The sequence below is a fragment of the Thauera aromatica genome, assembly GCF_023093595.1.
GTDB classification, from domain to species: Bacteria; Pseudomonadota; Gammaproteobacteria; order Burkholderiales; family Rhodocyclaceae; genus Thauera; species Thauera aromatica_A.
The window spans coordinates 1-218,222 of record NZ_JALLIK010000109.1 but is presented as its reverse complement, the minus strand read 5'-3'; the positions used below and the strand labels follow the sequence as shown (position 1 = coordinate 218,222).

Sequence of the window (218,222 nt, the reverse complement as noted above, 5' to 3'; positions counted from 1 at the left end):
TTTATGGTCGGTGCCGCGCATCGGAACAATTGGAGTGGTAATGCAGATCGTATTATAACGTCCGGGAAAGCCTCGCCGTTGCTCGGATCTGGCTAAATCAACAGCCTGCTAGGCCAACCACCTTGCATTACGGCCCCGACAGCGTCGGCGGTGGCGGAAGCGCCGCTGGAGGCGGCAAGGGTTACCTGTACACACTTTCCATCGGCTGGGACATGGCTCGTTGCCGAGCAGCCTGCGTAGTTAATTGACATCGCGCTTCCTGCCGCGCCTGCTACCCCTTCGGCCGCTGCTTGCTCCGCCTCGGCGGACAAATCCACGAACTTCGGCACCGCTACCGCCGCGAGGATGCCGAGGATGACGATGACGATCACGAGTTCCACGAGGGTGAAGCCTTGCTGCTGTTTCATGCTGGAGTCTCCAGGTTTTGGTGAAATCGAATTGATTCTGGAATGGTCTTTGCGCGGATGCGTTCGGAGTCCGCTGCTAGACGGTCACGGCGCTTCGCCCGAAGCCGCATTGGGAATTGCAGCGCAGGCAGATGCTCCGGGCGATGAGGTCCAGAGCGGGCAGCAGCTTGTGGCTGCAGCCGTGCAGGCGGGCGCCGCGGTTGTGCAGCAGTTTCATGCTCGCGGCCGCCTGGGTCGGGTCGCCGCGGGCGCGTGACAGGTCGATCACGGTGCCGCCCCGCACGCATTTGAGCAGGTGCAGGATGGCGGGCAGGTTGCCGATGTCACCGGCGAAGTGCACCCTTCCGTCGCGGTACTGGATCGAGTAGGCCTCGCACAGGGTGACGATGTGGGCGAGCAGGGCGTCGCCCAGTTCGCGGGTGAAGCGCAGGCCCAGGGTGTCCTTGCCGTGGCGCACGAGCAGGGCTTCGCGGGCGGTGGTCTCGCTGCCCAACTCGAAGGTGACGATGCCGGCTCTGCCCGGTTTGTCGAGGGGCGCAGCGCTCGCGGACGCAAAGGCACCGGCGGCGGATTTCACCAGGCAGCCCGTCACCGAGATGTCGCTCAGCAGGCCCTGGTGGTGTGCGTCGCCGATGCGAAAACCCACCGCCAAGGGTTGCGTCGGATGCCAGCGTGCGAAGTGGCGACGGTCGCTGCCGCGCCGGTCGGGGGTATCGCGGCCGTGGGACCTGCGCTCGGCGAAACGTCGTTCAGCGGTCATGGCATGGGCACTCGGGTGGATTCATCGAAAGCGTGGCTTCGTGCAGGGTTTGCGCGCGGGCAGGGGGCTCAGCAGCCGGTGATGTCCTTATCGATGCTTGGGCGGCCGCCGGCGGCCGTGGGGGCGGTGTAGGTCACGGCGCAGGCCGCGATGCCGTCGAACACGGCGCCGGTCGCGGTGAACGTCCAGCGGCTTGAAAGGTCGTCGAACAGGGGCTTCAGGTTTGCGCCTGCCGCAGTAGTGTTCTGCGGGTAGCCGTAAATCGTATCGACGGCTACGGTAGTCGTCAAGCCGCAGGAGTTGTCGGCTGCGGTGGCCCCGGTTTCGAGGTTGACGCATGCATCGTCGTCGCCCTGCAGGCCGGCGGCCGAAATCTTCGCGAAGACGATGTTTGCACCGGATTTCAGCGAGCTGTAGAAGGCGTCCACATTGGCAATGCGCGCCTCGCGCTGCAGCGAAATGAATTGCGGGATGGCGACCGCAGCGAGAATGCCGAGGATGACGAGGACGATGACGAGCTCGATCAGGGTGAAGCCGCGGGAATCGTGCTCATATGACATGAATGACATGATGGCTGCTGCATTCAATTGCGTCTAAAAGTCCCTGAGTATATCTCGGCTGTTTGTCGGACGCGGTCGTCACGCTGCCTATTTCGTGATGTTCTTCACGTGCTTAGCGCCGTCCGGCGAGCTGGGTGAGGTCCCACATCGGCAGGAAGACGCCGAGCGCGAGCACCAGCACCATGACGCCCACGACCACGGTGAGGACCGGCTCGATGATCGCGCTGAGGTTGGCGACGTCATATTCCACCTCGCGGTCGTAGAAGTCGGCCACTTCCAGCATCATGGCATCGAGCTGGCCGGTTTCCTCGCCGACGGCGATCATCTGCAGCACCACCGGGGTGAACACGCCGGCCTGGCCGGCGGTGCGCAGCAGCGAGTCGCCGCGCTCGACGCCGGTGCGCATGGCGACGATCTTCGCTGCGATGTGGGCGTTGCCGCTGGCGCGGGCGACACTCACGAGGGCGTGGGTGATCGGCACCCCGGCGGCGAGCGCGATGCCGAGCGCGCGGGTGAAGCGGGCGAGCGTGGCGCGCAGCAGCACGCTGCCCACCTTGGGGATCTTCAGCCGCGCCCGGTCCCACGCCAGGCGGCCGGCCTCGGTCGCCGTCCACCGGCGGAAGGCGAACACGCCGGCGCCGATGGCGGCGAGGATCGCCGGCCAGTTGCGGTTGGCGAAATCCGAGATGCCGAGGATGATGCGGGTCGGCAGCGGCAGCGCCAGGTTGGTGCTGGCGAAGACCTTGGCGAAGGCGGGAATCACCAGCACCGTGAGCACGCCGATGGCGATGCCGATGGCGACGATGACGAAGATCGGGTAGCGCATCGCCGTCTTGATCCGGTTGGCGACCACCTTGTCGTTGGCGAGGTACTGGTACAGGCTCTGGAACGCGCGTTCGATCTCGCCCGTCATCTCGCCGACGCGCAGCATGCTGACGTAGAGGGTGTCGAAGACCTCGGGATGGCGGGCGAAGGCGGCGGAGATCTCGCGCCCGCCTTCGAGGTCGCGCGAAATTTCGTGCAGGATGGCGGCGAAGCGCGGGTTGGGGGTGGATTCGGCGAGGCGTGCGAGGCCCTGGATGATCGGCACTCCGGCCTTGGTGATGCTGTACATCTGGCGGCTGAAGAGGATCAGGTCGTCGGTTGTGATTTTGCGCTGGAACAACCCGGCGGGCAGCTTCAGCCCGCCGGCGCCGGCCGCGCGCTCTTCGACGATCTCGAGCGGGCTGGCGCCGCTGTCGATCAGCTGGGCGGCGGCGGCGGCTTCGGAGTCGGCCGCGAGCGTGCCGCTGCGCAGGGCGCCGGTGGCGTCGCGGGCGCGGTAGCGATAGGTGCTCATGGGCGTGTTCAGGCCTCGGCGGTGGCGATGTCGAGCGGCACGTAGTCGGTCGGGTCGCTCGCGTCAATCTCGCCGCCGATGCGCACCACTTCTTCGAGCGTGGTGAGCCCGCGCGCGGCCAGCTCCAGCGCATTCTGCGCCAGCGTGCGGTAGGCGGGGCGGCCGAGGGCGAGGCGGTGGAAGGCGGCGGTGTCGCTGCGGCGCAGGGCGTCGGCGAGCGCGTCGTCGATCTCGAGCAGTTCGAACACGCCCATGCGCCCCTTGTAGCCGCCGTTGTTGCACTGCATGCAGCCGGCGCCGCGGCGAAAACCGTCGGCGGGCAGCTCGAGCGCGGGCATCGTGCTGCGCAGCCACGCGAGCTCGTGGGCGTCGGGGCGGTGCGCCTCGGCGCAGTTCGGGCAGACGCGGCGCACCAAGCGTTGCGCCAGCACAGCGTCGAGCGAGGTCGCCACCAGGTAGCCCGGCGCGCCCATGTCGATCAGGCGGTTGGCGGTGCTCACCGCGTCGTTGGTGTGCAGGGTCGACAGCACCAGGTGGCCGGTCATCGCCGCGCGCAGGCCGATCTCGGCGGTCTCACGGTCGCGCATCTCACCCACCAGGATGATGTCCGGGTCCTGGCGCAGCGCGGTGCGGAGCACGCCGGCGAAGTCGAGGTTGATCTTGAAGTTGACCTGCACCTGGTTGATGCGCGGCAGGCGGTATTCGACCGGGTCTTCGATGGTGATGATCTTCTTGCCCGCCTCGTTGAGCTCGCTGAGCGCGGCGTACAGCGTCGAGGTCTTGCCGCTGCCGGTCGGGCCGGTTACCAGCACCATGCCGTGCGGCTTGCGCGTGGCGCGGCGGAAGCGCCGCAGCATGTCGGCGGGCATGCCGATGCGCTCGAGCCCGAGGATGCCCTGCGACTGGTCGAGCAGGCGCATCACCACCGATTCGCCGTGGATCGTTGGCATCGTCGACAGGCGCACGTCGATGCTGCGCTCGCGCACGCGGATGTTGAAGCGGCCGTCCTGCGGCAGGCGCTTTTCCGAGATGTTGAGCCCGCCCATCAATTTGAGGCGGGACACCAGCGCGGCTGCGATGCGCCGCTCCTTCATGACCTGTTCCTGGAGCACGCCGTCAATGCGCTGGCGGATGCGCAGCACGGCTTCGTCCGGCTCGATGTGGATGTCCGAGGCGCCGACCTGCACCGCATCCTCGAACAGGGTCTGCAGCAGGCGCACGACCGGGGCGTCGGCGACGTTGGCGCCCAGTGCCAGGCGGGCGAGGTCGATGTCGGTGTCGGCGAGTTCCTCGCCCAGTTCCTCGGCGATCGAGCTGATCTCGTCGGTGCGGCGGAAGACGGTGTCGAAGGTGGCGAGCAGGTCGGCCTCGCGCACTACGGCGACGCGGATCTCCTGCTGCAGCACGCGGGCAATCTCGTCCTGGGCAAAGAGGTCGGTCGGATCGGCCATGCCGACCAGGAAGCCGCCGCCCTTGTCGTCGAGGACGATGGCGCGAAAGCGCCGCGAGGCAGTCTCGGGCAGGCGACGCACCAGTTCCGGGCGGAACTGGTACTGGCGCAGATCGACGTAGGGCAGCTGCAGCTGGCGCGAGAGGAAGTCGAGCAGGGCCTGGTCGTCGATGTAGCCCAGGTCGACCAGGCTGCGGCCGAGGCGCTGGCCGGTTTTCTTTTGTTCGACCAGTGCGGTTTCCAGCTGCTGCTGGCTGATCATGTGATTGTCGACCAGCAGATCGCCCAGGCGGATGCGCTTGCGACCTGCGGCAGGTGCTTCGTTCATGTCAATCTCCGTTACTGCGTAGCGCGGCAAGGCGGTTGCGGGCGTGGCGCTCGAGCGCAGCGTCCAGCGGGCCGGCGGCCAATGCGGCTTCCCAGGCAGTGCGTGCATCCGCGGCATTGCCCAGGAAATCGAGCGAAACCGCCAGGCCGGCCCAGGTGGTGCCGTTGCGCGGCCCCACGGCGAGAGCGTGCCGATAGGTCTCGATCGCCTTGCTGTGCCGCCCCTTGCGTTGGCGCAGGGTAGCCAGTATCGCCAGTTGCTCGCCGTCGAGCGATTCTTCGGGCAGGCGCTCCAGCGTCTGCAGTGCGTCGTCGATGGCGCCGCGTTCGGCCTGGAGGCGCGCCAGCAGGGCCGCGGCCGTGGCCTCGGGCGGGGTGTGCCTGGCTAGATCGGCGAGCCGTGCTTCAAGTTCAGTCCGGCGCGCCTGTTGCAGCAGCAGTGCAGCCAGGGAGCTGATCGACGGGGCGTGACGCGGATCGAGTTGCAATGCCTTCAGCAGGGCGCGCTCGGCGGCGGCCGGATGCCCCCGGTCGAGTGCGCGCAGTGCCTCGATATGCAGCGTTGCGGCGCTCTCCACTGCTGTGTTGCGTGTTGCGGGAGAGGCTGCGCCTGGTCGCACCTCAACATGCTCCTGAAGCGCAGAGGGGGGCAGGGGCTCGACAGCCACAGCAGGCGACTCGGGCGCGGCGTCGCCCACCCGGGCGTACTTCGCACTGATCCAGCCGGTGGTGCCGTCCATTGTGCGCACCTGCAGGTAGCCCTGCGCCTGGCCGAGCAGGCTCAGCGGGCTGCGTGCGCTGAGGACGTGCAGCACTTCGCTGTCGAGCTGCGGTGCCGTGCGTAACTTCACCTGTTTACCCGGCTGGATGGCGACGGCGGTGGTGGGTACTGGAACAGCGTGCGTCGTAGCCGGGGGCGGAGGGCTTGCCGCCAGTCCCGCGCGGTGCGTGCGGTCCTGTTCGGGAGCGGCCGGAGTGCCACGCGGTTCGGCGGCTACCTGGTGCTCATCGGGGGCGTGGGACGGTGGTTCGGGCGGGGGGCTTGCGATTGCATCGATGTGAGCGCTTTGGATGACATCGTTCGCTGCGGGCGGTTCGGCGGCAGGGGGCGCCGGATCGACGACTGCCGAAGCGTGGGGGGGGGGCGGTGCGGTGGGTTCGGGCAGGGGCTGTGCGGCACCTCCTGGTTCGTAGGGTAGGTAGACGGCGAGCGCGCCGAGGACCGCTGCGGCAGTGACGATCATCAGCCAGCCTGGCAGTCGGCGCCGGGTGGGCACGAGCGGAACGGTGACCGTCTCGTTGAGGATGGGGGAAGCATGGCGACCGGACTGGGGGCTACGCCGGTCGATGTCGCGCAGGACATCGTTGATCAGGCTCATTTCAGCCTCGGTGCGGCAAGCAGGACCGCGCTGAAACCGGCCAGCGCAGCCGACAGGCGGCCCCGGCCAAAGCGTGCCAAGGGGGTGGCGTCCTCCGTGTCGGCCACTGCGCGCAGCAGGTGGCAGGTATCGACCTTATGTGCGCCTTCGCCGAAGGCGGCGAGCAGGGCCTTGTGTGCGAGGATGTTCACCAGGCGCGCGATGCCGCGGCTGGCGCGATGCAGGCAGCACAGCGCGCCCGGTCCGAACAAGGTTGCGGCGTGCGGACTGCCGGCAACGTGCAGGCGGTGCGCCACGTAGTTGCGCACTCCGTCCAGGTCGAGCGGTTGCAGACGGTAGGAAAAACCGATGCGGCTGCGCAACTGACGCAGTCCCTCGCTCGCCAGGCGCTGATCCAGCTCGGGTTGGCCGAACAGGATCACGGTCAGCAGCTTGCGCTTTTCGGTCTCGAGGTTGCTCAGCAGGCGCAGCGCCTCGAGCGTTTGGTCAGGCATCGCCTGGGCCTCGTCCAGGCAGACGACGACATGGCGGCCGGACTCGGCGAGCGCGACCAGGCGCTCGTAGATCAGCCGCAGCTGGCGGTGCTGGCCGAGTTCGCGTGGCGCCGCGAGGCCGAGCTCTTCGGCGAGCGCTTCGCGCAGTGCCTCGGGCTCGAGCAGCGAGTTCGGCAGCCAGGCGGTGACGACGTCCTCGCCTGCGCTGGCGAGCAGTTTGCGGCACAGCAGCGTCTTGCCGGTGCCCACTTCGCCGGTGATCTTGATGAAGCCTTCGCCCGCCGCCAGGGCGACGAGCAACACGTTGAGCGCCTCCTGGTGCGCGCGCCAGGCGTAGAAGTAGCCGGTGTCGGGCGTAAGTAGGAAGGGCGCCTCGCGCAGGCCGAAGTGCTGCTCGTACATCGTCGTCAGCGGCGTGCGGGGCGTGGAGCGAAGAAACCGTCGATGCGGTCGGTGGCGCCGCGCAGGTCGTCCTGCCAGGCGAGGCCGTTGTCGACGACGACGGGCTTGAGCAGGATCACCAGCTCGCTCTTGCGCCGGCTCTTCTGGGTGTGGCGGAACAGGTGGCCGATGCCGGGCAGGTCGCCAAGCACGGGCAGGCCGGCCTGGTTGTCGCGCTGCACGTCCTGCATCAGCCCGCCGATGACGATGATCTGGCCGTTCTTCGCGCGCACGATGCTGTCGGATTCGCGCATGCTGCTGAAGGCGAGCGGCAGGCGCTGCTCCTGGCCGAAGACGGTGAGGGTCTTGGTCTGGTCGACGACTTCGCTGACCGCCGGGCGAACGTGCAGGATGACTTCGCCGGCGGCGTCGATCTGCGGCGTGACGTCGAGTGCGATGCCGGAGAAGAAGGGGGTGAGCTCGATTTCGGGCGTGGTCGTCGTCGTCGTGCCGGTGGTGGTGTTGTTGCTCGAGACGCGGGTGACGAAGAACTCGTCTGAGCCGACCTTGATCACCGCCTTCTGGTTGTTCATCGTCGAGATGCGTGGGCTGGAGAGCACCTGCACGTCGCCCTGGGACTTCAGCAGTTCGATGAAGGCGGTGAAGTCGTTGAGGTTCAGCGCCACCGAGAACACGCCGCCGAAGGCCGAGGTCAGCGTGTTGTCGATCTGCTGCAGGGCGGCCGGGTTGAGGACGCCGGTCTGGCTGCGGATCTCGGAGCTGCCCTGGCTGAAGAACTGCCCGCCGCCGGTCATGCCGCCGACGATGCTCTTGCCGCTGCCCGGCTTGCCCAGCGCCGCCCAGTTGATCCCGGTCTGGAAGCCGTCGGAGAGCTCGACCTCGAGGATCTTTGCTTCGAGCAGCACTTGGCGGGTGACGCTGTCCTGCAGCGACTGGAGGAAGGATTCCACTTCGCGCAGCTCTGCCGGCATGCCGCGCACGAGGACGAGGCCGGTGTGCGGATTGACGACCACGGCGCGGCCGCCTCTGCCGTCGCCGGAGGCGGCCGCGCTGCCCGCGCTGGAGTTTGGCGCGGCCGGGCCACCGCTGCCGGCCGCAGTGGCGTTGCCGGCGATACTGGAGCTTTCCGTGCCGATGTCGGCGCCGACGCCCACGATGAGGCGCAGCGATTGTTCGAGCTCGCTCCAGAACTTGCTGCTGCTGGTGGTCTCGATCTGGCTGCTGGCGGGGTTGCCCGCGTCCCGGCCGCTGCTCGTGCTGCCGGTGCTGTCGCTGCTGCCGGCCGCGCCGTTGCCGCCCCGCAGCTGGCCGGAGCTGACGCGGGTCTCGGTGCGGCCGTCGCGGTTGAGGTTGATGTAGTTCACGTTGAACATGCGCGACTGCAGCGCCGCCGGAAACACCTGCCAGCCGGCTGCGCCGCGGCGCACGTCGTAGCCGTACACGTCGCTCACGCTGGCGAGGACGTCGGCGACCGTGACGTTGCGCAGGCTGAGCGTGAGCGTGCCGGCGACCGCAGGGTGGACGACGATGTTTTCGGCGCTGTCGTGCAGCAACGACATGAAGAAGGTGCGTGCGTCGACCTCGCGCACGTCGATGTCGAAGCGGCGTTCGGGCGCCTTCGGCAGTTCCAGCGCCAGCGGCGGCAGCAGCGAGGCCGCCGCTTCCGGCGGCAGCTCCGGCGGCAGTTTGACTATGGGGCCGGATTTTTCCGCTGCGCGGTGCGCGGCGAGCTCGGTGTGCAGGCCGGCGTAGGGCGAGTCGGTGCCGGGCGCGGGGCGCGGACCGGCGCAGGCGGCCAGCAGCAGCGCGAGCGCGGCGAGTGCGGGACGTGAGCACCAAGGCGTCATGGCTGCCCTCCGGTGCTGCCGGCGGGCCGCTTCGAGACCCCGGGGGCGTCGAAGCGCAGCACGCGTTCGGCCTGGTCGTCCTTCAGCGTCACTGCCGCCGCGTCGATACGGACGACGACCGCGTCGCCGACGCGTTCGCCGCGGCGCACGGTGTTGCCGTCGATGACCGCGTAGCGACCGTCGGCGCCGATACGCGTAGCCTGCAGCCGCTGCGGTGTGGGCGTCTCCTGCACGGCGATGGCGGCCGGGGCGGGTGGGCGCAGCGGGTCGGGGATGTCGGCGCTTGCCGCGGTCGGCAGGGCGGTGGCGGCCAGGCAGAGCAGCGCTGCGATCTGCGGGCGACGGTGTTGCACGGAGTGGTCAGACACCGATCCAGTCCTCCTCAAGGCTCAGGGTATGCAGGCGGAGGATGAATTCCGCCTCGAGGTGGCGCTCGCTGTGCACCGAGAGCAGGTCCCAGTTGAGCTGCCAGGGCAGTTGCTCCACCGCCCGCAGGTAGGCGAGCAGGGCGCCGTAGTCGCCGCGCAGCTGCAACTCCACGCCGCGCTTCCACACCTGGGTGCGGGCCTCGTTCGGCCGCGCCGCGTCGGTGCCGGCCTTGCCGGCCTCCCGGGTGGTGCCGCCGGGTGCGTCCTTCGCTGCAGCGACGGCGCCGGTATCGATGGGGGACGGCGGCAGGCTGCGCAGGCCTTCGAGGCGCAGGCCGCCGGTGCGGGTGACGAGGGCGCGCAGGACGCGGCTCATTTCGGTGGCGGAGATGAAGCGTGCGACCGCTGCGGCCAGGCGCGTGTCGGCCTGGCTGAGCTCGCGCCGCAGCGCGCCCAGGCGCGCCTTGACGCCGGCGTCCGGGTCCACCGCGAGGCGGGCCTGGAGTTCGGCTTCCTGCGCCTGGAGCGCGGTCAGGCGGGCGTGGGCGTCGGCCAGGCGGGCCTGGTCGGTGCCGTGGGCGCGGCGGGCAGCGTCGATGAACAAGGTGTCGGCGAGTGCGACCACGGCCGCGAGCGCGACCACGAGCAGCATCACGCGCTCGCGCAGGCTGCGGGCATCAATGCGCTGGAGGAGGCTGAGCCACAGCGCCTTCATGGGTACTCACCCTCGAGTCCGATGCAAGGCGGGGGGCTGGTGGCGGAGCCCGTCGAGGTGGTGGCCGCGGCTGCGGCCGTCCGCGCGCGTGCCGCACCGTCCGCTGCAGTGCTCGCCACGCCATGGGCGGCGCTGCTGGCGGTCGCGAGGCAGCCGGCGGCGATGCGGAAATCGAGCCGGCGCGGCGCGGCGGCGCTGCGCTCGATCACCAGGTCGCCGAAAGTGAGCCCGGCGAAAGCCTGCTCGGCGCCGAGCGATTCGAGGTAGACGGGCAACAGGCCGGGCTCGAGCGCGCTGCCGCCGAGGGCGATGTCGGTGCCGCCATTGGCAACGACGATGCGGGTAAGCCACAGGCCTTCCGGACGCTGGCGGCCGAGTCCTTCGAGGTAGGTCGAAAGGCGCTGGCCGGCGCCGGGGGCGATCGTGATCGCGGTGATGCGCCGCAGGTGGTCGAGACGCTCTTCCAGGCGGCGGGCCTCGAGGGCCAGTGCCGGGTCGGGCTTGTGCGCTTCGAGCCGGGCGGTGAGCTGGGCGATGGCGGTGCTGCGGGCCTGGATCTCGGCGTCGAGCCGCGCCAGTTCCGCGCGCGGTGCCTGGAGGCGGTGGTCCATCCAGATCGCCACCAGCGCCATGACGACGATCGCCGCCGCGCTCGCGAGCACGAGCTGGATCGCCGGCAGCACCGGCTTGCGCTCCCTGAGCTCGTCCTGCAGAAGGTTGATCTGCTGGCGCATCGTATGGTTCATGCGCTGCCCAGGGCACCGCCGAGGGCGAGCGGCATCAGTTCGTGCGTCGGCTCGGACGCATCCAGGCCGCGGACGAGTTCGGCCGGCGTGACAAGTTGCGCGGCGATGCCCAGCGCCGAGGCGATGTGCTCGGCCAGGCGCTGCAGCTCGATGCCGCGGCCGAGCACGAGCAGCTTCTTCACCGGACCCTGGCCGAAGTGGCTGTCGTAGTAGTCCATCGTGCGCTGGGCCTCGAGCGCGATGCGGTCCTCGAGGTCGGAGTGGCCGCTGAAAGCGCCGCCGCCCGAGGCGCGCACGAGTGCTTCGAGACCGTGCTCGAGCGTGCGGGCGAAGTAAAAAGTGTCGTCACGGCAGATCTGCAACACGCCGCGCTGGGGCAGGAGGTAGAGCAGCGCGGTAGTGTCGTGGCGGTCGAGCGCGCGGCTGAGCAGGTTGCGCAGCGCGAACTCGGGGATGTCGATGCGCTGCAGGTCGAGCCCGGTGGCCTGGAGTGCCGCCACCAGCGGCTTGAGCCGGCTGATGCGAGCGGCGACCACCTGCGCCGGCTCAATGCGCTTTTGCCGCGCGGGCGGCGCGTCGAAGCAGTCGATCACGGCGTCGGCGGGCGAATGGTCGAGCACGTCCTTCAAGCGCCAGCGCAGTGCGGCACGCAGTTCGTCCGCGGGGACATCGGGTTTGTCCACCTGATGGATCTGGTAGCTGCCGTAGTTGAGCGTGAGCGTGGCCGGCACTCCGTGCAACTGGTGCGCAGCAACCCATTCGGCGAGCGCCTGCAGATTACGTTGCGGCTCGGCGCTGACAGCGTCGAGGCGGGATAGCAGCCGGGGCGGCTGGCCTGCTTCGGGGTGGAGATGAACGGCCGTCACCGCGTCGTCCGAGATAACGATGCCGGCAAGGCCGGCGGCCGATGGTCGACCGCGTTTTCCGAACCCGAAACGCATGCCCAGCAAGACGACTGCTCCCCTTGGTTTCCTGATGCTGCCTGCGCAGCAGGTGGATCATGTCAGCATTACATTCTGTAGTGAATCCAATCGGAGGCGATCATACGCGAATCGTTCCGTTCCCGGTGAGGGAGAATGGCCGCGGCGAGGAGAAATGCGCCTGCGTTTGTCCCGCCACTGCCTGCCGTCGATCGGGCGGCGGCCGTGCCAAAGGTCGGCCGGCTGCGCTAAACTCGCCGAGTCCGATCGAGACCGTTCCGGCGCTACGACAGCCCTAAAAAAACAAGCTTCCCACCGGGAGTCACCCCAAACGATCCACCCCGCGCGCGGCTGTTCCACCCTGCGTGCTGCCGATGGGCAGGTGCCCGTCCTTCCTCATAAAACACACCTTATATTCCGAGAGAGAAAATACATGGACCAGGATTTCATCGCTGCGGCGCTGGATTACCATCGCGCGCCGACGCGCGGCAAGATTTCGGTCGTCCCGACCAAGAGCCTGATCAACCAGCGCGACCTCGCGCTCGCTTATTCGCCCGGTGTCGCCGCGGCCTGCGATGCGATCGTCGCCGATCCGGCCGAAGCCTTCGAACTCACCAGCCGCGGCAATCTCGTCGCCGTCGTCACCAACGGCACCGCGGTGCTCGGCCTGGGCAACATCGGCCCGCTCGCGGCCAAGCCGGTGATGGAAGGCAAGGGCTGCCTGTTCAAGAAGTTCGCCAACATCGACGTCTTCGACATCGAGCTGGCGGAGAACGACCCGGACAAGCTGATCGAGATCATCGCTTCGCTCGAGCCCACGCTGGGCGGCATCAACCTCGAGGACATCAAGGCGCCCGAGTGCTTCTACATCGAGAAGAAGCTGCGCGAGCGGATGAAGATTCCGGTCTTCCACGATGACCAGCACGGCACCGCGATCATTTCCGCCGCCGGCCTGATCAACGGCCTGAAGGTGGTCGGCAAGGACATCGGTCAGGTCAAGCTGGTGTGCTCGGGTGCCGGCGCGGCGGCGATCGCCTGCCTCGACCTGATGGTGAGCGTCGGTCTCAAGCGCGAGAACATCACCGTGTGCGATTCGAAGGGCGTGATCTATGAAGGCCGCGAGGCCAACATGGAGCCGACCAAGGCGCGCTACGCGCAGCGGACCGCGGCACGCACCCTGGGTGACGTCATCGAGGGCGCCGATGTCTTCCTCGGCCTGTCCACCGCCGGCGTGCTCAAGCCCGAGATGGTGGCGAAGATGGCCGAAAAGCCGCTGATTTTCGCCCTCGCCAACCCCAATCCGGAGATCCTGCCGGCCGATGCCAAGGCGGTGCGCTCCGACTGCATCGTCGCCACCGGGCGTTCGGACTTCCCGAACCAGGTCAACAACGTGCTGTGCTTTCCCTTCATCTTCCGCGGCGCGCTCGATGTCGGTGCGACCACGATCAACGAGGAGATGAAGCTCGCCTGCGTGAAGGCGATCGCCGAGCTCGCCGAAGCCGAAGCGAGCGACATCGTCGCCAGCGCCTACGGCGGCCAGGAGCTGGGCTTCGGTCCCGAGTACATCATTCCGAAGCCGTTCGACCCGCGCCTGATCGTCAAGATCGCGCCGGCGGTGGCGAAGGCGGCGATGGCGTCCGGCGTGGCGACCAAGCCGATCGAGGATTTCGATGCCTACGTCTCGAGCCTGAACGCTTTCGTGTACCAGTCGGGGATGCTGATGAAGCCGGTGTTCTCGGCGGCCAAGCGCGTTGCCGCCGAGCACAAGCGCGTGATCTACGCCGAAGGCGAGGACCCGCGCGTGCTCCACGCGGTGCGCGTGGTCCTCGACGAAGGCCTGGCCCGCCCGATCCTGATCGGGCGTCCGGACGTGATCGAGATGCGGATCAAGAAGATCGGCCTCAGCCTCGCCGCCGGGCGTGATTTCGAAGTCGTCAATCCCGAGTTTGACCCCCGCTACCGCGATCTGTGGAACGAGTACTACCGGCTGATGAGCCGCAACGGCGTCACGCCCGACATCGCCAAGGCCAAGATGCGCCGCGACACCACGCTGATCGGCGCGATGCTGCTGCGCAGCGGCGACGCCGATGCGCTGGTGTGCGGCACCTACGGCACTTACGACTACCACCTCAAGCAGGTCGAGGACGTCATCGGCCTGGCGCCGGGGGCGAAGCGGTTCGCGGCGATGAACCTGCTGCTGCTCACCAAGCGCATGCTGGCGGTCACCGACACCTACGTGAACGAGAACCCGAGCGCCGAAGAAGTCGCCGACATCGCCCGCATGGCGGCCGAAGAGCTGCGCCGCTTCGGCATCGAACCGAGCGTGGCCCTGCTGTCGCATTCCAACTTCGGCAGCTCCAATTCGGCCTCGGCGCGCAAGATGCGCGAAGCCTGCGCGATCCTGCGCGCGACCGCGCCCGAGCTGAACTGCGACGGCGAGATGCATGGCGACGCTGCGCTGTCGCAGGAAATCCGCGACCAGCTCCACCCGGACTCGACCCTCGTCGGCGAAGCCAACCTGCTGGTGATGCCCAACCTCGACGCGGCCAACATCTCCTTCAACCTGATGAAGATGGCCAACGGCGACGGCGTCACGGTCGGCCCGATCCTGCTCGGTGCCGCGCAGCCGGTGCATATCCTGACGCCGTCGGCGACCGTGCGCCGGTTGATCAACATCACCGCGCTGGCGGTGGTCGACGCCCACGCGTCGCGCGGCGCGAGCGCACGCTGAGACGTTGCCGGTGAGGCACTGCGGGCGGGGCGTCACGCTCCGCCCGGGATACGAATCCTCACCGTTCGCCGCCAGGGCAGCCGCTATCATGGCTGCCCTTTTTCCTGGGTGCAGTCCGGAAGGATCGCGATGCTACGCAGACTTCACGCCCGCGGCGCGCAGGCGCTGCTGCTCGCCGCCGCCCTGCAGGTCCTGCCGGTGCAGGCCTCCGACTGGCTGCTCGCGTCTACCGAACCGCGCGTGGTGCCGGGCGATCTGTTCCATGTCATCGTCGTCGGCCCCCCGGGCGCCGCCGGGTTGCCGGAAAGCCTGCCCGCCCTGGTCGAGCTGCCCGGGGGCGGTCCGCGCATCGCGCTCGAACTCGCCGCCACCGCGCCGGCCGATGCCCGCAGCCAGCAGCGCCGCTACACCGGGCGCTGGCCGGCGGAAGTGACCGGCTTTGCCACCTTGACCTTGCAGGGCATGGCGTCCGCCCGCCTGCTGCTCGATGCCGCCGCGGCCACGCGAACCGTAGTCGACACCGTGCATACGGGCACGGTTGCGCCGATGGCGCCGGTTGCGCGCGAGACCGGTGCGAGCGAGCCGGTGGCGCCTTCGGCGTTCGGCTTTCACGAGCCGATGTATTTCCTCGTCGGTGGTGAAGACCCGGCGTCGGCACGTTTTCAGTTCAGTTTCCGCTACCGCCTCACCGACGGCCACGGCGTCCTCGATCAGCGCTTCCCGGTGAAGACGGGGCTCTACTTCGGTTTCACCCAGACCTCGCTGTGGGACCTGGAGTCGGACTCCCGCCCTTTCCACGACACCAGCTTCCGCCCTTCGCTGTTCTATCGCTGGATGCTGAGCAACCCGGAGGACGGCGCTTCGGTGGCGCTGTCCGGCGGCTACGAGCATGAATCCAACGGCAAGGACGAGGCGTCCTCGCGCAGCATCGACACGTTGTTCCTGAAGGCAGAGGGGCGCTACTACCTCGCCGACGGTCGCCGCTACTTCGCGGTCGAGCCCAAGGTGTGGACCTATCTCGACCGCGACGACAATCCGGACATCGCCCGCTACCGTGGCTACGGCGAGCTCGGCCTGCGTTTCGGCCGCGACGACGGCCTGATGCTGGGCGCGATCCTGCGCCGCGGCACCGCGGGCTACATGCGCCGCCAGTTCGACCTGTCTTATCCGCTGCGGCGCAGCATCTTTTCCGGGGTCGGCGCTTTTGCCCACCTGCAGTATCTGAGCGGCTACGGCGAGACGCTGCTCGGCTACGATGAGCGCCGCGACCCGCAGCTCCGGGTCGGCGTCTCGCTCGTGCGCTGAGGCCGGAAGCCCGGCGCCGGCCATTTTTCCCGAAGGAGCCATCCATGAACCATGCAATCCGCTTTCATCGCACCGGCGGTCCCGAGGTCCTGCAATGGGAGGCGGTCGCACTGCCCGCGCCCGCCGCGGGCGAGGTCCGGGTACGCCACCACGCGGTGGGGCTGAACTACATCGACACCTATCACCGCAGCGGGCTCTATCCGCTGGCGCTGCCGTCCGGGCTGGGCCTGGAGGCGGCCGGCGTGATCGAGGCGGTCGGCGAGGGGGTTGCTGAATTCGCCCCAGGGGACCGCGTCGCCTACACCAGCGGGCCGCTCGGTGCGTATGCCGAGGCGCGCAACATTGCCGCCGCGCAGCTGGTCCGCCTGCCTGGCGGAATTTCGTTCGAGCAGGGCGCGGCAATGATGCTGCAAGGGATCACCGCCCAATACCTGTTGCGCAGCACCTACCCGGTGCAGTCCGGTGACACCGTGCTGATCCACGCCGCCGCCGGCGGTGTCGGCTCGATCATGGTGCAGTGGGCGAAGCTGCTCGGCGCCACCGTGATCGGCACCGTGGGCAACGACGACAAGGCCGCGCAGGCGCGCGCGCTCGGCTGCGACCACGTCATCGTCTACACGCGCGAGCGCTTTCCCGCACGGGTGCGCGAAATCACCGGCGGGGAAGGGGTGGCGGTGGTGTACGACTCGGTGGGGCGGGATACTTTCATCGATTCGCTGTCCTGCCTGCGCCGCCGCGGCATGATGGTGAGCTTCGGCAACGCCACCGGTGCGGTCGCGCCCTTCGACTGCGCGCTGCTGGCGAAGGCGGGGTCGGTGTATGTGACCCGCCCGGGCCTGTTCGACTACATTGCCAGCCGTGCCGAACTGCTCATGAGGGCCGGCGAGCTGTTCGAGGTGGTGGAGTCGGGCAAGGTGAAGATCGCGATCAACCAGCGCTATGCGCTGAAGGACGCGGCGCAGGCCCATCGCGACCTCGAAGCACGCCGCACCACCGGCTCGACTGTGCTGCTGCCCTGAGCGGGGTACCGATCGGGCGCGGGAGGCGGCGCGAGCTCGGGTAAAATCCGGGCCATGAATTCTGCCACCGCCCCCGCCGCCCTCCAGACCGAGCCGAGCCTGGTGCCGAGCGCTCCGCGCTTCGTACACCTCCGCCTGCATTCCGAGTACTCGATCACCGACGGCATCGTCCAGCTCGATCCGGCCATCGCCAGCGCTGCCGCCGACGCCATGCCGGCGCTCGGGATCTCCGACCTCGCCAACCTGTTCGGCATGGTCAAGTTCTACAAGGGGGCGCGCGCGAAGGGGATCAAGCCGATCATCGGCGTCGACGCCTGGATCCAGAACGAGGCCGAGCGCGACAAGCCTTTTCGTGTACTGCTGATCTGCCGCGATCGGGCCGGTTACGGCCAGCTCTCCGCATTGCTGACGCGCGCCTATCTCGACAACAAGTACCGCGGCCGTGCCGAGATGCGCCGCGAATGGTTCGACGACGGCGCCGCGAGCGGGCTGCTGTGCCTGTCCGGTGCGCTGGAAGGCGATATCGGCGCGGCGCTGGCCGCCGGCAATGGCGAGCTCGCCGCCCAGCTCGCCGCCGATTGGGCGCGGCGCTTCCCGGACGCCTTCTACATCGAGATCCAGCGCGCCGGCCATCCCGGCACCGAGCCCTACATCCGCCACGCGGTGGACATCGCCGGCCGGCTCGGCCTGCCGGTGGTCGCGACCCACCCGGTGCAGTTCCTCAAGCGCGAGGACTTCAAGGCCCACGAAGCGCGCGTCTGCATCGCCCAGGGTTACGTGCTCGCGGACAAGCGCCGGCCGCGCGAGTTCACCGAGGAGCAGTACCTCAAGAGCCAGGCCGAGATGTGCGAACTCTTCGCCGACCTGCCCGAGGCGCTCGACAACGCGGTTGAGATCGCGCGCCGCTGCTCGCTGACGGTTCAACTGGGCAAGAACTTCCTGCCGCTGTTCCCGACTCCCGAAGGCATGACCCTGGACGACTTCCTGGTCGCGGAAGCCAAGGCCGGCCTCGAGCGGCGCCTCGCCCAGCTCTACCCGCACCCCGAAGAGCGCGAGAAGCAGCGTCCGCGCTATGAGCAGCGCTTGAAGTTCGAGACCGACACCATCATCCAGATGGGTTTCCCCGGCTATTTCCTGATCGTGGCCGACTTCATCCGCTGGGGCAAGAAGAACGGCGTGCCGGTGGGGCCGGGCCGCGGCTCGGGCGCGGGCTCGCTCGTCGCCTACTCGCTCGACATCACCGACCTCGACCCGCTCGAGTACGCCCTGCTGTTCGAGCGCTTCCTCAACCCGGAGCGGGTGTCGATGCCTGACTTCGACATCGACTTCTGCCAGGACAACCGCTACCGCGTCATCGAGTACGTGCGCGAGCGCTACGGCAAGGACGCGGTGAGCCAGATCGCCACTTTCGGCACCATGGCCTCGAAGGCGGTGGTGCGCGACGTCGGCCGCGTGCTCGACCTGCCCTACGGCCTGTGCGACCGCCTCTCGAAGCTGATTCCGATCGAGGGCGCCAAGCCCGTCTCGCTCGCCAAGGCCTACGAGCTGGAGCCGCAGATCGGGGACATGATGGCCGACGGCAACGACGGCGAATCGGTGCGCGACCTGTGGAGCCTCGCCCAGCCGCTCGAGGGCCTCTCGCGCAACGTCGGCATGCACGCCGGCGGCGTGCTGATCGCGCCCGGCAAGCTCACCGACTTCTGCCCGCTCTACATCGCCGACGGCGAGGACGCCACGCCGGTGTCGCAGTTCGACAAGGATGACGTCGAAGCCGTCGGCCTGGTGAAGTTCGACTTCCTCGGTCTGCGCAACCTCACCATCATCGAACTCGCGCTCGAGTACGTGGCCCGCCTGGAGGGCAGCCGGCCCGAGCTGATGAGCCTGGGCTTCGAGGACCCCGCCGCCTACCAGATCCTGAAGGACGCCAACACCACGGCGATCTTCCAGGTCGAATCGGACGGCATGAAGAAGCTGCTGAAAAAGCTTGCCCCCGACCGCTTCGAGGACATCATCGCGGTGCTCGCGCTCTACCGCCCGGGTCCGCTCGGCTCGGGCATGGTGGACGATTTCATCCTGCGCAAGAAGGGCCAGCAGGAGATCGACTACTTCCACCCCGACCTCAAGGCCTGCCTGGAGCCGACCTACGGCGTGATCGTGTACCAGGAACAGGTGATGCAGATCAGCCAGATCATCGGCGGCTATACCCTGGGCGGCGCCGACATGCTGCGCCGGGCGATGGGCAAGAAGAAGCCCGAGGAGATGGCCAAGCACCGCGCCACCATCGCCGAGGGGGCGAAGCAGAAGGGCTACGACCCGGCGCTCGCCGAACAGCTCTTCGACCTCATGACCAAGTTCGCGGAGTACGGCTTCAACAAGTCGCACACCGCGGCCTACGCGGTGGTCACCTACCACACCGCCTGGCTCAAGGCCCACCACTGCGCGGCCTTCATGGCGGCGACGATGTCGTCCGACCTGGACAACACCGACACGGTCAAGATCTTCTACGAGGACACCGTCGCCAACAAGATCGCGGTGCTGCCGCCGGACGTCAATGCATCCGACTACCGCTTCGTGCCGGTGGACCGCAAGACCATCCGCTACGGCCTGGGCGCGGTGAAGGGGGTGGGCGAGCCGGCGGTGCGGGCGATCCTCGCCGCACGGCAGAAAGGGGGCGAAAAGGGCGGCGAGTTCCGCGACCTGTTCGACTTCTGCGAGCGGACGGACCGGCGCCTGGTCAACCGCCGCGTGATCGAGGCGCTGATCCGCGCCGGGGCGATGGACACGCTCGCCGGCCACCAGGGGCTGGACCGTGCCCAGCTGATGGCGACCGTGGCGCTGGCGATGGAAGCGGCCGAGCAGGCCGCGGCCAACGCGCTGCAGGGCGGGCTGTTCGACATGATCCCGGAGGCTGCCGGTGCCGCGCCCGAGTTCGCGAGGGTCCGGCCGTGGACCGAGCGCGAGCGGCTGAAGGAAGAAAAGCTCGCGATCGGCTTCTTTCTCTCCGGCCACCCGTTCAACGCCTTCAAGACCGAGGTGCGCCGCTTCGTGCGCCGTACCCTGGCCCAGCTCGAGCCTTCGCGCGACCTCACGATGCTCGCCGGGGTGGTCATGGAGGTGCGCACCAAGATGGGCGCCCGCGGCAAGATGGCGTTCGTGCAGCTCGACGACGGCGGCGAGCCGCGCGAAGTCGCAGTGTATTCCGAAGTGCTCGATGCCAACCGCGGCAAGATCGTCACCGACGAAGTGCTGGTGGTCGAGGGCAAGGTCAGCAACGACGAGTTCTCCGGCGGGCTGCGCATCGTCGCCGAGCGCCTGCTGACCCTGGGCGAGGCACGCGGCCGCTTCGCCCGCGCGCTGCGCTTGTGCCTCGATGGCGGGGCCGGCAGTGCCGCCGCCGCAGTCGGCCGCCTGCAAGGCCTGCTCGAGCCGTTCCGCGCCGAGGGCTGCCCGGTCCGTCTCCGTTACCGCAATGCCGCCGCCGAAGCTGAGCTGCTGTTCGGTGAGCGCTGGCGGGTGCGGCTCGACGACGCGCTGCTCGATGCGCTGCGCGAAGGCCTTGCGCCGGAGGCGGTCGAAGTGATTTACGCGTAGCCGCCCGGGGGCGGACGGCTCCGGCTCAGCGCCGGGCGCTGCAGTGGTTGGCGATGGCGACGAACTGTGCCAGCGACAGCTTTTCGCCGCGCAGGCCGGAGTCGATGCCGAGGGCCTCGAAATCGGCTTCGGTGACGAATTCGCGCAGGGTGTTCTTCAGCGTCTTGCGGCGCTGGCCGAAGGCGGCGGTGACGATGCGCCCGAGCAGGACCTCGTCCTGTGCGCCGAGCTCTTCGGGCGGCAGCGGCGCCATGCGCACGATGCTCGACATCACTTTCGGTGCCGGGCGGAAGGCGCCGGGCGGCACATCGAACAGCCGCCCCATGCGAAAGCGGTACTGCAGCATCACCGACAGCCGCCCGTACTCCTCGGTGCCGGGCGCGGCCACCATGCGCATCACCACCTCCTTTTGCAGCATGAAGGTCATGTCCTTGACGCGCTCGGCGAACCCGGCGAGGTGGAACAGGATCGGGGTCGAGATGTTGTACGGCAGGTTGCCGACGATGCGCAGCGGTTTTTCCTCCTCGCCGCCCACGCTGGCGAAATCGAACTTCAGCGCATCGCCTTCGTGGATCGTGAGTTGCGCCGGAGAATAGCGCTCGCGCAGGCGCGCGATCAGGTCGCGGTCGATCTCGACCACGTGGAGGTGGCCGAGGCGCTCGATCAGCGGCGCCGTCATCGCCCCCAGGCCGGGACCGATCTCGACCATCGACTCACCTGCCTGCGGGCGGATGGCGTCGATGATGCGGCGGATGATGTTGGGGTCGGAGAGGAAGTTCTGGCCGAAGCGCTTGCGCGCGCGGTGGCCGTCGGTATCGAAATCGTGCATCGGTTTCCTTGTGCGGCGCTCAGGAGGCGCGTGCGGCGGCCATCGCGATCGCCAGGTCCACGGCGGCGAACAGGCTCCCGGGGTCGGCGCGGCCGCTGCCGGCCAAGTCGAGCGCGGTGCCGTGGTCGACCGAGGTGCGCACGATGGGCAGGCCGAGGGTGACGTTGACGCCGCCGCCGAAGCTGGCGTGCTTGAGCACCGGCAGGCCCTGGTCGTGGTACATCGCCAGCACCGCGTCGCCCCGCGCCAGGGTGTGCGGCACGAACAAGGTGTCGGCCGGCAGCGGGCCGACGAGCTCCATGCCCTCGGTGCGCAGCTTGTCCAGCACCGGGAGGATGACGTCGATTTCCTCGCGCCCCATGTGGCCGCCTTCGCCCGCATGCGGGTTGAGCCCGGCGACGAGGATGCGCGGTGCCGGCAGGCCGAAGTGGCGGACGAGGTCGGTGTGCAGGATGTGCAGCGTGTCCTCCACCGCCGCCGGGGTGATCGCCGCCGCCACCGCAGCGAGCGGCAGGTGGGTGGTGACCAGCGCCACGCGCAGCCCGCCGCCGACCAGCATCATCACGACGCGCGGCGTGCCGGTCTTGGCGGCGAGGTATTCGGTGTGGCCGGAAAAGGGCATCGCCGCGGCCGCCCCCAGCCCTTCGCAGATCACCCCTTTATGCACCGGCGCGGTGACCATCGCGGCGAATTCGCCGGCAAGGCAGCCGGCGATCGCGCGGTCGAGCAGGCCGAGCACGTAGGCGCCGTTGGCCGGCTCGAGGCGGCCGGGGCGGGAGGGTGCGGCCAGCGGCTGGTGCAGGACTTCGAGCGTGCCGGGTTCGGGCGTGGCATCCGCCCGCCACGGGCGGACGGGTGCCCGGCTGCCGATCGCCGCGGCGCGGTCGCGGATCAGGCCGAGGTCGCCGAGCACCACCACGCGCGCCGCCCAGCTCCGCTCGCCGAGGCGGACGCACAGCTCGGGGCCGATGCCGGCCGGCTCACCGCTGGTGACGGCGATCTGCGGCCGGGCGGCGGCGCGTGTGCTCATTCCTGCTCGAGACGGTAGTCGACGTAGGTGCTGTCGCGCAGCTGGCGCACCCAGTCCTCGTAGGCTTCGTCGGCCTTGCGCTCGCGCAGCGCCATCCGTGCGGCGTTGCGCTTGCGCTCGTCGGTGACGTCCTGCAGCCGCCGTTCCACGACCTGGATCAGGTGCCAGCCGAACGGCGACTTCACCGGCAGGCTGATCTCGCCCGGCTGCAGCGCGTTCATCGCGCGCTCGAATTCGGGGACGGTGTCGCCGGGATTGACCCAGCCCAGGTCGCCCCCCTTGGCCGCGGACAGATCCGCCGAATTCGCCTTCGCCAGCTCGCCGAAGTCGGTGCCGTTGAGCGCGCGTTCGCGCAGGCCGAGCAGGCGGGCTTCGGCGTCGCTGTCGGAGAGCACTTCGGAGCTGCGGATCAGGATGTGGCGGGCGCGGGTCTGTTCGAGCTGCTGCATCGTGTCCATGCCGCCGCCGCGGCGGTCGATCAGGCGCACGATGTGCAGCCCGGCAGCGCTGCGCAGGATCGGTGAGGTGCTGCCGGGCTGCATGCCGCGTACGGCCTCGGCGAACAGCCCGGGCAGGCGGTCGAGCCGACGCCAGCCGAGGGCGCCACCGGACAGGCCGTCCGGCGCATCGGAAACTTCGGCGGCGACGCGGGCGAAATCCTCGCCCGAGCGCAGCCGCGCCATGGTCTGCTCGGCACGCCGCCGCACCGCCCCGACCTGCTCCGGAGTGGCGCCTTCGGGCGTGCGCAGCAGAATGTGGGCGACGGCGAATTCCTCGCCGCTGAACGCGTCCGGGTTGGTGGCGATGAAGTTGTCGATCTCGGCGTCGGTGACCACGATGCGGCTGTCGACTTCGCGCTCGCGCAGGCGGGTGAGCAGGATCTCGGTGCGGATTTCTTCGCGGAAGCGGTCCCAGGCCACGCCGTCCTGCGCCAGGGTTGCGCGCAACTGGTCGAGGGAGAGCTTGTTGCTTGAGGCGATGCGTTCGATGGCGCGTTCGAGCGTGGCGTCATCGATCCGCAGGGCGCTTTCCCGGGCGCGCTGGATTTGGGCGCGCTCGACGATCAGGCGCTCGAGGAGCTGGCGTTCGAGCACTTCCATCGGCGGCAGCTCCACGCCCTGGCGGCGCAGCTGGCGTTCGGTCTGGGCGATACGGTCGCGCAGTTGCAAGGCGGTGATGACCTCGTTGTCGACCACCGCGACGATGCGGTCGACTTCCACCGCGCGCGGGGCGGCATGGACGGGCAGGCCGAGTGCCGCGGCGCTGAGGGCGATGGCGAAGGTGACGGCGAGAGGGGTGCGGGAGAAAGGACGTGTCATGTTCATTGGCTGTGGAGTCGCGTACCGGAGCTTATTCCGAGCCGAAGACGCGGTCGGACGAGGAGTCGTTGATCTTGCCATAGCCCGGCACGCTGCGCGTGATCAGGCCGACCGGGTTGGAGCCGATGCTGGCGAGGTCGTTGAGTTCGAGTTGGATGAAAACGGCTTTGGTGACGTCGTTCTCGTCGATCGCGAAGCGGTGGATCGCCACCCGGAACGCCCAGCAGCCGCCGTCGTATTCGAGCCCGCCGATGGCTTCGGTGAGGCGGCTTTCCTCGAGGGAATGGGTGAGGCGGCCGACACCGTACCAGCCGCGCCCGATCGGCCACTGTCCGGAGACATCGACATCCTCGAGGCCGACGATGTTTTCGGCAATGCGCAGGTTCGGTGCATAACGGTAGCTGAGGTTGAGCGCCTTGGCGAAGCCGGGCTGGTAGCGCAGGCTGGCGTTGAAGCGCTCGGTTTCGCGGGAGTCGGTGTTGTACTGGACGTAGGAGTCGAGCGACAGCGTCCTCGAGATCCGCCCGCCGAGCCCGCCGAGCAGTTCGGCGCCGTTGCCGGCCGGGCGCAGCTCGTCCCGGTCGAACAGGTAGACTTCCTGGTCCGAGAAGTAGTAGCGCTGGCCGATCAGCGCGCGCAGGCGCTCGATGCCGGTCCCGGCTTCGATGAAGCGGGTGGTCAGGGTGGCGGTCAGATCGTTGGCGTCGCCGATGCGGTCGCTGCCCGAGTAGCGGTTTTCGGCAAACAACTGGGTGAAGCCGACGTCCAGGCGGCTGGTGTCGAACAGCGGAATGTCGTCCTGTCGGCGCGAGGGAATGCGCAGGTAGTACAGCCGCGGCTCGAGCGTCTGCAGGTAGTCGCCGTCGAAGATGCGGGTTTCGCGCTCGAAGAACAGGCCGGAGTCGACCGAGAGGATCGGCACCGTACGCGAAATCGAGTCGCGTGCCGCGGCGTTGAGCGGCGAGCGCTCGACGTCGTAGCGGGTGTGGTGGACGCCGGCCTTGGGGGTGAGGAACCAGGCCGCGCCTTCGAGCGGCAGCGAGAGCTGGGGATAGGCGACGGCGCGGGCGGCTTCGTCCTTGTCCGTGTCCGCATCGGGGTGTTCGAAGCGGACGTACTCGGTCTTGAGCGCCGCCGCCAGCCCGCCCGGCAGGTCCGGCCGCAGCGCCGACAGCTGCAGCTGCGGCAGGCGGCGGTAGGGGGAGATGTTGCGCGTGTCGGGGTCGGGGTTGAGCGTCTGGTAGCTCTGCGCCAGCGCCGAGGCGTTCCACCAGCCGCCGGTGTAGAGCAGGCGCCCTTCGCGCAGCAGGTTGACGCGCGAGGCCACGCCGATGCGCGAGGACAGGTCCTCGAAGTAGCCGTCGTCGGAAACCGCGTTGAGGTCGAGCGAGCCGTAGAGGTTGGGGGCGATCCGGTGCTGGTGCTGGACCGAGCCCAGGCGGCGCTCCTCCCCGGTGGATTTGTCCTTCGCCATCCATTCGACGCGGCTGGTGCCGCGGTAGTCCTCGCCGAGGTAGCGGAATTCACCGCCCAGCTGCAGCCCGCGCCGGCTCATGAAACGCGGGGCGAGGGTGGCGTCGTAGTTGGGGGCGATGTTCCAGTAATAGGGCTGGGTGAAGTCGAGGCCGGTCTTGTTCGAAGTGCCGAAGGTCGGCGGCAGCAGGCCGGACTGGCGCTGGGCGGTGAGCGGGAACTCGGCCCACGGCATCCAGAAGATCGGCACGTCCTTGAACACGATCGAGCTGCCGCGGGCGGTGCCCACTTCGCGGTCGTAGTCGAGTTCGAGCTCGCGGGCCTTGATGTACCAGTCGGGGTCGGTGGCCTGGCAGGTCGTCCAGGTGGCGTTTTCGAGGCGGAACTGGTTCTCGCCTTCGAGCCTGAGCAGGTCGGCTTCGCCGCTGCCCGACACCGAACGCAGGGCGTCGCCCGCGACCCGCGGATCGCGTTCGCGCGACAAGGTGTAGCGCGGCGATTCGAACTGACCCGTGTGCGCGCCGACGACCAGGGTGGCGCGAGGGCCGGCGATCGTGTCCTCGCCCTGGCGGAGAAGGACATTGCCTTCGGCGATGGCCTCGTCGGTGGGCTCGCGGTAGGTCACCTTGTCGGCGGTCAGCACCAGGTCGTCGCGCTGCAGCTCGGCCTCCCCGTCGGCGACCAGCTCGATGCTGCGCGAACCGTGGATGCGCAGCGCGCTGACGGCGGTCGTGCCGGGGGGCAGGGGGGCGGGCGGTGCCTGGCGCTGCGGTGTGGCGGACGGCTGGCCGCCGTTGCCCGCGGCCTGCGGCGCGGGTGCAGGAGCCTGCGCAGGCGCAGGCTTCGTCTGCGGCGGGGTTTTCGTCCGTGGCTGGGCGGGCGCCGGCAGGCGGCCGCGCAGCAGCTCGGGCGACACTTCGAGCGGCGGCAGGCCGGTGGCGAAGCCGGTGCTGGAGATGCACAGCAGCAACAGTGGAATCAGACGTATGCGCGTATTCGGAGCCATCGAAGCCCAGACCTTTCCCGTCGTTCGCAATGTGCGGCTGCCCACCCGAACCACCGTGTTGATAAACTCGCGGATTGTACACGAACACCCGCGGAGAACCCGTTTGCACCGCCTCGAACAGCTCAAGTCCTGGCTCGCCGCCACCTTGCCCGGCCAGCCCTGCGAACTCGCTCCGGCCTCGGCCGACGCCAGCTTCCGCCGTTACTTCCGCGTCCGCTTCGCCGACGGCAGCCCTTCGCGCATCGTCATGGACGCCCCCCCGGACAGGGAGGATGTTCGCCCCTGGCTGCAGGTCGGCGAACTTTTCCGCGCCGCCGGCGCCCATGTCCCCGAAGTGCTGGCGCAGGATCCGGCGCAGGGTTTTCTGCTGCTGTCCGATCTCGGCTCGACCACCTACCTCGCTGCGCTGCAGGCGGAAGGGGCCGGGGCGCGCGGCCCGCAGCGCGCCGCCCACCTCTACGCCGATGCGCTCGGCGCGCTCGCCGCGATCCAGTGCGCCAGCCGTCCCGGCGTGCTGCCCGAATACGACCGCGGCCTGCTGCTGCGCGAAATGCAGCTGTTTCCCGAATGGTACGTCGCCCGCCACAAGGGCGTGGCGCTGACCGATGCCGAGGCGGCGATGCTCGATGCCGCCTTCGAGCGCATCCTCGCCGTCAACCTGGCCGAACCGCAGGTCTTCGTCCATCGCGACTTCCATTCGCGCAACCTGATGCTGCTCGAACCCGGCGACGACCGCGGGGCCAACCCGGGGGTCATCGACTTCCAGGATGCGGTGTACGGCCCGATCAGCTACGACCTGGTGTCGCTGTTCAAGGACGCCTACATCGGCTGGGACGAGGAGTTCGTCCTCGACCTGCTGATCCGCTACTGGGAGGCGGCGAAGAAGCTCGGCCTGCCGGTACGCGCCGAGTTCGCCGACTTCCACCGCGACTTCGAGTGGATGGGCGTGCAGCGCCACCTCAAGGTCCTCGGCATCTTCGCCCGCCTGTGCCACCGTGACGGCAAGGATGGCTACCTCGCCGACATGCCGCGGGTGATGGACTACCTGCGCCGCGCGTGCAAGCGCTGGCGCGACCTCGGCCCGCTGCTGAAGCTGCTCGACCGCCTCGAGCCCGAGGACGTGCAGGTCGGCTACACCTTCTGAACCGAGGTCGCCATGCCGGCCCCGCCGATTCCCCCGTCGCCTGCGCCCCGCCCCATGACCAAAGCCATGATCCTCGCCGCCGGTCGCGGCGAGCGGATGCGCCCGCTCACCGACCATACGCCCAAGCCGCTGCTCGAAGCCGGCGGCAAGCCGCTGATTGTTTGGCATATCGAGCGCCTCCGCGAAGCCGGCTTCACCGAGCTCGTGATCAACCACGCCCACCTCGGCCACCGCCTGGAAACGGTGCTCGGCGATGGCAGCGCCTTCGGCGTGCGTATCGCCTGGTCGCCCGAGCGCTCTGCGCTGGAAACCGCCGGTGGCATCCGCCACGCCCTGGCGCTGCTTGGCGATGCGCCTTTCGTGGTGGTCAACGGCGACGTCTTCTGTGACGCCGACTTCGCCGCGCTGCGTGCCGCCGCCGCAAGCCTGCACGCAAAGAGTCCGCTCGCCCACCTGCTGCTGGTCGACAATCCGGACCATCACCCGGGCGGCGACTTCCACCTCGATGGCGCAGGGCGCATCGATGCCGACGGAACTCCCCGCCTGACCTTTTCCGGCATCGGCGCCTACCACCCGGCGCTGTTCGCCGGACTGGCCGACGACACGCCGGCAAAACTCGCCCCCTTGCTGCGCGCGGCGATGGCCGCCGATCAGGTGCGCGGCGAGCATCACCGCGGGCGCTGGATCGATGTCGGCACGCCCGCACGCCTGGCCGGACTCGACCGCGAACTCGCCCGCCAGGACTGAACTCCGGATCGATGCCGTGCCGGGAAGCCGAAACGCTCCCGCCGCGCCGCCAGTGCCATAATTCCGCGCATGAACACACCGAACGCCACTTTCGATCCCGCCCCCTTCCGCGCCCGCCGCGCCCGTCTGTTCGAACGCATGCAGGCTGCCGGCGGCGGTGTCGCCATTCTCGCCACCGCGCCGGAGCGGGTGCGCAACCGCGACACCCACTATCCCTACCGCCACGACAGCTACTTCTACTACCTCACCGGCTTTCGCGAGCCCGAAGCCGTCGTCGTGCTGGTCGCGGGGGCGGCGCCGAAGCAGATCCTGTTCTGCCGCGAAAAGAACGAAGAGCGCGAGATCTGGGACGGCTACCGCCACGGCCCGGAAGCGGCGCGCGCGGCTTTCGGCTTCGACGAGGCGTGGACCATCGGCGATCTGGAAAAGCGCCTGCCCGACTACCTCGCCGACCAGCCCCTGCTGTGGACCGGCCTGGGCTACGACAACGACTGGGACGCGCGCGTGCTCGGCGCGCTCAACGCGGTGCGCGACAAGGCCCGCAGCGGGCTTACCCCGCCGCACTCGGTGCGCGACCTGCGCGCCGAGCTCGACGAGATGCGCCTCGTCAAGGACGCCAGCGAGCTGGCGACGATGCGCCGCGCCGCGCAGATTTCCGCCGCGGCCCATTGCCGGGCGATGCGCGCCACCGTTCCGGGGCGCTTCGAGTACGAGATCGAGGCCGAGCTGCTGCATGCCTTTCGCCAGGCCGGCAGCCCCTACCCGGCCTATCCGTCGATCGTCGCCAGCGGCGCCAATGCCTGCGTGCTGCACTACGTCGGCAACGAGAGCCGGATGGAAGACGGCGAGCTGCTGCTGATCGATGCCGGCTGCGAACTCGACGGCTACGCTTCGGACATCACCCGCACCTTCCCGGTCAGCGGCCGCTTCAGCGGGCCGCAGCGGGCCCTCTATGAACTGGTGCTCGCCGCCCAGGCCGCGGCGCAGGGCGCGACCCGCCCCGGCGCGCGCTGGAACGAGCCACACGACGCCGCGGTCGCCGTGCTCGCCCAGGGCCTGCTCGACCTCGGCCTGCTGCGGGGCAGCCTCGATGGCGTGCTCGAAAACGGCGACTACCGCCGTTTCTACATGCACCGCACCGGCCACTGGCTGGGCATGGACGTCCATGACGCCGGCGAATACAAGGTGGGGGGCGAGTGGCGCCCGCTCGCCGAAGGCATGGTGCTGACGATCGAGCCGGGCTGCTACGTCCGTCCCGCCGACGATGTCCCCGAGGCGTTCTGGAACATCGGCATCCGCATCGAGGACGACGCCGTGGTCACCGCCGGCGGTTGCGAGCTGATCACCGCCGACGCGCCCAAGACGGTGGCCGACATCGAGGCGCTGATGCGCGAGGCGCGCCATGGCTGAGGGTGCAGACGAGCGGATTCACGACCTCCTGATCGTCGGCGCCGGCCCGGTCGGCCTGGCGTTGGCGCTGGCGCTGAAGGACGCCGGCCTCGATGTCGTCCTCGTCGATGCGCGCGCGCGGGCGGCCGTCGCTGCGGACCCGCGCGATCTCGCCCTTGCCCACGGCAGCCGGCTGACGCTGGAGCGGCTGGGGGTGTGGGAGGCGATCCCGAAGACCGCGATCGAGCACATCCACATCTCGCAGCAGGGCGGACTCGGGCGAACCCTGATCGACGCCGAGGAGCACGGCCTGCCGGCGCTGGGCTATGTTGCCTCCGCAGGCGCGCTCGCCGCCGCGCTGCGCGCTGCGGTCGATGCTGGCGGCATTACGGTGATGGACGAAACCGAAGTCACCGGCCTCATCCCGGCGGCCGATGCGGTCACCGCCCGCCTCGGCGGCGCGGGGCGGCCGGCGGCCACGCTGCGCGCCCGGCTCGCCGCCTGCGCCGAAGGCGGGCTGGGCGCGGACGACCCGGAAGTGACCGAACTCGACTACCGCCAGGATGCGCTGATCGCCGCGCTCGAGGTGGCCGGCGGTCATCGCCATACCGCCTTCGAGCGCTTCACCGGCGAAGGCCCGCTCGCCCTGCTGCCGCGGGGCGAGGGCTATGCGCTGGTGCATGTGGTCCGCCGCGAGAGCGCCGATGCACTGCTTGGCCTCGATGACGTGGCCTACCTCGCCCGTCTGCAGGCCCACCTCGGTCACCGCGTTCGCCTCACCGGCGTCGGTCCGCACCGGCGCTACCCGCTGCAGCTGCGCTACCGGCGCGCGGTGACCGGGGTGCGCACGGTGTGGCTCGGCAATGCCGCCCAGACCCTGCATCCGGTCGCCGGGCAGGGCTTCAATCTGGCGTTGCGCGACGTGTGGACGCTGGCCGAACTGCTGCAGCGGCGCAAGGCGGAGGCGGCGGCGCGGGCGGTTGCGGGGACGAAAGAGGCCGGGGTGAAAGGGACTGGGTCGAAAGAGGCTGCGTTCGATCCCGGGTGCGCGGCGCTACTTGCGGCCTACGCGCGCGGGCGCGACCTCGACCGCTTCGGCACGATGCGCTTCACCGATACCCTGGCGCGCGTGTTCAGCAACGATTTCGCGCCCCTGCGCCATGCGCGCGGCGCGGCCTTGTTCGCCCTCGATCTGCTGTCGCCGCTGCGCGGCTTCGTCGCCCGGCGGATGATGTTCGGCGCCCGCGCCTGGCCCTGAGGCCGGGAGCGGGCGCCGAAGCGCGCAACGGGGACTGTGGGAGGGCGGCTACTTCTTCTGCAGCGGGCAGGTGCTCATCCCGAACAGGCCATACGCCGGGCACCAGCCCATCAGCCCGGTGGCGAGCGGAATCACGCCGATCCAGGCCCACACCGGGCCGCCGAACAGCGCCCAGGCGACGAGCGCGATGCCGATCACGATGCGAACGATCTTGTCGATGCCGCCGACGTTGGTTTTCATGTGCTTCTCCTGGGTAACGAGGTGGAAAACGGCTGGAACACGCTTCCATTGAAGCACGCGATCGCGCCCGGGTCTGTGACCAGAGTTACAGAGCCGGGCGCGCCGCCGGGACGCTCAGCCGGCGCTTCTGGCCGGCTCTCCGCTCGCCGTCCGGCGCAGTCCGGCGGGGTCGAGGATTTCCACCTGCTCGCGCCCGAGCCGCACCAGCCCCTGGTCGGCGAAGCCTTTCAGCAGCCGGCTGACGATCTCGCGCACGCTGCCGAGCTCGTCGGCGAGCTGCTGGTGGGTCAGGTGCAGGGTCCGCCCCTTGCCCAGCAGCTGTGCCGCCAGACGCTGGTCGAGGCGGCGGAAGGCGACTTCCTCGATCAGCTGCATCAGCCCGGCGATGCGCTCGGCGAAGAGGTGGAAGACGAATTCGCGGAACGGGCGTTCGTCGAGCAGCTCCTCGAACACCGCCTGCGGCAGCAGCATCAGCACGGTGTCACTCTCGGTGACGCCACGGGCCCGGTAGTCCTCGCGGCCGAGGAGGCAGGAGGTCGAGAGAATGCAGGTCTCGCCGCTGCCGACCCGGTACAGCGGCAGCTCGCGGCCGTTGGGAGCGGATTTGACGACGCGGATCGAGCCGTCGACGACGAACGGGAAACCTTCGCAGGCCTGGTGCTCGTCGAACAGGCAGGTGCCGCCGGGAACGCGCATCCAGCGCGCGGCTTCGAGCAGGCGCCGGCGCCCGGAGGGCGAGAGGGCGGCGAGCACCGGGTAGCCCTCGTCGAGCCGGGCGAGGGGCATGCCCGCTGGTGCGCTCGGGTGCGCGGCGCTCATCGCCGGTACGTTCCGGAGGGAAAAAAGCGTGTCATCGGGATGTCCTCAGGCCAGTTCCAGGACCACCGGCGCATGATCCGAAGGGCGCTCGAGCCGGCGCGGGGCTTTGTCCACGGTGCAGCTGCGGCAGGCCGGACGCAGCGCCGGCGACACCAGCAGGTGGTCGATGCGCAGGCCGAAGTTGCGGCGGAAAGCGAGCATCCGGTAGTCCCACCACGAGAAGCTGCGCTCGGGCTGTTCGAACAGGCGGAAGGCGTCGATCAGGCCGAGATCGAGCAGGGCGCGGAAGGCGGCGCGCTCGGGCGCGGAGACGTGGATCTCGTCCTTCCAGTCGGGATGGGCGTCGCGCTCCTCGGGGGCGATATTGAAGTCGCCGGCGAGCACCAGGCGCTCGTGCGTCTGCAACTCCCCGCGCAGCCAGACGGTCAGCGCGCCGAGCCAGCGCAGCTTGTAGTCGAACTTGTCCGAGCCGACCGCCTGGCCGTTGGGGAAGTAGCCGCACACGACCCGCACGCCGTCGATGGTGGCGGCGATCAGGCGCTTCTGCTCGTCCTCGAAGCCGGGAATGTTGCGCACCACGCTGGCCGCATCGATCGGCCGTGGACTGAGGATGGCGACGCCGTTGTAGGTCTTCTGGCCGACGAAGGCGGCGTGGTAGCCGACCGCCTCCAGTTCGGCGGCCGGAAACGCCTTGTCCTCGAGTTTCAGTTCCTGCAGGCACAGCGCATCGGGTTTGTGGGCGGCCAGCCAGTCGAGCACCTGGGGGAGGCGCACTTTCAGGGAGTTGATGTTCCAGGTGGCGATTTTCATGGATCGTCCGAATGTCCGATGGATTCGATGAGCCGGGCCGGCTCGCCGCCGGCCATTGTGCCATTGCGCTTTGCGGCGGGGTGGGCTGCGGGGAATGTGTTTGGTGCGGGGCGTTGTCGGGTAGTCCGAAGGGGGCCGCCGGAATTAAGCTATATCAAGCTGTGATCTTAATTCCCAAGTAAAATGCTCAACTAAATCGAAGGGCAAAACAATACCGATCACCGAGGAGGCGTTCCATGTTTTCTGCAAAGCTCACACAGTTTCTGTTTCGACCCGGGGCGGGTGCCCAGCGCGACCATGCCTGGCTGCAGTCGCGCGTGGCGCAACTCGAAGCCGAAGGCGCGGCGCTGCGCGATGAAGTTGCGGCGTTGCGCGAGGAGCGCGGCGCGCTGGGTGGGGTGTTTTCCAGCCTGTCCAGCTTCGGCGCTTCGCTGGGCGGGGTGCGCGAATCCTTTCTCGGCCTGGCGGTGACCCTCAACCAGGAAAAATCCTCGGCGCTGGAGGCCGCCGCCCAGTCGGAAAGCAGCCGTGTCGCCTTCGAGCAGATGGCGGGCAACCTGCGCAGCCTGTTCGACCGCATGAGCGAGGCTTCGCGCAACGTCGATGTGCTGATGCAGCGCACCGGCGAGATCGGCGGCATCGTGCGCCTGATCAAGGAGATCGCCGATCAGACCAACCTGCTCGCGATCAATGCCGCAGTCGAGGCCGCGCGGGCCGGCGAGGCCGGGCGGGGCTTCGCGGTGGTCGCCGACGAAGTGCGCAAGCTGGCCGAGCGTACGGCGAAGGCGACCACCGAGATTTCCGGCCTGGTCGGCAGCATCCAGGGAGAAACCCACAGCGCCAGGACGGTGATGGAAGCCGGGGCCGAGGATGCCAGCCGCTATTCGGCGGAGAGCGAGCTTGCCGTGGGCAGCATGTCGCGCCTGTTCGAGTTGTCGCAGCGCATGGAGCAGGCGGTGTCTTCGTCGGCGTTGCTGTCCAATGTCGAGCTGGCGAACATCGAGGAGTTGATCCTCAAGCTCGAAGTCTACAAAGTGTTCCTCGGAGTCTCGAACATCCGCCCGGATGATCTGCCCGACGAAAAGCACTGCCGCCTCGGGCAGTGGTATTACGACGGCGAGGGGCGGGAGCATTTTGCCGGGCTGCCCGGCTATGCCGCGCTGGAAAAACCGCATCGCGCCGTGCACACCCATGCCCGCCAGGCGGTGGCTTTCTACTATGAAGGCCGCCTCGACGCTGCGCTCGACCAACTGCAGGCGATGGAACGGGCCAATCTCGCGGTGATGGATGGCATGAGCCGGATCCTGGGCAAGGCAAACGGGCAATGAACGCCGCCAGCGGCAGCGCGATCGCCCGCGAGATGCGGGTCGACGCCGATGAAATCGCCGAGCGCAAGGCCTTCCTGCGCCTGGGCGAGGATGACGCCGCATCCTTGCGGGCGGTGCACGCGGCGATCGGAGCGCAGGGCCGCCATGGCTTTTCCGATGCGTTCTACGCTGCGCTGCGAAGCCGTCCGGCGCTGGCGGCACTGCTGCGCGACGATGCCACCGTGGCGCGGCTGAAGGCGGCGCACGAGCGCTATTTCCGCGAGCTGACCGCAGGCGAATATGGCACCGACTACGTCGCGCGCCGGCTCGAAGTGGGCGTCACCCATGCGCGCATCGGCCTCGAACCGAAGTGGTACGTGGGGGCCTTCCGCGAATACCTGTCGGGCATGATCGACACCTTGTGGACGCACAGCGATGGGCGCCGCGAACAGTTCGTTCCGGCCTTCGACGCCCTGCTCAAGGTCGCCCTGTTCGATCTCGGGCTGACCCTGGACACCTACATCCACGCCGACAAGCGGCGCATCGCGCTGCGCGACCGGGCGATCGAATCGAGCGTCAACGGCGTGTTCATCGCCGACGCCGGCCAGCCGTGCTATCCGCTGATCTACGTGAACCCGGCGTTCGAGCGGGTGCTCGGCAGCACGGCGGGCACGATCGTCGGCAAGCCCTGCATCTGCCGCGACGAAGTCGCCGACGGCTATGCCGAGATCCGCCGCGCGATCGCCCACGGCACCGAAGGCAACACCGTGCTCCGCCTGCGCCGCGCCGACGGCGAGCGGCGCTGGATCGAGCTCTTTCTGGCGCCGGTGCGCAGCGAGGCCGGTGCGGTCACCCACTTCGTCGGCGTGCTCAACGACGTCACCGACCGCAAGGACGCCGAGGCGCGGCTGAGCCACCTCGCCAACCACGACCCGCTCACCGGGCTGCCCAACCGCAATCTGCTCCACGACCGCCTTGCCCATGCGATCACGCGGCGCGGGGAAGGCTTGAGCGCGGTGCTGTTCCTCGACCTCGACCGGTTCAAACTGATCAACGACAGTTACGGCCACGATGTCGGCGACGAACTGCTGCGCGCGGTGGCTGCGCGGCTGCAGCACTGCCTGCGCGCCGAGGATACGGTGGCGCGGCTGGGCGGCGACGAGTTCGTGGTGCTGCTCGAGGATCTGCCGTCGGTCGACGCGGCCGCGGCGATCGCGGGCAAGATCGCCTCCCATCTGTCCGTGCCGGTGACCGTGGGCGAGCGCGAGCTGCCGCTCGCGGCCAGTGTGGGCATCGCCCTGCACCCGCGTGACGGATCGGACCCGCAGACCCTGCTGAAGCATGCCGATACCGCGATGTACCGTGCCAAGGAGGCGGGACGGGGTGGCTTCTGCTTTTTCGCTGCCGACATGAATGCTCAGGCGCTGCAGCGCCTGACGCTGGAAAACGACTTGCGCCGGGCGCTCGATAACGGCGAGCTCGAAGTCTTCTATCAGGCTCAGGTGGCGCTCGTTGACGGCCGCCTGACCGGGGCCGAGGCGCTGGTGCGCTGGCGCCACCCGGAGAAGGGGCTGGTGCCGCCGGCGGCCTTCATTCCGGTGGCGGAGGAAACCGGCCTCATCGTCAGCCTTGGCGAGCAGGTGCTGCGCGCCGCCTGCCATCAGCTCGCCACCTGGCAGCGCCAGGGCCTGCCACGCCTGACGGTGGCGGTGAATCTGTCACCGCGCCAGTTCCGCCAGCCCGATCTGGTGGACCGGGTTACCGCGATCCTCGCCGAAACCGGCGCCGATCCGGACTGGCTGGAGCTGGAGATCACCGAGAGCGCGGCAATGCAGCACGCCGAGGAAACCATCGGGGCGCTGCGCCGGCTGCGCGAGATGGGCGTCTCGCTGGCGATCGACGACTTCGGCACCGGCTATTCCTCGCTGTCCTACCTGAAGCGCTTCCCGATCGACAAGCTCAAGATCGACCGTTCCTTCGTCCAGGGCGTGCCCGGCAACGGCGACGACGCCGCGATCGTGCAGGCGATCATCGCGATGGCCCGCAGCCTCGGCCTGGCGCTGCTCGCCGAAGGGGTGGAAAGCGCGGCCCAGCGCGACTTCCTGCAGGCGCAAGGGTGTGCGGTCGCGCAGGGCTGGCTGTTCGGCCGGGCCGTGCCCGCGGCCGCCTTCGAGCGCGACCACCTGGCCGGGCACGGCGCCTGAACGCGCCCGCCGCGCCGCGGCTCAGGCCGGCGTCACCATGCCGTTGTGGCGCAGCAGGGCGTCGACGCGCGGTTCACGGCCGCGGAAGGCCTTGAACGACTCCAGCGCCGGGCGGCTGCCGCCCACCGCCAGGATCTCGCGCCAGAAGCGCGCGCCGGTCTCCGCGTCGAGCAGGCTGCCCTTGCCCGCGCCGGCTTCCTCGAACGCTTCGAAGGCGTCCGCCGACAACACTTCGGCCCACTTGTAGCTGTAGTAGCCCGCGGCGTAGCCGCCGGCGAAAATGTGCGAGAAGCTGTGCGGGAAGCGGTGCCAGGGCGGCGGAATCAGCACCGCCACTTCACCGCGCACCTCGTCGAGCAGGGCCATCACGCGCTCGATCGGCACCGGCCCCGAGCTTGCGTCCACCTCGGCGTGCAGGCGCAGGTCGAACAGCGAGAATTCGAGCTGGCGCACGGTCTGCATGCCGCTCTGGAAGTTCTTCGCCGCGATCATCTTGTCGTAGAGCGCGCGCGGCAGCGGTTCGCCGCTGTCGACGTGGGCGGTCATGCCCTGCAGCACGTCCCATTCCCAGCAGAAGTTCTCCATGAACTGGCTGGGCAGCTCGACCGCGTCCCACTCGACGCCGTGGATGCCGGACACCGCGAGCTCGTCCACCTGGGTGAGCAGGTGGTGCAGGCCGTGGCCGCACTCGTGGAACAGCGTCAGCACGTCGTCGTGGGTGAAGGTGGCGGGCCTGCCATTGACCGGACCGGGGAAGTTGCACACCAGGTAGGCGAGCGGCGTGTCGCTGCCCCAGACGTCGCGGTGGCGGCTGCGCGCCGAGTCCATCCAGGCGCCGCCGCGCTTGGTGCTGCGGGCGTGGAGGTCGAGATAGAAGTGCCCCACCAGCGCTGCGTCCTTCTCGATGCGGAAGAAGCGCACGTCCGGGTCCCACTTCGGCGCCTCGTCGGGGAGGATGTCGACGCGATACAGCGCGCGGATCACGCCGAACAGGCCGTCGAGCACCTTGGGCTCGGGGAAGTACTGCTTCACCTCCTGGTCGGAATAGGCGTAGCGCTTCTCCCGCAGTTTCTCGGAAGCGTAGGCAAGGTCCCAGGGTTCGAGGGTGTCGAGGCCCAGCTCGGCCCTGGCGAAGGCCTTTAATTCCTCCAGATCCTGCTCGGCGAACGGTTTGGCGCGGGCGGCGAGCTCGTGCAGGAAGGCGAGCACCTGCGCGGGGCTATCGGCCATCTTCGGCACCAGCGACACCTCGGCGAAGTTGCGGTAGCCGAGCATGTGCGCTTCCTCGTCGCGCAGGGCGAGGATGCGGCCGATCAGCGGGCCGTTGTCCAGTTCCGGCTTGCCGAGCTCGGAGGCGCGGGTGGCGTAGGCGCGGTACATGCGCGCGCGCAGGGCGCGGTCGTCGGCGTACTGCATCACCGGCAGGTAGGCGGGCATCTGCAGGGTGAACTTCCACCCCGGCCTGCCCTCGGCTTCGGCCGCGGCGCGGGCGGCTTCGCGCGCGTCCTCGGGGATGCCGGCAAGGCCGGTTTCGTCCTCGATCCACTCGGCGTGGGCGTTGGTGGCGTCGAGCAGGTTCTCGGAGAACTTGGCCGCCAGTTGCGACTGCTCTTCCTGGATCGCCTGGAAGCGCGGCTTCTGCGCATCGGGCAGTTCCGCGCCGGAGAGGCGGAAGTCGCGCAGGGCGTGCTCGAGGATGCGCTGGCGCACCGGCGACAGGGTGGCGAACGCGGGGCCGTCATGCAGCGCCTTGTACTTCCGGAACAGCGCCAGGTTCTGCCCGACCTCGGCGTAGAAGCGCGAGACCTCGGGCAGCATCGCGTTGTAGGCCTCGCGCCATTCGGGCACGTCGAGCACGCTGTGGAGGTGGCCGACCACGCCCCAGGCGCGCGACAGGCGCTCGCCGGCCTCGTCCATCGGGCCGACGAAACCGTCCCAGCTCGGCGGTGCCGGGTCGGCGGTGAGGCGCTCGATCAGCCTGCGGTTCTCGTCGATCAGGCTGCGGATCGCGGGCTCGACATGCATCGGGCGGATGTCGCCGAAGCGCGGCAGGCTGCTGAAGTCGAGCAGGGGGTTGGCGGAGGCAGGCGGGGGGGAGGAAGGCAGGTGGGGCGTGGCGCTGTCGTGCATCGATGAACCTTGGTGAGGATCCGTTCCGGGTCGTGGGGAGGGCATTGTGCCGCAAAAAAGCCGGCGGACGCCGTTCCTGGCGCCCGTCGGCCGCTCGCAAGGAGAGGGGCGGCTCGGGGCCGTGAGGCGCGCCCGCTGCGTTCAGCGCATCAGCTCGCGGTAGGCATGCCAGCTGGCGTGCCCGAGCAGCGGCAGCAGGATCACCATGCCGACCATCATGGTGGCGAAACCGACCGCGACCAGGCCGACGATGATCGCCGCCCACAGCGCCATCGCCGCCGGGTTGACCGCGACCGCGCGCAGGCTGGCCATCGCCGCGGTGACGATATCGACCTTGCGGTCGATCAGCATCGGCACCGCCGTCACCGACAGCGCGAACACCACCGTGGCGAGGATCGCGCCGACCACGAGGTAGGCGGCGACGAAGGGCAGGTGCTCGCCGGACAGGAACACGCTGCGGAAGAAGTTCGACAGGTCGGCGACGTTGCCGTCGTAGAACAGGGCGAACAGCACCGCCGAGATGCGCTCCCAGCCGATCAGCGCGATCGCGAGGAAGGCGCCGAAGTAGGCCAGGCCGTCGGCGTGGCCGCGCAGGCCGCGCAGCGAGCCGAGAAACGAGACCGGATGCCCCTGCTCGTGCTGGCGGGAAATCTCGTACAGCCCGGCGGCGGCGACCGGCCCGATCAGGAAGAAGCCCGAGATCGCCGCGGTGAACAGGTAAGGCAGTCCTGCCGCGTAGGACAGGAGCAGGTAGCCGAGCGCGGCCAGGATCACCCCGTAGGACAGGCTCGCGCCCAGGTTCTCGCGCATGTCTTCCCATCCCGCGCGAAGCCACAGCAGCGGCCGGTCGATGCCGACTTCGCGCACGTGGGGCAAGTGAAAGTGCTGTTCCAGGGTCTCAAAAGGCTTGTCCATGGCTCGCTCCGCTTGATCAGCATCGGTCGGGGGGGCGGCCCGGCTGCGGATTGGGAGGCAGCCGGGCCGATTCTTAGAGTAGACCGGCCGGGGCGAGTTCGCGAATGCGATTTGTTCCGTGTCCAAACCATGTACGGCGTACTGCACCGCGCGGGTGCCTTCGGCCTTGCGCTGGCGGCTCAGGCGCCTGGCTTCCAGATGTTGCGGCACCCCGTTTCGCGCAGGAACAAGCTGGCGACGGTGCCGAGCAGGGCGGCGGCGGCGAGCAGGCCGATACCGTGGCGGAAGGTGTCGACCGCATACACGCGAACGCCTTCCACCAGGGTGCCGTCCCAGCCCGCATCCATGACGGCGCCCACGGTGGGCTGGAGCAGCGCGCCGGCGAGAAAGCCGCCCATGTTGGTGACGCTGGTGCTCATCCCCGAGAGCTGGGGCGGGTTCACTTCCTTGGCGCAGGCCCAGGTCAGGGCGAAGCTGGCGGTGGCCACACCCATCACGGCGAACAGCGCGTAGGACAACGCGATCGGCATCGATACCGCGGACAGCCACACCAGCCACAGCAGGCTGTACAACACGGAGGAGGCGATCAGCACCGGCTTGCGCCGGCCGAGGCGGTCCGACAGGGTGCCGATCGCCAGGCAGCCGACGGCGAAACCGGCGAAATAGAGCGACACGTGGCTCGCCGCCTCGACCCGGGACAGGCCGTGCACTTGCACCAGATAAGGGGTGGCCCAGAGCCCGGCGAAGGCGAAGAAGCTGCCGGCGATGCCGAAGTTCACCCCCACCGCGGGCCAGGTGGCGCGGTTTCTCAGCACCCCCATCAGGCTGCCGAGTACGGCGGTGCGGTCGAAGCGGGGGGCGGGGGTGTCCGGCGCGCGCGCTTCGCGAACGAAGAACCAGCAGGCGATCCCCAGCAGCACCGACAGGACGGCGGCGCCGAAGAACACCCCGCGCCACGAGGCGACCTGTGCGATGGCGGCGAGCGGTGTGCCGGCGAGCACCGAGCCGAGGTTGCCGAGCAGCATCGACAGTCCGACCAGGGTGGCGAAGCGGCGCTCGTCGAACCACACCGCGATCAGCTTGAGCATCGCGATGAACACCACCGACACGCCGAGCCCGACCAGGGTGCGCCCGACCAGCGCGGTGTCCAGGTTCGGGGCGAAGCCGAACAGCGCGCTGCCGGCCCCGGCCACCAGCCCCCCCAGCAGCAGGATGCGGCGCGGCCCCAGGGTGTCGACGAGGATGCCGGTCGGCACCTGCATGATCGTATACACGTAGAAATAGGTCGCGGCGAGCACACCGAGCGACGCCGCGCTGGTGTGAAAGGCCGCGGCCAGGTCCTGGGCGATGCCGGCGGGGGCGAAGCGATGGAAGAAGGACAGCATGTAGGCGGCGATGACCACGGCCAACGCCAGGCTGCGGCTGGAAGCGGATGTCTGCATGGGGACTCCGGAGGAAAAAGGGCGCCTCGTGGGCGCCCCTTTGTCGTGATCGTAGCGGAAACGGCGGTGGATTCAGTCCAGCGTGCGCCCGGTCAGGCGCTCGTAGGCTTCGCGGTACTTGGCCGCGGTACGCTCGATGACCTCGGCAGGCAGGCGCGGCCCCGGCGCGGTCTTGTTCCAGTCCAGCGTTTCCAGGTAGTCGCGCACGAACTGCTTGTCGAAGGACGGCGGGCTGATCCCTTCGCGGTAGCTGTCGGCGGGCCAGAAGCGCGACGAGTCGGGCGTCAGCGCTTCGTCGATCAGGTGCAGCGTGCCGGCGGCGTCGATGCCGAACTCGAACTTGGTGTCGGCGATCAGGATGCCGCGCCCGACGGCGTAGTCGGCCGCTTCCGAATACAGCGCGATCGCGGCCGCACGCGCCTCGTCGGCGAGCCCGGCGCCGCTCTTGCCGGTGCCGGCGAGGGCGTCCGCGAGCAGCGCCTCGCAGCGTGCCTGGGCCTGGGCGAACGAGATGTTCTCGTCGTGCTCGCCGAAGTCGGCCTTCGACGAGGGGGTGAAGATCGGCGTCGGCAGCTTCGCCGCCTGGGCGAGGCCCGCGGGCAGGGCGATGCCGCAGATCGCCCCGGTGGCCTGGTAGTCCTTCCACCCCGAACCGATCACGTAGCCGCGCACCACCGCCTCGATCGGCAGCGGCTTCAGGCGCTTCACCACCAGCGCCCGGCCGCGCACCTGCTCGCGCTCGCCGGGCGCGACCACGGTTTCGGGGTCGATGCCGGTGAGCTGGTTGGGGAGGATGTGGCCGAGCTTGTCGAACCAGAAGTTCGCCAGCGCCACCAGCACCCGGCCCTTGTCGGGAATCGGGTCGGGCAGGATCACGTCGAACGCCGACAGGCGGTCGCTGGTCACGATCAGCAGCGTGTCGGCGTCGATCGCGTAGATGTCGCGCACCTTGCCGCGGCCGAGCAGCGGCAGGCTCTTGATGGAAGTTTCGAAAAGGGGCGTCGCCACGGTGGGGCCTCGGTTGCTGGCAAAAGCGGGATTATAGGGGAGTCCGGAATATTGACGAGTGTCAGGGAGAGCCCCCCGCAATCTCCGCACACTGCTGGTTCGGCGCGATGTTGACTGCGCATGGGATCGGGGCGGTACATCAGGATGAATCGACGATGAAGCTGATCAACACATTACAAGACGAACATGCGCTGATCGATCAGGTGCTGGGATCGCTTCGCATCTATGTCGAAGGACTGATCGACGGGACCGCGGACCCGGAGGACGGCAGACGGTTCACCGCGTTTTTCACTGAATTCGCCGGCCATTTCCATCACGATCGCGAGGAGCGCGTGTTCTTCGATGCGCTCGTCACGGAGGCGGAACTACCGGGCGACCGCGGACCCGTGTACGCGGTCGTGCGCGAGCACGCCGAGATGGCGGGGTGGCTGGGCGAGATGGTGCCGCTTCTCGAACAGGGGCCGCAGTGCGAGGACGATCGTGTCCGGCTGCGGGCGCTGGCAACCCGCTACTCGCACGCGCTCTGGCGCCATATCGACGCGGAGAATTCCGTCCTCTATCCGGAGGGGGTCGAGCGCCTTCTCCGCTGCGGCATTCGCGAGCTGCCGGATCGGCCGATGAGCGAGGCCGAGGCGGCCGCGCGTGAGGGCGCTGCGGCCCTGCTCGTCCGTTACCCGCCGCTCGAGGATGCCGCGCTCACGCGCGGTGAGGGGTGTTTCATGTGCCGGGCCTACGGCGAGACCTGCGAGGGACTGGAGGCCGAGTGGTGGACCGAGCTCGAGTGGGATGAGTTTTTCATCCGGTGAAGCAAGCGTGGGTCCTGCCCTCAGCGGTCGAGGACGGGCTCGATCTCGCACAGGCCCGAGCGCAGGGGCTGCGAGCCGCTGACCGGGTCGACGCGGCGGTCGGAGACGAGGCGGCTGTAGTTGGCGCCGTCTTCGGACAGCGCGTCGTAGCAGTCCGCCGTGCCCGGTCCGGCGGGCTGCCACCAGCCGTATTCGACCCATACCACGCGTGCATCGAGCGTATCGTCGAAGCGTGCGCGCAGGCGGATGCTGCCGTGGGCCGAGCGCAGCCGCACCGCATCGCCTTCGGCGATGCCGCGGGCGCGGGCCGCGTCCGGGTGCAGGTGCACCGCGGGTTCGGGCGTGTGCCGGCGCAGCGAAGGGGCCTGGCGGTCCTGGCCGTGGCGGAAGTGGCGCAGTTTGGCGGTGGTCATCACCAGCGGAAAGGCCATGTCCGTGGCAGTGAGCGGCGAATCCGCCGGTTCGACGAAGTCCGGCAGCGGCGCTGCGCCATGCGCGAGCAGCGTTTCGGCGTACAGCTCGATCCGGCCGGTGGGCGTGTCGAACCCTTCGTCCAGGTATTTGCGGTAGCGGGTGGCGGCCGGGTGGGCGAGGCCGCCGGGGTGGGCGCGCAGTTCGTCCAGGTTCAGCCCCAGCGGGGCGAGAATGTGGGCGAGCCCGGCTTCGAGATCGCCCTCCCAGAAGTGCTCGCCCAACCCCAGCCGCTGCGCCAGCTCGAACACCACCCAGGCATCGGGGCGGCTTTCGCCGAGCGGGGCGATCGCCGCCGGGCGCAGCTGAACCCACGATTCCGCGGCCTGGCTGCCTTCGAAGCCGACGCGCAGCGCCTCGCGCTCCCACGGCGTGCAGATCGGCAGCACGAGGTCGGCGAGCGCCGCGGTGGGCGTCAGCGTGAGGTCGGCATAGACGCAGAATTCGAGTGCGGCGAGCGCCTGTGCGGCGCGCTCGGCATCGGCGTGGTTGAGCAGGAAGTCGCGCCCGAAACCGACCAGCGCGCGGATCGGATACGGCTCGTGCTCGAGGATCGCATCCCACAGCGCATCCGAGCCGACCAGCCCCAGCCGTGCCGGGCCCAGGCGCGAGCGCGCAAGGCCGATGCAGCGCGCGCGCTGTGCAGCGGCAAGCAACGCCTTGCCGCTGGCATCGTTGGCGGGGAGCGGGGTGAAGGCGACGTTGCCGCCGGGGGCGTCGAAGCTGCCGGTCAAGGCCATCAGCGTGGCGATTGCGCGGTCAGTCTGGGTGGCGTTGGTGTGCTGGCACACCCCCGCCCAGCAGTAGTAGGACACCGCGGGCGAGGCCTCGTGCAGCAGGCGGGCGAACTGCTCGACCTGGTCGGCCTCGATCCAGCACAACTCGGCGACGCGCTCGGGCGTGTAGGGCGCGCAGGCCTGCTCGAAGAGCGCGTGTGCCGTGTCGCAGCGGACCCGGCCGCCATCGGCGAGGTCCAGTTCGATTCCTGCGGAGAGCAGCGGATCCGGCCCGGCGCCGCCCGCGGTGCGCGTCCCCCGGCGGCAGGCGATCGCCGTGCCGTTGGCCGACAGGGTGACGAAATCGTCCGCGCCCGCCCCTGCCGGCGGCAGGGCGAGCTCGCCCGCGCGCAGGAAGCGGCCGGTGTCGCTGCGCACCAGCAGCGGCCCGTTGCTGAAATCGCGCAGGAAGGCGGCGTCGAACCAGCCCCTGGCCAGCATCATGCGCGCCACCCCGAGCGCGAGCGCGCCGTCCGAGCCAGGGCGCACCCGCAGCCACAGGTCGGCATCGGCGGCGAAGCCGGCCTTGCGCGGGTCGATCACCACCACCCGCGCTCCGCGCTTGCGCGCCGCAGCGATCGACAGCGCGTTGTTGAGCCAGGTCGCGCGCGGGTTGTGCCCCCACAGCACGATGCAGCGGCTGTGGGCGAAATCGGGCGTGGCGATGCCGCGGCCGAAAGTGTGCTGGTGGGTGAAGTCCTTGTGCCAGTTGCAGATTTCGGTGCCGTTGGCGACGTTGGGGCTGCCGAAGGCGTTGGCCAGGCGCTCGATCCAGCGGATGTCGTCGGCGATCGGGGTGCCGCTCGGCGTGGCGATCGCGAACGCCACCGCCTCCGGCCCGGATTCGTCCCGGATGCGCCCGAGCGCCCGGGCGACGCGGTCGAGCGCCTCGTCCCAGGAAATCTCCCGCCAGCCGGGATCGGCGTCGCCCTTGGGCCGCGTGCGCAGCAGCGGGTGCAGCACGCGTTGCGGATCGTAGACCAGCTCCGGCGCCGCGCGCCCTTTCACGCACTGCGCCCGCCCGGTCGGGTGTGCCGGGTCCGGCAGCTGCGCCACCAGGCGCCCGCCCTCCACCACCATGCGCGAACCGCAGCGCGACTTGCACAGGCCGCAGAAGCCGGGGATGGCGCGGCGGGAGGCGGACGATTCCGTCGATGGATGATCGGGCGGGGTGGGGGGCATGATGGGCGGCCCGGAGCAGAGGGCGCCGGGCCGTTCGGGTTCAGCGCACGACCTGGCTCAGTTCGCCGGCCTTGTAGCGGGCGGCGACCTTGTCGAGCGCCACCGGCTTGATCTTCGAAGCCATGCCGGCGCAGCCGAAAGCCTCGAAGCGCGCCTTGCACACCTGCTTGGCGGCTTCGCGCGCGGGCTTGAGAAATTCGCGCGGGTCGAACTTGGATGGGTTCTCGACCAGGAACTTGCGCACCGCGCCGGTCATCGCGAGGCGGATGTCGGTGTCGATGTTGATCTTGCGCACGCCGTACTTGATGCCCTCGACGATCTCTTCGACCGGCACGCCGTAGGTTTCCTTCATGTCGCCGCCGTACTGGCGGATGATTTCGAGCAGTTCCTGCGGCACCGAGGAGGAGCCGTGCATCACCAGGTGGGTGTTGGGGATGCGGGTGTGGATGGCCTTGATGCGCTCGATGGCGAGGATGTCGCCGGTGGGCTTGCGGCTGAACTTGTAGGCGCCGTGGCTGGTGCCGATCGCGATCGCAAGGGCGTCGCAGTCGGTCTGCTTGACGAAATCGGCGGCCTGGTCGGGGTCGGTCAGCAGCTGCGAGTGGTCGAGCGTGCCTTCCGCGCCGACGCCGTCTTCCTCGCCCGCCTGGCCGGTCTCGAGCGAGCCCAGGCAGCCGAGTTCGGCTTCGACGGTGACGCCGATCGCATGGGAGAACTTCACCACTTCGCGGGTGACGGCGACGTTGTAGTCGTAGGAGGAGGGGGTCTTGCCGTCTTCGAGCAGGGAGCCGTCCATCATCACGCTGGAAAAGCCCGAGCGGATCGCCGCCATGCACACCGCGGGGCTCTGGCCGTGGTCCTGGTGCATGACCACCGGGATGTTCGGATAGGCTTCGACGGCGGCGTCGATGAGGTGGCGGAGGAAAGCTTCGCCGGCGTATTTGCGCGCCCCGGCCGAGGCCTGCATGATCACCGGGCTGTCGCATTCGGCCGCGGCTTCCATAATGGCCTGGACCTGCTCGAGGTTGTTCACGTTGAAGGCGGGCAGGCCGTAGCTGTGTTCGGCAGCGTGGTCGAGCAGCTGGCGCATGGAAACGAGGGGCATGGGATTTCTCCGGGCTGGGCGAGATGTGCGGGACGTTGCAGGGCCGCGATGTGTGGCCGATCAGCCCTACATTCTAATACGAGCTGTGTCGATGCGTTGTGCGCCGCAGAGGTCCGATGCAGGGGGGAGGCACACTCGGTCGGGCAAGGCGCTTCCGAAAACGAAAACGGCCCAGGAGAGTCTGGGCCATCTGGTGCAACTGGTGCGAACGTCGGTCAGCGTTGCAGTTCGGCCTGCGTGGCAGCGTCGAGCCGCCCGGTGACCGGAATGCCGCGATCGGCCTGGAAGTCGCGCAGGGCGGCTTGGGTTTTTGCACCCATCTTGCCGTCGGGGTGGCCGGTGTCGAAGCCGAACTCGGTCAGACGGGCCTGGGCATCGCGCAGGCTGATCTTGCCGCCACCGTAGCCGTCAGGCTGCGAGGCACCGTCGACGCCGAGGCGCCCACCCGTGCCGAGGCCGCGGTCACCCATGCCCTGGGCGGTGTAGTTGCGCAACGCGCGCACCAGCTGGTTGTACGAATCCATGAATGCGCCGGCGATGACTTTGCCCTGAGGGGTGTTGGTGTAGCCGCCCAGCCCGCCGACCGCGCTGCCGCCACCCAGCAGGCCGCCCAGACCAAAGTCGGTGTTCTTGGCGCTGCCTTCTGCAACGCCGACCTGCACGCCGGAGCGGTTGTCGACCAGCGTCAGCAGTGTGGCGGCCTCGTTGGTCTTGATGCTGCCGACGATGGCGCCGACCAGCCCGCCGCCGATGGCGCCAGCTGCAGCACCCAGGCCGCCCGTGCCACGTTCGCTGAACAGCACTTCTGGTGTCAGTGAGTAGTCCGCACTGACCATCTGGCCCTTGCCGAAGTTACTGCCGGCGCGCAGTTCTCCGCTCTGCTGCAGTGCACGCTCCTGCGCCATGTTGGCCATTGCACGACCGCGGTCGACGACGATGAAGCAGTTCGACTGCTGCATCAGCAGACGCAGCACGGGAATGGTGGAGGTTAGCCGATACTGGCCGGATAGGATGCGGTACCAATCGGCGTTCTGGTCTTCGACCACGGCGATGGAACCGAATGGGCGCTCGCAGCGCTCGAGTCCGGCGTTCGCGTTCTCGGAATTGGCGCCGCCGGCAGCACCGGTCGCGACGGTCTTGGCGTCGGCGTCGCCGCTGTGAACCGGCATGGAGCCGACGCAACCCGCGAGCGTGGCGGTGAGCGCCAGGGGCGCCAGGAATTTGAGCTTGTTGCTATTCATTTAAGAACCCCGTGCCGGTCTATCTGGAAAAGGAACGGGAATCTTAACAAAATGAAACTGTCTTATGCTACAAGGGTTCTAAAGGTCGGGTGTGTCAAGCGTGCCGGGGCGGTGATATTCGCCGACGCGCACGATCTTCAGGGTGTTGGTGCCGCCCGAGGCGCCGATCGGCTCGCCGATGGTGAGCACGATCAGGTCGCCGTAGTCGACCACGCCTTGGTCGAGCAACACCTGTTCGGCTTCCCACAGCAGCACGTCGCGGTCCTGGTGAGTCTGGCTCATCAGCAGCGGGTAGACTTCGCGGTAGAGCGTCATCTGGTTGCGGGCAGAGACTTCCGGGGTGAGCGCATAGATCGACACGCCGGCGATCAGGCGGCTCATCCACAGCGCGGTCGAGCCGGTCTGGGTGAGCGAGGCGATCGCCTTGACCTTGAGGTGGTAGGCGGTCCAGATCGCCGCCATCGCGATCGACTGGTCGATGCGGGTGAACACGCGGTCGAGCATCTCGCGGTCGAGCCCGGTGTCGTAGGACTTCTCCGCCTCCAGGCAGACCCGGCTCATCGCCTCGATGACTTCGACCGGGTAGTTTCCGGCGGCGGTCTCGGCCGACAGCATCACCGCGTCGGTGCCGTCGAGCACCGCGTTGGCGACGTCGGAGACTTCGGCGCGGGTCGGCACCGGGCTGGTGATCATCGACTCCATCATCTGCGTGGCGGTGATGGTGAGCTTGTTGCGGTCGCGCGCGGCGCGGATCATCTTCTTCTGCAGCGCCGGCACCGCGGCGTCGCCGACTTCGACCGCGAGGTCGCCGCGCGCCACCATGATGCCGTCGGAAGCGTCGAGGATCTCGTCGAGGTTGGCCACCGCTTCGGTGCGTTCGATCTTGGCGATCAGCAAGGATTCGCCGCCGGCGGCGCGGATCAGCTGGCGGGCCATGTACATGTCGGCCGCGCTCTTGGGGAAGGAGACGGCGACGAAGTCCACCCCGATCAGGGCCGCGGTGCGGATGTCGTCCATGTCCTTGGCGGTGAGCGCGGGCGCGGTGAGGCCGCCGCCCTGGCGGTTGATGCCCTTGTTGTTGGAGAGCTCACCGCCCACCTTCACGGTGGTGTGGATCTCGTGGCCGAGCACGCGGGTCACGCCGAGCTTGAGGCGGCCGTCGTCGAGCAGCAGCACGTCGCCCGCCTTGACGTCCTTGGGCAGGTCCTTGTAGTCGAGGCCGACGCGCTCGGTGCTGCCCAGCTCGCAGCGCGAATCGAGGATGAAGGGCATGTCGCGGGTCAGGGTGATGCGGCCGTCGGCGAACTTGCCGACGCGGATCTTCGGCCCTTGCAGGTCGGCGAGGATGCCGACCGGGCGGCCGGCCAGCGCCGAGGCCTCGCGGATCGCCGCGGCGCGGGCGATGTGGTCTTCGGCCTTGCCGTGGGAGAAGTTCATGCGCACCACGTCGACGCCGGCGTGGACCATGCGTTCGAGGACTCGAGGGTCGGAAGAGGCGGGGCCGAGGGTGGCGACGATCTTGGTATGGCGGGGCATGGAATCTCCGGAGGCGGCCTGGCGGATGGGTGCAGGGTGGACGATGGGCCGACATTCTAATCCGCAGCCGGCATGAAAATGGCCGCCGACGGCGGCCATCGGGGCGGAGCGTGGCGGAATCAGGCGGTGTAGCGTTGTTCGAGCGCAGCGATCGCGGGCAGGGTCTTGCCTTCGAGGAACTCGAGGAAGGCGCCGCCGCCGGTGGAGATGTAGCCGACGTCGCGGGCGATGTCGAACTTGGCGATCGCGGCCAGGGTGTCGCCGCCGCCGGCGATCGAGAACGCTTCGGAGTGGGCGATCGCCGAGGCCATCATCTTGGTGCCGCCGGCGAACTGGGCGTACTCGAAGACCCCCACGGGGCCGTTCCAGACCACGGTGCCGGCGTGGGCGATGATGTCGGCGAGGCGGGCCGAGCTCTTCGGGCCGAAGTCGAGGATGCGGTCGTGGGGGCCGACCTCGTCGACCGGAATGCGGTTGGCACGGGCGAGCGCCGAGACTTCGTCGGCGACCACCACATCCACCGGCAGCGGCACTTCGGCGCCGCGCGCTTTCATGAGGTCCATCACCTGCTGGGCTTCGCGCACCATCTCGGGCTCGGCGAGCGATTCGCCGATGCGCTTGCCGGCGGCGAGCAGGAAGGTGTTGGCGATGCCGCCGCCGACGATCAGCTGGTCGACCTTCTCGGCCAGGGTCTTGAGAATGGTGAGCTTGGTCGACACCTTGGCGCCGCCGACGATCGCCACCAGCGGGCGCGCGGGGCTGTGCAGCGCCTTGGAGAGGGCGTCGATCTCGGCCCCCATCAGGATGCCGGCGCAGGCCACCGGAGCGAAGCGGGCGATGCCGTGGGTGGTGGCTTCGGCGCGGTGGGCGGTGCCGAAGGCGTCATTGACGTAGATGTCGCAGAGCGCGGCCATCTTCTTCGCCAGTTCCTCGTTGTCCTTCTTCTCGCCCTTGTTGCAGCGGCAGTTCTCGAGCAGTACGACTTCGCCCGGCTTGACCTCGAAGCCGCCGTCGACCCAGTCCTGGATCAGGCGCACCGGCTTGTCGAGGAGCTGGCCGAGGCGCACCGCGACCGGCGCGAGGGTGTCGTCGGGGCCGACCGTGCCTTCGGTGGGACGGCCGAGGTGGGAGGTGAGCATCACCGCGGCGCCGTTGTCCAGGCAGTAGCGGATCGACGGGATGGAGGCGCGGATGCGGGTGTCTTCGGTGATGTTGCCGGCTTCGTCCTGCGGCACGTTGAGGTCGGCGCGGATGAACACCTTCTTGCCGCGCACGTCGAGGTCGGTGAGTTTCTTGACTTGCATGATTCGCTCGGTCTCGTGAAAACGCCCTGCGGGGCAGGGCGTCGATGGGTTGCAATCGCGTTTGCGGGGGGCGGCCGGTTTACTTGGCGTTAACGAAAGCGCGCGCAGCGTCGAGCATGCGGCAGGAATAGCCCCACTCGTTGTCGTACCAGGCCAGGACCTTGACCAGCACCGAGCCGTCCGCGCCCTGGATGACGCGGGTTTGGGTGGCGTCGAAGGTGGAGGACACGGTGGTGTGGTTGAAGTCGGAGGACACCAGCGGTTCGGTGTTGACCGCCAGAATGCCCTTCAGCGGGCCGTTGGCGGCGGCGGTCATCAGCGCGTTGATCTCTTCCTTGGTGGTGGCGCGCTCGGCGGTGAAAGTGAGGTCGACCAGCGAGACGTTGATCGTGGGCACGCGCAGGGCAAAACCGTCGACCTTGCCGGCGAGCTGCGGCAACACCAGGCCAACGGCCTTGGCGGCGCCGGTCTTGGTCGGGATGATGTTGGCGGCGGCGGCACGGGCGCGGCGCAGGTCTTTGTGGCGCACGTCCACGGTGACCTGATCGTTGGTGTAGGCGTGGATGGTGGTCATCAGGCCCTGCTTGATGCCGACACTGTCGGCCAGGATCTTGGCCACCGGAGCCAGGCAGTTGGTGGTGCACGAGGCGTTGGAGACGACGGTCATGCCGGCGCGCAGCACTTCTTCGTTCACCCCCATGACGATGGTGGTGTCCACGTCGTCGCCGCCCGGGGCCGAGATCAGCACGCGGCGGGCGCCCTGGTCGAGCAGGGCCTGGGCCTTGGCCTTGGTGGTGTAGGCGCCGGTGCATTCGAGCAGCACGTCGACGCCGTGGCGGCCCCAGTCGACGCCCTTCGGGTCCTTGGTCGAGTAGAACGGGATCTTCTTGCCGTCGATGATGATGGTGTTTTCGCCCTCGGTGTCGACCGGGGTCGCGAAGCGGCCGTGGGTGGTGTCGTACTTGAGCAGGTGGGCGTTGGTGGCCAGATCGCCGGAGGCGTTGATGGCGACCACTTCGAATTCGTTCTGCAAGCCCTGCTCGTAAATGGCGCGCAGCGTGCAGCGACCGATACGACCGAAACCGTTGATGGCGACCTTGATGCTCATCGATACTTCTCCGTGGAAAACGGTGGAAAACCAGGTGTTTATCGTTGCCGATGCCCCGCCGGCCGGTGCCGGACTACGCCCTGATGTGCAGCGGGAGCGTTCCGCTTGCGGAGCCGCTCCCGCGCCGGGCTGTCGTCAGAGCACCGACTTCACTGCCTGCACCACCGCCTCCGCAGTGATGCCGAAATACTTGAACAGCTCGCCCGCCGGTGCCGATTCGCCGAAGCGGTCGAGGCCGATGACGCGGCCTTCGAGGCCGACGTACTTGTACCAGCCGTCGGTGCTGCCGGCCTCGACCGCGACGCGCGGCAGGCCGGCGGGCAGCACGCTCGCCTTGTACGCGGTGTCCTGGCGGTCGAAGACGTTGGTCGAGGGCATCGACACCACGCGCACGGCGAGGCCTTGCTCGGCCAGCGTCTTCTGCGCCGCGACCGCGAGGGCGACTTCGGAGCCGGTGGCGAGGATCACCGCCTGCGGCTTGCCGCCATTGACGTTGGCCGGGGCCTCCGAGAGCACGTAGCCGCCCTTGCGGATCGCCGCGACCTGATCGGACGTGCGCGCCTGGAAGGGCAGGTTCTGGCGCGAGAAGCACATCGCGGTGGGGCCGTCGCGGCGCTCGATCGCGTTTGCCCAGGCCACCGCCGATTCGGTGGTGTCGCAGGGGCGCCACACGTCCATGTTGGGGATCAGGCGCAGGGTGGCGGTCTGCTCCACCGGCTGGTGGGTGGGGCCGTCCTCGCCGAGGCCGATCGAGTCGTGCGTGAACACGAACACCTGGCGCAGCTTCATCAGCGCGGCCATGCGCAGGGCGTTGCGCGCGTACTCGCTGAACATCAGGAAGGTGGCGGTGTAGGGGATCAGGCCGCCGTGCAGACTGATGCCGTTGGCGATCGCCGCCATGCCGAATTCGCGCACGCCGTAATAGACGTAATTGCCGCCGCTACGCTTGCTCACGCCCTTGGCGCCCGACCACAGGGTGAGGTTGGAGCCGGCGAGGTCGGCCGAGCCGCCGAGCAGCTCGGGCAGCTTCGGCGCGTAGGCTTCGATGCTGTTCTGGCTGGCCTTGCGGGTGGCGATGGTTTCGGCCTTGGCGACGACCTGGGCGAGCACCGCGGCGACGTGGGCGTCCCAGTCGGCGGGCAACTCGCCCGCCATGCGGCGCTCGAACTCGGCGGCGAGCTCGGGGTGGGCGGCACGGTAGGCGGCGAAGCCGGCATTCCACTGCGCTTCGAGCGCGGCACCCTTGGCGCGCGCGTCCCACGCCGCATAGACCTCGGCGGGAATCTCGAACGGCGGATGGTTCCAGCCGATGTGGGCGCGCGCGGCGGCGATTTCGGCGGCGCCGAGCGGGGCGCCGTGCACGTCGTGGCTGTCCTGCTTGTTGGGGGCGCCGGCGCCGATGATGGTCTTGCAGCAGATCAGCGTGGGGCGTTCGGTGTCGGCCCTGGCCTGCTCGATGGCGGCTTCGATCGCGGCCGGGTCGTGGCCCTGCACGTCGCGGATCACCTGCCAGCCATAGGCTTCGAAGCGCTTCGGGGTGTCGTCGGTGAACCAGCCGTCGACGTGGCCGTCGATCGAGATGTTGTTGTCGTCGTAGAAGGCGACGAGCTTGGAGAGGCCCCAGGTGCCGGCGAGCGAGCAGGCCTCGTGCGAGATGCCTTCCATCAGGCAGCCGTCGCCGAGGAAGACATAGGTGCGGTGGTCAACGATGTCGTGGCCGGGGCGGTTGAACTCGGCGGCGAGGATCTTTTCCGCCAGCGCCATGCCCACCGCGTTGGTGATGCCCTGGCCGAGGGGGCCGGTGGTGGTCTCGACGCCGGGGGCGTAGCCGTATTCGGGGTGGCCGGGAGTCTTGCTGTGGAGCTGGCGGAAACGCTTGAGCTCCTCGATCGGCAGGTCGTAGCCGGTGAGGTGCAGCAGCGCGTAGATCAGCATCGAACCGTGGCCGTTGGAGAGCACGAAGCGGTCGCGGTCGGCCCACTTGGGGTTGGCCGGATTGTGGCGCAGATGGCGCCGCCACAGCACTTCGGCGATCTCGGCCATGCCCATCGGGGCGCCGGGGTGGCCCGAATTGGCCTGCTGCACGGCGTCCATCGCCAGCGCGCGGACCGCGCCGGTGACGGGGTTGAAGACCGGAGGTTTGACGTTGCGGGTCGGCTGCATGCTGTTCTCGGGCCCGAGGCCACCATCGAAAAACCGGAATTATCCCCGAAAAGTCCGCCCGGTTGCTAGTGCTGCAGCGCAACATCAAGGTTTGAGCATTCGGTGATGGATCTCGATCGTCGAGTGGACGATCTCCTCGTGCACCGCCAGCCGCGCCCGCACCGCGTCGGGCGTGAGCGCGCGATCGTGCGTCACCACCGCGATCGCGCACGCGTAGGCCGTCTTGCCGACACGCCACACGTGCAGGTCGGCGATCCGCGTGCCGCCGTCTTCCGGGCCGGTTTCCACCGCTTCACGGATCTCGGCGACGACCGGATCATCCATCTCGCGATCGAGCAGCACTTTCCCGGTTTCGGCGAGCAGGCCCTTCGCCCAGATCGCGACCAGCACCGCGCCGGCGATCCCCATCACCGGATCCAGCCAGGACCAGCCGTAGATCCAGCCGCCGAAGAGGGCGACGATGGCGAGCACCGAAGTCGCCGCATCGGCGATGACGTGAAGATAGGCCGACTTGAGGTTGAGATCGTGATGGTGGTGATCGTGGTCATGAGCGGAATGCGCATGACTGTGGTCGTGGCCATGGTCGTGGCCGTGATGGTGCGCTCTGCCCAGGATCCACGCGCACACGACGTTGACGGCCAGGCCGAGGAGGGCGACCGCGATCGCTTCCTTGTACTGGATCGGCTGCGGCGAGACGAGGCGCTCGACCGAACCGAGCACCATCATCGCCGCCACCCCGAGCAGGAAGATGGCACTGGCGAAGCCGCCCAGGATCTCGATCTTCCAGGTGCCGAAGGCGAAGCGCCGATCTTTCGCATAGCGCCGCGCAGCGGCGTAGGCCAGCGCGGATACGCCGATAGCGAAGGCGTGCGAGCTCATGTGCCAGCCATCGGCGAGCAGCGCCATCGAGTTGAACCACCAGCCTGCGGCGATCTCGACCACCATGGTCGCTGCGGTAATCCACATCACCGCCCAGGTGCTGCGCTCGGCGAGCGCATTGCCGCGGTCGAAGACGTGGTCGTGAATCCAGTCGGACAGGCTCTCGGGATGCATGGCGACGCTCACTTAAGGTAGGTGCGCAGGACGCCGATCAACTCGTCGGCGCCTTTCATGCGCTCGGCGCCATCGAGGATTGCCGGGTCGGCGATGTGGGTGCGGACGTGCTCCTCGAGCACTTCGGCCATCAGCCCGTTGGTGGCGCCGCGCACCGCTGCGATCTGGTGCAGGATCTCGGCGCATTCCTTTTCGGCGGCGAGCGCGCGCTCCAGCGCCTCGACCTGGCCGCGAATGCGGCGCACGCGGGCCAGCAGCCTGGCCTGGTCACGGATGGTGTGGCTCATCGAATACCTCTGAATACCATGGGGGGCTATGGTATCAGCGATGCGGTTCGCCCGACACATCCTTTCGCCTTCATGACTTATATGTAATTACGAGGTCATCGCCCTGTCAGTGGCCGGCTCCTATGATCGAGTCCATGGTTACTCGAGAAAGAGCAGCCAATCCGGACAACTGAATAAGGAGCTCATCATGAAAAAATCGGTCATCGCCGTTGTCGTCGTATCGGCGATCAGCACTCTCGGGTCTTCGGCCGCGTTCGCTCAGGGCGCATCGAACCCGACCGAGCGTGAATTGGCCGCATACGGCTATGCCAGCAACGCCAGCCCTGCACGCACCGTTACCGTTGATGCGGATACTCGCCACATCAACGTCACCCGCCTGGAGACCGTTTTGCTGAAAGTCGGCGGCAAGACGGTCAACTGGACGTTCGACACCTTCGGCACGAATAGCTTCCCGCTTTCGAAAGCCGTTCCGGGGGCCGGCAACGTCACGGTCTATCTCGAAGAAAGCCCTCTGTACCGCGGTGGATCCTGACGACACCGACGTTCGATGGGAAGCGGGGCCGGCAAGGCATTGGGCAATTTTCAAACGTACGTGCCCGATGTGATTTTCAGTAGATTTCACAGCCGTTCATTCAAGGAGAGCAGCATGTTGAAGAAAACGTTGATGATCGCGGCGCTCGGTGTGGCTACCACATCGGCCTTCGCTGTCGATGTCGAGCAGATTGAGAAGTCCATCCCTTTGAAAGATGGCTCGACCGTCTACATCTTCAAGGATGGGAAAATGGGCATGGAGGACAAGATGGGTCGTGCGGTGAGGATGAAACAAGGCGAAGTGATGGAGACCAAGGACGGGCAGAAAATCATGATGCACGGCGACGAGGTCATGCGTCTCGACAGCATCCTCCGCCACGACTCCCGTAGCTGATTCGCACGTTTCAAGGTGATCCTGCCCCCGGCGGCGATTCCGGGGGCTTTTTCTGTCGGCTCGTCGAACTACCGCAGGCGAGGAATGAACGCCGGCGTGCGCTGGCGGTATGAGCGATAGGCGTCCCCGAACGCCTCGATCGCGTCGAGCTCTTCCCGGCGGGCGAGCCTGGCGTACACGATCAACAGAACAGGGAACATGACCAGGGTGATCAAGGTCGGCCATTGCAGCAAAAAGCCGAACATGACCAGAATGAAGGCGACGTATTGCGGGTGCCGAATGCGTGCGTAGGGGCCGCTGTCGGCGACACGGCGGGTGCGCTGAGCCTCGAGGAGCACAGGCCATGCCTTCGCCAGGAGCCAGAAGCCGCCGACGATGAACACCGTGCTCAAGAGGTGAAACGGGCCGAAGTGCGGGTTACTGCTCCATCCGAACATAACCTCCAAGAGGTGCCCCGAGTCGTGGGCAAAAAAATCGATTCCCGGAAATTTCGAAGACAGCCACCCCGAGAGCAGGTAGATCGTCAACGGAAAGCCGTACATCTCGGTGAACAGCGCCAGAATGAAGGCTGAGTAAGCGCCCAGGGATCGCCAGTCCCGGCTTGTGCGGGGGCGCGTGAAGCTGAACGCGAAGGCGATGAAGAACAGCGAGTTGATGACAACCAGGGACCACAATCCGTAACTCGACGTCTCACTCATCTCGATCTCCCGCGACATTACGCATCATGGCTGCCTTGGTTCTCAGCCGACATTCGTTTTCCCTTGTGGCCGTGGCCGCGATGGATGAAGACGTGCATCAGACCCTTTGCCGCCCGAGGCGCAATGCGTTCCCCACCACGGACGCCGAACTGAAGCTCATCGCCAGGGCGGCAATCAGCGGTGAAAGAAGCAGCCCGAACGCTGGATAGAGCACCCCGGCTGCGATCGGCACACCCGCTGCGTTGTACAGGAAGGCGAACACGAGGTTCTGGTGCATGTTGCGCACGGTGGCGACGGAGATGCTGCGTGCGGTGGCGATGCCCCGGAGATCACCCTTGACCAAAGTCAGATGGGCACTGTTCATCGCGACGTCGGTCCCCGTGCCCATCGCGATACCCACATTCGCGCGCGCGAGCGCCGGCGCGTCGTTGATGCCGTCGCCGGCCATGGCGACGATGTGCCCCTCGGCCTGCAGTCTTCCGACCAGATCGTTCTTGTCGGCGGGCTTCACTTCGCCATACACCTCGTCGATGCCCAGGCCGGCACCGACCGCGCGCGCCGTGGTGAGGCCATCGCCCGTGGCCATGATGATCCTGAGCCCGCTCGCCCGCAGCGCATCGAGCGCTTCCGGGGTCGAAGCCTTGATCGGGTCGGCAACGGCGATGAGGCCGACGAGCACGCCCTCTGCGGCGAGGTACATCACGCTTGCGCCCTCAAGGCGCAGAGCCTCGGCGCGTTCCGCGAGCCCGCGCCAATCGATGCGCTCATCGTCCATCAGGGCGGTGTTCCCGAGAACCACACGTTGGCCATCGACTGTACCGCGCACGCCGATGCCGGAAGAGGATTCGAAGGTGTCCGGTGTGCTGAGCGCCAGACCGCGCGCGCGGGCCTCGGCGACGATCGCCTGGGCGAGTGGGTGCTCGCTGCCCTGGTCGAGGCTGGCGGCGAGCCGCAGCACGTCGGCCTCCGTCCCGCCCGGCGCCGCCACCACGCTATGGAAGGCGGGGCGTCCTTCGGTCAGGGTGCCGGTCTTGTCCACGATCAGGGTGTCGACCTTGCGCAGCGACTCGATCGCCGCCGCATCGCGAAACAGCACGCCCTGGGTGGCTGCCTTGCCGGTCGCGACCATCACCGACATCGGCGTGGCCAGGCCCAATGCGCAGGGGCAGGCGATGATCAGCACCGCCACCGCGTTGATGAGGCCGTAGGCCCAGCTCGGCTGGGGTCCGAAGAGTCCCCACACCACGAACGTGGTGAGGGCGATGAGCACGACGACGATGACGAACCAGCCCGCGACGACATCCGCCAGGCGTTGCATCGGCGCGCGCGAACGCTGAGCCTGCGCGACCATCTGCACGATCTGCGACAGCATGGTCTGTGCGCCGATCTTCTCGGCGACCATGACCAGCGCTCCACTGGTGTTGAGCGTGGCGCCGATCACCTTGTCCCCGGGGCGCTTGGTCACCGGGATCGGCTCGCCGGTCAGCATCGATTCATCGACCGCGCTTTCGCCTTCGTCAACGGAACCATCGACGGGCACCTTTTCGCCCGGACGAATGCGCAACCGGTCGCCAGGATGGACGTGGGTCAGCGGGATATCCTCTTCGGTGCCATCCGCGCGAATGCGCCGCGCGGTCTTGGGCGCGAGGCCGAGCAGCGCCTTGATCGCGGCGCCGGTCTCCGAGCGCGCCTTCAGCTCCAGCACCTGGCCGAGCAGCGTCAGCGAGATGATCACCGCTGCTGCCTCGAAATACACCGCCACGTGTTCGCCCATGCGGAAAGAGGCCGGAAACACTTCGGGCGCAACCGTAGCGACGACGCTATATAGATAGGCCGCCCCAACTCCCAGTCCAATCAGCGTCCACATGTTCGGGCTGCGGTTGCCGATCGACTGCGCGCAGCGCACGAAGAACGGCCAACCGGACCAGAGCACGACCGGTGTCGCCAGGGCCAGCTCGACCCAGGGGCGCGCCGCACCCAGCATCGGATCGAAGACGCCACCGGACATGGCGATCGCGGTGACGATCACCGTCAGCGGCAGCGTCCACCAGAAGCGGCGGCGCAAGTCGGCGAGCTCGGGATTGTCGTCGTCCTCGAGGCCCGGCATCACCGGCTCGAGCGTCATGCCGCATTTCGGGCAGGTACCGGGCCCAATCTGGCGGATCTCCGGATGCATCGGGCAGGTGTACTCAGTGCCGGCCACCGGTGCGGGCTCCGTTGACGGCTGACTTGTCTCCGGTGCCAGATACCGCGCCGGATCGGTCTCGAACTTGCCTTGGCACTTCGCACTGCAGAACCGGTATTCGTGTCCGGCGTGAATGACCCGATACGGAGAGTCGGGCTTTACCGTCATGCCGCAGACCGGATCGGTGTCATTGCCTGTCGATGCATGATCGTGGCGATGAGTGTGGCCGGAATGGCCACCCTGCGAATGTTCGTGGGTCATGATGCTTCTCCCCGGCGTTTGTTGTTATCGAATGCCGACCTTGCGCTGTTCACCACGGATGAATGCCGTGACATGAGCGACCTCGTCCGACGTCAGGCCGGGAACAGGTGCCATGTCGCCGAACTGCCAGTGGTGGGCGCGCACACCGTTCGCTACCGCCAACTGAAAGGCGATATCGGCGTGATGACTGGGTTCGTAGACCTTATGGAGCATGGGCGGCCCCTTGTCCGAGCCCTTGAGGTCGGTCCCATGGCAAGCGGCACAGTGCTGTGTGTAGAGCCCCTTTCCTTGCCCAGGATTGGGCATCAGCCCCGGAGAGGGCTGCGGGATCGTCCAGCCTTGCGCCGCTGCGCTCGAAATCAAGACGCCCGAAAGCGCCGCGATGACGACGCCACGGCCAAGGCGTGCCCCTGTCATCGACATCTCAGCGCTTCTCCGAATCGGTGTCGTTGCTGCGGTGCCCGCCGTGATGTCCTCCATGGCCAAACAGGTGCATCAGGGGACACAGCAACAGGATCAGATACACCCAGTTGCCCGACACATGCGCCCAGTGTTCGCGCAACAGGAAGAACAGTGCGATCGCCGCCAGCATCAGGCCGGCGATGACGCCGGGGGAGCGATACCAGGCGACAGATCGAGGGAGTCCAGGATCATGAGCAGGCTTTGTGTTCATGGCTTCATACCTTGCGGGTCGGCGAATGGCGAACGGCTGCGGGCGGCTTCGAGCAGCACGGCGAGAGCGGGGCATCCCGGTGGGCCCGCTCGTTCTCGCGACACCAGTTCTTGAAGGATTGCCAGAGGGATTTGATCCAGGTAAGCATCGCAATGCTCCTCGTCACGTTCAGCGGCAGCCTCGGGAACGGGGCCTTGGAAACAGGCTACGCCCCCGATGCTGTCGCGCCGCTGACCGCTGCATTACAAGTTAGACACCGTCACTGGAACCTGCGCCGGCGCTGGCCGGGCGCTGCGGCGCAGCTCCCACTGCTTCACCAGCGCATACAGCGCCGGAATCACCGCCAGCGTCAGCACGGTCGACGACACCATGCCGCCCACCATCGGCGCGGCGATGCGGCTCATGACCTCGCTGCCGGTGCCGGTGCTCCACATGATCGGCAGCAGGCCGGCCATGATCGCCACCACGGTCATCATCTTCGGGCGCACACGCTCGACCGCGCCTTCCATGATCGCCTCGTACAGGTCGGTGACGCCGGCCTCGCGGCCCTCGGCTTGGCAGCGCGCCCGCACCTCGCGCCAGGCATGGTCGAGGTAGATCAGCATGATCACCCCGGTCTCCGCCGCAACACCCGCCAACGCGATGAAGCCCACCGCCACCGCCACGCTCATCTGGTAGCCCAGCCACCACATCAGCCACACCCCGCCGACCAGCGCGAAGGGCACCGACAGCATCACGATCAGGGTCTCGGTCAGGCGCCGGAAGTTGAGGTAGAGCAGCACGAAGATCAGCGCCAGCGTCACCGGCACCACGATCTTCATCTTCTCCTTGGCACGCTCCATGTTCTCGAACTGGCCGCTCCAGGTGGCGTAATAGCCCTGCGGGAACTCGACCTCCTCGGCCACCGCCTGCTGCGCGCGCTTGACGAAGGCGCCGAGGTCGGCCTCGCGCGTGTCGACATACACATAGGCCGCCAGCAGCGCGTTCTCGGTGCGGATGGCGGGTGCGCCGCGCGTCAGTTTGACCTCGGCCACCTGGCCGAGCGGGATCGGGCCGTTCATCGTCGGCACGAACACGTCGGAGGCGAGCCGCGCCGGGTCGTCGCGCAGGCCGCGCGCGTAGCGCACCGACACGCCGTAGCGCTCCAGGCCCTCGACCGTGGTCGTCACCATCTCGCCGCCGAGCGCGGTGGCGATCACGTCCTGCAGCATGTCGATGGTGAGCCCATAGCGCGCGAGCTGGTCGCGGCGCGGCACGATGTCCACGTAGTAGCCGCCGGCCACGCGCTCGGCGTAGGCGCTGCTCGCGCCGGGCACCTTGCGCACGGCGGCTTCCACCGCCTGCGCCACCTTCTCCAGCGTCTCCAGGTCCTTGCCGAACACCTTCACCCCCACCGGCGTGCGGATGCCGGTGCTGAGCATGTCGATGCGCGCCTTGATCGGCATGGTCCACGAGTTGGCCAGGCCGGGGAACTTGAGTGCGGCGTCCATCTCGGCAATGAGCTTGTCGGTGGTCATGCCCGGGCGCCACTGGTCCTGGGGCTTGAGGTTGATGACGGTCTCGAACATCTCGAGCGGCGCGGGGTCGGTGGCGGTGTTGGCGCGGCCGGCCTTGCCGTACACCGATTCGACCTCGGGGAAGGTCTTGATGATGCGGTTCGTCGTCGCAAGCAGGCGCCCGGCCTCGGTCACCGACATCCCCGGCAGCGCCGCAGGCATGTAGAACAGCGTGCCTTCGTTGAGCGTCGGCATGAACTCCGAGCCGATCTGGCGCGCCGGCACGATGGTGGCCGCCATCGCCAGCACCGCCAGCAGCAGCGTCACCAGCTTGAAGCGCAGCACGCCCTGGATGATCGGCCGGTACAGCCAGATCAGCAGCCGGTTCACCGGGTTCTTCGCCTCGGGCAGGATGCGCCCGCGCACGAAGAACAGCATCAGCACCGGCACCAGCGTCACCGACAGCAGCGCGGCGCCGGCCATGGCGAAGGTCTTGGTGAAGGCGAGCGGCGAGAACAGCCGGCCCTCCTGGCCTTCGAGCGCGAACACCGGCAGGAAGGACACGGTGATGATCAGCAGCGAGAAGAACAGCGCCGGCCCGACCTCCTTGCAGGCGAGCACGATCGCCGCTGCGCGCTGCGGCTGGGTGGCGCCCTCGGGCAGGCGCTCGATGTGCTTGTGCGCGTTCTCGATCATCACGATCGCCGCATCCACCATCGCTCCGATCGCGATCGCGATCCCGCCCAGGCTCATGATGTTCGAGCCCAGGCCGAGCGAACGCATGGCGATGAAGGCGAACAGGATGCCGAGCGGCAGCGTGATGATGGCCACCAGCGCGCTGCGCACATGCAGCAGGAAGATCACGCACACGGCGGCGACGATCAGGCTCTCCTCGAGCAGCGTCCACTTGAGGTTGCCGATCGCGCGCTCGATGAGCTCGGAGCGGTCATAGACCGGCACGATCTCGGCGCCCGCCGGCAGCCCGGGCGTGATCTCGGCGATCTTGGCCTTGACGTTGGCGATCACGTCGAGCGCGTTCTGGCCGAAGCGCGCCATGACGATGCCGGAGGCGACCTCGCCCTCGCCGTTCAACTCGGCGATGCCGCGCCGCTCGGCCGGCACCAGTTCGACGCGGGCGACGTCGCCCACCCGCACCGGCGTGCCGCGCTCGGCCTTCAACACGATGTCGGAGATGTCATCCACGCTGCGCAGGTAGCCGCGCCCGCGCACCATGTACTCCTTCTCGGCGAGTTCCAGCACGCGGCCGCCGACGTCGCGGTTGGAGGCGCGGATGGCTTGCGTGACCTGGTCGAGCGTGATGCCGTAGCCGGCCAGGCGCAGCGGATCGACGGTGACCTGGTACTCGCGCACGAAGCCACCGATGCTGGCGACTTCCGACACGCCCTGCGCCTTGGTGAGCTGGTAGCGCACGTACCAGTCCTGCAGGCTGCGCGTGTCGGCCAGGCTCATGTCCTTGCCGAGCACGGCATATTGGTAGACCCAGCCCACGCCGGTCGCGTCCGGCCCGATCTGCGGCGCCACGCCCTGCGGCAGGCGGCTGGCGGCGGTGCTCAGATATTCGAGCACGCGCGAACGCGCCCAGTAGATGTCGGTGCCGTCCTCGAAGATCACATACACATAGGACGCGCCGAACATCGAGAAGCCGCGCACCACCTTGGCGCGCGGCACCGCCAGCATCGAGGTGGTGAGCGGATAGGTGACCTGGTCCTCGACCACCTGCGGCGCCTGGCCGGGGTAGTCGGTGTAGACGATGACCTGCACGTCCGAGAGGTCGGGCAGCGCGTCGAGCGGCGTGTGCTTGACCGCGTAGAGGCCACCGCCAATCAGGAACAGCGTGGCCAGCAGGACGAGGAAGACGTTGCGTGCCGACCAGTCGATGACGCGGTCGAGCAGGCCGGGTGCTGCCGGTCTGGCTGCCGCGTCGGTTGGCACGACGTTCGAAGAGTCTGTCACAGGGGCATGCATCTCAGTGCCCCCCGTGACCGCCGGCGCTCGGTGCAGGCGCAGTGCCTGCAACCGGCTCGATGCCTGTGATGATGTACTCGCCTGGCTCACCCGCCTCGAAGACGAACCGCACCGGCGAGCCTGGGGCGATGCTCTTCACCAGCGCCGGATCGGCAATCATGAAGTCCATGGTCATCGCCGGCCACTGGAGAGCCGGAATCTCACCGTGCGTCATCGTCACGCTGCCGGCTTCGGCATCCAGGGCATCGAACGTTCCTTGCGCTTCGTAACGCGTCGGGCTCGCTTGGGGCTGATCACCGGCATCGGGCTCGAGCAGGTTGGAGAGTGCCGCCTTGAGCTGGCTCTCCGAGTCGATCAGGAAGTTGGCCGAAACCACCACGCGATCGCCCGCCGCCACGCCGTCGAGCACCTCGACCACATCACGTCCGCGCTGGCCGAGCTTCACTGCCTGCGGCTTGAAGCGGCCTTCACCGAGGGCGAGGAGAACGACCCGGCGCTCGCCATCATCGATGATCGCCGAGGTCGGCACGGTAACCTTCGGAGTGGCATCACCTGCCGCCAGCGCGATCTGGGCGAACATGCCCGGGCGCAACAGGCCTTCCGTGTTGTCCATTGCCAGCCGCACGCGGGTGCTGCGCGTCGCGGCGTCCAACGTCGGATAGAGATAATCGACCCGCGCCGCGAAGCTGCGACCAGGATAGGCCTCGAGCGCCACCTGCGCGGTCTGACCAACCTGCACGCGAGCGAGGTCCTGTTCATACACATCGGCAATGATCCACACTTTCGACAGGTCGGCGATGCGGAACAGTGCGTCTCCCGGCATGAAGCGTCCACCTTCGATGGCCTCCTTCTCCAGTACCACGCCGCTCGCCGGGGCGTGGAAGACCTGGCGTGCGCCGACCTGGCCGGCCACCTCCAGGTTGCGCAGGCGCGCACGCGTGGCCTCGGCAAGGCGGCGGGCGGATTCGCTCGCGACTGGATCTTGCGCCTCACTCTGGTTCGCCAGACGCTCGGCAATGCGCAGTTCCTCGCCGGTGGATTGCAGCTCGGGGCTGTAGGCGGTGAACAACGGCTGGCCCTTCTTCACCGGATCGCCGACCGCATTCACATGCAGGCGCTCGATCCAGCCCTCGAAGCGCGGTGCCACCACCACCTGCCTGCGCTCGTCGAGCTCGATCCGACCGCTGGCGCGGACCGCGGCATCTACGGTGCGCAGTTCGACCTCTGCGGTCTTCACCCCCAGGGTCTGGATGCGCGCCGGGCTGACGACCACCGCGCCGCTGTCGTCGGGCCGGTCGTCGGCATAGACCGGGATGTAGTCCATGCCCATCGAGTCCTTCTTCGGCACCGGCGAGGTGTCCGGTAACCCCATCGGGTTGCGGTAGTAGAGGATCTTGCGTTCACCGTCGGCGGGCGCTGCGCTATCGCTTTGCGCCTGGCTTTCGCTGATCAGCGGAACTGGGTCTCCAGCAATTTGCAGGTGCGCAATCCAGTATCCCGCACCTATGGCAATCGCCACGCCCACAGCGATCGCCGTCATTCGAACGGCTGAGCTCACTTCAGATCCCCCGTTAGTTTCTTGATTTCTGTCAGCGCCAGGCGCGTGTCGAGCTCGGCCTTCAAGCGTTGAGTCCGGATGTCGATGAGCTGGCGCTCGGCTTCGATCACGCTGTCGAAGTCGACCTTGCCGCTGCTGAGCGCGGCCTGACTTGCATCCCGGGTGGCCTGGGCCTGCGGCAGCAACGTATGTTCGAGCAGGCGCAAGGTCTCGCGGCCTTGCGCATACATCGACCAGGCAATACCGAGCTCGCCGGTCGCGCGCGCGCGGGCGTCCTCCCGCCGCGCCTCGGCCGCCATCAGCATGTACTCGGCTTCGCGCTCCCTGGCGCGACGGCTGGACTGCTGCAGCGGGATCATCACCTCGAACATCACGTCCCACGACGCCTTGCCTTCATCCGGGCGGTTGTTGCGCACGCCAACGGCGAAGTCCGGCAAGCGGTCCTGATACGTTCGTTCGCGCTCGGCACGTGCCACGTCGATGCCGTAGGCGGCGGCATTCACGTCCGGGTTGGCACTGGCCGCCGACTCAAAAAGGGCGCCCGCCTCCAGCTGCTCGGGCAAGGGGGCTGGATCTGCGGGTGTGGCGAGCGGCGCATCATGCGCCCGGCCGAGCAGGCCGTTGAGCCCCGCTGCCAGCCCCTTGCGCCGCTGTTCGACCTCCACGAGCGCGAGGCGCTGGGCAGTGATTTCGCGCTGCATGCGCAGCACCGCCTGCTGCGGCAGCAGACCCAGCTCGTAACGGGTGAGGCTCAGCGCCTCCAGGCTTTGCAGCAGGGTCAAGCCCTCGCGGTTGAGGACGAGTTCGCGGTCGGCGGCGTAGTAGCGCAACCACAGCGTCTCGATCTTTGCCGCGAGCTCAGCCCAGGAGGTATCGCGCATCGCATCAGCCTGGGTCGCCTGGGCTTCGGCGGCCTTCACCGCCAGCTCGCGCTTACCCCACCCGGGTAGCGGCTGGGTGATGCGGTAGCGGGTCTCGCCCACCTGGCCGGGCAGCAACGACGCCGAGCGCCCGCTCATGGTGTTGGTGGCGTCCATCAGCTCGACCTCGAACGTCGGGTCGGGCAGCGCACCGGCGGGCGTCACGCGCTCCTGCGCTGCGGACGCTTCCGCGCGGGCAGCGGCAAAGCCGGGGTTGCTGTGGCGCGCATATTCAATCAGCGCCTGGGGGCTCGAGCCGAGCGTTGGAGTGTCGGGCGAACCCTGTGTCCAGGCACTGCCACTTCCCAGCGTGAGCGCGACCACCAGTGCAAGCGCTGCAGGACGTAGCAGGTGAGATGAGGGTACTGCGAACGGGGATTTCATCGAGAAACGATTCCGGCAGGCGGTGAAGTGCATGCGCAGGCCCTTCGCCACCCGCCTCGTCGTTCAGCCACTCAGTGGGGCATCCCCACGGCTGGCCGGTCAGAGTGGAACGCGACGCACCTGCGGGATAGGCGTCACTGGGCGGGCTCGAGAGACGTCACGGTCAGCGCACCGCCGACCTTCTCGACCGCGAACCGGATCTTGTCGCCCGCCTTGACCTGATCAAGCATGCCCGGCTCGGCCGCGCGGAACACCATGGTCATCGCCGGCATGCCGAGCGACTCCAGGGGGCCATGGGCAATGGTCAGCTTGCCAGCCGACTTGTCGATCTTCTTGACCGTGCCCTCGGCCAGCTTGGCGTTAGCTTCGGCCGGGGCACTCGCCCCGCCGTGATGTGCATCGTGATCGGCCTGTGCGAACGCAAGCGGGGCGCCGCCGCCGAGCACGGCCAGGAGCGCAGTGGTGATGAGGGTCTTTTTCATGATGGGCTTCTCCAAGGGTTCAAATTCTGTGTGAGTTCGAGAGTGAGCACGATTATGCGAAGCGCTCACCAACGGGACGCTGACGCACGGATTACATTTCTGTCAGCCGACCTTGATCGTGCCGATCATGCCGGCCTGGAAGTGGCCGGGAATCAGGCAGGCGAACTGGAAGTCCCCCGCACGGTTGAAGTGCCAGATCATTTCTCCGCGCCCACCTGGCGCGACATGCGACATCCACGGTTCGTCATGTTCCATCTCCGGGAAGCGCTGCATCATCTCCGCGTGCTCGGCAAGCGTCTTGGGCGTACCGACCACCATCTCGTGCATCACCGCGCCTCGATTTTCGTGGGTGAATCGGATCGTCTCGCCCAGACGCACCTCGATGCGGTCCGGAACGAAGCGCATCTCATCGGTCATCACGATGGCGATCGCGCGCGAGACGGCTTTCGCGTCCCCCGCAATCCCCCATTGCTGCTGCTCCTTGGGGGTATCGGACGCTGCTTTGTCGGCATGCTCGGCATTACCATGGGCGAACGTGCTGCGGTGAACGGCAAGCACACCGGCAGCAAGGCTGGTGGCCAGAAATCGACGACGACTTTTCATTGGGGGCTCCGTCTCTGTGATGGGTGAACCTTCATTGGTTTGTGCTTTGTGCCGATGGCGAGGCATTCGATTTCAATGACCTTGGTGGCCGGTGGGTTTGCGTACGGCCATCTGGATGGGCTGTCCGCCCCCTTTACGCGGTATGCTTGAGGCGCCGACCGCATCGCTGCGCGGGGGTTCAGGCAGGACTGCACCCTCCCACTCGTAGGCCACCGTTCCTTTCGGATGCTTGAACCAGCCCGGGTCGCGGTAGTCGCCCGGTTTCTGGTCGCGGCGTACCTTGAGTACGGTGAACATGCCGCCCATCTCGATGGCGCCGAACGGTCCCTGCCCGGTCATCATCGGCAGGGTGTTGTCGGGCAGCGGCATCTCCATCTCGCCCATGTCAGCCATGCCGCGCTCGCCCATCAGCATGTAGTCGGGCACCAGCTTCTGGATGTCCTCGACCAAGCCGCGATGGTCGACGCCGATCATGGTCGGTACGTCGTGGCCCATCGCGTTCATGGTGTGGTGCGACTTGTGGCAGTGCATCGCCCAGTCGCCCTCCTCGTCGGCGATGAACTCGATCTGGCGCATCTGGCCCACCGCCACATCGGTGGTCACTTCGGGCCAGCGCGACTCGGGCCGCGTCGGCCCGCCATCGGTGCCGGTGACCTCGAACTCGTGGCCGTGGATGTGGATCGGGTGGTTGGTCATGGTCAGGTTGCCGATGCGCACCCGCACCCGGTCGCCCTTCCTGACGTTGAGCGAGCCGATGCCGGGGAAGGCCCGGCTGTTCCAGGTCCACAGGTTGAAGTCGAGCATGGTGTTGATCTTCGGCACGTAGCTGCCCGGCTCGATGTCGTAGGCGTTGAGCAGGAAGCAGAAGTCGCGGTCCACGCGTGCGATGTGCGGATGCGGCGCGTGCGGATGCGTGACCCAGAAGCCCATCATGCCCATCGCCATCTGCACCATCTCGTCGGCGTGCGGGTGGTACATGAAGGTGCCGGGGCGGCGGGCGACGAACTCATAGACGAAGGTCTTGCCTGGCGGGATCTGCGGCTGGTTGAGGCCGCCGACCCCGTCCATGCCGTTGGGCAGGCGCTGGCCGTGCCAGTGGATGGTGGTGTGCTCGGGCAGCCGGTTGGTGACGAAGATGCGCACGCGGTCGCCCTCGACGACCTCGATCGTGGGCCCAGGCGACTGCCCGTTGTAGCCCCACAGCCGCGCCACCATGCCGGGGGCGATCTCGCGCTCGACCGGCTCGGCGACGAGGTGGAACTCCTTCACGCCGTTGCGCATGCGCCAGGGCGCGGTCCAGCCGTTCAAGGTGACGACCGGGTCGTAGGGGCGTCCGTCTGGTGGCGACAGTGGGGCTGCGGTGGCCGCGCTGGTCTGGATCACGGGTTCGGGCAGCGCGGCGAGCGCGGCGCGGTTGACGGTTCCGGCGGCGGCCAGCAGGCCCGCCCCGGCGAGGAAGCTGCGTCGGGTGGTCATCAGCGTCTCCGGAAAGCTCAGTGGCCACCACCGGCTTGCGCCGGCGATGCGCCCGATTGAAGGGTGAGCGGGGCGATCGGCTGGCCGAGCAGGCTGGCCTTGAGTGCCGCCTCGGCGCGCCAGAAGTCGCGTTCGGCCTCGATCGCCTGCACCACGCTGGCCGACTGAGCGCGGGCAGCGGCAAGGAGCTCGAACACGCCGATCAGCATCCCGTTGTACTGGAGCACCGACTCTTCGGTGATGTTCTGACGCAGCGGAACCACCTCGCTACGGTAGTGGCGCGCGAGATCGTATGCACTGCGATAACCCTCGTAGGCCACCCGGACCTGGGAGCTGGCGTTATTGGCGACCTCGAGCGTGCGGTTGAATGCCGACAGGTAGCGTGCCTCACTGCCGGCGCGCGCGGCATCGCCGAAGTCGAACAGCGGCAGCGGCAGCTCGATCTCGAAGCCGTGCTGGCTCGATTCGCCGGTCTCGCTGTTGCGTACGCCCGCCACATGCAGGCCGTTCACCACGCTGGTCACCCGCGTGAGGCCCAGGCTCTTCGCCGTACGCTCGAGGTCGGTGCGGGCGATGCGCACGTCGAGTCGGTTCTCGAGCAGCGTCGCGCCGGCGGTCGCTTCATCCATCGGCACCTCGGGCAGGGCCGGCAGCTGGTCCGGCAAACGCAGCGCCTGCGCTTGGCCAGGGGAGAGCCCCAGACGCTGGATCAACGCCTCACGCGCGGCGCTGGCGTTCTGCCGCGCGCGGATCAGGTTGGCCGTTTCCTCGGCGGCGAGTGCCTGCTCGCGTGCCCGCTGCAGGCGGCTGAAATTGCCCGTGGCCTGCATCCGGCGCGCCAGCTCGGCAGCGGTACCGGCGGCCGTGGTCACTTCCTCGCGGTAGCGGGCGACCTGCCGCGAAGCGACTGCATCGATCCAGGCCTGGCGCACTTCGGTGACGGTGCCCAGCAGTGCAATGGAAGACTGCAGCCGGGTCTGCTGCTGGCGAAACTCGGCCTGCTCCAGCCGCGCGGGCAGGAACAGTAAATCGAATAGCGAGATGCCCAGCGAGCGGCCGATGTCGAGTTCGCGCCCCTCTGCGCCCGAACGGAACAGGCGCTCGAAGGTGAACACCGGATTGCCGATGCGGGCCGAACCGGTGGCGTCCGCCGAAGCCACGGCGGCATCCGCCAGCAGGGTCTGGAAGGCCGGGCTGTAGCCGAGTGCGATGCGCACCGCGTCGTCGATCAGCAGCGGCTGCGCGAGCAGGCGATCGACCTCGCCGCGCATCGCATCACGATCGGTCTCCGAGCGCAGCCAGCGTACTTCGCTCCCCGCTTGCTCGCGGGCGAAACGCTCGACCTCGGCAAAGTTCCGATCGATCGCAATGCTGGCGCACCCGGTCAGCACGGCGGCGGCCAGCAACGATACGGGAAGGCTCGCGATCATCGCTCGTCCCCTTTCGAAGACGGTGTGAGGTGACCCATGTGTCCACCCAGGCGCCCGGCCTCGTCGTTGGTGTCCTTCCACGAGCGCAGGGGCTCGTCAATGCGGTAGGGCCGGTAGTCGTTCAGGGGTGAGCGGTAAACGGGGAGGGCCTGTGGCCTGGGTTGCGCACTCGCCGCCGCAGGCCGGGTCTCGGCAGGCTCGTGTTCAGCGGGGATCGATGGCGACAAGGACTCGGCCGGGGCGCCCGTCATGAGTGCTAGGGCGACGGCCAGTCCTCCACCGAAGTGGAGGATTCGTCTCTGCATGGGGAGCGTCTCTTTGCCGGTCTTGTGGTGAATCTGACGCGGAGCGATCGACGAAGCCGCCGCCCCGCGTCTGGCGCCTCAGTTGGGCATCGCCGGCTTGGTGCCCGGATACATCTTCATCATGTTCTGCATCATGCCCATGTGCTGTTGCATCAGCTTCATGTGCTCCTGTATGAGCTTGGGATCCATCATCATGCCGCCCATTGGTCCAGCCCCGGGGCCAGCCCCCTTCATCATCGGGCCTGCGCCCATGGGCCCGCCCTGCACCTGGCCACCCACCATCGGGCAACCTGCGGGCATGCTCTGCGAGGCCGCATCGAGGGCCTTGATCTGCTCCTCCATCAGGGCCATGCGGTGCGCAGGATCGGTCGTTTCACGGATCGACTTCATGCGTGCCTGGAGCGCCGGGACGCTGGCTGCGGGAGGCCACGCCTGCGCCTGATCCGTGGTTTGTGCCACGACCGGGCCGCCATACAAGACTGCCGCCAGGGCGACAACCGGCGCGAGCCGGCCAAGACGATTCAGACGGTGTTTCATGATCGATCTCCCAGTGATTGCGGTGCGAAGCCGTTGCGACGCGCAAGGACGTGCCACGCAAGCCATCTTGCGCCTGCGCACCTGTCGCCGGCCTGACCTGGAGGTTACATTTCTGTAATCCCGCGTGGCGTCCGAGCCCGAGGAGCAAAATCGGACGCATGCAGAAAGAAACGTGCAGGAGTAACACCATGAAAATCCTGATCGTCGAAGACGAGATCAAGACCGGCGACTACCTGCGCCAGGGTCTGACCGAGGCCGGCTTCGTCGCCGACCTCGCCAGGGACGGCCTCGATGGGCTGCACCTCGCGCTCAATGGCGACTACGACCTCGTCGTGCTCGATGTGATGCTGCCTTCGCTCGATGGCTGGGGAATCCTGCAGACGCTGCGCCGCAACAACAGGGCGATGCCCGTGCTGTTCCTGACTGCGCGTGATCAGGTCGAGGATCGGGTCCGCGGCCTCGAACTCGGCGCCGACGACTACCTGGTCAAGCCCTTCGCGTTTTCCGAGTTCCTTGCGCGCGTGCGCACGCTTCTGCGCCGGGGGCGGAGCCAGGAGCCCGAGATGCTGCGCTCGGCGAACCTGGAACTGGATCTGCTGCGCCGCCGTGTGACCCGCTGCGGGCAACGCATCGACCTGACCGCCAAGGAGTTCGCCCTGCTCGAACTGTTGCTGCGCCGCAAGGGCGAGGTGCTGCCGCGCTCCCTGATCGCTTCGCAGGTCTGGGACATGAACTTCGACAGCGACACCAACGTGATCGAGGTCGCCGTTCGCAGGCTGCGGGTGAAGGTCGACGACCCCTTCGAACCCAAGCTGATCCGCACCGTGCGCGGCATGGGCTACGTGCTCGAAGCGATGGAGCCGGCCTGACGATGATCCGCATCCGTTCGCTGACCGCGCGCCTGGCAAGCCTTTTCGCGGCCCTGACCGCCTCCCTTCTGGTATTGGCGGCGGTTCTTTTCGGACGCATGCTGGACGCGCACTTCCAGGAACTGGACCTGCACGAATTGAACGGAAAGGTCGCGCTCATCCGCAACGCCCTGCAGGATGAGAGCGGGGATTCCGCGCTGGCGGAGCGCATCCAGGTGCTCGAGCGCGCCTTTGTCGGGCACGAAAGCGTGGGCGTCCTGCTGCGCGAAACCGGCGGGCGCGTGGTGCACGTCATTCATCCGGAGCATTTCACTCCCGCGCAACGCGCGGGCACGCCTCTCGCCGCCGCGACGGAGGACGGGGCGGGCGACTGGTCGGTCGAGGGGCGGCCCCATCGCGGGGTCGAGGCCCGCATCGCGTTGCCGGGGGGGCGCGCGGGCGATACCGCACTCGAAGTCCTGGTGGCGCTGGATTTGTCGCATCACGCGCACTTTCTCGCCTCCGTGCGCAGCGCGACCTGGGCGGGCGTGGCCGTGGCGGCGCTGGTGGCGGCCCTGTTCGGGTGGCTTGCCGCTCACCGGGGGCTCGCCCCGCTGCGCCGGGTCACCGAGACCGCCCGCAGGCTCTCGGCCCGCCAGCTGGGCGAACGGCTCGCGGCCGGCGATGCGCCCCTCGAGGTGCGTGACCATGTCGAAGCCTTCAATGGCATGCTCGCCCGCCTGGAAGCCGCGTTCCAGCAGCTTGCCGACTATTCGGCGGATATCGCGCACGAGCTGCGCACGCCGGTCTCGAACCTGATGACCCAGACCCAGGTCGCGCTGTCGCGGTCACGCACGGCCGAGGAATACCAGGACATCCTGGCGTCCAATCTCGAGGAATACGAGCGCATCGCGCGCATGGTCAGCGACATGCTGTTCCTTGCCAAGGCAGACGGAAACACGCTCGCCCGTGGGGGCGAGTCGATCGATCTGGCCCGCGAGGCGGATGCGCTGATCGACTTCTACGACGCGCTCGCCGATGAGCGCGGAGTCCGCATCGTGCGCACGGGCCGGGCGACCGTTCGGGGCGACCGCTCGATGTTGCGGCGGGCACTGTCGAACCTGATCTCGAACGCCTTGCGCCACACGCCGGCGGGAGGCGAGATCACGATCGCGATCGAATCCGACGACGCTCGCGTCCGCCTGGTCGTGAGCAACGTCGGCGACCCCATCCCCGCCGATCAGCTCGAGCGCATCTTCGACCGCTTCCATCGCGGCAATGCCCAGCGCGAGTCTCACGGAGAGGGAGCGGGACTGGGGCTCGCAATCACGCGCTCGATCGTTCGTGCGCATGGGGGTGAAATCACCGCGCGGTCCTCCGCGGGCATCACCAGATTCGCGATCGCCATCCCCCGGCATACCTCGACCTCGGCCACTTGACCGAGCGGCGGGCGGCCCAGTCACCGTCACGGGGAGAGCGGAACCTGGATGAATACCGGCAAATGCATTCACCGAGACAATGTCGTATTGCAATCAATTCTCAATATCGATATTATTTCCGCCTGTGTTCCGGCTGGCGCGTGCGCCGGCTTTTTTGATCCTTTTCCATGAATCGGAGAGTCCATGTCCCGCATCCCGTTTTGCACTCTGGTTACCGCGGCGCTGACAGCGCTGTCGTTCAGCGCCCACGCCCTCGAGTACCCGATCGGTACGCCGCAGCAGCGCCACGGCATGGAAGTGGCGGCCGTCTATCTGCAGCCGATCGAGATGGAGCCGGACGGGATGATGAAGAAGGCAAGCGAGTCGGACATCCATATCGAGGCCGACATCCGTGCGCTCGCCGATAACCCGAACGGCTTCGAGGAAGGCAGCTGGATCCCCTACCTGACGGTCAAGTTCGAAATCGCCAAGGTCGGCAGCGACTGGAAGCAGGTCGGCGACTTCATGCCGATGGTGGCGAGCGACGGTCCGCACTATGGCGACAACATCAAGCTCGACGGCCCCGGCAAGTACAGGGTCAAGTACACGATCCTGCCGCCGGGCGAGGGGCACGGCAACCACTTCGGCCGCCACACCGACCGCGCCACCGGGGTGCGGCCGTGGTTCAAGCCTTTCGAGGTGGAAAACGAATTCACCTATGTCGGTATCGGCAAGAAAGGCGGCTACTGAGATGGCGTCCCCGCGCATTGCCCGCACGGCGCTCGCCGTCGCGCTGCTCGCCGCCGCTGGCGGCGCGGCGCAGGCGGCGACACCGCCCCAGGACAAGCTGCTCGCCGAGCTGCGCCGGCTCGCCGAGCGGGTCGAGAAGCTCGAAAAGCGCAACAGCGAGCTCGAAGCCCGCCTCGCTGTACCGGCGCCGGCCCCCGCGCTTGCACAGCGCGTTGCCGCGCTCGAGCAGGCCAGCAAGGAAGTCGCCGCCGGCCTCGAGAGCGACCGCATCAGCGCCCGCGAACCCGAGCTTGTGACCCGCCTGAAGGCGGTCGAGGCCAAGACCGAGGCGATCGGTGCGCCCACCCGCCTGGCCGAAGCGCTCGACGGCATCGCGGTCGAGGCCAGCGTCGCCGCGGTGGCGCAGCGCATCGACGGCGACGCCAATGCCGACGGCAAGGACGTCTCGCTGCTGTCGTGGCGCGGTGATCTCGGCATCACCCTGCCTGCAGGCGACATCGGCGCCGGTACGGGCGAGTTCTTCGCCCAGCTGCGCGTCGGCCAGGAGGGCGAAGGCCTGCCCGAGGCCAATCCGGCCTTCACCGGCGCCTACAACAGTCTCGCCTTCCAGGGCGGGGCCGGTTCGCAGGACAGCTACGCGATCGTCGCCCAGGCCTGGTACCAGCTGACGACGCCGCTCGGTACGCACCCGAACACGCCGCACAGCCTGCAGCTCACCGTGGGCAAGATGGACCCCTTCGTATTCTTCGACCAGAACGCGATCGCCGACAACGAGGCGGAGAAGTTCCTCAACAACGTTTTCGTGCATAACCCGCTGCTCGACTCGGGCGGTGCGGTCGGCGCCGACGACTACGGTTTCAGTCCCGGCCTGCGCCTGGCCTACCGCAACGAGCGCAGTGCGCCGGACTGGTGGCAGGCTTCGGTGGCCGCGTTCGGTGCCGGCGAGGGGGCGAAGTTCGGGCGCAGCTTCACCAAGCCCTTCGTCATCGGCCAGCTCGAGTACGGGCGCAAGAACCAGGGCTTCGACGGCAACTATCGCCTCTATGCCTGGCGCAACGGCCAGTACGAGGGCTTCGACGGCAGCGTCGACGCCACCACCGGCTGGGGCCTGAGTATCGACCAGCGCGTGCATGAAGACCTCACCCTGTTCGCCCGCTACGGCCGGGCGAGTTCGGGCAAGGCCGCCTTTGACCGCGCGCTGACCGTGGGCAGCGAGCTCACCGGCAATGCCTGGGGCCGTGGTGCCGACGGCGTCGGCCTGGCCTGGGCCTGGCTGCGCGCGAGCGACGAGTTCCGCGCCGAAGCACCGCTGTCGGCCGACTTCGGCTATGACGCCCGTGGTGCCGAGCAGGTCGCCGAGCTCTACTACCGCTGGCAGGTGAACCCGCAGCTGTCGCTGACGCCCGACCTGCAATACATCCGGCGGGCCGCCGCCGACCCCGATGCGGAATCGGTCACGGTGTTCGGTCTGCGCGGACTCTATGCGTTCTGATCCTCTTCCGCCCTTTCTGCCCCGCCCCGCTTCGTGCCGGGCGGGGTTTTTCGCCATTCAGCGTGCCCCTATCGAGATCATGAATCCTGTCCGCCTGTCCGCAGCGGCCTTCGCCGCCATCTTGCTCGTCGCGCCGCTCGCGGCGCATGCCGAGATGCCCACCTTCGAGGTCGTCGCCGAGAACGGCCGCTTCACCCCCGAAACCATCGAAGTGCCGGCCGGCACCCGTTTCCGCCTGCGCCTGATCAACCGCAATGCCGGCCCGGAAGAGTTCGAGACCACGCGCCCGTTCAAGGAGCTCGTCGTCGGCCCCGGCGTCACCCGCACGACGATTTACCCGCCGCTCAAGGCCGGCACCTATCCCTTCTTCGGCGAGTTCCATCCCGACACCGCGAAGGGCCAGTTCATCGCGCGCTGAGCTGGGCCGGCGCGGAGCACGCGGCATCTACAAATAACGAGTACGGTCGAGAGCACGAACCATGGGTAATGCATTGTTCATCGTCTGGCGCGAAAGCGTCGAAGCGATCCTGGTGATCAGCATCCTCTACGCCTGGATCGGCGCGCGCGGCGACGGCCGCATCGGGGTGCGCCACCTGTGGGCAGGGGTCGGCGGCGGGCTGGTGCTCGCCGGCGTGCTCGCGCTCGCCATGCTTGGTCTGAGCAGCCAGCTCGCCGGCGATGCGCTGGAGCTGTTCCAGGCCGCGATCGTGATCCTCGCCGCCGGCCTGATCACCCACATGGTGCTGTGGATGCGCGCCCACGGCCGCCACATCAAACGCGAGCTCGAGGCCGGCCTCGCGCGTGCGGCGGAGAATGCGGGCGGACTGTCGGTGGCGCTGCTGGCGGCGATCGCGGTCGGGCGCGAGGGCGCGGAGACGGTGCTGTTCCTCTACGGGCTCGGCCTCGAGCAGTCGGGCGCGGCGCTCAACGGCATGCTCGCCGGCGCCGGCATCGGTTTCGTGCTGGCGCTGCTGACCGCCTGGCTGATCCAGCGCGGTGCGCACTGGCTGCCGCAGCGGGTGTTCTTCCGCGCCAGCGAGCTGGTGCTGCTGCTGCTTGCCGCCGGCCTGCTGGTCGCGGGCGTGGAGCGCCTGATCAACCTCGAATGGCTGCCGCCGCTGCTCGAGCCGGTGTGGGACAGCTCGGCGCTGCTCGACGATGGCGGCACGCTCGGCGGTATCGCCAGCGCCTTCGCCGGCTACCGTTCGCAGCCCTCGCTGATGGCGCTGTGCGCGTGGGGCGGCTACTGGCTGCTGGTCGCTGCGCTCGGCCGCCTGCAGCGGCGGAGGGTGGCATGAGCGCGCCCGCACGGCCGCCCGAAGGGACGCGCTCGCCTCCCCCGGGGAGGAGGTCGCGTAGCGACAGGAGGGTCGTCCGGTGAGCGAGGCGCGCCGAGCGGTGGCGTCCGGCTGGCGCCCTGCCGGGCAGGCTCCCGGTGCAAGGAGGAGGCGATGAGCGGTAGCACCGCGTCTGCGCCGGCGCCGCGCCGGCCCCCCGTGCTTGCCCGTCTCGGTGAGGCGATGCGCCGCCATCGCGGCTCGATCGTCGGCCTCCAGTGGGCGGTGCTGGCGGTGTACCTGGTCCTCGTCGTCACCCCCGCCTTCCTGCCGCTGCCCGCTTCCGGCGCCCGCCTGTGGGACGACCTGACCCTGTTTGCACAGTTCGTGTTCTGGGGTCTGTGGTGGCCGTTCGTGCTGCTGTCGATGATGCTGATGGGGCGGGTGTGGTGCGGCGTGCTGTGCCCGGAAGGCTTTCTCGCCGAGCAGGCTTCGCGCGTCGGCCTCGGCCGTCCGGTGCCGCGCTGGATCAAGTGGGGGGGCTGGCCTTTCGTCGCCTTCGTCCTCACCACCGTCTATGGGCAACTGGTCAGCGTGTATGAATACGCCCAGGCCGCGCTGCTGGTGCTCGGCGGTTCGACCGTCGCCGCGGTCGCGGTCGGCCTCGTCTATGGGCGCGGCAAGCGCGTCTGGTGCCGCCACCTGTGCCCGGTGAGCGGCGTGTTCGGCCTGCTCGCGCGCCTCGCCCCGGTACATTTCCGCACCGACCGCGCCGCCTGGGAGGCCGCGCCGGCGCGCAAGGGGAGGGCGGTCGATTGTGCGCCGCTGGTCGACATCCGCCGCATGGAAAGCGCCGCCGACTGCCACATGTGCGGGCGCTGCGCCGGCCACCGCGACGCGGTGAGCCTCGCCGCGCGTCTGCCCGGCAGTGAAGTCGCGCGCCTGCGCGGCACCGATGTCCAGCCCTGGGAAGTGCGCCTGCTCGTGTTCGGCGTCATCGGCACCGCGATCGGCGCCTTCCAGTGGTCGGCTTCGCCCTGGTTCGTGCGCGCCAAGCTCGCGGTCGCCGAGTGGCTGGTCGAGCGCGAGGCCTTCGCCCTCTTCGACAGCGACATTCCGTGGTGGCTGCTGACCCATTACCCGGAAGCGAGCGACGTGTTCACCTGGCTCGACGGCCTGATGATCCTCGCCTACATCGGCGCCGCCGCGCTCCTCATCGGCGGCTGGATCAGCCTGTGGCTGCGCGTGGCGGGCCTTGCCCTGGGCGAGGCGCGGGCGCACCTGCGCCTGGCCTACGCGCTGATTCCGCTCGGCGGCGTCGGCGTGTTCCTGGGCCTGTCGGCGCTGACCGTGACCCTGCTCGCGGCCGAAGGCGTCGTGATTCCGGCGCTGCCGCTCTGGCGTGGCGGGCTGCTCGCGCTGGCCACCGCCGCCAGTCTCGTCCTCGCCGCCCTGCAGCTGCGCCGCGCGCCGCCGTCCGTGGGCCGCCGGGGCGCGGCCTTCGCCGCCTTCGCGGTGGCGACGGCGGGGGCGGTGCTGCCGTGGGTGACGATGTTCTACCTGTGGTGAGGGCGGCTCACACCCACTGCCGGCGGCGTTCCATCAGCTTCCAGATCAGCGGCGTGAGGATCAGCTGCATCGCCAGGTCGAGCTTTCCCCCCGGGATCACGATGGTGTTGGCGCGGCTCATGAATGAATCGTGGATCATGCGCAGCAGGTAGGGGAAGTCGACGCCGCGCGGGTCCTTGAAGCGGATCACCACCATTGATTCGTCCTGGGTCGGGACGCTGGTGGCGATGAAGGGATTCGAGGTGTCGACCACCGGCACGCGCTGGAAGTTGATGTGGGTGCGGGCGAACTGGGGCACGATGTGGTGCACGTAGTCGTGCATCCGGCGCAGGATGGTGTCCTGGACCGCCTCGGCGGTGTAGCCACGGAGCTTGGTGTCGCGATGCAGCTTCTGGATCCATTCGAGGTTGATGATCGGCACCACGCCGATCAGCAGATCGACATGGCGGGCGACGTCGACTTCGCCGGTGACCAGGGCGCCGTGCAGGCCTTCGTAGAACAGGCAGTCGGTCCCCACCGGCAGGTCTTCCCATTCGGTGAACGTGCCCATCGGCAGGTTCCAGCGCATCGACTCGGCTTCGTTGTGAATGTAGTAGCGCCGCCGCCCGGTGGCCGACTCGCCGTAGGCGCGGAACAGGCTTTCGAGCTCGGCGAGCAGGTTCGCCTCCGGGCCGAAATGGCTGATGCCGCGCAGGTGGGTGCGCTCGGCGTCCTCGATCAGGGCTTGCATTTCCGCCCGGGTATAGCGATGGAAGCTATCGCCTTCGACGATCGCCGCATTGACGCTTTCGCGCTGGAAGATCGCCTCGAAAGTGTGTTTGACCGTGGTGGTGCCGGCGCCGGACGAGCCGGTGACGGCGATGATCGGGTGCTTCATGGACATGGTGGTCTCCGCCGGAGGCGTGCGCTGTCGGAGCGGCGCGGTGGTGGGGGCCGCCGCAGGGGGCGGAAAAGCGTGCTGGAGGCGGGGCGGGTCAGGAGTGTCCCTTGACCCAGGCCGACCATTCGGCAAACAGCGCCGGGCTGGCCGCGGTAATCACTCCGCGCTTGATCGCCGGTCCCGACATCAGCGTCCCGCCGTCGAGCGCTTCGGCCTGGCCGCCGGCCTCGGCGAGGATCAGGCAGCCCGCGGCGTAATCCCACAGCATCTGCCCGCCATGCAGATAGACATCGAGGCGGCCGGCGGCGACGAAACACCATTCGAGCGCGCTCGAACCGAAGTTGCGCTGGGAGTAGTAGGGGGGGCGCACGGCGAGCTCGTCGCCGAGATGGTGGCTGATGCGCTTGAAATCCACTCCGGCGACGGCGTCGTGGAGCGAGGCCGCGCTCGGGCGCAGCGGCAGTTCGGTGCCGTTGAGGAAGGCGCCGGCGCCGCGGGCGGCGTAGAAGGATTCATCGGTGATCGGGTTGTAGACGACGCCGAGGACCGGCTGGTGGTTGATCAGGTAGGCGATCGAGACGGCGAACAGCGGAATGCCGTTGGCAAAATTGGTGGTGCCGTCGATGGGGTCGATGCACCACAGGCCGCGCCCGCCTTCGTTCCAGAGCACGGCCTGTTCGGCGGCGCTCATCTCTTCGCCGAGCACCGCGCCCGGCAGCAACTGCGGCAGCGCTTCGGAAAAGCGGTGCTGGGAGATGAGGTCGGCTTCGGTAAACAGCGAGCCGTCGGCCTTGCGGCTGCGCGACGACTTCAGGTAGCGCGGCAGGATTTCCTCGCGCGCGATGTCGCGCACCAGGGATTCGAGCGCTCGGGCGCGCGCGAGGCGCTGCGAGGCGGTGGGCATGACGGACTCCTTGCCGGTCGGGTGAGCGGTGCTCGGGCCTATAATCTTACGATGATTTCACGTTTCCACTTTCCGGATCGCCTGCCTGCGGGGGGCGAAGTGGTGCTGCCCGAGGCGCTCGCCCACCATGCCCTGCGCGTCCTGCGGCTGCGCGAGGGCGAGGCGCTGGCCCTGTTCGATGGCGAGGGGGGTGAGGTCGCCGCGCGCCTGGTGGTGCGCGGCAAGACGGCCGTGGCCGTGCTCGGCGAACGCAGCGCGGCCGATCGCGAGTCGCCGCTGCAGGTGGTGCTGGTGCAGGCGCTGGCGACCGGCGACAAAATGGACTGGATCGTGCAGAAGGCGGTCGAGCTCGGTGTCGCCGCGATCCAGCCGGTGCAGGCCGAGCGCTCGGTGCTGCGCCTGGGCGGCGAGCGCGCCGACAAACGCGTGGCGCACTGGCAGCAGGTGGCGGTGTCGGCATGCGAGCAGTGCGGGCGCAACCGCATTCCCGAAGTACGGCCGGTGCAGGCGCTGGGGCAGTGGCTGGCGAGCCATCGCGAGGCCCGCAACTACCTGCTCGCGCCGGGCGGGGCGAGCGGCTTTGCCGACGCCCCGCGGCCGCCGGCCGGCGTGCACCTGCTGGTCGGCCCGGAAGGCGGCTGGAGCGAAGCCGAGCTGGCCGCGGCCGATGCCGCCGGCTGCCAGCGCGTGAGCCTGGGGCCGCGCGTGCTGCGCACCGAAACCGCCGGCCTGGCCGCGCTCGCGGTGGTGCAGGCACGCTGGGGCGATTTCTGAAGGTCGCGCCCGCGCCGCTTGCGCGGCCTGCTGCCGATGGTCGCAGATCGACGAAGGAGTCCATCGCATGTTCGAATCCGCCGAACTCGGCCACTGCACCACGACGGAGGACTACGACGCGGCGGTGCCCGGCCTGCGCGCCGAACTTCTCGATGCCCAGTTCGATCTGCTCGAACTCGGCCAGTTCGCCGTCGTGGTGCTGATCAACGGCGTCGATGGCGCGGGCAAGAGCGAGACGGTGAACCTGCTCAACGAGTGGATGGACCCGCGCCACATCCAGTCCTGGGCGTTCGATGCGCCGACCGCAGAAGAGGCCGAGCGTCCGTTCATGTGGCGCTTCTGGCGTGCGCTGCCGCCGCGCGGCAAGATCGGCGTGCTGTTCAACAACTGGTACGCCCAGCCCATCCGCGAGCGTGTCGAGCGCAGCTGCAAGAAGGCTGAACTGGACCAGCGCCTGGACGAGATCCGCCGTTTCGAGACCATGCTCGCGCACGAGGGCGTGCTGCTGATCAAGTTCTGGTTCCATCTGTCGAAGGCGGCGCAGAAGAGGCGCCTGCGGGAGCTGGAAAAGGACGCGCGCACGCGCTGGCGGATCACCGCGCGCGACTGGCGCTTTTATGCGCGCTACGACCGCTACCGTGAAGTGGCGGGCCATGTGCTGCGCACCACCAGCACCGGCGAGGCGCCGTGGCTGATCGTCGATGGCTCGGACCCGAATTATCGTGCGCTGTTTGCCGGCCGCACCCTGCTCGCCGCGCTGCGCCGCCGCCTCGACGCGGCAAGCCAGCACTGGATGGCGCGCCTGTCGGTGGCGCCCCTGCCGCCGCGCATCGATCGGGTCAATGTGCTCGATACCCTGGTGCGCCAGGACATGAAGCGCAAGGAGTACGACGAACTGCTCGAGCCGCTGCAGGGCCGGCTGGCCCTGCTGTCGCGCTCGGCGGCCTTTCGCCGGCGCGCGCTGGTGCTGGTGTTCGAAGGCATGGACGCGGCCGGTAAGGGCGGGGCGATCCGGCGCGTGGTCGGCGCCCTCGATGCGCGCCAGTACCGCATCGTGCCGATCGCCGCACCGACCGAGGAAGAGCGCGCCCAGCCCTACCTGTGGCGCTTCTGGCGGCATCTGCCGCCGCGCGGCAAGGTCGTCGTGTTCGACCGCTCCTGGTACGGCCGCGTGCTGGTCGAACGGGTCGAAGGGTTCTGCTCCGAGGCCGACTGGATGCGGGCCTACGCCGAGATCAACGATTTCGAGGATCAGCTCGTCGCGGCCGGGGCGGTGGTGGTGAAGTTCTGGCTGGCGGTCGGCAGGGACGAACAGCTGGCGCGCTTCCGGGAGCGGGAAGCCCAGCCGCACAAGCGCTTCAAGATCAGCGCGGAGGACTGGCGCAACCGCGACAAGTGGGACGACTATAGCCGCGCGGTGTGCGACATGGTCGATCGCACCAGCACCGAATATGCGCCCTGGACCCTGGTCGAGGCCGACGACAAGCATTTTGCCCGGATCAAGGTCCTGCGCACGATCTGCGAACGCCTGGAAGCGGCGCTCGGATGAGCCCGGTGGCGGGGCGGGCGCGAACCGGGGCGTGCATTCGGGCTAGAATCCCGGCATTCGATCCAGCCCCCGGCCGCGCCTTTGCCCGGTCGATGCCGCAGTGGTGAATGTGTGAACACCGAATCCAGCTCCACGTCCCCTTCTTCTCCCCCGTCCCCGGGCGCGGCCCGCGCGCCCAGGGTCGATGACGCGACGGCGCGCTTCGTCGCCTGGGTGCGCGGCGCGGCACCCTACATCCATGCCTTTCGGGGGCGCACTTTCGTCGTCGGTTTCGGCGGCGAAGTCGCTGCCGGAGAGCGCGCACAGAGCCTGGCCTACGACTGCAACCTGCTGGCGGCGCTGGGCATCCGCCTGGTGCTGGTGCATGGCGCCCGCCCGCAGATCGACGTCGAGCTGGCTCGCCGCGGGCTGGAGCCGCGCTTTCACCACGGCCTGCGGGTGACCGACGCCGAGGCGCTCGAATGCGTGAAATCGGCGATGGCGGTGACCCGTGTCGAAGTCGAGGCGCTGCTCTCCCAAGGCTTGCCCAACACGCCGATGGCGGGCAGCTACATCCGCGTCACCGGCGGCAATTTCATCACTGCGCGCCCGGTCGGGGTGGTCGATGGGGTCGATTACCAATACACCGGAGCGGTGCGCAAGATCATCGCCGAGGAAATCAACGCCGACCTCGACCAGCAGAACGTGGTGCTGATCACGCCGCTCGGGGTGTCGCCGGCGGGCGAGATCTTCAATCTGGCGATGGAGGAGGTGGCCGAGGCGGTGGCGGTGGCGCTGAAGGCCGAGAAGCTGATCTACCTGTGCGATGCGCCCGGCCTGCTCGACGCCGAGGGGCAGCTCGTCGAGTCGGTCACCGCCGACGAGGCGCAGGCCAAGCTCGACACCGGCGAAGGGCTGACCGAGGACCTGCACCTGTTCCTGCCGTGCGCGATCCGCGCGGTGCGCAAGGGGGTGGCGCGCTGCCACCTGATCGATCACGACCTCGACGGCGGCCTCCTGCTCGAGTTCTTCACTCATGCCGGGGTCGGCACGGTGGTCGCGCGCGACCCGCTGTTCCGCCTGCGCGAGGCGACGGTGGATGACGTCGGCGCGCTGGTGGCGCTGATCTCGCCGATGGAGGCCGACGGCACCCTGGTGCGCCGCGGGCGCGAGCTGCTCGAGCAGGAAATCGAGCGCTTCAGCGTCGTCGAGCATGACGGGGTGCTGGTCGGCTGCGCTGCGCTCTACCCGTTCAGCGAGGACAATGCCGCCGAGCTGGCCTGCCTGGCGGTGACCCACGAGTACCGCCGGGCCGGCCTCGGCGACCAGCTGCTGCGCCGCATCGAGCGGCGCGCGCGGCTGCAGCGGCTCGAACGCCTGTTCGTGCTCACCACCCGCACCGCGCACTGGTTCCGCGAGCGCGGCTTCAACGAAATCGGCCCCGAGGCCCTGCCGCGCAAGAAGCGCGAGCTCTACAACCTGCAGCGCCGCTCGAAGGTGTTCGTGAAGGCGCTGTGATGCGGCGGGCGGGCGCGGCCGAATCGGCTAAAATGCGCGATCAAAGTTCCGATGAACCCGACAGCAAAAGGATAGCAACATGGCTCGCATGGTGAACTGCGTCAAACTCGGACGCGAGGCCGAAGGCCTCGACCTGCCCCCGGTGCCGGGCGCGCTCGGCAAGCGGATTTTCGACAACGTGTCGAAAGAAGCGTGGCAGCAATGGGTCAAGTACCAGACCATGCTGATCAACGAGAACCGCCTCAACCTGATGGAGCCGCGGGCGCGCAAGTATCTGTCCGAGCAGATGGAAAAGCACTTCTTCGAAGGGGGCGCCGACCAGGTTTCGGGCTACGTGCCGCCCAGCCAGTAAGCCGGGCAGATCAGGACATGGGCGGGGCCTCGCTCCCCGCCAAGCGAGACGGGGGGATGGCGATGCCATCCCCCCGTGTTGTTTCACCGCCCGTGTCCGGGATGGTGCAGCTACGGGCGGGCTTCCGTGCCGTTCATCCCGCTGGCCTGGGCTTTGGTGAAGCGCACGTCTTCGCCGCTCACCATATAGACCACATGTTCGGCGATGTTCAGCGCATGGTCTCCGATGCGCTCGATCGCCTTGGCGATGAACAGCAGCTCCAGGCTGCTGGTGATGGTGCGCGGATCCTCCACCATGTAGGTGATCAGCTGGCGCGTGATGCCCTTGAAATCGCTGTCGACTTCGGTGTCCTTGAGCCGGATTGCATCGATCTCGCCGGCGTCGCCGCGGGCGAAGCCGTCGAGTGCGGAGCGCAGCATCTCGAGCGCCAGCTGGGTCGCGTGGCTGAGTCCGACTTTCGGGGGAGAGGTGGTGTCGTTCGCGTGCAGGCGTCGGGCCGCTTTGGCGATCTTCTTGGCTTCGTCGCCGACGCGCTCGAGGTCGGATACGGTCTTGATGACCGTCAGCAGCAGGCGCAGGTCGCGGGCGGTCGGCTGATGCTTGGCAATGATGTGAGTGCAGGCGTCGTCGAGCCGGATCTGCTCGAGGTTGACCGATTTGTCGGCCTCGATCGCCGCTTCGATCGAGGCCATGTCGCCGCTGCGCAATCCTTCCAGCGCTTTCGTGAACTGGGCTTCGACCATGCCGCCCATCTGCAGGACGCCGCGGCGGATCCTGTCGAGGTCGATGTCGAACTGCTTCAGCGTGTGTTCCGTCATTGTTGCCAGGAGTCCAGTCGGGAGGGCTTGCAGGCTAACAGAGGATTGTTAAGCTTTTGTTGCGCGCTTCTCGTCGCCTGCCCGCCGTCCGTCGCGGAGGCGTGCGGTTAGCGCGCCGGATCGCGCTCCAGCCGTTCCACTCCGCCCCCGCCGGCGAGCAGCAGTACGTCGGCGCCGCGTTCGGCGAAGAGGCCGTTGGTGACCACCCCGACGATCTGGTTGATGCGCGCCTCCAGTGCCACCGGGTCGGTGATCGACAGGCCGTGGACGTCGAGGATCCGGTTGCCGTTGTCGGTGACGAAGCCTTCGCGCAGCTTCGGCTCGCCGCCGAGCCGGCGCAGTTCGCGGGCGACGTGGGTGCTCGCCATCGGGATGACTTCGACCGGCAGCGGAAAGCGGCCAAGGACGTCGACGCGCTTGCTCGCATCGCAGATGCAGACGAAGCGTTCGGACACCGCGGCGACGATCTTCTCGCGCGTCAGTGCGCCGCCGCCGCCCTTGATCATGGCGAAGCCGTGGTCGATCTCGTCTGCGCCATCCACGTAGACCGGTAGCGATTCGATGCCGTTGAGGTCGAACACGTCGATGCCGTGGGCGGCGAGGCGCTGCGAGCTGGCTTCGGAACTGGAGACGGCGCCACGGATCCGGCTGCGGAGGCCGGCGAGGCCGTCGATGAAGTGGTTCACCGTGGAGCCGGTGCCGACCCCGACGATACTGCCTTCCACGATGTAATCGAGCGCAGCGAGCGCCGCAGCTTTCTTGAGTTCGTCCTGAGTCATGGGAGTGTGCCCCTGCGGGCTGCGGCCGGCATTTGTTACATCAGGCCGTGGAAAGGCTGAACGAGAACCGTGTCGCCGGGCTGCACCGCGGTGCAGTCTTCCGGCAGCACGACGAAGCAGTCGGCTTCCGACATCGAACTCAGCACGCCCGAGCCTTGGGCGCCGGCGAGTGCCACGGACAGGGCGCCGGGGGCGCGCTGCAGGCGTCCGCGCAGGTACTCGGTGCGGCCGGGCTGCTTGCGCAGGCTGAAGTCGGCGCGCGCCGGGAAGCGCTCGGCCGGCGGCAGCGGGCTGACCCCCATCAGCTTGAGCAGGGCATCGTGCACGAACTGATAGAAGGTGACCATCACTGCCACCGGGTTGCCCGGCAGGCCGAACAGCACGGCGCCGCCGATGCGACCGAACGCCATCGGTCGGCCGGGCTTGATCGCCAGCTTCCAGAACGCCACTTCGCCCAGGCGCGCCATCATCTGGCGGATGAAGTCGGCTTCGCCCACCGAGACTCCGCCGCTGGTGATGACGACGTCGGCCGTCAGCGCGGCGTCGCGGAAGGCGGCCTCGAGCGCCTCGGGGCGGTCGGGAACGACGCCCATGTCGAGGAGCTCGCAACCGAGCCGCGAGAGGGCGCCGAAGAGGGTATAGCGGTTGCTGTCGTAGACTTCGCCGGGGCCGAGCGGACGGCCGATGGAAGCGATCTCGTCGCCGGTGGAGAAGAAGGCGACGCGCAGCGGCCGGCGGACGGCGGCTTCGGCGATCCCGAGCGAGGCGATCAGGCCGAGTTCGGCCGGGCCGCAGCGGGTTCCGGCGGCGAGGGCGACCCCGCCTTGGGCGAGGTCTTCGCCGGCGCGGCGCAGGTTCTGCCCTTTCTTCTGTCCGGTGGGAATGAACACGCGGTCGTGTTCGCGGCGCGCCACTTCCTGGACGACGACGGTGTCGGCGCCCTGCGGAATCGAGGCGCCGGTCATGATCCGCACCGCCTGCCCGGCGCCGACGATGCCGGAGAACGGCCGCCCGGCGAAGGCGGTGCCGACGATTGCCAGGCTCGTCTCGGTGGAGGCGGCGAGGTCCTGGGCGCGCACCGCGTAGCCGTCCATCGCCGAGTTGTCGTGGGCGGGGACGTTGTAGGGAGCGATCACGTCCTCGGCGAGCACGCGGCCGAGCGCGGCGCGCACCGCGACACGCTCCCAGCCGGAGATCGGCGAAAGCCCGTCGAGGATCGCTGCGCGGGCCTCTGCGACGCCGAGGAAGTTGCGGCTGTCGGCGCTGCCGGAAGAAGCTTGGGTCATGGGCAGGAGTCCGGAAAATGGCGGCCGGTCGGCACCCGCCCCCGGGGGTGGGTGCGGTGTACGGCGCTCAGCGCAGTCCGGCGGCGTAATCGGCGACGGCCTTGATTTCCGGATCGGTCATTTTCAGGGCGACCGTGCGCATCATGCTGTTCGGATCGTTTTGACGGGCCCCGTCGCGGAACGCCTTCATCTGGGCTTCGGTGTATTCGGCGAACTGGCCTGACAGGCGGGGGTATTGGGCCGGCATGCCGGCGCCGGCGGGACCGTGGCAGGCGGCGCAGGCGGGGACCCCCTTGGCGGCGATGCCGGCGCGCCAGATCTGCTGGCCCAGTTCGGCCGTTTCCATGCTCTTCGCCGCTTCGGGCTGTTGTTCAAAGGAGGCGAAGTAGCTCGCCAGCGCGCGCATGTCGTTTTCTTCAAGGCCGGCGACCATCGCCGACATGACCGCGTTCTCGCGCACCGGCGCGGCGCCGTCCCAGCCCTTGAACTCGCGCAGCTGCTTGAACAGGTAGTCCTGGTGCTGGCCCGCGAGCTTCGGGTTGGCCGGGAGCTGGCTGTTGCCGTCCGCACCGTGACAGGCGGCGCAGAGCGTTTCAGCGGTCTGTTTCGCCTTGGCGAGCTCGGAAGCCGGGTCCTGGGCCTGAAGGCTGCCAGAAAGCAGCAGCAGCGACGAGAGCAGCAGGGAACGCTTGATCATGGTGTCCTCGGAAAGCCGTGAGTGATTGTTTCAAACGCGGTATTCTATCCCATCCCAGCGGCCTTGCGCGACGCGATGCCGGCTCTCCCGCAGCCATCGGCCTTCCCGGCCTTCCTTTCATGCCTTTGTTCCGCAACGCACAATTCGAAATCTCGATCGCCAAGCCTTCCGGCCTGCCCCCGCCCTCGGGAGCCGAAATCGCTTTCGCCGGACGTTCCAACGCCGGCAAATCGAGCGCGATCAATACGCTGGTCGGGCATGTGCGGTTGGCGTTCGTATCGAAGACTCCGGGCCGCACCCAGCTAATCAATTTCTTCCGCCTCAACAATGGCGCTCTGCTCGTCGACCTGCCCGGCTACGGCTATGCGGCCGTACCGGAAAAGATCCGCCGCGAATGGCAGGCGCTGATCGAGGTCTATCTCAAAAAACGCGAGAGCCTGGTCGGCCTGGTCCTGATCATGGATTCGCGCCGACCGTTGACGACGCTGGACCGCCAGCTGATCGACTGGTTCGCCCCTTCCGGGCGCCCGATCCACGTGCTGCTGACCAAGAGCGACAAACTCTCCCGCGGCCCCGCGGCGGCCGTTCTTCAGGACGTGCGCCGGGAGCTCGCCCCGCTCGGGGGGCAGATCACCGTCCAGCTGTTTTCCAGCTTGAAGAAAAGCGGTGTGGAGGAGGCCGAACGTGTCATCGGCGGCTGGCTCGGCGGTGGCGCCGTGGCCGCGCAGAGCGAGGCGCTTGCCAGGGTCGAGCGCGGTGCGCTCCCGCCAGGGAAAAGCCCGAGCCAAGCGCTCGCAGCATCGGTGGACAAGAAAACAAAGACCCCCGACGAGGGGATGTAGTCGGGGGCCGAAAAAGCCTCACCGGGCGTGAGGCGCCCGCTCAGGGAGGTGAAGCGGGAGACGGCTCGGCCGGGGGGGCGGAGCCATCCGATTAATAAGATAGACTTGGTTTGCCGAAAGTTCCGGGCGAAAAGCGTTTCTGCTTGTTTCGCCCGCCGGCGGCGCGATGCATCGGACCGTAATCGAATCGCAGTCGCAGCCGCCACAGGCAGTCGACGGCCCGCTGGCCGGTTTCCAACCGATACACGAGACGATGATGCGACCCACCGGAGCCTTTCCCGCGATCCGCATGCGGCGTATGCGGCGCGATGATTTTTCCCGCCGTCTGATGCGTGAGCACGTGCTTAGCGCAGACGATCTGATCTACCCGGCGTTCGTACTCGAGGGGGAGGGGCGTGTCGAAGCCGTGCCCTCGATGCCCGGTGTCGAGCGCGTCTCCATCGACCGGCTGCTGCACCTGGCCGAGCGCGCGCTTGCGCTCGGGGTGCCGGCGCTGGCGTTGTTTCCGGTCATCGATGCAGGCGGCAAGAGTCCCGGCGCGGAAGAGGCCTGGAACCCGGACGGCCTGGTGCCGCGCACGGTGCAGGCGCTCAAGGCGCGCTTTCCCGAACTGGGGGTGATCACCGACGTCGCCCTTGACCCCTACACCAGCCATGGCCAGGACGGCCTGATCGATGCGGACGATCCGCGCGGCTACGTGATGAACGACGAGACCCTGGAAGCGCTGGCGAAGCAGGCCTTGTGCCATGCCGGCGCCGGCGCCGACGTGGTCGCGCCGTCGGACATGATGGACGGGCGCGTCGGGCGTATCCGCACCGAACTCGATCGCGCCGGCCACATCCATACCCGCATCCTGGCCTACTCGGCGAAATACGCATCGAGTTTCTACGGGCCTTTCCGCGACGCCGTGGGCTCGGCCGGTAATCTGGGCAAGGGCAATAAGTACACTTACCAGATGGACCCGGCCAACAGTGATGAGGCGATCCGCGAAGTCGCCCTCGACATCGCCGAGGGCGCGGACATGTTCATGGTCAAGCCGGGGATGCCGTACCTCGACATCGTGCGCCGGGTCAAGCGCGAGCTCGAAGTGCCCACTTACGTTTATCAGGTCAGCGGCGAGTACGCGATGCTCAAGGCCGCGGCCGCCAACGGCTGGCTGGATGAACGGGCCTGTGTGCTGGAGGCCTTGCTCTCGTTCAAGCGCGCCGGGGCCGACGGCATCCTGACCTACTATGCTCTCGACGCGGCCGGTTGGCTCAAGGCGGGCGCCTGAGCGGCAGGTACTGAGCGGCAGGAATTGCGGTGCCCGCCCGGCGCCCCACGGTCGGTTTCCGGCAGCGTCTGCGCAGGCGCTCCGGCCTCGCCCGAAGAGGCCTCTTCCTGCGCTACCGCCCGAGGCGGCCGAGCTGGCCGCGCAGGTCCAGGATCGAGGCGATTTTCACATCCACGTAGGCCGGTTTGCCCAGCCCGCGGCCGACCAGCACCGTGCGCATCCCGAGGCGCTTGGCGGTGCGCAGGTTTGCGGCCGAATCCTCGAGCATCACGCAGCGCGCCGGGTTCAGGCGCCGCTCGTGCAGCAGCCTGCGGTAGGCGTGGATGCCAGGCTTGGGGTGGTAGCCCAGGCCTTCGATGCCGACCACCTCTTCGAACAGCCGGCGTACTCCCATGATTTCCAGCACCGCCTCGGCGTAGTGCCGGGGGGCGTTGGAAAACACGATCTTGCGCCCGGGCAGGCAGCGCAGCATCGCGCGTAGCGCGCGCTCGAACACGACCATCTCGTGCAGGCGCTCGAAACGGTGGGTTTCGAGGAGGAAATGATCCGGGTCGGTGCCGTGGTGGCGTATCAGGCCGAGCAGGGTGGCGCCGTAGCGTCGCCAGTAATGGCTGCGCAGCGCGCTGGCCTCTTCCGGGGCGAGGCCGAGGTGGCGCTCGAGGTAGGCCGTCATGCTGCGGTTGATGTGCGGAAAGATGTGCGGGCTGGCGTCGTGCAAGGTGTTGTCGAGGTCGAACAGCCAGACGGGAGAGGAAGGCATGAGGGGCGCTGGAGCGGGAGCAGGGCAACGCAGAAAATGTGCGGCGCAGGCGGGGACGGTTGCGGGAAGAGGGATTTCAGGCGTCCGCATTCCGCGAAGCGGGACGCGGCTGGAAGCGCACGATGCTGCGGCCGTCTTCGGTGGTCTTCGGTGCGGCTTTCCAAGCATGGCCCTGGATGATCTCGAAGGTGGCCGGCAGGCGGCCGTCGCGGCGCAGCCGGTCGTAGGCGGCGCGCGCCTGCGCCCATCCGTCGCGCCCCGATAGTCCGCGCGGGCGGTTGCGCGCGGCGTTGCCGGCGCCGCTGGTGCGCAGGTCGTGGAGTAGCTCGTCGAGCCCGGTGTAGGTCAAGGTGAGCATTTCCATGTCCATGACCGGGTCGGAAAAGCCGGCCGCGACCAGTGCGTCGCCAAGGTCGTGCATGTCGATGAAACGGTGCACCCGCTCGCCCGCGTGTGCGGGCAGGGCGGCGCGCAACTCGCGCAAAGTGTCCGGGCCGAGCGTGGAAAACATCAGCAGCCCGCCGACTTCCAGTACGCGGTGGATTTCCCTGAATGCCGGTAGCGGGTCGTCGAGTGCCGGCAGCATCAGGTTGGACCACACCAGGCCGAGGCTGGCGCGCGCCAGCGGCAGTGCGGTGGCATCGGCGACGAGGCCGGGTGGGGCTTCGCGCCCTCCGCCGAGCAGGCGGCGCAGCAGGCCGGACCGCCGCGCCGCGGGGCATGGGCGGGTTTTGGCGCGTGCGACCATTGCCGGGGCGAAATCGGCGGCGAGGAGCATCGCCTCGGGGAAGCGCCGGGCCAGTCGCGCCAGGTCGGCACCGGTGCCGCAGCCGAGGTCGAGAACGCGCCCGGGGGCGACGCGGATGTAATCGAGGCGCTCATCCATGCGCCGGGCGATCTCGCGTGCCAGCAGCTCGGTGTCGTCGTCGGCTGCGGCAGCGCGTTCGAAGCGCCGCCGCAGCAGGGCCCGGTCGAGACTGAAACTGCTGCCGGAGTGGTGCGGGGCGTGCTCTTCGTGCATCGTCGCGGGATTCAGACCGCGCGCAGGCCGAGGCGCTCGAACAGGCGGTCGTCGCGATCGGCGTCGGGGTTGTCGGTGGTGAGCAGGCGCTCGCCGTAGAACATCGAGTTGGCGCCGGCCATGAAGCACAACGCCTGCAATTCGTCGCTCATCTGTTCTCGGCCGGCGGACAGACGCACGAAGCTTCGCGGCATGGTGATGCGGGCCGCGGCGATGGTGCGTACGAACTCGAACGGGTCGAGCTGGCCGGCGCCCGCCAGCGGCGTGCCGGGAATCTGCACCAGGTTGTTGATCGGCACCGATTCGGGCGGGGTCGGCAGGTTGGCAAGCTGGGCGATCAGCGCGGCGCGCTGGGGGCGGCTCTCGCCCATGCCGACGATGCCGCCGCTGCAGACGTTGATGCCGACGCCGCGCACCTTGTCGAGGGTGTCGAGACGATCCTGCAGAGTGTGGGTGGTGATCACCTGGCCGTAGAAGTCGGGCGCGGTGTCGAGGTTGTGGTTGTAGTAGTCGAGCCCGGCTTGGGCAAGCTGCTCGGCCTGGCCGTCCTTGAGCATGCCCAAGGTGACGCAGGTCTGCAGGCCGAGCTTCTTGACCTCGCGCACCATTTCCAGCACCGGTTCGAGCTCCTTGTCCTTCGGTCCGCGCCAGGCGGCACCCATGCAGAACCGGGTCGCCCCCCGGGCCTTGGCGGCGCGGGCGTTGTCCAGCACCTGCTCAAGCGCCATCAGGCGTTCGCGCTCGAGGCCGGTGTCGTGGCGCGCCGACTGGGAACAGTAGCCGCAATCTTCCGAGCAGCCGCCGGTCTTGATCGACAGCAGGGTGGAGCGCTGGATCGCGTGGGGATCGAAATGCTCGCGGTGTACTTGCTGGGCGCGATATACGAGATCGAAGAAGGGCTGCTCGAACAGGGCCTGCACTGCGGCAACGGTCCACCGCTTGCGCTCGGCGGTTGCAGGGGCTGCCGGGGGCTGGCGGTCGAGGGCGGCAGAAGTCATTGTCATTTCAGGCGTTCCGGGCTGTAATTACGGAGCCCACATGTTCTTCCATCCCCTGAAATGTTGTCAAACGCCGTGCGCCGGATTCCCCTGCTGCTGTCGCGCCTTGCCGACTTCACGGTGCCGCAGGAATGCTTCGTGTGTGGCGACGAGGCGGGGCGCGCGGCGCTGTGCGCGGCGTGCGCCGCCGCCCTGCCGCGACGGCCCGGCACGGCCTGCCCGCAGTGCGCGCTGCCGGCACTCGGCGATGGCCCCTGCGGCACCTGCCTGCGCGAGGGGCCGGCTTACGATGCGACGCGTGCGCTGTATGACTTCGCCTTTCCGGTCGATGCGATGGTGCATGCGCTCAAGTATCGCCACCGGCTGGCGCTGTCGGGGTTCTTCGCCGCCGAGCTGGTGGCGAGAGCGGGGGATTTTGGCGCGAGCGCCGATCTCGTCCTGCCGATGCCTCTCCACCCGCGGCGTCTGGCCGAGCGCGGCTTCAACCAGGCGGTGGAACTTGCGCGACCGTTCGCGTGCGCGCGTGGCCTGCCGCTGGCGCTTTCGCTGGTCGGCAAGACCCGCAACCTTCCTGCCCAGGCCGGCCTCGGGCGCGAAGCGCGCCTGCGCAACCCGCACGGCGCATTCGCATGCAATGCCGAACTGGGCGGGCGGCGGGTGATCGTCGTCGATGACGTGATGACCACCGGTGCGACCCTGGATGCGCTCGCCCGCTGCCTGAAGCGGCAGGGGGCGGCCTGGGTGGGCAACCTGGTGGTCGCGCGCACGCCTGCCCCTTACTGAGCACGATCTGCTGCGGTACAGTCGCGCACGGCGCGCCGCCATCGCGGTGGCGCGCCGCCTTCCTCCACCCGCTTCCTGTCTTTCCCGCGCCGGTCATGCATCCGGCACGGGGGCGACGGAGCCCGCCTGTTTTCCAGATGTTCGAAATCGTCCTGTACCAGCCCGAAATCCCCCCCAACACCGGCAACATCATCCGCCTCGCGGCGAACACCGGTTCCAGGCTCCACCTCGTGGCGCCGCTCGGCTTCGACCTGTCGGACAAGCAGCTTGCCCGGGCCGGACTGGATTATCACGACCTGACCTGCGTCACCGTCCATCCGGACTGGGGCCACTGCCGCGAGGCGCTGGCCGGGCGGCGCATGTTCGCGCTCACCACCCGCGGCCGTCGGCGCCATGATGCGGTCGATTACCGCGAAGGGGATGCGCTGCTGTTCGGACCGGAAAGCCGCGGCCTGCCCGGGGACGTGCTCCGGACCTTTGCCCCCGAGATGTGCTTGCGCATTCCGATGCGCCCTACCAATCGCAGCGTGAACCTGTCGAATGCGGTGGCGGTGGTGGTCTACGAAGCCTGGCGCCAGCACGGTTTCGCCGGCGCAGCCGGGCTGTAGCCCGGCATCGGTCATTCGTGGCGGGGGTCGCGGGCGAGTAGCTGCTCGACTGCGCTGCGCGCACTCAGGCCATGGTGCAGGAGTGCATCGATCGCCTCGCAGATCGGCATTTCGACGCCGTGGCGGCGCGCCTGGCGCACCACTTCGCGGGCGGTCGAGACTCCTTCGGCGACATGGCCGAGTTCGCGCAGGATGTCGCCCAGGCTTTTGCCTTCGGCCAGTGCAAGGCCGACGCGGCGGTTGCGCGACAGGTCGCCGGTGCAGGTTAGGATCAGGTCGCCCATGCCGGCCAGCCCCATCAGGGTTTCGCTGCGCCCGCCGAGCGCTTCGGCGAGGCGGGCGATTTCGGCCAGGCCGCGGGTGATCAGGGCGGCGCGGGCGTTGAGACCGAAGCCCATGCCGTCGGACACGCCGGCCGCGATCGCCATGACGTTTTTCACTGCGCCGCCGATTTCGCAGCCGACCAGGTCGGTATTGGCGTAGAGGCGCAGGCGCGGCTGGTGCAGCACGTTGACCCAGTGGTGGGCGAATGCCGCGTCGCTGGCGGCAAGCGTGATGGCGGCTGGCAGGCCGCGGGCGACTTCGGCGGCGAAGCTCGGCCCGGTGAGCACGCCGCAGGGTGCGTCGCCGCCGAGTTCTGCGGCGGCGACCTCGTGCGGCAGGAGGCCGCTACCGGCTTCGAAGCCCTTGCATGCCCAGAGCAGCGGCGTGCCCGGGGACTGCTCGCGCAGCCGGCGTGCGGTGTCGCGCAGGCCGGAAAGCGGGGTGACGACAAGGTGCAGGTCCGCCCCCCGGGCTGCCGCGGTGAAGTCGGCCTCGAGTGCCAGGGCGTTGTCCAGTCGTATGTCGGGTAGATAGCGACGGTTTTCGCGGGTGCGTGCGATCTCGTCCAGGTGGCGGCGATCTCGCCCCCACAGCTTGACCGCGTGGGCGGTGGACAGGGCCTGGGCGAGGGCGGTCCCCCAGGCGCCGGCGCCGAATACCGTGATGTTGCAGCTCACAGGCCCCATACCTCGGCGGCGCGCACGAAGCCTTCGAGGCCGTCGGCATGACGCACCGGGGCCCAGCCCAGCGCAGGCGGCCCGAGCAGTTCGAGGACGACGTTGCGCACCGCTTCGAAGCTCGGCGGGGCATCTTCGCGGGGGGCGCGGCGAATGGTCGCACGCTCGACCGTGATCATCACGGTGCGGCGCGTGCTGAGAGCGCTTCGTTCGACCCAGCTCAGCGTGCCGCCGGATTCTCGCACCCGCAGCCAGCCGTCCTGGGCGACGACGATTTCGACCGGCGTGCCCGGCCGCAACATGAACAGCGCCCGGCTTTGCGGCGAAGGGGCGTCCCGGAGCACGGTGGCCGTGCCGGCGGAGAGGTACTCGATGCCCTGGGCGAAGAGCGGACCGGCGGGGGCGCCCAGCAGGACGAGGGCGAGCGCAGGGGGGGCGGCCAGCTTCGTTACCGAGGGGCGATGGGCGCTGTTCATGAGCGTGGGCTTACTGGATCGGCACTTCGCCGGCGGCGTGTGCGGCCGCCTGCTGGCTTTGGGCCTGGTAGAGCGATTCGAAATTCACCGGGGACAGCAGCACCGGCTGGAAGCCGGCGCGGGTGACAGCGTCGGAGATGGCTTCGCGGGCGTAGGGGAAGAGGATGTTCGGGCAGCCGATCATCATCACCGGCTCGAGGTCGGCTTCGGGAATGTTGCGGATCTGGAAAATGCCGGCCTGGGCGACCTCGACCAGGAACAGGGTGCGCTCTTCGCCGATCTGCGCGGTCACGGTGACGGTCAGGGTGACTTCGTAGACGCCTTCATCGACCGCCTGCCCTGCGGTGCGCAACTGGACGTTGACCTGGGGAGCTTCGCGTTCGAGAAAGATCTGCGGCGCGCCCGGCACTTCGAGCGAGAGGTCCTTGACGTAGAGCTTTTCGATCGAGAATACGGGTTGGGTGTTTTCGGACATGGAAGGAAAGCCAGTAAGAGTGGAAATCGGTGGAGGGGTGGAAAGGTGGAAGGACGGGCGCCGCCCGCGACGATGGCTGCCGGAAGGCGGGACGGCGCGGGAGCGATCGGGCCGGGGGCGGTTCAGGCCGGTTCGCCGCGCAGCAGCGGATCGAGCCGGCCGGTACGTTCCAGCGCGTAAAGATCGTCGCATCCCCCGACATGGTAGTCGCCAATGAAGATCTGGGGAACCGTCCGCCGCCCGCTGAGGGTGGTCATTTCATCGCGCCGGGCGGGTTCGAGATCGACCCGGATCTTGTCCAGGTCGGCCACGCCCTTGTCCAGCAGGAGTTGTTCGGCACGGATGCAATAAGGGCAGGTAGCGGTGACGTACATGCGGATCGGCGGAGCCATGCTCATTTCCTCTTGCGGCTGATCGGCTGGCCGGCCTTCTGCCATTCCATCATGCCGCCGCGCAGGTTGTAGAGCTTGTCGAAGCCGGCCTTGCGAAGGGTTTCGAGTGCCGTGCTGGAGCGCGCACCGGTGGCGCAGCACAGGATCAGCGGCTGGTTCTTCCACTTTTCCAGTTCGCTGCTGCGACGGGCCAGTTCGCCCGCAGGAATGTGGCGGGCGTTGGGGACATGGCCCTGGGCGTATTCGGCCGAATCACGTATGTCGATGATGATGGCATCTTCGCGGTTGATCAGCAGGGTCGCCTCGACCGGCGAGAGCTGGCTCTTGTCGCCGCGGTTGCGGATCAGATCGACCATCAGCCAGGCGCCGCTGGCGCCCGCGAGGGCGGCCCAGTACCAGTTCTGTTGCAGGAATTCCACGAAAGGATGTGCTCCGGGTTAAGGGTTGGAATCAGGGGGAATCGGTTTCAGTCCGCATCGGCGCCGCAGAACACTTCGCGCATCAGGACGATGAGCTGGAGCGTGCGCTGGTCGCCGACCCGATAGTAGACGCGGTTGGCGTCCTTGCGGGTCTGCAGTACACCCTTGTCGCGCAGGATGGCGAGGTGTTGGGAGATGTTGCTCTGCGAGGTGCCGACCGCATCGACGATGTCCTGGACGCAGACTTCGCCCTCGCCCAGCACGCACAGGATCTTCAGGCGCAGCGGGTGAGCGATCGCTTTGAGCGCGCGCGCGGCGGTCTCGATGTGCTCGTGCTTGCCGATGAGCGCGAAGTTGTCGTCGTTGTTCACAGTGGAGGCCGGTGCGGGCAAAGGCGATAGTATAAAATATTGCGTTCTGCGGATGCGCATGGCCGCATCCGCGCCCGCGGACGCTTTCGGGGCCGGTACGCTCGGTGCGTACTGCCCCTCTGACTGGAATGGCGCTTCATGTACAAGATCGTTCTGTTTCGTCGCGGTGAATCGATCCGGGAGCGGGCGCGCCGGGGATTCCGTTCCGCCGGGATTGGCGGACGGGACCTCGCCGAGGCGATGGCGATCCGCCGGGGCAGGGGCTGAGCGCCCGTCGGCCGGGGGTGGGGTTCATGCTGGATCGATGGCGGCGGGGGATTCTCGTGTTCGGCCTCGTACTGGTCGGCGCGGGTTCGGCATTGCCGGCCAGCGCCCAGGAAGGGGGCGAGATCGCCGAGCGCCGCCAGGGCTTGAACGAACTCAAAAAGCGCATTGACGACCTCCAGCAGGATATGGCGCGCACCGAGTCCCGGCGTTCGTCCGCGGCCGTAGCCGTGGCCGAGGCCGAGCGCGCGGTGTCGCGCGTGACGCGTCAGCTCCTTGCGCTCGAAACCGAGCGCAAGGACGCGGAACAGCGGCTGGTCCGGCTCGAGGCCGCGCAGCGCGACAGCGAGGCGCGCATCGATGCGCGCCAGGACGAACTGGCGCAGTGGCTGCGGCGCTACTACGTGCACGGGGCGGCCGATGGTGTTGCCCCCTTGCTTTCCGCCCGCGACCCCAACCAGCTCGCGCGCGACGCTCACTATCTCGAGCACCTGGGCCGTGCCCGCCTTGCGGTGATCGAGTCCTTGCGCGCCGATCTGACCGGACTTGAGCGCCAGCGCGAAGAACTCCGCTCCCATCGCGACCGCATGCTGGCGCTCGCCGGCGAGCAGCGCGCGCGGCGTGCCGAGCTGGAATCGGTGCAACTCGAGCGCACACAGGCGCTGGCCGCCATTGCCGACGAACTGCAGGCGCAAAAGCGCCAGGTCGGTACGCTGCGCCAGGACGAACAGCGCCTCGCCAAGGTGATCGATGCGCTCGTGCAACGCGCCCGCGAGGCGGCGGCACGTGACGCTGCGCGTCAGTTGGCCGCGCGCAGGGCGGCCGAGCAGCGTGCCGCCGGGGAACGGGCGGGTCAGGCGCGTGCGCCCGTCGGGTCGGCACCGCCCGCGCGCCGGGGCGAAGCGGTGGTGGGCGAAGCGCGCAGCGCTGCCGGTCCTACGCCCACCGGGGTGCGCTTCTCCCAGTTGCGCGGCCAGTTGCGTTTTCCGGTACGGGGTGAACTCGTCGGCCGCTTCGGTGCTCCAAGGGCCGAAGGTGGTACGACGTGGAAGGGGGTTTTCATCCGGGCGGCTACGGGTACCGATGTGCGCGCGGTCGCCGGGGGCGAGATCGTGTTTTCCGACTGGCTGCGTGGCTATGGAAATCTGATCATCATCGACCACGGTGGTGACTACCTGTCGATCTACGGCAACAACGACGCTTTGCTGGGGGAGGTCGGCGAGGAGGTCGGTGGCGGGGATACGATTGCCCGCGTGGGCAGCGAAGGAGGCGGCGGGGAATCGGGTTTATACTTCGAAATACGCCATCAGGGACAGCCGCAGGACCCGATGAAATGGGTGCGCCTCGACTAGCCTGGGGGCATTGCCGGCACGGCAGCCGGTGGATCAATGGAGTTCTCATGCGCAGCAAGCTGAAGCAGTTCGGTCTCGTGATGACCGGCGTGTTCGCCGGAATCATGATCAGCCTCAATTTTTCCGCCAATGCGGACCGCAGTACCCCGGCCCCCCTGCCTGTGGAGGAGTTGCGCGCCTATGCCGACGTGTTCAACGCGATCAAGCAGGGCTATGTCGAGCCGGTGGAAGACAAGAAGCTGATCACCGACTCGATCAGCGGCATGTTGTCCGGGCTGGACCCGCATTCGGCCTATCTCGACGCCGAGGCGTTCAAGGATCTGCAGGTGGGCACTCAGGGCGAGTTCGGCGGGCTGGGCATCGAAGTCGGCATGGAAGACGGTTTCGTCAAGGTGATCTCGCCGATCGAGGACACGCCGGCCTTCCGTGCAGGGGTGAAGGCGGGAGATCTGATCGTCAAGCTCGACGACACTCCGGTCAAGGGCATGAGCCTGAGCGACGCGGTCAAGCGCATGCGCGGCAAGCCGCGCACCGACATCACGCTGACGATCATGCGCAAGGGCGAGACGCGTCCGATCGTGATCACACTGACCCGCGAAGTCATCAAGGTCCAGAGCGTGCGCTCGAAAATGATCGAGCCCGGTTACGCTTACCTGCGCGTGGCCCAGTTCCAGGAAAACACCGTAGCATCGGTGGTCGACCACTTCACCAAGCTCGCGGGCGAAGGCCCGCTGCAGGGCTTGGTGCTCGATTTGCGCAACGACCCCGGCGGCCTGCTGCACGGTGCCGTCGGGGTCGCCGCGGCCTTCCTGCCCGCCGATACGCTGGTAGTGTCGACCGATGGCCGCACCGAAGACGCCAAGCGCGAATACCGTGCGAGCGCGGTCGATTACCTGCGCGGGACGCGCGACGACTTCCTCCGCCGCCTGCCCGCGAGCGCAAAGGAGGTGCCGATGGTGGTGCTGGTCAATGCCGGCTCGGCTTCGGCGTCGGAAATCGTCGCCGGGGCGCTGCAGGATCACAAGCGGGCGGCGGTGATGGGGACGCAGACCTTCGGCAAGGGATCGGTGCAGACCATCCTCCCGCTCAACAACAGCACGGCGATCAAGCTCACCACCGCACGTTACTACACGCCCAGCGGGCGCTCGATCCAGGCCAAGGGGATCGAGCCCGACATCGTCGTCGAGGAAAGCGCCAACGGCTCCAGCCGTCGCGTGCGCGAGGCCGACCTGCAGGGCCACCTGGGCAACGACAAGGATCCGGAGGCCGAGCGCAAGGCCGCCGCCGCGCAGCCCCGCCCGGCGGCCGGTGACGAGGACGACGAGCCGGCCCGCTTCGAATTGGCCGGGGAGAACGATCATCAGCTGCGCCAGGCGCTCAATCACCTCAAGGGGCTTCCGGTCGTTTCGGGCAAAATCGCGGAATGACCGCAAAGAGAGGGGCATGATGCGTCGGGAAACCGCCTACAAGCTGGCTGGCAGGCATCACGACCATCCCATCCATGGCGCCGGTATCGTCAAGGAGCGGGAGATCCGGTTCAGTCCGGCGCCGCCGGGGCAGATCGAGCGGGCGTGGATCGCCTTGCGCCTGCTGAAAGGGCTCGAAGTCGAACATGGCGCCGACCCGCTGACCTTGGTCGTGCGCTACTCGGTGCTCGAATACTCGCTCGAAGCGCTCGAGGACGCGCTGCGCGAGGCCGGGTTCGTGCTCGAGAACTCGCTCTATGTCCGTCTCGCCCGCGCGTTGGTCTATTTTTCCGAAGAAACCCAGCGTCACACCCTGCTTTCGCCCGAGCGCCTGATCAAGCAGTCCAACGAAGTCTACATCCAGGCCTGGAATCACCATATCCACGGCGATCACGACGACACCCCTCCCGATCTGCGCGAATACAAATAAGACTCCATGGACGACGATCAGCTCCTGCGCTACAGCCGGCATATCCTGTTGCCCGAAATCGGCGTCGAAGGGCAGCAGGCGCTGCTCGAAGCGCGTGTCCTGATCGTGGGGGCGGGCGGGCTGGGGTCGCCCGCGGCGATGTATCTGGCAGCGGGCGGTGTGGGCACGATCGCGATCGCCGACCATGACACGGTGGATCTGACCAACCTGCAGCGCCAGATCATGCATTCGGCCGCGATGATCGGCGCGCCCAAGGTCGAGTCGGCCCGTGCCACGCTCCATCGCCTGAACCCGTTGACCCGGATCGAGCCGCTGCAGGCGCGGCTGGAAGGCCGCACGCTCGACGAGCAGGTCGCCGCGGCCGACGTCGTCCTCGACTGCAGCGACAATTTCGCCACCCGGCATGCGGTCAATCGCGCCTGCGTGCATCGCCGCAAGCCGCTCGTGTCCGGAGCCGCGATCCGTTTCGACGGCCAGGTTTCGGTGTTCGATCTGCGCAGGCCCGAGAGCGCCTGCTACCACTGTCTGTTTCCGGAAGCCGAAGACCTCGAGGAGGTACGCTGCGCGGTGATGGGGGTGTTCGCGCCCATTGTCGGCATGATCGGCACCACCCAGGCCGCCGAGGCATTGAAGCTGATCATGGGCTGTGGCAAGTCGCTCGATGGCCGACTGCTGCTGCTCGATGGCCTGTCGATGGAGTGGCGCAGCGTCGCCTTCGGGCGGGACCCGGGTTGCGCCGTGTGCGGCGGCAGCCTGCGCTGAAGACCACCTCAGGTGGAGGAGCGCAGGCGCGCGATCAGGCGCAGATCGGCACCGATCATGCGCAGGTCGCGGACTTCCAGCCGCGTCGCGGCCTGGAGTGTGTGCAGCTCGGGCAGGTTGAACAGCCCCCGCGCCGCATCGCCGGCCAGCATCGGCGCGAGGTAGAGCAGCAGTTCGTCCACACAGCCTTCGCGCAGCAGTGAACCGTTGAGCCTGAAGCCGGCTTCGGCGTGGACTTCGTTCAGGCCGCGTCGCCCCAGTTCGCGCATCAGCGCGGGCAGTGCGACCTTGCCGGCAGCATCGGGCAGGATCACGACCTGGTGCCCGAGCTCGAGCAGGGGGGCGCTGCGCGCGCGATCTTCGCACGCCGTTGCGATCAGGATCGGTTCGCCGTTGACGATGCGCGCCTTGGTCGAAACGTCGAGGCGGGCGTCGATCAGAACCCGCAGCGGCTGACGCTCGCAGGGCACATCGCGCACGCTGAGCCGAGGGTCGTCCGCGCGCACCGTGCCGATGCCGGTAAGGACGGCGCAGGCGCGTGCGCGCCAGCGGTGGCCGTCACGCCGCGCATCGGGGCCGGTGATCCACTGGCTGACGCCGTTGTTGAGCGCAGTCTTGCCATCGAGGGTGGCGGCTGCTTTCAGGCGCAGCCAGGGCCGGCCCCGGGTCATGCGCGAAACGAACCCGATATTGAGCTCGTGGGCCTCGGTTTCCATCAAGCCGTGCGCGGTGACGATGCCCGCGGCGCGCAGGCGCGCCATGCCGCGCCCGGCGACCAGCGGATTGGGGTCTTCCATCGCCGCCACCACGCGGGCGACTCCGGCCGCGATGAGCGCATCGGCGCAAGGCGGTGTGCGGCCGAAGTGGGAGCAGGGCTCCAGCGTCACGTAGGCGGTCGCGCCGCGGGCGCGCTCGCCGGCCTGCTCCAGGGCATGGATTTCGGCGTGCGCTTCGCCGGCGCGCCGATGCCAGCCTTCGCCGACGATTTCTCCGTCCCGAACCAGCACGCAGCCCACCCGCGGGTTGGGCGCGGTGGTCTCCAGCCCGCGCGCTGCCAGGGCGAGCGCGCGCGCCATCGCACCATGGTCAGTTGCCGAAAAGGTCATCTTCGGACGGGGCGGAGGTCTGCGGGCCGCGGTTGCGGCGCGGCCGTGCCTGCACCTCGCGGATCACTTCGGAGAATTCGTCCACGTCGGCGAAGTTGCGATACACCGAGGCGAAGCGGATGTAGGCCACCTTGTCGAGCTTCTTCAGCTCCTTCATCACCAGCTCGCCGACCTTCTCGCTGGGAACTTCCTGCTCACCCAGCGACAGCAGCTTCGCCTCGATGCGATCGACCGCGGCCTCGATCGCCTCCATCGTCACCGGGCGCTTGCGCAGCGCCAGCTTCATGCTGCCGGCAAGCTTGGCATGGTCGAACTCACTGCGGTTGCCGTTACGCTTGACGATGTGCGGCATCTTGAGGTCGATGCGCTCGTAGGTGGTGAAGCGCTTGTCGCACTTTACGCAGCGCCGGCGGCGGCGGACGACGTCACCGTCCTCGTTCTCGCGGGTGTCGGTGACCTGGGTATTGGGGTCGCCACAGAAGGGGCATTTCATGGCCGGAGGGGCATCGCGAGCGGGGCGGGCCAGTCCGCGGCCCGCCCCGGCGGGCGGCTTACTTGCCGTATACCGGGAATTTCGCGCACAGTGCGGCGACTTGGCCGCGCACGCGTTCGATCACCGCGGGGTCTTCCGGCGCATCGAGCACGTCGGCGATCAGGTGGGCGATCTTCTCGGCCTCGATTTCGGTGAAGCCGCGGGTGGTCATCGCCGGCGAGCCGATCCGGATGCCCGAGGTGACGAAGGGCTTTTCCGGGTCGTTCGGAATCGAGTTTTTGTTGACCGTGATGTGGGCGCTGCCGAGCACTGCTTCGGCGGCCTTGCCGGTGATCTTCTTCGGGCGCAGGTCGACGAGGAAGACATGGCTTTCGGTGCGTCCGGAGATGATCCGCAGCCCGCGCTCCTCGCCGAGCACGCGCGCCATCACCCGGGCGTTGGCGATGACTTGTTCCTGATAGTTGCGGAACTCGGGCGAAGCCGCTTCCTTGAAGGCGACCGCCTTGGCGGCGATCACGTGCATCAGGGGGCCGCCCTGCAGGCCGGGGAAAATCGCCGAGTTGAGCGCCTTCTCGTGTTCGGCCTTCATCAGGATGATGCCGCCGCGCGGGCCGCGCAGGGTCTTGTGGGTGGTCGAGGTGACGACGTCGGCGTGCGGTACCGGGTTGGGGTAGAAGCCGGCGGCGATGAGGCCGGCATAGTGCGCCATGTCGACCCAGAAGATCGCGCCCACGTCTTTTGCGACCTTGGCGAAGCGCTCGAAGTCGATGCGCAGCGAGTAGGCGGAGGCGCCGGCGATGATGATCTTGGGCTTGTGCTCGCGGGCCAGGCGCTCCATCGCCGCGTAGTCGATCTCTTCCTTGTCGTCGAGGCCGTAGGCGACGACGTTGAACCACTTGCCCGACATGTTCAGCGGCATGCCGTGGGTGAGGTGGCCGCCTTCGGCCAGGCTCATCCCCATGATCGTGTCGCCGGGCTTGGCGAAGGCCATCAACACTGCCTGGTTGGCCTGTGAGCCGGAGTTCGGCTGGACGTTGGCAGCCTCGGCGCCGAACAGCGCCTTCAGACGGTCGATGGCGAGCTGCTCGGCGACGTCGACATGTTCGCAGCCGCCGTAGTAGCGCTTGCCCGGATACCCCTCGGCATACTTGTTGGTGAGCTGGGAGCCCTGGGCTTCCATTACCGCATGGGAGACGTAGTTTTCAGAGGCGATCAGCTCGATGTGATCTTCCTGACGGCGGTTTTCGGCCTGAACGGCGGACCACAGTTCGGGATCGACCTTGGCGAGGGTGTCTTGCGCGGAGAACATGGAGGCGAACTCGGAAAGGGTTGATTTCGAGGGTGAAGTTTAGCACGTGCGGCGCTGCGCAAAAAAAGGCGCACATCCGCCGGATGTGCGCCTCGTCGGGAGGGATGCCGGCTTACCAGCCGTCGCCCTTTTCCTTGCCCCAGCCGTCGCCGGTGGGCAGTTCGATCTGGATGGTGTCCAGGTCGACCGCGGCCTTTTCATCGAGCCCGCCGGTAACCAGCTGCGGAAAGGCGATGACGAGGGCGACCATGAAGAGCTGGATGAGCACGAACACGATCGAGCCGCGATAGATGTCGGTCGTCTTGATGCCCTCGATGCGCTTGTTGGTGATGCGGTCGAGGTAGGATGCGCCCGGCGCGACGCTGCGCAGATAGAACAGGGCGAACCCGAACGGGGGCGTCAGGAACGAGGTCTGCAGGTTCAGGGCGATGATCACGCCGAACCAGATCAGGTCGATCCCGAGCTTTTCCGCGACCGGCGCCAGCAGCGGCAGCAGGATGAAGGCGATCTCGAAGAAATCGAGGAAGAAGCCGAGGAAGAAGATCACCACGTTGACGAACAGCAGGAAGCCAAGCTGGCCGCCGGGTAGCTTGTCGAACAGGTGTTCGACCCAGATCTGGCCATCCACCGCGGTGAAGATGAAGCTGAAGACGGTCGAACCGATGAGGATGAACATCACGAAGATCGACAGCCGTGCGGTCGATTCGAGGCCCTGGATCAGGGTCTTGAAATCGAGGCGGCGGCGCATCGACGCCATGATCAGCGCACCGGTCGCACCCATCGCGCCGCCTTCGGTCGGGGTCGCAACGCCGAGGAAGATGGTGCCGAGTACGAGAAAGATCAGTGCGAGCGGGGGGATCAGTACGAAGGTCACACGCTCGGCGATGCGCGATAGCAGGCCGAGCTTGAACAGGCGGTTGATGATGGCCAGCGCCAATGCAAGGAAGGTGCCGAAGGTCAGCGCGACGACGATCGTTTCGTCGAGCGGCGGCGTGGGGCTGTCGTGTCCGTTCAGATACCCCAGTACTGCCCCGTAGTTTTGCCCGAGTGCGACCGAGACCGTGGTGACCAGGAGCGCCAGTACGCCAAGCGAGCGCAGCCCGGAGTTTCCGTTCGGTTCGCGGTAGCTCAGCGCTTCCGGCGGCAATGCGGGCACCATTTTCGGCCTGAAGATCGCCAGGCCGATGACGAGCAGGGCGTAGAGCGCGACCAGGGCCAGTGCCGGAATCATCGCGCCCTTGTACATGTCGCCGACGCTGCGCCCGAGCTGGTCGGCCATGACGATCAGCACCAGCGAGGGCGGAATGGCCTGGGCGAGGGTGCCGGAAGCAGTGATCACGCCGGTCGCGATCGGGCGGCTGTAGCCGTAGCGCAGCATGATCGGCAGCGAGATCAGGCCCATCGAGATCACCGAGGCGGCGACCACGCCGGTCGTCGCCGCCAGCAGCGCGCCGACGAAGATGACGGCCAGGGCGAGGCCGCCGCGGATCGGACCGAACACCTGGCCGACCGTCTCGAGCAGGTCCTCGGCCATGCCGCTGCGTTCGAGGATCAGGCCCATCAGGGTGAAGAACGGGATCGCCAGCAGGGTATCGTTCTGCATGATGCCGAACACCCGCAGCGGCAAGGCCTGGAACAGCGTAGCGGGAATGATGTCGAGCTCGAGGCCGATGAAGCCGAAGAACAGGCCGCAGGATGCGAGCGAGAAAGCGACTGGAAATCCGGACAGAAGGAAGAAGACGACGACCCCGAACATGATTGGGGCGATATTAGCGGTAACGAATTCGATCATTTCTTGGGCTCGTCGGCGGCGTTGTTCGAAGAGGCATCGCCGAGGGTGGCGTGGATATGGTCCTCCGCGTCGTTGTGCCCGTCATGGGCGATGCTGTCGGGGCCGAGGTTGCGCAGGAAGGCGATACGCTTGATCAGCTCGGAGACCGATTGCAGCGCGAGCAGGGCGAAGCCGGCCGGAACGAGGGCGTAGACGGGCCAGCGAATCAGTCCGCCGGCGTTGGAGGACATCTCGCCGGAGGCATAGGCGCCGGCCACTACCGGCCATGAATAGGTGATCATGAAATAGCACAGCGGCAACAGGAAGACGATGATGCCGATGACGTCGACCAGGTTGCGCATCCGGCTGCCGAGCTTGTTGGCGATGACGTCGATGCGTACATGGGCGTTTTGCAGGAAGGCGTAGCCCGCGCCGAGCATGAATACGGCGGCGAACAGGTACCACTGGATTTCGAGAAAGGCGTTCGAGCCGATGTTGAAGGCCTTGCGTGCGACCGCATTTCCGGCACTGATCAGCGTCGCGGCGAGAATGAGCCAGATCACCGATTTTCCGATCAGATGGCTGACAGCGTCGATGATGCGGGAGAGACCGAGGAGCGTTCCCATTGGAGTTACCTGGAACTGAAAGAGCACAAAAAAGCCGAGCGGATCGTGACGCGCGCTCGGCAAGGGGATGGTGCCAGAATCGTCTGCAAATGGTCGGCAGGCGCCCGGCCGAAGTAGGACCGAACTGCGGCCGAAGTGGCCGGGCGCCTGACCGGATTATAGCTTCTGCGCTGACATGTACTGGTTGTAGCTGCCTTCGGCGACCCCTTCCCACTGGTAAGCGTCGGCGAGGAAGCGCGAGTAGTCGCCGTAGATCTTCTTCCAGTTCGGGTTCTTGCCGTTCAGGTCAGCATAGACCTCGCGCGAGGCCTTGAACGCAGCGTCCATGACGTCCTTGGGCAGTCGCTGCAGTTTCGCCCCTTCGGCGATGAGTTGCTTGAGCGAGCTCGGGTTGTGCGCGTCGTAGCGTGCGATGACGTCGATGTGAGCGTCGGAGGCGGCCTGGCGCACGATCGCCTGATATTCTTTCGACAGACCGTTGAATGCCTTGGCGTTGACCAGCAGCGAGAACTGCGTGCTGCCTTCCCACCACGCCGGGTAGTAGTAGTTCTTCGCCACCTTGTGCAGGCCCAGACGCAGGTCGTCGTAGGGGCCGATCCACTCCGCCGCATCCACCGTTCCCTTTTCCAGCGCCTGGTAGATTTCGCCCGCGGGAATGTTCTGCGGCACCGCGCCGAGCTTGGTGATGACGCGGCCGGCAAAGCCGCCGATGCGGATCTTGAGGCCTTCCAGATCCTTGACCGAGTTGATCTCCTTGCGGTACCAGCCGCCCATCTGGGCGCCGGAGTTGCCCATCACGAAGTTGACGATGTTGAACTGGGCGTAGAACTCGCGCAGCAGCTTCAGGCCGTTGCCGTGGTGCATCCAGGCCTGCATCTGGCGTGCGTTCATGCCGAACGGGATGGCGCAGTCGAGAGCGAAAGATTCGTCCTTGCCGAAGAAATAGTACGGCGCAGTGTGGGCGCACTCGATGGTGTCCTGCTGCAGCGCATCGACGACGCCGAAGGCCGGCACGAGTTCGCCTGCCGCATGCACGCTGACTTCGAACTTGCCGCCGGTGGCCTCACTGACGTTCTTGGCGAAGGTTACGGCGCCGCCATACAGGGTATCGAGCGATTTCGGAAAGCTCGAAGCCAGGCGCCAGCGGATCTGCTGCTGGGCATGCACGATCGCCGGGGCGGTGCCTGCGGCGAGAATGCCGGCCATACCGGCGCCTTGGAGGAATTTGCGGCGTTCCATTGTGTCTCCTTCCGGGGTGTTTGAATGAACGGCGCGATTATAGGGAGCTTGGGGTGGGTGGCGAAAACCGCGGAAAACCCTTATTTTCGTTGCGTTCGTCATGATCCGGGGCGCTTTTCAGGCGTCCGGCAATTCGTCGAGTGTTTCCTGCAGATGGCTTTCGTCCGCCCACGCGAGCAGGCGCCAGGCGCTGCTCTGGTACTCGATCCAGTTCAGGGCGGCGTTGGGAATCGGGAAGTTGCGCGGTGAGGCGAGCGCCGTGCCGGTGGCGAGGCGGTGGGTGATGTCGAGCACGCCGCCATGGGTGACGACCAGCACCTGCTCGCCACGGTGGCGCAGGGCGATGTCGGTCAGTGCCGCCCGCACCCGGTCGGCGAAGTCGCGCAGGCTCTCGCCGCCCTCCGGGAAGGCGAGGGTGGTTTCGCGTGCCTTGAAGCGGCGATAAAGCTCGGGGTGGCGGTGTTCGGCTTCTTCGTAAGTGAGCCCCTGGAAGAGCCCGTAATGACGTTCCCGCAATCTGTGCTCGGGTTCGGCGTCGAGCCCATGGGGGCGCCCGATCGCGGCTGCGGTCTGGTGCGCGCGCTGCAGATCGCTGCTGTAGAGCGCGGCGAAGCCCTGCCCGGCGAGATGGCGTGCGGCGGCTTCGGCTTGGGCGAGGCCGGTGCCGTTGAGCGGGACGTCGATATGGCCCTGCAGCCGGCGTTCGGTATTCCAGGCCGTTTCGCCGTGGCGGACCAGGCAGATGCGGCAGGCGGAATTGTCGTTCATGGCGATGTGGCCTCTTGCGGAATGTCGGCCCGTTCGTGCGTGGAGGGCGACGCCGCGGAAACGGCGAGACCCCCGCAGGGGTCTCGTCGATACGGCGGGCGTGGCTTGCGGACGGGCGCGCGGTTAACGCACCGACTGCATGAAGCGGTCGAAGCCGGCTTCGGCGACGCCGAACCAGGCGTTCTGCGACTTGCGGTATTTGTCGAAGTCGGCGTAGATCTTCGCCCACGCGGGGTTCTTCGCCGCTTCCTCGGCGTACAGCTCGCGCGATACGTCGTAGGCCTTCTTCATGATCTCGGTGGAGAAGCCCTGCAGCTTCACGCCCTGACCGAGCAGGCGGGCGAGGGCCTGGGGGTTCTTGTGGTCGTAAGTCGATGTCATCAGGATGTGAGCTTCGCGCGAGGCGGCGCGGAAGGCCGCCTGGTATTCCTTCGGCAGCTTGTCCCATTCCCCGCGGTTGACGAAGAAATGCACCACCGGACCCGGCTCCCACCAGCCCGGCGAATAGTAGTAAGGCGCCACCTTGTACAGGCCGAGCTTTTCATCGTCGTAGGGGGCGACCCATTCGGCAGCGTCGATCGTGCCCTTTTCCAATGAAGTGTAGATATCGCCGCCGCCGAGTTGCTGCGGCACCGCTCCCATGCGTGAGAGGATTTCGCCACCGAGGCCGGCGATGCGGATCTTCAGCCCCTTGATGTCGTCCACGGTGTGGATCTGCTTGCGGTACCAGCCGCCCATCTGCACCCCGGTGTTGCCGCCGAGGAAGGAGTAGAGGTTGTAGTTGGCATAGAACTCGTCGAGCAGCTGCTGACCATTGCCGGCAATGATCCAGGCGTCCATCTGGCGCGCGTTGAGGCCGAAGGGCACGGCGGTGCCGAAGCCGAAAGCCTTGTCCTTGCCGACGTAGTAGTAGGAGCAGGTGTGGCACATTTCGACCGTGTTCTGCTGCACCGCGTCGAGCGCCATCAGCGCGGGGACGATCTCGCCCGGGGCGTGGATGCGGATGTCGAACTTGCCGCCGGTGATCTCGCGCACGCGGTTGGCGAGCATTTCGGCGCTGCCGAACAGGGTGTCGATGCTCTTCGGGAAGCTCGAGGTCATCCGCCACTTGATTTCGGGCAGGCCGGTATGCACGGCAGGCGCGGCGGACACGGCGGTCGAGGCCATGCCTGCAGTCGCACCGGCGGCAAGGCCGGCACCGGCTTTCTTGAGGAAGGAACGACGCTCCACGGTTTCTCCTTGTGTCTTGGGGTGAATGTCGGAGGCCGATTATAGGCTCCGTCCAGGGGTAGGATCGGACCGCCGCGCTCCGTTCGGGCGGGGCGCGGTCGCCCTCGCCGGGCTCAGCGCCCGGCCACCTTCATGCTGTCGATCAGCAGCGAGCCGCACAGCTTGGCCCCGCGCGGCAGGGCGTCGTTGCCGACCGCGACGATGCCGCGGAACATGTCGCGCAGGTTGCCGGCGATGGTGACTTCCTCGACCGCATGCTTGATGCGACCCTTTTCCACCCAGAAGCCGGCAGCGCCGCGCGAGTAATCGCCGGTGACGTAATTGACGCCGTGGCCGAGCAGTTCGGTGACGAGCAGGCCCCGCTCCATCTGCCGGATCAGCCCGGCGAGATCCTGTGTGCCCGGCTTCACCAGCAAGTTGTGCGAGCCGCCGGCGTTGGCGGTGGTCTGCATGCCCAGCTTGCGCGCCGAATAGGTGGACAGGAAGTAGCCCTGGAGCACGCCGTCGATGACTACTTCACGGTCGCGGGTGGCGACGCCGTCGCTGTCGAAGGGGCTGGAGCCGAAGGCTTTTTTCAGGTGCGGGCGTTCGGAGATGCTGACCACGGGGGAGAACACGGACTGCCCCAGGCTGTCGAGCAGGAAGCTCGATTTGCGGTACAGCGAACCGCCGCTGACGGCCTGCGTGAAGTTGCCGAGCAGCGAGACCGCGAGCGGAGCTTCGAAGATCACCGGCACTTCGCAGGTGCGGATCTGCTTCGCCCCCAGCCGGGCGATCGCGCGCTCGCCGGCGATGCGGCCGATGTCTTCCGGCGCCATCAGTTCGGCCGGATCGCGCCGCGAGTCGTACCAGAATTCGCGCTGCATGCCTTCGTCGCTGTCGTCGCCGTCGTTGTTTTCGCCGGCGATCACCGAGCACGACAGGCCGTGGCGGGTGGTCGCGTAGCCGCCGAGAAAGCCGTGGCTGTTGGCGGAAACGAAGTGTGACTGCTGGATCGAGGTGTTGGCGCCTTCCGAGTTGCGGATCTTCGCGCTCACCGCGAAGGCAGCGTCCTCGCAGCGGCGGGCGAGTTCGATCGCGGTGTCGATGTCGATCTTCCACGGGTGGAAGAGGTCGAGGTCGGGCATGTCCTGCGCCCGCGCCATCAGCGCCGCATCCGCCAGTCCGGCGCAGGGGTCGGGAGCGGTGAAGCGGGCGATCGACAGTGCGGCGTCGACCGTGGCCTTCAGCGCTTTCCCGGAGAAATCGGACGTGCTCGCATAGCCGCGCTGCTGGCCCAGATAGACGGTGACGCCGACGCCCTTGTCGCGGTTGTACTCGATAGTGTCGACTTCGCTCCGGCGCACCGCGACCGATTGGCCGAAGCCTTCCGAAACGTCGGTCTCGCAGGCCGAGGCGCCGCCTTGTTTCGCGTGCTGCAGGATGTCGGTGGCGATTTCGGCGAGCTGCGCCTGGGTGAAGGAAAAGCCTTGATCGGACATGGAGGGGTCGTGTGCGTGCAAAGGCTATAATCTTACTCCGATCACGCCAGCCCCCCATGCACGCAATGCGCTCCGATTCACGCCACTCCCCCCATCCCGCCGTGCAGGACGAGGACGATTTCGTCGAGCCGCCAAGCAAAAGCAGTCGCAAGCGCGAAATGCACGCGCTCCAGGATCTGGGCGAACAACTCGTCGCGTTGTCCGCCGAGCGCCTGAAGAAAGTGCCGCTGCCCGATGTGCTGTACGACGCCGTCCGCGCCGCGCAAGGTTTCAAGATGGAAGCACGGCGGCGCCAGATGCAGTACATCGGCAAGCTGATGCGCAAGATCGACCCGGCGCCGATCCAGGCCCAGCTCGAGATCTTCGCCGGGAATTCAGCCGCCGAAGTGGCGAAGATGCACCGCCTCGAGCGTCTGCGCAGCGATCTGCTCGAGGACGAAAAAGTCATCGGCAGCATCGCCGAATCCTGGCCCGGCGCCGATCTGCAATACCTGCGCACGCTGCGCCGCAACGCACTCAAGGAGCGCGAGGCGGGCAAGCCGCCGAAATCCTTCCGCGAAATCTTCCGCGTGCTGCGCGAACTGCAGGAAGCGCAGGACGCCGCCGCGGAAGAAACCGGGGAAGGGGCCGCGGGTGCCGCGACCGCGCCGGGCAAGCCTGCGGACGAATGAAGCGGGCGCGCGCCGGCCGCTGCGGTGCTTGCCGCATGCCTGCTACGGCACCCCCCTGTGATCCACCGACGATGAGACTGAACCCATGAGCGAACCCATCCGCATCGGCCTGGTGTCGATCAGCGACCGCGCCTCCGAAGGCACTTACGAAGATCAAGGCATCCCCGCGCTGCAGGACTGGCTGGGCAGGGCGCTGACCTCGCCGTGGAGCGCCGAAACGCGGCTGATTCCGGACGAGCGCCCGGTGATCGAGCGCACCCTGGTCGAACTGGTCGATGAGGCTGGCTGCGACCTGGTGCTGACCACTGGCGGCACCGGCCCGGCGCCGCGCGACCTGACTCCCGAGGCCACGCTCGCGATCAGCGACAAGGAAATGCCCGGTTTCGGCGAGGAGATGCGCCGCATCAGCCTGAACTTCGTCCCCACCGCGATCCTGTCGCGCCAGGTCGCGGTGATCCGCGGCCGCTGCCTGATCATCAACCTCCCCGGCCAGCCCAAGTCGATCCGCGAGACCCTCGAAGGCGTGCGCGACGCCGACGGCACGGTGCGCCACGTCGGCATCTTCGCTGCGGTGCCCTACTGCATCGATCTCATCGGCGGGCCCTACATCGAAACCGACGAAGCGGTGATCAAGGCCTTCCGCCCCAAGCACGCGATCCGGACGAAACAGGCTTGAACCCCCGGCGGAGCGACGGTACGGCGCCCGCCGGCCCGGCGGGAGTGGACTGCGGTCGTGCCGCGCCTGCGGCCGCGGACGATGGGCGGCGCGAAGAAAGGGGCGAAGAGAGGCCGCACGCGGTGGCCGACTCTGCGGCCCGGAGTTCCCGTCTGACGTGGATTGAAGACGGAGAGGCCCGCAGCGCGCGCTGGCGCACCGAGAGCGGGCAGGCGCCGCCGAAGCGGGTGGTGGTGGCCGACGACACGATGACGGCCGACGCCGCCTGGCGGCTCGCCTGCGAAGGCACCGCCCTGCTGTGGCGGGGCGACTACCACAACGCCCGCCAGCTGCTCCAGGCCATGGGCCGGCGTGCCGACCGCGGTCCGCGCAAGCGCGCCCGCGAACCGGCTGCGGCGGCCGAGGCCTTCCACCTCCACCGCATGGCCCAGGCCCAGCGCGCCCGTGCGCTGGGAATGCTGCTGATCCCCTTCGAGGGTGCGGCGCGCATTGCCCTGCGGCGGGCACCGGACGTCGCCGAAGCCGTGGCCGAAGCGATTGCCGGCACCCCCGATGCGGACCTGCCCGCGGCGCCGTTCGTGCTCTCCCTGCGCGAGCTGCTCGGCCTGATCGGTGCGCACGAGTGGCGGCGCAAAGGCGTGTGGGTGCCGGCGCTGGAGGCGCGCATCCATCCCTGGTACGGGGTGTTCTCGCCGCTGCGCGGCGAATACCTGGATCTGATCGCACGCGTTCCCCTGCCGTCGCCGCGGCTGGCGTTCGACATCGGTACCGGCTCCGGGGTGATCGCCGCCCTGCTGGCGCGGCGCGGGGTGGCCCGGGTGGTGGCGACCGATCAGGATGAGCGGGCGCTGGGCTGTGCACGTGAAAACCTCGGCCGTCTGGGGCTGGCCGGTGGTGTCGAGCTGCTGCGGGCCGATCTCTTTCCCCCCGGCCGCGCGCCGCTGGTGGTGTGCAATCCGCCCTGGGTCCCGGCCAAGCCGGGGGCGGTGATCGAGCACGCGGTGTACGACCCCGACAGCCGCATGCTGCGCGGCTTTCTCGCCGGGCTGGCGGCGCATCTGGAGGCGGACGGCGAGGGCTGGCTGATCCTGTCGGATCTCGCCGAGCACCTCGGCCTGCGCACGCGCGCCGAACTGCTCGGCTGGATCGAGGCGGCCGGGCTGGAGGTGGCCGGCCGCGAGGACATCCGCCCGCGCCACCGCAAGGCCGCCGACGCCGGCGATGCGCTGCACGCCGCGCGTGCGGCCGAAGTCACTTCGCTATGGCGGCTGGCGGTCTCGCCTCGGGCTACTTCGGCATGATCCGGATCAGCGGGCGCTCGAGGTGCTTCGCCGGCGGCGGCACCGACAGCTGGCGGCGGCGCTCCTGTTCGCGCCACCCTGCGCGCAGGCCCAGCAGCACGGCCAGGATCGCAGCGTAGAGCAGCGGTTCGCGCAGGTCGGCTTTCACCAGCCACCAGAAATGCACCACCGCGAGGATCGCGATGCCGTACACCGCGCGGTGCAGCGCCTGCCAGCGGCGGCCGCCGAGACGGCCGATGGCGAAGGCGTTGGAGGTGGCAGCGAGCGGCAGGAGCAGCACGAAGGCGGCGAAACCGACGCTGATGAACGGGCGCTCGAGGAGGTCGCGGGCGATCGCGCCCCAGTCGAAGAACTGGTCCAGCCACAGGTAGAGGGCGAAGTGCGCCGCGGCGTAGGCGAAGGCGTACAGCCCCAGCATGCGGCGCAGGCGCAGCAGCCAGTGCAGGCCGCTGAGGCGGCGCAGCGGCGTTACCGTGAGGGTCAGCAGCAGAAAGCGCAGCGCCCACTCGCCGCTGTCGCGGGTGAGAGTCTCGACCGGGTTGGCGCCGAGGGTGTCGGCCTGCCAGCCCAGGGCGAGCCGTGCGGCGGGGAGCAGGCAGAGCACGAAAAGCAGCGCCTTGATCGACGAGATCCGGCGTGCGGAAGGCATTCGCAGCGAAGGCGGAAGAAGAGGCATGGCGGCGGGCGGGTAAGCAATAAGAAAGAGAGGGCGAAGGTGGAAGGGCGGGCCAAGGGGCGGAAGACGGTTCGAGAAGAAGGCTCCGGTTCAGAACTCCTTCGCCAGATCCATGCCCTGGTAGAGGCCAGCGACCTGTTCGGCGTAGCCGTTGAACATCAGGGTCGGGCGCTTGCGCAGTTCGCCGATGCGGCGCTCGCTGGCCTGGCTCCAGCGTGGATGGGCGACCTGCGGGTTGACGTTGGAGTAGAAGCCGTACTCCTGCGGTGCCGCCAGGTTCCATGCGGTGGCGGGCTGGTGTTCGACGAGGCGGATGGCGACGATCGACTTTGCGCTCTTGAAGCCATACTTCCATGGCACGACCAGGCGCAGCGGGGCGCCGTTCTGGTTCGGCAGGCGTTCGCCGTACAGCCCCAGGGCCAGGATCGTCAGCGGATGCAGGGCTTCGTCCAGACGCAGGCCTTCGCGGTAGGGCCAGTCGAGGATCGGCCGCCGGAGCATGATCGCCGGGTCGTAATGGCTGACGAACTCGACGTACTTCGCGCTGCCCAGCGGTTCCACTTCCTTCAGCACGGCGGCAAGGGGAAAGCCCAGCCACGGAATCACCATCGACCAGCCTTCGACGCAGCGCAGGCGGTAGATGCGCTCCTCCAGCGGCGCCAGCTTCAGCACATCGTCGATGTCGAAGCTGCGCGGGCGGGCGGCGAGGCCTTCGACGCGCAGCGTCCACGGGCGGACCTGCATTTTCGCAGCGTGGCGTGCAGGGTCGGCCTTGTCGGTGCCGAATTCGTAGAAGTTGTTGTAGCCCGTCACCGCCTTGTGTGCGGTGAGCGGCTCGGCCGTCGAGTACGGCGAAGGCCGGCCATCCAGGCGGCTTGCCGCCAGCACCGGCAGACCGTGCCAGAGAGCGGCGCCCGCGGTCAGGCCGAGGGCGGTGTGGGCGAGGAAGCTGCGCCGTGCCTCGAACAGCTTGCGCGGCGTGATCTCGGACGGGGGGAGGTCGGGAGGGGGCTTGATCAGCATGGCGGCGGGTCTCTGTGGGGATTGTTCTATAAAACTACAATGATTGGACCGTTTTTACCGAGTCTTATTCCGTTGATGATGCCCGCTGCCCGAAAAAACGCCGCAAACGGGGCAAGATGCCGCAAACAGGGCGACTGCCGGGTCTTCCGGCCGTTGGCGCAGACCCAGCCGCGCCGTGCTTTGGGCTAGAATCGGAAGCTTCTTCCAGCCTTGACGCAGAGTTCGAGCATGCCCGCCTCCATGAAGATCCACATCGACGACGTCCGCATCCAGGAAATCAAGGAACTCGTGCCGCCGGTGCACGTGTTGCGCGAGTTTCCGGCCACGCCGAAGGCGGCGGGAGTCGCCTACGAGGCGCGCCAGGGCATCCACCGCATCCTTTATGGCGCCGACGACCGCCTGCTGGTGGTGATCGGGCCATGCTCGATCCACGATGCCGCGGCCGCAATCGATTATGCGAACAAGCTCAAAGTCGAGGCCGACCGGCTCAAGGACGACCTCCTCGTGGTGATGCGGGTGTATTTCGAAAAGCCGCGTACCACGGTGGGCTGGAAGGGGCTGATCAACGATCCTTACCTCGACAACAGCTTCCGCATCAACGAGGGCGTGCGCCTCGCGCGCAAGCTGCTGTGGGAAATCAACGAGCTCGGCCTGCCGGCGGGCACCGAGTTCCTCGACATGATCACGCCGCAGTACATCGCCGACCTGATCGCCTGGGGGGCGATCGGCGCGCGCACCACCGAAAGCCAGGTCCACCGCGAACTCGCTTCCGGGCTGTCGTGCCCGGTCGGCTTCAAGAACGGCACCGACGGCAATCTGCGCATCGCGGTCGATGCGATCAAGGCCGCGCAGGCGCCGCACCACTTCCTGTCGGTGACCAAGGCCGGCCATTCGGCGATCGTGTCCACCCGCGGCAACGAGGACTGCCACGTGATCCTGCGCGGCGGCAAGGAGCCGAACTACGACGCCGCGAGCGTCGATGTCGCAAGCAAGGAGCTGGCCGCCGCCAGCGTCTGCTCGAAGGTGATGATCGATTTTTCCCACGCCAACAGCCGCAAGCAGCACCGGCTGCAGATCGAGGTGGCGAAGGATACCGCCGCCCAGATGGCCGCCGGCGATGAGCGGATCATGGGGGTGATGGTCGAGTCCCACCTCAAGGAAGGGCGCCAGGACCTGATGCCGGGCAAGGAGCTCGAGTACGGCAAGAGCATCACCGACGCCTGCATCGGCTGGGAAGACAGTGTGCAGGTGCTCGACCTCCTCGCCGAGGCGGTGCGCCAGCGCCGGGTCAAGCGCGCGGCCGAGTTCGAGTGAGCGGTTGAAGGCGTGCCGGGGCGCCGTTCGCGCCGGCGCGCCCTTGCCGTTTGCGGCACGGGGTGGAGTCATGGGCGGGCCGTTTTACCGGGGCATGGGTGCGGACCGGGCCGGCGCGCGCCGCGATACCGGAGGACTCCCGGTGTGAGCATGGCCACGCGCAAGATCATCCATTGTGACTGCGATTGTTTCTATGCCGCGGTCGAGATGCGCGACGACCCTTCGCTGCGCGGGCGCCCGCTGGCGGTCGGGGGGCGGGCCGAGACGCGCGGCGTGATCGCCACCTGCAACTACGAGGCGCGCGCCTTCGGCGTGCATTCGGCGATGCCGACCGCGCGGGCGCTGCAGCTATGCCCCGGGCTGATCCTGCTGCCGCCCGACTTCGAGCGCTACCGTGCCGCTTCGCAGCGGATTCTCGCCATCTATCGCGGGTACACCGCGCTGGTCGAGCCGCTGTCGCTCGACGAGGCCTATCTCGACGTCAGCGGCGTGGACCGCTGCCGCGGCTCGGCGACACTGATGGCGCAGGAAATCCGCGCCCGCATTCGCGACGAAGTCGGCATCACCGCCTCGGCCGGGATCGCCCCCAACAAGTTCATCGCCAAGGTGGCGAGCGACTGGAACAAGCCCGATGGCCAGTTCGTCGTCCGCCCGCAGGATGTGGATGCCTTCGTCGCCGCGCTGCCGGTGAACAAGATCTTCGGCGTCGGCAAGGTCACCGCGGCCAAGCTCAACCGGTTCGGCGTGCACACCTGCGGCGACCTGCGTGGCTGGAGCGTAGCCGATCTCGCCCGTGAATTCGGCAGCTTCGGCGCCAGCCTGCACCGGCTGTGCCGCGGCATCGACGAGCGCGCGGTGCAGCCCGACCGTGTGCGCAAGTCCTTGTCGGTCGAAACCACCTACACGCCGGACCTGCACGACCTGGCGGCCTGCCGTGCCGCCCTGAGTGCGCTGCTGGAGGATTTCCGCCGCCGCTTCGAGCGCGCCCGCGACCGTCCTGCGGTGCACAAGGCTTTCGTCAAGGTGCGCTTCTCCGACTTCAGCCGGACCACCGCCGAATGCCTCAGCAGCGCGCCCGACGAGGCGGTGTGGCTGCGACTACTGGGCGAAGCGCATGCGCGCAAGGCGTTGCCGGTGCGCCTGCTCGGTGTCGGCGTGCGCTTCGACGAGCGCGCCGACACCGAGCAGGCGAAGGTCCAGGGCTCCCTGTTCGAGGCGGGTTGATCAGGCGTTCTTGCGCTTCTGCCACAGCACGTCGTCGCGCCCAGCGGCGCGGTTGAGCACGCGGCCGAGGACGAAGAGCAGATCGGAGAGGCGGTTGAGGTACTGGCGCGGGCCATCACCGACCGCTTCTTCCAGCGCCAGCGCGACCAGCGCGCGTTCGGCGCGGCGGCATACGGTACGGGCGTGGTGGGCGAGCGCCGCGGCGCGGCTGCCGCCGGGCAGGATGAAGTCCTTGAGCGGCGGCAGCGCTTCGTTGAAGCCGTCGAGCGTCTCTTCCAGGCGGGTCACCTGCTTGCCGGTGATCATGCTCATGCCGGGGATGCACACTTCGCCGCCAAGGTCGAACAAGTCGTGCTGGACGTCGGTGAGCAGCGTGCGCACTTCGTCGGGCAGCGCCTCGCACAGCAGCAGGCCGACCACGGCATTGGTCTCGTCGACTTCGCCCAGGGCGTGGATGCGCAGGCTGTTCTTCGATACCCGCTTGCCGTCGCCCAGGCCGGTGGTGCCGGCGTCGCCGGTACGAGTGTAGATCTTGGAGAGGCGGTTGCCCATGGCGTCCTCGATGGTGGATGGCGCGAAGGCCGATTATAGGCGAAGGCAGGCGGCGCCGAGCGCCGCCCGGCCGTGCCCCTAAGCGCATGATAAACTTGCGCATTCGCCTGCACTCCGGGCTTTTCGTCCAGAACCCACGCACACTCCCATGAAATCCGCCGAAATCCGCGACGCCTTCCTCAAGTTCTTTGAATCCAAGGGCCACCAGATCGTGCCCTCCAGCTCGCTGGTGCCGCACGAGGACCCGACGCTGTTGTTTACCAACGCCGGCATGAACCAGTTCAAGGACGTCTTCCTCGGCTTCGACAAGCGTCCCTACAGCCGCGCCACCACCTCGCAGAAATGCGTGCGCGCCGGGGGCAAGCACAACGACCTTGAGAACGTCGGCTACACCGCGCGCCACCATACCTTCTTCGAGATGCTGGGCAACTTCAGCTTCGGCGACTACTTCAAGCGCGACGCGATTTCGTACGCCTGGGAGCTGCTCACCGAAGTCTTCAAACTGCCCAAGGACAAGCTCTGGGTCACGGTGTACGCCGAGGACGACGAGGCGTTTGAGATCTGGACCAGGGAAGTCGGCGTGCCTTCCGAACGCGTGATCCGCATCGGCGACAACAAGGGCGCGCGCTACGCCTCGGATAACTTCTGGATGATGGGCGACACCGGACCTTGCGGCCCGTGCACGGAAATTTTCTACGATCATGGTGAGCACATCTGGGGCGGCCCCCCGGGATCGCCCGAGGAAGACGGCGACCGCTACATCGAGATCTGGAACAACGTGTTCATGCAGTTCAACCGCGACGAGGCCGGGGTGATGCATCCGCTGCCCCGGCCCTCGGTCGACACCGGCATGGGCCTGGAGCGCATTGCGGCGGTGCTGCAGGGTGTGCACGCCAACTACGAGATCGACCTCTTCCAGGCCCTGATCAAGGCCGCCGCGCGGGAGACCTCCAGCGCCGACCTGGATTCGCCTTCGCTCAAGGTGCTGGCCGACCATATCCGTGCCTGCTCCTTCCTGATCGCAGACGGCGTGATTCCGGGCAACGAGGGCCGCGGCTACGTGCTGCGCCGCATCATCCGCCGCGCCATCCGCCACGGCTACAAGCTCGGTGCACGCGCCGCCTTCTTCCACAAGATGGTGCCGGACCTGGTCGGCGAGATGGGCCGCGCCTATCCCGAACTGAAGGACGGCGAGCGCCGCATCACGGACGTGCTGCGTCAGGAGGAGGAGCGTTTCTTCGCCACCATCGAGAACGGCATGGCGATCGTCGAAGCCGAACTCGCCGCGATGGAAGACGCCGGCAAGACCGTCTTCGACGGCAATACCGCGTTCAAGCTCCACGACACCTACGGCTTCCCGCTCGACCTCACCGCCGATATCTGCCGTGAGCGTGACGTGACCGTGGATGCCGTCGCCTTTAATACCGCGATGGCGCGGCAGAAGGAGCAGGCGCGCGCCGCGGGCAAGTTCAAGATGGCGGCCAACCTGGAGTACGACGGCCCCGCGACCACGTTCCACGGCTACGAGCTGCTGGAAGAGAAGGGCAATATCCTCGCCCTGTACAAGGACGGCGCGCCGGTCAATGAGCTGCTCGAAGGCGAGATGGGCGTGGTTGTGCTCGATCACACCCCGTTCTACGCCGAGTCCGGCGGCCAGGTCGGCGACCGCGGCGAACTGCGCGCTACGGCCGGGATCTTCGGCGTCGAGGACACGCAGAAGATCCAGGCCGCGGTGTTCGGCCACCACGGCGTGGTCCGTACCGGAAAGCTGGTCGTCGGCCAGGGCGTGAGCGCCCGGGTCGACGTCGCTGCGCGTGCCGCGACTGCGCGCAATCACTCGGTCACCCACCTGATGCACAAGGCCTTGCGTGAAGTGCTCGGCACCCATGTGCAGCAGAAGGGCTCGCTCGTCGATCCCGACAAGACCCGTTTCGACTTCGCCCACACTGCACCGATGAGCGCCGAGGAAATCCGTGAGGTCGAAGAGATCGTCAACCGCGAGATCCTCGCCAACACCGACACCCGCGCCGAGCTCATGGCGCTCGATGCGGCGCAGAAATCCGGTGCGATGATGCTGTTTGGCGAGAAGTACGCCGACGAAGTGCGGGTGCTGTCGATCGGCAGCTCGAAAGAGCTGTGCGGCGGTACCCACGTCTCGCGCACCGGCGACATCGGTCTGTTCAAGATCACCAGCGAAGGTGGTGTGGCCGCCGGCATCCGCCGCGTCGAGGCGATGACCGGAGAGAACGCGCTGCGCTACCTGCAGGAGCAGGAGCGCCGGGTGCAGGGCATGTCCGCGCTGCTGAAAGTGCAGCCGGATGAAGCCGCCGAACGTGTCGCCGGCATCCTCGACAGCGTCCGCATGCTGGAAAAAGAAGTCGCGCGCTTGAAAAGCAAGCTCGCCGCCAGCCAGGGCGACGATCTCGCCGGGCAGGCGGCGGAGGTCAACGGCGTCAAGGTGCTGGCGGCGGTGCTCGAAGGCGCCGACGTACCCACCCTGCGTGAAACCCTGGACAAGCTCAAGGACAGGCTGAAAACGGCGGTGATCGTGCTCGCGGCGGCGAGCGAAGGCAAGGTCAGCCTGATCGCCGGCGTCACTGCCGACCAGACCGGCAAGTTCAAGGCCGGCGAGCTGGTCAACTTCGTCGCCCAGCAGGTCGGGGGCAAAGGAGGCGGCCGTCCCGACATGGCCCAAGCGGGCGGCACCCGGCCGGAAAACCTGCCGGCGGCACTGGCTGCGGTGCAAGGCTGGGTGGAGGCGAAGCGCTAACCCGCCCGCCGAAACAAAGCTTCAGGCGCGCACGCATGCAGCCTTGCTGTCGCCGCCGCACGGGGGTGGGCTGGGCGCGATGGCTGGCGTGCAGCGGGTGAAGCACTAAGCCGCGGGCGAAATCCTGTGCCTCACGGCGGCCTGGTTGGCCAGTACGCGACGTTGAACCATCGGCGGGACGAGGTGCTCGTTCATGAACGACTTGGCGCTCGCGGGCCGCCCGCCGCGCATGAGGTAAGCCACGACGTCGTCGACGACCTGTGCCGTCTGCCAGTCCGCACGGCTGTAGTTCCGGTTCGTCATGGCCTACTCCTCGAGCACCCCCGCTCCTCTATAAATAGTACGCGTCCCCGTATTTTGTCCATGCCGGGAAAGGCATCGGCCGTGCTGCCTAGTGTGCGGGGGCGGTGCATCTTCCCCCGCAGCGCGAGGGCTTCAGAACGGCAACTTCAGCCCCGGCCAGACGCTGTCGATCGCGCTGCGGAAGGCGCTCTGGATGCGTGCCAGGGCGCCTTCGTCGTCGGCTTCGAAGCGCAGCACCACCACCGGCGTGGTGTTGGAGGCACGGGCGAGACCGAAGCCGTCGGCGTATTCGGCGCGCACGCCGTCGAGGGTGATCACTTCGCCGGCGCCGTCGAAGCGTGCCCCTTGCTGCAGCCGGCGCACCAGCTCGAAAGGTTCGCCCTCGTTCATCTTCAGGTTGAGCTCGGGCGTATTGACCGCATTCGGCAGCGCTTTCAGTGCGGCGTTGGGGTCGGGACGCGCGGACAGGATCTCGAGCAGGCGGGCGCCGGCATAGAGGCCGTCGTCGAAGCCGAACCAGCGTTCCTTGAAGAACATGTGGCCGCTCATCTCGCCGGCGAGCGGAGCGCCGGTTTCCTTCAGCTTGGCCTTGACCAGCGCGTGGCCGGTGTTCCACATCGTCGGTTTGCCGCCGCGCGCGCGGACCCAGGGGGCGAGGTTGCGCGTGCATTTGACGTCGAAGATGATCTCGCCGCCGGGCACGCGGGTCAGCACGTCCTCGGCGAACAGCATCAGCTGGCGGTCGGGGAAGATGATCTCGCCGTCCTTGGTGACCACGCCGAGGCGGTCGCCGTCACCGTCGAAGGCGAGGCCCAGTTCGGCGTCGGTGTCGCGCAGGGCGCGGATTACGTCCTGCAGGTTCTCGGGCTTGGACGGGTCGGGGTGGTGGTTGGGGAAGCGGCCGTCCACCTCGCAGAACAGCTCGATGACTTCGCAGCCGAGGCGGCGGAACAGTTCGGGCGCGATGCCGCCGGCGACGCCGTTGCCGCAGTCGACGACGATCTTCATCGGGCGCGCGAGTCTGACGTCGGCGACGATACGGTCGAGGTAGGCGGCGCGGACGTCGGCGCTGCGCAGCGCGCCTTCGCCGGCCGCCAGGTCGTCGTCGACGATGCGCCGGCGCAGGGCCTGGATCAGCTCGCCGTACAGGGTCTGCCCGCCGAGCACCATCTTCAGGCCGTTGTAGTCGGGCGGGTTGTGGCTGCCGGTGACCGAGACGCAGGAGTCGCAGCCCAGGGCGTGGGCGGCGAAATAGGTCAGCGGGGTGGGCACGCAGCCGATGTCGATGACGTCGACGCCTGCGGCGCGGATGCCTTCGGCGAGCGCTCCGGCCAGCGCCGGGCCGGACAGCCGGCCGTCGCGGCCGACGGCGATCGCCCGCTGGCCGCGCGCGACCGCTTCGGACCCCAGAGCGTGGCCGATCGCGCGTGCCGCGTCGGGCGTCAGCACGGTGTCGACGATGCCGCGGATGTCGTAGGCCTTGAAGATTTCGGGAGCGGGAGGGGCGTAGCGAGGAGTGGTCATGAGGCTGTCCGGAAGGAAAAAGCGAAAACGAAAGCGGTGATGGAGGTGCGCATTCTATGCCCCTTGGCCAGGGAGTGAAGACCTGCGCCCGGAGCCGTGGCCGATCTTCGCCGCGCCGCCGGCGGATGGAGGCGGAGCGTGCTGGAAGTCGGGTTCTTTTTTCGGGGCGGGAGGGAGGGTTTACAATCCGCGCCGGGCATTTTCCGCCTTTTCCTTTTTGCGAGCAGGATTCCGATGACGACACGCAAGGGCATCATCCTCGCCGGGGGCTCGGGCACCCGGCTGCATCCGGCGACGCTGGCCGTTTCCAAGCAGCTGCTGCCGGTCTACGACAAACCGATGATCTACTATCCGCTCACCACGCTGATGCTGGCCGGAATCCGGGAGATCCTGATCATCTCGACGCCGCAGGATACGCCGCGCTTCAGGCAGTTGCTGGGCGATGGCAGCCAGTGGGGGGTGCATTTCGAGTACGCTGTCCAGCCCAGCCCGGACGGCCTTGCCCAGGCTTTCCTGATCGGCGAGGATTTTCTCGCCGGCGGCCCTTCGGCCCTGGTGCTGGGGGACAACCTGTTCTACGGTCACGATCTTGCCGATGCGCTGCAGCGGGCCGCGCTGCGTACGGTGGGCGCCTCGGTGTTCGCCTATCCGGTGCAGGACCCGGAGCGCTACGGAGTGGTCGAGTTCGACCGTGACGGGCGTGCGGTGAGCCTGGAGGAAAAGCCGGTGCGGCCGAAGAGCCGCTACGCGGTCACCGGGCTCTATTTCTACGATGAAAGGGTGGTCGAGGTGGCGCGGGGCCTGCGCCCGAGCGCACGCGGGGAGCTGGAGATCACCGACGTGAACCGGCGCTACCTCGAATGGGGCGAGCTCGACGTGCAGGTCATGGGGCGCGGCCATGCCTGGCTGGACACCGGCACCCATGAAAGCCTGCTCGAGGCGGGGATGTTCATCCAGACCATCGAGCATCGCCAGGGCCTGAAGGTCGCCTGCCCGGAAGAGGTCGCCTGGCGGGAGGGCTGGATCGATGCTGCGCAGTTGCAGGCGCTGGCGGCGCCGCTGGCCAAGAACGGCTACGGGCAATATCTGCAGCGGCTGCTGGAAGAAAAGGTGTTCTGATGAAGGTCACGCAAACGGCGATTCCGGAAGTGCTGGTGCTGGAGCCGAAGGTGTTCGGCGACAGCCGCGGTTTTTTCCTCGAAAGCTTCAATGCGCGCGCTTTTCGCGATGCCACCGGGGTCGATGCGGTGTTCGTCCAGGACAACCATTCGCGCTCGGCGAAAGGGGTGCTGCGCGGCCTGCACTACCAGATTCGGCAGCCGCAGGGGAAACTCGTCCGTGTCGTAAACGGGCGGGTGTTCGACGTCGCGGTGGATCTGCGCCGCCGCTCGCCGACCTTCGGCAAATGGGTGGGAGTGGAGCTGTCGGCGGACAATCATCGCCAGCTGTGGGTGCCGCCGGGCTTCGCCCACGGCTTCGTGGTGCTCAGCGACAGCGCCGACTTCCTGTACAAGACGACCGATTACTACGCTCCCGAATACGAGCGCTGCCTGGCCTGGAACGACCCCGCGGTCGGCGTCGGGTGGCCGCTGGAAGGCGCGCCGCAGCTGTCGGGGAAGGATGCGCAGGGCAAAGCGCTGGCCGAAGCGGAAACCTTCGACTGAGTTCCGGAAGGGAGGTGGACGGGGGCAGGGGCCGACCCCGTCGTCAATGCACGACGCGCGGCGATAATTCGCCGAAATCGCCCGGTTCGGGCAGCAGCGAGGCGTGGTGCAGCACCATGCGCCAGCCATGGGCGCCGCGGACGTAGACGTTGGTCGCCGCGACCGGTGCGATGTGCCCGCTCTCGCCGGCGATGCCGATGCGCTCGATCACGCTATGGACCGCCATCGCCGCGCTGGCGCTGACCACCGCCTGGCCGATGTCGATCTCGAGGGCGATGCCGCCGGAAAAGATCTGGCGCCAGGTCTCGCGCACGGCCGCCAGCCCGACGATGCGCAGGCCGGTGGGGTGGACGCAGACGACCTCTTCGTCTTCCGACCAGACCGACATCAGGGCGTCCAGGTCGCCATGGGTCAGCGCCTTGTAGAACGCCGCTTCGGCATCGAGAGCGGTGGTGTAGATCGGAGGGCTCACGCGGCGGGCAGGGGGAGGAGGGGGGCGCCCGGCTACGGGCTGCCCGGAAACGGCGAAGGGGCCCGGAGCCTCCGTGTCGAACCGGGTGGTGGGCCGGGTTTGCGTTTCAGTGGTGCCCCTTCGGGCGCTCGCCGGTGAACACGTAATGTGCGCTGCAGTACGGGCATACGGCCTCGCCGGTCTTGAGGATGTCGAGGAAGACGCGCGGGTGGCGCGCCCACAGCGGCGCTCCCGGAGGCGGGCAGTGCAGGGGGAGATCCTTCGCGGCAATGGCGACGGCCTGGGTCTTGTCGGTGTTTTCAACCATGGGACGATTCTCGCAGAACGAAGGTGTCAGACGTGGGCCAGCCAGTGGCCGTACTCGGGCGCGCGGCCATTGACGACGTCGAAGAAGCGGGCCTGGATCTTCTCGGTGACCGGGCCGCGCCTGCCGGCGCCGATCGTGCGGTCGTCGAGTTCGCGGATCGGCGTCACTTCGGCCGCGGTGCCGGTGAAGAAGGCTTCGTCGGCGAGATAGATGTCGTCGCGGGTGAGGCGCTTGGCCTGGACTTCGTAGCCGAATTCGCGGGCGATGGTGATGACCGAGTCGCGGGTGATGCCGGTCAGCGCGGAGGCGATTTCCGGTTCGAAGATCTTGCCGTCCTTGACCACGAAGAGGTTCTCGCCTGCGCCTTCGGCAACGAAGCCCTGGTTGTCGAGGAGCAGGGCCTCGTCGTAGCCTTGCTTGGTGACTTCGAGGTTGGCCAGGATCGAGTTCGGGTAGGTTGCGGCGAGCTTGGCGCGCGGCATCGTCGAGTTGACGTGGTGACGGGTGTAGGAGGAGGTCTTGATGCGGATGCCTTTCTCCAGCCCTTCCTCGCCCAGGTAGGCGCCCCACGGCCAGGCGGCGATGGCGACATGCACGGTCGCGCCGCGGGTGGAGATGCCCATTTTTTCCGAGCCGTAGAAGGCGATCGGGCGCAGGTAGCAGGATTCGAGCTTGTTCGCGCGCACGACCTCCTTCTGTGCCTCCATGAGTTCATCCTTCGAGTACGGGATGTCCATCATGTAGATCTTGCCCGAGTTGATCAGGCGCTGGGTGTGCTCGGCGAGGCGGAAGATGGCAGTGCCGGAGACGGTGTTGTAGGCGCGCACGCCTTCGAAGACGGCCAGCCCGTAGTGCAGGGAATGGGTCAGCACGTGGGTGGTCGCTTCGCGCCACGGAACGAGCTTGCCGTCTTGCCAGATGAAACCGTCACGATCAGCCATGGACATGATCAAAATCTCCGCCTGTATCAAGAATGGGTGCGCTCCGCGGTGCGCGGGCGCTGAGCCGTGCAATTCTAGCGCAAAGCCGTCGCCGGGGCGGTGGCGAGTGCGCTCCGGGCGGCGGCGTGGAGCGTGCTACGGGTTAAAATGCGCCCCCCTGTCCTGGCGGAGTGGCGAGACATGAAAGAGCGCAGCTGGAAACCCAACGTCACCGTTGCCGCAGTGATCGAGTGCGACGGCCGCTTTCTGCTCGTCGAGGAAAAAACGCCCGAGGGGCTGCGTTTCAATCAGCCTGCCGGCCACCTGGAAGAGGGCGAGTCGCTGCTCGAAGCGGTTGTGCGCGAGACGCTCGAAGAGACCGCCCACCGCTTCATCCCGGAATACCTGGTCGGGGTCTACCAATGGACCCGGCCGCAGGGCGACATCACCTACCTGCGTTTCGCCTTCGGCGGGCGGGTCGATGGCGAGGTGCCCGGGCGGCGGCTCGACGAGGGCATCGTGCGTGCGCTGTGGCTGACGCCCGACGAGCTGCGCGCCACGGCCGAGCGCCATCGCAGCCCGCTGATCCTGCAGTGCGTCGACGATTGGGTCGCCGGGCAGCGTTTCCCGCTGTCGCTGCTGCGCCATTCCTGATGTGCGGGCGATGTGGATGGCGTTGCCGCGGCGGTGTCTCCTGTTCCTTTCCGTTTTTCTTTGCGCCTTCCTCTCCGTCCCCCTCGCTGTCGGTCTGTCGCCACGGGCGGGAGCGGCCGGCCCGGAAGCGGCGGGGGCGCGGTTCGATATCTGCTATAACTACGGCTGCCGGCACGAGCAGACGGTCGCGATCGACGCCGGGCAGCTCGAGCGGGTGCGCCGCAAACTGGCTTGGGCCGGGGATGCGTCCGCCGAGCGCGCCGCCCTGGCCGAAGTGCTGGGCTGGCTGTACCGGGAGGCGGGAACGCAGACGCCGGTCGGCTCCGACCGGCGTGGCAACCTGCTCGATGGCGGGGGCGACGGGCGCATGGATTGCATCGACCATTCCATCTCGACGACCCGCATGCTGCGGTTGCTCGAGGCTCGAGGCTGGCTGCGTTTTCACCGGGTGCTGCCGCGCGCACGGCGCAGTCGCCTGATCTTCCAGCACTTCAGCGCCGTGATCGAGGAGCTGCCTCCTCCCGCGCGGGCGCCTGCGGGGCCGGAAATTCCGGATCACGTGGGGACTTTGCTCGCCCTGTGCGACTGCCCCGGCGTGGTGCTCGACATCCCGACGGAAGCGCGGGTCGAGATGCCAGCGTCGGTGGGAACGCATTATGCGGTCGATAGCTGGTTCGTCGACAATGGCGAACCGGCGGTCGTGTTGCCGCTTGCTGAATGGCTCAATGGAGGTGGACCGAATGTCCAGTAAGGATGTGGGTGGGATGAAGGTGGTCGTCGGCATGTCCGGCGGGGTCGATTCGTCGGTGACGGCGCTGCTGCTCAAGCAGCAGGGCTACCAGGTGACCGGCCTGTTCATGAAGAACTGGGAGGACGACGACGATTCCGAATACTGCTCGACGCGGCAGGACCTGGTCGATGTCGCCTCGGTGTGCGACGTCATCGGCATCGACCTCGAAGTGGTGAATTTCAGCGCGGAATACAAGGACCGCGTGTTCGCCGACTTCCTGCGCGAGTACGAGGCCGGGCGTACGCCCAACCCCGATATCCTGTGCAACTCCGAAATCAAGTTCCGCTGCTTTCTCGATCACGCCCTGCAACTCGGCGCCGAGCGCATCGCCACCGGCCACTACGCCCGGGTGCGGGAATGGACCAACGACGGCCGCAGCGAGTACCAGTTGCTGAAGGCCGAGGACGGCACCAAGGACCAGAGCTACTTCCTCTATCGCCTGACCCAGGCGCAACTGGCGAAGACGCTGTTCCCGCTCGGCACCTTGTACAAGCGCGAGGTGCGCCGGATCGCGGAAGCTGCCGGCCTGCATGTGGCGGCGAAGAAGGACTCGACCGGCATCTGCTTCATCGGCGAGCGCCCGTTCCGCGAGTTCCTGATGCGCTATCTGCCGGCGCGGCCGGGCGAGATCCGCGCGCTCGACGACGAGCGCGTGCTCGGCGAACACCAGGGGCTGATGTACCACACCATCGGTCAGCGCAAGGGGCTGCTGATCGGTGGGATCAAAGGCAACCAGGACGAGGCCGGCGAGCACGAGGCCTGGTACGTGGCGAAAAAGGACGTCAAAGCCAACGTGCTCTACGTGGTGCAGGGCCATGAGCATCCAGCGCTGCTGCGCGACCGCCTGGTGGCCACCGACCTCAACTGGATCTCCGGCCGCGACCCGCACACCCACTGGGTGTACACCGCCAAGCCGCGCTACCGCACGCCCGACATGCCGTGCGAGATCGAGCGCATCGCCGGCGGCCGTGCCGAGATCGCCTTCGCCCAGCCGCAGTGGGCGCTCACGCCGGGGCAGAGCGTGGTGGTGTACGAATCGAACGTGTGCCTGGGGGGGGGCGTCATTGCCTGAGCGCCTGAGCCGGCGTGCTTTCAGCGCCGATCGCGGTGAACGGTGCGTAGGTGGTGCCCTGCGTGAGGGCGGCGAATGTTTCGCAGCGCCCGATGTATTCGCGCGCGCTCTTGGGCATGGTGACGCGGGCGCGAGTGATGTAGGTGAGCAGATCGCGCCCCTGCAGGATCAGGCGCATGCCATCGCTGGCGAGTTGGCGCTCGTGCGCACTCGAAACCGGGGACAGGCCGGGCGCGATCGCGGCGAGCCGTTCGGAGGCGACGACAAAATCCGCCCACACATCGAAGATCTCGGTGTCGGTGCGCAGCGTCTCGCACTTGATCTTGGCGAGGCGGACGAAATCGGCGATGAGCGGCTCGATGCCGCGGAAAAGCGGAGTAGAGCCGAATGCGCCCGCCATTGCCGCGGCGATGCGGTCGAGGTCGCGAAGGGCCTGGGCGATCTTGATGTAGCGGCTTTCATAGAACGCTTCGACCGGAATCGAGAAGGCGCGGAACGGCTCGCCCCACAGCTCGTCGATGCCTTCATCCCCGCTGCGGTGCAGGACGAGGCGGCCGAGAGTCAGCGCTTCGCGCAGGCACAGACCGCATTCGCGCATCAGGGCGTTGTCCGAGTCGATCTCGATGCCCAGTTCCTGCAGCTCGACGAGCTTGGTGAAGATGTCGGTGGCGCGGTTGAACAGTGCGCCGGCGAACATCGCGCCCTTGACCCGCTTGCGCGCCGGGTCCTGCTCCTCTTCGTAGGTCTTGCGGGCGTCGTCGAGACGCTTGCCGGGGATGTTGATGCCGTGTTCGACGTGGTTGAACAGGCGCCGGGTGAGGGCCTGGATCAGCTGTTTCTTGGCGGTCAGGGAGTCGGCGGGGGGATCGTAGACCTTGATCCAGTAACCGTCGTAATGGACCCGACGGACGCCGTCGATGACGGCCTGGGTGCCGTCGGGAATGGGGGCGTTCATTACCGTGCTTGCTTGAGTCGGAATGGGCAGGGGACGAAGGATACGCCTGCGTTCCGCGCTTGTGTGAATCGATCCGCCGCGCCGCCCGCCCCGTGCTCGCGGGGTAGCGGATCAGCTGCTGCCGAGCGGCCCGGGGGGAATGACCCCGGGCCGCGCTTGCCGGTTACGGCGGGCGTGCCGCCGTTTGTTCGCCACCTTGATGCGCCAGAACAGCTGAGTGCCCCAGTAACCGAGGGCCGCGCCGGTGACGGCCATGATCAGCATTCCCACGAGCAGGGGCTGGCCGATGCCGGTGACCCAGAGCCAGGCCTGGGCGAGCGAGTCGATCATGCGGATCGGCGCCTCGACGTCGCCGGGGGTGAGGTCGGCCGGCGTACGGGTGCCGATCACGCCGGCTCCGAGCCGATAGGCGAAGTAATAAAGGGGGGCGTAGGTCAGGGGATTGCTGATCAGGGTGGAGACGGCGGCGATCCACAGGTTGCCGCGCAGCAGCAGTGAGGCCATGGCGGCTGCGGGGATCTGTGCGATCGGGATCATCAGCCCGAAGAACATCCCCACGGCAACGCCGCGTGCGACTGCGCGGCGATTGATGTGCCACAGCAGCGGGTCGTGAATGCGTGGCCCGAGCCAGCGCAGCAGGCGGCTGCGCTTGATGGCGTCGTGGGAGGGCAAGAAGCGTTCGAGCATGTTCCGTTCCGGACCGAAGAAAGCATCTTACGCATTGCACTGGAAAGCACAAGCGGCAGCTTGGGGGGCTCCTCGCCGCGTGTCGGGTGAGAGCTTCCGGAAACCGCATCCGGGCCATGAGACCGATTGCGGGGGCAGGAATTCACCCGCTCGGCGCCCGCCGGGGGGGCGCTACAGAAGGTCGCAAGGGATCGCCGCGCGCAGCACGGTCTGGGTTTCGCCTTCCCGGACGCGGTTGGTGAACCACCACAAGGCTCCCTTCTTGATCGTCCAGTCGGCTTCCGCGCCGGACAGCAGCAGCGCGGCGAGGCGGCCGAGTGCGGGCTGATGACCGACCACAAGGGTGGCGCCGCTGGCATCGGGCCAGCCGCTGGCAGCGAGCAGGTCGGCGACGCTGCCGTCCGGGCCGAGTCCGGCTACGATGCGGAAATCGTCGGTGAGCGCCGACGCGGTCTGGCATGTACGCAGGCTCGGGCTGGCCAGCACCCGTAGATCCTTGGGGCGGTGGGCTTCGATCCAGTGTGCCATGCGTCGGGCCTGCTCGAGGCCGCGAGCGGTGAGTGGGCGAGTGTGGTCGGGGAGGCCATCGGCGGCTTCCGCGTGGCGCCAAAGCAGCAGGTTCATGTCGCAGTTCTCCCCGGGGGTAAGGGCCGGCATCATCGGGGCCGGGATTATCGGCGCTTCGTGTTGCCGGGGGATGACGGCCGCTGTACGCAGGTGCCGGACGGCTTCACCATGGCCTGCGCCCATGCACCAGAGGGTGGCAGTTGCGGATCACCCGCTCGCGCAGGCGAGTGTAGCGCGGGGCATGCCAGCCGAGCACGAACGCGGCGGCGGGGGCGATCGCCGGCTGGGCTGCGCTCCATTGTGCGAGCCGGGCGCGGGCGGCATCGACGTCCTGCAGGAAACCGAGCGTGGTCTGGGCGTGCGCAAGTCGTTCCTGGTAGCGCTTCATCGTCTTGGCCGGAAACAGCGGGGCGAAGAATTCGGCGCCGTAGCGCAACTGCTTGAAGCTGATCCGCAGTGCGTGAAGGGCGGTGGGTTCGCGGGTGGCGGCAGCGTCGAGTTGCCGTCGTCCGCGTTTGCGCAGGCGCTCCAGGCGCAGGCGGGCGAAGGTGCGCAGATCGGCAGCCTCGAGCAGGCTGTTGCTTGCCAGCCGTTCCAGGGCGAGGGTGAATTCGAGCAGCAGCCTGCCTTGGGCGGCGATGTCGAGCGCGTGCGCGCTGCGGTGCCGTGCATCCATCCGTGCGTTTTCCGCGGTCCCCCGTAGCAGCGCCATGGCGTCGGCGTCGGCGAGCCCTTCGGTGCGGACTGCTGCGAGCAGTTCGGCGCAGAACACGTCGAGGTCGCGGGCGTCGCCGAAGCGGTTGGCATTGTCACGGAGGCGGGCATTCCAGGTGGCGACGAAGCCGAGCGGCAGGGCGGGAGCAAAGATTTTGAGCAGGGCACGCAGGCGGCGCTGCGAGACCCGCAGCTGGTGGATGCACTCGGAGAGGACCGCCTTCGGGGAGGCGGGGGCGGATGCTGCCGTGGCGTTGGCCTGCCACTGGCGCACGCAGGCCAGCGCCAGGTTGCGGAAGGCGTCGATCAGGCCGTCGCCGGCGGCGATGGTGGAAGGCTCGCTGCGACAGGGGGCGGGCGGCGGTGCATCGCGAAACAGCCGGTAGCCGCGCTCGGCTTTGGAAAGGTCGGCCGGCATCAGCGGCAGATCCTGTGCCAGCGCGCAGGCGAGTTCGAGCAGATCGGCAGGCTGGCCCTGTTCGAGTTCCAGTTCCAGCTCGCAGATCGGCGCCCGGCGCTCGACTCCTTCGGGTGTGCTCAGGACGACTTCCCCGGTGTCGATCATCAGCAGGATGGCGAGCCCTTCGCGGGGGGAATGGCGCCAGGTTTCGCGGCGGAAGCGGGTGGTGAAGACCGGCACCAGGGCGTCGTGATGACGGTCGAGCAGGCGGCGCGTCGCGGGATCGTCGACGGCGGAAAAATCGAACACTCCGTCATGGTCCTGCTCCCATTCCGGACGCTGCGACAAGCCGCCGCTGGAGAGTGCCGCGCATTTGACGGTTTGCAACGTGCGCCGGCCTTGCCGGCGGATGCGTACCGCGACTTTGTGCGCCTTGAGCTGCAGTGCCGGGGTGTCGTAATAGGTGTTGTCGAGGGTGACGGCGTTGCCGAGGCGGGTTGCCGGCGCTGCCCGCAGATGGCGGCGCAATGCCGGCAAGGCGTCGTGCGGCAGGGCTAGCTTGAGTTCGATTTCGCAGCTCATGGGAACCTGGATGGCGGACCGTGACGGTGAAGGCCGCTGAATTCTAGTTGCTGCGAAGCCGACCGTCATGGCCGCCGCCATGGCAGGGAGATGCCGCCGGGGGCTCAGGTCCCGAATACGCTCTCCCACAAGGCCAGCACCGGCTGCCGGGCGCGTCCGGCTTCGTCCGGATCGACCCGCGAGGGGCGGTCGTTGAGGCGCTGGCGGTGCTGCAGGCGGCGCAGCTCACGATAGCTGTCGGCGCAGGCGGCGGCGAGCGCGGGGGGGATCAGGCCGAGCTCGCCGGCGATGCGCAGCAAGGCGATGTTGCCGAGGTTGCCGGTGAGCTGGGGATGAGCGTGGGCGTGGCCGAGCACCAGGTACTGGATCAGGAACTCGACGTCGATGAGGCCGCCGGGGTCGTGCTTGAGATCGAACAGGGCGCTCTTGCCGCCGTGGGCGTCGCGCATCTTCTGGCGCATCGCCAGCACTTCGGCGCGCAGGGCGTCGAGCTCGCGCGGCAGGCGCAGGACTTCGTCGCGGATGCGCTCGAAGGCCTCGCCGATCGCGCGCTCGCCGGCGGAAAAGCGCGCCCGGGTGAGGGCCTGATGCTCCCACACCCAGGCCGACTCGAGCTGGTATTTGCGGAAAGCTTCGAGCGAGGTGGCGATCAGCCCCGATTCGCCGTTGGGGCGCAGGCGCAGGTCGGTCTCGAACAGCTGCCCGGCGGCGGTCTGGCTGGAGAGCCAGGTGTTGGTGCGCTGTGCCAGGCGGGTATAGACCTCGGCCGCTTCGGGCGCGTCGTCGTCGTAGAGGAAGACGATGTCGAGATCCGAAGCGTAGCCGAGTTCCTTGCCGCCGAGCTTGCCGTAGCTGATCACGGCGAAGCGTGGCGTGTCGCGGTGGCGGATCTTGATTTTGCGCCAGCACAGCGGCACGGTCAGGTCGAGCATCAGGTCGGCCAGCTCCGAGAGGTGGTCGGCGAGCTTTTCCACCGTCAGCAGGCCGGCGAGGTCCTGGGTCAGCAGGCGGAACACCTGGGCGTGGTGGCGTTCGCGCATCAGGTCCATCTGGCGTTCCATGTCGGGTTCGAGCGCATCCATTTCCGCTCCCAGGCTGGCGCGGAAGGCCGGCCAGTCGGGGGGGGCCTCGAGGTTGCGGGCATCGAGCATCTCGTCGAGCAGGATCGGATGGCGGGCAAGGAACTGCGCCCCCCAGCGCGATGCGCCCATCAGGTCGGCGACCCGGCGCAGGGCCTGCGGATATTGCTGGAGCAGGGCGAGATAGGCGCCGCGACGGCCGATCGCCTCCATCAGGTCGAGACAGCGCGCCAGGGTGTCGTCCGGTCCCGGGGTGCCGGCGGCGGCCTCGATCAGGCGCGGCATCAGCGCATCGAAGCGGCTCTTGATGTTGTTCGGCAGCTGGCGGTAGCGCGGGCTAGCGTGGATTGCGGCGAGCCGTTCGGCACCGGCCCGGGGGTGGCGGTAGCCCAGTTCGCCGAGTGCGGGGACGACGCTGTCGAGGTCTTCGGCATGCGCCCAGGTGGCGTCCAGGCTGTGGTCCTCCTCCGAAGGGTCGCCGAAGACGCAGTCGAAATGATGGCTCACTCGCGTGCGATGGGCTTCGAGCGTGGCGAGCAGCGCGGGGTAGTCGGCAAAGCCCATCGCTTCGGCGATCAGCACCTGGTCGCCGTCGCTGGCGGGCAGGTCGTGGGTCTGGGCGTCGTCCAGATATTGCAGGCGGTGCTCCAGCCGGCGCAGGAATTCGTAGGCGGTGGACAATTCGGCCACGGTTTCGGCGTCCAGGATGCTGCGTTCGGGCAGCAGGGCGAGCGCCTTCAGCGTCGGACGCACCTGCAAGGCGGTGTCGCGGCCGCCGCGGATGAGTTGGAAGACCTGGGCGAGGAACTCGATCTCGCGGATGCCCCCCGGGCCGAGCTTGATATTGTTGATGCGGTCGCGGCGTGTGACTTCGCGGCGGATCTGCGCGTGCAGGCTGCGCATCGCGTTGATCGCGCCGAAGTCGAGATATTTACGGAACACGAAGGGGCGGGCGATGTTCTGCAGTTCGGTCCAGCGCTCGCCCTGCAGCACCCGGGCCTTGATCCAGGCGTAACGCTCCCATTCGCGGCCCTGGGTCATGAAGTAGTTCTCGAGCATGTCGAAGCTGCACACCAGCGGGCCGGAATCGCCGTTCGGGCGCAGGCGCATGTCGACGCGGAAGACCTGGCCGTGTTCGGTGATTTCGGCCAGGGCCTGGATCAGCTGCTTGCCCAGGCGCTCGAAGAATTCGAAGTTGCTGATGACCTTGGCGCCGCCGGTGTCGCCGTCTTCGGGGTAGACGAAGATCAGGTCGATGTCGGAGGAGACGTTGAGCTCGCGCCCGCCGAGCTTGCCCATGCCGATCACCAGCAGTTCCTGTTCCCAGCCGGTCGGCGACAGCGGCTGGCCGTAGCGCTGCACGAGGGCGGTGCGCAGCACCTGGTGGGCATGGCGCACAGCGACTTCGGCGAGCACGGTCATGGTTTCGGTTACTTCGTCCAGGGACGCTCCCCGGACGAGATCGCGCACGACCAGATGGCACAGCACCCAGATCCGCAACTGCCGCAGCACCGGGCGCAATGCGGCCTCGGCGCTGCCGGACGCCGCTTCGCGGGCGGCGACGAAGCGCTGCATCTGCTCGGCGGCGAGCGGGCCGTCGATGCTGGCGGCGAGCGCCGCGGCCAGCCAGGGCTGGCTGTCGAGCATGCGCGCGAGGTAGCGCGAGAAGCGGCGCGCGCAGGATACGGCCTGCAGGCCCTCGTCGGGCGCGCTGGAGGGGGAAGACATGGCCGGGCTCCGGTGCGGGCGTGGCGATCGTTGGTAGAATGCAGACCGAATCGACCATGATCCGGCCGCGCGTGGGCAGAAAGCACATTCTAGCCGTGCCCACCGCCCGTTGGCGTGGCGATGGAATGTTCCGGTGGGGGACTGGCGTGCCGCAGTGTGCACCTCGCGTCACCCGCCGGCCCGAGTCCCGGCCAGATCGGCCGGAAACCCGATCGCGAGCGAACTTCTGGCCCCGCCCCGCCCCGCCCCTTCAGGCCGTGAATCCGCACCGCGGGTGCCGTGGCGCGCGCGCGCGCGCCTGCTCGGCAAGTGGGGGCTGCGCGCAGCGGTGACGCTGTGGTTCGCATTCGCGGTGCTGGTGCTCGCCACCCGGCACCTGCTGCTGCCGGCGGTGGGCGAGTTTCGCGAACGGATCGCAGCGGCGGCGAGCGCGGGGCTCGGCCTGCCGGTGTCGATCGCAGCGATCGAGGGGGATTGGGTGGGGTGGCGTCCCCGGCTGCAACTCAGCGGATTGCGCATCGCCGACGCCGAAGGCCGTCCGGCATTGTCCTTGCCCAGGGTCGACGCCACGCTGGCGTGGTCGTCGCTGCTTCGCCTGCGGCCTTATTTCCATCGCCTCGAGATCGACGCACCGGAACTGGTTGCGCGACGCGCCGGGGATGGCGCCTTGTTCGTCGCCGGTCTGCCGCTGCAGGGGGGAGAGGATCAGGGGGGGGGGCTGCAGTGGCTGCTGGCGCAGCGCCAGATCGTCATTCACGGCGCCCGGCTGCGGTGGTCGGACGAAATGCGGGCGGCGCCCGAACTCGAACTCGAGCTGGTCGAGTTCCGCCTCGACCAGCGTTCCGCACCCGCCCGTTTCGCACTGCGCGCACAGCCGCCGCAAGCGCTTGCATCGATGCTGGAGCTGCGCGGCGAGCTCGCGCGCTTCGATCCCGAGGTGCTGCAGGCGTCGGCCGGGCGGCTGTATCTTGCACTGGATCGGGCCGACCTCGGCGGTTGGCGGCCCTGGGTCGATTACCCGCTGCCGGTGAGCGGGCGCGGCAGCGTGCGGGCCTGGCTCGACTCCGACGGCAAGGGCGAAACTGCGCTGACCGCCGATTTCGCACTCGACGATGTCCGTACCCGTCTTGCCGGAGATCTGCCCGAACTCGCGGTCGCTCGCCTCGACGGCCGCCTCGCCTTCGAGCGTGCGCCCCGTGGGGTCGTGCTGCGCGCGCGCCGGCTGGCGCTGCAGGCCGAGGCCGGGCTGGTGCTCGAACCCGGGGATGTCGAGCTGCGCCTGGAGCACACCGCCGACGGTGCTGCCGCGGGCGGAAGCCTGGTTGCCGGGGAGCTGGATTTCGCCGCGCTGGCCGGGCTGGCCGCGTATCTGCCGCTCGAAGCGGCGCTGCGCGAGCGGCTCGCCGGCTTCGCGCCGCGGGGCCGTTTGAGCGACCTGCGCCTGAGCTGGCGGGGCACGACCGCTGCGCCGCAGGCCTGGACCCTGTCCACTGGCTTCGCCGGTATCGGCTTGTTCGCCCGTGACGGCCTGCCGGGGCTGGGGGGGCTGGCGGGGACGATCGAGGGGAATCAGAGTCGTGGCCGTTTCCGGGTCGATGGCCAGGGCGCGCATGTGGAGTTGCCCGAAGTGTTCGAAAGCGGGCGTCTGGCGTTCGACCGTCTGCGCGCCGAAGGAGGCTGGCTCGAACGCGAGGGGCGGCTCGAGATCGCCCTCGACCGCGCCGAATTCGACAACGCCGATGCCGCCGGCAGCGCCTCCGGACGCTACTGGCCGCAGGCCGGGGGCGCGGGGGAAATCGACCTGCAGGCCCGTCTCGACCGTGCGGCCGGGACCGCGGTGTGGCGCTACCTGCCGCGCGTGGTCAACCGCGACACCCACGACTGGGTGCGCAACGCGATTGTCGCGGCCGCCGTGCCTGAGGCGCGGCTGCGCTTGCGCGGCCGCCTGGAGGACTTCCCTTTCCGCGACGGCGAGGGCCAGTTCCTGGTGTCGGTCCGGGTGGCCGACGGAGTGCTGGACTATGCCCCGGGGTGGCCGCGGATCGACGGTATCCACGGCGAATTGCGCTTCGAGGGGCCGGGAATGCGGATCGACGCCGAGCGGGGACGCATCCTGGGGGTGAATCTGCTCGATGTGCGGGTCGACATCCCTGAACTCGATCAGCGCCCCAGCGAGGTCATGACCATCACCGGGCGGGCGCAAGGTCCGACCGCGGAGTTCCTGCGCTTCGTTTCGGCGAGCCCGGTTTCGGCGCGCATCGGCGGGTTCACCGACGGCATGCAGGCCGAAGGGCGCGGGGAGCTGGCGCTGAAGCTGGTGATGCCGTTGCGCAACATCGAGGCGAGCGGAATCGAAGGCGAATTCCGCTTTGCCGACAACCGGATCTCGATCATCGACGGCTTGCCGGCACTGGAGGGGGCCGGCGGACGACTGCGCTTTACCGCCGATTCGCTGTCGATACCCGAAGCGCGCGCGCAACTGTTCGGCCATCCGCTGCGGGTGGGCGCGCGCACCGTTGCCGACGGCGCGGTGCGCTTCGAGGCCGAGGGCAAGGTGGCGGTTTCGGCTTTGCGCGCCGCTTATGCGCAGCCGGTGCTCGACAACCTCTCCGGCACCCTCGACTGGAAGACGGTGATCCGCATCGGCAAGAGCGGCACGCGGGGGGAGTTCAGCTCCGATCTGGCGGGGCTGGCCTCCAGCCTGCCTGCGCCGCTGAACAAGTCGGGGACGGAAAACTGGCCGCTGCAGCTGATGTTCGATCATCCGGCAGGACAGGCGTCGACCACGATCACGCTGCAGCTCGGCACCCTCGCCCGGGCCGAGCTGCAGCGCAGCTCGGCGGCATGGGCCTCGCTCTCCGGAGGGGTGGCGCTTGGCCGCGCGACAGCCGATGCCGTGCCGGCCTCGACCCGTGGGGTGCGCATCGCCGCAGTCCTTGACCGGCTCGACTTCGATGCCTGGCGGCGTGTGCTCGAAAACGGAGAGGATGCCGCCGACGAGGCGGGTGCGGAGGAGGCCGGGGGCGCCGTCGAAGCGGCGGGCGGCCTGCCCCTTGCCGGCATCACTTTGGCGGCCGACGAGGTTCTCGCCTTCGGCCACGGCCTGAAGGCGGTGGACCTGCGTGCGGTGGCCGATCCCGGTGGCTGGAAGGCCCGGCTCGACAGCGACCTGGCCGAAGGCGATTTCGACTGGCGCAGGGCGGGCGGTGGCGCCTTGTCCGCCCGCTTCCGGCACTTGTCCGTAGGGAGCGAAGCCGAGCCGGGTGAACCGGCGGTGGGCGGGCGCGATGGCGACGGGGAAATCCACACGCCGCCGCGCCGGCTGCCGGCGCTGGATGTGGTGGCCGAGCGCTTCCTCCTGCGTGGGCTGGAACTGGGGCGGCTCGAAGTGTTCGCCCGCAACCGGGGCGGACTGTGGCAGCTCGAACGCTTTGCGCTCGACAACCCCGATGGCCGGCTGGCGGGCAAGGGACAGTGGCAGGCGGCCGGGCGCCAGCGCACGCAGATGACGTTCAGCCTGGAAACGGCCGATGTCGGGCGTTTTTCGCGCCGCCTGGGCTATCCCGATGTGGTGCGCGGCGGATCGGCGACGCTGGCCGGCGACATCGGCTGGGGGGGGGCGCCGACGCGCATCGACTATCCGTCGCTGGCTGGCCGGCTGACTCTGGAGGCGGGCGCCGGCCAGTTCAACAAGCTCGAGCCCGGTGTCGGCCGCCTGCTCGGCATCCTCAGCCTGCAGTCGCTGCCGCGCCGCATCACGCTCGATTTCCGCGATGTGTTTTCGGAAGGATTCGCCTTCGACCGCATTTCCGGTAGCATCGACATGGCTACCGGGGTGTTGCGCACCGAGGATCTTGAAATCCGCGGGCCGGCCGCGCGGATCAGGATGAGCGGCGCGGCCGATCTGGTGGCGGAAACCCAGGATCTGCGGGTCTTCGTGCAGCCGACCCTGTCGGAGTCGGTCGCGATCGGCGCCGCAGCCGGGCTGCTGAATCCCGCGGTCGGCGTCGCGGCCTATCTGGCGCAGAAGGTGCTCAGCGACCCGATCGAAAAACTCTTCGCCTTCGAATACGCCGTCACCGGCACCTGGACCGACCCACAGGTCGTCAAACGCGGCAGCGTCGAACTGCCGCCGGCCCAACTGCCGCCGGCTCGATAGCAGGCCCGGCGCGGCCGATCGCCCCCCGGTCCCGCTCCTGCACCGTTCTCCTGCCTTTCTTCCGACCCCAAGCGACACGACAGATGAATTCCTGCCTCCCCGCCCACGCTTCCTGCCGGCCACCCGGCCCGGTCCGCATTGCTGCGATCCAGACCGTCTCCGGGCCGGACGTCGACGCCAACCTCGACGCGGCTGCGGCGCTGGTGGCCGAGGCCGCCGCCGCCGGGGCCGTCCTGGTGGCCCTGCCCGAGTATTTTCCGCTGATCAGCACCGACGAGTCGGCCAAGGTACGCATCCGCGAAGCCGAAGGCGACGGTCGGCTGCAGGACTTTCTCGCCGCCACGGCACGCCGCCACGGCGTGTGGCTGGTCGGCGGCACGATTCCATTGTGCGCCAGCGTCGACGACAGGGTGCGCAACAGCACCCTGGTGTTCGACGACCAGGGGCGCCGTGTCGCGCGCTATGACAAGATCCACCTGTTCGGCTTTTGTCGCGGCGAGGAGCACTACGACGAGGCGGCGACCATCGAGCGGGGCGGCGAGGTGTGCTGCTTCGATTCACCGGCCGGGCGTACCGGGCTGTCGGTGTGCTACGACCTGCGCTTTCCGGAGCTGTTCCGGGCGATGGGCGAAGTCGACCTGATCGTGCTGCCGGCGGCGTTCACCTTCACCACCGGACGGGCGCACTGGGAAGTGTTGCTGCGCGCACGTGCGATCGAGAACCAGTGCTACGTGATGGCGCCGGCGCAGGGCGGCCGCCATCCGGGCGGGCGCCGCACCTGGGGGCACACGATGATCATCGACCCCTGGGGCGAGGTACTCGCCTGCCGTGAGGAAGGACCGGGCGTGGTGCTTGCTGAGCTCGACCCGGGGCGCATCGCCGAGGTGCGCGAAAGCCTGCCGGCGCTGCGCCACCGTTGTCTGGGCTGAAGCGGAACTCTACCGCAGCGGCCGCGTCGGCCGATCGTTTTCACTCGGGGCCGGTCCAACCCGGCACCGTACCGAGGATTTTCAATGAGCAACAACACCTCCCTCCTGGATATCGCCGATCGTCATCTGCTGTCGCCCTATGGGCTCGGCGAGGCGGAACTGGAAAAAACCTTCCGCGCGCTGATGCGCCACGATATCGACTTCGCCGACCTGTACTTCCAGTACCAGCGCTCCGAAGCCTGGAGCCTGGAAGAAGGCATCGTCAAATCGGGCAGCTTCGACATCGAGCAGGGGGTCGGCGTGCGCGCGATCAGCGGCGAGAAGACCGCTTTCGCCTACTCGGACGATATTTCGCTCGATGCGCTGCTGGGGGCCGCGACGACGACGCGCGCGATTGCCGTCGCCGGCGAGCGGCGCCAGGTCGGCATCCGCCGGCAAGGGCTCGAAAGCCGCCTTTACCGCGCCGACGATCCGCTCGATTCGCTCGACGACACCGCCAAGGTGAAGCTGCTCGAACGCCTGGAAAGCCTCGCCCGCGCCGAGGATTCGCGCGTGACCCAGGTCATGGCGCATATCGCCGGTTCGTGGGAGGTGGTGATGGTGGCGCGCAGCGACGGCCACCTGGCGGCCGACGTGCGCCCGCTGGTGCGGGTGTCGCTGACCGTGATCATGGAAGAGAACGGTCGCCGCGAGCAGGGCAGTGGCGGCGGCGGCGGGCGCTACGATTACGGCTATTTCGACGATGAGCGGCTGCGCGCCTACGCCCGCGCGGCGGTGCATCAGGCACGGGTGAATCTGGGCGCCGATCCGGCGCCGGCCGGCAGCATGCCGGTGGTGCTCGGTCCGGGCTGGCCGGGGATCCTGCTCCACGAGGCGATCGGCCACGGCCTCGAGGGCGACTTCAACCGCAAGGGCAGCTCGGCATTTTCCGGCCGTATCGGCCAGCAGGTGGCGGCGAAAGGGGTCACCGTGGTCGATGACGGCACCCTGCCCGATCGCCGCGGCTCATTGTCGATCGACGATGAAGGTAATCCCACCGAGCGTACCGTGCTGATCGAGGACGGCATCCTCACCGGCTACCTCCAGGACATGATGAACGCCCGCCTGATGGGGATGGCGCCGACCGGCAACGGCCGGCGCGAGTCCTTCGCCCACCTGCCGTTGCCGCGCATGACCAACACCTACATGCTGAACGGCGACAAGGCGCCGGAAGAAATCATCCGGTCGGTGAAGAAGGGCTTGTATGCGGCCAATTTCGGCGGCGGACAGGTCGATATCACGTCGGGCAAGTTCGTGTTCTCGACCGCCGAAGCTTACTTGATCGAGGACGGCAAGGTCACCCGCCCGGTGAAGGGGGCGACCCTGATCGGCAACGGTCCGGACGCGCTGACCAAGGTGAAGATGGTCGGCAACGACATGGCGCTCGACCCCGGAGTCGGTACCTGCGGCAAGGATGGCCAGAGCGTGCCGGTCGGCGTCGGCCAGCCGACGCTGCGCATCGACGGGTTGACGGTGGGCGGCACCGCCTGATCGATCGAAAGCGCGCCGGCCGCCCCCCGCCTGGCCGCGTCGCCCCGCGCGGACGAGGCTATGGCGGGGGACTCTGCGTGTGCGCCGTGTTCAGCTGCGCACGGGCCTGGAGGCCTTGTCTTCGCTGCCGCGGGTATCGTGTTTGTCGCCGGCGCAGTTGCTCGGCAGGTTGATCTGCGCTGCGGAGAGCAGGCTCGCCGCCTGGGCCGGGGTGTAAATGGAATAGGCCATAGCGGTGGTGGCGATGATTACAGCAATGGTCTGGCGCTTGATCATGGTCGACTCCTGTGCGGGTGGGTCATGGTTCGGTATCGGGTCCGTCGCCGCGGAACAGATCGGGCGTGAGACCGTGCCGCTGCAGCAGGCGGTAGAACTCGGTGCGGTTGCGTTCGGCCAGCCGTGCAGCGTCGGACACGTTACCGGCAGTCAGTTTCAATAGCTGTATCAGATAGTTTCGCTCGAAGCGCTGTTTCGCCCCGGCGTAGCCGAGGGCGTCGACCGGCTTTATGCGCAGGGCGCGTTCGACGAGCGTGCGCGGAATCAGCGCCGTGGTGGTGAGCGCGCACACCTGTTCGACGACGTTCTGCAGTTGGCGCACGTTGCCCGGCCAGTTTGCGCTGGCGAGGGTCTCGAGCGCATCGGGGGCGAAGCCCGAGAGGCGCTTGCCGTACTTTTGCGCGAGCTGGCGCAGGAAATGCTCTGCGAGCAGCGGGATGTCTTCACGCCGCTCGGCCAGCGTAGGCAGTTCGAGATGGACGACGTTGATGCGGTAGTAGAGATCCTCGCGGAACTGGCTGGCCGCCAGGGCGGCATCGAGGTCGTGGTGGGTGGCCGACAGAATGCGCAGGTCGACCGCCGTTGCATGGGTCGCTCCGACCGGGCGCACGGCGCGCTCCTGCAGCACGCGCAGCAGCTTGACCTGGAGCGCGGGGGGCATGTCGCCGATCTCGTCGAGGAACAGCGTGCCGCGATGTGCGGCCTGGATCAGGCCGATGTGGGCGCTGGTGGCGCCGGTGAAGGCGCCGCGCACATGGCCGAAGAGTTCGGACTCGAGCAGCGGTTCGGGGATCGCGCCGCAATTGATCGCGATGAAGGGGGCGTTCGCGCGCGGGCTGGCGAGATGGATGGCGCGCGCCAGCAGTTCCTTGCCGGTGCCGCTGTCGCCGCGGATCAGCACGCTGGCGTCCGAAGCGGCGATCAGGCGGGCCTCGTCGAGCAGGGTGTGCATGCGCATGCTGCGGCTGATGATGCCGGCACGCCAAGCCGCATCGCCCGAGGGCGGGGCCGCCGCAGTGGGTGCGGTGAAGCGCAGTGTCTGGCCGATGTGGCGGAGCAGGGCCTGGGTGTCGAAGGGCTTGGTGAGATAGCCGGCGACGCCGCGCGAAGTCGCTTCCACCGCGTCGGGGATGCTGCCGCGGGCGGTGAGCAGGATCACCGGCAGGGCGGGGTGCTGGCGGCGGATGTCCTCGAACAGGGCAAGGCCGTCACCGTCGGGCAGGTGGACGTCGCTCAGCACGAGGTCGAACCGTCTGGAGCCGAGGCGTGCGCGCGCGTGCCGGGCGCTGGTCGCGGTGACGACGCGGTAGCCGCTGGCGCGCAAGGACATCGACAACCGGTGCAGTAGATCGGGGTCGTCGTCGATCAGCAGCAGGCGGGCGCCGGCCGGTGCAGCCACGGTCATCGTGGTGCTCACCCGGCACGGCCCGCCGGCGCGGCGCAGGCCGGCGGAGCGCTCGGTGGCAGGGGAGGGCGGCAGGAGGGACGAAACATGAGGGGCCGGAAAAAAAAGGGGGCATGTTCCGATGCACGCTGCGTGGCGCAGCGGCGACAAGCTCCGGAGTCTAGGTCAGTGTGCACGCTCGCGCGGCGAGGAAAATGCAAATCGAAGTAAGCACGCGGCTACCCGTCGCCTGCAGGCGACACGGGAAACGCTTTGCCGGGCGGGCGTTTGGAGGTGCGGCTCGAAGTGCCGTCGGGCAGGGGCGACAGAATCCCCCGCGCCGTCGTCCTCCACGGCCGCGCCAGGCATCGGCGGCGGACGGCAGGTGATTGATCCGGCGGGCTTATTCATGTCTGGGCATGGCAATTGCTCTTCAGACTGCCGGACTGCAGCACAGGGTCTGCACCACCTTCAAGGAGATCGCATGTTCAATAAGCCCAACCTGTTTCATAAAGCCGAGAAAAACGTCCTTTCCCGCACGAGCGCGCAGCCGTTGGGAAGTACGGTGTCGGCGAGTGCTGCGGCGGCCGTCGCCGGAGGGGGTGCTGTGAACCCGGTGCCGGCCGCTACGGGGGATGCTGCAGTGAAGGCGAGGGCGTTGGTTGCCGAAGCTGCTGCTCCGGTCGATGGCGCGGGCTCGTCGGGAGGGAGCCGGCTGATCGTCGGTCCGGATGTCAAGCTCAAGGGGGCGGAGATCCTTGACTGCGACACCCTGGTAGTGGAAGGACGGGTCGAGGCGACGATGGACAGCCGCGTCCTGCGCATCGCCGAGAACGGCGCCTACAAGGGCTCCGTGGGCATCGATATCGCCGAAATCCATGGCCACTTCGAGGGCGAACTGACCGCACGCCAGCAGTTGCTGATCCATTCGACCGGCCGTGTCAGCGGCAAGATCCGTTATGGCAAGATCCTGATCGAGGAAGGGGGGGAGCTTTCCGGCGACGTGCAATCGCTGGCTTCAGCGGGCAAGGAAGGTCTGCGCGCGGTCGACGCCAGGGCATCCGAGCCGCGTCCGCTCGCAGCGGTCGCCGGCTGAGGCTGCCACTGCAAACGGGAATCCGCCGGCACGGGGAGGGGGCACGGCCGGGGCTGCGGTGTCGCCCGTGTGGCGTCCTCCGTGAGGCGGGGACCGTGTTCAGCGTGCGGTCGCCGCGGGTGTGCCTCGGGCCTGGGGGGCGGCGGCGAGCCGTTCCGGTTCCCAGTGCCAATGTTTTTCCCAGGCCGTGCGCACCTGATCGGGGTAGTGCGCCTTGCCCAGGCTGCCGTTGTAGCGGCCGAGGGCGCGGAAGAGGTCGCCTTTCTCGATATCGAGGTAGTGGCGCAGGATGGTGCAGCCGTAGCGCAGGTTGGTGCGCAGGTGGAAGAGGTTGTCGTCCTCGCGGCCGATGAGCTTCACCCAGAACGGCATGATCTGCATGTAGCCGCGGGCGCCGGCCGACGAGATCGCGTACTTGCGAAAGCCGCTCTCGACCTGGATCAGGCCGAGCACCAGCTGCGGGTCGAGACCGGCGCGGGTGGCTTCGTAATGGATGGAAGTCAGCAGCTCGGTGCGGTAGGCCTCGTCCGGGATGCGCTTTTCCAGCCTGCGCGACATTTCGACGAGCCATCGCGCGCGTTCTTCTGCATCCGGAATCGGCAGCATCGGCGCGGCGGCGTCGCTGACCGCAGCGTGCAGGGACGCGCGCACGCTCGCGGCCAGCGGCTCGTACTGCTGCGTCCCTGCGACTGCGTTGCCACTGGCGGCCGCCAGGCAGAGCGTGGCGGCGATCCGGCCCAGGTAGGCGCGCGGGTCGGGCATCGCGGGTTCAGCGCTGGCGCAGGCGGTCGAGGACGTGGCCGAGGACTTCGCCCAGGGGCAGCCTGGCGGCTTCGACGTCGCGCCGGCCCTGGTATTCGACCACACCTTCCTTGAGGCCGCGATCGCCGATGGTGATGCGGTGCGGCACGCCGATGAGTTCCCAGTCGGCGAACATCACCCCCGGGCGCTCGTCGCGGTCGTCGAGGATGGCGTCGATGCCGGTAGCGCTGAGTGCATCGTAGAGCTTCTGCGCCTCATCGCGCACCGCCTGCGACTTGCCCCAGCCGACCGGGCAGATCACCACTTCGAACGGCGCGATCGCCGTCGGCCAGATGATGCCGCGGCCGTCGTGGTTCTGCTCGATCGCGGCGCCGAGGATGCGGGTGACGCCGATGCCGTAGCAGCCCATCTCGAAGTGCTTGGGCTTGCCGTCCTCATCGAGGAAGGTGGCATTCATCGCCTTCGAGTACTTGGTGCCGAGGTAGAACACGTGGCCGACCTCGATCCCGCGCTGGATCGCGAGCACGCCACGGCCGTCCGGGCTCGGGTCGCCCTCGATGACATTGCGGATGTCGGCGACGAGGTCGGGCTCGGGCAGGTCGCGACCCCAGTTCGCGCCGGTGAAGTGGAAGTCCTCGGCGTTGGCGCCGCAGATGAAGTCGGCCATGTGGGCGACCGTGCGGTCGGCGATTACCCTGACCGGTTTTTGGAGTCCGATCGGGCCGAGGTAGCCCGGCTTACAGCCGAAGTGCTCGAGGATCTCGGCTTCGGTGGCGAAGCGGAAACCGGTCTTGAGGCCCGGCAGCTTGCCCGCCTTGACCTCGTTCAAGGCGTGGTCGCCGCGCACCAGCAGCAACCACACGGTGACGCCGGCAGGATTGCCCTTCTCATCGACGTCGTCGGTGGCGAGCACCAGCGACTTCACCGTGGTCGCCAGCGGCACGCCGAGCAGCGCGGCGACGTCCTCGCAGGTGGCCTTGCCCGGAGTAGGGGCCTTCTCCAGCGTCTTGGCAGGCTCGGCGCGGCGGGCGAGCAGCGATACCGCTTCGGCGAGCTCGATGTTGGCGGCATAGTCGGAGCCGGGGCAGTAGACGATGGCGTCTTCGCCGGTGTCGGCGATGACCTGGAATTCGTGCGAGCGGTCGCCGCCGATGGCGCCGGTGTCGGCCGCCACCGCGCGATACTCGAGGCCGAGGCGATCGAAGATGCGCTTGTAGGCGGCGAACATGATGTCGTAGCTGCGCCCCGCGGCTTCCGCGCTGCGGTCGAAGGAGTAGGCGTCTTTCATGGTGAACTCGCGCCCGCGCATGACGCCGAAGCGCGGCCGGCGCTCGTCGCGGAACTTGGTCTGGATCTGGTAGAAGTTCTTCGGCAGCTGACGGTAGCTTTTCAGCTCCTGGCGCGCGATGTCGGTGACGACTTCCTCGGAGGTGGGCTGGAGGGCGAAATCGCGCTCGTGGCGGTCCTTCAGGCGCAGCATTTCCGGGCCCATCTTGTCCCAGCGCCCGGTTTCCTGCCACAGTTCGGCCGGCTGCACCAGCGGCATGGCGAGTTCCATCGCGCCGGCGCGGTCCATCTCCTCGCGGATGATCGTTTCGACCTTATGGATCGCGCGCAGACCCAGGGGCAGGTAGCTGTAGATGCCGGCGGCGGTCTTGCGGATCATGCCGGCGCGCAGCATCAGCTTCTGGCTGACGACTTCGGCGTCGGAGGGGGCTTCCTTGAGGGTGAACAGGTGGAACTGGCTGGCGCGCATGAGAGTCTTCGGCGTAAAGGCGTTAAAGGCGTGGCGTTAAAGGCGTGATCGAGGGCGGGATTCTAGCTCATGGCGTGGCCGTTCGCCGTGCGTGGACTGCCGGATCGCGGCGGTGTGCGCCGCGGGTGCGCTTTCAAAGCGTGCGCAAGTGTGGAAAAATCGGCACCAATCAACCGAATTCGAAGGTTCATCATGCTTGATCGTGAAGGCTTTCGCCCGAACGTCGGCATCATTCTGGTCAATGCGCGCAACGAGGTGTTCTGGGGCAAGCGCATTCGCGAGCATTCCTGGCAGTTTCCCCAGGGCGGCATCAAGCACGGCGAGTCTCCCGAGCAGGCCATGTACCGGGAACTCCATGAGGAAGTCGGACTGCGTCCGGAGCATGTGAAGATCCTCGGGCGCACCCGTGGGTGGCTGCGCTACGAGGTACCCCGGCACTGGATCCGGCGCGAGTGGCGCAACACTTACCGCGGGCAGAAACAGATCTGGTTTCTGCTGCGGCTGGTGGGGCGTGACTCGGACGTGTCGCTGCGTGCCAGCTCGCACCCGGAATTCGATGCCTGGCGGTGGAGCGACTACTGGGTGCCGCTCGAGGCGGTGATCGAATTCAAGCGCCAGGTCTATCAACTGGCGCTGATCGAGCTTGCCCGCATCCTCTTTCGCACGCGCGCGTTCGAAATGCCGGAGAGTTACCGCCTGCGCGAACCGGTCGAGCCGGTGCGCGTCGTGCTGGGCGCGTCGGCGCGCAGCGCATAGCGGGGATAGCGCCGCGCGATCGCAGGCATAGCCGGTTTCAATTTGGGATTCGCCTCCTGATTGTCTAGGTTTGGAATGCACCGTGGAAAAACGGTGCATTCGATCGTGGACGAGAAGGAGAGGAAGATGGAACTGAAAGGATCCCGTACCGAAGAGAACCTGAAGGCCGCTTTCGCGGGCGAGTCCCAGGCCAACAGGCGCTATCTCTATTTCGCCGCCAAAGCCGACGTCGAGGGGCAGAACGACGTCGCCGCGGTGTTCCGCTCCACGGCCGAAGGCGAGACGGGGCACGCCCATGGCCATCTCGAGTATCTCGAGGCCTGTGGCGATCCCGCGACCGGGCTGCCGTTCGGGGCGACGCGGCAGAACCTCGGCGCCGCCATCGCCGGTGAGACGCACGAGTACACCGACATGTACCCCGGAATGGCGAAAGCAGCGCGTGACGAAGGCTTCGAGGAAATTGCCGACTGGTTCGAAACTCTCGCGAAGGCCGAGCGTTCGCACGCCAACCGCTTCCAGAAGGCGCTCGACGCCCTGGTGGATTGAGTCTGCCGTCCCCGACAGGGAGATCTTCGTCCGACTTGCAGTGTGCCCGCCAGCCGCCGGATCGGGGAAAGGGAGGTGTTGTCATGAGTAAGCGCGAGGGAAGTCTCGAGGCGCCCAGGCGGCATCCGATCGCCTGGCGCGAAGATCGCTACTACGACGAAGGCGAGGTGCTCGCGGAAATGGAACGGGTGTTCGGCATCTGTCATGGATGCCGGCGCTGCGTGAATCTGTGCAACGCCTTTCCGACCCTGTTCGATCTCGTCGATGCGAGCCGCAGCATGGAAATCGACGGGGTCGAGAAGAAGGATTTCTGGAAAGTCGTTGACCAGTGCTACCTGTGCGACATCTGTTTCATGACCAAATGCCCCTACGTGCCGCCGCACGAGTGGAACATCGACTTTCCCCACCTGATGCTGCGCGCGAAGGCAGTGAAGTTCCGTAAGGGCGAAGTCAGGTTCCGTGACAAGCTGCTCACCAGCACCGACGCCCTCGGCAAGCTGGCAGCCATCCCTGTGGTGGCGCAGGTAGTCAATGCGGCCAACCGCAACGGCGCGGCGCGCAGCGTGCTGCAATCGGTGCTGGGGGTGGACAAACGGCGCGAGCTACCTCCTTACACCGCGGCAAAATTCCGCGCCGGGGCCGAAGTCGCCGCTGATTGGCCGGTGCGCGATGGCGAGCGCACTCCGGGCAAGGTGGCGATCTTCTCGACCTGCTACGTCAACTACAACGAACCCGGCATCGGCCACGACCTGGTCGCGGTGCTGGCGCACAACGAGATCCCGTCGCTGCTGGTGCCGCAGGAGGCGTGCTGCGGGATGCCGAAGCTCGAGCTGGGCGACCTCGAGGGCGTTGATCGGCTGAAGCGGCGCAATATACCAGTGCTGGCCAAGCTCGCCCGCGAGGGGTACGCGGTGCTTGCGCCGGTGCCCTCGTGCGCGCTGATGTTCAAGCAGGAACTGCCCTTGCTCTACCCGGAGGACGAGGACGTCACGGTAGTCGCCGAAGCGATGTTCGATCCCTTCGAGTACTTCGTCCTGCGCCACCGCGACGGGCTGCTGAAGACCGACTTCACGCGGCGGCTGGGCAAGGTCGCGTATCACATTCCCTGTCATGGCCGGGTGCAGAACGTGGGCCAGAAGACACGTGAGACCCTGCAACTGATTCCGGGAACCGAAGTGGTGACGATCGAGCGCTGTGCGGGCCATGACGGCACCTGGGGGGTCAAGGTGGAATATTTCGAGCAGTCGATGAAAATCGGCAAGCCGGTTTTTCGCCAGATGGCGCAGGCGGCCCCCGATTTCATCAGCTCTGACTGCCCGATTGCCGGGCGTCACATCCAGCAGGGGATCCGCGACAGCGGAACGAAGCTCGAAGCGACCAAAGCCCACCCGCTGACCCTGTTGCGCATGGCGTACGGCCTGGAGGAGAAATTGCGATGACGATCGAGCGCGACAGTCTGCTGAGCCTGGAGGAGTACGCTCGCCAGCGTGCCGAGTTTCGCGCGAAAGTGATGGCGCACAAGAAAAATCGTGCGCTCGCGGTCGGTTCGCATGTCACCTTGCTGTTCGAGGACGAACTGACGATCCGTTACCAGATCCAGGAAATGCTGCGCATCGAGCGTATTTTCGAGGAAGCCGGCATTGCCGATGAACTCGCGGCCTACAACCCGCTCGTACCCGATGGCCGGAACTGGAAGGCGACCATGCTGATCGAGTTTTCCGAAGAAACCGATCGTAGGCGGTGGCTGGGGCGTTTGATCGGTATCGAGGATCGCGTCTGGGTGCGGGTGGCAGGGTTCGATCCGGTATTTTCCATTGCCGACGAGGATCCCGGGCGCGAAAATGACGAGAAGACGTCTTCGGTGCATTTCCTGCGCTTCGAACTCGGCCCGCACCGGGTCCGGGCGCTGAAGAGCGGTGCGGCGCTGGCTGTCGGCATCGACCATCCCTCCTATGCAGCGCAGGTCGATCCGGTGCCGGAGGCGATTCGGCTTTCGCTTTGTGGAGAATTGCACGTTTGAAATCGATCGAATCCCGTATGACTCGCGGGGGGCTGCTGGCCCTGGCCCTGGTTTGCGGGCCGGCGCTGGCAGGCCTGCTGGTGGATGCCGATTCCGACTGGAAGGAAGGCGAAGTGACGCTGCCGCCAGCGGTCGAGGAAACGCGGTTGCGCCCCTTCGATACCGGCACGCCTTCGCCCAACCGGTTTTTCGTCGACGAAGGCAGCGTCAGCGTCGGCGAAGATGGCGTGGTGCGCTACACCTTGGTCGCGCGTGCGGCGGGCGGTGCTGAAAACGTTACCTTCGAAGGGATTCGCTGCGCGACCGGCGAGCGGCGCATCTATGCCAGCGGGCGTCCTGACGGCAACTGGGTGGCGATGAAAAAGAGCGAATGGCAAGCCATCGGGGGCAATGCCTACAACCGGCCACGAGCGGCGCTCGCCTGGGATTATCTGTGTGACGGCCTTGCCGCGCCACGCAGCCGCGATCATGCACTGCAACTGCTCAAGCAGCGCCGTAGCCATTATCCGTCCGAGGTGCGCTGATGATCGATCGTGCCATCATCGAATTCGACCGGGCGCTGCGTACCGTCTTCGCGTCGGCCTCCAGCGTGCGCCCAGTACCGGGCGAGGAGGTCGACGAGGCCGCACTCAACGATGCCGAGCGTCGCCATGCCGCAGCCCTGATGCGGGTCGATCATGCCGGCGAGATCTGTGCCCAGGCCCTCTACCAAGGGCAGGCGATGATGTCGCGCGACCCCACCATCCGCGGTGCGTTGCGCCAGGCTTCGCAGGAAGAAACCGAGCACTTGGCGTGGACCGAGCGTCGGATTGCGGACCTGGGGGGGCGCAAGAGCCTGCTCAATCCCTTCTGGTACGGCGGTGCGCTGTGCCTGGGAATGCTGGCCGGGCGCTTCGGCGAACGCCTGAATCTGGGTTTTCTGGCCGAAACCGAACGCCAGGTCGAGCAGCACCTGAAGGGTCACCTGGATGCCTTGCCTGCCGGCGATCTGCGCTCGCGCGCGATCGTCGAGCAGATGAAGGAGGACGAGACCGGGCATGCCGATACGGCAGTCAGGCTTGGGGCGCACGAGCTTCCTGCCCCTGTGAAGGCTGCGATGAAGCTGGGAGCGAAGCTGATGACAACGCTGGCCTACCGCATCTGATCCCGTCCCGCCTCCTCCGCCGTCGGCGATCGAGGCGGGCGGTGCCGGCAACCCTTCAACCGGCCTCGACGATCTCGAAGTCGTGCGTGATTTCTGCAGTTTTGGCCAGCATGATCGAGGCCGAGCAGTATTTTTCGGCTGAGAGATGGATGGCGCGCTCGACCGCTTCGGGTTTGAGCTTGCAGCCGGTGATCGTGTAGATGAAGCGGATCCGGGTGAACACTTTGGGGTCGCTTTCCGCGCGCTCGGCCTCCAGGCGTACGCTGCAGCCGCGCACGTCGTGGCGCCCGCGCTTGAGGATCAGAACGACGTCGAAGGCAGTGCAACCGCCCGCTCCGGCAAGCATCAATTCCATCGGGCGCGGCGCCAGGTTGCGCCCTCCTGCTTCGGGCGCGCCATCCATGGCAACGAGGTGACCGGTCCCGGTTTCGGCGATGAAGCTCATGCCGTCGAGCCATTTGATGGTGCATTCCATTGTCGTGAACTCCTGCAGGGTGAAATGACCCTTGTCTGCGGTTGCCGGCGGGGTGCCGGGCCGAATATTACCGCAGTGCCGCAAGCTTGCGCTCGCGCCTGCCGGGTGGGCCGCAAGCCCCATCGTGAACGGGGAGAGAGCAGGTTTCGGAGGAGGGCTGCAGATACAATACGGGGGCGTATTCATGCAGCGCACAAAACCAGCGTTAAATCGGTTTCCGGCAGCGGGGCCGGGGGAGGTGGATGGGGTCTGGAGAAGAGCGCAAATCAAGTAAAAACAAATGGTTGTGATTAAATAAGTCCTGCTTATGAAAAAATCAAAACATTTATCGTGCATCGCACAAAAAAATCTTGCCAATGTTTTGCAGCTTCCGCATAATTCATCTTAGTCGGATCGCTGACGCGGGAACAAAGACGCGCCGATCCAAGCGGTGTCTCCTCCACCCTCCTCCTTTGGTGTGGATTTAACGCAGTCCTCGCGGACTGCGTTTTTTTTCGCCTGACATGGCGCCGATACACGGAATAATTGACATCGGGCCGGCGCTCGCATTAGCATTGCGAGCTTTCCGTTTGACGGCCGGTTCGCAGGCCTGACAAGATCGAGGATCCACATGAAGACGTTTTCTGCCAAGCCGCACGAGGTCAAGCGCGACTGGTTCGTTGTCGACGGCACGGACAAGGTGCTTGGCCGTCTTGCCGCCGAAGTGGCTCGCCGTCTGCGCGGCAAGCACAAGGCCATTTACACCCCTCACGTCGATACCGGCGATTTCATCGTCGTGGTCAATGTCGATAAGCTGCGCGTGACCGGCAACAAGGCCCAGGACAAGAAGTACTACCGCCACTCCGGCTACCCGGGCGGCATTTACGAAACCAACTTCACCAAGCTCCAGCAGCGCTTCCCCGAGCGCGTGCTCGAGAAGGCGGTGAAGGGCATGCTGCCGAAGGGCCCGCTGGGCTACGCCATGCTGAAGAAGCTGAAGTGCTATGCGGGGCCGTCCCATCCGCACAGCGCCCAGCAGCCGCAAGTTCTCGAGATCTGAAGGAGCCGATAAATGGCTGTGACTTACAACTACGGTACCGGTCGCCGCAAGACCGCGGTCGCCCGTGTGTTCATCAAGCCGGGCTCCGGCAACATCGTCGTCAACGGCAAGCCGGTGGACGAGTTCTTCTCGCGTGAAACCGGCCGCATGATCGTACGTCAGCCGCTGGTGCTCACCGGCAATCAGGACAAGTTCGACATCATGGTGAACGTTACCGGTGGCGGCGAATCCGGTCAGGCCGGCGCGGTCCGCCATGGCATCACGCGTGCCCTGATCGACTTTAGCGCCGAGCTGAAATCCGAGCTGCGCACAGCGGGTTTCGTGACCCGCGATGCCCGCGAAGTCGAACGGAAAAAAGTCGGCCTGCGCAAGGCGCGCCGTCGCAAGCAGTTCTCCAAGCGCTAATCGGCGCAGGGAAGGAACTCGCAAAAGCCGCCTTTTCTGGCGGCTTTTGCGCTTTTGGATACGGCCGGGTGGGGCAATCTGGAGTGTTGGGTTTTCAGCTCTTGCCGGTGTGCGGGCGCTTTTCTCCGTGCCGCATTTCGCTGCGGGAGTGCGATAATCCCGGTCCGGGACTTTTGCTGCGAGGAAAGAGCATGATCAAGGTTGGAGTGGTCGGCGGGACCGGATATACCGGCGTCGAGTTGTTGCGTCTGCTGTGCCGTCACCCGGATGTCGATCTGGTTGCGATCACCTCTCGCGGCGAAGCAGGTATGGCGGTTTCCGACATCTTCCCCAGCCTGCGCCACCGGGTGAATCTGAAGTTCGTCGCCCCTCAGGATGCCGAACTGGAAAAATGTGATGCCGTGTTCTTTGCGACCCCGAACGGGATTGCGATGAAGCAGGCGGCGGAACTGGTCGCGGCCGGCGTTCGTGTGATCGATCTGGCAGCGGATTTTCGCATTCGCGACATCGCCGAATGGGAAAAGTGGTACGGAATGGAGCATGCGGCTCCGGCGCTGGTCGCCGAGGCGGTGTATGGTCTGCCCGAGCTCAATCGCGAGCAGATTCGCTCCGCGCGCGTGCTGGCCAACCCGGGCTGCTATCCGACTGCCGTCCAACTCGGTTTCCTGCCCTTGATCGAGGCAGGCCTGATCGATCGTGGGCATCTGATCGCGGATGCCAAGTCGGGCGTTTCCGGCGCCGGCCGGAAGGCCGAGATCCATACTCTGCTGCCCGAGGCGGCCGACAGCTTCAAAGCTTACGGCGTAGCGGGGCACCGCCATCTACCCGAGATCCGGCAGGGGCTGTCACGGGTTGCGGGCGAGCCGGTCGGGCTCACTTTCGTGCCGCATCTCACGCCGCTGATCCGCGGCATTCATGCCACCCTGTATGGCCGTCTGCAGCCCGGTGCAGGCGAACTCGACCTGCAGGCGTTGTATGAGGAGCGCTATGCGGGTGAGCCTTTCGTCGACGTGATGCCGGCCGGCAGCCATCCCGAAACCCGCTCGGTGCGCGCATCGAACGTATGCCGTATCGCCGTTCACCGTCCCCAGGGAGGGGATACCGTGGTCGTGTTGTCGGTGATCGACAATCTGGTCAAGGGGGCGGCGGGCCAGGCAGTGCAGAACCTCAATATCATGTTCGGGTTCGATGAAGAGGCCGGACTGGATATCGTTCCGGTCAGTCCCTGAGGGGAACTCGGGCGATCGGCGTCGATCTGATTTTGACGGCGGGGCGGCAAAGGGCGCATCATTCGCACCGCTGCCCCAACAGAGGAGAAAACATGAGCGCAGAAGTTGAAACCCCCGACATCCTGGTCTTCACCGACAGTGCGGCGAACAAGGTTCGCGAGCTGATCGAGGAGGAAGGCAATCCCGATCTCAAGCTACGTGTCTTCGTCTCGGGGGGCGGGTGCTCGGGCTTCCAGTACGGCTTCACCTTCGACGAGGAGGTCAACGAGGACGACACGACTTACGAGAAGAACGGCGTGATGCTGCTGATCGACTCGATGAGTTACCAGTATCTTCTCGGTGCCGAAATCGACTATACGGAAGGCCTGGAAGGTTCTCAGTTCGTGATCCGCAACCCGAATGCGACCAGCACCTGCGGCTGCGGCTCGTCCTTTTCGGTCTGAATCCTTGCCGTCGGCGCCGGCTCGTCCGGAATCGGAGCTTCAGCAGTAGTCAAGACAACGGGCGCCGCGGCGCTCGTTGTCTTGACTGCATCCGCGTGGCTCTGCACGCGGGCGTTGCCCGGGATCAGTCCGCGCTGGCGAGCTCGTAATTGAGCAACGCGAAGCGTTCGCGCAGCGGAGCGGTCTCCTGGCGGAATGCGATGAGCTCCCGAGGGCTCAGCGCGTCGGCCATGGGCAGGGCGACGGTCATCGGGTCCTTGGGTACGTTGTTGATGCGGACCTCGTAGTGGAGATGCGGGCCCGTGGCCCAGCCGGTCGAACCCACGTAACCGATGAGTTCTCCCTGGCTGACGGCCTGTCCTTTGCGCAGGCCGCCGACGAATCCGTTGAGGTGAGCGTAAGCGGTGGCGGTGTTGTTGCGGTGCTTGAGGATGACGATCTTGCCGTAGCCGTTCTGCGTTCCGACAAAGTCCACTGTGCCGTCGGAAGTGGCTTTTACGGGTGTTCCGCGCGGTGCGGCAAAATCGGTGCCGTTGTGCTTGCGCCAGCTCCGGTGGATGGGGTGCAGGCGTCGCCCGAAGCTCGAGCTGACCCGGGAAAACTCCAGCGGAGAGCGCAGGAACCCTTGGCGCAGGCTGCGGCCGTCATCGGTGTAATATTGGTCTTTGCCGCTGGGGCCGCGGTAGAGTACGACCGCATGGCGTGTCCCATTGTTGATGAACTCGGCGGCGAGAATGCGGCCCGCACGAACCGGATTGCCCTCCGCGTGGATCGACTCGTAGATCACGTTGAAGCGATCTTCGCTGCGCAGATCGGTATGGAAATCGATCGTGGTGCCGAACAGTTCGACCAGCTGGTTGGCGACGCTGTCGGGCACACCGGCAGCGTCGGTGGCGCCGAACAGGGAGTTGGAGATCGTGCCGGAGCGCATTTCGATCATCGTCAGCTGTGTGCTGTCGTCCTCCTCGCGCAACGCCAGGCCGTTCTCGCCACGTTCGACGATCAGTTGCCGGCCAGTGTTGCCGAGCGGCAGGCTGAACGATGCGATGCGCCCGTCGGCATGAACAACCGCAGTCACCGAGCGTCCGGCGCGCAGCTGGCGGAGGGCCTGACGGCCCTGCTCCGAGGCTGACAGCATGTCGAGGGCTTCGGCGTCATGGATGCCGACACGGCGGGAAATCGACTGCAAGGTGTCGCCCGGCTGAATCCGATCGCTATGCACGAACGGCAAGTCGTGCGCGGGTTCGGGAACGAGCGCCGGCACCGGCAAGGTTTCGACGACGCGCGCAAACGGGATGTCTGCGATGCTCGTCCCGGGCGCGACCGCGGTGGCGGCGACGACTCCAAGCAAGGACGCACCGGCCACTCCGCCGAAAAACCAGTTGCGCGGGCGGGTGAGGAGTCGGGCCGGTAGATCGGCTAGAATTCGGGTCTTTCTGGCCTTCATGGACACGGTAGGCTTGGATAGGCAAAAAATTTCCGCGAGTGTAGCAAAGTAATCGACTTGTTCGGGAAGGTATTTTTGGAGAAATTCAATGAGTGATGTTCAGGCTGCGATCGAATTGATCAAGCGCGGCACCGATGCCCTGCTGATCGAGGCCGAACTGGTCGAAAAACTGAAACGCGGCCGTCCGCTGCGGGTGAAGGCCGGCTTCGATCCGACCGCGCCCGACCTCCATCTGGGACACACCGTGCTGATCAACAAGCTGCGCCACTTCCAGGAGCTCGGCCATCAGGTGCTGTTCCTGATCGGCGACTTCACCGGCATGATCGGCGACCCGAGCGGCAAGAACAGCACGCGCCCGCCGCTGTCGCGCGAGCAGATCCTGGATAACGCGAAGACCTACCAGGAGCAGGTGTTCAAGATCCTCGACCCGGAAAAAACCGAGATCTGCTTCAACTCGTCGTGGATGGAAGGGCTGGGGGCGGCGGGAATGATCCGGCTGGCCGCGCAGCAGACCGTGGCGCGGATGCTCGAGCGCGACGACTTCGCCAAGCGCTACGGCAACAACCAGCCGATCGCGATCCACGAGTTCCTCTATCCGCTGTGCCAGGGCTACGACTCGGTGGCGATGCAGGCCGATGTCGAACTGGGGGGTACGGACCAGCGCTTCAACCTGCTGATGGGGCGCGAGTTGCAGAAGCACTACGGGCAGGAACCGCAGTGCGTGGTGATGGTGCCGCTACTCGAGGGGCTGGACGGGGTCAACAAGATGTCCAAGTCGCTGGGCAACTACATCGGTATCGCCGAGCCGGCGAAGGAAATCTTCGGCAAAACCATGTCGGTGTCCGATACCCTGATGTGGCGTTACTACGAGTTGCTGTCGTTTCGCTCCAGCGCGGAAATCGCCGCGCTGCGCCGCGAGGTCGAAGGCGGGCGCAATCCGCGCGATGTGAAGGTGATGCTGGCGCAGGAATTCGTCGCCCGCTTTCATGGTGCGGCCGCCGCCGAGGAGGCACTGGCGGATTTCGAGGCGCGCTTCCAGCGCAATGCGATTCCCGATGACCTGCCCGAAGTCCGGGTCGATGTCGGGGACGCCGGGCTGCCGCTGTTCCAGGTCCTCAAGCAGGCCGGGCTGACCGGCACCACCTCCGAGGCGATGCGCATGGTCGATCAAGGCGGGGTACGCCTGAACGGCGAGCGTGTCGAGGACAAAGGCTTGCTGCTGCTGGCCGGCGAAACCGTGGTGCTGCAGGTGGGCAAGCGCAAGTTCGCTGCGGTGGTGCTGTCTTGAGTGCCGCCTTGAGCGAATGCGGTGGTCGTGCCGTGCCCCGGAGGCGGTGTTGAGCCGGTCGGCGGCGATGCGCCCGATCGGGGTGTTCGACTCGGGGGTCGGCGGGCTCACTGTGGTACGGGCGTTGATGGAGCGCCTGCCGCTGGAAAGCATTATCTATTTCGGTGATACGGCACGCGTGCCTTATGGTGTGAAGTCGGTCGCCACCATCGAACACTTCACCGCGCAGATCACCGAGTTCCTGCTCCAGCGCGACGTCAAGATGCTGGTCATCGCCTGCAATACGATGGCGGCGGTCGCGGCCGAAGTCGTGCACCGGCTGGCTGCCGACATCCCGGTCCTCGACGTGATCGAAGCCGGTGCCCGCGCCGCGGTGGCCGATTCGGCGGGGCGCCGCGTGGGCGTGATCGGCACGCCGACGACGATCAACAGCAACGCCTACGCCCGGCGGATGCACGAGCTCGACCCTTCGGTGCAAGTGTATTCGCAGGCCTGCCCCCTGTTCGTGCCGCTGGTGGAGGAGGGCTGGCTCGAGCATCGAGTAACCCGCCTGACGGCGCAGGAATACCTGCGCCCGGTGCTCGCCGAGGAGGTCGACAGCCTGGTGCTGGGCTGCACCCATTACCCCTTGCTCAAACCCTTGCTGCGGGACGTGGCCGGGCCGCGCGTGCGGATGATCGATTCGGCGCTTACCATCGCGGAACTCGCTGCCCGCCACCTGCAGGAAGCCGGGCTCGCCCGCACCACGGGCGGGGCGGCCGAATACCGCTTCGTCGTCAGCGATGTGCCTTTGCGCTTTCAGACGATCGGGGAGCGTTTTCTGGGGCGCTCGCTCGGTGCGGTCGAAAAAGTCGACTGGTAGCGGAAACGGCGCCTGCCGGCGTGGCGAGGCCGGGGTGAGGACATCCTCCGGGCGGCGATTTCAGCCCGGGCCACGGGCGACCGGTCGCCGCGGGTCGGCGCACCACTCGCTCCACGAACCCGCGTAGAGCCGGGAGCCGGTCAGGCCGGCGGCCTCCATCGCCAGGATGTTGGCGCACGCGGTGACGCCCGAGCCGCACTGGTGCACGACCGTGCGCGGGCTGCGTCCCTGCAGCAGCGCGCCGAATTCTTCCCGCAGTACCGAGGCTTGCTTGAAGCAGCCGTGTTCGTCGAGGTTGTCGCGGTAATGGCGGTTGATCGCACCGGGAATGTGCCCGCCGATCGGGTCGAGTACTTCATTTTCACCGCGGAAGCGGTCGGGGCTGCGTGCGTCGATGAGCAGCATGTCGGGGCGCCCCAGATGTTCGAAGACGTAGTCGGCTTCCACCCGGTCGGAGCGCAGCGCCAACGTATAGGTGTTCGGACGGGGCTCGGGCTGCTCGTAGTCGATGGCCTGCCCGCAGCCGATCCAGGCTTGCAGCCCGCCATCGAGCACGGCGACCCGACGATGGCCGAGCCAGCGCATCAACCACCACAGGCGGGATGCGAACATTCCGCAGGCGTCGTCGTAGGCGACGACCTGGCTGTGATTGCCGATTCCGCATGTGGCCAGACGGGCGGCCAGGCGGGCGGGGTCGGGAAGCGGATGGCGTCCGTTGGCGCCGTTTTTTGCACCCGACAGATCCTCGTCGAGATCGAGGAAGTAGGCTCCTGCCAGATGACCGGCGAGATAGGCCTGGTAGCCGAAATCGGGGTTGCCGAGATCGAAGCGGCAGTCGCATACGATCCAGTCCGGATCGCGGATGTGCTGCGCCAGATCGGCTGCCCCGATCAAGGTGGCGTAGGATGCACTCACGGCACGGCCTCGGTGGCTTCGCCCGCGGCAAGCCAGCTGCGCGCTTCGCTTTCGTCACTGAAGACGCGCACCTCGGCGTCGACGAAGAGTTGCGAAACCCAGGCGCTCCAGGTCAGCCACTGGTCTTCGGTGAGCACCGCGATGCGGCGGAAGTCGTGCGCATGCCGGCGGGAAAACTTGATTTCCTCCCAGGCCACGTCGAGAGTGAAGCCGGCCATCTCGCGCAGATCGAACAGCAGGTCGAGGGCGCCGTTGAACTGGATCTTGTAATTGACCAGTTCCTCGAATTCCTTGTAGTCGGCCAGCGTGAATTCGCCGAAGACCGTGATCGCAGCCAGTCGGTCGGTGTGTTCGGTACTGATCATGACAGCCTCCGTGAAGTGGCGCGGGATGAGACAACTATAGCCCTGCCGGGTTTCCTGCTCAATCGCCGGGAGGTCGGGGGAGGCCTACGCCCGTTGCGCCGGGGAGCCGGGTCTGCGCGTGGCGAGCGAGATCAGGATAGCGCTGGAGACGATCAGGGCGATTGCCAGCCACGATGAAGATGGCATGGCCTCGTCCCATATCAACACCCCGAACAGGCTGGCGAAGACCACCGTGGCGTAGCTCAGGTTGGCCGACACCACGGTGCGCCCGTAACGGTAGGAGCGTGTCATCGCCAGTTGTGCGAGACCGCCGAACAGTCCGATCCCGAGCAGGGTCATGAGCTGCTCCGGGGCGGGGAGGTGGAGGCCGGTGGCAAGCGTCCACGACAGCCCGATGACCGAAGTCATCAGCGAAAACCAGAATACGGTGCGTACTTCGGGTTCGCCGACGCGGCCCAGTTCGCGCACGCTGATGTAGGCGAGGCTGGCGACTGCGCCCGAGCCCAGTCCGGCGAGCGCTCCGGGCCATTGATCGGGCTGCAGCGTGGGGCGCAGCAAAAGCGCGACTCCGATGAAGCCGATCAGCACCGCGAGCAGCGCCGGCCAGCGCAGGCGTTCGCCAAGGAACAGCACCAGGAGGAGGGCGACGAAAATCGGTGAGGTGTAATTCAGCGTGACCGCGGTCGCCAGCGGCAGCAGGCCGATGGCGAAGAAGTAACAGGCCAGCGCGATCGAGCCCGACAGACTGCGTGAAAGCTGCAGACGCCAGTGTGGCGTACTCAGCGGGATGCGCTGGGCCAGCGCCAGCACGGCCATGATCAGCATGCTGACGAAACCGCGGTAGAGCACGGTCTCGCCGGTGGAAAAGTGGACTGCGGCGAGCTTCACACATACGCCCATGCAGGCGAACAGAAAGCAGGAAACGATCATCCAGAAGGCAGGCATGGCTTTTTTGTGCATTGCAGCGTCGCGGCTCGGAATTGAACCACATTGCCGCTTCCTCGGGGCTGGTATCGCCGGACGCCCGACCGTTTGCTACCTGCCGGGATAGGGCTGGCGCGTATCGAGGGTGACGTGCGCTTCCAGCCCGCCCTCTGGAAGGGAGCGCAGGCTGACTTCGCCATGCTGGCCGCGCAGCAGGTTGCGGGCGATCGCGAGGCCGAGTCCGGTGCCGCCGGTCTCACGGTTGCGCGACGCTTCGGTGCGATAGAACGGATCGAACACTTTTTCCAGTTCTGCCTCGGGCAGCCCCGGGCCGTGGTCGCGGATGCGGATCTCGAAACCGGTGGCGATTGCCGACAGCTCGATATCGACTTCGCCGCCGAACTTGATCCCATTTTCGATCAGGTTCCACAGCGCCCGGCGCAGCGCCGAGGGGTTGCCGTCGACGCGGGCCTGGGAGAGTGCTCCGTGCATGCGCACCGTCCATCCCATGTCGTGCGCGTCTTCGGCCAGCGCCTGCAGCAGCTGGACGAGTTCGATCGGCTGGGGAGGGGCGCGCTCGTCGAGACTGCGGGCGTAGGCGAGCCCTTCCTTCACCAGCCCCTGCATGGCATCCAGGTCGGACTGAATGCGGCTGCGCAAGGTCTCGTCATCGACCAGTTCGGCGCGCAGGCGCAGACGGGTGATCGGTGTTTGCAGATCGTGTGAGATCGCCGCCAGGATCCGGGTGCGCTCGGTCACATGCTCCTGGATGCGCTGCTGCATCTGGTTGAAGGCGGCGGCGGCCTGGGCGACTTCGGTCGGGCCGCGGGTGTCCATCGGCGCCCGCCCGGGGTCCTCGCCCAAGGCACGGGCGGCGGCGGCCATGCGCGACAGCGGCCGGGTCGCCAGGCGCACCGCGATCCAGGTGAGCAGGCCGACTCCTGCGACCAGCGCGGCCAGTGCGGCGAACAGGCGTTCGGGCTGAGGGGGGCGGATCGGCGGCATCGGCGCGATGTCGGGCAGGCGGACCTGTACGCGGGCACCGTCGGCAAGTTGCAAGGTGATCAGCAGCACCGGATGCGGCCGGCCATTGTGCGGATGAATGAAGAGGGCGAACGGGCGAGCGGGCATCGCGCTGCGCAAGGCGGCATGAAGTGGGTGCTCTGCGCCGAGCGCATGCAAGCCGTTGCGCAAGGGCCTCAGGCTCAGGCGCAGGCGGCGGCGGCCGAATTCGTCGATCCAGCGCTCCCGCTCCGGCGGCGACATCCGGTCGAGCAGGTCGGCAGCGGCGGCGACCTCCTGCGCCACGCCCTCGAACAGCGCGCTGCGGCCGATGCGCTCACGCTCGCCGAGGAACAGGGCCAGGCTCACTGCCAGCACCAGGGTGATGCCGACCAGCCAGATCAGGATCAGGCGGGCAAACAGGCTGCGCGGCCACGGCAGGTTCATCGGCCGGTTTCCGCGCGGATTCCGGTCGCAGCCACTTCAGCGGCCAGGACATAGCCTTCGTTGCGCACCGTCTTGATGATCGTCGGTTCGCGCGCGCTGTCGCCCAGGCGCTGGCGCACACGGCTGACGAGCAGATCGATCGAGCGATCGAAGACGTCGGCTTCGCGCCCCTGGGTCAGTTCCATCAGCTGGTCGCGCGACAGCACTTTCTGCGGATGGGACAGGAATACGCTGAGGATCCGGTACTCGGCACCGGATAGCGCCACGACGGTACCGTCGGCATCGATCAGGTGGCGATTGACGGTGTCCAGCCGCCAGTGGGAGAACCGAAGTTCGCGGGCATTGGCCGGAGGCGTCGCCTCCAGATTGGGCGGCAGCGCCCGGGTACGGCGCAGCACGGCGCGGATGCGCGCATATAGTTCGCGCGGTACGAAAGGTTTCGCCAGATAGTCGTCGGCCCCCATCTCCAGGCCGAGGATGCGGTCCATGTCCTCGCCGCGCGCGGTCAGCATCAGGATCGGCGTGTTGGCATGGGGGCTGCCGCTGGCGCGCAGGTTGCGGCACAGGGTCAGGCCGTCGTCGCCCGGCATCATCACGTCGAGCACGATGAGGTCGATGCGGTGTTGCTCGAGCGCGCTCTTCATCTCCCGCCCATCGGCGACAGCCGTGCACCGCAGACCTTGTTTTTCGAGGTAATCGGCGAGCAGGTGGCGGATCTCGCGGTCGTCGTCGACGATCAGGATGTGGTCTTGCTGGCTCATCGGTCGTTCTCCATGGCGCCCATCTTAAGGGGTGAGGGGCGCGCTTTTGTATCCCAGCGTATCCGGGCGGGGGGCCGAGACACTGTGCTGCAAAAGCCAAGTCTGCCGATAAATCCTGCTTACATCCGGGTGCTGTAATGAATCCGTCGCCTGAACGCACGGGCAACACCGATTATCGACCTGGAAGGAGATGGATCATGAAAACCTGGATCAAGACTTCGATCGCTGCTGCCGTTATCACCACCGGCGCCCTTGGAACCACTGCTGCGCTGGCATGGGGCGGCCACTGCGATGGCATGCGCGGAGAGAAGGCCGGATGGTCGCAGATGGAACCCGAGCGGATGAAAGCGAAAATGGCCGAGCGCGCCGAACTGCACTTGGCGCAGCTGGAACTCGCCCTGGCGCTGAGCCCGGAGCAGAAACCGGCTTTTGCGACGTTCAAGGCCGACATGCTGGCACGTGCCGAGCGCATGGCTACACAGATGGCCGAGCGCCGCAGCGCCGAGCAGCCGAAGACGGCGATCGAACGCATGCAGCGTATGGAGGAGATGAGCGCGCTGCGTCAGTCGGAGATGGCCGGTACGCGCAAGTCGGTGGAAACGTTCTATGCCACGCTCGGTGAAGCGCAAAAAACCGTGTTCGACGCCGAGTTCAAGTCCTTCGGCCCGCAAGGGGGCAAATGGGGGCACGGCCTGCGCCATGAGCGGGGCGGCGCACGCGACGGGCGCGGAATGTAATTGAGCGACAGGCCGGTGTCGGCTGCTTTCGACCGGGAAGGCGGCGACGCCGGAGGGCTCGGGCATCCATTCTGCAGGCGTTGCGGACCGCCCCCGAGATTTTTCGCCGGGCGGTCGCTGCCATTCCCCGTTTTCCGAAGAAAGTGGTACGGAAACCGCCAATAAAAAGGCCGATACTCCAAACGGAGTGTCGGCCTTTTCACGAGCCGGCTGGAGAGAATGCCCTCCTGCCGGCCCGCTTCCACAGCAGCAGCGCGGTCCGGCCGCGCCGCTACGGTTCTCAGTGGAACTGCTCTTCTTCGGTCGAACCGGTCAGCGCCTTCACCGAGGACGAGCCGCCCTGGATCACGGTGGTGACGTCGTCGAAGTAGCCGGCGCCGACTTCCTGCTGGTGCGAGACGAAGGTGTAACCCTGCTCGCGGGCGGCGAATTCCGGCTCCTGGACCATCTCGACGTAGTGCTTCATGCCTTCGCCGCGGGCGTAAGCGTGGGCGAACTTGAAGGTGTTGAACCAGTTGACGTGGATGCCGGCCAGGGTGATGAACTGGTACTTGTAGCCCAGCGCCGAGAGCTCGTCCTGGAACTTGGCGATGGTCTTGTCGTCGAGGTTCTTCTTCCAGTTGAACGACGGCGAGCAGTTGTACGACAGCAGCTTGCCGGGGTTGGCGGCGAGCACGGCCTGGGCGAATTCGCGGGCGAAGCCGAGGTCCGGCGTGCCGGTTTCGCACCACACCAGGTCGGCGTAGGGCGCGTAGGCGATGCCGCGGCTGATGGCCTGCTCAAGGCCGTTCTTGACGCGGTAGAAGCCTTCCTGAGTGCGCTCGCCGGTGCAGAAGGGCTTGTCGTTGGCGTCGTGGTCCGAGGTCAGCAGATTGGCGGCTTCGGCGTCGGTACGGGCCAGGATCAGGGTCGGCACGCCCATGACGTCGGCGGCGAAGCGGGCGGCGATCAGCTTTTCGCATGCTTCCTGGGTCGGGACCAGGACCTTGCCGCCCATGTGGCCGCACTTCTTCACTGCAGCGAGCTGGTCTTCGAAGTGCACCCCGGCGGCGCCGGCGGCGATCATGTTCTTCATCAGTTCGAAGGCGTTCAGCACGCCGCCGAAACCGGCTTCCGCGTCAGCGACGATCGGCAGGAAGTAGTCGACGAATTCCTTGTCGCCCGGGTTGATGCCGCGCGACCACTGGATCTCGTCGGCACGCTTGAAGGTGTTGTTGATGCGGCGGACCATGGTCGGCACCGAGTCGTAGGCGTACAGCGACTGGTCGGGGTACATGGTCTCGGAGGTGTTGCCGTCGGCGGCGACCTGCCAGCCCGACAGATACACGGCCTCGAGGCCGGCCTTGGCCTGCTGCATCGCCTGACCGGCGGTGATCGCGCCGAAGGCGTTCACGTAGCCCTTCTTGGCGCCGCCGTTGACCTTTTCCCACAGCTTCTGCGCGCCGCGCTGGGCCAGGGTGTATTCGGGCTGCAGGCTGCCGCGCAGGCGAACGACGTCGGCAGCGGAGTAGCCGCGCTTGACGCCTTTCCAACGGGGGTTTTCAGCCCAGTCTTTTTCCAGGGCGGCGATTTGCTGTTCGCGGGTCAGGGTCATGATGCTTCCTTGTCAGTACGGAGGGTTCAACCATCGCGGCCGATGCGGGCTTCGCCGCGGTGTTCCTGCTGCAACGATGTCGAAGGTGAAGCACGCTGCAGATAAGGAAGAAGTATAGGAGGCATCCCGCTCCGCAGCAATATGTCTTATATAAGACATAAGAAAAAATCTTGCGCTTTAAAAACAGCTGTTTGAGGTTTTGATTTCACGAAATGAAACGCCGTCGAGCTTTGTGAAATAAATCCGGCAGGCTGCAAGCGGCCTGTCGACCCTCCGGGGGACGGCTGGCAGGCCCGGCGGAGGTCAAAGCAGTGCCGATGCGGAAACGACGACGCCGTCTTCGTCGGCATAGACATAGTGTCCGGGATGGAAGGTCACTCCCCCGAAACTGACGGCCAGGTCGATTTCACCGATGTTGCGCTTGACGGTCTTGCGCGGGTGGGTGCCGAGGGCAAAGACGCCGAGATCCATCTCGCCGATTGCCTTCGAGTCGCGGATGCAGCCATAGACGAGGATGCCCGCCCAGCCGTTCTTCACCGCCAGTTCGGCGAGCTGGTCGCCGACCAGGGCGCAGCGCATCGAGGCACCGCCATCGATCACCAGAACGCGGCCGGCGCCCGGGCCTTCGAGGACCTTGCGGACAAGAGAGTTGTCCTCGAAAAGTTTCAGCGTGGTGATCGGTCCGCCGAAGGCGCTGCGTCCGCCATAACTGGCGAACATCGGGGCGACGACGGCGAGCTTGTCCTCATGGGCGTCGCAGAGATCGGCTGTCTGGATGTTCATGCATGCTCCTGTTTTGATCGGGGGGCGGGCGCGGGGTCGCGACCAGCGCGCATGATAAACGACGGCTATGGGCAGGGGGCAAGAGGGGGCAGGGGGCGGCGCCCGCAGACAGAAAAATGGCATCCACCTCCTGGGAGGTGGATGCCGTTCCGTGCCCGAATGGGCCAGTGCTTTGCCGGCGGGGGTCAGGCCGGTGTCGCTTCGGTTTCCTCGAAAACCAGCTTCACCTTGTCGTTGTCGTCGAGATCGATGGTGACCTTGCCGCCGCTGGCAAGCCGGCCGAACAGCAGTTCGTCGGCCAGCGCAGCACGGATGGTGTCCTGGATCAGGCGCGCCATCGGGCGTGCGCCCATCAGCGGATCGAAGCCCTTTTCGGCCAGCCAGGCCTTGAGGTCGTCGGTGAAGTGGGCGTCCACCTTCTTCTCGTGCAACTGGGCCTCGAGCTGCATCAGGAACTTGTCGACCACGCGCAGGATGACGTCGTTGTCGAGTGCCTTGAACGAGATCATCGCGTCCAGGCGGTTGCGGAACTCGGGCGTGAATAGGCGCTTGATGTCGGCCATCTCGTCGCCGCTCTCGCGCTTGGCCGAGAAACCGATCATCGACTTCTGCATCGTCTCCGCACCGGCATTGGTGGTCATGATCAGGATCACGTTGCGGAAATCGGCCTGTCTGCCGTTGTTGTCGGTCAGCGTGCCGTGGTCCATCACCTGCAGCAGGATATTGTAGATGTCCGGGTGTGCTTTCTCGATTTCGTCGAGCAGCAGCACGCAGTGCGGTTTCTTGGTGATCTGCTCGGTCAGCAGGCCGCCCTGGTCGAAACCGACATAGCCCGGAGGGGCACCGATGAGCCGGCTGACAGCGTGGCGTTCCATGTACTCCGACATGTCGAAGCGGACCAGTTCGATGCCCAGCGTGTAGGCGAGCTGGCGGGCGACTTCGGTTTTGCCGACGCCGGTCGGACCGGAGAACAGGAAGGAGCCGATCGGCTTGTGCGGGTTGCCGAGGCCGGAGCGCGACATCTTGATCGCCTTGGCGAGGGCATCGATGGCAGCGTTCTGGCCGAAGACCACGTTCTTCAGATCGCGCTCGAGCGTCTTCAATGCGGCCTTGTCGTCGTTCGATACCGTACGGGGCGGGATGCGCGCGATCTTGGCGACGATCTCCTCGATCTCGTTCTTGCCGATGGTCTTCTTCTGCCGCGACTTGGGCAGGATGCGCTGGGCTGCACCGGCTTCGTCGATGACGTCGATCGCCTTGTCGGGGAGGTGGCGATCGTTGATGTACTTCGCCGACAGTTCGGCCGCGCTCGACAGTGCCGAACTGGAATACTTGATGCCGTGGTGCTCCTCGAAGCGGCTCTTGAGCCCCTTCAGGATTTCCACCGTTTCGGCCACCGAGGGTTCGACCACGTCGATCTTCTGGAAGCGGCGCGACAGCGCGTGATCCTTCTCGAAGATCTGGCGGAACTCGTTGTAGGTGGTCGCGCCGATGCACTTCAGCTGACCGGACGACAGTGCCGGCTTGAGCAGGTTGGAGGCATCGAGGGTGCCGCCGGAGGCGGCGCCCGCGCCGATCAAAGTGTGGATTTCGTCGATGAACAGGATTGCGTTGGGGTTCTCGATGAGCTGCTTCAGCACGGCCTTCAGCCGCTGCTCGAAATCGCCGCGGTACTTGGTGCCGGCAAGCAGGGCGCCCATGTCGAGGGCGAACACCTGTGCATTTTCGAGAATTTCCGGCACATGGCCCTCGACAATCCGGCGTGCGAGCCCTTCGGCGATGGCGGTCTTGCCCACGCCGGCCTCGCCGACCAGCAAGGGGTTGTTCTTGCGCCGGCGGCACAGGGTCTGGATCACGCGTTCGACTTCCTTCTCGCGCCCGATCAAGGGATCGATCTTGCCGACCAGGGCCTGCTGGTTGAGGTTCTGCGTGTAGCTGTCGAGCGCACCGCCGGCCTGCTTGTCTTCCTGCTCGGGTTCGGCCTGCTCGCCCTCGCCATGGCCTTGCTGGCCGGCATTCTGGGGCGGTGCCTTGGCAATGCCGTGGGAGATGAAGTTGACGACATCGAGACGGGAGATGTTCTGCCGCTGCAGGAAATAAACCGCATGCGAGTCTTTCTCGCCGAAGATGGCCACCAGCACGTTCGCACCGGTGACTTCCTTCTTGCCCGAAGACTGGACGTGCAGGATCGCACGCTGGATGACGCGCTGGAATCCCAGCGTAGGCTGGGTGTCGATATCGTCCGTGCCTTCGATGCGCGGGGTGTGCTCATCGATGAAACTGGTCAGTTCGCGACGAAGTTCATCCACATTGGCAGCGCAGGCGCGCAGCACTTCGGCGGCCGACGGGTTATCCAGCAATGCCAGCAGCAGATGCTCCACCGTGATGAACTCGTGGCGCTTCTGCCGCGCCTCGACAAAAGCCATGTGCAGGCTGACTTCAAGCTCTTGCGCGATCATTTAGTTTTCCTCCATCACGCATGCCAGCGGATGTTGATGCTGACGAGCAAACGAGGCGACCTGCTCGACCTTGGTCGTGGCGATGTCCCGCGGGAAGGTTCCGCATATCCCCATGCCCTCTCTATGGACTTGGAGCATCACGCGCGTAGCCCGTTCGCGGTCCATGCCGAAATATTTCTGCAGCACGACGATGACGAAATCCATCGGGGTGTAGTCGTCGTTGAGCAGCAGTACTTTGTACAGTGGCGGCGGTACGGCGCGCGTTCGCCTTGCGTCCAGTACGAGTTGGTCTTGTTTCCGGGTACCCATGGAACTCATTCTAATGGAGCCGAAGCAGAGTGCAACAGCACTATGGCAGTGGTGGGGGAGTGGTGCTCCGGCGCATTTCCGCCCGTATTCGGTGGGAGGAAAAACAACATCGAAGGCGCTGGTGGTGCAGTGCAGAAAATGGCGGAATCATCTTTGAAACAAAAACAAGCGCAGGGAGCGGAGGGATTTTTGCGGCCCGTTATGGCGCAATGCAGTATGCGAATGTGCGGAAAGGTCGTTGACGGTGCCCGAGCGAATGCGTAAAAGCTAGGGCGTGCGCAGGCCCAGCTTGATCCCTATGGGTTTCCGGGGGCGGTTCAAGCCACTGCCGGCGCCGCTACTGGGACCGATTCCGGTGCATCGGAAAGGTCACGAAAAGTAACTTTGAGGGATTCGAGCAATATGTCAACTGGTACCGTTAAGTGGTTCAACGATTCCAAGGGTTTCGGTTTCATCACTCCTGATGATGGAAGCGAGGACCTGTTCGCACATTTTTCCGCCATCAACATGAGCGGTTTCAAGAGTCTGAAGGAAGGCGAGAAGGTGTCCTTCGACGTGACCCAGGGTCCCAAGGGCAAGCAGGCTTCCAATATTCAGCGCGCTTGAATGAGGGGGCGCGCCGGTCTCGCTGTTCCGTCACGGGATAGCGGGCGGGGCGCAGAAAGCATAAAGGCCATCAATGGGATGGCCTTTATGCTTTCTGGAGTGCTGTCCGCCTCTGCGGAGGATTCGCTGTATCGGCGATTTCTGCCGGCCCCGCCGCCGGTCTCGCGAACTCCGCCCCGGCATCGGGGGGAGGGTGGGGCGGGCAGTGCGGCGTTACTTCAGCTTGATTTCTTTGTACGGCACGTGCTTGCGGGCGACGGGGTCGTACTTGCTGAACTCGAGCTTCCCCGGGGTGGTGCGCTTGTTCTTGGTGGTGGTGTAGAAATGCCCCGTGCCGGCGGTCGATTCCAGCTTGATCTTTTCGCGAATGCCCTTGGCCATGGCCTTCTCCGTTCAGTTCGGTTGCTTACAGCTTCTCGCCACGGGCGCGAAGCTCGGCAACGACGACGTCGATGCCTTTCTTGTCGATCGTGCGCAGCGCGGCGTTGGACACGCGCAGCCGGATCCAGCGGTTTTCGCTTTCGCTCCAGAAGCGGCGGTTCTGCAGGTTAGGCAGGAAGCGGCGCTTGGTTTTGTTGTTTGCGTGGGAAACGTTATTTCCCACCATCGGTGCTTTACCGGTCACTTGGCAGACGCGAGCCATACGATGCTCCAGGGAATTCTGATTGCGGAAAACGCAAGAGGATAGTGCAGTTCGCACCGGAAAGGCAAGTCCCGTGTGTCGTGTAGGGCGAGTGCTGCAGTCTACAGAAGTCCGCGTTCGGCAAACGAGAGCGGTGCGCCATGGGCGGGAACGACAAAATGATCGAGGACCCGGATGTCGACGAGGCCGAGGGCGTCCTTCAGCGTTCTCGTCAGCAGTTCGTCCGCGCTGCTGGGTTCGGCGGCTCCCGAGGGGTGGTTGTGGGCGAAGATCACGGCGGCGGCATTGTGGGCGAGTGCGATCTTGACCACTTCACGAGGGTAGACGCTGGTCTGGGTGAGGGTGCCACGGAAAAGATCGATGGCCTCGATCAGGCAATGGCGGGCGTCGAGCAGCATCACGCAGAAGGTCTCGTGCGGCAGATGGCCCAGGCGCAGGCGCAACCAGTCGCGCACGATCTGAGGCGAGTCGAAGAGGGTACGCTCGCCCAGAGTCTCGGTCAGCGCGCGCCGTGCCAGTTCCATCGCTGCTTGCAGTTGGGCATACTTCGCCAGCCCCATGCCCGGCACCGCGGTAAAGTCGTCCGCATGCGCGCCGCACATCCGGGTGAGGCTGCCGAAACGGGTGATCAAACAGCGGGCAAGGTCGACCGCACTCATGCCGCGCACGCCCACGCGCAGGAAAATCGCCAGCAGTTCGGCGTCGGAAAGGGCGGCCGCGCCGCGTGCGAGCAGCTTTTCGCGCGGGCGTTCGCTTTCGGGCCAGTCGGTGATTGCCATGGGTCGAAGTCTCCACGAGGTCGGTTGGACAGGGAGTGGGAAGACGTGCGCGTGTTCTCGCAATGCATAAAGTATAGGCGAATGGCATGAATATTCTGCACGGCAGGAAGATCGTACTTGGCGTTTCGGGGGGGATTGCGGCCTACAAGTCAGCCGAGCTCGTCCGCCTGCTAGGCAAGGCCGGTGCCGATGTGCACGTGGTGCTGACCGCCGCCGGGGCGCGTTTCGTCACACCGGTGACCTTCCAGGCGCTGTCCGGCAACCCGGTGTGGTCCGACCTCTGGGATGCGCGCGTGCCGAACAACATGGCGCACATTGATCTCGGGCGGAGCGCCGATGCGATCCTGGTGGCGCCGGCAACGGCGGATTTCATCGCACGTCTTGCCCATGGTCTGGCCGACGATCTGCTGAGCACGCTGTGCCTGGCGCGCGATGTGCCGCTGATCGTCGCGCCGGCGATGAACCGGCAGATGTGGGAGTCGCCGCCGACGCAGCGCAACATGGCTCTGATCCGCAGCGACGGGGTGACGGTCTTCAACCCCGCAGCCGGTGAACAGGCTTGCGGCGAGACCGGAATGGGGCGGATGCTCGAGGCCGAGGGTATTCTGGAGCACCTCGAAGGTTTCTTCGTGCCGAAGCTGCTGGCCGGACGCAAGGTCGTGCTGACCGCCGGGCCGACCTTCGAGGCGATCGACCCGGTGCGCGGAATCACCAACACCAGCTCAGGAAAGATGGGCTACGCGCTGGCGCGCGCCTGCGCCCAGGCCGGCGCCGAAGTGGTGCTGGTCAGCGGGCCGGTGAGCCTGCCGGTGCCGGCGCAGGTGCGCTGTGTGGCCGTCGTCAGTGCGCTGCAGATGCGCGCGGCGGTGACCGAGGCCTTGCCCGGCGCCGACGTGTTCATCGGAGTCGCGGCGGTGGCCGATTACCGGGTGCAGGAGGTGGCGGAGCACAAAATCAAGAAAAGCGGCGATGCGCTGGCCTTGTCCCTGACGCCGAACCCGGACATTCTGGCTGAAGTGGCGGCGCGCGCCGATGCGCCGTTCTGCGTGGGGTTCGCGGCGGAGAGCCGCGATCTCGATGCTTATGCCGAAGGCAAGCGGCGGAGCAAGCGCCTGCCGATGGTGGTGGGCAACCTGATCGGTGACGGCATGGGGGGCGAGGACAACACCGTCGTCCTCTATGACGATGCCGGCCGGCACCCGTTGGCGCGCGCGCCGAAGGCGGAGGTGGCGCGCGCGATCGTTGCCCACCTCGCCGCTTTGCTCGCCCAGTCCGGGCGTTGAGGCGTCGGTGCCGCAGGGCACCGGCGGGAACGGCACAATGCGCCTGTCGCCGCAGCGGCGTGCGGCAGGCGGGGGAGAACCGAGATGCATCGAATCGATGTGAAACTGCTCGACGAGCGCCTGAAGACCCATCCGCCGGCGTATGCCACCGAGGGGGCTGCGGGGCTCGATCTGCGCGCCTGCCTGCCGGGGCCGATCACGCTGCACCCGGGCGAAACCACGCTGGTGCCGAGCGGGCTGGCGATCCACCTCGCCGACCCCGGGCTGGCGGCGATGGTGCTGCCGCGTTCGGGCCTGGGGCACAAGCACGGCATCGTGCTGGGCAACCTGGTCGGCCTGATCGATTCCGACTATCAGGGGCAGATCTTCGTTTCGGTATGGAACCGTGGGCGGGCGAGCTTCACGATTCAGCCGATGGAGCGGATCGCGCAACTGGTCGTGGTTCCGGTGCTGCAGGTCAGCTTCAATCTGGTCGAGGCGTTCGATGCCAGCGCGCGCGGCGCGGACGGTTTCGGCAGTACCGGCAAGCATTGATGCGGCATGCGGGCATTCCCACCGGCGTGCACGTGCTGTGCGAGCGCGAAGGGCGGCTGCTGCTGATGCGCCGGGCGGGGACGGGGTTCTTCGACGGGCTGTACAGCCTGCCGGGCGGACACGTTGAAGCCGACGAGTCGGTGCTGGCCGCGGCGCAGCGCGAAGTGCGCGAGGAACTCGGTCTGCGGGTGGAAGAGTGCGATCTCGCCTGGATGGGCGTGGTGCACCGGCGCTCGGACACCAACCGCATCGATTTCTTCGTCCGCGCCCGCCGCTTCGAAGGCGAGCCCGCGATCCTCGAGCCCGACAAGTGCGACCGTCTCGTCTGGCACGCTCCGGACGCATTGCCGGAGGCCACCATCGACTACGTACGCAAGGCTCTTGCGGCCGGCGAGGGGCCGTGGATGCTGGAGCTGGGCTGGTGACGGGGGGTGGAACGGGGCGCTGCGCCGGCGGCTCTGCAGGGAGCTTGGTGTCGTCGTCTGCCATCGTCCGCTCTGGGCTGGTGCGGAGTTCCGATCCGGCTTGGGGTGCAGCTTCGTCGAGCCGCGAGCAAAAACGGAGCTCGGCCGGAGAAGGATAGAAATCCTGGGCCTAGCCGTCGTGGATCCGCTGCTGTGAGTTTTGCCCTGCAGGGCAGGGGCTGGGAGCGTTGCAGCTCTCTCAGCGCGGGCTGCCGGGCGGGAGGGGGCGGTGCCGGGGGAGGCCGCTGTGCGACGGCGGTGGAAGTCATGTGGGGTCTTCTATCTTTTATCTGCTGTATTTTTTCATATAGTGAAATCTGTTTTTACTTCTGGTATCGGAGGGTGGTCGCAGCGCTATAATGGCGTGCTCGAGGAGTCGGTTGGGAGTCGCCAGGGATCGCGGAGCAGCCAAGCCGCGAGAGCGCCGGCAGTGGCTGCACCGAAGGACGGGGCGTGGGTCGATGCGCCGTCGCAGCCGCAGCTCTGCGTTTCCAATGCCTTTCAACGAGCCCTGCGCGGTCGTGCCGTACCGCGTCGTGGCCCGCTCGCGCATCGTTCGATCAGCTCTATCAAGACAACAACGAGGGAGAAAAGCCATGTCTTCGCAGCAGCCGACCATCATCTACACCATCACCGATGAAGCCCCCATGCTGGCGACCGCGGCCTTCCTGCCGGTCATCCGCAGCTTCACCGGTCCCGCCGGCATCCAGGTCGATGAGGCCGACATTTCGGTGGCCGCCCGTGTCTTGGCCGAATTCCCGGAATACCTGAGCGACGCGCAGAAAGTGCCGGATACGCTCGGCGAACTCGGCCGCCTGACCCTGCTGCCGGAGACCAACATCATCAAGCTGCCGAACATCAGCGCGTCGGTCGCGCAGCTCAAGGCGTGCATCAAGGAATTGCAGGAGAAAGGATACAAGATCCCTGACTTCCCGGACGATCCCAAGACCGACGAGGAAAAGGCGATCAAGACCCGCTACGGCAAGTGCCTGGGCTCGGCGGTCAATCCGGTGTTGCGCGAAGGCAACTCCGATCGTCGCGCACCGGCCGCGGTGAAGAATTACGCAAAGAAGCACCCGCACTCGATGAGCGAGTGGAAGCAATGGTCGCAGACCCACGTCTCGCACATGGAGCATGGCGACTTCTACCATGGCGAGAAGTCGATGACGCTCGATCGTGCGCGCGACATCAAGATGGAACTGATCACCAAGTCGGGCAAGGCGATCGTGCTCAAGCCCAAGATCTCGCTCCAGGACGGCGAGGTCATCGACTCGATGTTCATGAGCAAGAAGGCGCTGTGCGCGTTCTACGAGAAGCAGCTGGCAGACTGCCGCGAGGCCGGCATCCTGTTCTCGTTGCACGTCAAGGCGACGATGATGAAGGTTTCGCACCCGATCGTTTTCGGCCACTGCGTGAAGATCTACTACAGGGACGCCTTCGAGAAGCACGGCAAGCTGTTCGACCAGCTCGGCATCAACGTGAATAACGGCATGGTCGACCTGTACGACAAGATCAAGACCCTGCCCGAATCCAAGCGCGACGAGATCATCCGCGACCTGCATGCCTGCCAGGAGCACCGTCCGGCGCTGGCCATGGTCGACTCGGCCAAGGGCATCACCAACTTCCACTCGCCCAACGACATCATCGTCGACGCCTCGATGCCGGCGATGATCCGCGCCGGCGGCAAGATGTGGGGGGCCGACGGCAAGCAGTACGACTGCAAGGCGGTGATGCCGGAATCGACCTTCGCCCGCATCTACCAGGAAATGATCAACTTCTGCAAATGGCACGGCAATTTCGATCCGCGCACGATGGGCACCGTGCCCAATGTGGGGCTGATGGCGCAGAAGGCCGAGGAATACGGTTCGCACGACAAGACCTTCGAAATCGCCGAGGACGGCGTGGCCAACATCACCGACCTCGCGACCGGCGAAGTTTTGCTGTCGCAGAACGTCGAAGCGGGCGACATCTGGCGCATGTGCCAGGTCAAGGACGCGCCGATCCGCGACTGGGTCAAGCTTGCCGTGACCCGCGCGCGCAATTCCGGCATGCCGGCGATCTTCTGGCTCGACCCCTATCGCCCGCATGAGAACGAACTGATCAAGAAGGTGCAGAAGTACCTGAAGGATTACGACACCAGCGGCCTGGACATCCAGATCATGAGCCAGGTGCGGGCGATGCGGTACACCCTCGAGCGCGTCGTCCGCGGCCTCGACACCATCTCGGTGACCGGCAACATCCTGCGCGACTACCTCACCGACCTGTTCCCGATCATGGAGTTGGGCACTTCGGCGAAGATGCTCTCGATCGTGCCGCTGATGAATGGCGGTGGCATGTACGAGACCGGCGCCGGCGGCTCGGCGCCGAAGCACGTGCAGCAGCTGACCCAGGAAAACCACTTGCGCTGGGATTCGCTCGGCGAGTTCCTCGCGCTGGCGGTTTCGCTCGAGGATCTCGGCATCAAGACCGGCAACGAGAAGGCGAAGATCCTCGCCCGCACGCTGGATCAGGCCACCGGCAGGCTGCTCGAAAACGACAAGTCGCCTTCGCGCCGCACCGGTGAGCTCGACAACCGCGGCAGCCAGTTCTACCTGGCGATGTACTGGGCACAGGAACTGGCCGCGCAGACCGAGGACAAGGAACTGCAGGCACGTTTCGCGCCGCTCGCCAAGGCGCTGACCGACAATGAGCAGAAGGTCATTGCGGAAATGAAGGCGGTTCAGGGCAAGCCGGCCGACATCGGCGGCTATTATCTTGTCGATCCCGACAAGTGCCGCGCGGTGATGCGTCCGAGCGCCACCTTGAATGCCGTGCTGGCCGCCGCGAGCGCCTGAGGGCGCTTCCGCCCCGCGCCGGCAAGGGTGGGGCGACGGCATCGGCGTCGATATCACCCCGGTGAGGCATCGTGCGATGCCGGCGGTGCTCCCGATTGCGCCGCCATCGATCCGAAAAACCCGCCATCGCATTGAGATGGCGGGTTTTTTGTGTGCACCTTAGCAGCAGCTCCGGTAGTTCAGGAAGCGGTAAGGCTTTGTAAGCAATAAGTAAGACTGATGTTCCTATAATGCCCTCGCTGTCGTATGCATGAAGCCGCATTGCCGGTAGATCCATGCGGTAGGGAGTGACACTTCTGACGAGGAGACATTATGGAAAACAACAGTACAGGCTATTGGAAAGCCACGCTGGGCCTCCTGACCAAGATCATGATCGTATGGTTCCTGGTCTCGTATGGCGCCGGCATCCTCTTCGCGCCCCTGCTCGATACCATCAAGCTCGGCGGCTATCCGCTCGGCTTCTGGTTCGCGCAGCAGGGTTCGATCTATGTGTTCATCGCGCTGATCTTCTTCTATGCGAAGAAAATGGGCGAGATCGACCGCAAATTCGACGTTCACGAAGACTGACCGGGGGCACACATGGATCTTCAGACTCTGACCTACCTGGTGGTGGGCGCCTCCTTCGCGCTCTATATCGGGATCGCGATCTGGGCACGCGCCGGCAGCACCAGTGAATTTTACGTCGCTGGCGGCGGCGTCCACCCGGTCACCAACGGCATGGCGACGGCGGCGGACTGGATGTCGGCGGCATCGTTCATCTCGATGGCCGGCCTCATCGCCAACATGGGCTACGGCGGCTCGCTGTTCCTGATGGGCTGGACTGGCGGCTACGTCATCCTCGCGATGTGGCTGGCGCCCTACCTGCGCAAGTTCGGCAAGTTCACCGTGCCCCAGTTCATCGGCGACCGCTACTACTCGAAGACGGCGAGTACGGTCGCGGTGTTCTGCCTGCTGACGGCCTCGATCACCTACGTGATCGGCCAGATGACCGGTGTCGGCGTGGCGTTCTCGCGCTTCCTCGGCGTCAGCAACGAGGTCGGCATCTACATCGGCATGGGCATTGTGTTCGCCTACGCGGTGTTCGGCGGCATGAAGGGCATCACCTACACCCAGGTCGCCCAGTACGTGGTGTTGATCCTGGCCTACACCATTCCGGCGATCTTCATTTCGCTCAACCTGACCGGCAACTTCCTGCCGCAGCTCGGTCTGGGCGGTACCCTGGTCGGTACCGATACCACCCTGCTCGACCGCCTGAACCAGGTCGTGCTCGATCTCGGCTTCGCCGAATACACCACCTCGGTGCCGGGCAGCACGCTCAACATGTTCGTCTACACCGTGTCGCTGATGATCGGCACCGCGGGCCTGCCGCACGTCATCATCCGCTTCTTCACCGTGCCGAAAGTGTCCGATGCGCGCTACTCCGCGGGCTGGGCGCTGGTCTTCATCGCGATTCTGTACACCACCGCCCCGGCCGTGGCGGCGATGGCCAAGTTCAACCTGCACCAGACGGTGAATACCGCGATCGCCACCAATGGCGACCTGTACGCCGAGGACGCCAGCCTGAAGTACGACGAGCGTCCGGCCTGGATGGCACGCTGGGAAAAGACCGGCCTGCTGAAGTGGGAAGACAAGAACGGCGACGGCCGCATCCAGTACTACAACGACAAGACCAAGAATGCCGAGGTCGCGTCGAAGGTCGAGCAGGCCGGCTGGAAAGGCAACGAGCTTTCGGTGAACGCCGACATCATGGTAATGGCCAACCCGGAAATCGCCCTGCTGCCCAACTGGGTGATCGCGCTGGTGGCGGCGGGCGGGATCGCGGCGGCGTTGTCGACGGCGGCCGGCCTGCTGCTGGCGATCTCGTCGGCGGTCTCGCACGACCTGGTGAAGAACGTGTTCGCGCCCAACATTTCCGACAAGAACGAGCTCCTCGTGGGCAAGATCTCGATGGTGTTCGCGATCGTGCTCGCAGGCTACCTCGGCCTCAACCCGCCGGGTTTTGCGGCCGGTACCGTGGCCCTGGCCTTCGGTATCGCCGCCAGCTCGCTGTTCCCGGCGATCATGCTCGGCATCTTCTCCAAGAAGATGAACAAGGAAGGCGCCATCGCCGGCATGCTGTCGGGCTTGCTCGTCACCCTGTTCTACGTGTTCGCGCACAAGGGCTTGTTCTTCGTCAAGGGCACCGAGTATCTCGACCTGATCGGTGGGGCGAACTCCTTCTTCGGCATCACGCCGGAAGCGTTCGGCGCGATCGGCGCATTGGTGAACTTCGTCGTCGCCTTCGCCGTCGATAAAGTCACCAAGGAGCCGCCCGAGCACATCCAGCACCTGGTCGAAGAAGTGCGCATCCCGCGCGGCGCCAAGGCGGTCGACGGCGCGCACTGATTCAAGGCACGACAATGCAGCAATGGCAGCACCGCCCCCTCTGCGGAGGGCGGTGCTGACGGAGAACCTCGCCAGCGGCTGCGGTGACGGGGTTTTTCCTTTTGTGGCACTTTCGGGGCGTGGCGGACGTTGTGCATCGTCCTGTGACTGGAGTAGTCGATGGTTCTCGACCCAAGCGTGGTACTGACGTGGATTCTTTTTCTGGCCTTGTTCCCGATCGCCTTCTTCTGGCTGCGGCGGGCCTGGCGCATCCTCGTCAGAGGGGATTTTTCCGAAGTCGCGCTCCGGCGCGGCGTGCCGCCGGCGAATCCGGCGAAATTCGCTCCCTTTGTCGCAGCGCTCAACCTGGTGTGCGGCGCGGTGATCGTGTTCGTGATTTTCGGCGTCGTTAGCGCCCGCCTCGATTACGAGACCTGGAGTTCGACCGCGGGGATCACGATCTGGAGCAAGTTCCTGTTCGATTTCATTCTCGGCCGCCATGCACATCCGGTGGCGTGGGGGCGCAAGAAGAAGTCCGCCGACGAAACGGTGGCACCGTCAGGCGAGTAGGGGGCAATCCCGCCGGGGGCGCGGGGGCACCCGGGCATCGATGCATCCGGTGCGTATTCAGCGGCGCTCGTGGACGCGATAGCGCCGATCCAGGCGGTTCATCGTCCACACGTAGATGACGATGATCGCGAGATAGACAATCATCGACCCCTGGGCGAACAGGTAGAAACCGAGCGGGAACCCGAGGAAGTCGAACCGGTTGAGTGCGCTGGCGTAATAGCCGGCGACGAAGGTCACGCCGAACCAGATCAGCAGCAACGATACGGTCAGCGCGATGTTGCAACGCCAGTAGGCGCGATGGCGTTCGGTCAGTTTCATGACGGTCTATGCTTGCGGTCGGTGCCGGGCCGCGCCTTGCTTGTCGCCTTCTTCGGGAACTGCGGCCCCGGCGGAGGTGCCGGGCCGCAGCAGGGTGCTCAATGCGGGCCGTTTCCGTTGTTGTCGCCGTTGGTATGGATGCGGGCGAGTTCGGATTGTACGTCGCGTGGGGCGGGTTCATGGCCGCCGGCTTCGAGCACGAATTCGCTTTCTCCGGCGCAGATCGCTTTCAGCCGGCTTTCGAACCCTTCCAGCCCGGCCATCGGCACGCGCGCCGAGATCAGCGTCCAGCCCGGAGCCGGGCTGTCGGTGGCGGTCAGGCGGCCGCGCCGTCCGGCCAGTTCGGCGCTGACTTCGCCGAACAGCGCATCGGCTACTTTCACCTGCACGTCGAGCAGCGGTTCGAGCACCAGCGGCTGGGCGGCGAGCACGGCCTCGATGAGGGCGTGACGGCCGGCGGTGACGAAAGAGACTTCATTCGAGTCCACCGCATGGTGCTTGCCGTCGGTGACCACGACCCGGATGTCCTGGAGTGGAAAGCCGGCGAGAGCCCCTTCGGCGAGAGCCTGGCGCACGCCTTTTTCCACTGCGGGCATGAAATTGGTCGGGATCGCGCCCCCCTTGACCTCGTCGGCCAGCTCGATGCCGCTGCCGCGCGGCAGCGGTTCGACGCGCAGCGCGACTTCGCCGAACTGGCCGGCGCCGCCGCTCTGCTTCTTGTGGCGGTAGCGTGCCTCGGCGACGATCGAGATCGTCTCGCGGTAGGGAATGCTGGGGGTGGCGGTGTCGAGCTGCAGGTTCCAGCGCGCGGCGAGCTCCTCGAGCACGATTTTCAGGTGTTGTTCGCCCAGCCCGCGGACTACGGTGCGACGGTTGCGCGGATCGAAGCTCACTTCGAGGCAGGGGTCCTCGTCGGTGAGGCGGGCGAGCGCTTCGGACAATTTCTGCTCGTCGGCCGGCTTGCGCGTCATCAGCGCGAGGCCGAAGACCGGCTGCGGGTAGTCGGGGGCGGAGGCGAAATGGTGGGAATCCTCGTCGTGCGAGTCATGGAGCACGGCGTCGCGCTGGATCTCGTCGATTCGTGCCACCGCACACAGGTCGCCGGGAACGGCAAGCGGGGTTTCGACCGCGTTGCGCCCCTGCATGCGAAGCAGGTGGGCGACCTTGAACGGCTTGCGCCCGTCGCCGATGTACAGCTGGGAATTGGGGGTGAGCTGTCCCTGGTGCACGCGGAACAGCGCGAGCTTGCCCCGGTAAGGATCGTTGGCGACCTGGAAAACGTGGGCAACGGCGTGGCGCTCCGGGTCGAGGGCGACTTCGACCGGCGCGGCAGCCTGGCCTTCGCCTTTCAGGAACTGTGGCGGATTGCCCTCGGTGGGGTCGGGGGCCAACCGGCCGAGGATATCGAGCAGCTCGGGCACCCCGGCGCCGCTGCGCGCCGAGACGAAGCACAGCGGGATCAGGTGGCCTTCGCGCAGGGCGTGCTCGAAGGGAGCGTGCAACTGCTCGGGGGCGAGCGACTCGCCCTGCTCGAGGTACTGCGCCATCAGCGCCTCGTCGAGCTCGACGATCTGGTCGACGAGCGCGTCGTGGGCGGCGGAAACCGTGGAGAAGGCCGTCGCTGCCGACACGTCGGGGGTGAAAAAGCAGTCCACGACCCGGCTGCCGTCGGCCGAAGGCAGGTTGATCGGCAGGCATTCGCGGCCGAAGGCGGCGCTGACCGATTCCATCAGGGTCGCGAAGTCGATCCCTGCGGCATCGATCCGGTTGACCACGATCATGCGGCACTTGCCTTTGGCGGCGGCCATCATGCGCCGCGTGCCGCTCTCGATTCCGGCCGTGGCGCTGAGCACGATGGCCGCCGTATCGGCCGCCGGCAGGCTGAGCAGGGCACGGCCGGCGAGATCGGGCAGGCCCGGGGTGTCGAGCAGGTTGATCCAGTGCCCGGCCCACTCCAGATGCACCAGCGCGGTGTGCAGGGAATGGCCCATCGCCTTTTCCTGAGGGTCGAAGTCGGCCACCGTGTCGCCGCGCTCGATGCTGCCGGTGGCCCCGATCTCGCCGGCGGCCGCGAGCAGGGCTTCGACCAGTGTGGTCTTGCCGCTGCCGGCGTGGCCGAGCAGGGCGAGGTTGCGGATGTCGTGTACCGAGCTGGGTGTCATGGTTCGCCTCCCTACGGGTTGAATGGCTTCAAGTGTCCGCCTGCGGGCAGCGGAAGGCAATGGATGCTCGTTTTCGATGCCCGTGTCCTTGTGCCGGTCCCGCATCCGGGTAACTGTCGCCGGCGGACACTCACGCGCTGCGCAGGCCGGCGAGCCGGGTCAGGCCGATCGCCGCCAGGGGCAGGAGCAGGCCGAGCAGGGAGACGGTGACGAGCAGGGGGCCGAGCTCGGCGTAATCCGCCGGAGTGGTGATCGCACCGCTCGCCGCGTCGCGGATCTCGCGCGCGATCGTGTACAGCTGGTTGAGATATTTGGTGCCGAGCTGCGAGGCCGACAGGGCGAGGTTGGTGAAAGAGGCCATCACCGCAAAGAAGGTGGCCTTCAGGTGCGGTGGTGCGGAATTTGCGATCCAGGCCAGCATCGGCACCATCGACACCTGGCCGAGCGGGGACTCGAGCGCGGTGTTGGCGATGGCGATGAAACGCGCATCGACGAGGCCGCCGGTGCGGGCGGCGGTCCATTCGTGCAGACCGTGGAACATGCCGATGATCGGCAGCGACAGCAGCGTGGATGCGATGGTCAGGAAGATCACGATGTCGGCGATCGATTTCTCCGCCATGAAGCGGCGGAACAGGAACAGGCCGGCGAGGGTCAGCGTGCTGGTGATGAGGTCGAGGCGCGACAGGAAGCTCTGGTCGAAGCCGAGTTCGTCGATCATCCACCAGCTCGCCCCTGCGCCCGGGCCGGGCAGGGCGCGGAAGGCGAAGATGATGATCACGGTGCCGAGCAGGGTGCGCGCGGCTTCGGCCGAGAGTTCGCGCAGCAGGCGGGCGATCATCACGGCGATGATCGCGAACGAGGCCGCGAAGATGATCTCCTGGCCATATTCGATGCCGGACAGGCCGATACCGACGGTCAGCGCCACGAACACCGCGCTACCGCCGAGGATCCACCCGTTGGGCGCGGTCTTTTCTTCGGGCTCGTGGAGCAGGCGATCGATCTCGGCGCGACTGCGCCCGAGTGCGGCCAGCCGCCCCGCCTCGCGCCGCTTGAGGACGCCGCCGAGCAGCACCCCGCTCACCGAGAGCAGCGGAATGATCAGCGCCAGCTCGTAGATGCGGAGGTAGATCGCCACCTTGTCCGCTTCGGGAAGGCCCTCCGAGCCCTGGAACATCACGACGTTGGCGAGCGACACCAGCACCGTGCCGCCAATAATGGCGACGCGGCCGAGCATCTGCATCGTGGTGTGCATCAGGCGCACGGTCTCGGCGGGAATGGGCTGGCCGTACGCATCCAGGCGCGGCACCGCCTCCACCGTCATCGCGTCGGCCACCGCGTCCTGCATCACATAGCCCACCGGCGACAGCAGCACCGACAGCATGAACCAAGCCTCCACCGGCATCAGCACGCGCATCGCATCCGGATGGCCGATGAGACCGATCATGATCGCCAGGCTCGCCGCGATCAGCATCGCGCCGAGGTACACCAGCCCGGCCTTGTGCCGCCACATCAGATCGACCAGGTGGCCGATCGGCATCTTCAGCGCCCACGGGATCCCGGCCCAGAAGCCGAGGGCGGCGAGGAAGGCCGCCGACAGGCCGAGGTAATCCTTGACGAAGAAGGTGCCGACGATGCCGGTGAGTCCGGAAACGCCGGCGGCGCAATACACCATCAGCGGCGGCAGGAAGGACAGCCGCATTTCGCGGCCGAGTTCGAGCAGGTTGCGGTCTATCCAGCGGAATACGGCATTCGGCACGCAGGAGCCTCGTTACATGGATTCAGTGAGTCGCCCGGTCGGCGGCGGTGCGTTGCCGCGTCGAAGCTCAGCGCATGAACAGCCGCTCGACCAGAGGCAGGATCCAGGGCAAGGACAGCGCGGTGAGCAGTCCGTTCAGCCCCATCGCCAGCGCGGCGAAGGCGCCCGCCTGTTCGCTGACCTGGAAGGCACGCGCGGTGCCGATGCCGTGCGAGGCGATGCCGATCGCGAATCCGCGCACGGCGTGGTCGTCGATGCGCAGCCAGAGGAAGAGGCTGCGCGCGCATACCGCGCCGAGGATGCCGGTGCTGATCACCAGCACCGCGGTCAGCGAAGGCAGGCCGCCGAGGCGCTCGGCGACCGCCATCGCGATCGGGGTAGTGACGCTCTTGGGGGCGAGCGACATCAGCGATTCGCGGCTGGCGCCGAGTAGCGCCCCGATGCCCCAGGCCGACAGTGCCGCAGTCAGCGAGCCGGCGACCAGGGCGAGGCTCAGGGGGGCGGCCAGCGCCTTCAGCTTCGGCCACTGGGCATACAGCGGAATGGCCAGGGCAACGGTGGCCGGACCGAGGAGGAAATGCACGAACTGGGCGCCGTCGAAATAGGTCTGGTAGGGCGTGCCGGTGAGCAGCAGCAGACTGGCGAGCAGCGCCACCGCGATCAGTACCGGATTGGCGAGTGGGTGAAACCCCAGGCGGCGGTAGATCTGGAAGGCCGCTTGGTAGGCGAGCAGGGTCATCGTCAGTCCGAGCAGGGGCGAGGCCGACAGATAGACCCAGATTTCCTCGAACTGCGGTGTCATCGCGCGCCCTCGCGGTCGCGACGGCGGCGGGCGAGGGCCTGGAGGAGGAGTGCGGTGACGATGATCGCCAGCAAGGTGCTGGCCACCATCGCCACCACCAGCGGCAGCCATTCGGCGGCGATGCGCTCGCCGTAGAGCACGATGCCGGTGCCGGCCGGCACGAACAGCAGCGACAGATGCTGCAGCAACTGGCCCGATGTCTGGCGCAGATTTTCGCCAGGGCCGCCGCGCAGCATCAGGGCGACGAACAGCAATGCCATACCGATCACCGGGCCGGGGACCGGCAGGGCAAAGCTGTGGGCGAGCACTTCGCCGGCGAGTTGGAAGATGAGGAGAAGGGTCAGGGCGGCAAGCATCGGCTCAAAGGGTCTTGCCGAAGTAGTACAGGGTCAGCAGGCCGCCGACGCCGATGATGAAGCGGCGCAGCCACAGTGCAGGGACCTTGCGCGCCACCGCCGCACCCCAGTAGCCGCCGATCGTGGCGGTGGCGATCATCACCAGCGTGTGCGGCCAGGACACGGCGCCGGCGAGCACGAAGGTGGCGACGGCGACGCTGTAGATCACCGCCGACAGCCAGTTCTTGAGGGCGTTGATCTCGTGCACGTCCTTGAAGCCCTGGATCGCGAGCGCGGCGATCATCAGGATGCCCATGCCGGCTCCGAAGAAGCCGCCGTAGACCGACACCGCCAGCTGGAACACGTAGCCGCCGGGGCCGATATGACGCTCGTCCGCGCCGTCCGGCGCCGGTTTCCATTTCTTCACCAGCGCCGAAATCTGCCCGCTGAAAGCGAACAGCACGGTCGCGACCAGCAACAGCCAGGGGATCAGCTTGGCGAAGGCGGCGTTGGAGGTGGCGAGCAGCAACAGGCCGCCGGCGATCCCGCCGAAGAAAGCGACCACCGAGAGCATCGGCAGGCTCTTCGAGAAGCGCTTCAGCTCGCGGCGAAAGGCCCAGGCGCCGGCCAGACTGCCCGGCCACAGTGCCACCGAATTGCTGGCATTGGCGATGACCGGGGGTACGCCGACCGCAAGCAGTGCGGGAAACGAAAAGAAAGTGCCGCCGCCGGCGACCGAGTTGACCGCACCGGCTGCGAAAGCGGCGATGCCGATGAGGGCGATGTCGAGAAGATCCAGGCCGGGCATGGGTAGGTCGGAGCAGGGCTATCGATTCGGCAAGGTGCCGGCGGGAGCCGCAGATCGCGCGTGCTGCCGCGGGTCGAAACCGACCCGCGGCGCCGCGTTCTGGTCTGGGCATGTCTCCTCCGCCCCGAATGGGAACGAAGTGTAATGGAGGCCCATAGAAAACAGAAGATGCTTCGAAAAGAAAATTGAATACTTCTTCGTCGTGGTTTACCCGAACGTCTGGCGGGCGCACTCGGCGGCGAACCGGGAACGCAGCGCCTGCCGAGCGTCCGCAGCATGCTGCGGGTGTTGCGCCGCAGCCCCGAGCCCGGCGCTTCAAGGCGGTGCTTCGTAGTGGTTGAACCGATCGCGTGCTCTGTTGTATAGTCCGCGCTCTTCGCCGGCATAGCTCAGTTGGTAGAGCAGCGCATTCGTAATGCGAAGGTCGGGGGTTCGACTCCTCTTGCCGGCACCAGCGGATACAAGGAAAAGGCCAGCCCTTCGGGGTTGGCCTTTTTCCTTCCGATGCTCGCGCCGCATCGCAGTCAGTTGATGTTGCGGCGCAATAGCGAAGGCGTGGCGGATGTGCTAAAAGAAGATCCCGTTCTGGCTCTGCTCCCGCTGTCTGTGTTTGTTGCGACGGCGGCGCTGCATTCGCACCAATGACCACCGCCGAATTGCCTGTGGCCGCAGCCGACGACCGCTCCTGCTACCACTGCGGCCTGCCCGTTCCATCCGCTACGCAGCACTTTGTGCGCGTCGATGGTGCGCTGCGGCGGATGTGCTGTGTCGGGTGCGAAGCCGTCGCCCAGTCGATCGTCGACAACGGCCTCACCGACTATTACCGCCACCGCGATGCGATGCCCGAGCGCCGCCGCGAAGCGATGCCGGCCGAGTTGCAGGAACTCGGCTTGTTCGATCACCCCGATTTCCAGAAAAGCTTCGTGCGCCCGGTGGGCGAGCACGAGCGTGAAGCCGCGCTGATTCTCGAAGGCATCACCTGTGCCGCCTGCGTGTGGCTCAACGAAAACCACGTCGCCCGCCTGCCGGGCGTGGCCGCGATCCAGATCAATTACGCCACCCGGCGCGCCCGCGTGCGCTGGGACGAGCGCCGGATAAAACTGTCCGACATCCTCGCTGCCGTCCGGGCGATCGGTTACCGCGCCTACCCCTACGATGCCGAACGCTCCGAGCAGATCGCCGGCCGGGAGCGGCGCTCGATGCTGTGGCGGCTGTTCGTTGCCGGCTTCGGCATGATGCAGGTCATGATGTACGCCTTTCCCGCCTACGTTGCGGGGGAGGGCGAACTAACCCCGGACATCGAGTTGCTGCTGCGCTGGGCGAGCCTGGTGCTGACCCTGCCGGTGGTGTCGTATTCGGCCGCGCCCTTCTTTCAGCGCGCCTGGCGCGACGTGCGCCTGCGCCGGTTGGGCATGGATGTGCCGGTGGCGCTGGGCGTGGGGAGCGCTTTTCTCGCCAGCCTGTGGGCGACGGTGACCGATGGCCCCGAGGTGTATTACGACTCGGTGACGATGTTCGTATTCTTCCTCCTCGGCGGGCGTTACCTGGAGATGCTCGCGCGCCAGAAGGCGGTGCGCGGTGTGGAGGAACTGGGCAAGGCGCTGCCTTCTTTTGCCGAGCGCCTGGCGGGCTGGCCTTTGCGTACCGAGGCCGAGCGGGTGCCGACGGTGCAACTGGTGGCCGGAGATGTGGTGCGCGTACGCCCGGGCGAGGCGGTTCCCGCCGACGGCATGGTCGTCGAAGGGGAGGGCGAGGTCAATGAGGCGCTGCTTACGGGCGAGAGCATGCCGGTGCCGAAGGAAGTGGGCGATGCACTGACCGGCGGCAGCATCAATGTGTCCTCGCCGCTGCTGCTGCGTGTGGAACAGGTCGGCGACGCCACCCGGCTGGGGGCGATCCGCCGCCTGATGGAGCGTGCCGCCAGCGAGCGGCCACGGATTGCGACCCAGGCCGATCGGGTCGCGGGCTATTTCATCGTCACCCTGCTGGTGCTTGCCGGAGTGACCGGCATCGCGTGGTACCTCATCGATCCGGCACGGGTGCTGTGGGTCAGTGTCTCGGTGCTGGTGGTGGCCTGCCCCTGTGCATTGTCGCTGGCGACACCGACCGCACTGACGGTGGCCACCGACGCGCTGGCGCGGATGGGGGTGCTGGTGACGCGCGGGCATGCGATCGAGACGCTGGCCAAGGCCAACCATTTCGTTTTCGACAAGACTGGAACACTGACGCTCGGGCGCATGCGGCTGGAGGAAGTGCGGGTGCTGAGCGAACGCGACGAGCCTGGATTGCGTGCCCTTGCCGCGGCGATCGAGGAGGGCTCCGAGCATCCGGTCGCAGTCGGCTTGCGCGAGGCTGCGCGTGGACTGGCCCTGCCGTCGGTCGTCCGGCTCAAGGCGGAAACCGGGAAGGGGGTGCAGGGCTGGGTGGGCGGCGAGTGCTGGTGGATCGGGCGTCCCGACCATGTCGCCGCGTGCGCCGGACTGGCGCTGCCGAACGAGCTCGCGGAGCTTGCCGCTCGTGGGGGGACGGTTGTGGCGCTGGCGTCGTCCGCCGGTTGGCAGGCGCTGTTCCGGCTTGCCGACGGCTTGCGCGCGGAAGCAGCCGTGCTCGTCTCGCGCCTCGCCCGCGAGCAAATCCGGATGAGCGTGCTGTCGGGCGATGCGCCGCCGGTAGTGGCGGCGGTGACGGACACACTCGGCATTGCCGATGCCCGGGGCGGAATGAGCCCGCAGGACAAGCAAGCCTGCATTGTGCACCTGCAGCGCGAGCCCGGGACGGTGGTGGCGATGATCGGCGATGGCGTCAATGATGCTCCGGTGCTCGCGCAGGCCCACGTCTCGGTGGCGATGGGGGGCGGTACCGACCTGGCGCGCAACGAGGCCGATATCGTGCTGCTCAACGAGAATCTCGCCAGTCTGGGACGGGGCATCGATCTGGCACGCAAGACCTTGAGCGTCATCCGCCAGAATCTGTGGTGGTCCTTCGTCTACAACTTCACTTCCGTGCCGCTGGCAATGGCCGGGCTGGTCACGCCCTGGATGGCGGGGTTGGGGATGGCGGCCAGTTCCTTGCTGGTGGTGCTCAACGCGTTGCGTCTGCAGCGCACGGCTGCGCTGTCGAACCTCTCCCGGGAGTAAGGATGGAAAGCCTTTACCTGTTGATTCCGATCTCGGTCGTGCTCGTGTTCGTCATCGGCGTGCTGTTCTGGTGGTCGCTGCGCAGCGGGCAGTACGACGACCTGGAAGGGCCAGCCTATCGCGTCCTGCTTGACGACAGGGATGTCCCTGCCGCTGCCCCCCGGGCGAAAGAGCAAGCCGGCTGCGACGAGGATGGCGAGCCGCGGGCTTAGGCCGTTCAGGCATTGCGGGCGTTCGCCCGGCATCCGTGGTGCGATCGGACGGCGGAAGGGGGCAGACGGCAAAAACGGGGCATGAAGTGCGTGTTGACCTAGGTCAACACGCACTTCGGGGGAGAGGGCATACTGCTTCCGTGGTTATCGGTGAAGCCGGCCGGGGCGGCCGGTTCGATACCCGTAGTTTTGTCTCTCTGTTGGGGTTGGGGGTGCGTTCATACGCACCCTTTTTTTGTCTGTAGCCCCCATCTTTCCCCTCGCCTCGATTCTCCGATCCCGCGGTGCGCCAGCGCCTTGCCGGGTCCAGCCTTTCCCTGTCGTCATTTTCTTCCCGCCCGGTCGGGTATGCCTGGCGCTTCGTGCGGCTTTCTGGCTGCGGCCTCATTGCGCCCTCCCGGGGCGAAGGCCGGGCAGCTCAGATGCATTATTTTTGGCCGGTTTGGATCTTGTCTAGTTTATACTTCCGAACCATGCCGCGCTGCAATAGAATATTGATTTAAGTCAATCGAGAGGGGCGGCCCTGGCGTAATCTGGCCCGTGCATGCGCATGGCGTCGGGTTCTCCGGCGCTCCGGGCGGGATGAGGTTGTGCTCGCAGAAGTTTTTAAAACGAAGAGGTGACTCACATGCAATCGCAAGCGACTTATAACTATAAAGTCGTGCGCCAGTTCGCCATCATGACGGTGGTGTGGGGCATCGTGGGCATGCTGGTCGGCGTGATCGCCGCGGCACAGCTCGTGTGGCCCGAACTGAACGCGCATGAATTCCTGCATTTCGGCAGGCTCCGTCCGCTGCATACCAATGCTGTGATCTTCGCATTCGGCGGCTGCGCGCTGTTTGCCACGTCGTACTACGTCGTGCAGCGTACCTGTCATGCCACGCTGTTCGCTCCCGGCCTTGCCGCGTTCACTTTCTGGGGCTGGCAGCTGGTGATCGTGCTGGCGGCGATCACCTTGCCGCTGGGGTACACCTCGTCCAAGGAATACGCCGAACTTGAGTGGCCGATCGACATCCTGATCGCGATCGTCTGGGTGTCCTACGCGGTGGTGTTCTTCGGCACCATCGCCCGGCGCAAGATCTCCCACATCTACGTCGCCAACTGGTTTTTCGGCGCCTTCATCCTCACCGTCGCCCTGCTCCACATCGTCAATAGCGCCGCGATTCCGGTGTCGCTGACCAGCATGAAGTCGTATTCGGCCTATGCCGGGGTGCAGGACGCGATGGTGCAGTGGTGGTACGGCCACAACGCCGTCGGCTTCTTCCTCACCGCCGGCTTCCTCGGCATGATGTACTACTTCGTGCCCAAGCAGGCCGACCGCCCGGTGTATTCCTACCGCCTGTCGGTGGTGCACTTCTGGGCGCTGATCTTCACCTACATGTGGGCCGGCCCGCACCACCTGCACTACACCGCGCTGCCCGACTGGACCCAGTCGGTCGGCATGGTGTTTTCGCTGATCCTGCTGGCGCCGTCGTGGGGCGGCATGATCAACGGCGTGCTGACCCTGTCGGGCGCCTGGCACAAGCTGCGCACCGACCCGATCCTGAAGTTCCTGGTCACCTCCCTGTCTTTCTACGGCATGTCGACCTTCGAAGGGCCGATGATGTCGATCAAGACGGTCAATGCGCTCTCGCACTACACCGACTGGACGGTCGGCCACGTGCACTCCGGTGCGCTGGGCTGGGTGGCGATGATCTCGATCGGTTCGGTCTACTTCCTCATTCCGCGCCTGTACGGCAAGACCGAGATGTACAGCGTGAAGCTGATCAACGCCCACTTCTGGGTCGCGACCATCGGCGTGGTGCTCTACATCGCCTCGATGTGGATCGCCGGCGTGATGCAGGGCCTGATGTGGCGTGCCACCAACCCGGACGGCACGCTGACCTACTCCTTCGTCGAGAGCGTCAAGGCCAGCTATCCGTTCTGGACCATCCGCTTCATCGGCGGCGTGCTCTTCCTCTCCGGCATGGTGATCATGTTCTACAACATGGTGAAGACCATTTCCGGCCAGAAGGCCTATGACGCTCCGGTGATCGCCCCCGCAGCCGCCCACGCCTGATCGGAGAACGACAACATGGCTCAATCGAAACACGACAAAGTCGAACGCAGCGTCTTTCTGCTGATCGTGCTCACGCTGCTCACCGTCAGCGTGGGTGGCCTGGTGGAAATCGTGCCGTTGTTCTTCCAGCACTCGACCACTTCGGCGATCGGCCCGGGGGGCACGCAGCTCGATGTCAAGCCTTACGATCCGGTGCGCCTGGTTGGACGCGACATTTATGTCCGCGAAGGCTGCTACAACTGCCATTCGCAGATGATCCGCCCGTTCCGCGCCGAAACCGAGCGTTACGGCCACTACTCGGTGGCCGGTGAATACATCTACGACCATCCCTTCCAGTGGGGCTCGAAGCGCACCGGGCCGGATCTCGCCCGTGTCGGCGGCCGCTATTCGGACGAATGGCAGCGCGTCCATCTGCTCAATCCGCGCGACGTCGTGCCCGAGTCGAACATGCCGGCCTTTCCCTGGCTCGATCGCCCGGTCCAGGCCGATGACATCCAGGCGAAGATGCGTGCGCTGAACAAGGTCGGACTGCACAAGTACAGCGAGGAGGAAATCGCCGCCGCGCCGGCTGCGCTCGAGGGCAAGACCGAGCTCGATGCGGTCGTGGCCTACCTCCAGGGGCTGGGGACCGCGCTCCAGAACGTACGTTGAGGGAGCACGCCGTGGATATCAACGACTTCCGGAGTCTGCTCACGGTGGTGGGCCTGCTGTGCTTCCTGGGGATCTGCGCCTGGGCTTACAGCAGGCAGGCCAAGGCGGGCTTCGACGAGGCGGCGCGCCTGCCCCTGAGCGATGACGACGTGCCGGCCATCGGCGGCCGGCAAGACAAAGAGGGAAAAGCAAATGGCTGACTTCATCAGCGGTTTCTGGAACGCGTACGTGATGGTCCTCGTGACCCTGTCCATCCTGTTCTGCGTGTTCGTGCTGGCGTCCAACATGACCCGGCGCAAGGAAGGTGCGGCGGAACTGCACGGACACGTGTGGGACGAGACTCTGGCCGAGTACAACAATCCGCTGCCGCGCTGGTGGATGTACCTGTTCTGGATCACGATCGCATTCGCCATCGTCTATCTGGCGATCTATCCCGGGTTCGGGGACCGCAACCAGCATCGTGGGCAATGGGCGCAGTACGCGACCGAGATGAAGGTCGCCGACGAGCGCTTCGGGCCGGTGTTCGCGAAGTACCGGCAGATGGATCTCGCCGCGGTCGCTGCCGACCCCGAGGCCAACGCGACCGGGCAGCACCTGTTCCTGACCTACTGCGCGCAGTGTCACGGCTCCGCCGCGCAGGGGGCGAAAAGCTTCCCGAACCTGACCGACGATGAATGGCTGTGGGGCGGCGAGCCCGAAACCATCCGCACCACCATTCTCGGCGGGCGCATGGGGGTGATGCCGCCGTTCGGGCCGGCGCTGGGTGCCGAAGGGGTGAAGGACGTCGCCAACTACGTCCGTTCCCTGTCCGGTCTCGCCCACGATTCCTTGCGCGCCCAGCGCGGGAAAGATGTGTTCGCGACCAACTGCGTCGCCTGCCACGGCGCCGACGCCACCGGCAATCCGCTGATGGGGGCGCCGAACCTGACCAACAAGTCCTGGCTGTACGGTTCGACCGAGGCCACCATCATCGAAACGGTGACCCATGGCCGCAGCAACAAGATGCCGGCTTTCGGCGAATTTCTCGGCGAGGACAAGGTTCACATGCTGGCGGCGTATGTGCTGAGCCTCGGCAAGAAATGAGGCGCCGATTCAAGCAATAAACCTGCTTACATCCCGGGAGGAGGGGGCCTTCCCGGGCTATTCATACAATAACAACAAGCATCCACCGGCAAGGCAACCATGAGCGGCCCATCCCGACAGCCAGCGCAAACGAGTTCTTCTCCCCAAGACACCCTTTACGAGGCGCGCAAGAAGCTCTACGTGCGTGCCGTCAGCGGCGTGTTCGCCAACTGGCGCTGGGTGATGGTATGGCTCACTCAGCTCGTCTTCTATGGCCTGCCCTGGTTGTCGTGGAACGACCGGCAGGCCGTGCTGTTCCATCTCGCTGAACGCAAGTTCTACCTCTTCGGCTGGGTGTTCTGGCCGCAGGACGTGTTCTTCCTCGCCGTCCTGCTGATCATTTCAGCCTATGCCCTGTTCTTCTTCACCGCGATCGCCGGCCGGTTGTGGTGCGGCTATGCCTGTCCGCAGACGGTGTACACCGAAATATTCATGTGGATCGAGCAGAAGATCGAAGGCGACCACATCCGCCGTCAAAAGCTCGACCAGGCCGAGATGAGCGCACCCAAGGCGCTGCGCCGCGGGGGCAAGTTCCTGGTCTGGGGGCTGTTCTCGCTGTGGACCGGGTTCACCTTCGTCGCCTATTTTTCGCCGCTGGAGGAATTGCTCCGTTCCCTTCCCGTGTTCGGCTTCGGCCCCTGGGAACTGTTCTGGATCCTGTTCTATGCGGCGTTCACCTACCTGTTCGCTGGGGTGATGCGCGAACAGGTGTGCACCTACATGTGCCCCTATGCGCGCTTCCAGGCGGTGATGTTCGACCCCGACACGCTCGTCATCACCTACGACGAGGAGCGGGGCGAGCCGCGCGGGGCGCGCAAGAAAGGCATCGATCCGAAGACGGTGGGCAAGGGCGACTGCATCGACTGCGGCATCTGCGTCCAGGTCTGCCCGACCGGCATCGACATCCGCGACGGTCTCCAGTACGAATGCATCGGCTGCGCGGCGTGCATCGACGCCTGCGACCAGGTGATGGACAGGATGGACTACCCGCGCGGCCTCATTCGTTACTCGACCGAAAACGCAGTGAAAAAGCACTGGGGGCGCAAGGAAATCCTCGCCCACGTGTTTCGCCCGCGCACCCTGATTTACGGCGTCATCCTGGCGCTGGTCTGCATCGCCTTCGTCTGGGGGCTGGCTGTGCGCGACCCCTTGCGCGTGGACATCATCCGCGACCGCGCCTCGCTCGGGCGCGAGATCGAAGGCGGCTTGATCGAAAATGTCTACCGCCTTCAGGTGATGAACATGACCGAAGTGCCGCGTACCTTCCGCCTCGAAGTGTCCGGCCTGCCCGGAGTGCGGATCGGCAGCGGAGAGCGGGTCGAGGTTTCACCGGCGGCGACCGGAGCGCTTACCGTTCAGGTACTCGCTCCCTACGATGCCGGCCAGCCCGGCGCCAATGCCATCGCCTTTCGCATTACCGCCGAGGATGATCCAGGGCTGAGCCTCAGAGAAGAAACGACTTTCCTGATTCCGCGCTGAGATGAATACGACCTTGACTGAAAAAACGCCTCAACCCTGGTATCGCCAGGGGTGGCCGTGGTTCCTGATTGCGTTTCCCGCAATTGCGGTGATCGCCGGCGTGATCACGTTGGTGATCGCAGCGAAGACCTTCGATGGCATGGTGGTCGATGATTACTACAAGGAAGGGCGGGCCATCGTGCACACCATCGAGCGGGTCGAGCGCGCCCGCGAGCTCGGCCTGGTGGCCGCGCTCCAGGTGCGCAGCGAATCGATCCGCATCGAAATGCGTGCTGCAGTTCCCGCCGATGTGCCGCAGCGGATCGTCCTGACCATCGTCCACCCGACGCGCGGAGGGCAGGATCAGTCGTATGTCGTCGGCGGAACAGAAGGCGTGTTCGAAACCCGGCTGAAGGCGCTGGCTACGGGGCGCTGGCTGTTCGTCATCGAAGACGAAGGGCGTCACTGGCGGATGAGCGGAACGGCCTACCTGCCGGCCGAATCGGTGATTACGATCACTCCGGATGCGTGACTCCGGTCGAAGGAAGGTGTTGGGGCGAGGCGAGCGACGACAAGGGGGTCCGATGCGGAAATGGATGCAGGTGCTGTGGCTCTCGTTTTTGGTCGCGGCCGTTGCTGAAGGCGTTTTCTTCCTCGTGATCGATCCCCGCACGCTTTACCTGCTCGGCGAGCCTGTCGACTACGGGCCGGTGGCCACGTATTCAATCGCGTTCTTCTGCTTCTGGCTGCTCTGCGCGGCATCGAGCCTGAGCACGATTTTCCTGCAGCGTTCTGCGAACCAGGTCAACCGCAAAAAATAGCTCGCCGGCATCGAAAACAGGGCGGGAGGGCTCCGGTACGGAGCCCTCCCGCCCTGCACCGCCCAAGTCGGCCGCGGTCAGCGGCAGACCAGAACCGGGGTCTTGCTGTGCGTCAGCACTTTCTGCGTTTCGCTGCCCAGCAGGAGCCCGGCGATGCCGCGGCGCCCGTGCGAAGCCATGAAGATCAGATCGCAGCCGTGGCGGTCCGCGGCGTCGATGATGGCTTCGTAGGGAACTTCGTTGACCAGGGTGTCGGTGTCGGCCGAGACGCCGGCGGCGTCGGCGGTCTGTTTGGCTTTCGAGAGGATGCCTTCCGCTTCGGCGGCGGCAGACTTGGCGAACTGCTCCGGAGTCGTGGGGTCGATCAGGGCGCCTTCGCCGTAGATCGGCATGGGGAAGTCGGGTTGCGCGTAAAAGAAGGTAATTCTCGCTCCCGCCTCCTTGGCGAAGGATACGGCACGAGCGACCGTCGCTTCTGAGAGGGCGGATCCATCCGTCGGTACGAGGATATGCTTGAACATGGCGACGCGTCCCATTGGGTTGTTGGTGTTCCGATTATAGCGATGGGGAGCGGTTTGCAATGATTGACGAGGATCAAACACGCATACGATCGACTGTCGCACAGTTCCCTTCAGAGCCGAGGTGCGGACATGAAACTCACTTTTTATGGGGCGGCGGGGGAAGTGACCGGTTCCTGCCTGCGGGTGGATCACGAGGGCGGGAGCTTCCTCGTCGATTGCGGTCTATTCCAGGGCGGGCGCGAGGCCGCGCGCAAGAACCGGCAGGCCCTCGACTTCGACCCGCGGGAGATCGACTTCGTCCTCCTCACTCACGCTCACCTCGATCACAGCGGGCTGCTGCCGCGGCTGGTGGCGCTCGGCTACAAACGCCACATCCATGCCACCGCCGCCACTGTCGATCTGCTCGGTGTCATGCTCATGGACTCGGCTTACATCCAGGAAAAAGAGGCTGAATGGGCGCTGCGCAATGCCCGCTCGCGCAAGGCCCGACGCTGGGTGGAGCCGACACCGCTGTATACCGTGGAGCAGGCGCGGACCAGCCTGGGGCGCTTGCGTGCAGTACCTTACGACACACCGTACGAGCCGGGGCCCGGAGTACGTTGCCGTTTCCGCGATGCCGGGCATATTCTGGGCTCTGCCGTGATCGAGATCGAGATCGCCGAAGGGGGGCGTACGCGCAGCCTGGTCGTGTCCGGTGACCTCGGCCAGCCGATGCGCCCGGTGCTGCAGGATCCCACTCCGATTCGCCGTGCCGACTACCTGTGCGTCGAATCCACCTACGGAAATCGTGCGCACCGATCCTTCAAGGAAACGAGCGCGGAGCTCGCCACGATCTTGCACCATACCCTGAGGCAGGCTGGCGGCAACGTCATCATTCCGGCTTTTGCCGTCGGCCGCACCCAGGAAATGCTGTTCGTGCTCGCCGAGCTCGTGCGTTCGGGGCGCATCGACCGGCTCGATGTCGTGGTCGACTCCCCGATGGCTGCCGCAGCGACCCAGCTCACCGTTCTTCATGCCGAGCTGTGGGACGACGAGACCCGCGAGCTGTACGCCTGGACGCAGCGCAACACGGACTGCTTCCGGCTGCGTTTCGTCCAGGACGTCGAGGAGTCGATGGCGCTCAACAGCGTCCGTGGCGGGTTGGTGATCATCTCGGCGAGCGGGATGTGCGATGCAGGGCGGGTCAGACACCATCTGCGCTACAACCTCGGCCGCCGCGAATGTGCGGTCGTCATCGCCGGCTTCCAGGCCGCCGGCACCCTGGGGCGACGCCTGGTCGATGGTGCGCGCCAGGTCAGCCTGTTCGGCGAGCGCGTTGCGGTGAGGGCGCGGATTCACACCATCGGTGGCCTGTCGGCGCATGCCGACCAGCCCGCGCTGCTGAACTGGTTGCGCCATTTCGAAGCCCCGCCGCGCAGGACCTTCGTCGTCCATGGGGAGACCGAAGCGGCGGCCGCGCTTGCCGCCGCTGCCGAGCGCGAGCTTGGCTGGCCAGCCCTCACGGTGGCGGAAGCGCTGGTGCCTTACTACCTGGACGGGGCGCCCCGCGGGCTGGAGCAGGCGCGGCGATGAGCGAGGGGGAGTGCAGGAGACGTGCCGCAAATGCAGATGGAGCGCCGCGGCCACATGCCCGCGCGCCTGACCGGGCGCAGGCCGGGCGGGATTTCGTGCTCAGGTATTGTAACGCGACAGGCGGGCGGGGTCGTGCAGGGTGATGCGCTTGCCCTGTACGCTGATGAGGCCGACTTCGCTCAGATCGTGAAAGATGCGCGACAAGGTTTCAGGAGTGAGGTTGAGCCGGGAGGCGATCACCTGCTTGCTCGTCGGCAGCGAAATTTCGCAGGGCTCATCGCTGTCGGCGACCTGGAGCAGGTAGCCGATCACGCGCTGCATGCTCGAGCGCAGGGAGTAGGTTTCGACGTCCTGGATCAGGCCGTGGAGCCGGATCGACAGGCCTGCGAGCAGTTTGCTGGCGAAGGTCGCGTCCTGTTCGATCATTTCGCTGACCACTGCCTGGCTGACATGCACCAGCACGGTATCGCTGAGCGCTTCGGAAAATACGGGGTAGGGGTGGTTCATGAACATCACCGCCTCACCGAAGCTTTGCATCGGACCGATGATTTCGACGACTTTCTCCGTTCCCTGGGACGACGAAAAGGCGAGCTTGACCTGGCCCGAGACCACGAAGTAGAAGCCGTGGGGCTGGTCGCCGCGCTGGAACAGCACTTCGCCGCGCGAGACGTGGCGTTCGCGGGTGTAGCGCGAAACGCGCTCGATGTCGGCGTCGGACAGTTCGCTGAACAGGGGGATCCGTCTGAGCAGGGTGGGTATGTCGAGCGGGGCATGGGGGGGCATCGTCGGGCTCTCCGTATCGAGGCGCAATTCTAATCGAGGCCGGGGCGCGGACTGGCACCGGCACACGGGTTTCTTTGGTTAAAAGAGGACGGATGTACTACACGATCAAGCATCTTCATGTGACTTGCGTGGTGCTCAGCGCCGCAGGCTTTCTGCTCCGCGGGCTGTGGATGTTTACCGGCAGCCCGTTGCTCCAGCGGCGGTTGACCCGAGTCCTGCCCCATGTCATCGACAGCCTGCTGCTGCTCAGTGCGATCGGCCTCGCGACGATGATCGGACAATACCCGTTCGCGGCGGGTTGGGTCACGGCAAAAGTCTTCGGGCTGATCGCCTACATTCTCCTGGGGACCGTGGCGCTCAAGCGCGGACGGACGCCGACGGTGCGAGCGACCGCTTTCGTCGGTGCGCTGATGGTGTACGCCTGGATCGTGTCGATCGCCATCACCAAGAATATGGCGGGGTTCCTCGCCTGAACCCGAACCGCGGGGGGCTTTTGCCGGCAGCGCTCAGCGCGCGCCCGGCTGGTGCTGGATGAGGCTTTTCAGCCGCGCCGGCTCGAGCAGGCGGACGTGCTTCTGCTGCACGGCAATCAGGCCTTCGTCCTGGAAGCGCGAGAACGCGCGCGACACCGTCTCCAGCTTCAGGCCAAGGTAGGAGCCGATTTCTTCCCGCGTCATGCGCAGGTTGAACTCCTGGGCGGAAAAGCCGCGCGCGGTGAACCGCTGCGACATGTTCAGCAGGAAGGCCGCCAGGCGCTCCTCGGCGCGCATCGAGCCGAGCAGCATCATCACCCCGTGGTCGCGCACGATCTCGCGGCTCATCACTTTGTGGAACTGCAGCTGCAGCCCTTCGACCTCGTGCGACATCTGTTCGAGCTTGTCGTAAGGGATCACGCAGACTTCGCTGTCTTCGAGGGCGACCGCATTGCAGGAGTGGATTTCAGTGCTGATTCCGTCCAGTCCGAGGATTTCCCCGGTCATCTGGAAGCCGGTGACCTGCTCGCGGCCGTCTTCGAGCAGCACGTCGGTCTTGAACGATCCGGCACGGATGGCGTAGATCGCCTCGAACGGGTCCCCGGCATGGTAGAGGTTGTGTTGGCGCTTGATCTTGCGTCGTGCACCGACGAGCTCGTCGAGCCGGTTCAGCTCGCGGTTGGAGAGCCCGAAAGGCAGGCACAGCTCGACCAGATTGCACTGCGAACAGGCAGACTTGAGTCCGCTTACGGTAATTGGCACTGTCGCCCTCATCTGCACGATAATCCGGCCTCCCCGACAAATGACCCCGATGGAGACTCCGGGCGCCCGGCATTCCACACCCGTTGACCCACGTCAACCAAAAAAATCAGGCGTTCTGCCATTGTTCGTCACACACAGCAGCAGCTAGATCATGAAAAGCCAGAACGAACTCCTCTTCGATCCGCAACTGATCCGTAGATTCGACATCAACGGGCCGCGGTATACCTCTTATCCGACGGCGGACCGCTTCGTCGAGGCTTTCAACGCCGATGCCCTGAAGGCCTGGCTGGCAAAGCGGGCGATCGGCGGGGTAAGCAAACCGCTTTCATTATACTTCCACATCCCGTTCTGCAACACGATCTGCTACTACTGCGCCTGCAACAAGATCATCACCAAAGATCATGGGCGTTCGGCCAAGTATCTGAAATATCTTGCAAAAGAGATCGAAATGCAGGCCGCCTGCCTGGAAGGAAGCCGGCAGGTGACGCAGCTCCACCTGGGCGGGGGAACGCCGACCTTTCTTTCCCACGACGAGATGCGCCAGCTGATGGCTTCGGTGCGCGAGCATTTCACCCTGGTTCCCAACGGCGAGTACTCGATCGAAGTCGATCCGCGCAAGGTCGATTTCGATACCGTCAAGCTGCTTGCCGAGCTCGGTTTCAACCGCATGAGCGTCGGTGTGCAGGACTTCGCCGACGATGTGCAGCGCGCGGTCAACCGCGTGCAGAGCTTCGAGGAAACCCAGCTCGTCATCGATGCCGCACGCCAGACCGGATTCAAGTCGGTCAGTATGGACCTGATCTACGGCCTGCCCAAGCAGAACGTGATCAGCTTCAATCGCACCCTCGAGCAGGTGCTGCAGATCTCGCCCGATCGCATCTCGCTCTACAGCTACGCCCACCTGCCCGGGCTGTTCAAGCCGCAGCGCCGCATCCATTCCAGCGACATGCCGAGCGCCGACACCAAGCTGCAGCTGCTGCAGCTGGGCATCCGCCGCCTCACCGAAGCGGGCTACGTCTACATCGGCATGGACCACTTCGCCAAGCCCGACGACGAACTCACCGTCGCCCAGCGCCAGGGCCGCCTGCACCGAAACTTCCAAGGCTATTCGACGCAGGCCGAATGCGACCTGCTCGCCTTCGGCGTGTCGGCGATCGGCAAGATCGGTCCGGTTTATGCGCAGAACGTGAAGACGCTCGACGAATACTACGATGCTCTCGATCGCGACGAACTGCCGGTGCTGCGCGGCATTGAGCTGACCGCCGACGATCTGCTGCGGCGCGCGATCATCCAGGCCCTGATGTGCCATTTCGAGCTGTCAGTGCAGTCGATCGAGATCGCACATCTGGTCGATTTCCGCGATTACTTCGCCGAAGAGCTCGCCGACCTGAAGGAAATGGAAAAGGCCGGGCTGGTGAAGATCGAGGGCGACTGGATCACCGTACAGCCGGCTGGCCGCCTGCTGGTACGCGGCATCGCGATGGTGTTCGACCGCTACCTGCGCGCCGATCGCGAGCGCGCGCGCTACTCGCGGGTGATCTGAGCCGGTCTGGCGGCACGATCGGGGCGGGCACGGTGCTGCGCTGCGGCGTAAAATGCCGGCTCGGCTATTTCCGCCCTCGAATCTCCCATGCCCGAAACCGGTTATTTCGCCGTCTTCCTGATCGGTCTGCTCGGCGGCACGCACTGCGTGTCGATGTGCGGCGGCATCGTCGGCGCCCTCACCTTGCAGGTGCGGACGCCGGACAGTGGGGCGCAATGGCCCTTGCACCTGGCCTATAACCTCGGTCGTGTCGCCACGTATGCGGCGCTCGGCGCGCTGGCCGGCGCGCTCGGCTCGATCGGCATGGTCTATGACGGCATCTTGCCGGTGCAGCTGGCGCTGTACGTGCTGGCGAACCTGATGCTGGCCGCGCTCGGGCTTTACCTCATCGGCTTCACCCGCTTGCTGGCGCCGATCGAGCGGGCCGGGCACGTGTTGTGGCGGCGCATCCAGCCTGCCACCCGCCGTTTCGTGCCGGCGCGTTCGGTGCGGCAGGCCCTGCCGCTCGGGGTGTTGTGGGGCTTCATTCCCTGCGGGCTGACCTATTCGATCCTCGCCACCGCGCTGGTCACCGGCTCGGGGATACGTGGCGCCGGGCTGATGCTGGCGTTCGGCCTTGGCACCCTTCCCAACCTGCTGCTGGCGGGCCTGTTGTTCCAGCGTTTCCGCGCCTTCAGTCGCGACCGCAGGGTGCGGCTGGTGTCCGGCCTGCTCGTGCTCGGCTTCGGCCTGTTCGGTCTCTACCATGCGCCCACGCTCGGCGGCGAACTGTGGCGCGGGGTGGTCTGCCTGTGAATCGGGGCCGCGACCCCCTGTGTTCTACCGCGCGCACCACCGTTCCCACCCCGTGCGGCACGGGGTAAACTCCGCGACCCGCAACCGTTGCGCAGCAATCGAACGACATGGATCAGGTTCAGCTTTCCCCCGCCAGTACGGCTCCTCATTCCGACTGTGACCCCATCGTCGGCGGCCGCGTCGAACTCCAGCTGCTGACCACGCTCAAGTGCAACCTCAAGTGCACCTACTGTTCGCTCGGGGTCGGCGAAGTCCTCGGCTCGCAGACCCATGTCGAATATAGCGTGGATGAGCTCGCCGCCTTCGTCGACACCCATCTGCGCGGCAAGGAGGTGTATGTCACCTTCTACGGCGGCGAGCCGACGCTGAACCTGCCGATGATGCTCGAGGTCATGCAGCGTTTTCCGCACTTCCGCTACCAGCTGCAGACCAATGGCACCCTGCTCGACGACGTCCCCGAGTGGGCGCTGGCACGGCTGTCCAACATCCTCGTCTCCATCGACGGCGGCGAGGCGACCACCGACGGCTACCGAGGGCGCGGCATTTACCGCCAGGTGCTGAAGAACCTGCGCCAGGTGCGCGACAGGATCGGCGGCAGCGTCACCGCGCGCGTTACCTGGGGCAACCCGGACACCACCTTCGAGGAGCTCGACGAACTGGTCTCCAGCGCGGGCGCCTTCGACTATCTCTACTGGCAGTTCGTCGCCGACGAAATGTACGCCGGCGATGCGGTCGAAAAGCGCAAGGCGGTGCTGGTGCCGCTGATCGAGAAATTCTTCGCCTGCAGCGACACCCTTTATCCGCTGATTCCGCTGATGGGCATCGTGCGCAACAAGGTCCTGCCGACGCGCGCGCAGGAGCTCTACGCCGGCCTCACCCAGTGTCGCGTGTCGACGCATCTGCTCAACGTGATGCCCAACGGCCAGATCTATCCCTGTCCGGACATGATGTATGTGCCACAGATGCAGATGGGCGACGTTCGCCGCAACTGGCTGAAGAAAAGTCCGCTGCAACCCACGCCGGCGATGCCCTGCGAAAGCTGCGAGGCCTTCTCGTGGTGCCGGCGCAACTGCATGAAGAACCTCTGGCTGGGCTACGTGAAGGAAGATGCGCGCTACCGCGCCAACGTCGTCGAACCGATCTGCGACCTGCTGAAGTTCATCGGCCGCGAGATCGACCGGCATGACCCGCACGCCTGGTTCGCCCGCGCCACGCTGCCGGTGAGAAGGCAGATCACCGGCTGCGAAGTCTACGAATACGTCGAAATCATGCCTTGAGCGGGCGCTCCTGTGCCGGTGCGGGCGAACCGGCGCGGTCAATCCGGCGCGGCCGCTTCCCCCGCCAGCGCGCGCAGGATCGGGCACGGCGTGGCGGCATCGCTGTGGCGGCAGCAGTGCACCAGTTCGGCCAGGGCGTCGCGCATGTCCTGCAACTGGCGGATGCGGGCTTCGATCAGCTCGATCTTGGCCTGGGCGGCGGCGCGGGCGCGCTCGCGGTCGGTGTCGGCGTTGAGTGCCAGCAGGCCGTCGATTTCCTCGAGCGAAAAACCGAGCTGCTGAGCGCGGCGGATCGCCCGCAGGCGGGCAAGCTCGGCGGCGCCGTAGGTCCGATAGGCGCCGCGGCCGGGGGCCGGTTCGGCGAGCAGGCCGCGGCGCTGATAGTAGCGGACGGTCTCGACGCCGACTCCGGCGGCCCGCGCCAGGAGGCCGATGGTGAACGTCTGTGCGGCATTGGGGTCCATGGATGTTGACTCCGTACTTCGGTACGGGGTTTACACTGCGCGTCATCGTTCGTCCGCGCAAGAGGGGCCGCCATGCCGCACGCCACGCTGAACCTGCCGTCGCACGCCACTCCGGCGCCCGCCGGCGACACCCTGGAACTGGCCGTCACCGGCATGACCTGCGCCGCTTGCTCGAGCCGGCTGGAGAAAGTGCTCAATCGCCTGCCCGGGGTGCGGGCCACGGTCAACCTCGCTACCGAGCGCGCCACCCTGCACTTCGCTCCCGGTGCCCTGAGCCTGGAGCAGGCGATCGCCGCGGTCGCCGGCGCCGGCTTCGGCGCCAGCGATGCCCGCCGGCTCGAACGCGAGGCCGAGCGCGCCCGCCAGCATGCCGCGTGGCGCGCCGAGTTCAGGCATTTCTGGATCGCTGCGCTGCTCACCCTGCCCCTGGCGGCGCAGATGCCGGCGATGTTCGGTTTGTGGCCGGGGGGCGAGATCCACCACGACTTCGTCCCGCGTGGGCTGCAGCTGCTGCTCGCGACGCCGGTGCAGTTCTGGATCGGGGCGCGCTTCTACCGCGGGGGGTGGGCGGCAGTGAAGGGCGGGGGGGCGAACATGGATGTGCTGGTCGTGCTCGGCACCAGCGCAGCCTACGCCTACAGCGTGTTCGTGACGCTTGCCGGGCGCCATGATCTGCACGTCTATTTCGAGGCCTCGGCGATGATCATCACCCTCGTGCTGTTGGGCAAGCTGCTCGAGGCGCGTGCCAAGGCGCGCACCACCGCGGCGCTCGACGCCCTGCTGCGGCTGCAGCCGAAGATGGCGCGCATCGAGCGCGACGGCGAAGTGGTCGAGGTTCCGGTCGAATCCCTGCGCCCGGGCGACGCCTTCGTGCTGCGCCCGGGGGATGCGGTGCCGGTCGACGGCGTCGTCGAGCATGGCGAATCGGCGGTCAGCGAAGCGATGCTCACCGGCGAGAGCCTGCCGATCGACAAGCGTGGCGGTGACCCTGTATTTGCCGCCACGATCAACGGTAACGGCCTGCTGCGCTGCCGCGCCACCGGGGTCGGCGCGCACACCCTGCTCGCTGGCATCATCCGCCTAGTCGAGCAGGCCCAGGGCTCGAAAGCGCCGGTGCAGCGCCTCGCCGACCGCATCTCGGCGGTGTTCGTGCCGGTGGTGGTGGGGATTGCACTGCTCACTTTCGCCGCCTGGTATGCCGCCGGTGGCGATTTCCAGCAGGCCCTGATCAATGCCGTGGCGGTGCTGGTGATCGCCTGCCCGTGCGCGCTCGGCCTGGCCACGCCGACCGCGATCATGGTCGGCACCGGCCAGGGCGCGCGCGCCGGGATGCTGGTGAAGAACGCCGAGGCGCTGGAACTGGCCGAGCGCATCGCCGTGCTCGCGGTGGACAAGACCGGCACCCTGACCGAAGGCCAGCCTGCGCTCAGCGACGTGGAGCCGGCCGCGGGGTGGACGCGCACGCGCCTGCTCGGTGTGGCGGCGGCGCTCGAACAGGGCAGCGCCCATCCGATCGCCGCTGCGGTGGTGGCGGCGGCGAAGGCCGAAGCTGCGGCCCTGCCCGCTGCGGAGGCGGTGCGTGCGGTGGGCGGCATGGGGATCGAAGGCCGGGTCGAGGTGGCCGGCGTATCCCGTGCCGTGCTGCTGGGCGCGCCGCGCTTTCTCGCCGGGCGCGGAGTGGCCCTGCCCGACGGTGCCTGCGAGGCACTGGCCGCCGACGGCCGGACCCTGGTCGCGGTCGCGGTCGATGGGGTCTTCGCCGGCCTGCTCGGCGTGGCCGACCGCGTGCGCGCGGACTCCGCCGCGGCGGTGGCGCGCCTGCAGGCGAAGGGGGTGCGGGTGGTGATGCTGACCGGGGATCATCCGGCCACCGCCGCGGCGATCGCCGCCCAGACCGGCATCGCTGAATGGCGTGCCGGGGTGCTGCCGGGGGACAAGGCGGCGGCGGTGGATGCGCTGCGCGGCGGTCAGGTGCTGGACGCGGGAATGGGGAACGAAACCGGAGAGGGCGCCGGGAATGGGCTCCGCTCGGGCCGCACGGCGGGCGGTGCCGGATCGGGCCGGGCACCGCTGCGGGTCGGGATGGCCGGCGACGGCATCAACGATGCGCCGGCGCTGGCCGCGGCCGACGTGTCGTTTGCGATCGGCGTCGGTGCCGACGTCGCGGTCGAGGCCGCCGACATCACCCTGGTGCGCAACAGCCTGCACGGTGTGGCCGACGCCATCGATTTGTCGCGTGCCACGCTGTCCAAGATCCGCCAGAACCTGTTCTTCGCTTTCGTCTATAACGCTCTGGGCATTCCGCTGGCGGCGGCCGGGTTGCTCAACCCGGTGATCGCCGGGGCCGCGATGGCGATGAGCTCGGTGTCGGTGGTGAGCAACTCCCTGCTGCTGCGGCGCTGGCGGGCGGGACGCTGAGCGGAACGGGGGGGCGAGCGGAGCAGGGGAGAGGGAGTCAGTGAGCGGAATTTTCAACCAAGGAGAAAGGCGATGGACGAAGTGACGATCAAGGTCGAAGGCATGAGCTGCGGCGGCTGCGTGAAGAACGTGACCGGCGTGCTGAAGGCGCTGTCCGGGGTGGCCGAGGCGCAGGTTTCGCTCGAAAACGCATCCGCGACGGTGCGCTACGATCCCGCCATAGTGTCGCTCGAGGCGCTGCGCGCGGCAGTCGAGAATGCCGGTTTCGACGCGCCGGCAAGCTGACTCCGGCAGGGCGGGGAGGCGCGCCCCGTCCCGCGCCGGCGCGCCGGGGCGGGACGGTTGCGGTGACCGATTGACCGCCATGAATGCCGTCCGAAGAGCGGATGATGCAGTGCAAAAGGAGGTATTTTCCCCCTATAATCCGCGCACTTTTTCCACGGGAGGGCATCATGGGTTTCGATCTGGTCAGCGCCGGCAAGGACGTGCCGAACGACATCAACGTCATCATCGAGATCTCCGCGCAGGGCGATCCGATCAAGTTCGAAGTGGACAAGGACAGCGGCGCGGTGTTCGTCGACCGCTTCATGGGCACCTCGATGCGTTACCCGCTGAACTACGGCTACGTGCCGCACACCATCGCCGGCGACGGCGACCCGGTGGATGTGCTGGTGGTCACGCCCTTCCCGCTCGCCCCCGGCGTGGTCATCCGCTGCCGCCCGGTCGGCGTGCTGAAGATGGAAGACGATGGCGGCGTCGACGCCAAGGTCGTCGCCGTGCCGGTGTCCAAGCTGACCCCGCTGTACGACAAGGTGCAGACTACCGATGATCTCCCTGAGCTGCTGATGAAGCAGACGGTGCACTTCTTCGAGCATTACAAGGACCTCGAGCCCGGCAAGTGGGTCAAGGTGCTGGGCTGGGGCACGGTCGACGACGCCCGCCAGGAGATCCTCGACGGTCTCGCCGCCGCCAGGAAGTAACCTGCCCGGACTGGACGGCGCCCGGTCCGGGCGCCGCGTTCCATCCCCGAACCGCAGCGCCCGCTGCGGTTTTTTTGCCCTCAGCGGTGATGGGGGCCTGCCTCCGCCGCCCGGATCGGCCTAAAGTGATGACCAGCGGGTGGGCCGGCGCGAGCCGCGCGCTGCGTCCCGCACCCGGCATCGGCCCCGGCGAGGCGTGTGCCCCATGCGCATCCAGAGCCTTTCTGTCGATCAGGCGCTGCGCAGCCTGAACAGCACCGCGGACGGGCTCACGGCGGCGGAGGCTGCGCGCCGGCTCGCCGAATACGGCCCGAACCGGGTCGAGAAGGTCGGTGGCGAGCACCTGCTGCTGCGCTTCGCACGCGAATTCACTCATTTCTTCGCGCTGGTGTTGTGGGTTGCGGCAGCGCTCGCCTTCGTCGCTGCGCACTTCCAGCCGGGCGAGGGCATGGGCCGGCTCGGCGTCGCCATCGTCGGCGTCATCCTGATCAACGGCTTGTTCTCGTTCTGGCAGGAGTACAAGGCCGAGCGCGCGGTTGCCGCACTGCGCCGGCTGCTGCCGCCGCAGGTCACGGTGAGGCGCGACGGCGGGGTCGGCCTGCTGGCGGCCGAGGCTCTGGTGCCGGGCGACATCGTGCTGTTCGCCGAAGGCGACCTGGTGCCGGCCGACTGCCGCGTCATCGAGGCTTTCGGCCTGCGCGTCAACGCCGCCACGGTGACCGGCGAGTCCTTGCCGCGCGCCCACGACGCCGCGCCGAGTGCCGAGGAGGCGCTCCCGTTCGCGCGCAACGTGCTGCTTGCCGGCACCGCCGTGGTGTCGGGGCAGGCGCACGCCGTGGTCTTCGCCACCGGCATGCGCACCGAGTTCGGCCGCATCGCCCACCTGACCCAGGCCGCCGGCGAGGCGCGCTCGCCGCTGCAGCGCGAGATCGCGCGCCTGTCGCGCCTGGTGGCGGCGCTCGCCTGCGGCGTGGGCATCGCCTTCTTCTTCGTCGGCCAGGCGCTCGGCATGCCCTTCTGGGCCAACCTGCTGTTCGCCATCGGCATCATCGTCGCCAACGTGCCGGAAGGCCTGGCGCCGACGGTGACGCTGGCGCTGGCCCTGGCCACCCAGCGCATGGCGCGGCGCAACGCGCTGGTGCGCCACCTGCCGGCGGTCGAGGCGCTCGGCGCCGCGACCGTGATCTGCTGCGACAAGACCGGCACGCTGACGCAGAACCGGATGGCGGTGCGCCGGCTGTGGGTCGCCGGCGAGAGCGTGGCGACCGACACGCTGGGCGGGCGGGCCGATGCGAGCGGCGCGCTGCGGGTGCTGGCCGCCAATGCCACGCTGTGCCACAACCTGGAGCCGCCGGCGAGGGCGGGCGGCGAGCCGCGCGGCGATCCGATGGAGGTCGCGCTCGCCGCCTTTGGCGCCGGCCTGGGCGGTGCGCCGGCGGGCGCATGCCGGGTGGACGAGATTCCCTTCGACAGCGACCGCAAGCGCATGTCGGTGCTGTGCGACACCGCCGCCGGGCGGATGCTGTACTGCAAGGGGGCGCCCGAGACCGTGCTGCCGCTGTGCACCGGGGTGCTCGGCCGGAATGGCGTGGAGGCGCTCGACGATGCCCTGCGGACCCGCCTTGCCGCCGCCGAGGAGGCGATGACCGGCGCCGGCCTGCGCGTGCTCGCCTTCGCCCACCGTGGGCTGGCGCACGGGCCCGGTGTCGATGCCGGCGCAGCCGGGAAGCCCGTCGCGGCGGCGCTCGAGTGCGCGCTGGTGCTGGCGGCGCTCGTCGGCCTCGAAGACCCGCCGCGGCCCCAGGTGCCGGCGGCGGTGGCGCGCTGTAGCGCGGCCGGCATCCGCGTGGTGATGGTCACCGGCGACCATCCGCACACGGCCGCCGCGATTGCGCGCGAGATCGGCCTGGTCCAGGGCGCGGCGCCTCTCGTCGTCAGCGGCGACGAACTGCGGCGGATGTCGCCCACCCAGCTGCAGCTCGCGCTCGACGCGCCCGAGATCCTGTTCGCGCGCGTCGCCGCCGAGCAGAAGATGCGCATCGTCGAGGCGCTGCGGCGCAAGGGCGAGGTCGTCGCCGTCACCGGCGACGGCGTCAACGACGCGCCGGCGCTCAAGGTGGCCGACATCGGCATCGCCATGGGCATCGCCGGCACCGACGTGGCCAAGGCGGCCGCCGACCTGATCCTGCTCGACGACAACTTCGCCACCATCGTCGACGCGATCGAGGAGGGGCGGGCGGTGTTCGACAACATCCGCAAGTTCCTGACCTACATCTTGAGCTCCAACATCCCGGAGATCGTGCCCTACCTCGCCTTCGTGCTGTTTCGCATCCCGCTGCCGCTGACGATCATCCAGATCCTCGCCGTCGACCTCGGCACCGACATGCTGCCCGCGCTCGCGCTCGCGCTCGGCGCCGAGAAGCCCGACCCCGAGGTGATGCGCCGGCCCCCGCGGCGGCGCGACGAACGCCTGCTGTCCTGGGGGCTGGTCGCGCGCGCCTACCTCTTCCTCGGCGTGTTCGAGGCGGTGGCGGCGATGGTGGTGTTCTTCATCGTGCTCGGCGCCGGCGGCTGGCGCTACGGCGAACTGCCGGCGGCGACCGATCCGCGCTATCTGCAGGCAACCACCGCCTGCCTGCTCACGATCGTGCTGATGCAGGTGATGAACCTCTTCCTCTGCCGCCACCCGCTGCGCCCGGTCCTGGGCAGCGGCCTGGCGCCGAACCGCCTGCTGCTGGCGGGGGTTGCCGCCGAGCTCGCACTGACCCTGGTCGTCGTCTATACGCCGGCGGGCAACTGGCTGTTTGGCACCGCGCCGGTCGGCGCCGAAGTCTGGTTGTATGCGCTGCCCTTTGCGCTGGCGATGGGGGCGGCCGAGGAGGGGCGCAAGTCCTGGGCGCGGCATGCGAGCAGGCGCCAAAGACCGGGTGACCGCCGTTGATCCGGCGGCTTCCATGGCGGCGGCCATGATGCCGGGGCCGAGGAAACCGATGTTTGCCGTTGTGGCGTCAGCTGAGAGCTGCGAACCGGGACGGTGTCTGGCGTGATTCCGTGTCAGCCCGCCAGCGCCTGGATCCAGCCCAGGCCTTCGCGGGTGCCGGCGGCGGGTTTGTACTCGCAGCCGACCCAGCCCGTGTAGCCGAGGCGGTCGAGGTGGTGGAACAGCCAGGCGTAATTGATCTCGCCCGTGCCCGGCTCGTTGCGCCCCGGGTTGTCGGCGATCTGGATGTGGGCGATGCGCGGCAGGTAGTTCGCCAGCGTGTTGCCGAGCTCGCCTTCCATGCGCTGGGCGTGGTAGACGTCGTACTGGATGAAGAGGTTGTCGGCGCCGACCGCGTCGAGCAGCGCCGCGGCCTGCGCGGTGCGGTTGAGGTAGAAGCCGGGCATATCGTAGGTGTTGATCGGCTCCACCAGCAGGCGCAGGCCGGCGGCCTTGAACTGGCGGGCGGCGAAGCGCAGGTTGTCGATCAGGGTGGCCTGCACCCGGTCGGCGTCGACGTTGCCCGGAGCGATCCCGGCGAGGCAGTTGACCTGCCCGCAGCCGAGCGCAGTAGCATATTCGATGGCGCGCCCGACGCCGTCCTGGAATTCGCCGACACGGTCCGGGTGGCAGGCGATGCCGCGCTCGCCGCCTTCCCAGTCGCCCGCCGGCAGGTTGTGCAGGACCTGGACCAGGCCATGGCGCTGAAGGCGCTCGGCCAGCACCGCCTTGTCGAAGGCGTAGGGGAAAAGGTATTCCACTCCGGTGAAGCCGGCCTCGGCGGCGGCCTCGAAGCGCTCGAGGAAAGGCCGTTCGGTGAACAGCAGGCTCAGGTTGGCGTCGAATTTCGGCATTGTGCATTCTCCGGGCTGGGGATACGCCGCCCATAAGCGGTGTTCCCGGGTGTGGGGACGGTGCGCCTGCCGGCGCGCGGCAGGCGCGGTCCGGGATTCAGTCCGGCGGGGGGGCGAGCGCGGTGCGCGGCGTGGCGTAGGGCTCGCAGGGCGCGAACAGTGCGGTCAGGCGGGACAGGTCGGCCGCGGCGACCGGCGGGCTGAACAGATAGCCTTGCAGCGCATCGCAGCCGGCAGCGATCAGGGTGCGTTGCTGCGCCTCGGTCTCGACGCCCTCGGCCACCACCTGCAGGCCCAGACCGCGGGCGAGGCCGACGGTGGCGGCGATGATCGTGGTGCTTTTCGGGTCGGAAGCGAGCTTGTGCACGAAGCTGCGGTCGATCTTCACCTTGTTGAGCGCGAACCGGCTGAGGTAGGCGAGCGATGAATACCCGGTGCCGAAATCGTCGAGCGCCACGCTGACGCCCATGCGGCTGATCGTCTCGACCTGGGCGGATGCGAATTCGGTGTCCGCCATCATCGTGCTTTCGGTCAGCTCGATTTCGAGCTGAGCGGCAGGAAGCCCGGTGCGTGCCAGCACTTCGCGGATGCGTTCGGGCAGGGCGCCGGTGGCGATCTGGTGGGCGGAGACGTTGACCGCCACCCGCACCGGCGGCAGCCCGTCGTCCTGCCAGCGCCGGGCCTGGGCGCAGGCGGTGCGCAGCACCCAGTCGCCGATGTCGACGATGAGGCCGGATTCCTCGGCGACAGGCACGAATTCGGCCGGCGAGACCCAGCCCAGCACCGGGCTGTGCCAGCGCGCCAGGGCTTCCAGGCTGCGGATGCGGCCGTCGCGGGCGCAGAGCAGCGGCTGGTAGTAAAGCTGCAGCTCCCGGCGCTCGAGCGCCTGGCGCAGTTCGCTTTCGATTTCCATCCAGCGCCGGGCCTGGTTGTCCATGCCGCTGGTGAAGAAGTGCAGGCGGTTGTGATGGCCGTGCCGGATCGGCGCCCGGGCGGCTTCGGCCGCGCGCAGCAGTTCGGCCGCGTTGCGCCCGTCGTCGGGAAAGACGCTGATGCCCAGGCTTGCGGTGACGCTGATCTCGTGGCCGCCGATCATGCAGGGGCGGGCGATCTCATCGAGGATGCGATGTGCGCAGGCGGCGATGGCGTCGGTGTCGGCGAACTGGGTCAGCAGGACGAGGAATTCGTCGCTGCCCAGGCGCGCCGCGCTGGCCCGCCCCCTGAGGCAGGACTGGATGCGTTCGGCGATGTGCTGCAGGAGCTTGTCTCCGGCTTCCTGGCCGAGACTTTCGTTGATCCGGCGGAAGCGGTCGAGATCGAGCAGCAGCACCGCGGCGCCGTCGTGGTTGCTGTTTTCGGCGGCTTCGATCGCCTGCTGCAGGCGGTCCATGAACAGCTGGCGGTTGGCCAGCCCGGTGAGGGCGTCGTGATTGGTCAGCCAGTGGATGTGCGCTTCGGTCTGCTTTTCCTTGCTCAGGTCGCTGAACACGGCGACGTAGTGGGTGGGCAGGCCGTCGCTGCCCCTGACTGCGCTCAGCGTCAGCAGCTCGGGGTAGATTTCGCCGTTCTTGCGCCGGTTCCAGATTTCGCCGCGCCAGGTGCCGGCAGTGACCAGGGTATGCCACAAGGTTTCATAGAACGTCGGCGGATGGCGGCCGGACTTCAGGATGCGCGGGTTGCATCCGAGCACTTCCGCGCGGCTGTAGCCGGTGATCGTCTCGAACGAGGGGTTGACGTCCACGATGGTGCCCTGCAGGTCGGTCACCGTGATCCCTTCGCGCAGGCTGTCGATCACCTGCCGCGACAGCTGCAGGCGGCGGGCGTGTTTTTCCGCGCTGCGCTCGGCCGCCCGCCGGGCGCGGCGCTGATGCACTTCGTCGAGCTCGCGCGCGAGTGCGGGGCCAAGCCGGGTGAGGTTGTCCTTCATCACGTAATCATGAGCGCCGGCGCGCATCAGGCGGCTTGCCTTCTCGTCGCTGATTTCACCCGAAACGACGATGAAGGGCAGGTCGAGCCCGGTCTGCTGCACGGTATCGAGGGCGACGCCGGCATCGAAGCCGCACAGCGAGTAGTCGCACAGCACCGCGCTCCATTCGCGTTGCTGCAGCGCCGTGCGCAGCTCCGGCTCGGTATCGATCTGTACGTAATCAAACTCGAAGCCCGCCTTTCGCAGGTGGCGCACGATCAATCCGGCGTCGCTCGCATTGTCTTCCACCAGCAGCAGGTCGAGTTTCGTCGTCATCCGGGGGTCCCGTCCTTCGTGTTCCGTGCCATGAAGGCTTGGCAGTGTGCCGATGTTACGGAAATCCGCAGGGGTGTCCATCGGGCGGATTACCGAGACGGCCTAGGGGGGCGGAGGCGTTCGGAAGGGAAGTCAGCGTCCGAGTGCGATCAGGCCGCGGCGTGCCGCCTCGAGCAGCAGATTGGCGATGTCGCGCACCCCCAGGCGTTCCATGATCTGCGCCCGATGCGCTTCCACCGTCTTGACGCTGAGTTCGAGCTCGCGGGCGATTTCCTTGGTGCTGCGGCCGTTGCCGATCAGCTGCAGGATCTCGTTCTGGCGCGGGGTCAGCACGGCGGCAGGGCGTTCTTCGCCGGCGCGGCGCGCCAGCAGGTTCCCGACCACATGGCGCGAGACCGCCGGGCTCAGGTAGACGTCGCCGCGCTCGACTGCGGAAAGCGCCATTTCCAGCTCGGCCACCGCCGCATCCTTGAGCAGGTAGCCGCGTGCACCGCAGCGCAGCGCCTGGTCGAAGAAATCGCCGGTGTCGTGCATCGACAGGATGATGACTTTTACCGCGCGGTGCTCGGCGGCGATCGCCGTAGTCGCGGTCAGCCCGTCCATGTCGTCCATCGCGATGTCCATCAACACGATGTCGGGACGGTGCGCGCGCACCAGCTCGATCGCCGCCCGCCCGCTGCTGGCTTCACCGACGATCTCGACCCGGGCCATCGTTTCGAGCAGCGCGCGGATGCCCGCCCTGACCAGGCTGTGGTCGTCCACCAGCAGTACCCGCAGTTTGTCCATGGCGGTCTATCCCTGTGTTCTCTCGTCGGTTGCCGGCAGCACGACCCGGACCCGGGTGCCGCAGCCGGTGGCCGATTCGATCGCGACTTCGCCGCCGATCAGGGCGGCACGTTCTTCCATTCCCAGCAGGCCCGCGCTCCGGCCTTCGAGCATGCGCCGGCGCGCCCGGTCGACGTCGAAACCGTGGCCGTCGTCGCGCACGCTCACTTCCAGGTGCGGGCCGCTGAGTCCGACTTCGATGTCCACGCGGCTGGCGGCCGCGTGGCGGACGATGTTGGTGACGGCCTCCTGCACCAGGCGGAAGCAGACGATCTCGATGCGCGTGTCCAGCCGCGTCGGCCCCAGCGAGGAGCGGAACGCTAGTGTCAGGCCGGCGCGCTCGCACTGGCGTTCGGCGTGCCAGCGCAGCGAAGCTTCGAGCCCCATGTAGTCGAGCTGGGGCGGGCGCAGGTTGAGCGACAGGCCGCGGACCTGGGCGAGCGCTTCCTCGGTGATGTGGATCGCCGAAGCGAGCCGGTGCGCGGCCGGGCCGTCCCCGACCGAGGGCGCCATGCCCTGCAGCTCGAGTTTGACCGCGGTCAGGGCCTGGCCGATCTGGTCGTGCAGTTCGCGCGCGACTTCGCGCCGCTCCGCTTCCTGGGCGTCGAGGATGCGGCCCGAAAGCCGGCGCAGGCGGGCGTTTGCTGCCTGCAAGGCTTCGCTCGCGGCCTTCTGCGCGGTGATGTCGTAGAGGGTGCCGATCAGGCGCGTGCCGGTGCCGTCTTCCGCCGTTGCGCGGGCGGCGCACTCGCGCACGTGGCGCAGGTTGCCGTCGGTGTGGAGGATGCGGTACTCGATGTCGAAGCGTTCGGTGCCGGCCTGCAGTTCGCGGTGCGCCTGACGCATGGCGGCGAGATCGCCCGGGTGGATGCGGGTCAGCAGCGCGTGCCGGGCGTGCTGTTCGTCGATGCGTTCGAGGCCGAACAGCGCATACAGGGTGTCCGAGCACCACAGGCGTTCGCCCGGCGGGTCGATGCGCCACTGCCCTAGTCCGGCGATGCGCTGGGCCTCGCGCAGGCTGGCCTCGCTGTCGCGCAGCGCAGCGAGCGTGCGCCGGCGCTCGGCGCGCATGCGCGCTTCGCCGATTTCGCGCTGCACCGCCGGACCGAGGCGGGCGAGGTTGCCCTTCATCAGGTAGTCGTGGGCGCCGGTGCGCATCAGCTCGATCGCGGTTTCGTCGCCGATCGTGCCCGAGATGACGATGAACGGAATGTCCTGGCCGCTGCTGTGGAGCACCTCCAGCGCCGTGCGGGCGTCGAAACCGGGCAGGCTGCAGTCGGAGAGCACGATGTCCCAGCGCTCCTGGTGCAGTGCCGCACGCAGCTCTTCGGCGGTTTCGACCCGGGCGTGGCGGACGTCGAAGCCCGAGCGCCGCAACTGGCGGAGCACGAGCAGGGCGTCGCTTTCGGAGTCCTCGACGAGCAGGGCGGCAAGCGGGAGCGGTGCCGCAACTGGCGGGGCGCCCATCAGCCGTGCCCTCCGGCGCAGCGGACGGCCACGGGAGCCGGCCCCGGCCCCGGCCCCGGCCCCGGCGCTGGCGGCAGGGTGAAGAAGAAGCAGGCGCCCCGGCCGCGTTCGGCTTCGGCCCAGATGTGGCCGCCGTGGCGCAGGACGATGCGCTGGACGATCGCCAGGCCGATGCCGGTGCCGGGGAATTCCTTCTCTGAGTGCATGCGCTGGAAGGCGCCGAACAGTCGTTGCGCATGGGCCATGTCGAAGCCGGCGCCATTGTCGCGCACGAAAAAGGCCTCTTCGCACTGCCGCGTCGCCGGGTTTTCGGCCAGACAGCGTCCGAACGCGATCCTGGCCTGGGGGACGCGGGCGGAAAACTTGCAGGCGTTGTCGAACAGGTTGGTCAACGCAATTTCGAGCAGGCGGCGGTCACCCCAGGCGCTGATGCCGGGCTGGATCTCGATGCCGATGTCGCGGCCGCGGCAGGCTTCGAGGGAGCGGGCTGCGACCTGCCGGGCGAGCAGCGGAAGGTCGACCCGCTCGTGATCGAGTTCACCGCGGCTGACGCGGGCGAGCTGCAGCAGATCCTCGATCAGCAGGTTCATGCGCGCGCATTCGGCGCGCACCCGGTCGAGGTACTCCCGCCCGCTGGTATCGAGTCGTTCGCCGCAGTCTTCGAGCAGGGCCCGGGTCCAGCCTTCGATGCCGCGCAGGGGGGTGCGCAGATCGTGCGATACCGAATAGCTGAAGCTTTCCAGCTCGCGGTTGGCGAGTGCCAGCTGGCTGCCCTGCTGGCGCAGGGCGGCCATGGTGGCGGACAGCGATTCGGCCATGTGGTCGAACTCGCGGGCGAGGGCGCCGAGTTCGTTGGCACGCTGCAGGCCGATGCGGTGGTCGTAGTGCCCGGCTTCGATCGCGCGTGCGCCCTGTTCGAGCCGGCGCGCCGGTTTCAGGATCTGGTGGCGGACGATGGCGAAGTTCAGCCCGATGGCGAGGGCGAGGGCGAAGATCAGGCCCAGCATCAGCTTTTCCTGCTGGCGCTGGAGGGCCTCGAGCCGCTGCTGGCTCAGGTCCATCAGCGTGGAGCTGCCTTCGGCGATGTGCTGGGTCAGGGTCACGATCCGGCGTGTGAGTTCGCGCTGATGGGCCTGGGCGTCCGGATCGAGGATCCAGTTCACCGACTTCGCCGTGCGGTATTCGACCAGGGTGTCGAAGACGTCGGGCAGGACGGCGTGGTGCTGGTGCAGTCCGGCGAGGATGGCCGCGCCCGGCGCCCCCTTGAACAGCCGGGTCTCGAGTAGCCGGGTGAGTTCGGCGTGGCTTTCACGCCAGTCGATCTGCGCCTCGATGGATGCGGTGTCGAGGAAGGTGAAGGTGTGCAGGCGAAGCCGTGCGGTGCCCACTTCCCAGATCTGTTTGGCGAGCTGGTTGCGTTCGAGTTCGAGGCGGAACCCGGCGGAGGACTCCGTCCATGCCCATGCGATCGCCGCCACGGTCAGGGTGGCGGCGGCTGCGATCAGCCATTGCTGGGTACGGATCAGCACCGGAAGTCCTTGTTTGTCATTTTTTCCGTAGTCGGTGCACTGCGTCCGGGGGAACACCTGAACGCTATCGGCCTACCCGCACCAAATCCTTAGAGGCAGGCGGGGAATTTTCCGAATTGCCCTCGCCCCGTGCCTGCGCGGAACATTCGCGGTCGTCGACGGTGCGTGTGCCCCGGGGCGTTGCAGGCCTTTCCTGGAGGCGACGATTCGCGAGGCGGGGATGCTAGCGCAACGGTGGCGGGCCGGTCCATGGCCGGCGTGCGCGCCCTGCGGTTTTCCGCACTGAGCGCGTGTCCGGTAACGGCGCCGGAGCGGGGGGCGAGGGAGCTGGCGAGGGTGTCGGCGAAGGTGAGAACTGGGGAAACGGCATGTTCGGGAACATCACGGTGGGGACGAAGCTGGGGCTGGGGTTCGGCCTGGTGTTGCTGTTGCTGGTGGTGGTGGCGGGAATCGGTAGCGACCGCCTGGTGCGGATCGACAAGAATGTCGATGTCGTGGTGAACGACACCTGGCCGAAAGTCGTCGTGCTGCAGGACGGTCTGGTGGGGCTGAACGACATCGCCGTGGGCGGGCGCGACCTGGTGATCGCCGACAGCCCGCTGCGCCAGCAGGAGGCCAAAGAGCGCATCCTCGGCGGCCGCAGCCGCCTGGGCAAGGCCTGGGACCGGCTTGGGCCGATGCTGTCGAAACCGCGCGGCCGGGAAATGTTCAGATTGATCCGCGAAAGCCGGGAGCGCTTCATTCCGGCCCAGAACCGCTTGATCGCGCTCGCCGAGGGAGGGCACGACGACGAGGCGCGCGCGTTCCTGCTCGGCGAGTATCAGGCGATCGCGGTGGAATACCGTCAGCGCGTCGATGCGCTGGTGGCGTTCCAGGGTGAGCTGCTGAGCGAGACCGGGCGCGAAACGGCGGCAACCGTCGCCGAGGCGACGATGCTGATTTCGACGCTGGGCGGCGCGGCGGTGCTGCTCGGGCTGGTGGTTGCGGTGCTGATCGGGCGCAGCCTGGTGCGCCAGCTGGGAGGCGAGCCGGGGTACGCGGCGGAGGTCGCGCAGCGGGTTGCGGGCGGCGACCTGACGGTGGCGGTGAAGCTGCGCAAGGGCGACCAGTCGAGCCTGCTGTACGCGATGCAGTGCATGGTGGGGAGTTTGTCGCAGACGGTGGGCAAGGTGAGGGCGGCGGCCGATTCGCTGTCGGCGGCTTCGGAAGAAGTGAGCGCGACCTCGCAGTCGCTGGCGCAGGGCTCGTCGGAGCAGGCGGCGAGCCTGGAGGAGACGACGGCCTCGATCGAGCAGATGTCGGCCTCGATCGGGCAGAACACGGAAAACGCGCGGGTGACCGACGGCATCGCGAGCAAGTCGGCGAGCGACGCGAGCGAGGGCGGCGAGGCGGTGCGGGCGACGGTGGAGGCGATGAAGTCGATCGCGGACAAGATCGGCATCGTCGATGACATTGCCTACCAGACGAACCTGCTGGCGCTCAACGCGGCGATCGAGGCGGCGCGCGCGGGCGAGCACGGCAAGGGCTTCGCGGTGGTGGCGGCCGAAGTGAGGAAGCTGGCCGAG

Annotated in this window: 202 protein-coding genes and 1 tRNA gene; 89 read left to right on the top strand and 114 right to left on the bottom strand. The window is 67.2% G+C overall.

Features of this window, described 5'->3' with window-relative positions:
• Positions 1–92: 92 nt before the first annotated feature.
• The 12 genes from MXC99_RS15565 to MXC99_RS15510 form a co-directional block, all read right to left on the bottom strand.
• Positions 93–407, bottom strand: a complete 315-nt coding sequence (locus MXC99_RS15565) for a type IV pilin protein (RefSeq protein WP_247726317.1) — start codon at positions 405–407, stop codon at positions 93–95.
• 76 nt (positions 408–483) lie between these two features.
• The gene (locus MXC99_RS15560) at positions 484–1,167 is read right to left on the bottom strand and encodes a PilZ domain-containing protein (protein ID WP_247726316.1); all 684 of its coding nucleotides are present in this window, start codon (positions 1,165–1,167) and stop codon (positions 484–486) included.
• A 68-nt stretch (positions 1,168–1,235) separates the two neighbouring features.
• A complete protein-coding gene (locus tag MXC99_RS16975; RefSeq protein WP_282100162.1) occupies positions 1,236–1,736 on the bottom strand; it encodes a prepilin-type N-terminal cleavage/methylation domain-containing protein in 501 nt (166 codons plus the stop codon).
• Between the two features lie 103 nt (positions 1,737–1,839).
• Complete coding sequence (locus tag MXC99_RS15550) at positions 1,840–3,066, bottom strand: type II secretion system F family protein (protein WP_247726315.1); 1,227 nt, start codon at positions 3,064–3,066, stop codon at positions 1,840–1,842.
• A gap of 8 nt (positions 3,067–3,074) precedes the next feature.
• Positions 3,075–4,844 carry a GspE/PulE family protein gene (locus MXC99_RS15545; RefSeq protein WP_247726314.1) on the bottom strand — a complete coding sequence of 590 codons (1,770 nt, stop codon included), beginning with the start codon at positions 4,842–4,844 and terminating at the stop codon, positions 3,075–3,077.
• A gap of 1 nt (position 4,845) precedes the next feature.
• A complete protein-coding gene (locus tag MXC99_RS15540; RefSeq protein WP_247726313.1) occupies positions 4,846–6,222 on the bottom strand; it encodes an SH3 domain-containing protein in 1,377 nt (458 codons plus the stop codon).
• The gene (locus MXC99_RS15535) at positions 6,219–7,118 is read right to left on the bottom strand and encodes an ExeA family protein (RefSeq protein ID WP_247726312.1); all 900 of its coding nucleotides are present in this window, start codon (positions 7,116–7,118) and stop codon (positions 6,219–6,221) included. Before MXC99_RS15535 ends, MXC99_RS15540 begins: the two co-directional genes overlap by 4 nt.
• Before the next feature lie 5 nt (positions 7,119–7,123).
• Positions 7,124–8,965, bottom strand: a complete 1,842-nt coding sequence (mshL, locus tag MXC99_RS15530) for a pilus (MSHA type) biogenesis protein MshL (protein WP_247726311.1) — start codon at positions 8,963–8,965, stop codon at positions 7,124–7,126.
• A complete protein-coding gene (locus MXC99_RS15525) occupies positions 8,962–9,333 on the bottom strand; it encodes a hypothetical protein (protein WP_247726310.1) in 372 nt (123 codons plus the stop codon). Before MXC99_RS15525 ends, mshL begins: the two co-directional genes overlap by 4 nt.
• Positions 9,326–10,048, bottom strand: a complete 723-nt coding sequence (locus tag MXC99_RS15520; RefSeq protein ID WP_247726309.1) for a type 4a pilus biogenesis protein PilO — start codon at positions 10,046–10,048, stop codon at positions 9,326–9,328. Before MXC99_RS15520 ends, MXC99_RS15525 begins: the two co-directional genes overlap by 8 nt.
• Positions 10,045–10,794: a PilN domain-containing protein gene (locus MXC99_RS15515; RefSeq protein ID WP_247726308.1), complete on the bottom strand. Its 750-nt coding sequence runs from the start codon at positions 10,792–10,794 to the stop codon at positions 10,045–10,047. Before MXC99_RS15515 ends, MXC99_RS15520 begins: the two co-directional genes overlap by 4 nt.
• Positions 10,791–11,660, bottom strand: coding sequence for a hypothetical protein (locus MXC99_RS15510; protein WP_247726307.1), 870 nt, complete (start codon positions 11,658–11,660; stop codon positions 10,791–10,793). The genes MXC99_RS15515 and MXC99_RS15510 overlap by 4 nt, the downstream gene beginning before the upstream one ends.
• Before the next feature lie 487 nt (positions 11,661–12,147).
• On the opposite strand from MXC99_RS15510, the gene MXC99_RS15505 reads away from it, so the two are divergent.
• The 4 genes from MXC99_RS15505 to dnaE all read left to right on the top strand — a co-directional run bounded on the left by MXC99_RS15505 (position 12,148) and on the right by dnaE (position 20,360).
• Positions 12,148–14,445, top strand: a complete 2,298-nt coding sequence (locus tag MXC99_RS15505) for an NADP-dependent malic enzyme (protein ID WP_247726306.1) — start codon at positions 12,148–12,150, stop codon at positions 14,443–14,445.
• 129 nt (positions 14,446–14,574) lie between these two features.
• The gene (locus MXC99_RS15500; RefSeq protein WP_247726305.1) at positions 14,575–15,750 is read left to right on the top strand and encodes a phospholipase A; all 1,176 of its coding nucleotides are present in this window, start codon (positions 14,575–14,577) and stop codon (positions 15,748–15,750) included.
• 44 nt (positions 15,751–15,794) lie between these two features.
• Positions 15,795–16,769 (top strand): quinone oxidoreductase family protein, encoded by a 975-nt coding sequence (locus MXC99_RS15495; RefSeq protein WP_247726304.1) that lies wholly within the window; start codon positions 15,795–15,797, stop codon positions 16,767–16,769.
• Positions 16,770–16,823: 54 nt separating this feature from the next.
• Complete coding sequence (dnaE, locus tag MXC99_RS15490; RefSeq protein WP_247726303.1) at positions 16,824–20,360, top strand: DNA polymerase III subunit alpha; 3,537 nt, start codon at positions 16,824–16,826, stop codon at positions 20,358–20,360.
• Between the two features lie 25 nt (positions 20,361–20,385).
• Here the strand turns inward: dnaE and rsmA are convergent, their stop codons facing one another.
• From rsmA to MXC99_RS15470, 4 genes are read right to left on the bottom strand one after another with little or no spacing between them, the layout of a single operon-like run.
• On the bottom strand, positions 20,386–21,189 hold the full coding sequence (rsmA, locus tag MXC99_RS15485) for a 16S rRNA (adenine(1518)-N(6)/adenine(1519)-N(6))-dimethyltransferase RsmA (protein ID WP_247726302.1): 804 nt from the start codon (positions 21,187–21,189) through the stop codon (positions 20,386–20,388).
• Between the two features lie 19 nt (positions 21,190–21,208).
• Positions 21,209–22,219 carry a 4-hydroxythreonine-4-phosphate dehydrogenase PdxA gene (gene pdxA, locus MXC99_RS15480; protein ID WP_247726301.1) on the bottom strand — a complete coding sequence of 337 codons (1,011 nt, stop codon included), beginning with the start codon at positions 22,217–22,219 and terminating at the stop codon, positions 21,209–21,211.
• Positions 22,216–23,538: a peptidylprolyl isomerase gene (locus MXC99_RS15475; protein WP_247726300.1), complete on the bottom strand. Its 1,323-nt coding sequence runs from the start codon at positions 23,536–23,538 to the stop codon at positions 22,216–22,218. The genes pdxA and MXC99_RS15475 overlap by 4 nt, the downstream gene beginning before the upstream one ends.
• Before the next feature lie 31 nt (positions 23,539–23,569).
• The gene (locus MXC99_RS15470) at positions 23,570–26,017 is read right to left on the bottom strand and encodes an LPS-assembly protein LptD (RefSeq protein WP_247726299.1); all 2,448 of its coding nucleotides are present in this window, start codon (positions 26,015–26,017) and stop codon (positions 23,570–23,572) included.
• 103 nt (positions 26,018–26,120) lie between these two features.
• Between MXC99_RS15470 and MXC99_RS15465 the strand changes: the two genes are divergently transcribed.
• The 4 genes from MXC99_RS15465 to MXC99_RS15450 all read left to right on the top strand — a co-directional run bounded on the left by MXC99_RS15465 (position 26,121) and on the right by MXC99_RS15450 (position 30,555).
• Positions 26,121–27,161: an aminoglycoside phosphotransferase family protein gene (locus tag MXC99_RS15465; protein WP_247726298.1), complete on the top strand. Its 1,041-nt coding sequence runs from the start codon at positions 26,121–26,123 to the stop codon at positions 27,159–27,161.
• Between the two features lie 66 nt (positions 27,162–27,227).
• Positions 27,228–27,908 (top strand): N-acetylmuramate alpha-1-phosphate uridylyltransferase MurU, encoded by a 681-nt coding sequence (gene murU, locus MXC99_RS15460; protein ID WP_282100163.1) that lies wholly within the window; start codon positions 27,228–27,230, stop codon positions 27,906–27,908.
• Between the two features lie 69 nt (positions 27,909–27,977).
• On the top strand, positions 27,978–29,318 hold the full coding sequence (locus MXC99_RS15455) for an aminopeptidase P N-terminal domain-containing protein (protein ID WP_247726296.1): 1,341 nt from the start codon (positions 27,978–27,980) through the stop codon (positions 29,316–29,318).
• Positions 29,311–30,555: an FAD-dependent monooxygenase gene (locus MXC99_RS15450; RefSeq protein ID WP_247726295.1), complete on the top strand. Its 1,245-nt coding sequence runs from the start codon at positions 29,311–29,313 to the stop codon at positions 30,553–30,555. Before MXC99_RS15455 ends, MXC99_RS15450 begins: the two co-directional genes overlap by 8 nt.
• Positions 30,556–30,603: 48 nt before the next feature.
• Here MXC99_RS15450 and MXC99_RS15445 read toward each other — a convergent pair whose 3' ends face one another.
• The 3 genes from MXC99_RS15445 to xth all read right to left on the bottom strand — a co-directional run bounded on the left by MXC99_RS15445 (position 30,604) and on the right by xth (position 32,424).
• The gene (locus MXC99_RS15445) at positions 30,604–30,795 is read right to left on the bottom strand and encodes a YgaP family membrane protein (RefSeq protein ID WP_247726294.1); all 192 of its coding nucleotides are present in this window, start codon (positions 30,793–30,795) and stop codon (positions 30,604–30,606) included.
• A 114-nt stretch (positions 30,796–30,909) separates the two neighbouring features.
• Complete coding sequence (locus MXC99_RS15440; RefSeq protein WP_247726293.1) at positions 30,910–31,614, bottom strand: Crp/Fnr family transcriptional regulator; 705 nt, start codon at positions 31,612–31,614, stop codon at positions 30,910–30,912.
• Between the two features lie 45 nt (positions 31,615–31,659).
• Positions 31,660–32,424, bottom strand: coding sequence for an exodeoxyribonuclease III (gene xth / locus MXC99_RS15435; RefSeq protein WP_247726292.1), 765 nt, complete (start codon positions 32,422–32,424; stop codon positions 31,660–31,662).
• Between the two features lie 236 nt (positions 32,425–32,660).
• Between xth and MXC99_RS15430 the strand changes: the two genes are divergently transcribed.
• Both MXC99_RS15430 and MXC99_RS15425 read left to right on the top strand, forming a co-directional pair.
• Positions 32,661–33,752, top strand: coding sequence for a methyl-accepting chemotaxis protein (locus MXC99_RS15430; protein ID WP_247726291.1), 1,092 nt, complete (start codon positions 32,661–32,663; stop codon positions 33,750–33,752).
• Entirely contained in the window at positions 33,749–35,935 is a 2,187-nt protein-coding gene (locus MXC99_RS15425) for a putative bifunctional diguanylate cyclase/phosphodiesterase (RefSeq protein ID WP_247726290.1), read from the top strand. Before MXC99_RS15430 ends, MXC99_RS15425 begins: the two co-directional genes overlap by 4 nt.
• 21 nt (positions 35,936–35,956) lie before the next feature.
• Here MXC99_RS15425 and MXC99_RS15420 read toward each other — a convergent pair whose 3' ends face one another.
• The 4 genes from MXC99_RS15420 to MXC99_RS15405 form a co-directional block, all read right to left on the bottom strand.
• Positions 35,957–38,065, bottom strand: coding sequence for a M3 family metallopeptidase (locus tag MXC99_RS15420; protein ID WP_247726289.1), 2,109 nt, complete (start codon positions 38,063–38,065; stop codon positions 35,957–35,959).
• 141 nt (positions 38,066–38,206) lie between these two features.
• A complete protein-coding gene (locus MXC99_RS15415; RefSeq protein ID WP_247726288.1) occupies positions 38,207–38,980 on the bottom strand; it encodes a DUF2189 domain-containing protein in 774 nt (257 codons plus the stop codon).
• Between the two features lie 179 nt (positions 38,981–39,159).
• Positions 39,160–40,422: an MFS transporter gene (locus MXC99_RS15410; protein ID WP_247726287.1), complete on the bottom strand. Its 1,263-nt coding sequence runs from the start codon at positions 40,420–40,422 to the stop codon at positions 39,160–39,162.
• Between the two features lie 72 nt (positions 40,423–40,494).
• Positions 40,495–41,430: a phosphoribosylaminoimidazolesuccinocarboxamide synthase gene (locus MXC99_RS15405; protein WP_247726286.1), complete on the bottom strand. Its 936-nt coding sequence runs from the start codon at positions 41,428–41,430 to the stop codon at positions 40,495–40,497.
• Positions 41,431–41,585: 155 nt separating this feature from the next.
• On the opposite strand from MXC99_RS15405, the gene MXC99_RS15400 reads away from it, so the two are divergent.
• Positions 41,586–42,236: a hemerythrin domain-containing protein gene (locus MXC99_RS15400; protein ID WP_247726285.1), complete on the top strand. Its 651-nt coding sequence runs from the start codon at positions 41,586–41,588 to the stop codon at positions 42,234–42,236.
• A gap of 20 nt (positions 42,237–42,256) precedes the next feature.
• On the opposite strand, the gene MXC99_RS15395 is transcribed toward MXC99_RS15400, so the two are convergent.
• The 9 genes from MXC99_RS15395 to MXC99_RS15355 form a co-directional block, all read right to left on the bottom strand.
• Complete coding sequence (locus tag MXC99_RS15395; RefSeq protein ID WP_247726284.1) at positions 42,257–44,665, bottom strand: molybdopterin-containing oxidoreductase family protein; 2,409 nt, start codon at positions 44,663–44,665, stop codon at positions 42,257–42,259.
• Positions 44,666–44,705: 40 nt separating this feature from the next.
• Positions 44,706–45,770 carry a class II fructose-bisphosphate aldolase gene (fba, locus tag MXC99_RS15390; RefSeq protein WP_247726283.1) on the bottom strand — a complete coding sequence of 355 codons (1,065 nt, stop codon included), beginning with the start codon at positions 45,768–45,770 and terminating at the stop codon, positions 44,706–44,708.
• A 215-nt stretch (positions 45,771–45,985) separates the two neighbouring features.
• On the bottom strand, positions 45,986–47,011 hold the full coding sequence (locus MXC99_RS15385; protein ID WP_247726282.1) for a peptidoglycan-binding protein: 1,026 nt from the start codon (positions 47,009–47,011) through the stop codon (positions 45,986–45,988).
• A 78-nt stretch (positions 47,012–47,089) separates the two neighbouring features.
• Positions 47,090–48,547, bottom strand: a complete 1,458-nt coding sequence (gene pyk / locus MXC99_RS15380; protein WP_247726281.1) for a pyruvate kinase — start codon at positions 48,545–48,547, stop codon at positions 47,090–47,092.
• Positions 48,548–48,666: 119 nt separating this feature from the next.
• Positions 48,667–49,851, bottom strand: coding sequence for a phosphoglycerate kinase (locus MXC99_RS15375; RefSeq protein WP_247726280.1), 1,185 nt, complete (start codon positions 49,849–49,851; stop codon positions 48,667–48,669).
• A gap of 79 nt (positions 49,852–49,930) precedes the next feature.
• Positions 49,931–50,959 (bottom strand): type I glyceraldehyde-3-phosphate dehydrogenase, encoded by a 1,029-nt coding sequence (gene gap, locus MXC99_RS15370; RefSeq protein WP_247726279.1) that lies wholly within the window; start codon positions 50,957–50,959, stop codon positions 49,931–49,933.
• 135 nt (positions 50,960–51,094) lie between these two features.
• A complete protein-coding gene (tkt, locus tag MXC99_RS15365; protein WP_247726278.1) occupies positions 51,095–53,122 on the bottom strand; it encodes a transketolase in 2,028 nt (675 codons plus the stop codon).
• 84 nt (positions 53,123–53,206) lie between these two features.
• Positions 53,207–54,175, bottom strand: coding sequence for a CDF family Co(II)/Ni(II) efflux transporter DmeF (gene dmeF / locus MXC99_RS15360; RefSeq protein WP_247726277.1), 969 nt, complete (start codon positions 54,173–54,175; stop codon positions 53,207–53,209).
• Positions 54,176–54,183: 8 nt separating this feature from the next.
• A complete protein-coding gene (locus MXC99_RS15355) occupies positions 54,184–54,462 on the bottom strand; it encodes a metal/formaldehyde-sensitive transcriptional repressor (protein WP_107221456.1) in 279 nt (92 codons plus the stop codon).
• 187 nt (positions 54,463–54,649) lie between these two features.
• On the opposite strand from MXC99_RS15355, the gene MXC99_RS15350 reads away from it, so the two are divergent.
• Both MXC99_RS15350 and copK read left to right on the top strand, forming a co-directional pair.
• Complete coding sequence (locus tag MXC99_RS15350) at positions 54,650–54,994, top strand: CzcE family metal-binding protein (protein WP_247726276.1); 345 nt, start codon at positions 54,650–54,652, stop codon at positions 54,992–54,994.
• A gap of 114 nt (positions 54,995–55,108) precedes the next feature.
• Entirely contained in the window at positions 55,109–55,387 is a 279-nt protein-coding gene (copK, locus tag MXC99_RS15345; RefSeq protein WP_247726275.1) for a periplasmic Cu(I)/Cu(II)-binding protein CopK, read from the top strand.
• A gap of 68 nt (positions 55,388–55,455) precedes the next feature.
• Here the strand turns inward: copK and MXC99_RS15340 are convergent, their stop codons facing one another.
• The 12 genes from MXC99_RS15340 to MXC99_RS15285 all read right to left on the bottom strand — a co-directional run bounded on the left by MXC99_RS15340 (position 55,456) and on the right by MXC99_RS15285 (position 70,381).
• Positions 55,456–56,085 carry a methyltransferase family protein gene (locus tag MXC99_RS15340; RefSeq protein ID WP_247726274.1) on the bottom strand — a complete coding sequence of 210 codons (630 nt, stop codon included), beginning with the start codon at positions 56,083–56,085 and terminating at the stop codon, positions 55,456–55,458.
• A 97-nt stretch (positions 56,086–56,182) separates the two neighbouring features.
• Positions 56,183–58,531, bottom strand: a complete 2,349-nt coding sequence (locus MXC99_RS15335; protein WP_247726273.1) for a heavy metal translocating P-type ATPase — start codon at positions 58,529–58,531, stop codon at positions 56,183–56,185.
• Positions 58,532–58,555: 24 nt separating this feature from the next.
• Entirely contained in the window at positions 58,556–58,954 is a 399-nt protein-coding gene (locus tag MXC99_RS15330; RefSeq protein WP_247726272.1) for a c-type cytochrome, read from the bottom strand.
• Between the two features lies 1 nt (position 58,955).
• On the bottom strand, positions 58,956–59,204 hold the full coding sequence (locus MXC99_RS15325; RefSeq protein ID WP_012586265.1) for a DUF2933 domain-containing protein: 249 nt from the start codon (positions 59,202–59,204) through the stop codon (positions 58,956–58,958).
• A 242-nt stretch (positions 59,205–59,446) separates the two neighbouring features.
• Positions 59,447–62,686, bottom strand: coding sequence for an efflux RND transporter permease subunit (locus MXC99_RS15320; protein WP_282100161.1), 3,240 nt, complete (start codon positions 62,684–62,686; stop codon positions 59,447–59,449).
• Position 62,687: 1 nt separating this feature from the next.
• On the bottom strand, positions 62,688–64,226 hold the full coding sequence (locus tag MXC99_RS15315) for an efflux RND transporter periplasmic adaptor subunit (protein ID WP_247726271.1): 1,539 nt from the start codon (positions 64,224–64,226) through the stop codon (positions 62,688–62,690).
• A gap of 14 nt (positions 64,227–64,240) precedes the next feature.
• Complete coding sequence (locus MXC99_RS15310; RefSeq protein ID WP_247726270.1) at positions 64,241–65,548, bottom strand: TolC family protein; 1,308 nt, start codon at positions 65,546–65,548, stop codon at positions 64,241–64,243.
• A 134-nt stretch (positions 65,549–65,682) separates the two neighbouring features.
• Positions 65,683–66,030, bottom strand: a complete 348-nt coding sequence (locus tag MXC99_RS15305) for a copper-binding protein (protein WP_247726269.1) — start codon at positions 66,028–66,030, stop codon at positions 65,683–65,685.
• A gap of 102 nt (positions 66,031–66,132) precedes the next feature.
• Positions 66,133–66,633, bottom strand: a complete 501-nt coding sequence (locus MXC99_RS15300) for a cupredoxin domain-containing protein (protein ID WP_002943419.1) — start codon at positions 66,631–66,633, stop codon at positions 66,133–66,135.
• 72 nt (positions 66,634–66,705) lie between these two features.
• Positions 66,706–68,109: a multicopper oxidase family protein gene (locus MXC99_RS15295; protein WP_247726268.1), complete on the bottom strand. Its 1,404-nt coding sequence runs from the start codon at positions 68,107–68,109 to the stop codon at positions 66,706–66,708.
• A 17-nt stretch (positions 68,110–68,126) separates the two neighbouring features.
• Positions 68,127–69,539 carry a TolC family protein gene (locus tag MXC99_RS15290; RefSeq protein ID WP_247726267.1) on the bottom strand — a complete coding sequence of 471 codons (1,413 nt, stop codon included), beginning with the start codon at positions 69,537–69,539 and terminating at the stop codon, positions 68,127–68,129.
• A gap of 383 nt (positions 69,540–69,922) precedes the next feature.
• Positions 69,923–70,381 carry a hypothetical protein gene (locus tag MXC99_RS15285; protein WP_247726266.1) on the bottom strand — a complete coding sequence of 153 codons (459 nt, stop codon included), beginning with the start codon at positions 70,379–70,381 and terminating at the stop codon, positions 69,923–69,925.
• A gap of 188 nt (positions 70,382–70,569) precedes the next feature.
• On the opposite strand from MXC99_RS15285, the gene MXC99_RS15280 reads away from it, so the two are divergent.
• From MXC99_RS15280 to MXC99_RS15250, 7 genes are all read left to right on the top strand, one after another.
• Positions 70,570–71,250 carry a heavy metal response regulator transcription factor gene (locus tag MXC99_RS15280; RefSeq protein WP_107221450.1) on the top strand — a complete coding sequence of 227 codons (681 nt, stop codon included), beginning with the start codon at positions 70,570–70,572 and terminating at the stop codon, positions 71,248–71,250.
• Between the two features lie 2 nt (positions 71,251–71,252).
• On the top strand, positions 71,253–72,668 hold the full coding sequence (locus tag MXC99_RS15275) for a heavy metal sensor histidine kinase (RefSeq protein ID WP_247726265.1): 1,416 nt from the start codon (positions 71,253–71,255) through the stop codon (positions 72,666–72,668).
• A 183-nt stretch (positions 72,669–72,851) separates the two neighbouring features.
• Positions 72,852–73,397, top strand: coding sequence for an iron transporter (locus MXC99_RS15270; protein WP_247726264.1), 546 nt, complete (start codon positions 72,852–72,854; stop codon positions 73,395–73,397).
• 1 nt (position 73,398) lies between these two features.
• The gene (locus MXC99_RS15265; RefSeq protein WP_247726263.1) at positions 73,399–74,889 is read left to right on the top strand and encodes a carbohydrate porin; all 1,491 of its coding nucleotides are present in this window, start codon (positions 73,399–73,401) and stop codon (positions 74,887–74,889) included.
• A gap of 79 nt (positions 74,890–74,968) precedes the next feature.
• On the top strand, positions 74,969–75,307 hold the full coding sequence (locus MXC99_RS15260; RefSeq protein WP_075149389.1) for a cupredoxin domain-containing protein: 339 nt from the start codon (positions 74,969–74,971) through the stop codon (positions 75,305–75,307).
• A 61-nt stretch (positions 75,308–75,368) separates the two neighbouring features.
• Positions 75,369–76,187 (top strand): FTR1 family iron permease, encoded by an 819-nt coding sequence (locus MXC99_RS15255; RefSeq protein WP_075149388.1) that lies wholly within the window; start codon positions 75,369–75,371, stop codon positions 76,185–76,187.
• A gap of 153 nt (positions 76,188–76,340) precedes the next feature.
• Positions 76,341–77,735, top strand: a complete 1,395-nt coding sequence (locus MXC99_RS15250; RefSeq protein ID WP_247726262.1) for a 4Fe-4S binding protein — start codon at positions 76,341–76,343, stop codon at positions 77,733–77,735.
• Between the two features lie 7 nt (positions 77,736–77,742).
• On the opposite strand, the gene MXC99_RS15245 is transcribed toward MXC99_RS15250, so the two are convergent.
• Both MXC99_RS15245 and MXC99_RS15240 read right to left on the bottom strand, forming a co-directional pair.
• Positions 77,743–78,618, bottom strand: a complete 876-nt coding sequence (locus tag MXC99_RS15245) for a phosphoribulokinase (RefSeq protein ID WP_247726261.1) — start codon at positions 78,616–78,618, stop codon at positions 77,743–77,745.
• A gap of 91 nt (positions 78,619–78,709) precedes the next feature.
• Positions 78,710–79,519: an inositol monophosphatase family protein gene (locus MXC99_RS15240; RefSeq protein ID WP_247726260.1), complete on the bottom strand. Its 810-nt coding sequence runs from the start codon at positions 79,517–79,519 to the stop codon at positions 78,710–78,712.
• 51 nt (positions 79,520–79,570) lie between these two features.
• Here MXC99_RS15240 and MXC99_RS15235 point away from each other — a divergent pair, with 51 nt between their 5' ends.
• The 4 genes from MXC99_RS15235 to MXC99_RS15220 all read left to right on the top strand — a co-directional run bounded on the left by MXC99_RS15235 (position 79,571) and on the right by MXC99_RS15220 (position 83,691).
• Positions 79,571–80,293 carry a 16S rRNA (uracil(1498)-N(3))-methyltransferase gene (locus MXC99_RS15235; RefSeq protein WP_247726259.1) on the top strand — a complete coding sequence of 241 codons (723 nt, stop codon included), beginning with the start codon at positions 79,571–79,573 and terminating at the stop codon, positions 80,291–80,293.
• A gap of 67 nt (positions 80,294–80,360) precedes the next feature.
• Positions 80,361–81,842 (top strand): polyphosphate:AMP phosphotransferase, encoded by a 1,482-nt coding sequence (gene pap / locus MXC99_RS15230; protein WP_247726258.1) that lies wholly within the window; start codon positions 80,361–80,363, stop codon positions 81,840–81,842.
• Positions 81,843–81,953: 111 nt separating this feature from the next.
• Entirely contained in the window at positions 81,954–83,339 is a 1,386-nt protein-coding gene (gene argA / locus MXC99_RS15225) for an amino-acid N-acetyltransferase (protein WP_282100160.1), read from the top strand.
• Positions 83,340–83,418: 79 nt separating this feature from the next.
• Positions 83,419–83,691: an oxidative damage protection protein gene (locus tag MXC99_RS15220; RefSeq protein WP_247726257.1), complete on the top strand. Its 273-nt coding sequence runs from the start codon at positions 83,419–83,421 to the stop codon at positions 83,689–83,691.
• A gap of 110 nt (positions 83,692–83,801) precedes the next feature.
• On the opposite strand, the gene phoU is transcribed toward MXC99_RS15220, so the two are convergent.
• The 4 genes from phoU to MXC99_RS15200 all read right to left on the bottom strand — a co-directional run bounded on the left by phoU (position 83,802) and on the right by MXC99_RS15200 (position 87,271).
• On the bottom strand, positions 83,802–84,509 hold the full coding sequence (gene phoU / locus MXC99_RS15215) for a phosphate signaling complex protein PhoU (RefSeq protein WP_247726256.1): 708 nt from the start codon (positions 84,507–84,509) through the stop codon (positions 83,802–83,804).
• A gap of 107 nt (positions 84,510–84,616) precedes the next feature.
• Entirely contained in the window at positions 84,617–85,288 is a 672-nt protein-coding gene (gene rpiA / locus MXC99_RS15210; RefSeq protein ID WP_247726255.1) for a ribose-5-phosphate isomerase RpiA, read from the bottom strand.
• 35 nt (positions 85,289–85,323) lie between these two features.
• Positions 85,324–86,574, bottom strand: a complete 1,251-nt coding sequence (moeA, locus tag MXC99_RS15205) for a molybdopterin molybdotransferase MoeA (protein WP_247726254.1) — start codon at positions 86,572–86,574, stop codon at positions 85,324–85,326.
• A gap of 67 nt (positions 86,575–86,641) precedes the next feature.
• Positions 86,642–87,271, bottom strand: coding sequence for a c-type cytochrome (locus MXC99_RS15200; protein WP_247726253.1), 630 nt, complete (start codon positions 87,269–87,271; stop codon positions 86,642–86,644).
• 119 nt (positions 87,272–87,390) lie between these two features.
• On the opposite strand from MXC99_RS15200, the gene yihA reads away from it, so the two are divergent.
• Together yihA and hemB are read left to right on the top strand one after the other, a co-directional pair.
• Positions 87,391–88,113: a ribosome biogenesis GTP-binding protein YihA/YsxC gene (gene yihA, locus MXC99_RS15195; RefSeq protein WP_247726252.1), complete on the top strand. Its 723-nt coding sequence runs from the start codon at positions 87,391–87,393 to the stop codon at positions 88,111–88,113.
• Positions 88,114–88,369: 256 nt separating this feature from the next.
• Complete coding sequence (gene hemB / locus MXC99_RS15190; RefSeq protein WP_247726251.1) at positions 88,370–89,386, top strand: porphobilinogen synthase; 1,017 nt, start codon at positions 88,370–88,372, stop codon at positions 89,384–89,386.
• Positions 89,387–89,498: 112 nt separating this feature from the next.
• Here hemB and MXC99_RS15185 read toward each other — a convergent pair whose 3' ends face one another.
• The 3 genes from MXC99_RS15185 to bioB all read right to left on the bottom strand — a co-directional run bounded on the left by MXC99_RS15185 (position 89,499) and on the right by bioB (position 92,171).
• On the bottom strand, positions 89,499–90,146 hold the full coding sequence (locus MXC99_RS15185; RefSeq protein WP_247726250.1) for a pyrimidine 5'-nucleotidase: 648 nt from the start codon (positions 90,144–90,146) through the stop codon (positions 89,499–89,501).
• Positions 90,147–90,222: 76 nt separating this feature from the next.
• The gene (locus tag MXC99_RS15180; RefSeq protein ID WP_247726249.1) at positions 90,223–91,167 is read right to left on the bottom strand and encodes a methyltransferase domain-containing protein; all 945 of its coding nucleotides are present in this window, start codon (positions 91,165–91,167) and stop codon (positions 90,223–90,225) included.
• A gap of 11 nt (positions 91,168–91,178) precedes the next feature.
• Positions 91,179–92,171 carry a biotin synthase BioB gene (gene bioB / locus MXC99_RS15175; protein ID WP_247726248.1) on the bottom strand — a complete coding sequence of 331 codons (993 nt, stop codon included), beginning with the start codon at positions 92,169–92,171 and terminating at the stop codon, positions 91,179–91,181.
• A 54-nt stretch (positions 92,172–92,225) separates the two neighbouring features.
• On the opposite strand from bioB, the gene MXC99_RS15170 reads away from it, so the two are divergent.
• Positions 92,226–92,948, top strand: a complete 723-nt coding sequence (locus MXC99_RS15170) for a ComF family protein (RefSeq protein ID WP_247726247.1) — start codon at positions 92,226–92,228, stop codon at positions 92,946–92,948.
• A gap of 137 nt (positions 92,949–93,085) precedes the next feature.
• Positions 93,086–93,556, top strand: coding sequence for a tRNA (cytidine(34)-2'-O)-methyltransferase (locus MXC99_RS15165; protein ID WP_247726246.1), 471 nt, complete (start codon positions 93,086–93,088; stop codon positions 93,554–93,556).
• Positions 93,557–93,567: 11 nt separating this feature from the next.
• Here the strand turns inward: MXC99_RS15165 and MXC99_RS15160 are convergent, their stop codons facing one another.
• The 6 genes from MXC99_RS15160 to MXC99_RS15135 all read right to left on the bottom strand — a co-directional run bounded on the left by MXC99_RS15160 (position 93,568) and on the right by MXC99_RS15135 (position 96,690).
• Positions 93,568–94,566, bottom strand: coding sequence for an NAD(P)H-dependent glycerol-3-phosphate dehydrogenase (locus MXC99_RS15160; protein WP_247726245.1), 999 nt, complete (start codon positions 94,564–94,566; stop codon positions 93,568–93,570).
• On the bottom strand, positions 94,554–95,033 hold the full coding sequence (locus tag MXC99_RS15155) for an SH3 domain-containing protein (protein ID WP_247726244.1): 480 nt from the start codon (positions 95,031–95,033) through the stop codon (positions 94,554–94,556). Before MXC99_RS15155 ends, MXC99_RS15160 begins: the two co-directional genes overlap by 13 nt.
• Before the next feature lie 10 nt (positions 95,034–95,043).
• The gene (secB, locus tag MXC99_RS15150) at positions 95,044–95,508 is read right to left on the bottom strand and encodes a protein-export chaperone SecB (RefSeq protein ID WP_247726243.1); all 465 of its coding nucleotides are present in this window, start codon (positions 95,506–95,508) and stop codon (positions 95,044–95,046) included.
• A gap of 122 nt (positions 95,509–95,630) precedes the next feature.
• Positions 95,631–95,900 carry a glutaredoxin 3 gene (gene grxC / locus MXC99_RS15145; protein WP_247726242.1) on the bottom strand — a complete coding sequence of 90 codons (270 nt, stop codon included), beginning with the start codon at positions 95,898–95,900 and terminating at the stop codon, positions 95,631–95,633.
• Positions 95,901–95,902: 2 nt separating this feature from the next.
• Complete coding sequence (locus tag MXC99_RS15140) at positions 95,903–96,319, bottom strand: rhodanese-like domain-containing protein (protein ID WP_247726241.1); 417 nt, start codon at positions 96,317–96,319, stop codon at positions 95,903–95,905.
• A gap of 47 nt (positions 96,320–96,366) precedes the next feature.
• Positions 96,367–96,690 (bottom strand): ArsR/SmtB family transcription factor, encoded by a 324-nt coding sequence (locus MXC99_RS15135; RefSeq protein ID WP_247726240.1) that lies wholly within the window; start codon positions 96,688–96,690, stop codon positions 96,367–96,369.
• A 138-nt stretch (positions 96,691–96,828) separates the two neighbouring features.
• On the opposite strand from MXC99_RS15135, the gene MXC99_RS16970 reads away from it, so the two are divergent.
• From MXC99_RS16970 to MXC99_RS15115, 5 genes are read left to right on the top strand one after another with little or no spacing between them, the layout of a single operon-like run.
• Entirely contained in the window at positions 96,829–96,957 is a 129-nt protein-coding gene (locus MXC99_RS16970) for a hypothetical protein (RefSeq protein WP_282099850.1), read from the top strand.
• Between the two features lie 26 nt (positions 96,958–96,983).
• A complete protein-coding gene (locus tag MXC99_RS15130; protein ID WP_247726239.1) occupies positions 96,984–98,306 on the top strand; it encodes a murein hydrolase activator EnvC family protein in 1,323 nt (440 codons plus the stop codon).
• A gap of 47 nt (positions 98,307–98,353) precedes the next feature.
• The gene (locus MXC99_RS15125) at positions 98,354–99,733 is read left to right on the top strand and encodes a S41 family peptidase (protein WP_247726238.1); all 1,380 of its coding nucleotides are present in this window, start codon (positions 98,354–98,356) and stop codon (positions 99,731–99,733) included.
• Positions 99,734–99,752: 19 nt separating this feature from the next.
• Positions 99,753–100,202: a hypothetical protein gene (locus MXC99_RS15120; RefSeq protein ID WP_247726326.1), complete on the top strand. Its 450-nt coding sequence runs from the start codon at positions 99,753–99,755 to the stop codon at positions 100,200–100,202.
• Between the two features lie 6 nt (positions 100,203–100,208).
• Positions 100,209–100,964, top strand: coding sequence for a HesA/MoeB/ThiF family protein (locus MXC99_RS15115; RefSeq protein WP_247726237.1), 756 nt, complete (start codon positions 100,209–100,211; stop codon positions 100,962–100,964).
• Positions 100,965–100,972: 8 nt separating this feature from the next.
• Here the strand turns inward: MXC99_RS15115 and ribD are convergent, their stop codons facing one another.
• From ribD to pmbA, 9 genes are all read right to left on the bottom strand, one after another.
• The gene (gene ribD, locus MXC99_RS15110; RefSeq protein WP_247726236.1) at positions 100,973–102,070 is read right to left on the bottom strand and encodes a bifunctional diaminohydroxyphosphoribosylaminopyrimidine deaminase/5-amino-6-(5-phosphoribosylamino)uracil reductase RibD; all 1,098 of its coding nucleotides are present in this window, start codon (positions 102,068–102,070) and stop codon (positions 100,973–100,975) included.
• The gene (nrdR, locus tag MXC99_RS15105) at positions 102,051–102,563 is read right to left on the bottom strand and encodes a transcriptional regulator NrdR (RefSeq protein WP_247726235.1); all 513 of its coding nucleotides are present in this window, start codon (positions 102,561–102,563) and stop codon (positions 102,051–102,053) included. The genes ribD and nrdR overlap by 20 nt, the downstream gene beginning before the upstream one ends.
• A gap of 58 nt (positions 102,564–102,621) precedes the next feature.
• Positions 102,622–103,872, bottom strand: coding sequence for a serine hydroxymethyltransferase (glyA, locus tag MXC99_RS15100; RefSeq protein ID WP_247726234.1), 1,251 nt, complete (start codon positions 103,870–103,872; stop codon positions 102,622–102,624).
• Positions 103,873–103,984: 112 nt separating this feature from the next.
• A complete protein-coding gene (locus MXC99_RS15095) occupies positions 103,985–105,664 on the bottom strand; it encodes a TRAP transporter large permease (protein ID WP_247726233.1) in 1,680 nt (559 codons plus the stop codon).
• Positions 105,661–106,269 carry a TRAP transporter small permease subunit gene (locus MXC99_RS15090; RefSeq protein ID WP_247726232.1) on the bottom strand — a complete coding sequence of 203 codons (609 nt, stop codon included), beginning with the start codon at positions 106,267–106,269 and terminating at the stop codon, positions 105,661–105,663. Before MXC99_RS15090 ends, MXC99_RS15095 begins: the two co-directional genes overlap by 4 nt.
• Before the next feature lie 156 nt (positions 106,270–106,425).
• Positions 106,426–107,508, bottom strand: a complete 1,083-nt coding sequence (locus MXC99_RS15085; protein ID WP_107221416.1) for a TRAP transporter substrate-binding protein — start codon at positions 107,506–107,508, stop codon at positions 106,426–106,428.
• A gap of 117 nt (positions 107,509–107,625) precedes the next feature.
• Positions 107,626–108,276: a histidine phosphatase family protein gene (locus MXC99_RS15080; RefSeq protein WP_247726231.1), complete on the bottom strand. Its 651-nt coding sequence runs from the start codon at positions 108,274–108,276 to the stop codon at positions 107,626–107,628.
• Positions 108,277–108,399: 123 nt separating this feature from the next.
• Entirely contained in the window at positions 108,400–109,506 is a 1,107-nt protein-coding gene (locus MXC99_RS15075; protein WP_107221414.1) for a TRAP transporter substrate-binding protein, read from the bottom strand.
• A 113-nt stretch (positions 109,507–109,619) separates the two neighbouring features.
• On the bottom strand, positions 109,620–110,987 hold the full coding sequence (gene pmbA, locus MXC99_RS15070; protein ID WP_247726230.1) for a metalloprotease PmbA: 1,368 nt from the start codon (positions 110,985–110,987) through the stop codon (positions 109,620–109,622).
• Positions 110,988–111,043: 56 nt separating this feature from the next.
• Between pmbA and yjgA the strand changes: the two genes are divergently transcribed.
• The 3 genes from yjgA (at position 111,044) to MXC99_RS15055 (ending at position 113,635) form a co-directional block, all read left to right on the top strand.
• A complete protein-coding gene (gene yjgA, locus MXC99_RS15065; protein WP_247726229.1) occupies positions 111,044–111,658 on the top strand; it encodes a ribosome biogenesis factor YjgA in 615 nt (204 codons plus the stop codon).
• A gap of 85 nt (positions 111,659–111,743) precedes the next feature.
• On the top strand, positions 111,744–112,334 hold the full coding sequence (mog, locus tag MXC99_RS15060; RefSeq protein WP_247726228.1) for a molybdopterin adenylyltransferase: 591 nt from the start codon (positions 111,744–111,746) through the stop codon (positions 112,332–112,334).
• Between the two features lie 122 nt (positions 112,335–112,456).
• On the top strand, positions 112,457–113,635 hold the full coding sequence (locus tag MXC99_RS15055; RefSeq protein WP_432654258.1) for a methyltransferase: 1,179 nt from the start codon (positions 112,457–112,459) through the stop codon (positions 113,633–113,635).
• On the opposite strand, the gene MXC99_RS15050 is transcribed toward MXC99_RS15055, so the two are convergent.
• Positions 113,622–114,284: a sulfite oxidase heme-binding subunit YedZ gene (locus MXC99_RS15050; RefSeq protein ID WP_247726227.1), complete on the bottom strand. Its 663-nt coding sequence runs from the start codon at positions 114,282–114,284 to the stop codon at positions 113,622–113,624. The two genes, MXC99_RS15055 and MXC99_RS15050, sit on opposite strands and share 14 nt — an antisense overlap.
• Positions 114,285–114,401: 117 nt before the next feature.
• On the bottom strand, positions 114,402–115,334 hold the full coding sequence (gene msrP, locus MXC99_RS15045; protein ID WP_247726226.1) for a protein-methionine-sulfoxide reductase catalytic subunit MsrP: 933 nt from the start codon (positions 115,332–115,334) through the stop codon (positions 114,402–114,404).
• Between the two features lie 228 nt (positions 115,335–115,562).
• Between msrP and aroG the strand changes: the two genes are divergently transcribed.
• Both aroG and dinB read left to right on the top strand, forming a co-directional pair.
• On the top strand, positions 115,563–116,648 hold the full coding sequence (gene aroG / locus MXC99_RS15040) for a 3-deoxy-7-phosphoheptulonate synthase AroG (protein WP_282099849.1): 1,086 nt from the start codon (positions 115,563–115,565) through the stop codon (positions 116,646–116,648).
• Between the two features lie 150 nt (positions 116,649–116,798).
• A complete protein-coding gene (dinB, locus tag MXC99_RS15035; RefSeq protein WP_247726323.1) occupies positions 116,799–117,872 on the top strand; it encodes a DNA polymerase IV in 1,074 nt (357 codons plus the stop codon).
• Here dinB and MXC99_RS15030 read toward each other — a convergent pair whose 3' ends face one another.
• Positions 117,873–118,424 carry a cob(I)yrinic acid a,c-diamide adenosyltransferase gene (locus MXC99_RS15030; RefSeq protein ID WP_247726225.1) on the bottom strand — a complete coding sequence of 184 codons (552 nt, stop codon included), beginning with the start codon at positions 118,422–118,424 and terminating at the stop codon, positions 117,873–117,875.
• 148 nt (positions 118,425–118,572) lie between these two features.
• On the opposite strand from MXC99_RS15030, the gene alaS reads away from it, so the two are divergent.
• Positions 118,573–121,194 (top strand): alanine--tRNA ligase, encoded by a 2,622-nt coding sequence (gene alaS, locus MXC99_RS15025; RefSeq protein WP_247726224.1) that lies wholly within the window; start codon positions 118,573–118,575, stop codon positions 121,192–121,194.
• 105 nt (positions 121,195–121,299) lie between these two features.
• On the opposite strand, the gene MXC99_RS15020 is transcribed toward alaS, so the two are convergent.
• A complete protein-coding gene (locus tag MXC99_RS15020) occupies positions 121,300–121,497 on the bottom strand; it encodes a hypothetical protein (protein WP_247726223.1) in 198 nt (65 codons plus the stop codon).
• Between the two features lie 132 nt (positions 121,498–121,629).
• Complete coding sequence (locus tag MXC99_RS15015) at positions 121,630–123,021, bottom strand: phosphomannomutase/phosphoglucomutase (protein WP_247726222.1); 1,392 nt, start codon at positions 123,019–123,021, stop codon at positions 121,630–121,632.
• Between the two features lie 234 nt (positions 123,022–123,255).
• On the opposite strand from MXC99_RS15015, the gene rfbA reads away from it, so the two are divergent.
• Together rfbA and rfbC are read left to right on the top strand one after the other, a co-directional pair.
• On the top strand, positions 123,256–124,140 hold the full coding sequence (rfbA, locus tag MXC99_RS15010; protein WP_247726221.1) for a glucose-1-phosphate thymidylyltransferase RfbA: 885 nt from the start codon (positions 123,256–123,258) through the stop codon (positions 124,138–124,140).
• The gene (rfbC, locus tag MXC99_RS15005) at positions 124,140–124,685 is read left to right on the top strand and encodes a dTDP-4-dehydrorhamnose 3,5-epimerase (RefSeq protein ID WP_247726220.1); all 546 of its coding nucleotides are present in this window, start codon (positions 124,140–124,142) and stop codon (positions 124,683–124,685) included. The genes rfbA and rfbC overlap by 1 nt, the downstream gene beginning before the upstream one ends.
• A gap of 43 nt (positions 124,686–124,728) precedes the next feature.
• Here rfbC and MXC99_RS15000 read toward each other — a convergent pair whose 3' ends face one another.
• The 3 genes from MXC99_RS15000 to MXC99_RS14990 all read right to left on the bottom strand — a co-directional run bounded on the left by MXC99_RS15000 (position 124,729) and on the right by MXC99_RS14990 (position 126,411).
• Positions 124,729–125,157, bottom strand: coding sequence for a YybH family protein (locus tag MXC99_RS15000; protein ID WP_247726219.1), 429 nt, complete (start codon positions 125,155–125,157; stop codon positions 124,729–124,731).
• 106 nt (positions 125,158–125,263) lie between these two features.
• Positions 125,264–125,464, bottom strand: a complete 201-nt coding sequence (locus tag MXC99_RS14995) for a zinc-finger domain-containing protein (RefSeq protein WP_075149338.1) — start codon at positions 125,462–125,464, stop codon at positions 125,264–125,266.
• A gap of 26 nt (positions 125,465–125,490) precedes the next feature.
• Complete coding sequence (locus MXC99_RS14990; protein ID WP_075149337.1) at positions 125,491–126,411, bottom strand: branched-chain amino acid transaminase; 921 nt, start codon at positions 126,409–126,411, stop codon at positions 125,491–125,493.
• Positions 126,412–126,585: 174 nt separating this feature from the next.
• On the opposite strand from MXC99_RS14990, the gene MXC99_RS14985 reads away from it, so the two are divergent.
• The 3 genes from MXC99_RS14985 to mnmA are packed head-to-tail and all read left to right on the top strand — an operon-like array spanning position 126,586 to position 128,900.
• Positions 126,586–127,038, top strand: coding sequence for an NUDIX hydrolase (locus tag MXC99_RS14985; protein WP_247726218.1), 453 nt, complete (start codon positions 126,586–126,588; stop codon positions 127,036–127,038).
• Positions 127,039–127,048: 10 nt separating this feature from the next.
• Positions 127,049–127,789, top strand: coding sequence for a hypothetical protein (locus MXC99_RS14980; RefSeq protein WP_247726217.1), 741 nt, complete (start codon positions 127,049–127,051; stop codon positions 127,787–127,789).
• A gap of 13 nt (positions 127,790–127,802) precedes the next feature.
• Complete coding sequence (gene mnmA, locus MXC99_RS14975) at positions 127,803–128,900, top strand: tRNA 2-thiouridine(34) synthase MnmA (protein WP_247726322.1); 1,098 nt, start codon at positions 127,803–127,805, stop codon at positions 128,898–128,900.
• On the opposite strand, the gene MXC99_RS14970 is transcribed toward mnmA, so the two are convergent.
• From MXC99_RS14970 to glnE, 5 genes are all read right to left on the bottom strand, one after another.
• Positions 128,890–129,855: a hypothetical protein gene (locus tag MXC99_RS14970; RefSeq protein WP_247726216.1), complete on the bottom strand. Its 966-nt coding sequence runs from the start codon at positions 129,853–129,855 to the stop codon at positions 128,890–128,892. The genes mnmA and MXC99_RS14970 overlap by 11 nt on opposite strands.
• A 111-nt stretch (positions 129,856–129,966) precedes the next feature.
• Entirely contained in the window at positions 129,967–130,542 is a 576-nt protein-coding gene (locus MXC99_RS14965) for a DUF2062 domain-containing protein (protein ID WP_247726215.1), read from the bottom strand.
• 171 nt (positions 130,543–130,713) lie between these two features.
• Entirely contained in the window at positions 130,714–131,166 is a 453-nt protein-coding gene (locus MXC99_RS14960) for a SixA phosphatase family protein (RefSeq protein ID WP_247726214.1), read from the bottom strand.
• Between the two features lie 106 nt (positions 131,167–131,272).
• A complete protein-coding gene (locus MXC99_RS14955; RefSeq protein ID WP_247726213.1) occupies positions 131,273–132,805 on the bottom strand; it encodes a CYTH and CHAD domain-containing protein in 1,533 nt (510 codons plus the stop codon).
• 104 nt (positions 132,806–132,909) lie between these two features.
• Positions 132,910–135,612 carry a bifunctional [glutamate--ammonia ligase]-adenylyl-L-tyrosine phosphorylase/[glutamate--ammonia-ligase] adenylyltransferase gene (glnE, locus tag MXC99_RS14950; protein WP_247726212.1) on the bottom strand — a complete coding sequence of 901 codons (2,703 nt, stop codon included), beginning with the start codon at positions 135,610–135,612 and terminating at the stop codon, positions 132,910–132,912.
• A gap of 274 nt (positions 135,613–135,886) precedes the next feature.
• Between glnE and MXC99_RS14945 the strand changes: the two genes are divergently transcribed.
• The 3 genes from MXC99_RS14945 to tldD all read left to right on the top strand — a co-directional run bounded on the left by MXC99_RS14945 (position 135,887) and on the right by tldD (position 142,230).
• On the top strand, positions 135,887–139,771 hold the full coding sequence (locus MXC99_RS14945; protein WP_247726211.1) for a YhdP family protein: 3,885 nt from the start codon (positions 135,887–135,889) through the stop codon (positions 139,769–139,771).
• Positions 139,772–139,854: 83 nt separating this feature from the next.
• Positions 139,855–140,700 carry a carbon-nitrogen hydrolase family protein gene (locus tag MXC99_RS14940; protein WP_247726210.1) on the top strand — a complete coding sequence of 282 codons (846 nt, stop codon included), beginning with the start codon at positions 139,855–139,857 and terminating at the stop codon, positions 140,698–140,700.
• An 84-nt stretch (positions 140,701–140,784) separates the two neighbouring features.
• On the top strand, positions 140,785–142,230 hold the full coding sequence (tldD, locus tag MXC99_RS14935; RefSeq protein WP_247726209.1) for a metalloprotease TldD: 1,446 nt from the start codon (positions 140,785–140,787) through the stop codon (positions 142,228–142,230).
• A gap of 90 nt (positions 142,231–142,320) precedes the next feature.
• On the opposite strand, the gene MXC99_RS14930 is transcribed toward tldD, so the two are convergent.
• Both MXC99_RS14930 and MXC99_RS14925 read right to left on the bottom strand, forming a co-directional pair.
• Complete coding sequence (locus MXC99_RS14930; protein ID WP_247726208.1) at positions 142,321–142,506, bottom strand: hypothetical protein; 186 nt, start codon at positions 142,504–142,506, stop codon at positions 142,321–142,323.
• A gap of 22 nt (positions 142,507–142,528) precedes the next feature.
• Entirely contained in the window at positions 142,529–143,911 is a 1,383-nt protein-coding gene (locus tag MXC99_RS14925; RefSeq protein ID WP_247726321.1) for a sigma 54-interacting transcriptional regulator, read from the bottom strand.
• 463 nt (positions 143,912–144,374) lie between these two features.
• Between MXC99_RS14925 and MXC99_RS14920 the strand changes: the two genes are divergently transcribed.
• Positions 144,375–144,986, top strand: coding sequence for a bactofilin family protein (locus MXC99_RS14920; protein WP_247726207.1), 612 nt, complete (start codon positions 144,375–144,377; stop codon positions 144,984–144,986).
• 99 nt (positions 144,987–145,085) lie between these two features.
• On the opposite strand, the gene MXC99_RS14915 is transcribed toward MXC99_RS14920, so the two are convergent.
• Entirely contained in the window at positions 145,086–145,748 is a 663-nt protein-coding gene (locus MXC99_RS14915; RefSeq protein WP_247726206.1) for a lytic transglycosylase domain-containing protein, read from the bottom strand.
• Positions 145,749–145,755: 7 nt separating this feature from the next.
• On the bottom strand, positions 145,756–147,504 hold the full coding sequence (locus tag MXC99_RS14910) for a proline--tRNA ligase (RefSeq protein WP_247726205.1): 1,749 nt from the start codon (positions 147,502–147,504) through the stop codon (positions 145,756–145,758).
• Positions 147,505–147,696: 192 nt separating this feature from the next.
• Between MXC99_RS14910 and MXC99_RS14905 the strand changes: the two genes are divergently transcribed.
• From MXC99_RS14905 to coq7, 6 genes are all read left to right on the top strand, one after another.
• A complete protein-coding gene (locus MXC99_RS14905; RefSeq protein ID WP_247726204.1) occupies positions 147,697–148,260 on the top strand; it encodes an RNA pyrophosphohydrolase in 564 nt (187 codons plus the stop codon).
• 126 nt (positions 148,261–148,386) lie between these two features.
• Positions 148,387–148,806 carry a rubrerythrin family protein gene (locus MXC99_RS14900; RefSeq protein ID WP_107221382.1) on the top strand — a complete coding sequence of 140 codons (420 nt, stop codon included), beginning with the start codon at positions 148,387–148,389 and terminating at the stop codon, positions 148,804–148,806.
• Between the two features lie 83 nt (positions 148,807–148,889).
• Complete coding sequence (locus MXC99_RS14895) at positions 148,890–150,245, top strand: heterodisulfide reductase-related iron-sulfur binding cluster (RefSeq protein WP_247726203.1); 1,356 nt, start codon at positions 148,890–148,892, stop codon at positions 150,243–150,245.
• Positions 150,242–150,826, top strand: coding sequence for a DUF3501 family protein (locus MXC99_RS14890; RefSeq protein WP_247726202.1), 585 nt, complete (start codon positions 150,242–150,244; stop codon positions 150,824–150,826). Before MXC99_RS14895 ends, MXC99_RS14890 begins: the two co-directional genes overlap by 4 nt.
• On the top strand, positions 150,823–151,350 hold the full coding sequence (locus MXC99_RS14885) for a CNP1-like family protein (RefSeq protein ID WP_432654257.1): 528 nt from the start codon (positions 150,823–150,825) through the stop codon (positions 151,348–151,350). The genes MXC99_RS14890 and MXC99_RS14885 overlap by 4 nt, the downstream gene beginning before the upstream one ends.
• A complete protein-coding gene (gene coq7, locus MXC99_RS14880; RefSeq protein ID WP_247726201.1) occupies positions 151,350–151,970 on the top strand; it encodes a 2-polyprenyl-3-methyl-6-methoxy-1,4-benzoquinone monooxygenase in 621 nt (206 codons plus the stop codon). The genes MXC99_RS14885 and coq7 overlap by 1 nt, the downstream gene beginning before the upstream one ends.
• Before the next feature lie 55 nt (positions 151,971–152,025).
• Here the strand turns inward: coq7 and MXC99_RS14875 are convergent, their stop codons facing one another.
• Positions 152,026–152,445 carry an OsmC family protein gene (locus MXC99_RS14875; RefSeq protein WP_247726200.1) on the bottom strand — a complete coding sequence of 140 codons (420 nt, stop codon included), beginning with the start codon at positions 152,443–152,445 and terminating at the stop codon, positions 152,026–152,028.
• A 610-nt stretch (positions 152,446–153,055) separates the two neighbouring features.
• Here MXC99_RS14875 and rplM point away from each other — a divergent pair.
• The 4 genes from rplM (at position 153,056) to erpA (ending at position 155,561) form a co-directional block, all read left to right on the top strand.
• Positions 153,056–153,484, top strand: coding sequence for a 50S ribosomal protein L13 (rplM, locus tag MXC99_RS14870; protein WP_107221376.1), 429 nt, complete (start codon positions 153,056–153,058; stop codon positions 153,482–153,484).
• A gap of 12 nt (positions 153,485–153,496) precedes the next feature.
• Complete coding sequence (gene rpsI, locus MXC99_RS14865) at positions 153,497–153,889, top strand: 30S ribosomal protein S9 (protein ID WP_107221375.1); 393 nt, start codon at positions 153,497–153,499, stop codon at positions 153,887–153,889.
• A gap of 191 nt (positions 153,890–154,080) precedes the next feature.
• Entirely contained in the window at positions 154,081–155,118 is a 1,038-nt protein-coding gene (argC, locus tag MXC99_RS14860; RefSeq protein ID WP_247726199.1) for an N-acetyl-gamma-glutamyl-phosphate reductase, read from the top strand.
• A gap of 92 nt (positions 155,119–155,210) precedes the next feature.
• Complete coding sequence (gene erpA / locus MXC99_RS14855) at positions 155,211–155,561, top strand: iron-sulfur cluster insertion protein ErpA (protein ID WP_075149314.1); 351 nt, start codon at positions 155,211–155,213, stop codon at positions 155,559–155,561.
• 124 nt (positions 155,562–155,685) lie between these two features.
• Here erpA and MXC99_RS14850 read toward each other — a convergent pair whose 3' ends face one another.
• Positions 155,686–157,008: a M23 family metallopeptidase gene (locus tag MXC99_RS14850; RefSeq protein WP_247726319.1), complete on the bottom strand. Its 1,323-nt coding sequence runs from the start codon at positions 157,006–157,008 to the stop codon at positions 155,686–155,688.
• A gap of 88 nt (positions 157,009–157,096) precedes the next feature.
• On the opposite strand from MXC99_RS14850, the gene tyrS reads away from it, so the two are divergent.
• A complete protein-coding gene (gene tyrS / locus MXC99_RS14845; protein ID WP_247726198.1) occupies positions 157,097–158,296 on the top strand; it encodes a tyrosine--tRNA ligase in 1,200 nt (399 codons plus the stop codon).
• A gap of 67 nt (positions 158,297–158,363) precedes the next feature.
• Complete coding sequence (gene murI, locus MXC99_RS14840) at positions 158,364–159,158, top strand: glutamate racemase (RefSeq protein WP_247726318.1); 795 nt, start codon at positions 158,364–158,366, stop codon at positions 159,156–159,158.
• Positions 159,159–159,218: 60 nt separating this feature from the next.
• On the opposite strand, the gene MXC99_RS14835 is transcribed toward murI, so the two are convergent.
• The 5 genes from MXC99_RS14835 to MXC99_RS14815 form a co-directional block, all read right to left on the bottom strand.
• Positions 159,219–160,073: a sulfurtransferase gene (locus MXC99_RS14835; protein WP_247726197.1), complete on the bottom strand. Its 855-nt coding sequence runs from the start codon at positions 160,071–160,073 to the stop codon at positions 159,219–159,221.
• Complete coding sequence (locus tag MXC99_RS14830) at positions 160,070–160,438, bottom strand: STAS/SEC14 domain-containing protein (RefSeq protein WP_247726196.1); 369 nt, start codon at positions 160,436–160,438, stop codon at positions 160,070–160,072. The genes MXC99_RS14835 and MXC99_RS14830 overlap by 4 nt, the downstream gene beginning before the upstream one ends.
• A gap of 84 nt (positions 160,439–160,522) precedes the next feature.
• Positions 160,523–161,383 (bottom strand): DMT family transporter, encoded by an 861-nt coding sequence (locus MXC99_RS14825; RefSeq protein ID WP_247726195.1) that lies wholly within the window; start codon positions 161,381–161,383, stop codon positions 160,523–160,525.
• 90 nt (positions 161,384–161,473) lie between these two features.
• Positions 161,474–162,811 (bottom strand): ATP-binding protein, encoded by a 1,338-nt coding sequence (locus tag MXC99_RS14820; RefSeq protein ID WP_247726194.1) that lies wholly within the window; start codon positions 162,809–162,811, stop codon positions 161,474–161,476.
• Positions 162,808–163,572: a response regulator gene (locus MXC99_RS14815; RefSeq protein ID WP_247726193.1), complete on the bottom strand. Its 765-nt coding sequence runs from the start codon at positions 163,570–163,572 to the stop codon at positions 162,808–162,810. The genes MXC99_RS14820 and MXC99_RS14815 overlap by 4 nt, the downstream gene beginning before the upstream one ends.
• Positions 163,573–163,769: 197 nt before the next feature.
• On the opposite strand from MXC99_RS14815, the gene MXC99_RS14810 reads away from it, so the two are divergent.
• Positions 163,770–164,309 (top strand): Spy/CpxP family protein refolding chaperone, encoded by a 540-nt coding sequence (locus MXC99_RS14810; protein WP_247726192.1) that lies wholly within the window; start codon positions 163,770–163,772, stop codon positions 164,307–164,309.
• A 280-nt stretch (positions 164,310–164,589) separates the two neighbouring features.
• Here MXC99_RS14810 and aceA read toward each other — a convergent pair whose 3' ends face one another.
• The 4 genes from aceA to clpS form a co-directional block, all read right to left on the bottom strand.
• The gene (gene aceA, locus MXC99_RS14805; RefSeq protein ID WP_247726191.1) at positions 164,590–165,903 is read right to left on the bottom strand and encodes an isocitrate lyase; all 1,314 of its coding nucleotides are present in this window, start codon (positions 165,901–165,903) and stop codon (positions 164,590–164,592) included.
• Positions 165,904–166,206: 303 nt separating this feature from the next.
• On the bottom strand, positions 166,207–166,686 hold the full coding sequence (gene rraA, locus MXC99_RS14800; RefSeq protein WP_247726190.1) for a ribonuclease E activity regulator RraA: 480 nt from the start codon (positions 166,684–166,686) through the stop codon (positions 166,207–166,209).
• Between the two features lie 185 nt (positions 166,687–166,871).
• Positions 166,872–169,145 (bottom strand): ATP-dependent Clp protease ATP-binding subunit ClpA, encoded by a 2,274-nt coding sequence (gene clpA, locus MXC99_RS14795; protein ID WP_247726189.1) that lies wholly within the window; start codon positions 169,143–169,145, stop codon positions 166,872–166,874.
• Positions 169,146–169,454, bottom strand: a complete 309-nt coding sequence (gene clpS / locus MXC99_RS14790; RefSeq protein ID WP_247726188.1) for an ATP-dependent Clp protease adapter ClpS — start codon at positions 169,452–169,454, stop codon at positions 169,146–169,148.
• A 402-nt stretch (positions 169,455–169,856) separates the two neighbouring features.
• Between clpS and MXC99_RS14785 the strand changes: the two genes are divergently transcribed.
• On the top strand, positions 169,857–170,060 hold the full coding sequence (locus tag MXC99_RS14785) for a cold-shock protein (RefSeq protein WP_247726187.1): 204 nt from the start codon (positions 169,857–169,859) through the stop codon (positions 170,058–170,060).
• Between the two features lie 213 nt (positions 170,061–170,273).
• On the opposite strand, the gene rpmG is transcribed toward MXC99_RS14785, so the two are convergent.
• The 3 genes from rpmG to radC form a co-directional block, all read right to left on the bottom strand.
• Positions 170,274–170,441: a 50S ribosomal protein L33 gene (gene rpmG, locus MXC99_RS14780; protein ID WP_107221361.1), complete on the bottom strand. Its 168-nt coding sequence runs from the start codon at positions 170,439–170,441 to the stop codon at positions 170,274–170,276.
• Positions 170,442–170,466: 25 nt separating this feature from the next.
• Positions 170,467–170,703 (bottom strand): 50S ribosomal protein L28, encoded by a 237-nt coding sequence (gene rpmB / locus MXC99_RS14775; protein ID WP_075149298.1) that lies wholly within the window; start codon positions 170,701–170,703, stop codon positions 170,467–170,469.
• A gap of 101 nt (positions 170,704–170,804) precedes the next feature.
• Positions 170,805–171,482 carry a RadC family protein gene (gene radC, locus MXC99_RS14770; protein WP_247726186.1) on the bottom strand — a complete coding sequence of 226 codons (678 nt, stop codon included), beginning with the start codon at positions 171,480–171,482 and terminating at the stop codon, positions 170,805–170,807.
• An 86-nt stretch (positions 171,483–171,568) separates the two neighbouring features.
• Here radC and coaBC point away from each other — a divergent pair, with 86 nt between their 5' ends.
• The 7 genes from coaBC (at position 171,569) to MXC99_RS14735 (ending at position 179,531) form a co-directional block, all read left to right on the top strand.
• Positions 171,569–172,765, top strand: a complete 1,197-nt coding sequence (coaBC, locus tag MXC99_RS14765; RefSeq protein ID WP_247726185.1) for a bifunctional phosphopantothenoylcysteine decarboxylase/phosphopantothenate--cysteine ligase CoaBC — start codon at positions 171,569–171,571, stop codon at positions 172,763–172,765.
• Positions 172,766–172,849: 84 nt separating this feature from the next.
• Entirely contained in the window at positions 172,850–173,299 is a 450-nt protein-coding gene (gene dut, locus MXC99_RS14760) for a dUTP diphosphatase (protein WP_247726184.1), read from the top strand.
• Positions 173,299–173,724: an NUDIX hydrolase gene (locus tag MXC99_RS14755; RefSeq protein WP_247726183.1), complete on the top strand. Its 426-nt coding sequence runs from the start codon at positions 173,299–173,301 to the stop codon at positions 173,722–173,724. Before dut ends, MXC99_RS14755 begins: the two co-directional genes overlap by 1 nt.
• A 635-nt stretch (positions 173,725–174,359) precedes the next feature.
• Entirely contained in the window at positions 174,360–176,597 is a 2,238-nt protein-coding gene (locus MXC99_RS14750; RefSeq protein ID WP_247726182.1) for an NADP-dependent isocitrate dehydrogenase, read from the top strand.
• Between the two features lie 312 nt (positions 176,598–176,909).
• Positions 176,910–177,164, top strand: coding sequence for a DUF4212 domain-containing protein (locus tag MXC99_RS14745; RefSeq protein ID WP_247726181.1), 255 nt, complete (start codon positions 176,910–176,912; stop codon positions 177,162–177,164).
• Positions 177,165–177,176: 12 nt separating this feature from the next.
• Positions 177,177–178,982 (top strand): sodium:solute symporter family protein, encoded by a 1,806-nt coding sequence (locus MXC99_RS14740; protein WP_247726180.1) that lies wholly within the window; start codon positions 177,177–177,179, stop codon positions 178,980–178,982.
• A gap of 159 nt (positions 178,983–179,141) precedes the next feature.
• Entirely contained in the window at positions 179,142–179,531 is a 390-nt protein-coding gene (locus MXC99_RS14735) for a hypothetical protein (RefSeq protein WP_247726179.1), read from the top strand.
• Positions 179,532–179,588: 57 nt separating this feature from the next.
• Here the strand turns inward: MXC99_RS14735 and MXC99_RS14730 are convergent, their stop codons facing one another.
• From MXC99_RS14730 to MXC99_RS14705, 6 genes are all read right to left on the bottom strand, one after another.
• On the bottom strand, positions 179,589–179,849 hold the full coding sequence (locus MXC99_RS14730) for a DUF4212 domain-containing protein (protein ID WP_247726178.1): 261 nt from the start codon (positions 179,847–179,849) through the stop codon (positions 179,589–179,591).
• Positions 179,850–179,947: 98 nt separating this feature from the next.
• A complete protein-coding gene (fusA, locus tag MXC99_RS14725; RefSeq protein ID WP_247726177.1) occupies positions 179,948–182,011 on the bottom strand; it encodes an elongation factor G in 2,064 nt (687 codons plus the stop codon).
• Positions 182,012–182,141: 130 nt separating this feature from the next.
• On the bottom strand, positions 182,142–183,710 hold the full coding sequence (locus tag MXC99_RS14720; protein WP_432654259.1) for a hypothetical protein: 1,569 nt from the start codon (positions 183,708–183,710) through the stop codon (positions 182,142–182,144).
• A 124-nt stretch (positions 183,711–183,834) separates the two neighbouring features.
• On the bottom strand, positions 183,835–184,569 hold the full coding sequence (locus MXC99_RS14715; protein ID WP_247726175.1) for an LrgB family protein: 735 nt from the start codon (positions 184,567–184,569) through the stop codon (positions 183,835–183,837).
• Positions 184,566–184,925, bottom strand: coding sequence for a CidA/LrgA family protein (locus MXC99_RS14710; protein ID WP_247726174.1), 360 nt, complete (start codon positions 184,923–184,925; stop codon positions 184,566–184,568). Before MXC99_RS14710 ends, MXC99_RS14715 begins: the two co-directional genes overlap by 4 nt.
• A 4-nt stretch (positions 184,926–184,929) precedes the next feature.
• Positions 184,930–185,712 carry a sulfite exporter TauE/SafE family protein gene (locus tag MXC99_RS14705; protein WP_247726173.1) on the bottom strand — a complete coding sequence of 261 codons (783 nt, stop codon included), beginning with the start codon at positions 185,710–185,712 and terminating at the stop codon, positions 184,930–184,932.
• 378 nt (positions 185,713–186,090) lie between these two features.
• Here MXC99_RS14705 and MXC99_RS14700 point away from each other — a divergent pair.
• From MXC99_RS14700 to MXC99_RS14655, 10 genes are all read left to right on the top strand, one after another.
• Positions 186,091–186,166: transfer RNA gene (locus MXC99_RS14700), tRNA-Thr, on the top strand.
• Between the two features lie 187 nt (positions 186,167–186,353).
• Entirely contained in the window at positions 186,354–188,849 is a 2,496-nt protein-coding gene (locus tag MXC99_RS14695; RefSeq protein ID WP_247726172.1) for a heavy metal translocating P-type ATPase, read from the top strand.
• A 2-nt stretch (positions 188,850–188,851) separates the two neighbouring features.
• Positions 188,852–189,061: a cbb3-type cytochrome oxidase assembly protein CcoS gene (gene ccoS, locus MXC99_RS14690; RefSeq protein WP_247726171.1), complete on the top strand. Its 210-nt coding sequence runs from the start codon at positions 188,852–188,854 to the stop codon at positions 189,059–189,061.
• Between the two features lie 628 nt (positions 189,062–189,689).
• The gene (ccoN, locus tag MXC99_RS14685) at positions 189,690–191,120 is read left to right on the top strand and encodes a cytochrome-c oxidase, cbb3-type subunit I (protein ID WP_075149278.1); all 1,431 of its coding nucleotides are present in this window, start codon (positions 189,690–189,692) and stop codon (positions 191,118–191,120) included.
• Positions 191,121–191,135: 15 nt separating this feature from the next.
• Positions 191,136–191,771 (top strand): cytochrome-c oxidase, cbb3-type subunit II, encoded by a 636-nt coding sequence (ccoO, locus tag MXC99_RS14680; RefSeq protein WP_247726170.1) that lies wholly within the window; start codon positions 191,136–191,138, stop codon positions 191,769–191,771.
• 11 nt (positions 191,772–191,782) lie between these two features.
• Positions 191,783–191,971, top strand: coding sequence for a CcoQ/FixQ family Cbb3-type cytochrome c oxidase assembly chaperone (locus tag MXC99_RS14675; protein WP_075149276.1), 189 nt, complete (start codon positions 191,783–191,785; stop codon positions 191,969–191,971).
• Positions 191,964–192,854 carry a cytochrome-c oxidase, cbb3-type subunit III gene (gene ccoP, locus MXC99_RS14670; RefSeq protein WP_247726169.1) on the top strand — a complete coding sequence of 297 codons (891 nt, stop codon included), beginning with the start codon at positions 191,964–191,966 and terminating at the stop codon, positions 192,852–192,854. The genes MXC99_RS14675 and ccoP overlap by 8 nt, the downstream gene beginning before the upstream one ends.
• Before the next feature lie 99 nt (positions 192,855–192,953).
• A complete protein-coding gene (ccoG, locus tag MXC99_RS14665; RefSeq protein ID WP_247726168.1) occupies positions 192,954–194,372 on the top strand; it encodes a cytochrome c oxidase accessory protein CcoG in 1,419 nt (472 codons plus the stop codon).
• Between the two features lies 1 nt (position 194,373).
• Entirely contained in the window at positions 194,374–194,883 is a 510-nt protein-coding gene (locus tag MXC99_RS14660) for a FixH family protein (RefSeq protein ID WP_247726167.1), read from the top strand.
• A gap of 64 nt (positions 194,884–194,947) precedes the next feature.
• On the top strand, positions 194,948–195,172 hold the full coding sequence (locus MXC99_RS14655) for a hypothetical protein (protein WP_348772102.1): 225 nt from the start codon (positions 194,948–194,950) through the stop codon (positions 195,170–195,172).
• 77 nt (positions 195,173–195,249) lie between these two features.
• Here the strand turns inward: MXC99_RS14655 and MXC99_RS14650 are convergent, their stop codons facing one another.
• The gene (locus tag MXC99_RS14650) at positions 195,250–195,693 is read right to left on the bottom strand and encodes a universal stress protein (RefSeq protein ID WP_107221337.1); all 444 of its coding nucleotides are present in this window, start codon (positions 195,691–195,693) and stop codon (positions 195,250–195,252) included.
• A 129-nt stretch (positions 195,694–195,822) separates the two neighbouring features.
• Between MXC99_RS14650 and MXC99_RS14645 the strand changes: the two genes are divergently transcribed.
• The gene (locus tag MXC99_RS14645) at positions 195,823–197,265 is read left to right on the top strand and encodes an MBL fold metallo-hydrolase RNA specificity domain-containing protein (RefSeq protein WP_247726165.1); all 1,443 of its coding nucleotides are present in this window, start codon (positions 195,823–195,825) and stop codon (positions 197,263–197,265) included.
• Positions 197,266–197,364: 99 nt separating this feature from the next.
• On the opposite strand, the gene MXC99_RS14640 is transcribed toward MXC99_RS14645, so the two are convergent.
• A complete protein-coding gene (locus MXC99_RS14640; RefSeq protein WP_247726164.1) occupies positions 197,365–198,048 on the bottom strand; it encodes a Crp/Fnr family transcriptional regulator in 684 nt (227 codons plus the stop codon).
• A 92-nt stretch (positions 198,049–198,140) separates the two neighbouring features.
• Between MXC99_RS14640 and MXC99_RS14635 the strand changes: the two genes are divergently transcribed.
• Complete coding sequence (locus MXC99_RS14635; protein ID WP_247726163.1) at positions 198,141–198,521, top strand: SirB2 family protein; 381 nt, start codon at positions 198,141–198,143, stop codon at positions 198,519–198,521.
• 33 nt (positions 198,522–198,554) lie between these two features.
• Here the strand turns inward: MXC99_RS14635 and fnr are convergent, their stop codons facing one another.
• Positions 198,555–199,295, bottom strand: coding sequence for a fumarate/nitrate reduction transcriptional regulator Fnr (fnr, locus tag MXC99_RS14630; RefSeq protein WP_247726162.1), 741 nt, complete (start codon positions 199,293–199,295; stop codon positions 198,555–198,557).
• Between the two features lie 139 nt (positions 199,296–199,434).
• Between fnr and hemN the strand changes: the two genes are divergently transcribed.
• From hemN to MXC99_RS14615, 3 genes are all read left to right on the top strand, one after another.
• Entirely contained in the window at positions 199,435–200,826 is a 1,392-nt protein-coding gene (gene hemN / locus MXC99_RS14625; protein ID WP_247726161.1) for an oxygen-independent coproporphyrinogen III oxidase, read from the top strand.
• 87 nt (positions 200,827–200,913) lie between these two features.
• Positions 200,914–201,621: a sulfite exporter TauE/SafE family protein gene (locus tag MXC99_RS14620; RefSeq protein WP_247726160.1), complete on the top strand. Its 708-nt coding sequence runs from the start codon at positions 200,914–200,916 to the stop codon at positions 201,619–201,621.
• Positions 201,622–201,728: 107 nt separating this feature from the next.
• Complete coding sequence (locus tag MXC99_RS14615) at positions 201,729–202,898, top strand: radical SAM/SPASM domain-containing protein (RefSeq protein ID WP_247726159.1); 1,170 nt, start codon at positions 201,729–201,731, stop codon at positions 202,896–202,898.
• A 38-nt stretch (positions 202,899–202,936) separates the two neighbouring features.
• Here the strand turns inward: MXC99_RS14615 and MXC99_RS14610 are convergent, their stop codons facing one another.
• Positions 202,937–203,362: a MerR family transcriptional regulator gene (locus MXC99_RS14610; RefSeq protein WP_247726158.1), complete on the bottom strand. Its 426-nt coding sequence runs from the start codon at positions 203,360–203,362 to the stop codon at positions 202,937–202,939.
• A gap of 72 nt (positions 203,363–203,434) precedes the next feature.
• Between MXC99_RS14610 and MXC99_RS14605 the strand changes: the two genes are divergently transcribed.
• The 4 genes from MXC99_RS14605 to MXC99_RS14590 all read left to right on the top strand — a co-directional run bounded on the left by MXC99_RS14605 (position 203,435) and on the right by MXC99_RS14590 (position 209,701).
• Positions 203,435–205,780 carry a heavy metal translocating P-type ATPase gene (locus MXC99_RS14605; protein ID WP_247726157.1) on the top strand — a complete coding sequence of 782 codons (2,346 nt, stop codon included), beginning with the start codon at positions 203,435–203,437 and terminating at the stop codon, positions 205,778–205,780.
• Between the two features lie 72 nt (positions 205,781–205,852).
• On the top strand, positions 205,853–206,065 hold the full coding sequence (locus MXC99_RS14600; protein WP_247726156.1) for a heavy-metal-associated domain-containing protein: 213 nt from the start codon (positions 205,853–205,855) through the stop codon (positions 206,063–206,065).
• A 167-nt stretch (positions 206,066–206,232) separates the two neighbouring features.
• Positions 206,233–206,760: an inorganic diphosphatase gene (ppa, locus tag MXC99_RS14595; RefSeq protein ID WP_247726155.1), complete on the top strand. Its 528-nt coding sequence runs from the start codon at positions 206,233–206,235 to the stop codon at positions 206,758–206,760.
• A 205-nt stretch (positions 206,761–206,965) separates the two neighbouring features.
• Positions 206,966–209,701: a cation-translocating P-type ATPase gene (locus MXC99_RS14590; RefSeq protein ID WP_247726154.1), complete on the top strand. Its 2,736-nt coding sequence runs from the start codon at positions 206,966–206,968 to the stop codon at positions 209,699–209,701.
• Between the two features lie 113 nt (positions 209,702–209,814).
• On the opposite strand, the gene hyi is transcribed toward MXC99_RS14590, so the two are convergent.
• From hyi to MXC99_RS14565, 5 genes are all read right to left on the bottom strand, one after another.
• Positions 209,815–210,594, bottom strand: a complete 780-nt coding sequence (gene hyi, locus MXC99_RS14585; RefSeq protein WP_247726153.1) for a hydroxypyruvate isomerase — start codon at positions 210,592–210,594, stop codon at positions 209,815–209,817.
• Between the two features lie 97 nt (positions 210,595–210,691).
• Positions 210,692–212,836: a putative bifunctional diguanylate cyclase/phosphodiesterase gene (locus tag MXC99_RS14580; RefSeq protein ID WP_247726152.1), complete on the bottom strand. Its 2,145-nt coding sequence runs from the start codon at positions 212,834–212,836 to the stop codon at positions 210,692–210,694.
• Positions 212,837–212,968: 132 nt separating this feature from the next.
• Positions 212,969–213,622: a response regulator gene (locus tag MXC99_RS14575; protein WP_247726151.1), complete on the bottom strand. Its 654-nt coding sequence runs from the start codon at positions 213,620–213,622 to the stop codon at positions 212,969–212,971.
• A gap of 6 nt (positions 213,623–213,628) precedes the next feature.
• A complete protein-coding gene (locus MXC99_RS14570) occupies positions 213,629–215,128 on the bottom strand; it encodes a hybrid sensor histidine kinase/response regulator (protein WP_247726150.1) in 1,500 nt (499 codons plus the stop codon).
• Entirely contained in the window at positions 215,128–216,657 is a 1,530-nt protein-coding gene (locus MXC99_RS14565; protein WP_247726149.1) for a sensor histidine kinase, read from the bottom strand. The genes MXC99_RS14570 and MXC99_RS14565 overlap by 1 nt, the downstream gene beginning before the upstream one ends.
• 368 nt (positions 216,658–217,025) lie before the next feature.
• On the opposite strand from MXC99_RS14565, the gene MXC99_RS14560 reads away from it, so the two are divergent.
• A partial coding sequence (locus MXC99_RS14560) for a methyl-accepting chemotaxis protein (RefSeq protein ID WP_247726148.1) occupies positions 217,026–218,222 on the top strand: 1,197 nt, incomplete at its 3' end.

Excerpts from the sequence above, each read along its gene's own strand:
- MXC99_RS14605 (WP_247726157.1), top strand. The coding sequence starts at position 203,435 with ATGCCGCACGCCACGCTGAACCTGCCGTCGCACGCCACTCCGGCGCCC.
- ccoO (WP_247726170.1), top strand. The coding sequence starts at position 191,136 with ATGGCTCAATCGAAACACGACAAAGTCGAACGCAGCGTCTTTCTGCTG.
- murU (WP_282100163.1), top strand. The coding sequence starts at position 27,228 with ATGATCCTCGCCGCCGGTCGCGGCGAGCGGATGCGCCCGCTCACCGAC.
- tkt (WP_247726278.1), bottom strand. The coding sequence starts at position 53,122 with ATGCAGCCGACCCGCAACGTCAAACCTCCGGTCTTCAACCCCGTCACC.
- MXC99_RS15185 (WP_247726250.1), bottom strand. The coding sequence starts at position 90,146 with ATGCCTTCCTCTCCCGTCTGGCTGTTCGACCTCGACAACACCTTGCAC.
- MXC99_RS14610 (WP_247726158.1), bottom strand. The coding sequence starts at position 203,362 with ATGGACCCCAATGCCGCACAGACGTTCACCATCGGCCTCCTGGCGCGG.
- MXC99_RS15120 (WP_247726326.1), top strand. The coding sequence starts at position 99,753 with ATGCGTCGGGAAACCGCCTACAAGCTGGCTGGCAGGCATCACGACCAT.
- ppa (WP_247726155.1), top strand. The coding sequence starts at position 206,233 with ATGGGTTTCGATCTGGTCAGCGCCGGCAAGGACGTGCCGAACGACATC.
- MXC99_RS14720 (WP_432654259.1), bottom strand. The coding sequence starts at position 183,710 with ATGCGGCTGTCCTTCCTGCCGCCGCTGATGGTGTATTGCGCCGCCGGC.
- pap (WP_247726258.1), top strand. The coding sequence starts at position 80,361 with ATGTTCGAATCCGCCGAACTCGGCCACTGCACCACGACGGAGGACTAC.
- MXC99_RS14955 (WP_247726213.1), bottom strand. The coding sequence starts at position 132,805 with ATGAGCTGCGAAATCGAACTCAAGCTAGCCCTGCCGCACGACGCCTTG.
- ccoG (WP_247726168.1), top strand. The coding sequence starts at position 192,954 with ATGAGCGGCCCATCCCGACAGCCAGCGCAAACGAGTTCTTCTCCCCAA.
- MXC99_RS14580 (WP_247726152.1), bottom strand. The coding sequence starts at position 212,836 with ATGACGACGAAACTCGACCTGCTGCTGGTGGAAGACAATGCGAGCGAC.
- MXC99_RS14920 (WP_247726207.1), top strand. The coding sequence starts at position 144,375 with ATGTTCAATAAGCCCAACCTGTTTCATAAAGCCGAGAAAAACGTCCTT.
- MXC99_RS15450 (WP_247726295.1), top strand. The coding sequence starts at position 29,311 with ATGGCTGAGGGTGCAGACGAGCGGATTCACGACCTCCTGATCGTCGGC.
- MXC99_RS14970 (WP_247726216.1), bottom strand. The coding sequence starts at position 129,855 with ATGAACGCCCCCATTCCCGACGGCACCCAGGCCGTCATCGACGGCGTC.
- MXC99_RS15235 (WP_247726259.1), top strand. The coding sequence starts at position 79,571 with ATGATTTCACGTTTCCACTTTCCGGATCGCCTGCCTGCGGGGGGCGAA.
- MXC99_RS15415 (WP_247726288.1), bottom strand. The coding sequence starts at position 38,980 with ATGGACAAGCCTTTTGAGACCCTGGAACAGCACTTTCACTTGCCCCAC.
- MXC99_RS14620 (WP_247726160.1), top strand. The coding sequence starts at position 200,914 with ATGCCCGAAACCGGTTATTTCGCCGTCTTCCTGATCGGTCTGCTCGGC.
- fusA (WP_247726177.1), bottom strand. The coding sequence starts at position 182,011 with ATGACACCCAGCTCGGTACACGACATCCGCAACCTCGCCCTGCTCGGC.
- MXC99_RS15305 (WP_247726269.1), bottom strand. The coding sequence starts at position 66,030 with ATGAAAAAGACCCTCATCACCACTGCGCTCCTGGCCGTGCTCGGCGGC.
- MXC99_RS14925 (WP_247726321.1), bottom strand. The coding sequence starts at position 143,911 with ATGACCGTGGCTGCACCGGCCGGCGCCCGCCTGCTGCTGATCGACGAC.
- MXC99_RS14910 (WP_247726205.1), bottom strand. The coding sequence starts at position 147,504 with ATGCGCGCCAGCCAGTTCCACCTGTTCACCCTCAAGGAAGCCCCCTCC.
- ccoP (WP_247726169.1), top strand. The coding sequence starts at position 191,964 with ATGGCTGACTTCATCAGCGGTTTCTGGAACGCGTACGTGATGGTCCTC.
- MXC99_RS15340 (WP_247726274.1), bottom strand. The coding sequence starts at position 56,085 with ATGAGTGAGACGTCGAGTTACGGATTGTGGTCCCTGGTTGTCATCAAC.
- MXC99_RS15270 (WP_247726264.1), top strand. The coding sequence starts at position 72,852 with ATGTCCCGCATCCCGTTTTGCACTCTGGTTACCGCGGCGCTGACAGCG.
- MXC99_RS15385 (WP_247726282.1), bottom strand. The coding sequence starts at position 47,011 with ATGAATAGCAACAAGCTCAAATTCCTGGCGCCCCTGGCGCTCACCGCC.
- MXC99_RS15420 (WP_247726289.1), bottom strand. The coding sequence starts at position 38,065 with ATGCACGACAGCGCCACGCCCCACCTGCCTTCCTCCCCCCCGCCTGCC.
- MXC99_RS15260 (WP_075149389.1), top strand. The coding sequence starts at position 74,969 with ATGAATCCTGTCCGCCTGTCCGCAGCGGCCTTCGCCGCCATCTTGCTC.
- MXC99_RS14655 (WP_348772102.1), top strand. The coding sequence starts at position 194,948 with ATGCAGGTGCTGTGGCTCTCGTTTTTGGTCGCGGCCGTTGCTGAAGGC.
- pdxA (WP_247726301.1), bottom strand. The coding sequence starts at position 22,219 with ATGAGCACACGCGCCGCCGCCCGGCCGCAGATCGCCGTCACCAGCGGT.
- hyi (WP_247726153.1), bottom strand. The coding sequence starts at position 210,594 with ATGCCGAAATTCGACGCCAACCTGAGCCTGCTGTTCACCGAACGGCCT.
- rsmA (WP_247726302.1), bottom strand. The coding sequence starts at position 21,189 with ATGCACGATTTCGATACCGACGGCCACCGCGCGCGCAAGCGCTTCGGC.
- MXC99_RS15030 (WP_247726225.1), bottom strand. The coding sequence starts at position 118,424 with ATGGGCAACCGCCTCTCCAAGATCTACACTCGTACCGGCGACGCCGGC.
- rplM (WP_107221376.1), top strand. The coding sequence starts at position 153,056 with ATGAAGACGTTTTCTGCCAAGCCGCACGAGGTCAAGCGCGACTGGTTC.
- MXC99_RS14735 (WP_247726179.1), top strand. The coding sequence starts at position 179,142 with ATGGTTCTCGACCCAAGCGTGGTACTGACGTGGATTCTTTTTCTGGCC.
- hemB (WP_247726251.1), top strand. The coding sequence starts at position 88,370 with ATGCGACCCACCGGAGCCTTTCCCGCGATCCGCATGCGGCGTATGCGG.
- MXC99_RS15085 (WP_107221416.1), bottom strand. The coding sequence starts at position 107,508 with ATGGAACGCCGCAAATTCCTCCAAGGCGCCGGTATGGCCGGCATTCTC.
- MXC99_RS14905 (WP_247726204.1), top strand. The coding sequence starts at position 147,697 with ATGCTTGATCGTGAAGGCTTTCGCCCGAACGTCGGCATCATTCTGGTC.
- fnr (WP_247726162.1), bottom strand. The coding sequence starts at position 199,295 with ATGAGGGCGACAGTGCCAATTACCGTAAGCGGACTCAAGTCTGCCTGT.
- MXC99_RS14850 (WP_247726319.1), bottom strand. The coding sequence starts at position 157,008 with ATGAAGGCCAGAAAGACCCGAATTCTAGCCGATCTACCGGCCCGACTC.
- aceA (WP_247726191.1), bottom strand. The coding sequence starts at position 165,903 with ATGACCCTGACCCGCGAACAGCAAATCGCCGCCCTGGAAAAAGACTGG.
- MXC99_RS15545 (WP_247726314.1), bottom strand. The coding sequence starts at position 4,844 with ATGAACGAAGCACCTGCCGCAGGTCGCAAGCGCATCCGCCTGGGCGAT.
- MXC99_RS15330 (WP_247726272.1), bottom strand. The coding sequence starts at position 58,954 with ATGTCGATGACAGGGGCACGCCTTGGCCGTGGCGTCGTCATCGCGGCG.
- MXC99_RS14895 (WP_247726203.1), top strand. The coding sequence starts at position 148,890 with ATGAGTAAGCGCGAGGGAAGTCTCGAGGCGCCCAGGCGGCATCCGATC.
- aroG (WP_282099849.1), top strand. The coding sequence starts at position 115,563 with ATGCCCGCCTCCATGAAGATCCACATCGACGACGTCCGCATCCAGGAA.
- MXC99_RS14830 (WP_247726196.1), bottom strand. The coding sequence starts at position 160,438 with ATGATCAGTACCGAACACACCGACCGACTGGCTGCGATCACGGTCTTC.
- MXC99_RS15455 (WP_247726296.1), top strand. The coding sequence starts at position 27,978 with ATGAACACACCGAACGCCACTTTCGATCCCGCCCCCTTCCGCGCCCGC.
- MXC99_RS14825 (WP_247726195.1), bottom strand. The coding sequence starts at position 161,383 with ATGCCTGCCTTCTGGATGATCGTTTCCTGCTTTCTGTTCGCCTGCATG.
- MXC99_RS14980 (WP_247726217.1), top strand. The coding sequence starts at position 127,049 with ATGTGGATGGCGTTGCCGCGGCGGTGTCTCCTGTTCCTTTCCGTTTTT.
- MXC99_RS14570 (WP_247726150.1), bottom strand. The coding sequence starts at position 215,128 with ATGGGCGCCCCGCCAGTTGCGGCACCGCTCCCGCTTGCCGCCCTGCTC.
- MXC99_RS15165 (WP_247726246.1), top strand. The coding sequence starts at position 93,086 with ATGTTCGAAATCGTCCTGTACCAGCCCGAAATCCCCCCCAACACCGGC.
- gap (WP_247726279.1), bottom strand. The coding sequence starts at position 50,959 with ATGAGCATCAAGGTCGCCATCAACGGTTTCGGTCGTATCGGTCGCTGC.
- pyk (WP_247726281.1), bottom strand. The coding sequence starts at position 48,547 with ATGCCCCGCCATACCAAGATCGTCGCCACCCTCGGCCCCGCCTCTTCC.
- MXC99_RS15565 (WP_247726317.1), bottom strand. The coding sequence starts at position 407 with ATGAAACAGCAGCAAGGCTTCACCCTCGTGGAACTCGTGATCGTCATC.
- MXC99_RS15090 (WP_247726232.1), bottom strand. The coding sequence starts at position 106,269 with ATGGGAACGCTCCTCGGTCTCTCCCGCATCATCGACGCTGTCAGCCAT.
- MXC99_RS15095 (WP_247726233.1), bottom strand. The coding sequence starts at position 105,664 with ATGATCGAATTCGTTACCGCTAATATCGCCCCAATCATGTTCGGGGTC.
- MXC99_RS15300 (WP_002943419.1), bottom strand. The coding sequence starts at position 66,633 with ATGAAAAGTCGTCGTCGATTTCTGGCCACCAGCCTTGCTGCCGGTGTG.
- MXC99_RS15255 (WP_075149388.1), top strand. The coding sequence starts at position 75,369 with ATGGGTAATGCATTGTTCATCGTCTGGCGCGAAAGCGTCGAAGCGATC.
- mshL (WP_247726311.1), bottom strand. The coding sequence starts at position 8,965 with ATGACGCCTTGGTGCTCACGTCCCGCACTCGCCGCGCTCGCGCTGCTG.
- MXC99_RS15290 (WP_247726267.1), bottom strand. The coding sequence starts at position 69,539 with ATGATCGCGAGCCTTCCCGTATCGTTGCTGGCCGCCGCCGTGCTGACC.
- MXC99_RS15495 (WP_247726304.1), top strand. The coding sequence starts at position 15,795 with ATGAACCATGCAATCCGCTTTCATCGCACCGGCGGTCCCGAGGTCCTG.
- xth (WP_247726292.1), bottom strand. The coding sequence starts at position 32,424 with ATGAAAATCGCCACCTGGAACATCAACTCCCTGAAAGTGCGCCTCCCC.
- rraA (WP_247726190.1), bottom strand. The coding sequence starts at position 166,686 with ATGAACATCCAGACAGCCGATCTCTGCGACGCCCATGAGGACAAGCTC.
- grxC (WP_247726242.1), bottom strand. The coding sequence starts at position 95,900 with ATGGCTCCGCCGATCCGCATGTACGTCACCGCTACCTGCCCTTATTGC.
- phoU (WP_247726256.1), bottom strand. The coding sequence starts at position 84,509 with ATGACGGAACACACGCTGAAGCAGTTCGACATCGACCTCGACAGGATC.
- tldD (WP_247726209.1), top strand. The coding sequence starts at position 140,785 with ATGAGCAACAACACCTCCCTCCTGGATATCGCCGATCGTCATCTGCTG.
- clpS (WP_247726188.1), bottom strand. The coding sequence starts at position 169,454 with ATGGGTACCCGGAAACAAGACCAACTCGTACTGGACGCAAGGCGAACG.
- rpiA (WP_247726255.1), bottom strand. The coding sequence starts at position 85,288 with ATGACTCAGGACGAACTCAAGAAAGCTGCGGCGCTCGCTGCGCTCGAT.
- MXC99_RS14640 (WP_247726164.1), bottom strand. The coding sequence starts at position 198,048 with ATGCCCCCCCATGCCCCGCTCGACATACCCACCCTGCTCAGACGGATC.
- radC (WP_247726186.1), bottom strand. The coding sequence starts at position 171,482 with ATGGCAATCACCGACTGGCCCGAAAGCGAACGCCCGCGCGAAAAGCTG.
- MXC99_RS15500 (WP_247726305.1), top strand. The coding sequence starts at position 14,575 with ATGCTACGCAGACTTCACGCCCGCGGCGCGCAGGCGCTGCTGCTCGCC.
- MXC99_RS15505 (WP_247726306.1), top strand. The coding sequence starts at position 12,148 with ATGGACCAGGATTTCATCGCTGCGGCGCTGGATTACCATCGCGCGCCG.
- MXC99_RS15520 (WP_247726309.1), bottom strand. The coding sequence starts at position 10,048 with ATGAAGGCGCTGTGGCTCAGCCTCCTCCAGCGCATTGATGCCCGCAGC.
- MXC99_RS14940 (WP_247726210.1), top strand. The coding sequence starts at position 139,855 with ATGAATTCCTGCCTCCCCGCCCACGCTTCCTGCCGGCCACCCGGCCCG.
- MXC99_RS15250 (WP_247726262.1), top strand. The coding sequence starts at position 76,341 with ATGAGCGGTAGCACCGCGTCTGCGCCGGCGCCGCGCCGGCCCCCCGTG.
- MXC99_RS14590 (WP_247726154.1), top strand. The coding sequence starts at position 206,966 with ATGCGCATCCAGAGCCTTTCTGTCGATCAGGCGCTGCGCAGCCTGAAC.
- MXC99_RS15020 (WP_247726223.1), bottom strand. The coding sequence starts at position 121,497 with ATGACGAACCGGAACTACAGCCGTGCGGACTGGCAGACGGCACAGGTC.
- MXC99_RS14915 (WP_247726206.1), bottom strand. The coding sequence starts at position 145,748 with ATGCCCGACCCGCGCGCCTACCTGGGCCGGATCGCCGCCACGCTCTGC.
- fba (WP_247726283.1), bottom strand. The coding sequence starts at position 45,770 with ATGCCCCTCGTTTCCATGCGCCAGCTGCTCGACCACGCTGCCGAACAC.
- murI (WP_247726318.1), top strand. The coding sequence starts at position 158,364 with ATGCGCCCGATCGGGGTGTTCGACTCGGGGGTCGGCGGGCTCACTGTG.
- dnaE (WP_247726303.1), top strand. The coding sequence starts at position 16,824 with ATGAATTCTGCCACCGCCCCCGCCGCCCTCCAGACCGAGCCGAGCCTG.
- glyA (WP_247726234.1), bottom strand. The coding sequence starts at position 103,872 with ATGTTCTCCGCGCAAGACACCCTCGCCAAGGTCGATCCCGAACTGTGG.
- MXC99_RS15440 (WP_247726293.1), bottom strand. The coding sequence starts at position 31,614 with ATGAGCGCCGCGCACCCGAGCGCACCAGCGGGCATGCCCCTCGCCCGG.
- MXC99_RS15475 (WP_247726300.1), bottom strand. The coding sequence starts at position 23,538 with ATGACACGTCCTTTCTCCCGCACCCCTCTCGCCGTCACCTTCGCCATC.
- MXC99_RS15015 (WP_247726222.1), bottom strand. The coding sequence starts at position 123,021 with ATGACCACTCCTCGCTACGCCCCTCCCGCTCCCGAAATCTTCAAGGCC.
- alaS (WP_247726224.1), top strand. The coding sequence starts at position 118,573 with ATGAAATCCGCCGAAATCCGCGACGCCTTCCTCAAGTTCTTTGAATCC.
- mog (WP_247726228.1), top strand. The coding sequence starts at position 111,744 with ATGAGCGAACCCATCCGCATCGGCCTGGTGTCGATCAGCGACCGCGCC.
- MXC99_RS15245 (WP_247726261.1), bottom strand. The coding sequence starts at position 78,618 with ATGTCCATGAAGCACCCGATCATCGCCGTCACCGGCTCGTCCGGCGCC.
- glnE (WP_247726212.1), bottom strand. The coding sequence starts at position 135,612 with ATGTCTTCCCCCTCCAGCGCGCCCGACGAGGGCCTGCAGGCCGTATCC.
- rpmG (WP_107221361.1), bottom strand. The coding sequence starts at position 170,441 with ATGGCCAAGGGCATTCGCGAAAAGATCAAGCTGGAATCGACCGCCGGC.
- dmeF (WP_247726277.1), bottom strand. The coding sequence starts at position 54,175 with ATGCATCCCGAGAGCCTGTCCGACTGGATTCACGACCACGTCTTCGAC.
- erpA (WP_075149314.1), top strand. The coding sequence starts at position 155,211 with ATGAGCGCAGAAGTTGAAACCCCCGACATCCTGGTCTTCACCGACAGT.
- MXC99_RS14740 (WP_247726180.1), top strand. The coding sequence starts at position 177,177 with ATGGATCTTCAGACTCTGACCTACCTGGTGGTGGGCGCCTCCTTCGCG.
- msrP (WP_247726226.1), bottom strand. The coding sequence starts at position 115,334 with ATGCTGATCAAGCCCCCTCCCGACCTCCCCCCGTCCGAGATCACGCCG.
- MXC99_RS14985 (WP_247726218.1), top strand. The coding sequence starts at position 126,586 with ATGAAAGAGCGCAGCTGGAAACCCAACGTCACCGTTGCCGCAGTGATC.
- MXC99_RS14635 (WP_247726163.1), top strand. The coding sequence starts at position 198,141 with ATGTACTACACGATCAAGCATCTTCATGTGACTTGCGTGGTGCTCAGC.
- yjgA (WP_247726229.1), top strand. The coding sequence starts at position 111,044 with ATGCACGCAATGCGCTCCGATTCACGCCACTCCCCCCATCCCGCCGTG.
- MXC99_RS15335 (WP_247726273.1), bottom strand. The coding sequence starts at position 58,531 with ATGACCCACGAACATTCGCAGGGTGGCCATTCCGGCCACACTCATCGC.
- bioB (WP_247726248.1), bottom strand. The coding sequence starts at position 92,171 with ATGACAATGACTTCTGCCGCCCTCGACCGCCAGCCCCCGGCAGCCCCT.
- MXC99_RS15375 (WP_247726280.1), bottom strand. The coding sequence starts at position 49,851 with ATGCAAGTCAAGAAACTCACCGACCTCGACGTGCGCGGCAAGAAGGTG.
- MXC99_RS14730 (WP_247726178.1), bottom strand. The coding sequence starts at position 179,849 with ATGAAACTGACCGAACGCCATCGCGCCTACTGGCGTTGCAACATCGCG.
- MXC99_RS15155 (WP_247726244.1), bottom strand. The coding sequence starts at position 95,033 with ATGAACAGCGCCCATCGCCCCTCGGTAACGAAGCTGGCCGCCCCCCCT.
- MXC99_RS15115 (WP_247726237.1), top strand. The coding sequence starts at position 100,209 with ATGGACGACGATCAGCTCCTGCGCTACAGCCGGCATATCCTGTTGCCC.
- ccoN (WP_075149278.1), top strand. The coding sequence starts at position 189,690 with ATGCAATCGCAAGCGACTTATAACTATAAAGTCGTGCGCCAGTTCGCC.
- rpmB (WP_075149298.1), bottom strand. The coding sequence starts at position 170,703 with ATGGCTCGCGTCTGCCAAGTGACCGGTAAAGCACCGATGGTGGGAAAT.
- MXC99_RS14710 (WP_247726174.1), bottom strand. The coding sequence starts at position 184,925 with ATGCTTGCCGCCCTGACCCTTCTCCTCATCTTCCAACTCGCCGGCGAA.
- MXC99_RS14900 (WP_107221382.1), top strand. The coding sequence starts at position 148,387 with ATGGAACTGAAAGGATCCCGTACCGAAGAGAACCTGAAGGCCGCTTTC.
- MXC99_RS15535 (WP_247726312.1), bottom strand. The coding sequence starts at position 7,118 with ATGTACGAGCAGCACTTCGGCCTGCGCGAGGCGCCCTTCCTACTTACG.
- MXC99_RS15280 (WP_107221450.1), top strand. The coding sequence starts at position 70,570 with ATGAAAATCCTGATCGTCGAAGACGAGATCAAGACCGGCGACTACCTG.
- MXC99_RS14820 (WP_247726194.1), bottom strand. The coding sequence starts at position 162,811 with ATGAACCTGCCGTGGCCGCGCAGCCTGTTTGCCCGCCTGATCCTGATC.
- MXC99_RS14615 (WP_247726159.1), top strand. The coding sequence starts at position 201,729 with ATGGATCAGGTTCAGCTTTCCCCCGCCAGTACGGCTCCTCATTCCGAC.
- mnmA (WP_247726322.1), top strand. The coding sequence starts at position 127,803 with ATGAAGGTGGTCGTCGGCATGTCCGGCGGGGTCGATTCGTCGGTGACG.
- MXC99_RS14890 (WP_247726202.1), top strand. The coding sequence starts at position 150,242 with ATGACGATCGAGCGCGACAGTCTGCTGAGCCTGGAGGAGTACGCTCGC.
- MXC99_RS14650 (WP_107221337.1), bottom strand. The coding sequence starts at position 195,693 with ATGTTCAAGCATATCCTCGTACCGACGGATGGATCCGCCCTCTCAGAA.
- rfbC (WP_247726220.1), top strand. The coding sequence starts at position 124,140 with ATGAAGGTCACGCAAACGGCGATTCCGGAAGTGCTGGTGCTGGAGCCG.
- MXC99_RS15515 (WP_247726308.1), bottom strand. The coding sequence starts at position 10,794 with ATGAACCATACGATGCGCCAGCAGATCAACCTTCTGCAGGACGAGCTC.
- MXC99_RS15325 (WP_012586265.1), bottom strand. The coding sequence starts at position 59,204 with ATGAACACAAAGCCTGCTCATGATCCTGGACTCCCTCGATCTGTCGCC.
- MXC99_RS14575 (WP_247726151.1), bottom strand. The coding sequence starts at position 213,622 with ATGGACAAACTGCGGGTACTGCTGGTGGACGACCACAGCCTGGTCAGG.
- MXC99_RS15285 (WP_247726266.1), bottom strand. The coding sequence starts at position 70,381 with ATGAAACACCGTCTGAATCGTCTTGGCCGGCTCGCGCCGGTTGTCGCC.
- MXC99_RS14960 (WP_247726214.1), bottom strand. The coding sequence starts at position 131,166 with ATGAACCTGCTGCTTTGGCGCCACGCGGAAGCCGCCGATGGCCTCCCC.
- MXC99_RS14875 (WP_247726200.1), bottom strand. The coding sequence starts at position 152,445 with ATGGAATGCACCATCAAATGGCTCGACGGCATGAGCTTCATCGCCGAA.
- MXC99_RS14815 (WP_247726193.1), bottom strand. The coding sequence starts at position 163,572 with ATGAGCCAGCAAGACCACATCCTGATCGTCGACGACGACCGCGAGATC.
- tyrS (WP_247726198.1), top strand. The coding sequence starts at position 157,097 with ATGAGTGATGTTCAGGCTGCGATCGAATTGATCAAGCGCGGCACCGAT.
- MXC99_RS14660 (WP_247726167.1), top strand. The coding sequence starts at position 194,374 with ATGAATACGACCTTGACTGAAAAAACGCCTCAACCCTGGTATCGCCAG.
- MXC99_RS14705 (WP_247726173.1), bottom strand. The coding sequence starts at position 185,712 with ATGCCCGGCCTGGATCTTCTCGACATCGCCCTCATCGGCATCGCCGCT.
- rfbA (WP_247726221.1), top strand. The coding sequence starts at position 123,256 with ATGACGACACGCAAGGGCATCATCCTCGCCGGGGGCTCGGGCACCCGG.
- MXC99_RS15050 (WP_247726227.1), bottom strand. The coding sequence starts at position 114,284 with ATGCCTTCCGCACGCCGGATCTCGTCGATCAAGGCGCTGCTTTTCGTG.
- MXC99_RS15470 (WP_247726299.1), bottom strand. The coding sequence starts at position 26,017 with ATGGCTCCGAATACGCGCATACGTCTGATTCCACTGTTGCTGCTGTGC.
- MXC99_RS14745 (WP_247726181.1), top strand. The coding sequence starts at position 176,910 with ATGGAAAACAACAGTACAGGCTATTGGAAAGCCACGCTGGGCCTCCTG.
- MXC99_RS15550 (WP_247726315.1), bottom strand. The coding sequence starts at position 3,066 with ATGAGCACCTATCGCTACCGCGCCCGCGACGCCACCGGCGCCCTGCGC.
- MXC99_RS14750 (WP_247726182.1), top strand. The coding sequence starts at position 174,360 with ATGTCTTCGCAGCAGCCGACCATCATCTACACCATCACCGATGAAGCC.
- pmbA (WP_247726230.1), bottom strand. The coding sequence starts at position 110,987 with ATGTCCGATCAAGGCTTTTCCTTCACCCAGGCGCAGCTCGCCGAAATC.
- MXC99_RS15410 (WP_247726287.1), bottom strand. The coding sequence starts at position 40,422 with ATGCAGACATCCGCTTCCAGCCGCAGCCTGGCGTTGGCCGTGGTCATC.
- dinB (WP_247726323.1), top strand. The coding sequence starts at position 116,799 with ATGGCCACGCGCAAGATCATCCATTGTGACTGCGATTGTTTCTATGCC.
- MXC99_RS14755 (WP_247726183.1), top strand. The coding sequence starts at position 173,299 with ATGCGGCATGCGGGCATTCCCACCGGCGTGCACGTGCTGTGCGAGCGC.
- MXC99_RS15320 (WP_282100161.1), bottom strand. The coding sequence starts at position 62,686 with ATGCATGCCCCTGTGACAGACTCTTCGAACGTCGTGCCAACCGACGCG.
- MXC99_RS14965 (WP_247726215.1), bottom strand. The coding sequence starts at position 130,542 with ATGCTCGAACGCTTCTTGCCCTCCCACGACGCCATCAAGCGCAGCCGC.
- secB (WP_247726243.1), bottom strand. The coding sequence starts at position 95,508 with ATGTCCGAAAACACCCAACCCGTATTCTCGATCGAAAAGCTCTACGTC.
- MXC99_RS15265 (WP_247726263.1), top strand. The coding sequence starts at position 73,399 with ATGGCGTCCCCGCGCATTGCCCGCACGGCGCTCGCCGTCGCGCTGCTC.
- MXC99_RS15220 (WP_247726257.1), top strand. The coding sequence starts at position 83,419 with ATGGCTCGCATGGTGAACTGCGTCAAACTCGGACGCGAGGCCGAAGGC.
- MXC99_RS14995 (WP_075149338.1), bottom strand. The coding sequence starts at position 125,464 with ATGGTTGAAAACACCGACAAGACCCAGGCCGTCGCCATTGCCGCGAAG.
- MXC99_RS15180 (WP_247726249.1), bottom strand. The coding sequence starts at position 91,167 with ATGCACGAAGAGCACGCCCCGCACCACTCCGGCAGCAGTTTCAGTCTC.
- MXC99_RS15295 (WP_247726268.1), bottom strand. The coding sequence starts at position 68,109 with ATGACCACCCGACGCAGCTTCCTCGCCGGGGCGGGCCTGCTGGCCGCC.
- MXC99_RS15125 (WP_247726238.1), top strand. The coding sequence starts at position 98,354 with ATGCGCAGCAAGCTGAAGCAGTTCGGTCTCGTGATGACCGGCGTGTTC.
- MXC99_RS14645 (WP_247726165.1), top strand. The coding sequence starts at position 195,823 with ATGAAACTCACTTTTTATGGGGCGGCGGGGGAAGTGACCGGTTCCTGC.
- MXC99_RS15350 (WP_247726276.1), top strand. The coding sequence starts at position 54,650 with ATGAAAAAATCGGTCATCGCCGTTGTCGTCGTATCGGCGATCAGCACT.
- clpA (WP_247726189.1), bottom strand. The coding sequence starts at position 169,145 with ATGATCGCGCAAGAGCTTGAAGTCAGCCTGCACATGGCTTTTGTCGAG.
- MXC99_RS15395 (WP_247726284.1), bottom strand. The coding sequence starts at position 44,665 with ATGCCCCCCACCCCGCCCGATCATCCATCGACGGAATCGTCCGCCTCC.
- MXC99_RS14600 (WP_247726156.1), top strand. The coding sequence starts at position 205,853 with ATGGACGAAGTGACGATCAAGGTCGAAGGCATGAGCTGCGGCGGCTGC.
- MXC99_RS15445 (WP_247726294.1), bottom strand. The coding sequence starts at position 30,795 with ATGAAAACCAACGTCGGCGGCATCGACAAGATCGTTCGCATCGTGATC.
- MXC99_RS15400 (WP_247726285.1), top strand. The coding sequence starts at position 41,586 with ATGAAGCTGATCAACACATTACAAGACGAACATGCGCTGATCGATCAG.
- MXC99_RS15130 (WP_247726239.1), top strand. The coding sequence starts at position 96,984 with ATGCTGGATCGATGGCGGCGGGGGATTCTCGTGTTCGGCCTCGTACTG.
- MXC99_RS15160 (WP_247726245.1), bottom strand. The coding sequence starts at position 94,566 with ATGGGGCCTGTGAGCTGCAACATCACGGTATTCGGCGCCGGCGCCTGG.
- copK (WP_247726275.1), top strand. The coding sequence starts at position 55,109 with ATGTTGAAGAAAACGTTGATGATCGCGGCGCTCGGTGTGGCTACCACA.
- MXC99_RS16970 (WP_282099850.1), top strand. The coding sequence starts at position 96,829 with ATGTACAAGATCGTTCTGTTTCGTCGCGGTGAATCGATCCGGGAGCGG.
- MXC99_RS14785 (WP_247726187.1), top strand. The coding sequence starts at position 169,857 with ATGTCAACTGGTACCGTTAAGTGGTTCAACGATTCCAAGGGTTTCGGT.
- MXC99_RS14715 (WP_247726175.1), bottom strand. The coding sequence starts at position 184,569 with ATGACACCGCAGTTCGAGGAAATCTGGGTCTATCTGTCGGCCTCGCCC.
- MXC99_RS15310 (WP_247726270.1), bottom strand. The coding sequence starts at position 65,548 with ATGAAATCCCCGTTCGCAGTACCCTCATCTCACCTGCTACGTCCTGCA.
- MXC99_RS15275 (WP_247726265.1), top strand. The coding sequence starts at position 71,253 with ATGATCCGCATCCGTTCGCTGACCGCGCGCCTGGCAAGCCTTTTCGCG.
- ribD (WP_247726236.1), bottom strand. The coding sequence starts at position 102,070 with ATGACCTTTTCGGCAACTGACCATGGTGCGATGGCGCGCGCGCTCGCC.
- MXC99_RS15425 (WP_247726290.1), top strand. The coding sequence starts at position 33,749 with ATGAACGCCGCCAGCGGCAGCGCGATCGCCCGCGAGATGCGGGTCGAC.
- rpsI (WP_107221375.1), top strand. The coding sequence starts at position 153,497 with ATGGCTGTGACTTACAACTACGGTACCGGTCGCCGCAAGACCGCGGTC.
- coaBC (WP_247726185.1), top strand. The coding sequence starts at position 171,569 with ATGAATATTCTGCACGGCAGGAAGATCGTACTTGGCGTTTCGGGGGGG.
- ccoS (WP_247726171.1), top strand. The coding sequence starts at position 188,852 with ATGGAAAGCCTTTACCTGTTGATTCCGATCTCGGTCGTGCTCGTGTTC.
- MXC99_RS14695 (WP_247726172.1), top strand. The coding sequence starts at position 186,354 with ATGACCACCGCCGAATTGCCTGTGGCCGCAGCCGACGACCGCTCCTGC.
- MXC99_RS15080 (WP_247726231.1), bottom strand. The coding sequence starts at position 108,276 with ATGAACGACAATTCCGCCTGCCGCATCTGCCTGGTCCGCCACGGCGAA.
- MXC99_RS16975 (WP_282100162.1), bottom strand. The coding sequence starts at position 1,736 with ATGTCATTCATGTCATATGAGCACGATTCCCGCGGCTTCACCCTGATC.
- moeA (WP_247726254.1), bottom strand. The coding sequence starts at position 86,574 with ATGACCCAAGCTTCTTCCGGCAGCGCCGACAGCCGCAACTTCCTCGGC.
- MXC99_RS15240 (WP_247726260.1), bottom strand. The coding sequence starts at position 79,519 with ATGCCCACCGCCTCGCAGCGCCTCGCGCGCGCCCGAGCGCTCGAATCC.
- MXC99_RS15315 (WP_247726271.1), bottom strand. The coding sequence starts at position 64,226 with ATGACGGCGATCGCTGTGGGCGTGGCGATTGCCATAGGTGCGGGATAC.
- argC (WP_247726199.1), top strand. The coding sequence starts at position 154,081 with ATGATCAAGGTTGGAGTGGTCGGCGGGACCGGATATACCGGCGTCGAG.
- nrdR (WP_247726235.1), bottom strand. The coding sequence starts at position 102,563 with ATGAAATGCCCCTTCTGTGGCGACCCCAATACCCAGGTCACCGACACC.
- MXC99_RS15200 (WP_247726253.1), bottom strand. The coding sequence starts at position 87,271 with ATGATCAAGCGTTCCCTGCTGCTCTCGTCGCTGCTGCTGCTTTCTGGC.
- coq7 (WP_247726201.1), top strand. The coding sequence starts at position 151,350 with ATGATCGATCGTGCCATCATCGAATTCGACCGGGCGCTGCGTACCGTC.
- MXC99_RS14990 (WP_075149337.1), bottom strand. The coding sequence starts at position 126,411 with ATGTCCATGGCTGATCGTGACGGTTTCATCTGGCAAGACGGCAAGCTC.
- MXC99_RS15540 (WP_247726313.1), bottom strand. The coding sequence starts at position 6,222 with ATGAGCCTGATCAACGATGTCCTGCGCGACATCGACCGGCGTAGCCCC.
- hemN (WP_247726161.1), top strand. The coding sequence starts at position 199,435 with ATGAAAAGCCAGAACGAACTCCTCTTCGATCCGCAACTGATCCGTAGA.
- MXC99_RS15560 (WP_247726316.1), bottom strand. The coding sequence starts at position 1,167 with ATGACCGCTGAACGACGTTTCGCCGAGCGCAGGTCCCACGGCCGCGAT.
- MXC99_RS15355 (WP_107221456.1), bottom strand. The coding sequence starts at position 54,462 with ATGAGCCACACCATCCGTGACCAGGCCAGGCTGCTGGCCCGCGTGCGC.
- MXC99_RS15430 (WP_247726291.1), top strand. The coding sequence starts at position 32,661 with ATGTTTTCTGCAAAGCTCACACAGTTTCTGTTTCGACCCGGGGCGGGT.
- yihA (WP_247726252.1), top strand. The coding sequence starts at position 87,391 with ATGCCTTTGTTCCGCAACGCACAATTCGAAATCTCGATCGCCAAGCCT.
- MXC99_RS14810 (WP_247726192.1), top strand. The coding sequence starts at position 163,770 with ATGAAAACCTGGATCAAGACTTCGATCGCTGCTGCCGTTATCACCACC.
- MXC99_RS15170 (WP_247726247.1), top strand. The coding sequence starts at position 92,226 with ATGTTGTCAAACGCCGTGCGCCGGATTCCCCTGCTGCTGTCGCGCCTT.
- dut (WP_247726184.1), top strand. The coding sequence starts at position 172,850 with ATGCATCGAATCGATGTGAAACTGCTCGACGAGCGCCTGAAGACCCAT.
- MXC99_RS14930 (WP_247726208.1), bottom strand. The coding sequence starts at position 142,506 with ATGATCAAGCGCCAGACCATTGCTGTAATCATCGCCACCACCGCTATG.